General features: G+C 71.1%; 168 protein-coding genes and 3 pseudogenes. 72 read left to right on the top strand and 99 right to left on the bottom strand.

All coding sequences use genetic code 11. From position 1 onward, the window contains the following. Positions 1 to 127 precede the first annotated feature (127 nt). A complete protein-coding gene (locus ACZ7EG_RS24770; protein ID WP_471082819.1) occupies positions 128 to 1,219 on the bottom strand; it encodes an amidohydrolase family protein in 1,092 nt (363 codons plus the stop codon). Positions 1,220 to 1,353: 134 nt separating this feature from the next. Between ACZ7EG_RS24770 and ACZ7EG_RS24765 the strand changes: the two genes are divergently transcribed. After that, positions 1,354 to 2,454, top strand: a complete 1,101-nt coding sequence (locus ACZ7EG_RS24765; RefSeq protein ID WP_471082816.1) for a pyridoxal-phosphate-dependent aminotransferase family protein — start codon at positions 1,354 to 1,356, stop codon at positions 2,452 to 2,454. Positions 2,455 to 2,506: 52 nt separating this feature from the next. On the opposite strand, the gene ACZ7EG_RS24760 is transcribed toward ACZ7EG_RS24765, so the two are convergent. Continuing rightward, positions 2,507 to 3,283 (bottom strand): MBL fold metallo-hydrolase, encoded by a 777-nt coding sequence (locus ACZ7EG_RS24760; RefSeq protein ID WP_471082813.1) that lies wholly within the window; start codon positions 3,281 to 3,283, stop codon positions 2,507 to 2,509. A gap of 52 nt (positions 3,284 to 3,335) precedes the next feature. Here ACZ7EG_RS24760 and ACZ7EG_RS24755 point away from each other — a divergent pair. From ACZ7EG_RS24755 to thpD, 6 genes and pseudogenes are all read left to right on the top strand, one after another. Beyond that, positions 3,336 to 3,620: pseudogene (locus ACZ7EG_RS24755) on the top strand (transposase); the annotation flags it as partial. A gap of 68 nt (positions 3,621 to 3,688) precedes the next feature. Then, positions 3,689 to 4,225, top strand: a complete 537-nt coding sequence (locus tag ACZ7EG_RS24750) for a DinB family protein (protein ID WP_471082811.1) — start codon at positions 3,689 to 3,691, stop codon at positions 4,223 to 4,225. Positions 4,226 to 4,564: 339 nt separating this feature from the next. Then, a complete protein-coding gene (ectA, locus tag ACZ7EG_RS24745) occupies positions 4,565 to 5,071 on the top strand; it encodes a diaminobutyrate acetyltransferase (protein ID WP_471082808.1) in 507 nt (168 codons plus the stop codon). A gap of 59 nt (positions 5,072 to 5,130) precedes the next feature. After that, the gene (gene ectB, locus ACZ7EG_RS24740) at positions 5,131 to 6,402 is read left to right on the top strand and encodes a diaminobutyrate--2-oxoglutarate transaminase (RefSeq protein ID WP_471082805.1); all 1,272 of its coding nucleotides are present in this window, start codon (positions 5,131 to 5,133) and stop codon (positions 6,400 to 6,402) included. Between the two features lie 39 nt (positions 6,403 to 6,441). Next, the gene (locus ACZ7EG_RS24735; RefSeq protein WP_234849536.1) at positions 6,442 to 6,840 is read left to right on the top strand and encodes an ectoine synthase; all 399 of its coding nucleotides are present in this window, start codon (positions 6,442 to 6,444) and stop codon (positions 6,838 to 6,840) included. Positions 6,841 to 6,847: 7 nt separating this feature from the next. After that, positions 6,848 to 7,759, top strand: a complete 912-nt coding sequence (gene thpD, locus ACZ7EG_RS24730; protein WP_471082801.1) for an ectoine hydroxylase — start codon at positions 6,848 to 6,850, stop codon at positions 7,757 to 7,759. 167 nt (positions 7,760 to 7,926) lie between these two features. On the opposite strand, the gene ACZ7EG_RS24725 is transcribed toward thpD, so the two are convergent. The 5 genes from ACZ7EG_RS24725 to ACZ7EG_RS24705 form a co-directional block, all read right to left on the bottom strand. Then, positions 7,927 to 8,979, bottom strand: a complete 1,053-nt coding sequence (locus ACZ7EG_RS24725) for an aminotransferase class V-fold PLP-dependent enzyme (RefSeq protein ID WP_471082798.1) — start codon at positions 8,977 to 8,979, stop codon at positions 7,927 to 7,929. A gap of 96 nt (positions 8,980 to 9,075) precedes the next feature. After that, the gene (locus ACZ7EG_RS24720) at positions 9,076 to 9,792 is read right to left on the bottom strand and encodes a DsbA family oxidoreductase (RefSeq protein ID WP_471082796.1); all 717 of its coding nucleotides are present in this window, start codon (positions 9,790 to 9,792) and stop codon (positions 9,076 to 9,078) included. A 74-nt stretch (positions 9,793 to 9,866) separates the two neighbouring features. Then, positions 9,867 to 10,361, bottom strand: coding sequence for a GNAT family N-acetyltransferase (locus ACZ7EG_RS24715; protein ID WP_471082793.1), 495 nt, complete (start codon positions 10,359 to 10,361; stop codon positions 9,867 to 9,869). A 45-nt stretch (positions 10,362 to 10,406) separates the two neighbouring features. Beyond that, complete coding sequence (locus tag ACZ7EG_RS24710) at positions 10,407 to 11,015, bottom strand: DUF1349 domain-containing protein (protein WP_471082790.1); 609 nt, start codon at positions 11,013 to 11,015, stop codon at positions 10,407 to 10,409. A 99-nt stretch (positions 11,016 to 11,114) separates the two neighbouring features. Then, complete coding sequence (locus ACZ7EG_RS24705; protein WP_471082787.1) at positions 11,115 to 12,644, bottom strand: aldehyde dehydrogenase (NADP(+)); 1,530 nt, start codon at positions 12,642 to 12,644, stop codon at positions 11,115 to 11,117. Between the two features lie 132 nt (positions 12,645 to 12,776). Between ACZ7EG_RS24705 and ACZ7EG_RS24700 the strand changes: the two genes are divergently transcribed. The 6 genes from ACZ7EG_RS24700 to ACZ7EG_RS24675 all read left to right on the top strand — a co-directional run bounded on the left by ACZ7EG_RS24700 (position 12,777) and on the right by ACZ7EG_RS24675 (position 18,181). Then, positions 12,777 to 13,550 carry an IclR family transcriptional regulator gene (locus ACZ7EG_RS24700; protein WP_471082784.1) on the top strand — a complete coding sequence of 258 codons (774 nt, stop codon included), beginning with the start codon at positions 12,777 to 12,779 and terminating at the stop codon, positions 13,548 to 13,550. Between the two features lie 3 nt (positions 13,551 to 13,553). After that, entirely contained in the window at positions 13,554 to 14,042 is a 489-nt protein-coding gene (locus tag ACZ7EG_RS24695; RefSeq protein WP_471082781.1) for a GNAT family N-acetyltransferase, read from the top strand. A gap of 171 nt (positions 14,043 to 14,213) precedes the next feature. Then, positions 14,214 to 14,723: a hypothetical protein gene (locus ACZ7EG_RS24690; RefSeq protein ID WP_471082778.1), complete on the top strand. Its 510-nt coding sequence runs from the start codon at positions 14,214 to 14,216 to the stop codon at positions 14,721 to 14,723. Next, complete coding sequence (locus ACZ7EG_RS24685; RefSeq protein ID WP_471082776.1) at positions 14,720 to 15,988, top strand: sensor histidine kinase; 1,269 nt, start codon at positions 14,720 to 14,722, stop codon at positions 15,986 to 15,988. The genes ACZ7EG_RS24690 and ACZ7EG_RS24685 overlap by 4 nt, the downstream gene beginning before the upstream one ends. Then, positions 15,985 to 16,647, top strand: coding sequence for a response regulator (locus ACZ7EG_RS24680; protein ID WP_471082773.1), 663 nt, complete (start codon positions 15,985 to 15,987; stop codon positions 16,645 to 16,647). The genes ACZ7EG_RS24685 and ACZ7EG_RS24680 overlap by 4 nt, the downstream gene beginning before the upstream one ends. Before the next feature lie 76 nt (positions 16,648 to 16,723). After that, a complete protein-coding gene (locus ACZ7EG_RS24675; RefSeq protein WP_471082769.1) occupies positions 16,724 to 18,181 on the top strand; it encodes a peptidoglycan D,D-transpeptidase FtsI family protein in 1,458 nt (485 codons plus the stop codon). 93 nt (positions 18,182 to 18,274) lie between these two features. Here ACZ7EG_RS24675 and ACZ7EG_RS24670 read toward each other — a convergent pair whose 3' ends face one another. Beyond that, positions 18,275 to 19,732 (bottom strand): NCS2 family permease, encoded by a 1,458-nt coding sequence (locus ACZ7EG_RS24670; RefSeq protein WP_471082766.1) that lies wholly within the window; start codon positions 19,730 to 19,732, stop codon positions 18,275 to 18,277. A gap of 271 nt (positions 19,733 to 20,003) precedes the next feature. On the opposite strand from ACZ7EG_RS24670, the gene ACZ7EG_RS24665 reads away from it, so the two are divergent. The 3 genes from ACZ7EG_RS24665 (at position 20,004) to ACZ7EG_RS24655 (ending at position 22,373) form a co-directional block, all read left to right on the top strand. After that, positions 20,004 to 20,603, top strand: coding sequence for a SigE family RNA polymerase sigma factor (locus tag ACZ7EG_RS24665; protein ID WP_471082763.1), 600 nt, complete (start codon positions 20,004 to 20,006; stop codon positions 20,601 to 20,603). Then, positions 20,600 to 21,454, top strand: a complete 855-nt coding sequence (locus ACZ7EG_RS24660) for a hypothetical protein (RefSeq protein WP_471082760.1) — start codon at positions 20,600 to 20,602, stop codon at positions 21,452 to 21,454. The genes ACZ7EG_RS24665 and ACZ7EG_RS24660 overlap by 4 nt, the downstream gene beginning before the upstream one ends. Positions 21,455 to 21,539: 85 nt before the next feature. After that, positions 21,540 to 22,373, top strand: coding sequence for a pectate lyase (locus ACZ7EG_RS24655; protein ID WP_471082757.1), 834 nt, complete (start codon positions 21,540 to 21,542; stop codon positions 22,371 to 22,373). Between the two features lie 223 nt (positions 22,374 to 22,596). On the opposite strand, the gene ACZ7EG_RS24650 is transcribed toward ACZ7EG_RS24655, so the two are convergent. Next, on the bottom strand, positions 22,597 to 23,751 hold the full coding sequence (locus ACZ7EG_RS24650) for a right-handed parallel beta-helix repeat-containing protein (RefSeq protein ID WP_471082753.1): 1,155 nt from the start codon (positions 23,749 to 23,751) through the stop codon (positions 22,597 to 22,599). A gap of 245 nt (positions 23,752 to 23,996) precedes the next feature. Here ACZ7EG_RS24650 and ACZ7EG_RS24645 point away from each other — a divergent pair, with 245 nt between their 5' ends. Continuing rightward, positions 23,997 to 26,213, top strand: coding sequence for a family 43 glycosylhydrolase (locus ACZ7EG_RS24645; protein ID WP_471082750.1), 2,217 nt, complete (start codon positions 23,997 to 23,999; stop codon positions 26,211 to 26,213). A gap of 3 nt (positions 26,214 to 26,216) precedes the next feature. Here the strand turns inward: ACZ7EG_RS24645 and ACZ7EG_RS24640 are convergent, their stop codons facing one another. From ACZ7EG_RS24640 to ACZ7EG_RS24570, 15 genes are all read right to left on the bottom strand, one after another. Next, positions 26,217 to 27,296, bottom strand: a complete 1,080-nt coding sequence (locus tag ACZ7EG_RS24640; RefSeq protein ID WP_471082746.1) for a dienelactone hydrolase family protein — start codon at positions 27,294 to 27,296, stop codon at positions 26,217 to 26,219. After that, positions 27,277 to 28,587, bottom strand: coding sequence for a pectate lyase family protein (locus ACZ7EG_RS24635; RefSeq protein ID WP_471082743.1), 1,311 nt, complete (start codon positions 28,585 to 28,587; stop codon positions 27,277 to 27,279). Before ACZ7EG_RS24635 ends, ACZ7EG_RS24640 begins: the two co-directional genes overlap by 20 nt. Positions 28,588 to 28,620: 33 nt before the next feature. Next, positions 28,621 to 29,418 carry a rhamnogalacturonan acetylesterase gene (locus tag ACZ7EG_RS24630; RefSeq protein ID WP_471082740.1) on the bottom strand — a complete coding sequence of 266 codons (798 nt, stop codon included), beginning with the start codon at positions 29,416 to 29,418 and terminating at the stop codon, positions 28,621 to 28,623. Between the two features lie 122 nt (positions 29,419 to 29,540). Next, positions 29,541 to 30,902 carry an ABC transporter substrate-binding protein gene (locus ACZ7EG_RS24625; RefSeq protein WP_471082736.1) on the bottom strand — a complete coding sequence of 454 codons (1,362 nt, stop codon included), beginning with the start codon at positions 30,900 to 30,902 and terminating at the stop codon, positions 29,541 to 29,543. A 49-nt stretch (positions 30,903 to 30,951) separates the two neighbouring features. Then, positions 30,952 to 32,949: a pectinesterase family protein gene (locus ACZ7EG_RS24620; protein ID WP_471082733.1), complete on the bottom strand. Its 1,998-nt coding sequence runs from the start codon at positions 32,947 to 32,949 to the stop codon at positions 30,952 to 30,954. A gap of 33 nt (positions 32,950 to 32,982) precedes the next feature. Then, complete coding sequence (locus tag ACZ7EG_RS24615; protein ID WP_471082730.1) at positions 32,983 to 34,491, bottom strand: glycoside hydrolase family 43 protein; 1,509 nt, start codon at positions 34,489 to 34,491, stop codon at positions 32,983 to 32,985. Further along, positions 34,488 to 35,333, bottom strand: a complete 846-nt coding sequence (locus ACZ7EG_RS24610) for a DUF6807 domain-containing protein (protein WP_471082727.1) — start codon at positions 35,331 to 35,333, stop codon at positions 34,488 to 34,490. The genes ACZ7EG_RS24615 and ACZ7EG_RS24610 overlap by 4 nt, the downstream gene beginning before the upstream one ends. Next, positions 35,330 to 36,481: a Gfo/Idh/MocA family protein gene (locus ACZ7EG_RS24605; RefSeq protein WP_471082724.1), complete on the bottom strand. Its 1,152-nt coding sequence runs from the start codon at positions 36,479 to 36,481 to the stop codon at positions 35,330 to 35,332. The genes ACZ7EG_RS24610 and ACZ7EG_RS24605 overlap by 4 nt, the downstream gene beginning before the upstream one ends. Positions 36,482 to 36,501: 20 nt before the next feature. Further along, positions 36,502 to 37,251 carry a pectate lyase family protein gene (locus tag ACZ7EG_RS24600; protein ID WP_471082721.1) on the bottom strand — a complete coding sequence of 250 codons (750 nt, stop codon included), beginning with the start codon at positions 37,249 to 37,251 and terminating at the stop codon, positions 36,502 to 36,504. Then, complete coding sequence (locus tag ACZ7EG_RS24595) at positions 37,248 to 38,144, bottom strand: carbohydrate ABC transporter permease (protein WP_471082719.1); 897 nt, start codon at positions 38,142 to 38,144, stop codon at positions 37,248 to 37,250. Before ACZ7EG_RS24595 ends, ACZ7EG_RS24600 begins: the two co-directional genes overlap by 4 nt. Continuing rightward, positions 38,141 to 39,076, bottom strand: coding sequence for a carbohydrate ABC transporter permease (locus tag ACZ7EG_RS24590; protein WP_471082717.1), 936 nt, complete (start codon positions 39,074 to 39,076; stop codon positions 38,141 to 38,143). Before ACZ7EG_RS24590 ends, ACZ7EG_RS24595 begins: the two co-directional genes overlap by 4 nt. Before the next feature lie 169 nt (positions 39,077 to 39,245). Then, positions 39,246 to 40,976, bottom strand: a complete 1,731-nt coding sequence (gene araD, locus ACZ7EG_RS24585; RefSeq protein ID WP_471082715.1) for an L-arabinonate dehydratase — start codon at positions 40,974 to 40,976, stop codon at positions 39,246 to 39,248. Continuing rightward, positions 40,973 to 41,884, bottom strand: a complete 912-nt coding sequence (locus ACZ7EG_RS24580; protein WP_471082713.1) for a dihydrodipicolinate synthase family protein — start codon at positions 41,882 to 41,884, stop codon at positions 40,973 to 40,975. Before ACZ7EG_RS24580 ends, araD begins: the two co-directional genes overlap by 4 nt. Further along, the gene (locus ACZ7EG_RS24575) at positions 41,881 to 42,540 is read right to left on the bottom strand and encodes a GntR family transcriptional regulator (protein ID WP_471082711.1); all 660 of its coding nucleotides are present in this window, start codon (positions 42,538 to 42,540) and stop codon (positions 41,881 to 41,883) included. Before ACZ7EG_RS24575 ends, ACZ7EG_RS24580 begins: the two co-directional genes overlap by 4 nt. Before the next feature lie 150 nt (positions 42,541 to 42,690). Then, on the bottom strand, positions 42,691 to 43,293 hold the full coding sequence (locus tag ACZ7EG_RS24570) for a TIGR03086 family metal-binding protein (RefSeq protein ID WP_471082709.1): 603 nt from the start codon (positions 43,291 to 43,293) through the stop codon (positions 42,691 to 42,693). A gap of 144 nt (positions 43,294 to 43,437) precedes the next feature. Between ACZ7EG_RS24570 and ACZ7EG_RS24565 the strand changes: the two genes are divergently transcribed. After that, positions 43,438 to 43,893, top strand: a complete 456-nt coding sequence (locus ACZ7EG_RS24565; RefSeq protein WP_471082706.1) for an SRPBCC family protein — start codon at positions 43,438 to 43,440, stop codon at positions 43,891 to 43,893. A gap of 69 nt (positions 43,894 to 43,962) precedes the next feature. Then, entirely contained in the window at positions 43,963 to 45,177 is a 1,215-nt protein-coding gene (locus ACZ7EG_RS24560) for an MFS transporter (protein ID WP_471082703.1), read from the top strand. A 63-nt stretch (positions 45,178 to 45,240) separates the two neighbouring features. On the opposite strand, the gene ACZ7EG_RS24555 is transcribed toward ACZ7EG_RS24560, so the two are convergent. Together ACZ7EG_RS24555 and ACZ7EG_RS24550 are read right to left on the bottom strand one after the other, a co-directional pair. Continuing rightward, entirely contained in the window at positions 45,241 to 46,404 is a 1,164-nt protein-coding gene (locus tag ACZ7EG_RS24555; RefSeq protein ID WP_471082700.1) for a hypothetical protein, read from the bottom strand. Beyond that, complete coding sequence (locus tag ACZ7EG_RS24550; protein ID WP_471082697.1) at positions 46,401 to 47,342, bottom strand: 5-dehydro-4-deoxyglucarate dehydratase; 942 nt, start codon at positions 47,340 to 47,342, stop codon at positions 46,401 to 46,403. Before ACZ7EG_RS24550 ends, ACZ7EG_RS24555 begins: the two co-directional genes overlap by 4 nt. A 236-nt stretch (positions 47,343 to 47,578) precedes the next feature. Here ACZ7EG_RS24550 and ACZ7EG_RS24545 point away from each other — a divergent pair, with 236 nt between their 5' ends. The 8 genes from ACZ7EG_RS24545 (at position 47,579) to ACZ7EG_RS24510 (ending at position 55,277) form a co-directional block, all read left to right on the top strand. Further along, positions 47,579 to 48,403 carry an NAD-dependent epimerase/dehydratase family protein gene (locus ACZ7EG_RS24545; RefSeq protein WP_471082694.1) on the top strand — a complete coding sequence of 275 codons (825 nt, stop codon included), beginning with the start codon at positions 47,579 to 47,581 and terminating at the stop codon, positions 48,401 to 48,403. 323 nt (positions 48,404 to 48,726) lie between these two features. After that, a complete protein-coding gene (locus ACZ7EG_RS24540) occupies positions 48,727 to 49,494 on the top strand; it encodes a DeoR/GlpR family DNA-binding transcription regulator (RefSeq protein WP_471082691.1) in 768 nt (255 codons plus the stop codon). A 78-nt stretch (positions 49,495 to 49,572) separates the two neighbouring features. Continuing rightward, positions 49,573 to 50,946 carry an ABC transporter substrate-binding protein gene (locus ACZ7EG_RS24535; RefSeq protein ID WP_471082688.1) on the top strand — a complete coding sequence of 458 codons (1,374 nt, stop codon included), beginning with the start codon at positions 49,573 to 49,575 and terminating at the stop codon, positions 50,944 to 50,946. Further along, positions 50,943 to 51,884 (top strand): carbohydrate ABC transporter permease, encoded by a 942-nt coding sequence (locus tag ACZ7EG_RS24530; RefSeq protein ID WP_355812271.1) that lies wholly within the window; start codon positions 50,943 to 50,945, stop codon positions 51,882 to 51,884. Before ACZ7EG_RS24535 ends, ACZ7EG_RS24530 begins: the two co-directional genes overlap by 4 nt. Beyond that, on the top strand, positions 51,881 to 52,732 hold the full coding sequence (locus ACZ7EG_RS24525; protein ID WP_471082685.1) for a carbohydrate ABC transporter permease: 852 nt from the start codon (positions 51,881 to 51,883) through the stop codon (positions 52,730 to 52,732). Before ACZ7EG_RS24530 ends, ACZ7EG_RS24525 begins: the two co-directional genes overlap by 4 nt. Next, a complete protein-coding gene (locus ACZ7EG_RS24520; RefSeq protein ID WP_471082682.1) occupies positions 52,729 to 53,718 on the top strand; it encodes a zinc-dependent alcohol dehydrogenase family protein in 990 nt (329 codons plus the stop codon). The genes ACZ7EG_RS24525 and ACZ7EG_RS24520 overlap by 4 nt, the downstream gene beginning before the upstream one ends. 70 nt (positions 53,719 to 53,788) lie before the next feature. Next, the gene (locus tag ACZ7EG_RS24515; RefSeq protein ID WP_471082679.1) at positions 53,789 to 54,010 is read left to right on the top strand and encodes a hypothetical protein; all 222 of its coding nucleotides are present in this window, start codon (positions 53,789 to 53,791) and stop codon (positions 54,008 to 54,010) included. A 64-nt stretch (positions 54,011 to 54,074) separates the two neighbouring features. Then, positions 54,075 to 55,277: a TerD family protein gene (locus tag ACZ7EG_RS24510; RefSeq protein ID WP_471083049.1), complete on the top strand. Its 1,203-nt coding sequence runs from the start codon at positions 54,075 to 54,077 to the stop codon at positions 55,275 to 55,277. 57 nt (positions 55,278 to 55,334) lie between these two features. On the opposite strand, the gene ACZ7EG_RS24505 is transcribed toward ACZ7EG_RS24510, so the two are convergent. The 8 genes from ACZ7EG_RS24505 to ACZ7EG_RS24470 form a co-directional block, all read right to left on the bottom strand. Continuing rightward, positions 55,335 to 55,910: a TetR/AcrR family transcriptional regulator gene (locus ACZ7EG_RS24505; protein ID WP_471082676.1), complete on the bottom strand. Its 576-nt coding sequence runs from the start codon at positions 55,908 to 55,910 to the stop codon at positions 55,335 to 55,337. Between the two features lie 211 nt (positions 55,911 to 56,121). Further along, positions 56,122 to 57,147: a LacI family DNA-binding transcriptional regulator gene (locus tag ACZ7EG_RS24500; RefSeq protein ID WP_471082673.1), complete on the bottom strand. Its 1,026-nt coding sequence runs from the start codon at positions 57,145 to 57,147 to the stop codon at positions 56,122 to 56,124. Between the two features lie 206 nt (positions 57,148 to 57,353). After that, positions 57,354 to 57,758 carry a VOC family protein gene (locus tag ACZ7EG_RS24495; RefSeq protein ID WP_471082670.1) on the bottom strand — a complete coding sequence of 135 codons (405 nt, stop codon included), beginning with the start codon at positions 57,756 to 57,758 and terminating at the stop codon, positions 57,354 to 57,356. 202 nt (positions 57,759 to 57,960) lie between these two features. Further along, positions 57,961 to 58,977: a 1-aminocyclopropane-1-carboxylate deaminase gene (locus ACZ7EG_RS24490; RefSeq protein WP_471082667.1), complete on the bottom strand. Its 1,017-nt coding sequence runs from the start codon at positions 58,975 to 58,977 to the stop codon at positions 57,961 to 57,963. A gap of 29 nt (positions 58,978 to 59,006) precedes the next feature. Continuing rightward, complete coding sequence (locus ACZ7EG_RS24485; protein WP_471082665.1) at positions 59,007 to 59,648, bottom strand: GntR family transcriptional regulator; 642 nt, start codon at positions 59,646 to 59,648, stop codon at positions 59,007 to 59,009. 91 nt (positions 59,649 to 59,739) lie between these two features. After that, positions 59,740 to 61,323, bottom strand: a complete 1,584-nt coding sequence (locus tag ACZ7EG_RS24480) for a TROVE domain-containing protein (protein WP_471082661.1) — start codon at positions 61,321 to 61,323, stop codon at positions 59,740 to 59,742. 343 nt (positions 61,324 to 61,666) lie between these two features. Then, positions 61,667 to 63,115: an alkaline phosphatase PhoX gene (locus ACZ7EG_RS24475; RefSeq protein WP_471082657.1), complete on the bottom strand. Its 1,449-nt coding sequence runs from the start codon at positions 63,113 to 63,115 to the stop codon at positions 61,667 to 61,669. 192 nt (positions 63,116 to 63,307) lie between these two features. Beyond that, positions 63,308 to 64,726 (bottom strand): hypothetical protein, encoded by a 1,419-nt coding sequence (locus ACZ7EG_RS24470; protein ID WP_471082654.1) that lies wholly within the window; start codon positions 64,724 to 64,726, stop codon positions 63,308 to 63,310. A 313-nt stretch (positions 64,727 to 65,039) separates the two neighbouring features. On the opposite strand from ACZ7EG_RS24470, the gene ACZ7EG_RS24465 reads away from it, so the two are divergent. Further along, positions 65,040 to 66,869 carry an endonuclease/exonuclease/phosphatase family protein gene (locus tag ACZ7EG_RS24465; protein ID WP_471082651.1) on the top strand — a complete coding sequence of 610 codons (1,830 nt, stop codon included), beginning with the start codon at positions 65,040 to 65,042 and terminating at the stop codon, positions 66,867 to 66,869. A 49-nt stretch (positions 66,870 to 66,918) separates the two neighbouring features. Here the strand turns inward: ACZ7EG_RS24465 and ACZ7EG_RS24460 are convergent, their stop codons facing one another. The 3 genes from ACZ7EG_RS24460 to ACZ7EG_RS24450 all read right to left on the bottom strand — a co-directional run bounded on the left by ACZ7EG_RS24460 (position 66,919) and on the right by ACZ7EG_RS24450 (position 68,889). Continuing rightward, positions 66,919 to 67,605, bottom strand: coding sequence for an antibiotic biosynthesis monooxygenase (locus ACZ7EG_RS24460; RefSeq protein ID WP_471082648.1), 687 nt, complete (start codon positions 67,603 to 67,605; stop codon positions 66,919 to 66,921). 502 nt (positions 67,606 to 68,107) lie between these two features. Then, the gene (locus ACZ7EG_RS24455; RefSeq protein WP_471082645.1) at positions 68,108 to 68,473 is read right to left on the bottom strand and encodes a DUF3618 domain-containing protein; all 366 of its coding nucleotides are present in this window, start codon (positions 68,471 to 68,473) and stop codon (positions 68,108 to 68,110) included. Then, complete coding sequence (locus ACZ7EG_RS24450) at positions 68,470 to 68,889, bottom strand: phage holin family protein (protein WP_471082642.1); 420 nt, start codon at positions 68,887 to 68,889, stop codon at positions 68,470 to 68,472. The genes ACZ7EG_RS24455 and ACZ7EG_RS24450 overlap by 4 nt, the downstream gene beginning before the upstream one ends. 188 nt (positions 68,890 to 69,077) lie before the next feature. Between ACZ7EG_RS24450 and dapA the strand changes: the two genes are divergently transcribed. Beyond that, a complete protein-coding gene (gene dapA, locus ACZ7EG_RS24445) occupies positions 69,078 to 69,995 on the top strand; it encodes a 4-hydroxy-tetrahydrodipicolinate synthase (protein ID WP_471082639.1) in 918 nt (305 codons plus the stop codon). Between the two features lie 199 nt (positions 69,996 to 70,194). Here the strand turns inward: dapA and ACZ7EG_RS24440 are convergent, their stop codons facing one another. The 7 genes from ACZ7EG_RS24440 to ACZ7EG_RS24410 form a co-directional block, all read right to left on the bottom strand. Beyond that, on the bottom strand, positions 70,195 to 70,425 hold the full coding sequence (locus tag ACZ7EG_RS24440) for a hypothetical protein (protein WP_471082636.1): 231 nt from the start codon (positions 70,423 to 70,425) through the stop codon (positions 70,195 to 70,197). Between the two features lie 156 nt (positions 70,426 to 70,581). Then, a complete protein-coding gene (locus ACZ7EG_RS24435) occupies positions 70,582 to 71,238 on the bottom strand; it encodes a tyrosine-type recombinase/integrase (protein WP_471082633.1) in 657 nt (218 codons plus the stop codon). A 137-nt stretch (positions 71,239 to 71,375) separates the two neighbouring features. Then, positions 71,376 to 71,633 (bottom strand): hypothetical protein, encoded by a 258-nt coding sequence (locus ACZ7EG_RS24430; RefSeq protein ID WP_471082629.1) that lies wholly within the window; start codon positions 71,631 to 71,633, stop codon positions 71,376 to 71,378. Between the two features lie 326 nt (positions 71,634 to 71,959). Next, the gene (locus ACZ7EG_RS24425; RefSeq protein ID WP_471082626.1) at positions 71,960 to 72,448 is read right to left on the bottom strand and encodes a nucleoside deaminase; all 489 of its coding nucleotides are present in this window, start codon (positions 72,446 to 72,448) and stop codon (positions 71,960 to 71,962) included. Positions 72,449 to 73,044: 596 nt separating this feature from the next. Continuing rightward, positions 73,045 to 74,034: a 2,3,4,5-tetrahydropyridine-2,6-dicarboxylate N-succinyltransferase gene (dapD, locus tag ACZ7EG_RS24420; RefSeq protein ID WP_471082623.1), complete on the bottom strand. Its 990-nt coding sequence runs from the start codon at positions 74,032 to 74,034 to the stop codon at positions 73,045 to 73,047. A 334-nt stretch (positions 74,035 to 74,368) separates the two neighbouring features. Next, complete coding sequence (locus ACZ7EG_RS24415; RefSeq protein ID WP_471082620.1) at positions 74,369 to 74,917, bottom strand: TetR/AcrR family transcriptional regulator; 549 nt, start codon at positions 74,915 to 74,917, stop codon at positions 74,369 to 74,371. Next, positions 74,917 to 75,237, bottom strand: coding sequence for a DMT family transporter (locus ACZ7EG_RS24410; RefSeq protein WP_471082617.1), 321 nt, complete (start codon positions 75,235 to 75,237; stop codon positions 74,917 to 74,919). Before ACZ7EG_RS24410 ends, ACZ7EG_RS24415 begins: the two co-directional genes overlap by 1 nt. A 202-nt stretch (positions 75,238 to 75,439) precedes the next feature. Between ACZ7EG_RS24410 and ACZ7EG_RS24405 the strand changes: the two genes are divergently transcribed. Further along, entirely contained in the window at positions 75,440 to 76,273 is an 834-nt protein-coding gene (locus tag ACZ7EG_RS24405) for an AbfB domain-containing protein (RefSeq protein WP_471082614.1), read from the top strand. Positions 76,274 to 76,328: 55 nt separating this feature from the next. Here ACZ7EG_RS24405 and ACZ7EG_RS24400 read toward each other — a convergent pair whose 3' ends face one another. From ACZ7EG_RS24400 to ACZ7EG_RS24365, 8 genes are read right to left on the bottom strand one after another with little or no spacing between them, the layout of a single operon-like run. Further along, a complete protein-coding gene (locus tag ACZ7EG_RS24400) occupies positions 76,329 to 76,661 on the bottom strand; it encodes a metal-sulfur cluster assembly factor (protein WP_053670670.1) in 333 nt (110 codons plus the stop codon). Next, positions 76,658 to 77,128 (bottom strand): Fe-S cluster assembly sulfur transfer protein SufU, encoded by a 471-nt coding sequence (gene sufU, locus ACZ7EG_RS24395; protein ID WP_033310795.1) that lies wholly within the window; start codon positions 77,126 to 77,128, stop codon positions 76,658 to 76,660. Before sufU ends, ACZ7EG_RS24400 begins: the two co-directional genes overlap by 4 nt. A gap of 15 nt (positions 77,129 to 77,143) precedes the next feature. Continuing rightward, the gene (locus ACZ7EG_RS24390; RefSeq protein ID WP_471082609.1) at positions 77,144 to 78,400 is read right to left on the bottom strand and encodes a cysteine desulfurase; all 1,257 of its coding nucleotides are present in this window, start codon (positions 78,398 to 78,400) and stop codon (positions 77,144 to 77,146) included. After that, positions 78,397 to 79,182 (bottom strand): Fe-S cluster assembly ATPase SufC, encoded by a 786-nt coding sequence (sufC, locus tag ACZ7EG_RS24385; RefSeq protein WP_471082606.1) that lies wholly within the window; start codon positions 79,180 to 79,182, stop codon positions 78,397 to 78,399. The genes ACZ7EG_RS24390 and sufC overlap by 4 nt, the downstream gene beginning before the upstream one ends. Positions 79,183 to 79,189: 7 nt before the next feature. After that, positions 79,190 to 79,507: a non-heme iron oxygenase ferredoxin subunit gene (locus ACZ7EG_RS24380; RefSeq protein ID WP_086561395.1), complete on the bottom strand. Its 318-nt coding sequence runs from the start codon at positions 79,505 to 79,507 to the stop codon at positions 79,190 to 79,192. Beyond that, the gene (sufD, locus tag ACZ7EG_RS24375) at positions 79,504 to 80,688 is read right to left on the bottom strand and encodes a Fe-S cluster assembly protein SufD (protein ID WP_471082603.1); all 1,185 of its coding nucleotides are present in this window, start codon (positions 80,686 to 80,688) and stop codon (positions 79,504 to 79,506) included. The genes ACZ7EG_RS24380 and sufD overlap by 4 nt, the downstream gene beginning before the upstream one ends. A gap of 55 nt (positions 80,689 to 80,743) precedes the next feature. Beyond that, entirely contained in the window at positions 80,744 to 82,165 is a 1,422-nt protein-coding gene (gene sufB / locus ACZ7EG_RS24370; RefSeq protein WP_053670664.1) for a Fe-S cluster assembly protein SufB, read from the bottom strand. Next, positions 82,162 to 82,884: a helix-turn-helix transcriptional regulator gene (locus ACZ7EG_RS24365; RefSeq protein WP_471082600.1), complete on the bottom strand. Its 723-nt coding sequence runs from the start codon at positions 82,882 to 82,884 to the stop codon at positions 82,162 to 82,164. Before ACZ7EG_RS24365 ends, sufB begins: the two co-directional genes overlap by 4 nt. Before the next feature lie 161 nt (positions 82,885 to 83,045). Here ACZ7EG_RS24365 and ACZ7EG_RS24360 point away from each other — a divergent pair, with 161 nt between their 5' ends. From ACZ7EG_RS24360 to ACZ7EG_RS24345, 4 genes are all read left to right on the top strand, one after another. Further along, positions 83,046 to 83,858: an AAC(3) family N-acetyltransferase gene (locus ACZ7EG_RS24360; protein ID WP_471082598.1), complete on the top strand. Its 813-nt coding sequence runs from the start codon at positions 83,046 to 83,048 to the stop codon at positions 83,856 to 83,858. A 31-nt stretch (positions 83,859 to 83,889) separates the two neighbouring features. Then, entirely contained in the window at positions 83,890 to 84,813 is a 924-nt protein-coding gene (locus tag ACZ7EG_RS24355) for an ABC transporter ATP-binding protein (RefSeq protein ID WP_471082595.1), read from the top strand. Between the two features lie 142 nt (positions 84,814 to 84,955). Beyond that, a complete protein-coding gene (locus ACZ7EG_RS24350; RefSeq protein WP_471083046.1) occupies positions 84,956 to 85,672 on the top strand; it encodes an ABC transporter permease in 717 nt (238 codons plus the stop codon). A gap of 54 nt (positions 85,673 to 85,726) precedes the next feature. After that, the gene (locus ACZ7EG_RS24345; RefSeq protein WP_471082592.1) at positions 85,727 to 86,734 is read left to right on the top strand and encodes a COX15/CtaA family protein; all 1,008 of its coding nucleotides are present in this window, start codon (positions 85,727 to 85,729) and stop codon (positions 86,732 to 86,734) included. Here the strand turns inward: ACZ7EG_RS24345 and ACZ7EG_RS24340 are convergent. The 3 genes from ACZ7EG_RS24340 to ACZ7EG_RS24330 form a co-directional block, all read right to left on the bottom strand. Further along, positions 86,731 to 87,837 carry an amidohydrolase family protein gene (locus ACZ7EG_RS24340; protein ID WP_471082589.1) on the bottom strand — a complete coding sequence of 369 codons (1,107 nt, stop codon included), beginning with the start codon at positions 87,835 to 87,837 and terminating at the stop codon, positions 86,731 to 86,733. The genes ACZ7EG_RS24345 and ACZ7EG_RS24340 overlap by 4 nt on opposite strands. Before the next feature lie 152 nt (positions 87,838 to 87,989). Then, the gene (locus tag ACZ7EG_RS24335; protein ID WP_391208436.1) at positions 87,990 to 88,322 is read right to left on the bottom strand and encodes a hypothetical protein; all 333 of its coding nucleotides are present in this window, start codon (positions 88,320 to 88,322) and stop codon (positions 87,990 to 87,992) included. Positions 88,323 to 88,388: 66 nt separating this feature from the next. Then, positions 88,389 to 89,306 (bottom strand): heme o synthase, encoded by a 918-nt coding sequence (locus tag ACZ7EG_RS24330; RefSeq protein WP_471082586.1) that lies wholly within the window; start codon positions 89,304 to 89,306, stop codon positions 88,389 to 88,391. A gap of 383 nt (positions 89,307 to 89,689) precedes the next feature. Here ACZ7EG_RS24330 and tkt point away from each other — a divergent pair, with 383 nt between their 5' ends. The 5 genes from tkt to pgl are packed head-to-tail and all read left to right on the top strand — an operon-like array spanning position 89,690 to position 96,385. Then, positions 89,690 to 91,792: a transketolase gene (gene tkt, locus ACZ7EG_RS24325; RefSeq protein WP_471082583.1), complete on the top strand. Its 2,103-nt coding sequence runs from the start codon at positions 89,690 to 89,692 to the stop codon at positions 91,790 to 91,792. 34 nt (positions 91,793 to 91,826) lie between these two features. Beyond that, the gene (tal, locus tag ACZ7EG_RS24320) at positions 91,827 to 92,945 is read left to right on the top strand and encodes a transaldolase (protein ID WP_471082580.1); all 1,119 of its coding nucleotides are present in this window, start codon (positions 91,827 to 91,829) and stop codon (positions 92,943 to 92,945) included. 4 nt (positions 92,946 to 92,949) lie between these two features. Then, on the top strand, positions 92,950 to 94,473 hold the full coding sequence (zwf, locus tag ACZ7EG_RS24315; RefSeq protein ID WP_471082577.1) for a glucose-6-phosphate dehydrogenase: 1,524 nt from the start codon (positions 92,950 to 92,952) through the stop codon (positions 94,471 to 94,473). After that, positions 94,470 to 95,603 (top strand): glucose-6-phosphate dehydrogenase assembly protein OpcA, encoded by a 1,134-nt coding sequence (opcA, locus tag ACZ7EG_RS24310; RefSeq protein WP_471082574.1) that lies wholly within the window; start codon positions 94,470 to 94,472, stop codon positions 95,601 to 95,603. The genes zwf and opcA overlap by 4 nt, the downstream gene beginning before the upstream one ends. Continuing rightward, the gene (gene pgl / locus ACZ7EG_RS24305) at positions 95,600 to 96,385 is read left to right on the top strand and encodes a 6-phosphogluconolactonase (RefSeq protein ID WP_471082571.1); all 786 of its coding nucleotides are present in this window, start codon (positions 95,600 to 95,602) and stop codon (positions 96,383 to 96,385) included. Before opcA ends, pgl begins: the two co-directional genes overlap by 4 nt. A gap of 83 nt (positions 96,386 to 96,468) precedes the next feature. Here the strand turns inward: pgl and ACZ7EG_RS24300 are convergent, their stop codons facing one another. After that, positions 96,469 to 97,050, bottom strand: coding sequence for a TetR/AcrR family transcriptional regulator (locus ACZ7EG_RS24300; RefSeq protein ID WP_471082568.1), 582 nt, complete (start codon positions 97,048 to 97,050; stop codon positions 96,469 to 96,471). A gap of 128 nt (positions 97,051 to 97,178) precedes the next feature. On the opposite strand from ACZ7EG_RS24300, the gene ACZ7EG_RS24295 reads away from it, so the two are divergent. Continuing rightward, a complete protein-coding gene (locus tag ACZ7EG_RS24295) occupies positions 97,179 to 97,607 on the top strand; it encodes a nuclear transport factor 2 family protein (RefSeq protein ID WP_471082565.1) in 429 nt (142 codons plus the stop codon). Next, entirely contained in the window at positions 97,604 to 98,455 is an 852-nt protein-coding gene (locus tag ACZ7EG_RS24290) for an NAD(P)H-binding protein (protein ID WP_471082562.1), read from the top strand. Before ACZ7EG_RS24295 ends, ACZ7EG_RS24290 begins: the two co-directional genes overlap by 4 nt. Positions 98,456 to 98,471: 16 nt before the next feature. Here ACZ7EG_RS24290 and ACZ7EG_RS24285 read toward each other — a convergent pair whose 3' ends face one another. From ACZ7EG_RS24285 to ACZ7EG_RS24265, 5 genes are all read right to left on the bottom strand, one after another. Continuing rightward, positions 98,472 to 99,311, bottom strand: a complete 840-nt coding sequence (locus ACZ7EG_RS24285; protein ID WP_471082558.1) for a carbohydrate ABC transporter permease — start codon at positions 99,309 to 99,311, stop codon at positions 98,472 to 98,474. After that, the gene (locus tag ACZ7EG_RS24280; RefSeq protein WP_471082555.1) at positions 99,308 to 100,669 is read right to left on the bottom strand and encodes an ABC transporter permease; all 1,362 of its coding nucleotides are present in this window, start codon (positions 100,667 to 100,669) and stop codon (positions 99,308 to 99,310) included. The genes ACZ7EG_RS24285 and ACZ7EG_RS24280 overlap by 4 nt, the downstream gene beginning before the upstream one ends. A 6-nt stretch (positions 100,670 to 100,675) precedes the next feature. Continuing rightward, complete coding sequence (locus tag ACZ7EG_RS24275; RefSeq protein WP_471082552.1) at positions 100,676 to 102,001, bottom strand: ABC transporter substrate-binding protein; 1,326 nt, start codon at positions 101,999 to 102,001, stop codon at positions 100,676 to 100,678. A 111-nt stretch (positions 102,002 to 102,112) separates the two neighbouring features. Beyond that, a complete protein-coding gene (locus ACZ7EG_RS24270) occupies positions 102,113 to 103,768 on the bottom strand; it encodes a glycoside hydrolase family 13 protein (RefSeq protein WP_471082549.1) in 1,656 nt (551 codons plus the stop codon). A gap of 153 nt (positions 103,769 to 103,921) precedes the next feature. Further along, the gene (locus ACZ7EG_RS24265; RefSeq protein WP_471082546.1) at positions 103,922 to 105,193 is read right to left on the bottom strand and encodes an ABC transporter substrate-binding protein; all 1,272 of its coding nucleotides are present in this window, start codon (positions 105,191 to 105,193) and stop codon (positions 103,922 to 103,924) included. A gap of 121 nt (positions 105,194 to 105,314) precedes the next feature. Here ACZ7EG_RS24265 and ACZ7EG_RS24260 point away from each other — a divergent pair, with 121 nt between their 5' ends. From ACZ7EG_RS24260 to ACZ7EG_RS24250, 3 genes are read left to right on the top strand one after another with little or no spacing between them, the layout of a single operon-like run. After that, complete coding sequence (locus ACZ7EG_RS24260) at positions 105,315 to 105,830, top strand: PadR family transcriptional regulator (protein WP_471082543.1); 516 nt, start codon at positions 105,315 to 105,317, stop codon at positions 105,828 to 105,830. Further along, positions 105,827 to 106,585 carry an ABC transporter ATP-binding protein gene (locus tag ACZ7EG_RS24255; protein WP_471082540.1) on the top strand — a complete coding sequence of 253 codons (759 nt, stop codon included), beginning with the start codon at positions 105,827 to 105,829 and terminating at the stop codon, positions 106,583 to 106,585. Before ACZ7EG_RS24260 ends, ACZ7EG_RS24255 begins: the two co-directional genes overlap by 4 nt. A 39-nt stretch (positions 106,586 to 106,624) precedes the next feature. Then, on the top strand, positions 106,625 to 108,907 hold the full coding sequence (locus tag ACZ7EG_RS24250; RefSeq protein WP_471082538.1) for an ABC transporter permease: 2,283 nt from the start codon (positions 106,625 to 106,627) through the stop codon (positions 108,905 to 108,907). A 19-nt stretch (positions 108,908 to 108,926) separates the two neighbouring features. Here ACZ7EG_RS24250 and ACZ7EG_RS24245 read toward each other — a convergent pair whose 3' ends face one another. The 13 genes from ACZ7EG_RS24245 to uvrC all read right to left on the bottom strand — a co-directional run bounded on the left by ACZ7EG_RS24245 (position 108,927) and on the right by uvrC (position 125,613). Further along, entirely contained in the window at positions 108,927 to 109,829 is a 903-nt protein-coding gene (locus ACZ7EG_RS24245) for a DUF3824 domain-containing protein (RefSeq protein ID WP_471082535.1), read from the bottom strand. Between the two features lie 154 nt (positions 109,830 to 109,983). Then, positions 109,984 to 111,636 (bottom strand): glucose-6-phosphate isomerase, encoded by a 1,653-nt coding sequence (gene pgi / locus ACZ7EG_RS24240; RefSeq protein ID WP_471082532.1) that lies wholly within the window; start codon positions 111,634 to 111,636, stop codon positions 109,984 to 109,986. A gap of 69 nt (positions 111,637 to 111,705) precedes the next feature. Further along, positions 111,706 to 113,004, bottom strand: a complete 1,299-nt coding sequence (locus tag ACZ7EG_RS24235; protein ID WP_471082529.1) for an MFS transporter — start codon at positions 113,002 to 113,004, stop codon at positions 111,706 to 111,708. Between the two features lie 160 nt (positions 113,005 to 113,164). Next, positions 113,165 to 113,500, bottom strand: coding sequence for an RNA polymerase-binding protein RbpA (locus tag ACZ7EG_RS24230; protein ID WP_003957010.1), 336 nt, complete (start codon positions 113,498 to 113,500; stop codon positions 113,165 to 113,167). A gap of 208 nt (positions 113,501 to 113,708) precedes the next feature. After that, on the bottom strand, positions 113,709 to 113,945 hold the full coding sequence (gene secG, locus ACZ7EG_RS24225; RefSeq protein ID WP_094052663.1) for a preprotein translocase subunit SecG: 237 nt from the start codon (positions 113,943 to 113,945) through the stop codon (positions 113,709 to 113,711). 95 nt (positions 113,946 to 114,040) lie between these two features. Next, positions 114,041 to 114,817: a triose-phosphate isomerase gene (gene tpiA, locus ACZ7EG_RS24220; RefSeq protein WP_362039016.1), complete on the bottom strand. Its 777-nt coding sequence runs from the start codon at positions 114,815 to 114,817 to the stop codon at positions 114,041 to 114,043. 6 nt (positions 114,818 to 114,823) lie between these two features. After that, entirely contained in the window at positions 114,824 to 116,035 is a 1,212-nt protein-coding gene (locus ACZ7EG_RS24215) for a phosphoglycerate kinase (protein ID WP_471082526.1), read from the bottom strand. Positions 116,036 to 116,178: 143 nt separating this feature from the next. Further along, positions 116,179 to 117,186, bottom strand: coding sequence for a type I glyceraldehyde-3-phosphate dehydrogenase (gene gap / locus ACZ7EG_RS24210; protein WP_389969606.1), 1,008 nt, complete (start codon positions 117,184 to 117,186; stop codon positions 116,179 to 116,181). A 227-nt stretch (positions 117,187 to 117,413) separates the two neighbouring features. Further along, positions 117,414 to 120,368: a M14 family metallopeptidase gene (locus tag ACZ7EG_RS24205; protein WP_471082523.1), complete on the bottom strand. Its 2,955-nt coding sequence runs from the start codon at positions 120,366 to 120,368 to the stop codon at positions 117,414 to 117,416. 151 nt (positions 120,369 to 120,519) lie between these two features. Continuing rightward, a complete protein-coding gene (gene whiA, locus ACZ7EG_RS24200) occupies positions 120,520 to 121,509 on the bottom strand; it encodes a DNA-binding protein WhiA (RefSeq protein ID WP_344456786.1) in 990 nt (329 codons plus the stop codon). Beyond that, entirely contained in the window at positions 121,500 to 122,585 is a 1,086-nt protein-coding gene (locus ACZ7EG_RS24195) for a gluconeogenesis factor YvcK family protein (RefSeq protein WP_471082520.1), read from the bottom strand. The genes whiA and ACZ7EG_RS24195 overlap by 10 nt, the downstream gene beginning before the upstream one ends. After that, positions 122,582 to 123,541: an RNase adapter RapZ gene (rapZ, locus tag ACZ7EG_RS24190; RefSeq protein ID WP_104779503.1), complete on the bottom strand. Its 960-nt coding sequence runs from the start codon at positions 123,539 to 123,541 to the stop codon at positions 122,582 to 122,584. Before rapZ ends, ACZ7EG_RS24195 begins: the two co-directional genes overlap by 4 nt. Further along, on the bottom strand, positions 123,538 to 125,613 hold the full coding sequence (uvrC, locus tag ACZ7EG_RS24185) for an excinuclease ABC subunit UvrC (RefSeq protein WP_471082517.1): 2,076 nt from the start codon (positions 125,611 to 125,613) through the stop codon (positions 123,538 to 123,540). Before uvrC ends, rapZ begins: the two co-directional genes overlap by 4 nt. A 263-nt stretch (positions 125,614 to 125,876) precedes the next feature. On the opposite strand from uvrC, the gene ACZ7EG_RS24180 reads away from it, so the two are divergent. The 4 genes from ACZ7EG_RS24180 (at position 125,877) to ACZ7EG_RS24165 (ending at position 129,301) form a co-directional block, all read left to right on the top strand. Continuing rightward, the gene (locus ACZ7EG_RS24180; RefSeq protein WP_352095333.1) at positions 125,877 to 126,029 is read left to right on the top strand and encodes a hypothetical protein; all 153 of its coding nucleotides are present in this window, start codon (positions 125,877 to 125,879) and stop codon (positions 126,027 to 126,029) included. A gap of 251 nt (positions 126,030 to 126,280) precedes the next feature. Beyond that, the gene (locus tag ACZ7EG_RS24175; RefSeq protein WP_471082514.1) at positions 126,281 to 127,228 is read left to right on the top strand and encodes a hypothetical protein; all 948 of its coding nucleotides are present in this window, start codon (positions 126,281 to 126,283) and stop codon (positions 127,226 to 127,228) included. A gap of 127 nt (positions 127,229 to 127,355) precedes the next feature. After that, positions 127,356 to 128,399 (top strand): LacI family DNA-binding transcriptional regulator, encoded by a 1,044-nt coding sequence (locus ACZ7EG_RS24170; RefSeq protein ID WP_471082511.1) that lies wholly within the window; start codon positions 127,356 to 127,358, stop codon positions 128,397 to 128,399. Further along, entirely contained in the window at positions 128,396 to 129,301 is a 906-nt protein-coding gene (locus ACZ7EG_RS24165) for a carbohydrate kinase family protein (RefSeq protein WP_471082508.1), read from the top strand. The genes ACZ7EG_RS24170 and ACZ7EG_RS24165 overlap by 4 nt, the downstream gene beginning before the upstream one ends. A 36-nt stretch (positions 129,302 to 129,337) precedes the next feature. Here ACZ7EG_RS24165 and ACZ7EG_RS24160 read toward each other — a convergent pair whose 3' ends face one another. After that, positions 129,338 to 130,207: a helix-turn-helix domain-containing protein gene (locus tag ACZ7EG_RS24160; protein ID WP_471082505.1), complete on the bottom strand. Its 870-nt coding sequence runs from the start codon at positions 130,205 to 130,207 to the stop codon at positions 129,338 to 129,340. 101 nt (positions 130,208 to 130,308) lie between these two features. Here ACZ7EG_RS24160 and ACZ7EG_RS24155 point away from each other — a divergent pair, with 101 nt between their 5' ends. After that, positions 130,309 to 130,863 carry a YceI family protein gene (locus ACZ7EG_RS24155; RefSeq protein ID WP_471082502.1) on the top strand — a complete coding sequence of 185 codons (555 nt, stop codon included), beginning with the start codon at positions 130,309 to 130,311 and terminating at the stop codon, positions 130,861 to 130,863. 101 nt (positions 130,864 to 130,964) lie between these two features. On the opposite strand, the gene uvrA is transcribed toward ACZ7EG_RS24155, so the two are convergent. Continuing rightward, a complete protein-coding gene (gene uvrA / locus ACZ7EG_RS24150) occupies positions 130,965 to 133,994 on the bottom strand; it encodes an excinuclease ABC subunit UvrA (protein ID WP_471082499.1) in 3,030 nt (1,009 codons plus the stop codon). Positions 133,995 to 134,216: 222 nt separating this feature from the next. On the opposite strand from uvrA, the gene ACZ7EG_RS24145 reads away from it, so the two are divergent. Further along, the gene (locus tag ACZ7EG_RS24145; protein WP_471082496.1) at positions 134,217 to 134,909 is read left to right on the top strand and encodes a maleylpyruvate isomerase family mycothiol-dependent enzyme; all 693 of its coding nucleotides are present in this window, start codon (positions 134,217 to 134,219) and stop codon (positions 134,907 to 134,909) included. A gap of 10 nt (positions 134,910 to 134,919) precedes the next feature. Beyond that, a complete protein-coding gene (locus ACZ7EG_RS24140) occupies positions 134,920 to 135,573 on the top strand; it encodes an MBL fold metallo-hydrolase (protein WP_471082493.1) in 654 nt (217 codons plus the stop codon). A 561-nt stretch (positions 135,574 to 136,134) separates the two neighbouring features. On the opposite strand, the gene ACZ7EG_RS24135 is transcribed toward ACZ7EG_RS24140, so the two are convergent. Further along, complete coding sequence (locus ACZ7EG_RS24135; protein WP_471082490.1) at positions 136,135 to 137,766, bottom strand: MFS transporter; 1,632 nt, start codon at positions 137,764 to 137,766, stop codon at positions 136,135 to 136,137. Positions 137,767 to 137,860: 94 nt separating this feature from the next. Then, the gene (locus tag ACZ7EG_RS24130; RefSeq protein WP_471083043.1) at positions 137,861 to 138,883 is read right to left on the bottom strand and encodes an NAD(P)/FAD-dependent oxidoreductase; all 1,023 of its coding nucleotides are present in this window, start codon (positions 138,881 to 138,883) and stop codon (positions 137,861 to 137,863) included. Positions 138,884 to 139,293: 410 nt separating this feature from the next. On the opposite strand from ACZ7EG_RS24130, the gene ACZ7EG_RS24125 reads away from it, so the two are divergent. From ACZ7EG_RS24125 to ACZ7EG_RS24105, 5 genes and pseudogenes are all read left to right on the top strand, one after another. Continuing rightward, the gene (locus ACZ7EG_RS24125; protein WP_471082487.1) at positions 139,294 to 139,917 is read left to right on the top strand and encodes a TetR/AcrR family transcriptional regulator; all 624 of its coding nucleotides are present in this window, start codon (positions 139,294 to 139,296) and stop codon (positions 139,915 to 139,917) included. A 119-nt stretch (positions 139,918 to 140,036) separates the two neighbouring features. Continuing rightward, positions 140,037 to 140,225, top strand: a pseudogene (locus ACZ7EG_RS24120) (MBL fold metallo-hydrolase); the annotation flags it as partial. Positions 140,226 to 140,591: 366 nt separating this feature from the next. Further along, the gene (locus ACZ7EG_RS24115) at positions 140,592 to 141,467 is read left to right on the top strand and encodes an ABC transporter substrate-binding protein (protein WP_471082484.1); all 876 of its coding nucleotides are present in this window, start codon (positions 140,592 to 140,594) and stop codon (positions 141,465 to 141,467) included. Next, a complete protein-coding gene (locus ACZ7EG_RS24110; protein WP_471082481.1) occupies positions 141,464 to 142,360 on the top strand; it encodes an amino acid ABC transporter permease in 897 nt (298 codons plus the stop codon). Before ACZ7EG_RS24115 ends, ACZ7EG_RS24110 begins: the two co-directional genes overlap by 4 nt. After that, positions 142,357 to 143,109, top strand: coding sequence for an amino acid ABC transporter ATP-binding protein (locus tag ACZ7EG_RS24105; RefSeq protein ID WP_471082478.1), 753 nt, complete (start codon positions 142,357 to 142,359; stop codon positions 143,107 to 143,109). Before ACZ7EG_RS24110 ends, ACZ7EG_RS24105 begins: the two co-directional genes overlap by 4 nt. A 136-nt stretch (positions 143,110 to 143,245) precedes the next feature. Here the strand turns inward: ACZ7EG_RS24105 and aroQ are convergent, their stop codons facing one another. Next, the gene (aroQ, locus tag ACZ7EG_RS24100; RefSeq protein ID WP_142164611.1) at positions 143,246 to 143,719 is read right to left on the bottom strand and encodes a type II 3-dehydroquinate dehydratase; all 474 of its coding nucleotides are present in this window, start codon (positions 143,717 to 143,719) and stop codon (positions 143,246 to 143,248) included. Positions 143,720 to 143,899: 180 nt separating this feature from the next. Here aroQ and ACZ7EG_RS24095 point away from each other — a divergent pair, with 180 nt between their 5' ends. Together ACZ7EG_RS24095 and ACZ7EG_RS24090 are read left to right on the top strand one after the other, a co-directional pair. Continuing rightward, a complete protein-coding gene (locus ACZ7EG_RS24095) occupies positions 143,900 to 144,946 on the top strand; it encodes a S66 family peptidase (protein WP_471083039.1) in 1,047 nt (348 codons plus the stop codon). Positions 144,947 to 145,040: 94 nt separating this feature from the next. Continuing rightward, on the top strand, positions 145,041 to 146,315 hold the full coding sequence (locus tag ACZ7EG_RS24090; RefSeq protein WP_471082475.1) for an MFS transporter: 1,275 nt from the start codon (positions 145,041 to 145,043) through the stop codon (positions 146,313 to 146,315). Between the two features lie 61 nt (positions 146,316 to 146,376). On the opposite strand, the gene ACZ7EG_RS24085 is transcribed toward ACZ7EG_RS24090, so the two are convergent. From ACZ7EG_RS24085 to ACZ7EG_RS24050, 8 genes are all read right to left on the bottom strand, one after another. Next, positions 146,377 to 146,649 (bottom strand): hypothetical protein, encoded by a 273-nt coding sequence (locus ACZ7EG_RS24085; protein WP_471082472.1) that lies wholly within the window; start codon positions 146,647 to 146,649, stop codon positions 146,377 to 146,379. 71 nt (positions 146,650 to 146,720) lie between these two features. Then, a complete protein-coding gene (locus ACZ7EG_RS24080) occupies positions 146,721 to 146,909 on the bottom strand; it encodes a hypothetical protein (protein WP_471082469.1) in 189 nt (62 codons plus the stop codon). Continuing rightward, positions 146,900 to 147,022, bottom strand: coding sequence for a hypothetical protein (locus tag ACZ7EG_RS24075; protein WP_471082466.1), 123 nt, complete (start codon positions 147,020 to 147,022; stop codon positions 146,900 to 146,902). The genes ACZ7EG_RS24080 and ACZ7EG_RS24075 overlap by 10 nt, the downstream gene beginning before the upstream one ends. A 130-nt stretch (positions 147,023 to 147,152) precedes the next feature. Further along, positions 147,153 to 148,154, bottom strand: a complete 1,002-nt coding sequence (locus tag ACZ7EG_RS24070) for a TerC/Alx family metal homeostasis membrane protein (RefSeq protein WP_471082463.1) — start codon at positions 148,152 to 148,154, stop codon at positions 147,153 to 147,155. A gap of 222 nt (positions 148,155 to 148,376) precedes the next feature. After that, positions 148,377 to 150,395 carry a TerD family protein gene (locus ACZ7EG_RS24065; protein WP_471082460.1) on the bottom strand — a complete coding sequence of 673 codons (2,019 nt, stop codon included), beginning with the start codon at positions 150,393 to 150,395 and terminating at the stop codon, positions 148,377 to 148,379. A 76-nt stretch (positions 150,396 to 150,471) separates the two neighbouring features. Then, positions 150,472 to 151,050 carry a TerD family protein gene (locus ACZ7EG_RS24060; RefSeq protein ID WP_471082457.1) on the bottom strand — a complete coding sequence of 193 codons (579 nt, stop codon included), beginning with the start codon at positions 151,048 to 151,050 and terminating at the stop codon, positions 150,472 to 150,474. 139 nt (positions 151,051 to 151,189) lie between these two features. After that, complete coding sequence (gene uvrB, locus ACZ7EG_RS24055) at positions 151,190 to 153,340, bottom strand: excinuclease ABC subunit UvrB (protein ID WP_471082454.1); 2,151 nt, start codon at positions 153,338 to 153,340, stop codon at positions 151,190 to 151,192. A gap of 40 nt (positions 153,341 to 153,380) precedes the next feature. Next, positions 153,381 to 154,247, bottom strand: a complete 867-nt coding sequence (locus ACZ7EG_RS24050) for an MHYT domain-containing protein (protein ID WP_471082451.1) — start codon at positions 154,245 to 154,247, stop codon at positions 153,381 to 153,383. A gap of 290 nt (positions 154,248 to 154,537) precedes the next feature. On the opposite strand from ACZ7EG_RS24050, the gene ACZ7EG_RS24045 reads away from it, so the two are divergent. Together ACZ7EG_RS24045 and ACZ7EG_RS24040 are read left to right on the top strand one after the other, a co-directional pair. Beyond that, on the top strand, positions 154,538 to 155,410 hold the full coding sequence (locus tag ACZ7EG_RS24045; protein ID WP_471082448.1) for a glycerophosphodiester phosphodiesterase: 873 nt from the start codon (positions 154,538 to 154,540) through the stop codon (positions 155,408 to 155,410). Between the two features lie 52 nt (positions 155,411 to 155,462). Beyond that, a complete protein-coding gene (locus ACZ7EG_RS24040; protein ID WP_471082445.1) occupies positions 155,463 to 156,017 on the top strand; it encodes a methylated-DNA--[protein]-cysteine S-methyltransferase in 555 nt (184 codons plus the stop codon). Positions 156,018 to 156,058: 41 nt separating this feature from the next. Here the strand turns inward: ACZ7EG_RS24040 and ACZ7EG_RS24035 are convergent, their stop codons facing one another. Then, on the bottom strand, positions 156,059 to 156,487 hold the full coding sequence (locus tag ACZ7EG_RS24035; RefSeq protein ID WP_471082442.1) for a VOC family protein: 429 nt from the start codon (positions 156,485 to 156,487) through the stop codon (positions 156,059 to 156,061). A gap of 105 nt (positions 156,488 to 156,592) precedes the next feature. Between ACZ7EG_RS24035 and ACZ7EG_RS24030 the strand changes: the two genes are divergently transcribed. Then, the gene (locus ACZ7EG_RS24030) at positions 156,593 to 157,501 is read left to right on the top strand and encodes a pseudouridine-5'-phosphate glycosidase (protein ID WP_471082439.1); all 909 of its coding nucleotides are present in this window, start codon (positions 156,593 to 156,595) and stop codon (positions 157,499 to 157,501) included. Next, entirely contained in the window at positions 157,498 to 158,463 is a 966-nt protein-coding gene (locus ACZ7EG_RS24025; RefSeq protein ID WP_471082436.1) for a carbohydrate kinase family protein, read from the top strand. The genes ACZ7EG_RS24030 and ACZ7EG_RS24025 overlap by 4 nt, the downstream gene beginning before the upstream one ends. Positions 158,464 to 158,481: 18 nt before the next feature. On the opposite strand, the gene ACZ7EG_RS24020 is transcribed toward ACZ7EG_RS24025, so the two are convergent. Then, positions 158,482 to 159,273, bottom strand: coding sequence for a methyltransferase (locus tag ACZ7EG_RS24020; RefSeq protein ID WP_471082433.1), 792 nt, complete (start codon positions 159,271 to 159,273; stop codon positions 158,482 to 158,484). 291 nt (positions 159,274 to 159,564) lie between these two features. Between ACZ7EG_RS24020 and ACZ7EG_RS24015 the strand changes: the two genes are divergently transcribed. Beyond that, on the top strand, positions 159,565 to 160,692 hold the full coding sequence (locus tag ACZ7EG_RS24015; RefSeq protein WP_471082430.1) for a magnesium and cobalt transport protein CorA: 1,128 nt from the start codon (positions 159,565 to 159,567) through the stop codon (positions 160,690 to 160,692). A 66-nt stretch (positions 160,693 to 160,758) separates the two neighbouring features. Here the strand turns inward: ACZ7EG_RS24015 and ACZ7EG_RS24010 are convergent, their stop codons facing one another. Both ACZ7EG_RS24010 and ACZ7EG_RS24005 read right to left on the bottom strand, forming a co-directional pair. Beyond that, complete coding sequence (locus ACZ7EG_RS24010) at positions 160,759 to 161,187, bottom strand: CBS domain-containing protein (protein WP_471082427.1); 429 nt, start codon at positions 161,185 to 161,187, stop codon at positions 160,759 to 160,761. 157 nt (positions 161,188 to 161,344) lie between these two features. Next, complete coding sequence (locus ACZ7EG_RS24005; RefSeq protein WP_471082424.1) at positions 161,345 to 161,986, bottom strand: nucleoside/nucleotide kinase family protein; 642 nt, start codon at positions 161,984 to 161,986, stop codon at positions 161,345 to 161,347. 123 nt (positions 161,987 to 162,109) lie between these two features. Here ACZ7EG_RS24005 and ACZ7EG_RS24000 point away from each other — a divergent pair, with 123 nt between their 5' ends. From ACZ7EG_RS24000 to ACZ7EG_RS23990, 3 genes are all read left to right on the top strand, one after another. Next, positions 162,110 to 162,808 (top strand): DUF2293 domain-containing protein, encoded by a 699-nt coding sequence (locus ACZ7EG_RS24000; RefSeq protein ID WP_471082421.1) that lies wholly within the window; start codon positions 162,110 to 162,112, stop codon positions 162,806 to 162,808. A 256-nt stretch (positions 162,809 to 163,064) separates the two neighbouring features. After that, positions 163,065 to 163,544, top strand: coding sequence for an anthrone oxygenase family protein (locus ACZ7EG_RS23995; RefSeq protein WP_471082418.1), 480 nt, complete (start codon positions 163,065 to 163,067; stop codon positions 163,542 to 163,544). Positions 163,545 to 163,697: 153 nt separating this feature from the next. After that, positions 163,698 to 165,188, top strand: a complete 1,491-nt coding sequence (locus ACZ7EG_RS23990) for a glutamate synthase subunit beta (RefSeq protein WP_471082415.1) — start codon at positions 163,698 to 163,700, stop codon at positions 165,186 to 165,188. Between the two features lie 64 nt (positions 165,189 to 165,252). Here the strand turns inward: ACZ7EG_RS23990 and ACZ7EG_RS23985 are convergent, their stop codons facing one another. Continuing rightward, on the bottom strand, positions 165,253 to 165,738 hold the full coding sequence (locus tag ACZ7EG_RS23985) for a carboxymuconolactone decarboxylase family protein (protein ID WP_471082412.1): 486 nt from the start codon (positions 165,736 to 165,738) through the stop codon (positions 165,253 to 165,255). A 47-nt stretch (positions 165,739 to 165,785) separates the two neighbouring features. On the opposite strand from ACZ7EG_RS23985, the gene pdxR reads away from it, so the two are divergent. Beyond that, positions 165,786 to 167,195 (top strand): MocR-like pyridoxine biosynthesis transcription factor PdxR, encoded by a 1,410-nt coding sequence (gene pdxR / locus ACZ7EG_RS23980; protein WP_471082409.1) that lies wholly within the window; start codon positions 165,786 to 165,788, stop codon positions 167,193 to 167,195. A 79-nt stretch (positions 167,196 to 167,274) separates the two neighbouring features. Here the strand turns inward: pdxR and ACZ7EG_RS23975 are convergent, their stop codons facing one another. The 3 genes from ACZ7EG_RS23975 to ACZ7EG_RS23965 all read right to left on the bottom strand — a co-directional run bounded on the left by ACZ7EG_RS23975 (position 167,275) and on the right by ACZ7EG_RS23965 (position 169,283). Then, complete coding sequence (locus tag ACZ7EG_RS23975) at positions 167,275 to 168,087, bottom strand: SAM-dependent methyltransferase (RefSeq protein ID WP_471082406.1); 813 nt, start codon at positions 168,085 to 168,087, stop codon at positions 167,275 to 167,277. Between the two features lie 80 nt (positions 168,088 to 168,167). Next, on the bottom strand, positions 168,168 to 168,422 hold the full coding sequence (locus tag ACZ7EG_RS23970) for a DUF397 domain-containing protein (protein WP_033310663.1): 255 nt from the start codon (positions 168,420 to 168,422) through the stop codon (positions 168,168 to 168,170). After that, on the bottom strand, positions 168,423 to 169,283 hold the full coding sequence (locus tag ACZ7EG_RS23965) for a helix-turn-helix domain-containing protein (protein ID WP_471082403.1): 861 nt from the start codon (positions 169,281 to 169,283) through the stop codon (positions 168,423 to 168,425). Between the two features lie 243 nt (positions 169,284 to 169,526). Between ACZ7EG_RS23965 and ACZ7EG_RS23960 the strand changes: the two genes are divergently transcribed. From ACZ7EG_RS23960 to ACZ7EG_RS23950, 3 genes are all read left to right on the top strand, one after another. After that, positions 169,527 to 170,192, top strand: coding sequence for an ATP-binding protein (locus ACZ7EG_RS23960; protein WP_471082400.1), 666 nt, complete (start codon positions 169,527 to 169,529; stop codon positions 170,190 to 170,192). Continuing rightward, complete coding sequence (locus ACZ7EG_RS23955; protein ID WP_471082397.1) at positions 170,189 to 170,623, top strand: hypothetical protein; 435 nt, start codon at positions 170,189 to 170,191, stop codon at positions 170,621 to 170,623. Before ACZ7EG_RS23960 ends, ACZ7EG_RS23955 begins: the two co-directional genes overlap by 4 nt. A gap of 415 nt (positions 170,624 to 171,038) precedes the next feature. Beyond that, positions 171,039 to 172,994 (top strand): ABC transporter ATP-binding protein, encoded by a 1,956-nt coding sequence (locus ACZ7EG_RS23950; protein ID WP_471082394.1) that lies wholly within the window; start codon positions 171,039 to 171,041, stop codon positions 172,992 to 172,994. Positions 172,995 to 173,003: 9 nt separating this feature from the next. On the opposite strand, the gene ACZ7EG_RS23945 is transcribed toward ACZ7EG_RS23950, so the two are convergent. Further along, positions 173,004 to 173,186 carry a hypothetical protein gene (locus tag ACZ7EG_RS23945; RefSeq protein ID WP_053671240.1) on the bottom strand — a complete coding sequence of 61 codons (183 nt, stop codon included), beginning with the start codon at positions 173,184 to 173,186 and terminating at the stop codon, positions 173,004 to 173,006. 308 nt (positions 173,187 to 173,494) lie between these two features. Next, a pseudogene (locus tag ACZ7EG_RS23940) lies at positions 173,495 to 174,852 on the bottom strand (amidohydrolase). Positions 174,853 to 174,986: 134 nt separating this feature from the next. On the opposite strand from ACZ7EG_RS23940, the gene ACZ7EG_RS23935 reads away from it, so the two are divergent. Then, complete coding sequence (locus ACZ7EG_RS23935; protein ID WP_471082390.1) at positions 174,987 to 175,940, top strand: endonuclease/exonuclease/phosphatase family protein; 954 nt, start codon at positions 174,987 to 174,989, stop codon at positions 175,938 to 175,940. A gap of 263 nt (positions 175,941 to 176,203) precedes the next feature. On the opposite strand, the gene ACZ7EG_RS23930 is transcribed toward ACZ7EG_RS23935, so the two are convergent. After that, complete coding sequence (locus ACZ7EG_RS23930) at positions 176,204 to 178,096, bottom strand: FUSC family protein (RefSeq protein WP_471082387.1); 1,893 nt, start codon at positions 178,094 to 178,096, stop codon at positions 176,204 to 176,206. Between the two features lie 312 nt (positions 178,097 to 178,408). On the opposite strand from ACZ7EG_RS23930, the gene ACZ7EG_RS23925 reads away from it, so the two are divergent. Then, the gene (locus ACZ7EG_RS23925; protein WP_471082384.1) at positions 178,409 to 179,368 is read left to right on the top strand and encodes an expansin EXLX1 family cellulose-binding protein; all 960 of its coding nucleotides are present in this window, start codon (positions 178,409 to 178,411) and stop codon (positions 179,366 to 179,368) included. Here ACZ7EG_RS23925 and ACZ7EG_RS23920 read toward each other — a convergent pair. After that, on the bottom strand, positions 179,355 to 180,134 hold the full coding sequence (locus ACZ7EG_RS23920; protein WP_471082381.1) for a nucleotidyltransferase domain-containing protein: 780 nt from the start codon (positions 180,132 to 180,134) through the stop codon (positions 179,355 to 179,357). The two genes, ACZ7EG_RS23925 and ACZ7EG_RS23920, sit on opposite strands and share 14 nt — an antisense overlap. Between the last annotated feature and the right edge of the window lie 46 nt (positions 180,135 to 180,180).

Genomic DNA, 180,180 nt, shown 5'->3' with positions numbered 1-180,180 from the left:
CACCCTCGGGACCGACACCGCGGCACCCTCGGGACCGACACCGCGGCACCCTCGGGACCGACACCGCGGCACCCTCGGGACCGACACCGCGGCACCCTCGGGACCGACACCGCGGCACCCGGGGGCCCTACCCGACCACGCGCCCGTTCAGCACCACTCGGCGTGGTGACGCCAGCACCCTTACGTCGGCCCGCGGGTCCTCGTCGTAGACGACGAGGTCGGCCGGGGCGCCCTCGTCCAGGCCGGGGCGGCCGAGCCAGGTGCGGGCGGTCCAGGTGCCCGCGGCGAGGGCCTCGACGGGCGGGATGCCGGCCGTGACGAGCTCGCCCACCTCGGCCGCGGCCAGGCCGTGGGCGAGGCTGCCGCCGGCGTCGGTGCCGACGAAGACGGGGATGCCGGCGTCGTAGGCGTTCCGCACGGTGTCGTAGCGGTTCTCGTGGAGCCGGCGCATATGGGCCGACCAGCGGGGGAACTTGCTCTCGCCGCCGTCGGCGAGCCGCGGGAAGGTGGCGATGTTGACCAGGGTCGGGACGATGGCGACGCCGCGTTCCGCGAACAGCGGGATGAGGTCCTCGGTCAGGCCCGTGGCGTGTTCGATGCAGTCGATGCCCGCCTCGACGAGGTCCTGGAGGGAGTCCTCCGAGAAGCAGTGGGCGGTCACGCGGGCACCCAGGCGGTGGGCTTCGGCGATGGCCGCCTCGACGGCTTCGCGGGGCCAGCAGGCCGAGAGGTCGCCGAGGTCGCGGTCGATCCAGTCGCCGACCAGCTTGACCCAGCCGTCGCCGCGGCGGGCCTCCCGGGCGACGTAGGCGACCAGGTCCTCCGGCTCGATCTCCCAGGCGTAGTTGCGGATGTAGCGGCGGGTGCGGGCGATGTGCCGCCCGGCACGGATGATCTTCGGCAGGTCTTCGCGGTCGTCGATCCAGCGGGTGTCGGAGGGCGAGCCGGCGTCGCGGATGAGCAGGGTGCCCGCGTCCCGGTCGGTCAGGGCCTGTTTCTCGGCGACGTCCTCGGGGACCGGGCCGTGCCGGTCGAGCCCGACGTGGCAGTGCGCGTCGACGAGGCCGGGCAGGGCCCAGCCGACGACCGTGCGGATGTCGCGGGCGCCGTCGGGACGGTCGTAGGAGATGCGGCCGTCGACCACCCACAGCTCGTCCCGGACGTCCTCGGGTCCGACGAGCACCCGCCCCTTCACGTGCAGCACCACCTGATCGCTCATGCACCGCACCTTAATGAGCCTGCCGCGCCGCTTCGACGGGGGCCGGTGTCCGCGGGACTCGCCGCGCAGGCGGCCGGGGGGCGCCGGTTACCCTCGATGCGGCCGAACCTGCTGTGAGTGAAGAGAGCATTGCCGTGACGCATCCGTTTCTGGACCTGGCCCCGCTCGGCGCGGACCGCTTCGCCGCGATCGAGGACCGTGTGGCGCGGCTGCTGAGCACCGGGCAGGACGTCGTGATCATGCAGGGCGAGGCGCTGCTGCCGCTGGAGGGCGCGATCCGTGCCACGGCCGGTCCGGGCACGACGGCGTTGAACGTCATCACGGGACCGTACGGCCAGACCTTCGGCGACTGGCTCCGGGACTGCGGGGCCACGGTGATCGACCTCGCGGTGCCCTTCCACACGGCGGTCACGGCCGAGGAGATCCGGCAGGTCCTCACCGAGCACCCGGAGATCGACTTCGTGTCCCTGGTGCACGCGGAGGCGGCGACCGGCAACACCAACCCGGTCGCGGAGATCGGCGAGGTCGTACGGGCGCACGGGGCGCTGTTCTACCTGGACGCCGTGGCGTCCATCGGGGCCGAGCCGGTGCTGCCGGACGCGTGGGGCGTGGACCTGTGCGTGATCGGGGCGCAGAAGGCGATGGGCGGCCCGGCCGGGGTGTCGGCGGTGTCGGTGAGCGAGCGGGCCTGGGCGCGGATGGCCGCCAACCCGAAGGCGCCGCGCCGGTCGTACCTGTCGCTCCTCGACTGGAAGGAGCGGTGGATCGACGGCGGCCGCAAGGCGCTGCTGCACGCGCCGGCCCAGCTGGAGATGCTGGCCCTCGATGCCTGTGTCGAGCGGATCGAGGCGGCCGGTCTCGACGCCGTGATGGCCCGGCACGCGTCCGCCGCGGCGGCCACCCGCGCCGGGGCGGTCGCGCTCGGTGGCGGACTGGAGCCCTACGTGTACGAGGCGCGGGACGCGGCGCCCGTCGCCACGACGCTGCGGGCGCCGTCCCGGGTGGTGGCGTCGGACCTGGTCCGGCGGGCACTGGAGGCGGACCCGGCGGTACCGCTCGCCGCCGGCGGGGGTGCACTGGCCAAGGAGATGATCCGGGTCAACCACTACGGCGCGGACGCGACGCCGGGGGCGGTGCGGGCGAGCCTTGCGGCCCTGGGCGCGGCACTGTCCGAGCAGGGGCTTGAGGTGGATGTGGAGGGCGCGCTGCGGGCCGCCGAGGGGGCGTGGCGCTAGACGTCCTCTCATGTGGAACAGGGCACGGTCATGGGGGTTTCCGGCTTCCGCGTCATCCGGTGCCAGGAGCCGTATGACCGCTTCCACGGGCGAGGTTGGTGACGAGCCCGGGGGTGGCGACGTCGATCGGGTGCCGGAAGATCTGCGCGGCTGTTTCGTGTGCAGCTCTCGGATCTGTCCCTGGCCATAGGTGGGTGAGCATGAGCCTGGCAGCGCCCGCCTGGCTCGCGTACTGGCCCGCCAGTCGTGCGGTCAGCAGATACGGTGCGTCGGCGGCCGGCACCTCGTGGACGTATGTGGCTTCCGACAGCAGTAGGTCAGCACTTTCAGCGAGGCGCAGGATGTCGCGGCTTGGACCCGTGTCGCCGGTGTAGGCGAGCACGGCATCCGGCGTGGTCAGTCGGATGCCGGCGTTGGGCACGAAATGCGGCAGGAGCCAGGTGTCGGTCTTGAACGGACCGATGTCGAACCGGTCGCCAGGCTGGAACTCGCGAAGGCGGTACGCGTCGGCGAGCATGCTCGGTTTGTCGAGCGCGAGTACAGCATCGGCTGCGCCCTGGGGTGCGTATACCGGCAGTGCTGGCGGTGGCGTGTCACTCAGGCCTCGGGCGCGCAGGAGAGGGTTGAGGTCAGCGCAGTGGTCGGGGTGCCCGTGGCTGATCAGCACTGCGTCAATGGAGTCGACGGCGCTGTGCTCGAGCAGACGTGGCAGCGTGGCGTACCCGGGGTCGATGAGCAGGCGGAAACCCGCGTACTCGACGAGGTAGCCGCTGCATGCCTGAACTGCGGTGGGCCACGCCCCGCAGCCGCCGAGAACGGTCAGTTGCATGCCAAAGGACACTAGCCGCCCTGCCGTGGTCGTGAGCAGGCATTTTCGGGGCATGGGAGCGGAGGTGATCGGGACGTCGGTGCCAGAGACTTTGTGGAAACTGTTCCGACGTGTGGTCCCATCTGCTCCGATGCGGCCGCAGGGCGGTGGCCGGCGCCGGTGCGGGGGCCGCGAGGTCCTCGCGGTGATCATCTTCGTGGCCACGGCGGGCTCTACCCGGCGGCAGCTGCCGCCGGTCTTCGGTCCGTCGGGGCCGACCGCGCACCGACGCTTCACCGAGTGGTCCGCCGCCCGGGTCCGGGCGAAGCTGCACCGCCTCGTCCTCGACGAACTCGGACGTCTCAGTCCTCGGCTTGGCCGGACCGGGGCCCCGTTGTTGTCGGTGCCCCGTGCCATGCTCCCCGTATGACCACCGACACACCCCCTGGCACCCCGGCCCTCCCCGACGGCCGCCCCGTCCCCCGCCTCACGGGCGACGAGCGGGCCATGCTCGAGAGCTGGCTGGACTTCCACCGGGCCACGCTGGAGCTGAAGTGCGCGGGGCTGGACGACGCGCAGATGCGGATCGCGGCGGCCGAGCCGTCGTCGCTGACCCTGCTCGGGCTGGTGCAGCACCTCGCCGAGGTCGAGCGGAACTGGTTCCAGCGGGTGGCCGGCGGGCTCTCCGTACCGCCGGTGTTCGAGGACGCGACCGGCTACGCGCTGGATCCGGCGCGGGGGCCGGCCGAGGCGCTCGGGATCTGGCGGCGGGAGATCGCGCGGGGGCGGGAGCTGTGCGCCGGGCTGCCACTGGACCACATCGGGCGGGTGGCCGAGGGGCCGGTGCCCGGGATGGAGGTCAGCCTGCGCTGGGTGCTCATCCACATGATCGAGGAGTACGCACGGCACAACGGTCACGCCGATCTCCTGCGGGAACGCATCGACGGAGTGACCGGGGCCTGAATTCCACGTGCTTTCCGCGATATTCCCCATGTAAGCTGGCACACAATTAAGAATTTCCTCAAGAAAAGCTTCCCGTATTCTTCTGCCCGCTTTTTCCGGTCCTAAACGCGTAGATTTTGAGGACACTCGGAGGGGAAATTCTGACAGGTCTCGTCGAGGTTACATGGCTGTGACGCGTTACACACTGTGACCGCTTTGCCCGGTATTACCCGGACAATCTCGGGCATCTCACCACCTCGTTGTGTGATCCCTCGCGCTCGCGTGATAACACAGACGAGGCTCATATGTAACCCCGATCGGCGATGCAATTTTGAATTTCGCTGGGTAAGTTCAATTTGCATGACTGCCGTACAAGCAGATCCGCAAATCGACCGCCCCACCGTGGCCGACGGAGCCGCACTCTGGCGGATGGCGAAGGACTCGAAGGTTCTCGACCTGAACTCGTCCTACAGCTATCTGCTGTGGTGCCGGGACTTCGCCGCCACCTCGGCCGTCGCCCGTGACGAGCAGGGCGAGCCGATGGGTTTCATCACCGGGTACGTGCGGCCGGACAGCTCGCGCACCCTGCTGGTCTGGCAGGTGGCGGTGGACGAGGCCCACCGCGGGCGCGGACTGGCCGCCGCGCTGCTCGACGGCCTGGTCGCGCGGACCGTGGCCGACCTCGGGGTGACGACGGTGGAGACCACCATCACCCCGGGCAACACCGCCTCGCAGCGCCTGTTCACGTCGTTCGCCGAGCGTCACGGCGCGCGGCTGGAGCGCGAGGTGCTGTTCGACACGGCCGTGTTCCCCGACGGGCCCCACGACCCCGAGGTCCTGTACCGCATCGGCCCGCTGCCCCACTGAGACTTCCCGCCCCACCCCACTCCCGCAGACTTTCCCCACGTACCGAGGAGCGATTCGTCGTGACCATCACCCAGCCCGACCTGAGCGTCTTCGAGACCGTCGAGTCCGAGGTTCGCAGCTACTGCCGCGGCTGGCCCACCGTCTTCGACCGTGCGGTGGGCAGCCGCATGTACGACGAGGACGGCCATGAGTACCTCGACTTCTTCGCCGGAGCCGGGTCACTGAACTACGGGCACAACAACCCGGTCCTGAAACGCGCGCTGATCGACTACCTGGAGCGGGACGGCGTCACGCACGGGCTCGACATGTCGACCACGGCCAAGCGCACGTTCCTGGAGGCCTTCCAGAACCTGCTGCTGCGCCCGCGCGACCTGCCGTACAAGGTCATGTTCCCCGGCCCGACCGGCACCAACGCCGTGGAGGCCGCGCTGAAGCTGGCGCGGAAGGTGAAGGGGCGCGAGTCGATCGTGTCGTTCACCAACGCCTTCCACGGCATGTCGCTGGGTTCGCTGGCCGTGACCGGCAACGCCTTCAAGCGGGCCGGCGCCGGTATCCCGCTGGTGCACGGCACGCCCATGCCGTTCGACAACTACTTCGACGGCACGGTCGAGGACTTCCTGTGGTTCGAGCGACTGCTGGAGGACCAGGGCTCGGGCCTCAACAAGCCCGCCGCCGTGATCGTCGAGACCGTGCAGGGTGAGGGCGGCATCAACGTGGCCCGGCCCGAGTGGCTGCGCGCCCTGTCCGAGCTGTGCGAGCGGCAGGACATGCTGCTGATCGTCGACGACATCCAGATGGGCTGCGGCCGTACCGGCGCCTTCTTCTCCTTCGAGGAGGCGGGCATCGTGCCGGACATCGTCACGGTCTCCAAGTCGATCAGCGGCTACGGCCTGCCCATGTCGCTGTGCCTGTTCAAGCCCGAGCTCGACATCTGGGAGCCCGGCGAGCACAACGGCACCTTCCGCGGCAACAACCCCGCGTTCGTCACGGCCGCCGCGACCCTGGAGACCTACTGGGCCGACGGTTCCGCGATGGAGAAGCAGACCCGCAAGCGCGGCGAGCAGGTCGAGCAGGCGCTCATCTCCATCACCGAGGAGAACCTGGCCGACGTGAAGGAGTACCGGGGCCGGGGCCTGGTGTGGGGCCTGGAGTTCCACGACAAGGAGCGCGCGAGCAAGATCGCCAAGCGTGCCTTCGAGCTCGGGCTGCTCATCGAGACGTCCGGCCCCGAGAGCGAGGTCGTCAAGATGCTCCCCGCGCTGACCATCACGCCCGAGGAACTGGACGAGGGCCTGAGCACACTGGCCCGCGCCGTCCGAGAGACCGCCTGACCAACCGAGCATCACTCATCTAGGAGGCATCGCAGCACCGTGATTGTCCGTTCGTTCAAGGAGATCGAAGGTACCGACCGGCACGTGAAGGCGGCGTCCGGTACGTGGGAGAGCAAGCGCATCGTCCTCGCCAAGGAGAAAGTCGGTTTCTCCCTGCACGAGACGATCCTGTACGCGGGTACGGAGACGTCGATGTGGTACGCGAACCACATCGAGGCCGTCGTCTGCGTGGAGGGCGAGGCCGAGCTGACCGACCACGAGACCGGGCTGACGCACACCATCACGCCCGGCACGATGTACCTCCTGGACGGGCACGAGAGGCACACGCTGCGGGTCAAGCAGGACTTCCGCTGCCTCTGCGTGTTCAACCCGCCCGTGACCGGACGGGAGGATCACGACGAGAACGGCGTCTACCCGCTGCTCACCGAGGAGGTGTGACGTTTCCATGACCGCCACCACCGACACCACCACCACCGGCATCCCGGACCTCTATCCCAGTCGCGGTGCGGCCGAGGCACTGGTCCCGCGCCAGGACCCGGTCGTCTGGGGCGCACCCGACGCCCCGGGCCCGGTCGCCCCGGCCGACCTGCTGTCCTTCGAGCGCGACGGCTTCCTGGCCATCGACGAGCTCATCAGCGACGACGAGGTCGCCGTCTACCGGAACGAGCTGAACCGGCTGGTGAACGACCCGGACATGCGTGCCGACGAGCGGTCGATCGTCGAGCCGAAGTCCAAGGAGATCCGCACGGTCTTCGAGGTGCACAAGATCAGTGACGTGTTCGCCCGGCTGGTCCGCGACGAGCGGGTCGTCGGACGGGCGCGCCAGATCCTCGGCTCGGACGTGTACGTCCACCAGTCGCGGATCAACGTCAAGCCGGGGTTCGGCGCCAGTGGCTTCTACTGGCACTCGGACTTCGAGACGTGGCACGCCGAGGACGGTCTGCCGCGGATGCGCACGGTGTCGGTCTCGATCGCGCTGACCGAGAACTACGACACCAACGGCGGACTCATGATCATGCCGGGGTCGCACAAGACGTTCCTCGGGTGTGCGGGTGAGACGCCGAAGGACAACTACAAGAAGTCGCTGCAGATGCAGGACGCGGGCACGCCGTCGGACGAGGCGCTGACCCAGATGGCCGCTCAGCACGGCATCAAACTGTTCACGGGCAAGGCCGGTTCGGCGACGTGGTTCGACTGCAACGCCATGCACGGTTCCGGCGACAACATCACGCCGTTCCCGCGCAGCAACGTGTTCATCGTGTTCAACAGCGTGGAGAACACGGCGGTGGAACCGTTCGCGGCCCCGGTGCGGCGGCCGGAGTTCATTGGCGCGCGGGACTTCACGCCGGTGCGGTGACCGCCCTCACCCGGCCGGGGGTCCGGGGGTCGCCCCCGGAGAAACACCGCATCGGCGCGCGGGACTTCACGCCGGTGCGGTGACCGCCGTCAGCGGTGGGACGACCGTGTGACAGAGCTGCCGGGTGGGGCCTCCTCGTGTGGGACGGGAGGCCCCACCCGGTTCTGTCATGCCGCGAGCGCCGCCAGGAGCCGGTCCACGTCCGCGGGCGTGTTGTAGAGGTGGAACGCGGCCCGCAGGTTCCCGGACCGGGCGGACAGCTCGATGCCCTTCCGGCTCAGTTCGCCCTGCCGGTGGCCGAGCCCCGGCACCGACACGATCGCCGAGCCGGGCGCGGCGACCGGCTCGTGTCCCAGCTCCGCGAGCCCGGCACGGAAGCGGTCCGCGAGGCCGATGTCGTGGGCGTGCACGACGTCCACGCCGATCTCCTCCAGCAGTTCCAGGGAAGCGCGCAGCCCCGCGTACGTGAAGAGGGCGGGGCTGACGTCGAACCGCCGCGCGGAGTGGGCGAGTTCCTCGACGGGGCCGTAGCAGCTGTCCCAGGGGCGTTCCCCGGCGACCCAGCCGGCGAGCAGTGGTGTGAGGCCTCCGAAGTCCGGCGGGGCGACGAAGAACGCGGCCCCGTGCGGGCCCATGAGCCACTTGAATCCGACGGCGGCGAGGAAGTCGTCGTCGGCGGCCTCCATCGGCAGCCAGCCGGCCGACTGGGAGGCGTCGACGTAGGTGCGGGCGCCGTGCGCCCGGGCCGCCTCCCGCACGGCGGGCAGGTCGGCGAGACGGCCGTCGGCGGACTGGGCGGCGCTGACCGCGACGAGCGCGGTTCCGGGACGGACGGACTCGGCGAGCCGCTCCAGGGGCACGGCGCGCACCTTGAGGTCGCCGCGCGCGTGGAACGGGTTCACCAGAGAGGAGAAGTCCGCCTCCGCGGTGAGGACTTCGGCCCCGGCGGGCAGCGAGGCGGCGATCAGCCCGCCGTACTCGGCGACCGACGCCCCGGTCGCGACCCGCTCGGCCGGAACGCCGGCCAGCCGGGCGAAGGACGCGCGGGCGGCCTCCACGTCCTCGTACAGGGGACCCAGGGGCGCGCCCTCGGCGCGCATCCGCACCGCCTGCTGTACGGCGCTGACGGTACGGGCGGGCAGGAGCCCGTTGCTCGCGGTGTTGAGGTAGGTGTACTTCGGGGTGAACTCGGCACGGACGAGGTTCTCGAAGGTCTCCATGAGACCACTCTGCGTCCCCGGGATCTCCCCGTCCATTGCCGATTTCTGCCTGATACCGCCAAGGAGCGCTTATGGATGCGCTCCGAGCTGGGCGTTTCAGCGCTGGGGCACGGCACAGCCGTCCGGGCCACAGGCGTCCGCGCCCTCGCCGCCGTCCACGACCTTCAGGGGGGAGCGCTCGCCGTACGCCTGGGTCAGGGCCCGGGCGAAGACCTCGGCCGGCTGGGCGCCGGAGACGCCGTACGTGCGGTCGAGCACGAAGAAGGGCACGCCGTTCGCCCCGAGCTGCGCGGCCTCGCGCTCGTCGGCGCGGACCTCGTCGGCGTACGCGTCCGGGTCGGCGAGCACCGCGCGCACCGCCGCCGCGTCCAGGCCTGCGGCCTCGGCGAGCTCCACCAGCCGCTCGTCGTCGTTGAAGACGGAACGCTCCTCGGCGAAGTTGGCCCGGTAGAGCAGGTCGAGCAGGTGCTCCTGGCGGCCCTGCTCCTTGGCGAAGTGCAGCAGGCGATGCATGTCGAAGGTGCTGCCGTGGTCGCGGCCGCGGGTGCGGTAGTCGAGGCCTTCGGCGGCGGCCTGGGCTCCGAGGTTGTCCTCGCCGGCCTCGGCCTGTGCGGCACTCATCCCGTACTTCTTGGTGAGCATGGTGATCACGGGCTGGATGTCGTCCTTGGCGCGGCCCGGGTCCAGCTCGAAGGAGCGGTGCACCACCTCGACGTCGTCACGGTGCGGGAAGTCCCGCAGCGCCTTCTCGAAGCGGGCCTTGCCCACGTAGCACCAGGGGCAGGCGATGTCGCTCCAGATCTCGACGCGCATGTCTCGGCTCTCTCCAGGTCGTACGGGTACGGAGACTCCCTCCGCCGAATGGATGAACGTTCAAGCAGCGGGGTTCATTCCCCGGGCAGGACGAACCGCATCCGCAGATGGTGGGCCCCCGGCTCGGCCGGTTCCGGGATCCACCCCTGCCGCCGGTAGAACCCCTGGGCCCGCAGGTTGTCGACGTGCACGTCGAGCACGGCCGTACGCCTGCCGTCGGCCTGCCACTCCTCCACACAGGCCGCGTGCAGCGCACTGCCGACTCCCTGGCGCCAGTGGTCGGGATCGACGTGGAACTGGAACAGCTTCACCGTGTCCGCCGGAGTGTCCTCGGGGACGCGGAAGGAGGCCAGGCCGATGATGCGGCCCGCCTCCACGACGCACAGCACACGGCCGTCCGGCCGGGCGAGGGCACTGCGCCAGCCGGCGGACCAGTCGGTGCCGTCCTGCGGCAGCCCGCCGGGGTAGTACGTGGCCCGGGCCCGGGCGTGCAGCGCGACGACGTCCGCCACCTCGGCGGGCAGAACCGTGCGGATCACACGGTCGGGGGCCACTCGGTCGTTGATCATGCATCGGAGGACGAGACCGGCCGTGCCGCGGTTCCCTGCCCGGCCTCAGCTTCCGTCGCGCAGATCGTTCGGCCAGGACGGCCTGAACTCGATGTGGTCGTACGTCACCACACAGCCCTCCCCCATCGGGGACTGGGTCATGAAACCGACCAGGGCGGCGTCCGTCTCCTTCTCCCCGGCGAGGGTGAACAGCCGGACGAACGTCCAGCGTTCGCCGTCGCGGGAGGCGTGGAAGGCGAAGGCGCGGCCGGTGCGACTCACCCGGAGCCAGACGGAACTGCCCTCCACGGTGAAGGAGTTGGCGTCGTCGGAGTGGCCCCGGGTGACCACCGTGCAGACAGTGGGGACGTCCGGGGAGTACTCCAGACAGAGCTTGGCCCAGGCCCGCTCCCCCACGTGGACGTAGAGCACCCCGGCGTCGAAGGCCGCACCGAACCCGACGGTGACCTTGGCGATCAGCTGGAAGTCGCCCTCCGGGGCCCCGAGCAGCCGGGGCGCGTCGGAAGCGGGGTCCAGCCCCTCCCCGGTGGGCGGCACGAAACGGTCCTGCCGCGCCCCGGCCCACCCGGTGAGCACGCCGTCCTCATAGGACCAGTGGGCTTCGGGCCCGTACGTGCGCAGAGGGAACGGAAGTTCGGAAATCTGGAGATCCATTCAACCGAGTCTCCCAGCTCCGCCCTCGAGGGGCGCGGGGAACTGCGCGATCAACCGCAACAAACCGTCGGTCCGCGATCCACCCGCACCCCGACGGCGCTATCGCTCCAACCGCCCGTTGAACCTGCGAGGCAGCCCCAAGGGGTTGTCATCCCGCAACTCCGCCGGCAGCAACGCCTCGGGCGCGTTCTGATACGCAACCGGCCGCATCCATCGCTCGATCGCCGTCCCGCCCACCGACGTGGACGTCGAGGTCGTGGCCGGGTACGGCCCGCCGTGATGCTGGGCCGGCGCGACGGCGACCCCCGTCGGCCAGCCGTTCACCAGCACGCGCCCGGCCAGCGGCGTCAGCTCCGCGAGGATCTCCGCGCCGCGGCCCCGGCCCGCCGCCTCCTCCTCGGACAGCTGCACCGTCGCGGTGAGGTTTCCGGGCAGCCGCGACAGCACCGCCTTCACCTCGGTCTCGTCCTCGTAGCGGGCCACCACGGTGACCGGACCGAAGCACTCCTCCAGGAGCAGGTCGTGCTCGCCCTCGGCGGCCAGCCTGCTCGCCGGCACCGTGAGGAAGCCCGCGCTGACGGTGTGCTCGCCGCCCGCGCCCGGGGTGACCGGGGAGTCGACGTCGGGCAGTTCGGCCCGCTCGGCCACGCCGGCCACGAAGTTGTCGCGCATGCGGTGGTCGAGCAGGACCCCGGCGTCGGTGTCGCTGACGGCGTCCGTCAGCGACTTCAGCAGCGCGTCGCCCGCGGCGCCGGCCGGGGCGAGGACGAGGCCCGGCTTCACACAGAACTGGCCGACGCCCAGCGTCATGGAACCGGCGAGACCGGCGCCGATCGCCTCGGCCCGCTCGGCGGCCGCGGCCTCGGTGACGACGACCGGGTTCAGGGAGCCCAGCTCGCCGTGGAAGGGGATCGGGACCGGGCGGGCCGCCGCCGCGTCGAAGAGGGCACGGCCACCGCGCACGGAGCCGGTGAAGCCGGCCGCCGCGACCAGCGGGTGCTCGATCAGCTCGACGCCCGCCTCGAAGCCGTGGACCAGGCCCACGACGCCCTCGGGGATGTCGTGCCGGGCGGCGGCGCGGCGCAGCACCTTGGCGACGTACTCGGACAGGGCCGGGTGGTCCGGGTGGGACTTGACGACGACCGGGCAGCCGGCCGCCAGGGCGCTCGCGGTGTCGCCGCCCGCGACCGAGAAGGCGAAGGGGAAGTTCGACGCCGAGTAGACGGCGACGACGCCCAGCGGCACCTTGTAGCGGCGCAGGTCCGGGATCGGCGGGGTCGCGGTGTCGTCGGGGTGGTTGATGACGACGTCGAGGAAGGCGCCCTCGTCGACGATGTCGGCGAAGGCCCGCAGCTGGTAGCAGGTGCGGGCGAGCTCACCGGTCAGCCGGACCGGGCCGAGCGCGGTCTCGGCGTCGGCGGTCTCGACGAGACCGTCCTTGGCCGCCTGGAGCTCGTCCGCGGCGGTGCGCAGGAAGGCCGCGCGGACCGTGCGGTCCGCCAGGGCACCGCGCGCCTCGTGCGCGGCACGCACGGTGGCGTCCACCTCCTGGGCTGTGGCCTCCACCGCAACCTGTTCACGCTGCTTCCCGGTTCGGGGGTCGACACTCCAGACTGGTGCTGCTGCCACCGCGGGTCCCTCCACACATGTAATGCCGCAGTACTGGGTCATCCACCAGGGACGTTCGATATACTGAACGCTGTCTCTGATGATGAATATGCTGTGGAGACTATTTCCCGTCCAACGAAGGGGTCAAGGGCGATGTCGGCTGGCGAGACGGGTGGCGGGGCGCAGGTCAAGTCCGCGGTGCGAACGGTTGAACTGCTCGAATACTTCGCCGGACGCCCCGGCATGCACTCCCTCGCGGCGGTCCAGGAGGCCGTCGGATATCCCAAGTCCAGCCTGTACATGTTGTTGCGCACCCTGGTCGAGCTGGGCTGGGTGGAGACCGACGCGACGGGCACGCGGTACGGCATCGGGGTGCGGGCCCTGCTGGTGGGCACGTCCTACATCGACGGCGACGAGGTCGTCGCGGCGGCCCGCCCGACGCTGGACCGGCTCTCGGACGACACGACCGAGACGATCCACCTCGCGCGTCTCGACGGCACGAACGTCGTCTACCTCGCCACCCGCCAGTCACAGCACTACCTGCGCCCCTTCACCCGGGTCGGCCGCCGGCTGCCCGCGCACTCCACGTCCCTCGGCAAGGCACTGCTCAGCACGTACTCGGACGAACAGGTCCGCAAGCTGCTCCCGGAGACGCTGCCCGCGCTGACCGAGCACACGATCACCGACCGGGAGAAGCTCATCGAGGAGCTGCGCCAGGTGCGGGAGCAGGGCTTCGCCGTGGACCGCGAGGAGAACACCCTGGGGCTGCGCTGCTTCGGCGTGGCGATCCCGTACCGCACCCCGGCGCGCGACGCGATCAGCTGCTCGGTGCCGGTGGCACGGCTGACCCCGGCGCACGAGCAGCTGGTGAAGGACGCGCTCTTCGACGCGCGGGACCGGCTGACACTGGCCACCCGTAGGCTCTGAGACATGAACGTCGAGCTGCGCGCGGTCCACGACAGCGATCTGCCGGTCTTCTTCCGGCAGATGAACGACCCGGAGTCGCTGAGCATGGCGGCCTTCACCCCGGAGGACCCGGCGGACCGGGCCGCCTTCGACACCCGATGGTCCCGGCAGCGCTCCTCGCCCGACGTCGTCGCCCGCACCGTCCTGGCCGACGGTGACGTGGTCGGCAGCGTGGCGGTGTACGGGGTGCCGGGCGAGCGCGAGGTGACGTACTGGATCGACCGCGCCTACTGGGGCAAGGGCATCGCCACACAGGCGCTGCGGGCGCTGCTCGCCGAGGTGCCCGAGCGCCCGCTGTACGCGCGGGCGGCGTCGGACAACGCGGGGTCGCTGCGCGTACTGGAGAAGTGCGGGTTCCGGGTGGTAGCGGCGGCCCGGGGGTACGCCCCGGCCCGGGGCGCCGAGATCGACGAGACGGTGCTCATCCTGGAGGCGGTGAGCACCCCGTCCTGAAGGGTGAGCAACGCCCAGGCCACACAGGCGGCGACGAACACGGCACCCGCCACGGGCGTGCCCGGGTGCGCGTAGGACGGAGTGAGCCCCCCGGTCTCTCCCCCGCCCGGCGGATGCGGATCGTCGCCGGGCAGGAGGTGCCCGCGGCCCCTCCCGCGGGAGTCTGAGGGCATGACGCAGTCGATCGCTCCCCTCGCCGCTCCACGCCCGTCCGGTCCCGTCCGCACCCGGCGCATCCTGCGTGCCGTCGCCGTCGTCTCCTGTGCGCCGTACCTCGCCCTCAAAGCGGCCTGGATCGCCGGGAGTCACGTCGGGATACCCGCGGGCAGCACGCTGCTCGACGACCGCCTCGCCATGGCCGTGATCAACGGTCTGTCGATCCTGGTGGACAGCGTCCTCGCGGCGGTCGCCGGTGCCGTGCTGCTGGCCTTCCGGCGCGGCCGGGCCCTGCCCGTGTCGGTGCCGCTCGCTCTCGCCTGGGTCGGTTCGGGTGCCGTGGCCTGCTGGGGCGGATGGCTGTCGCTGGCCTCTCTCAGCGGCGTGGCGGACCTCGCCGACCGCCCCACGCCGCTGATGCATCTCGCCCACGCCGGCCAGATGCTCGTCGGCCTCCTGGTCGCCGCCATCGGCGCCTACCACCTCGCGGAGCGCTCGGCCGGTGCCGCGCGGCGGACCGCATGAGCGCAGCCGCCCGACTGCTGTTCGGCCGACGGGCGCGCCTGCGCTGGATCCATCTGATCCTCGGCGGTGCGCTGGCCATGCCGTACGTCCTGGTCGGCTCGGTGGTCATCGGCCCGGCCATCGGCTCCTCGGACGTCTTCGACTCCTTCCCCCTGCAACTCTCCTCGTTCGGCGTGGGACTGCCGCTGGCGGCCGTCACCTCGCTGTTCCCGCTGACCCGGCCGCTGGAGTCGGCCGCCGTGCGCTGGCTGTGCGGTGTGGACACGGAGCGGCTCGCCTCCGGGCCCGCGCGTACGCGAGGCGAGAAGGGCCGTACGGCCGCCTGGTTCACGCTGCACCTCGGGCTCGGCGGGATCATCGCGGGGATGTCGCTGGCGCTGCCGCCGTTCGCCGCCACGCTGATCGTGCTGCCGGTCCTCTCGGGGCTGCTCGGCAGCCGGCTCGGACTGCCCGAAGTCCTCGATCACGCCTGGGCCTTGGCGCTCGCCCCGGTGGCGGGCGCGGCCTCGCTCGTCGCCCTGGCGGGCTGTGCGGCCGGCTGCGGAGCGCTGCTGGCCCGCTGGGCGCCCCTGCTGCTCGGTCCCACGCCCCGGGAGCGGCTCGCCGCCGCCGAGGCACGGGCGGCCGACCTCGCCGTGCGCAACCGGCTGGCGCGGGAGCTGCACGACTCCGTCGGCCATGCCCTGAGCGCGGTCACCCTGCAGGCGAGTGCCGCCCGCCGGGTCCTGGACTCCGACCCGGAGTTCGTCCGGGAGGCCCTCGCCGCGATCGAGGACACGACCCGGCGTACGGTCGGTGAACTCGACGCCGTGCTGGGCGTGTTGCGCGAGGGTGACGCCCCCGGCACGGCCGCCGCGCCGACCCTCGCCGACGACCTCGACGGGCTGCTGCGGCGCACACGGGCGGGCGGACAGCGGGTACGGGCCACCGTGGACGCCGACCCGGAGGCGCTGCCCCCGCTGCTGTCCCGTGAGGCGTACCGGATCGTGCAGGAGGGGCTGAGCAACGCCCTCAAGTACGCCGGTGAGAGGGCCGCCGTGGAGGTGCGGGTCGCGGTGGCGGGCGGCGACCTGGAGATCACCGTGGAGAATCCGGTGACCGGCCCCGCCTCCTCCCGCACCGGCGGTGGCCACGGGCTGCGGGGCATCGCCGACCGGGCCAGGTTGCTCGGCGGGACCGCGACGGCGGGACCGACCCCGGCACGGACCTGGCGGCTGCACGCACGACTGCCGTTGACACGACCGCCGATGAGAGGATCCGCATGACCCGCCCGGCCCCGATCCGTGTCGTCCTCGCCGACGACGAGCGCATGGTGCGCACCGCGCTGCGCGCCATCCTCTCCGCCGAGCCGGACGTGGCGGTGGTGGGCGAGGCCGCCACCGGCACGGAGGCGGTGTCGGTCGTACGGGAGCTGCGGCCGGACGTCGTCCTCATGGACGTCCGGATGCCGCAGACCGACGGGATCCGCGCCACCGAGCAGATCCTCGCCACGCTGGACGAGCCGCCCCGGATCGTCGTCGTGACGACCTTCGAGAACGACTCCTACGTGTACGACGCGCTGCGCGCCGGAGCCGCCGGGTTCCTGCTGAAACGGGCGGACGCCGACGCGCTGGTGCAGGCGGTCCGGCTGGTGGCACGCAGCGACAGCCTGCTGTTCCCGGCGGCCGTGCGCACCCTGGCGACCGAGCACGCCCGCGCGCGACCGGCGCCGCCCGCCTGGGTGGCGAAGCTCACGGGACGCGAGGGGGAGGTGCTGCGGCACATGGCGCGGGGCCTGACCAACGCGGAGATCGCCCGCCGGATGGAGGTCGGCCCGGTCACCGTGAAATCCCACGTCGCGGCGGTCCTGGCCAAGACCGGCACCCGCGACCGCACGCAGGCGGTGATCGCCGCGTACGAGGCGGGCATTCTGAACGGCGGATGAGAAAACCGGCCCGTCGGATGAGAAACCAGGACGGACGGGAACGATCCGCCCGGCGTGGCTCGTCCTCCTGTTCGGAATGAACAAGACGATCAGGCGCGCTTCGGCCTTCTCGCTGCTCCTGGTGTTGGCTCTGCTGGTCAGGGCGACCTGGGTGCAGTTCTACGAGGGCCGGGCGCTGGCAGACGACAAGGACAACCGGCGGAACGCGATCGAGACGTACTCGGCGCCGCTCGGGAACATCATCGTGGGCGGCCGGTCGGTCACCGGCTCGGCGCCGACGAAGACGGGCGACCTGAAGTACAAGCGGACGTACACGGACGGCCCGCTGTACGCGGCGGTGACGGGTTACGCGTCGCAGGCGTACGCCCCGACTCAGCTGGAGGGCATCTACACCGATCTGCTCAACGGCACGGACAACCGGCTCAAGTCCGTGATGGACACGCTCACCGACCAGCGCGCCGAACCGGGCAACGTGGTCACGACCATCGACCCGGACGTGCAGAAGGCCGCCTACGACGCGCTCGGCGACAAGAAGGGCGGTGCCGTCGCCATCGACCCGAAGACCGGGAAGATCCTCGCGGTCGTGTCGACGCCGTCGTACGACCCCTCCTCGCTGACCGACGCCAACACCGCGGGGACGGCCTGGAAGAAGCTGACCACGGACCCGGAGAAGCCGCTGGTCAACCGAGCGCTGCGGCAGCCGCTGCCGCCCGGCTCGACGTTCAAGCTGGTGGTGGCGGCCGCCGCGCTGGAGGACGGGCTGTACTCGTCGGTGGACGAGCGGACGGACAGCCCGGACCCGTACACGCTGCCTGGCACCAGCCGGGACCTGACCAACGAGAACCCGAACGCGCCCTGCACGAACGCGACCATCCGTACGGCGCTGGAGTACTCCTGCAACAACGTCTTCGCCAAGATGGCCGTGAAGCTCGGCCAGGACAAGGTGAAGGCGATGGCCGACAGGTTCGGCTTCGACGACGACCAGCTGGACGTGCCGGTCCGGGCCTACACGAGCGTGTACCCGTCGGACATGCACCCGTCGCAGACGGCCCTGACGGGCATCGGCCAGTTCGACGTCACGGCCACCCCGCTGCAGATGGCCATGGTGTCGGCGGCCATTGCCAACGGCGGGAAGCTGGTCTCGCCGCACATGGTCTCGCAGATCACCGACAGCGGTGGTGATGTGCTGCAGGACTACGACGACGACGCCGGCACGAAGGAGATCGTCAGCTCCTCGACCGCCGAGCAGTTGCAGTCGGCGATGGAGACGGTCGTGAACAAGGGCACGGGCACGAACGCCAAGGTCCCGGGCGCGACCGTCGGCGGCAAGACGGGTACGGCGCAGCACGGCGAGAACAACAGCCAGGTGCCGTACGCCTGGTTCACCTCGTACGGCAAGTCCGACTCCTCGGGCAAGGAGGTCGCCGTGGCGGTCGTCGTGGAGCAGTCGAACGCGGCCCGTTCGGAGGTCAGCGGCAACGGGCTCGCGGCGCCGGTCGCCAAGGCGATGATGCAAGCGGCGCTCAAGGACTGAACCTCGGCCGCCAGTAAGCCGTCTGTACGGACGAGACGGGCCGCCCCCTTCCCCCCGGGGGCGGCCCGTACTCGTGTCAGCGCGCGCCCGGCGTCACTTCGCTCCGAGGAGCTGCTCGATCGGGTCGATGGCGAAGTACACCAGGAACAGCGCCGAGGCCCCCCACAGCAGCCAGTGCACCTCCTTGGCCTTGCCGAGCACGGTCTTGATGACGACGTAGGCGAGGAACCCGGCCCCGATGCCGTTGGTGATGGAGTAGGTGAACGGCATCACCGCGATGGTGAGGAACGCCGGGATGGCGATGTCGTAGCGGTCCCAGTCGATGTGCTTGACCTGGGTCATCATCAGGAAGCCGACGGCGACCAGGGCCGGGGCGGCCGCCTGGAGCGGGACGATGGTGAGCAGCGGGGTCAGGAACAGCGCGAGGCCGAACAGCCCGCCGGTGACGAGGTTGGAGAAGCCGGTGCGCGAGCCCTCGCCGACCCCGGCGGCGGACTCGATGTAGGAGGTCGCCGAGGAGGCGGAGGCCGCACCGCCGGCGACCGCGGCGGCACCGTCGATGAGCAGCACCCGGCCGAGGTTCGGGACCTTGCCCGCCTCGTCGAGCAGCCCGGCTTCGGCGCTGATGCCGACGACCGTGCCCATGGTGTCGAAGAAGTCGGACAGGATCAGCGTGAAGATCAGCAGGACGACGGTGATGACGCCGACGCCGGGAGCACTGAACGCGCCGAACAGGTCGAAGTCGCCGATGAGCCCGAAGTCGGGGGTGTCGACGAGCCGGTCCGGCCAGGAGGGTGTGGTCAGGCCCCAGGACTTGATGTCGGCAAGGGAGTTGATCACGATCGCCAGCGCGGTCATGGTGACGATGCTGATGAGGATGGCGCCCTTGACCTTGCGGGCGAGCAGTCCGATCGTCAGCAGCACGCCGAGGCAGAAGACCAGCATCGGCCAGCCGGCGAGGGTGCCGGTGCCGCCCAACTGAACGGGCACGGTGGTGTTCGCGGCGTCCGGGATGCGGCTGACGAACCCGGCGTCGACGAAGCCGATGAAGGCGATGAACAGGCCGATGCCGACGCTGATCGCCTGCTTGAGCGGCTGGGGTATCGCGTGCATGACGGCCTCGCGCAGCCCGGTGACCACCAGCACGCAGATCAGCAGGCCTTCGAGGACGATCAGGCCCATGGCGTCGTCCCAGCTCATCAGCGGGGCGATCTGGAAGGCGACGACGGCGTTCAGGCCGAGTCCGGCGGCGAGCGCGAGGGGCAGGTTGCCGCCGACGCCCATGATGATCGTCATGACGGCGGCCACCAGGGCGGTGGCGGTGGTGAGTTGGACGGCGTCCAGCTGGTGTCCGAACTTGTCCTTCGCGCTGCCCAGGATGATGGGATTCAGGACAAGGATGTAGGCCATCGTGAAGAACGTGGCGAAGCCGCCGCGTATCTCACGGCCGAAGGTGGATCCCCGCTCGGAGATCTTGAAGAACCGGTCGACGCTGTTCGCCGCTGGTGGCGCGGCGTCGGACCGTTCGGCCACCTTCTGCGATTCGGACATGGCGCGTGCTCCTTGGTGCCTGGGTGATCGGTGTGCGGATGCTGGCTGGATTGTCGTCGCGATGAACCACGTTCAGGTTTTGTTCGTGTTACGAAATCGAAGTCCGGCCCGCCATACGCCGTTCGAAGCCCCGTACGAACTGTTCGACGATCGCTGCTACGCTTCCCGATCTCGTCCGGGGCCTTCCCCGGATGATCACATGTCATCTACATGACAGCCACAGGGTGCCCCGGCCGGGAGCGCCCGTAGCCGCTGGGAGGAGAGGTCACCCGTGGGCACGGTCGTCGACGACGCCGCCTCCGTGGAGTTCCATGCCTTCTTCGAGCGTCACTATGCCGAACTGTCCCGCCTCGCCCACCTGCTGACCGGCGAGCCGGACACCGCCGACGACCTGGCGGCGGACGCGTTGCTGGCGCTGTGGCACCGCTGGGACCGGGTGCGCGCGGCCGACCACCCGGCGGCGTACGCGCGCGGCGTGGTCGCCAACCTGGCCCGTACCCGCATCCGCAGCGCGGTGCGCGAGCGGCGGCGCATCGCCCTGTTCTGGTCGCAGCGCGAGGAGAACACCGAGAACCCGGACGTCGCGGGCGTGGTCGATGTGCAGGAGGCGCTGCGCCGGCTGCCGTTCCGCAAGCGGGCCTGTGTGGTGCTGCGGCACGCGTTCGACCTGTCGGAGAAGGACACCGCCCTGGCGCTCGGCGTGTCGGTGGGTACGGTGAAGAGCCAGACTTCGAAGGGAATGGCCGAACTCCAGCGGTTGCTGGGGCCGCAGGGCGTGCCGCAGCGGATGCACGCGACGCTGGGCGCTCCCCGCTGCTCGCCGGCGGTGGAGGGCGGGAGCAGCGGTGAGGGCGGAGGGAGGGACCGATGAGCATGCGGCGGGACGTGCACGAGGAGGTGCGCGCCCGGTTGCACGAGGCGGCCGGGGCGCACGAGCCCGACCGGGAGCGCATGCTGGCCCGGGTCGAACGAGGCATGGCCGGTCCGGCCGGTTCCGGCCATCGGGCGACGCGTCCGCCGGTGTTCGGCTGGATGCGGGTGGCGGGGGCGACCGCCGCGGTCGCCGGCGTCCTGGCGGTGGGCGGCTACGCGGTGGCGTCCGCGGTGAAGGAGGAGACCGCTCCGCAGCAGCGGGAAGTGGCGACGTCGCCGACCCCGGCGCCCACGCCGTCCCCGGAGGCGACGAGCCGGGCCCCCGAACTCCCGGCACCGGTGAAGCCACCGAGCCGGTCGCCCGAGCGCCGCGAGTCCGGGCCCCCACCGTCGGGGACGCCGAGCACCCCGGCCACCGAGCGGCCAGGCACCGCAGCGCAGGACGGCCCGCTGCGGTCGGACGGCTCGGTCGACCCGCACAGCAACGAGTTCTGGGCGCAGAGCAACGTCACGCTCAAGACCAGCGAACGACTGACCGCGCTGACCGTGCGGTTGCAGGTCGCCCAGACCGGCGGGGTCTCCGACGCGGGCGCCTGGCGCTCCCTGCCCGAGGACGACTTCACCCTCGCGGTCGCCGAGCGGGACGGCTTCCTCGTCTACACCTGGACCCTCAAGGAGGGCCGCACGGTCCCCGTGGGCGAGTGGGTGTTCGCCGGCCAGTTCGGCCACGCCCGCGGCGGCCGCGACGCGGGCGAGGACCGCTACGAGGTGACTGCCACGGCCGGTTCGCGGCAGCTGTCGGCGGGCGGTGGCTTCGCCGCCGCGGACGACGGCGACGGCGACTCGTGAAAAATTCCCCAAGGGGCGGCAACCTTTTCTTCACCGGTGGCGACCACTACGCGCAAGAGCCACCCCCCATCCGAGGAATCTGTACATGACTGCACCAGCAGAACAGCGCGTCCGCCACCGCCGCAGCGTCACCAAGCGGCGGACGGTGCTCGCTGCGGTGTCCGCGTTCGGCATCACGGGTGCGGCGATCGTCACCACGTCGATGCTGTCGACGGCGGGCGCGGCGTCCTCCTGGCCCACGGACACGGGGAAGACCCCCGTTTCCAAGACCATCCCCGTCTCCGGTGTGCGCGACGGCGGGATGAAGATGTTCTACGGCACCGGCGCGCTCGGCGGCGGCAGCCAGGACGAGGGCCAGGGCCCGCTCTTCGAGCTGGCCGACGGCGCGGTTCTCAAGAACGTCGTCATCGGCACTCCGGCGGCGGACGGTGTGCACTGCAAGGGCAGTTGCACTCTGCAGAACGTGTGGTGGACGGACGTCGGCGAGGACGCGGCCAGCTTCAAGGGCAAGTCCTCGTCCGCGGTGTACAAGGTGATCGGCGGCGGCGCGAAGAACGCCGACGACAAGGTGCTGCAGTTCAACGGCGCCGGCACGCTGAACGTGTCGGGCTTCCAGGTGCAGAACGCCGGCAAGCTGGTCCGCTCGTGCGGCAACTGCAAGACGCAGTACAAGCGCACGATCGTGCTCAGCGACATCGACGTGACCGCGCCGATGAACTCCATCGTCGGAGTGAACGCCAACTACGGCGACACGGCGACGCTGTCGAGGATCCGTATTCACGGCGACGCCAAGAAGAAGATCAAGACGTGTGTGCGCTTCGAGGGCAACAACACCGGCAAGGAGCCCAAGGAGCTGACGCCGCCCGGCCCGGACGGCAAGAGCTGCATGTTCAAGGCCTCCGACATCAGCTACCCGTAGGCCCTCGGCCCCAGTGACTCCGGTTGGCCCTCGTCCCCCCTTGGGCCGACCGGGACGCCGGGTGTCCGGCCCCCCAGCCGGACGTCCCGGCACCTCGGCCCTCCGGAGCCCCCCTCCGGACGGCCGGACCGTACCGGCCGAGCCCCCCTCGGCCGGTCGGCAGGACGCCCCCGTCGCTTCGCACCGACGGGGGCGTCGCCGTGTCCGCCACGGCGCAGGCCGCCTAGTCCATCGCAGATCCGACGGTCGAGGAGCCGGTCGTCAGGAACGCCGTCGCGGGCAGGGAGCCGTCCGCCCGACGGGCTCCGTACGCGCCGGACGCGTCCGTCGACCTGAAGGGCGGGGTGGTGACGCCGCCGTCCCAGTTGTTTCCGGCGCAGACCGTGGAGGGACCGAGCTTCGCCGCTCCGCCCTTGTCGCCGACGGCGAGGTTCCTGCCGAGGCGGGCCGTGCCGGTCGCGAAGAAGAAGCCGCTTCCGGCGTTGGCGTAGGCGGTGTTGCGGTGCAGTGCGACGGCGCCGGTGTTGGAGTTCTCGGTGAAGCCGTGCAGCGTGTTGTCCCAGGCCGCGTTGTCGTTGACGGCGTGCGCGGCGGACGCTCCCCCGCCGCCCAGCTCGAAGCCGTTGCCGTTGCCCTCGAAGGCCGTGCCGTGCCGGCGGTGCTCGCCGTTGCCGAAGGCCCAGGAGTGCTCGATGGTGACCGGCGAGGAGAACTGCCACAGGTCGAGGCCGTCGTCGGAGTTGTCGTACAACCGGGCTCCGGTGATCCTGTTCCCGGTCCCGGAGCCGAACTTGACCGCGATGCCGTCGGCGTTCCGGCCGTGGCCGGACGGGTCGCGGTTGCCGTGGCTGTCCAGGTTCTGCACGAGGTTGCCGGTGGTGCCGTCGCCGCGGAGGGTGAAGCCGGAGTCGCCGTTTCCGGCGGTGACCAGGTTCCTGAAGACCCCGCCCACCGAGGACGTGACGACCAGCCCCTGGGCCGGGGAGTTGACGAAGGCGAGGTTCTCGACGGTCCAGTGGTCGCCGTGGATCGCGGTCAGCCAGGAGCCGGGGGGCAGCCTGGACCCGTCGATCCGCACCCTCTCACCGTCGTACGCCCGCAGGGTGACGGGCGCGGAAACGGTGCCGTTCGCCGTGGACTCGAGGGTGGCGGCCGGGTGGTAGGTACCGCCGCGGACCTGGATCACGGTGCCGGCGGAGGCGTTCCGCACGGCTTCTTCGAGCTGGGCCGTGCTGGAGACGGTGACCGTCGTCGAGGCGGCCCGCGCGCCGCCGGTCGACAGCCCGAGGTAGACGCCACCCGCCCCCGCGGCACAGGCCACGGCTGCGGCGATGGAGAGCGTACGGGTCCTGCGATGACGTCCGGCGCTCGGCAGCACGGAGCGTTCCTTTCCTGGGGGTCGGGGACGGAAACGGCTCGGAGGGGCCCGCTCCGGCCGGTTTCCGTCCACCAGTCGCCGCCACCCGGGAAAGGGTTGCCGCCGTCGCGTGCACCGGGATCGCGGTGTTCCGAAAGTTTCGGAAACGCCGGCCTCATGCACACCCGTTGACGCCCTGCGTCGCTCCGGTGAAACTCCGAAGGCTGTTATCCAACAGAATCCCCCACACTCCGACAGGAAGTGTCATGCGCCCCCGCATCGCCCGCACGCTCCTGCTGCCCTTCCTGGCCCTGTCCGGCCTCCTCCTGACCCTCCTCGCGGCGCCGCCCAGCACCGCCGACCCCGGAGCCCCACCCGTGAAGCACAGCACGTACGCCGGTTATCTCTTCGCCTACTTCACCGGTGAGGGCACCGCCGACGGCGAACAGATCCGCTACGCCCTCAGCCGCGGCAACGACCCGCTGCACTGGCGTGAGCTGAACGCAGGCAAGCCGGTGCTGACGTCGACGACCGGTGAGAAGGGCCTGCGCGACCCCTTCGTGATCCGCTCCCCCGAGGGCGACAAGTTCTTCCTGATCGCCACCGACCTGCGGATGTACCAGAACTCCAGCGGCAGCTGGGACGACGTCCAGCGGCACGGCAGCAAGTCGATCATGGTCTGGGAGTCCACGGACCTCGTCCACTGGACCGACCAGCGCCTGGTGAAGGTCTCCCCCGACAGCGCCGGCAACACCTGGGCCCCTGAGGCCTACTGGGACGACGAGCTCGGTGCGTACGTCGTCTTCTGGGCGTCGAAGCTGTACGCCGACGACGACCCGGACCACAAGGGCAGCACGTACAACAAGATGCTGTACGCGACCACGAAGGACTTCCGCACCTTCAGCGAGCCGAAGATCTGGAACGACCCGGGCTACTCGGTGATCGACTCCACCGTCGTGAAGTACGGGGACGAGTACTACCGCTACACCAAGGACGAGCGGGACCCCAGCTCCTCCAGCCCCTGCTCGAAGTTCATCACCGGCGAGAAGTCGACCTCGCTGACCTCGACGACGTACGACTTCGTGGCCGACTGCATCGGCAAGGGCGCGATGGACCGCGGTGAGGGCCCGACGGTGTTCAAGTCGAACACCGAGAAGAAGTGGTACCTGTTCATCGACGAGTACGGCGGGCGCGGCTACGTGCCCTTCGAGACCACCGACCTCGCCTCCGGCAAGTGGACCCCGTCCACGAACTACCAGCTCCCGGCGAGCCCCCGGCACGGCACGGTGCTCCCGGTGACGCAGCAGGAGTACGACCGTCTGCTGGCCGCCTACCCGTCCACCTCCACCTCGGTCGTGGACGCGACGGCGAAGCACCAGAAGGGCTACGCGATCGTCACGGACAGCGCCTCGAAGGTCGTCCTGCCCATGCGGCCGGACGCCGATCTGCGGGGTCTCGCCCCGAAGCTGTGGGTCGGTGAGGGCGCGAAGCTCAGCCCGAAGTCCGGGACCCGGCGGGACTTCCGCATGCCGCAGAAGTACACGGTCACGGCCGCCGACGGCACCGAGCGCACCTGGACGGTCGAGGCGGTCCGCACCCGCAGCCCCCTGCTGCCCGGCCTGAACGCCGACCCCGACGTCCACTACCTGAACGGCCGGTACTGGATCTACCCGACGACGGACGGCTTCCAGGGCTGGAGCGGCACCAGGTTCAAGGCGTACTCGTCGAAGGACCTGGTGAACTGGAAGGACCACGGCGTCATCCTCGACCTCGGTCCTGACGTGAGCTGGGCCGACAAGAACGCCTGGGCACCCGCGATCGCCGAACGCGACGGCAAGTACTACTTCTACTACTGCGCCGAGCAGCAGATCGGCGTGGCGGTGGCCGACTCTCCCGCGGGCCCCTTCAAGGACGCGCTCGGCAAACCGCTGGTGGCCAAGGGCGGTTCGCTCAAGGGTCAGATGATCGACCCGGCGGTCTTCACGGACGACGACGGCCAGGCCTACCTGTACTGGGGCAACGGCCACGGGTACGTCGTGCCGCTGAACGACGACATGGTGTCCTTCGACGCCTCGAAGGTGAAGGACATCACCCCGGACAACTTCCGCGAGGGTTCCTTCGTGATCAAGCGGAAGGGCACGTACTACTTCATGTGGTCGGAGGACGACACGCGCAGCGAGAACTACCACGTGGCGTACGCGACGGGGCCGTCCCCGCTCGGCCCGTGGACCAAGCGCGGGACGATCCTCGAGAAGCGGCCCGAGTACGGCATCCTCGGCACCGGTCACCACTCGGTGGTGAACACCCCCGGCACCGACGACTGGTACATGGTCTACCACCGCTTCGCCCTCAACGGCCCCGGCCTGCCGGGCGGCGACGGCATGCACCGCGAGACGACCGTCGACCGCATGGAGTTCGCGGCCGACGGCAGCATCAAGCCCGTGGTGCCGACGCTGGAGGGCATCAAGCCGGTACGGCGGTGAGCCTCACAGGACGTCGTCGAGCCAGCTGACGACCTCGTCCTGCATGGGTGCGGTGAAGACGTGGCCGGACTCCGGCCACGTCTTCGTCCGTATCCGCTCCTCGGCGTGGTGCGAGCGCCAGACGGCACGCAGCTTGTCGTACGCGAGACGCACCCCCTCGGCCGGGAACAGCGTGTCGAGACCGCCGTCGAGGAACAGCATCGGCCTGGGAGCGGCGATGCTCGCCACGTCGGGGATGTCGAGGTGCCGGGCGAGCCCGGGGTGGAGCATGTAGTACGCCGACTGCCCGCGCAGCGTGTTGTTGCCGGGCACCATCATCTCCTTCAGGCCGGTCATCCAGCAGATGCTCGCGGCGGCCGCCACGTGGTCGCTCAAGGCGGCGGTCTGCCAGGCCCGGTAGGCGCCCATGGAGAAGCCGACGGCCGACACCCGGCGGCCGTCCACCCGGTCGAGTCCGGCAAGGAACGCGGCGGCCCGCTGGTCCTCCCGGGCCATGAGCCCGGCGAGTGAGGAGCCCAGGTTGAAGAAGTTGGACGCCAGGGCCTGCTGCTGCTCGTAGGTGAGCGGGCCGCGGTCGCCCCAGCCGAGCGCGTCCAGGCAGAGCACCACATAGCCGCGGCGGGCCAGTTCGTCACCGACGAACCGTCCGCTGAAGTACTTGTCGGCCCAAGCCTGGGCGGAGGCGAGACGGGTGTCGTCGTACCAGGGCCGGACGAGTTTCTCCTTGCCGATGTCGAACCGGGCGCCGTGGTCGTGCAGGAGCAGCACCGCCGGGAAGGGCCCGCGGCCGTGCGGGGTGAGCAGGGCGCCGCGCACCCGTTCGTAGCGGGTGAGGGAGACGGTCACCAGCTCGCGGGTGCAGTCCCCGGTCCGGGAACGGCCGCTGAACTCCGGCGCGTACGGCGTCGCGTCCTGCCGCTCTACGAGGAGGTGCTCCTCGACGGTGGTACGGGCGGCACGCCGCCAGGCGCGGACGTCGCGGATCGGGGACCTGCCCCAGGCGAGCGGGAAGGTCAGTGCCTCCGTCAGCGCCGGGTGGAAGTCCGGCAGCGGCCCGTCCACGTCAGCAGACGCGGCCGGCACCCGCTCGGGCGTCGACGATGCCCGGGACGGCTTTCGCCGGGTCGACGTCCGCGCGCAGGGTCGGCGTCCAGCCGGCGCCCGACCGGAGCGTCTCCCCCGGGATCTCCGCGTTGTGCACGGCGATCAGGTCGACCGCCTTGCCGTTGACGACGTTGGAACCCGCGGTGACCGGTGCCTCGTTCCACTTCTTGAGGATCTTCGCCGGACTGATGCCCTGCGCCAGCGTGAACGCGTTGTGCTCGGCGACGAGCCGGGACTCCTTGCCGATGCCGTAGACGTAGCCCCACTTCTGGCCCTTGGTGACCACGAAGTGGTTGTTGTACGAGTCGACCTGCCCGAACCGCACCCGCGGCGCCCGCTCGACGATGCCCTCGAAGCGGTTGTGGTGCAGCGTGACCTTCAGCTTGCCCGTGTCGTCGGCGGTGGCGCTGTCGCTGTTGCCGATCAGCATGGTCTTGTCGTGGTCCTTGAACGAGTTCCAGGACACGGTCACGTGGTTCGAGCCGCGCACGACGTCGAGCAGACCGTCGTGCTGCTGGTAGGTCTTGCCGAAGTAGGCCGGCAGGCTGCTGTCGGGGTGGCGGCCGTCGGTGAGGGTGTTGTGGTCGACCCACACGTGCGTGGAGCCGTGGACCACGATCCCGTCGTACTCGGAGTTCCAGGCGCCGGTCTTGTCGTCGTCGGTCGGGTCCCACTGCGGGAAGCAGTCGATCGGGGCCTCGAAGGCGAGGTTGCGGACGATGACGTTGTCGACGCCCTTGATCTGCAGGCTGCCGCCGCGGATCCCGGACCCCCTGCCCACGCCGATGATGGTGGTGTCGGCGGGCACGCTCGCCTTGATGGTCTTGTCCTGCGTGGCGGCGGACGCGGCCCGCAGGTCCTCCTGCTCCCCGCTGACCGGCTTGTCGTGGCCCCAGACGGCGGGGTCGTAGGCGGCGAGGTACTTCTGGAAGTCGTACCCCGCGGCGGCGAACGCGTCGCACCCCTCGGAGACGGCGTCGATCACCCCTTTGACCTTGATGATCCTGGGCGCCGACCCGCCGTCTTCCAGTGCGGCCCGGAACTGCTCCCAGGTGGTGACGGTGTAGACGTGCTGCGCGTCGGCCGTCGATCCGCCGGTCGTACCGGTGCCCTCGGAGGCCCAGCCGTCGCCGGCCCCGAGAATCTGACGAGCGACGTCCCGGGGCTGGGCCTGCGCGCCGGGGCCGCTCAGGGACAGCACGAGCGCAGTGCAGCCGATGAGCAGGGCCGTTCTCGTAATGACATGATCATGACACTTGCGTATGTGCATGGTGCGGCTCTCTTCCTTCTTCGTCGGGGGGTGTTACGCGGCGGACTCCGGCCAGGTGATCCAGGACTCCGGGATCCGCTCGTCCAGCCGCCGTACCTCACGCGGCCCGAGGACCCGGGTGCGGAGCAGTTCCCGCGCCACGAGCCGGGCCACCTCGATGGCTCCCGGCGGATTGAAGTGCGTGTTGTCCTGCTCGGTCGCCGTCCAGTTGAAGTACTTCTTGGTCTCCTCGACCCCGAGCCGCTGCCACAGCGCGAGGGACAGCGCCTGGACGTCGAGCAGCGGGACCCGCTCCTCGGCGGCGAGCGCCCGCATGGCCGCCGGGTACTCCCCGTGCGTCGGCAGGGCCTTCCCGGCGGCGTCGAACCGCCGCCGCTCCACGGAGGTCGCCAGCACCGGCCGCGCCCCATGGGCCCGGGCGCCGTCGAGATACATCCGCAGATACTCCTGATACGTCGTCCAGGGTTCGGTGTACCGCGTGGGGTCCTCCCGCTTCTCGTCGTTGTGAGCGAACTGCACGAGCAGCAGATCCCCGGGCCGGATCGCGGACAGAATCCCCTTCAGCCGCCCTTCATCGACGAAGCTCTTGGAACTCCGCCCGTTGACGGCGTGATGGGAGACAGCGAGCCGGGAGGACTGCAGAAAGAAGGGAACGGCCATGCCCCACCCGGTCTCGGGCGCGGCGTCCTGGTACTTCTGTGCGGCGGTGGAATCACCGGCGATGTAGAGCGTGCGGGTGCGACGGGCGCCGGCGTGAGCGGTACCGGTGGCGGCAAGCACCAGGGGTACGGAAACGGCCGCGGCAGCGACTTGTCTACGACTCAGAGACACGCGGAGTCCCTTTCAAAGGGGGGTGATGGTCCGACGTCGGGGGCGCGCGGGGAACTGCGCGAACAACCACGGGACGGCCCGCACCCTGCACACCACAGGCCGCCCCACGGCGATGTCCAGAACTAGCCGTGCTGCTGGTTCCATTCCTCCTGCGCGGCATTCAGCTGATCGGCCATCGTGTCCAGGAATTCCTTCGCACTCATCTTCCCGAGCAGCACCTTCTGGAAGTTCGGCTCGTTGTCAGCCTTGGAGATCGTGTTCCAGTCCGGCAGGTAATACGGCAGCTGCACAATCGTCGTGGACCCGTCCGACAACGCGTCAGCGGCCAGCTTCGTCGGCTCGGCCTTCGAGATCCACGCGTCCTTCGCCGCGTCCGTGTTCGACGGCACCTGGCCCGCCGCCTCGTTGAACTTCGAGTTCTCCGCCTTGGACGTGGCGAACTCGATGAACTTCCAGGCCGCGTCCTTGTTCTTGCCGCTCTTGAACAGTCCCAGCCCGTCCACCGGGTTGGACACCTGCACGCGCTTGCCGGAGGAGCCGACCGGCTGCGGAATGCCCCGGAACTTGTCGACCCCGAGCGCCTTCACGTGGTCCTGGTACGACCCGAGGTTGTGGTTCAGCATCCCGATCGTGCCGGAGTCCCACTGCGCGACCATCTTCGTGAAGTCGTTGTTGAGGTCGGCGGCCGGAGTGACCTTCTTGTACAGCGCCGCGTACTTCTCCAGCGCCGCCACGTTCTTGGGGTCGTTGACCGTGGTCTTCTCACCACTGGAGTCCCAGAACGACGTGATGCCGGACTGGCCGTACATGGCGTCCAGCGCCTGGGCGATGGAACCCGCACCGCCGCGAATGGTGTAGCCGAACTCGTTCTTGCCCGAGTTCGTCAGCTTCCCGGCGGCCTCGTAGAACCGCTCCCACGTCGTCGGCTCCTCGAGCCCCGCCTTCTTGAACAGATCGGTGCGGTAGTACAGCACACCGTTGTTCGCGGAGGTCGGGATCGAGTACAGCTTGTCGTCCCCGCCGCCGGCGGCCTTCAGCGACTCGACCATGTCCTTGTTGAGCTTGCCGTTCAGCGAGGACGAGCCGAGCCGCTCGTCGAGCGGCTCCAGCGCGCCCTGCGCGGCGAACCCCGCCAGCATCGCCGCGCCCACACCGCCGACGTCCGGCAGACCGCCGCCCTGGAGGGCGGTGTCGACCTTGGACTGGTACTCCGTAGAGGCGATCCCGACGTACTCGACCTTGATGTCGGGGTTGGCCTTCTCGAAGTCGGCGATGACCTCCTTCCAGATCTCGGTGCGGACACCGCCGTTGTTGTCCCAGAAGACGATCTTTCCCTTGCCGCTTCCGTCGGCGCCCTTGTCGCCGCCCGCCCCGCTGCCGTCGTCGCCGCAGGCGGTCGCGGTCAGCGCGAGCACGGCCCCCAGGGCGACGGCGGCCGGGGTCCGGCGCCCGCCTCTGCTGCTGGTGCGATTGCTGATCTTCATTGGTCGGCTCTCTTCTTCTGGATCCAGCGGAACTTGAGGGTGTGGGGGGTCAGTGGCGGACGTGCGGCGCCCAGCCGTCGGTGCCCGCCAGGTAGGCGGTGACGGTGTGGGAGCGCGCGTCCCGGTCGCTCATCTGCGGACGGTCCGGGGTGACGGACGCACCCGGGCCGTGAGTGCGGTACTCGGTGAACCGGGCGTCCCTCCACGAGAACCCGCTCATGTCGGTCCACGGCGCGGACTTGACCGCGGCGGGCAGCCAGGTGTCCCGGATCAGGACCTGGGCGACCGCGTCCGGCTCACCGCCGGGATGCCAGGGCCGTCCCAGGTGGTAGGTCCCGGCGGGGGCGTCGCTGACGATCCTCGACCTGGTGATCAGGAACCCGTACGGGTTGCCCTTCCACGTCGAAGCCGCCGTGATGTAGCCGTTGTTCGAGTCCGAGCCGCGGCTCAGGGCCCGGATCACCGACCGCTCGATCACCGTCGTGGCCCGTCCGTAGACGAAGTCGACGTCGCCCTCGACGTAGGAGCCGCGGACGTAGACCCGGCTGACGGTGGTCAGCTTGGGGCTGTCGGTCATCAGGGTGTCCTGGTTGCCGAGGAACGCGGTGTTCTCGAAGACGATCCGGTCGCCTGTCGTCTTCATCGCCAGGGCCTGCTCGCCCTTCAGCTCGTGCGCGGCCTCGTCGAAGTCGTTGCTGAAGGTGAGATTGCGTGCGGTGACGTCGTTCGCGGCGATCCGGACGGTGGCGCTGCCCGTCGACCCGCCGTACTCGGCGGGTGTGTCGAAGACGATGACCGTGTCGGAGCGGTCCCGCCCGGTGCCGCGCAGCTCGACGTTCGGTTTGGCCGCGGGGATGAACACCTTCTCGCGGTAGGTGCCCGGCGCGACGGCGATCGTCACCGGGAGGTCGTTGCCGTCGGGGACGGCGTCCACGGCGTCCTGCACGGTCGGGTGGTCGCCCGGGACGTTCAGGGTGACCGGCCCGCCGATCCGCTTCTGCGGCCCGGAGAACCGCTTCACCAGCGCGGGAACGGCGGCGGCCGGGTCGAGGCGGTAGGAGTAGAAGTCCCGCGGGTCGAACGCCGCGCCCCACGCGTCGTGCCGGCCCGTCGTGTTGCGCAGGATCGACCCGCGCTGCACCAGCTCGGCCGTCGCGTCGGCCTGGTAGGGGTGCTGGACGCCGTCGTAGAAGCTGTTCTCGATGACCATCTTCGTCCGGCCGCGCGACCAGTTGCCGTACGTCCAGACCGGGTCGCCGTCGGACAGCTGTGAGGAGAGGTGGTTGTTGTAGAGGTGCGCGTAGGCGCAGTTGTCGGCCGATGGGTTGCGCTGCTTGGTGCCCCGGAACCAGTTGTGGTCGACGGTGATCTGCGTCCTGACGTTCGGGGTCCAGCCGATGCCGAAGGTCTTGTTGTTGTCCGTGAACTGGTTGTAGGAGACGGTGACGTACTCGCTGTCCTTGCGGATGTCGAGCTGCCCGTCGCAGATCCGCGAGAACCGTATGTGGTCGATCCACACGTGGTGGGCGGTGTCCAGGCGGATGCCGTCGTAGTCGGTGTCCTTGCAGTCCCAGTTGCCCTCGATGGCGGTGTCGCGGATGGTGAGGTTGCGGATGACGACGTTGTGGGTGCCGGGGTCGAGGGTGAAGCCGCCGTGCACGATCTCGGCCGTGTCGCTCACGCCGATGATGGTCTTGTCCGAGGCGACGGGTATCTCCGTGCCGAAGGGCTCCATCTCCAGGGCGCCCTTGACGCGGATGACGTACGGCTCATCGGCCGCCGCGTACTTCGCCAGTGCGGCCCGGTCGGTGACGGTGACGACCTTGCCGCCCGCCCCGCCGGTGGTGCCGCCGCCGAGGGAGGCGAAGCCGTGCGGCCGGTCGGTCCAGCGGTCCGCGGCGGGGCCGGACCGCACGTCCGGTGCCGCCTGAGCCCGGGCGTCCCCGATCGACCCGAGGCTCAGCGCGGCCAGGAGGCCGAGCACGGCGGCCACGCCCGTGCCGGGCCGCCCCGGTCTCGACAAGCGCTTGCTACGGAGGTGCGTCATTGCGGCTCCCAACAGGCGTACGACAGAGGTGCGTTACGGGGTGCTGATCCGGAACCGGGTGAAGGCCGCCGCACCGGCGTGCCCCTGGCCGGCCGGCGCGAGGGCGAAGAGGCCGAGCAGGGCGCCGACCCAGCGCGAGGGGGTGGCGGCGAAGACCGGACCCGACGGCCGGAAGCCGTCGCCGACGTCGGCGGAGAAACGGCAGCGTGCCCCGGCGTCGATCTCGATCCTCAGCCGGGCCCGGCCCTCCGGGGCGAGCCGGGCGTGGGCGGCGTCGCGTTCGGCGTCCGCGACGGCTTCGGCGAACCGGTGCACGAGACGGACGGTGCCGTCCGTGCCCCGCTGGAGTCCGATCCACCCGAACGCGTCCCCGAGGACGGCGAGTCCGGCCCGGGCCCCGGGCTCGTCACCGTCGAGGCGCACCTCCACCTCGACGGTGCAGGGAGACCCGGGCAGCCGCTGGGTCAGTACATGGGGCAGTTTCCGCAGGTCCTGGGCGTTCGCCGAACGGACGCAGGTCAGCCGCAGGCCGTCCCCGGAGTGCTGGGTGGCCCAGCCGTCCCGCGGGTTGGCCGTCCACTGCCACTGGCGGCCGTACCGCCCGCCGGGGAAGTCGTCGTCGGTGGCGGGCGCGGCGGGCGGCTGCGGTGGCAGGGCGGGGCGGCGGTGTTCGGCGACGGGGGCGCCGTCGTCCCCGAGCACCGGCCAGCCGTCCTGGCCCCAGCGCATCGGCTGGAGGTGCACGACCCGGCCGTGGGCGCCGCGCTGCTGGAAGTGCAGGAACCAGTCCTCGCCGGACGGGGTGCGCACCCAGCCGCCCTGGTGGGGGCCGTTGACGTCGGTGTCCTTCTGCTCCAGGACGATCCTCTCCTCGTACGGCCCGAAGAAGCCGCGTGAGCGGAAGGCGCCCTGCCAGCCGGTCTCGACGCCACCGGCGGGGGCGAAGATCCAGAACCAGCCGTCGTGGCGGTAGAGCTTGGGGCCTTCGAGGGTGAACCAGCCGGGTATGCGGTCACCGTCGACGATCACCTTGCCCTCGTCGAGGAGGTCGGTGCCGTCGGGGCGCATGCGGTGACCGGTGAGGCGGTTCTTGACGCCCGAGCGGGACTTGGCCCAGGCGTGGACCAGATAGGCCTCGCCGGTCTCGTCGTCCCACAGGGGGCAGGGGTCGATCAGCCCCTTGCCTTCCTTCAGCAGGTGCGGCCGGGACCAGGGGCCCCTGATCCGTGGGGCGTTGACCTGGAAGACCCCCTGGTCGGGGTCGCCCCAGAAGATCCAGAAGCGCTCGTCGTGATACCGGAGGGACGGGGCCCAGACGCCGCAGTCGTGCCGGGGCGTGGCGAACTCCTCGGCCGGTTCCAGGTCGTCGAGGGCGTGGCCGACCAGGGTCCAGTTGACGAGGTCCCGGGAGTGCAGCAGCGGCAGGCCGGGGGCACGGCCGAAGCTGGAGGCGGTCAGGTAGAAGTCGTCACCGACGCGGACGACGTCCGGATCGGACCAGTCGGCGTTCAGGACCGGATTGCGGTAGGTCTCCAAGGTCACGGGCTCACCGCCTTGCGGACGAGGGCCGCCGCGGCGTCCCGGTCGAGACGGCCGTCGGCGACGACGGTGACCACCCGGCGCACCACGGTCTCGCCCGGTGGGATCGGTACCCGCTCCTCGTGGGCCAGGGAGGAGCCGACGCCCGGGTACTCCTCGGTGCGCACGAACCACGGGTCGCGTCGGGTCTGTTCGGTGGCGCCGGCGAAGACCAGCGTCCAGGTGCCGCCCCGCAGAGCGAGCCAGTCGGCGGGGCGGCCGTGGACCTTCTCCTCCCCGTCGGCTCCGGCCGTGAAGGCCTCCGGCGCGCAGGACTCCTTGCGGGCCCGCCAGAAGAAGCCGCCGTAGGCCGCGCCCGGGCGTCCGTTGGTCGCTGGGCTGCCGATCGACAGGGGGCCGTCGGTGACGTTGGTGAGGGAGAAGGTGAGGTCCAGCGCCCAGGCCAGGCCGGTGAGTTCGGTCGCGGCGACCGTACGGCGCTCGCGCAGCAGCTCGCCGCCCGCGGCCACCCAGCGCAGCTCCTCCACGAAGCCGTCCGGGTCGCGCAGCTGGAAGGCGACATGCCGCTGCGAGCCGTGGTTGTCGAGCTCGGTCGGGCCCTGGTCGCGGACATAGGTGCGTCCGCCCCAGAAGTTGAACCCCTCGACGTCGGGAACGGCGACACCGACGCCGAGGTGGTGTGCGTGGTCGGCCGGGGCCAGTTCCGTCACGGCCGTGCCGGACAGGGTGGTGACGGGGTGCAGGTAGGGGCGCGGGGAGAGCCGGGCCGGCAGTTCGGGCCGGGTGACGTACCGGCCGACCGGCCGGCCCGCGACGCGCAGGACCGCTGTGCCGTTGCTGGTCATCGGGTGCTCACCTCGTTCGACAGCCGGGCCCAGGGGGCGCCGAGCTCGGAGTAGAGGGCGAGGGTGTCGGCGGCGGCCGCGACGAGCCCGTCGATGCCGGGCACCACACGGCGGTTCTCTTCGGGGATCCGGTGCCAGGCGGAGTCCGGCAGGGGCGCCGGGTCGGGTGCGGTGCGGATGGCCTCGACGACCTTCATGAAGGCGCCGGTCTCGTCCGGCGGGACGAGCAGGTCCGCGCCGGTGGTCAGGTGGTCGACGAGGTTCTCCAGCAGGTCGGTGCGGCCGTGCTCGGACTCCTGCGGGCCGTGTCCCGCGCGCTGGAGCAGCACGCGGTCCTGCTTGTACCAGAAGGTGATCCGTCCGCTGCTGCCGTGCACGAGCACGTACGGCTCGTCCGCCTCCTCGGCGCACAGGGTCGCGGCGACCGTGACCGGGTGGCCCTGCGCGGTGGTGATCCGGACGCAGGAGGTGTCGTCGGACTCGATGGCGTTGGCGCGCAGCAGTTCGGTCTCGATGCCGGTGACGTCCTCGGCGCGGGTGCTGCCGCCCAGGGCGAGGGCGGTGGCGACGGCGTGGGCGAGGGGGTTGGTCAGCGCCCCGTCGATCACGTCGACGCCGTTCAGCCGCCGCTTGCCCGCCCATGGCGCCCTGCGGAAGTAGTCCTCGTCGCGTACCCAGGCACCGGCGCCGCCGAGGCCGACCAGCTGTCCGATCGCGCCCTGCTCGACCAGTTCGCGGACGGCAGGCAGGGCGTGCGAGCCCAGCGACTGGAAGCCGATCTGACAGACGACTCCGGCCGCGGCGACCCCGTCGGCCATCCGGCGGAACTCGGCGTAGGAGGGGGCGGGCGGCTTCTCCAGGAGGAGGTGGACGCCGCGTTGGGCCGCCGTGAGGGCGAGGTCTGTGTGGGTCGGGATCGGTGTGCAGATCACGGCGATCCGCGCGCCGGTGGAGTCCAGCAGGGCACCGAAGTCGGCGGACTGCTCGGGTGTTCCGAGGTCGCCGAGCTCCTCCTCGGTCAGCGGCGTCAGCTCGCAGACGCCGACGAGCCGCACGAGGCCCTGCTTCTGGAGTCGGCGGATGTTCTCGACGTGCCAGCGGCCGTGGCCCCTGGCACCGGCGAGGACGACAGGCAGAGGTGTGTTCATGGCGTCGATCATGCGGCCGGTCACCGGATCCTCCCCGCCCCCGCGCCGCGGGCCACCGCCCGGTCGGCTGCCGCGGCACTGTCGATCCGCCCGTGCAGGGTGGGCGTCCACCCGACGTCGGCCGTCAGGTCCCGCTCGCTGCCCGAGTTGTAGGCGTTGTGGATGGCGAGCAGGTCGACCGGGAAGCCGTTGAAGAGCGCGCCGCTCTGGTGCAGGGCGCTGCCGTTCCAGCTCTTGACCAGGTCGGCGACCTCCACGTGGCCGGGCGCGTGGAAGGCGTTGTTCTCCGCGTGGATCCTCGACTCGGTGGAGACGCCGAGGGAGTAGCGGTGGTCGTCGCCGTTGATGTCGTAGCGGTTGTCGTAGACGTGGACCTGGCCGAAGCGGACGCGCGGGGCGCGCTGGACGACGGACTCGAAGGCGTTGTGGTGCAGGGTGACGCGGAGCTTGCCGCGGTCGCCGGTGGCGGTGTCGCCGTTGCCGATGAGCATCGCCTTGTCGTGGCCGGTGAAGCGGCTCCAGGAGACGGTGACGATGATCTTCGGGGTGTCGCCGCCGCCGTCGAGGGCGCTGACGAGTTCGGCCCGGTCGGTCACCGTGTACACGTGGGCCGCGTCGGCCGCCGCGCCTCCGGTGGTGCCCGCTCCCTCGGCGGCCCGGCCGTCCTTCGCGGGGACGGTGTCGCGGCCGATGTCCCGGGCCTCGGCGTGCGCGGGCACGCAGAGCACCCCCGGCAGCCCGGCCGCGACGGCCAGGTGTCTGCCCCTCATCCCTTCACCGCCCCCGCGCTGAACCCGGTGATCAGCCACTTCTGGATGAAGGCGAACACGATCACCACCGGGACGGCCGCGATGATGCCGCCCGCGGCGAGCGCGCCCAGGTCGACGCTGTCGGCGCTCATCAGGGAGTTGAGGCCGACGGGGATCGTCTGCTTGTCCTGGTTGTTCAGGAACATCAGGGCGAACAGGAAGTGGTTCCAGGAGTGGACGAAGGCGAACGAGCCGACGGCGATCAGACCGGGCCGCAGCAAGGGCAGCACGACGATCCGGAAGGCCGTCATCCGGTTGCAGCCGTCGACCCAGGCCGCCTCCTCCAGGGAGTACGGCACGTTCTTGATGAAGTTGCTGATCAGGATCATCGACAGCGGCAGCTGGAAGACCGTCTCGGCGAGGATGACGCTGCCCAGGGAGTTGATCATCTGGAGTTCGGCGAAGATCTCGAACAGCGGCACCAGCAGCAGCGCGCCCGGCACGAACTGGGAGCACAGCAGGGCCAGCATGAACGCCCGCTTGACCTTGAAGTCGAACCGGGCGAGGGCGTAGCCGCCGGCCAGCGCGACGAGCGTCGTCATGAGCAGGGTGGCGACGCCGACGAGCACGCTGTTGGTGAAGTAGGTGCCGAAGCTGCGGTCCGTCCAGACCTTCTCGAAGTGGTCGAAGGTCATCGGCCAGGGCACGAGCGAGGTCGAGCCGGCCGGGCGCAGCGAGAAGAGCAGGATCCAGTAGAAGGGGATGAGGGTGAAGATCAGGTAGATGCCCAGGGGCAGGTAGATCTGCCAGCGGGGTGCCTCGTCCCAGGCGCGCCTGCCCTTGGCGGGGTGCGGGGGTGCGGGGGCGGCGGGCACGGGGGCGGGCACCGTCTTGGTGGCTTCCTTGACGCTCACTTGCTCTCGCCTCCGAACTTGCTCAGCCGCAGGTAGACCATCGAGCAGAAGAGCAGGATCACGAACGCCACCGTGGTGAGGGCCGACGCGTAGCCGAAGTTGTGGGCGTCGACGGATGTGTTGGCGATGTACAGCGGCAGCGTGGTCGTCTCACCCGCGGGTCCGCCGCCGGTCAGGGTGTAGAGCAGGTCGACGTTGTTGAACTCCCACACCGCGCGCAGCAGCGTGGACAGGATGATGGCGTCCTTCAGGTGCGGCAGCGTGATGTGCCAGAACTGCTTGACGCGGCTCGCGCCGTCGACCTCGGCGGCCTCGTAGAGGTCCTTCGAGACGGACTGGAGGTCGGCGAGGATGAGGATCGCGAAGAAGGGCACGCCGCGCCACAGGTCGGCCACGACCGCCGCCGGGAACACGGTCGAGGTGTCCGACAGCCAGCTGGTGCCGTACGAGCCGATACCCATGTCCGCGAGGTAACGGGTGATGCCCGTCTGGGAGTTGTAGAGCAGCACCCAGATCGCGGAGGTCAGCACGCCGGAGACGGCCCACGGGGAGAAGACCAGGGCGCGTCCCAGGCCCCGGCCCACGAAGGTCTGGTTGACGATCAGGGCCAGGGCGAGGCCGAACAGCAGCTGGAGGCCGACCTCGACGACGACCCACTGGGCGCTGAAGACCAGGGTGTCCCAGAAGACGGGGTCCTCGGTGAAGGCGTGGACGAAGTTGTCGAAGCCCGCGTAGCCGTTCCGCCACGGCTTGGTGGGGTTGTAGTTCTGCAGGCTGTAGTAGAAGACGCTGATGACCGGGTAGGCGATGAACCCCAGCATGAGCAGGGCGGCCGGCGCGATCAGCAGGTACGGGAGCCTGCGCGGCGTGGCGGAGGCCCGGCGCCGCCGGGGTGGCGCGGGCGGTTTCGCCACGGCTGCGGCTTGGGCCATGACTGTTCTCCGTTCTCAGTGCGTCGTGGTACGTCGTGCGTCTGTGCGACTGCGTCGGTGCGTCTGTGTGTATGTGGGAAGCGCTTTCTCCCCGGGCAGGGTCGTGCCGGGTCGTGCTGAGGTGCACAGGTGGTGCCGGGGTGGTGCGGTGGCGCGTGAGTCGTGCCTTTCAGCCCGCGTACGGGTCCTGCACCTTGCCCCGTCGGGCCAGGAACTCGAAGTCGCAGCCGGTGTCGGCCTGCGTGATCTGCTCGTTGTAGAGCGCGCCGTAGCCGCGCTCGTAGCGGGTGGGCGGCGGCGTCCAGTCCGCCCTGCGCCGCGCCAGCTCCTCGTCGTCCACGTGGAGGTGGAGGGTGCGCGCCTCGACGTCGAGGGTGATGCTGTCGCCGGTCCGTACGAGGGCGAGCGGTCCGCCGATGTACGACTCGGGTGCGACGTGCAGCACGCACGCGCCGTAACTCGTGCCGCTCATCCGCGCGTCGGAGATCCGGACCATGTCCCGCACGCCCTGCTTGAGCAGGTGGTCGGGCAGCGGCAGCATCCCGTACTCGGGCATGCCCGGGCCGCCCTTGGGACCGGCGCCCCGCAGCACGAGCACGTGGTCGGCGGTGATGCCGAGCGCCGGGTCGTTGATGGTGCGCTGCATCGTCTTGTAGTCGTCGAAGACGACGGCGGGCCCGGTGTGCTTGAGCAGGTGCCGCTCGGCGGCGATGTGCTTGATGACCGCCCCGTCCGGGCAGAGGTTGCCACGCAGCACGGCGACTCCGCCCTCGGCGGCGACCGGGTTCTCGCGGGTGCGGATGACGTCGTCGTCGTGGACGACGGCGCCCTCGAGCTGCTCGCGCAGGGTTCCGTTGACGGTGGGCCGGTCCAGGTGCAGCAGGTCGGTGATCCGGGAGAGGAAGGCGGGCAGGCCACCGGCGAAGTAGAAGTCCTCCATGAGATACGTCTGTCCGCCGGGGCGGACGTTGGCGAGCACCGGCACGGTGCGGGCGATGCGGTCGAAGTCGTCGAGGGTGAGCTCGACCCGGCAGCGCCCCGCCATCGCGATCAGGTGGATGACGGCGTTGGTGGAGCCGCCGAGCCCGAGCACCGTGGTGACGGCGTCCTCGAAGGCCTCGCGGGTGAGGATCCGGGACGGCTTGAGCGCGGTCCAGGCGAGCTCCACGGCACGCCGGCCGGAGGCGGCGGCCATCCGCTCGTGCCCGGAGTCGACGGCGGGGACCGAGGAGGCGCCCGGCAACGTCATACCGAGGGCTTCCGCCGCCGCGGTCATGGTCGACGCGGTCCCCATGGTCATGCAGTGACCGGGTGACCGGGCCAACCCGCCCTGCAGCTCCCTCAGTTCGCAGTCGGTCAGGTTGCCCGCGCGGTGCTCGTCCCAGTACTTCCACATGTCGGTGCCGGACCCGAGGGTCTCCCCGCGCCAGTGGCCCGGCAGCATCGGCCCCGCGGGCACGAAGAGGGACGGTACGTCGGCCGAGGCAGCGCCCATGAGCAGCGCGGGCGTCGACTTGTCGCAGCCGCCCAGCAGCACCGCCGAGTCGATCGGGTACGACCGCAGCAACTCCTCCGTCTCCATCGCGAGCAGGTTGCGGTAGAGCATCGGAGTCGGCTTCTGGTACGTCTCGGAGAGCGTGGCGACCGGGAACTCCAGCGGGAAACCGCCGGCCTGCCACACCCCCCGCTTGACCGCCTCGGCACGCTCGCGCAGATGGGCGTGGCAGGGGTTGATGTCGGACCAGGTGTTCAGGACGGCGATCACCGGGCGACCCCGGTACTCCTCCGCCTCGTAACCGAGCTGACGCATCCGGGCGTTGTGCGACCAGGTGCGCAACTGCCCCTCGGCGCCGTACCACTGGTGGCTCCTGAGCTCCTCGGGACGCAGCCTGCCGGTCATATCGACCACCCCGCCGCGATCGCGGCGACCTCGGCGCGCTCGCTCTCGGGCAGCGCCCTGCTCGGCGGGCGGACCTCGCGACGGCACAGCCCGAGGGACGCGAGGGCCTCCTTGACGACGGTGACGTTGTTGGCGGAGCCGCCGGCGGCGCGCAGCTCCTCGAAGCGCCGGATCTGCTCCCAGACCTTCATGGCGGCCCGGTAGTCGCCGGAGCGCAGCGCCTCGATCATGTTCAGGGAGACGGCCGGGGCGACGTTCACCAGCCCCGAGGTGAAGCCGGTGGCACCGGCGGAGAAGTAGGAGGGGGCGTACGGCTCGGCGAGCCCGGCCACCCACACGAACCGCTCGAGACCCGCGTCCCGCGCGAACGCTGCGAACCCGGCCGCGTCGGGGACGGCGTACTTCACGCCGATGACGTTCGGGCAGGCGTCGGCGAGTTCGGCGAGCCGGGCACCGGTGAGCTGCGCGTTGCGGATGTACGGGACGACGCCCAGCTCGGGTACGGCCTCGGCGATGGCGCGGTGGTAGTCGACCCAGCCGGCCTGCGAGACATAGGGGTGGACGGGCTGGTGGACCATCACCATCTGCGCGCCGAGCTCCCGGGCGTGCCGGGCGGAGGCGACGGCGGTCGGGACGTCGTGTCCCACTCCGACCAGCACGACGGCCCGCTCACCGGCCTCGTCGATCGTCAACTCCGTGACGAGCCTGCGCTCTTCGGGGGTCAGGGCGTAGAACTCGCCGGTGTTGCCGTTCGGGGTGAGGGTCGTGACGCCGCCGTCGAGCAGGCGGCGCACCAGGGCCCGGTGGGTGTCCTGTGCGACGGAGCCGTCCTCGGCGAACGGGGTCACCGGGATCGCCACCACGTCGGCCAGGGCCGCCCGCTGGGTCTCGAACGCCACGCTGCTCATTCCTGACCTTCCTGTTCCAGTCCTGCCTCGGGGAAAGCGCGCTGCACGAAGGACGCGATGTGGGCGTGCAGGGCACGCGCCGCGCCGTCGGCGTCGCCGTCGAGGGCGAGCCGCAGGATCTCCCGGTGCTCACCGGCCTCCCGCTCCCAGGAGGGCGAGGCGGCCCAGGCGACCGCGGAGACCAGGGCGGCCTGGTCGCGGACCTCGTCGAGCATCCGCCCGAGCAGCGGGTTGCCGCACGGCAGGTACAGGGCCCGGTGGAACTCCCGGTTGGCGAGGGAGCGTTCGGCGGTGTCGGTGGCGGCGTCGGCCCTGGTCAGCGCCTCCCGGGCGACATCCAGGGAGGCCCCGCGCTGCACGGCCCGCCGCAGCGCCTCGGGCTCCAGCAGCAGCCGTACGTCGTAGACCTCGCGCGCCATGTCCGCGTCCACCAGGCGCACGGTGACGCCCTTGTACTGGTTCATCACGACCAGTCCGGTCCCGGCGAGGGTCTTGAGCGCCTCGCGCACCGGGGTCTTCGACACGCCGAACTGCGCGGCGAGCTCGGTCTCGACCAGCGCCTGTCCCGGTGTCAACTGCCCGGTGAGGATGCGGTGTTTGATCCCCTCCAGCACGTACTGCGTGCGGGAGGGGATCGGCGTGGGCACAGAGGTCATGCGCGCCTCTCGGATCTCGCGTCTCGGTGGATCGCGTATCGGATCTCGCGTATCGCGTCTCATATATGACGTACGAAGTACGACGCGATGACGCTAGGAGGGCGCGTTTGTTTCGTCAATGCTTCTGACGCAAGAAGTAGCAATCGCTTTCTACGACCTGGGCTTCCACCCCGGATCCCGCCCGCTCAGCCCCACCGCCCGGTCCAGCAGCGGCGCCTCGGGCCCGACGGGGACGACGGGCCCGAAGATCTCGCCCCGGCCCGGGTCGTCGACGCTCGCGGCGAGGAAGTCGTGGCAGATCCGCAGCGCCGCCGGGTCGGGGGCGTACTCCTGACCGGTCGCGCGGGCCAGGTCCCAGCCGTGGATCACCAGCTCGTCGGTGGCGACGAGCCCCGCGACCTCGCCGGGCAGGTCCACGCCGCCGGCCCGTGTCATGCCGCTCCATGCGGCCGGGTCGCGCCACGCCTCGGCCAGTTCGGCGAGGACCTTGGGCAGTTCCTCGCGCCAGCCGGGACCGATGTCCGGGAGCGCGGAGTCCGGGCTGGTGTCGGTGGTGACGCCCAGGTCCTTGCGGCCTGCGTCGCGGAAGGCGACGGCGAGCCCGGCCAGGTGGGCCAGCACGTTGCGCACCGCGTACTTCGGGCAGGGCGTCGGGTCCGCGAGCTGCTCGTCGGTGACGCCCTCGACCAGGCGCGCCACGACCGCCGCCTGCGGTCCGAGGTTCAGGGTCGGGGTCTGGGTCGTGTCGGTCATCGGCTGCTCCTCCTGGTTCCGTTCCTGGAGTGCAGACCGACTCCGGCCGCGGAACTCATCGCTACGGAATCGTGGCCCATGGTCAGCCAACCTAAAATACATAAAGGGGTTATTCCAGGCACCTTCAGAGGCAGGTGGTGCGTGATGACACAGGACGGCGAGCTGAGACTGCATCTGGAGTGCGAGCTGGCGGACGAGCCCGTGCGCGTGTTCCGAGAGCTGACCGACCCCGTCGAAGTGGCCCGCTGGTGGGGCCCCGACGGGTTCAGCACCCCGAGTGTGGAGATCGACCTCCGCCCCGGCGGCGCCTACCGGATCGCGATGCAGCCCCCGGAAGGCGAGCTGTTCCACCTGGTGGGCGAATACATCGACGTCGACCCCCCGGTAAGCCTGGCGTACACCTTCCGCTGGGAGGATCCCGACCCCGAGGACCGGGAGACGGTGGTGACGCTGTCGCTGTACGACACCGACGTCAGACAGTCCCACCTCACCCTCGACCAGGGCGACTTCGCCACGGAGCGGCGGCGGGCGCTCCACGAGGAAGGCTGGCTCCAGGGCCTCGGCAAGCTCGGGGAAATGCTCGCCTCACAGTGGGATTGACCATTCCCACTGGAATCAAGGCACCCTCCCGATCCCTCCGCACGGTCCTTAGTCGCACGATGACCAGGCATGACGACGAAGACGACCTGGCCTGTCGTGCGCGTCCTGCGCGACCGCGACGCGGGCCTCTACCTCTCCGGCGTGGTGGTCTCCGGCTTCGGCACCTCGGCCCTGTGGCTGGCGTCCGGCGTATGGGTCAAGGACCTCACCGGCTCGGACGGCCTGGCCGCGCTGTGCATGCTCGCCCTGTGGGTGCCGACCCTGGCCGGCCCGCTGCTGGGCACTCTCGCCGACCGGGGCCGCCGCAAGCCGCTGCTGATCGGCGTGAACCTGCTCCTGGGCGGCCTCCTGCTCACCCTCGTGAGCGTCGACGCCCCGGGCGACCTGTGGCTGCTGTACGCGGTGCTGTTCGTCTACGGCGCCGCGGGCGTCGTCCATGACGCGGCCGAGTCGGCCCTGGTCGCGACCGCCGTCGACCCGTCCCTGCTGGGCGACTTCAACGGCCTGCGCACGACGGCCGCCGAGAGCATGAAGCTGCTGGCCCCGCTGGCGGGCGCGGGCCTGTACGCGGCGTACGGCGGCGTGAGTGTCGCCCTCCTCGACGCGGCGACGTTCGTGCTGGCCACAGGGGTGTACGCGCTGCTCCGGGGGCGGGAGGAGAAGCCCGCGCCGGACCGCGGCGGCCGCCGGCGGCGGAGCGCGGAGGGGGCGCGTCACCTGTGGGCGCACCCGGTGCTGCGCCCCCTGGCCCTGGCGGGCGGTGCCACCATGCTGTGCGCCGGCGTGAACGGCGCGCTCGTCTACGCCGTCGTCGACGACCTCGGGCACTCCCCCGCGTACGCCGGTGCCCTGTACGCCGCGCAGGGCGCCGGGTCGGTAGCGGTCGGGCTGCTGTCCGGCGCCGCCCTGCGCCGGCTGGGGGCGCGGCGCTTCGGGACGTACGGCATCGCCCTGCTGGCGCTCGCGGTGGCCCTGCGGGCGGTGCCGTCCGGCCCGGTGGCGCTCGTGTGCAGCGCGTCGATCGGCGCGGGGCTGCCCGCGGTGCTGATCGCCACGCTGACGTCCGTGCAGCGCGAGACACCGGGTGCGCTGCTGGGCCGGGTCACGGCCACCGCCCACACGCTGGTGTACGCGCCGAACGTGGCCGGGCTGGCCGCCGGGGCCGCCCTGGTGGAACTGGTGGACCACCGGCTGGTACTGGTGGCCCTGGGCGGGGCCCTGCTGGTGACGGCGGCGGCGCTGTCCGCTGCCTCGGCCGGGGCCGAAGCCGTCCCTCACCGGTGACGGCCGCCCCGCCGTGTCAGAGCCCGGCGGCCGTCCCTCACCGGTGACGGCCGCCCCGCCGTGTCAGAGCCCGGCGAGGGCGGAGCGGACCGTCTCCAGGTCGTCGTCGGACGCCAGCCCGGCGTGATAAAGCCGCAGTTCGGTGGCGCCGAGCCGCAGTGCCTCGGCGGCGTCGGCGGCGAGGGTGCCGGGGCTGCCGCCCATCCCCGAGACGACGGGGAAGTTGGCGGCGACGACGGCGCCCTCGCGGTCTTGCCGCGCGAACGGCGTGAGGGTGCCGGTGCCGCCCGCGCAGGGCACGACCACACCGTCCGCCACGGACAGGATGTGCGCCGGGTCGACGCCGGGGTTGGCGCCGACGTGGTACGACACGGGGTCCGCGTGCAGCAGCACCTGGAAGCCGTCGGGAGCGGCCGCCCGGACCGCCGCGACGGCCTGCTCCTGGAGGGTGCGGGCGGTTTCGTCGCGGTACGCGCGCGTGGTGTTCGCGAGGGTCTCGCCGAGGAGCTTCTCGATGCCCGCCCAGGCTCCGTCAGTGGGCGCTCCCTGCCACACCGGCTCCAGCGCGGTCCGTACGGCGGCCGCCAGCTCGTCGGCGTCCAGGCCGTGCCGGCCGTAGCCCTCGCGGCAGGACGGGCAGAAGCACAGCGCCATCAGGTACTGCCCGGCCTCCCCGAGGCCGACGCCGCCGGTCTTGTCGTGGGCGTGCAGGTGCTCCAGGCCGTACCAGCCGAGGGACTCCAGCTCGGTGCCGCTCGCCCCGGGCCGGACGGCCGCCTCGGCCGCCAGGTCGGTCAGATAGGCCCGCGTGGCGGGCTGCGCGATGCACGGCGCCCAGGGGTAGCGGTCGCCGTAGGCGTTGACGACCGAGGTGTCGGGGTGCTCGGCGCCGAGGCGGGAGTTGTGCGCGAGGACGACCCAGGTGTGCACCTCCAGCCCCGCCCCGGCGAGGGCGGTGGCGGCCTCACCGAAGGCGTCCCCGGGGGCCCAGGCGCCGGCCGCGTAGGGGCGCAGCTCGCGCCCGGCCCAGCGGTCGTCCGCCGGGTACAGCACGGCGGCGTGCTCGGCGGTGACGATGCGGTGGCGCGGGTGGCGGGGCGTGAGGGCGCGCGTGGAGTGGTAGGCCGCGGCGAGCGTCACCTGCTCCACGCCGAGCGCGGCGATCCGGGCGGGTGCATCCGGGTCCCCGTTGACGTCCCAGGGGTAGACGAATGTCGACGCCTTCACTTGGTCTCCTCCAGCAGCGCGTAGCCGCGCTCGATCACTCCGGCGAGCTGCTTCACATGATCCTCGCTCGGCTCGTGCAGCGGTGGGCGCACCTCCCCCACGTCGAGGCCGCGCAGCCGTACACCGGCCTTGACCAGCGCGACCGCGTAACCGCGGCCCTGGGCGCGCAGTTCGACGAACGGGCGGAAGAAGCCGTCCAGCAGCTTCTCCACCGTGGCGTCGTCGCCGGTCCTGAGGGCCTGGTGGAAGGCGAGGGCGATCTCCGGCGCGAAACAGAACACGGCGGACGAGTAGAGCGTGACCCCGAGGGCGCGGTAGGCGAGCTGGGTCTGCTCGGCGGTCGGCAGGCCGTTGAAGTAGAGGAAGTCGCCCGGGGTCTCGGAGCGGACGGCGCTGACGACGCGCTGCATGAGGTCGAGGTCCCCGAGCCCGTCCTTGAGGCCGATGATCCCGTCCGTGCGGGCGAGTCCGACGACCGTTTCGGGCGTGAACACGGCGTTGTCGCGCTGGTAGACGATGACCGGCAGGGCGGTCGCGGCGGCCACCTCGCGATAGTGCCGCAGCAGCCCCTCCTGCCCGGCCACGACGAGGTACGGCGGCATGGCGAGCAGGCCGTCCGCCCCGGCGGCCTCGGCGAGGCGGGCGTAGCGCACGGCGAGCGCGGTGCCGTACCCGGCGCCGGCGACGACCGGCACCCGCCCGTCGGCGGCCTCGACGGCGGCCCGTACGCAGGCCTCGAACTCCTCGGGGGTCAGGGCGTGGAACTCGCCGGTGCCGCAGCAGGCGAACACGGCGGCGGCTCCGGCCTCCACCCCGCGCCGGACGTGCGTGCGGAAGGTGTCGAGGTCCACGGAGCCGTCGGCGCCGTAGGCGGTGACCGGGAAGAACAGCGGCCCGCTGGGGATGTCGAGTCGAGCGGCGAGAGGGGCTGGCGTCACAAGCTCTCCCGGTTCCATATTCATGATTGACGTCTATATTTCTGAACGACTCCACGCTAAGGCGCCGCCTTGACGCCGGTCAAGCGCGCACACCCGGGACGCACCTGCGGATTCACCCCATCGCGCCATACTTGACGGGCTCCTCCCCGGATCCTTAGCGTGTCCACGCATATGAATGTCATGCGCTCATGTGCACGCTGGCGATGAGCACGGTTGGCGATCAAGGAGACCCGAGGATGCCCGCTCCCCGCACCGTCCTGCTCACCGGCGCCGCCGGCGGCCTCGGCACCCTGATGCGGGACCTGCTCCCGGCCTACGGCTACGACCTGCGCCTGCTGGACCTGCGCCCGGTCGAGGGCGAGCCCGACGCGATCACCGCCGACCTCGCCGACCGGGACGCGGTGCGCGAGGCCGTCCGGGGCGTCGACGCGATCCTCCACCTCGCGGGCATCTCCCTGGAAGCCCCCTTCGAGAAGATCCTCAAGGCGAACATCGAGGGCACCTACCACCTGTACGAGGCCGCCCGCGAGGAGGGCGTCGGCCGGATCGTCTTCGCCTCCTCCAACCACGCCGTCGGCTACACCCCGCGCCCCCGCGGCGACGTACCTATCGATCCGGACGCGCTCATCCCGGTCGACACCCCGCGCCGCCCGGACACCTTCTACGGCCTGTCCAAGTGCTTCGGCGAGGACCTCGCACAGCTCTACTGGGACAAGCACGGACTGGAGACCGTCTCGGTACGGATCGGCTCCTGCTTCCCCGAGCCGACCAGCGTGCGCATGCTCTCGGTGTGGATGAGCCCCGCCGACGGCGCCCGCCTCTTCCACGCGGCCCTGACCGCCGAGCACGTCGGCCACACCGTCGTCCACGGTTCCTCCGCCAACACCCGGCTGTGGTGGGACCTCGGCACCGCCCGGGCGCTCGGCTACGAGCCGCAGGACGACTCCGAGCCGTACGCCGAGAAGCTCATCGCCGAGCAGGGCGAGCTGCAGGACGGCAACGAGGCGCACGCCTACCTGGGCGGCCAGTTCGTGACGGACCCGCCGATCTGGCCGTACTGACCGGAAACAGTCGTCACCAGGGCGGGCGGGCAGAGAGCGGGCCCGCCCGCAGGCACATCCGGGCACGAACCGTGCCCTGGTCGTAGGCGCGGCAGCGCCACGCCCAAGGGCGCGGGGAACTGCGCGACCAGCCACGACGAACCCGCAGCCGCCACATCACCGCACCACCCGAGCTCATGGGCCCGTCCCGCCCGAACGGGCACACGCGGGCAGCATCGGGCGCGGATCAGGCCTGGTCACCACACCCCACCCGCTGTAGAACTTGCCTCAAGGCACCACCGAGGGCCCGAACGGGCAGCACAGCAGGAAGGCGGGTGACGGCCATGAACAGGACCGCGGAAGAGCGGCAGCGCGAGATCGTGCTGGCCGCACGGCGTGACGGCTCGGTCGACGTCACCGCCCTCGCCACCGAACTGGGCGTGGCCAAGGAGACCGTACGGCGGGATCTGCGCCTCCTGGAGGACCACGGCCTGCTCCGCCGCACCCATGGCGGCGCCTACCCCGTGGAGAGCGCCGGCTTCGAGACGACGCTCGCCTTCCGCGCCACGAGCCACGTCCCCGAGAAGCGCCGGGTCGCGGCCGCCGCGGCCGAACTGCTCGGCGATGCCGAGACCGTCTTCGTCGACGAGGGCTACACCCCGCAGCTCATCGCCGAGGCGCTCCCCCGGAACCGGCCGCTGACCGTGGTCACCGCGTCCCTGCCGGTCGCCGGCGCCCTCGCCGAGGCCGAGCACGTCTCCGTGCTGCTGCTCGGCGGCCGGGTGCGGCGCGGCACCCTCGCCACGGTCGACCACTGGACGACGAAGATGCTGTCCGGCTTCGTCGTCGACCTGGCCTTCGTCGGCGCCAACGGCATCTCGCGCGAACACGGCCTCACCACCCCCGACCCGGCCGTCAGCGAGGTCAAGGCACAGGCGATCCGGGCCGCCCGTCGCGTGGTCTTCGCAGGCGTGCACACCAAGTTCGGAGCGGTCAGTTTCTGCCGGTTCGCCGAGGTGGGCGCGCTGGAGACGATCGTGACGAGCACCCTGCTGCCGGCCGCCGAAGCCCACCGTTACTCACTGCTCGGGCCCCAGGTCATCCGGGTCTGACACCACACCGACGTCCCCCACCGGGCGCAGCCACGCCCTGTGCTGCCCCTTATCTCCCCATACATCCAGGAGCGATCCATGCGAACCCAGAGCCGACGACGGCCACCGCGAGCCCCGCTCGCCCTGGCCGCCGCAGGGACGCTGCTCGCCCCGCTGCTCTCCGGCTGCTGGGTCGGCGCGGGCGGGGCCGGTTCCGGCGGCGACGCCATCAACGTCCTGATGGTCAACAACCCGCAAATGGTCGAGCTGCAGAAGCTGACCCGCGCCCACTTCACCAAGGAGACGGGCATCAAGGTCAACTTCACGGTGCTGCCCGAGAACGACGTCCGCGACAAGATCAGCCAGGACTTCGCCAACCAGGCCGGCCAGTACGACGTGGCCACCCTGTCCAACTACGAGATACCGATCTACGCCCGCAACGGCTGGCTGCGCCCGATGAACGGCTACGTCGCCAAGGACCCGGCCTACGACGAGCAGGACGTCCTGAAGCCGATGCGCCAGTCCCTCACCGCGGACGACGGCAAGCTCTACGGCCAGCCCTTCTACGGCGAGTCGTCGTTCCTGATGTACCGCAAGGACGTGTTCGACAAGAAGGGCCTGACGATGCCCGAGCGCCCCACCTGGCGGCAGGTGGCGGACCTCGCGGCGAAGGCCGACGGCGCCGAGCCCGGCATGAAGGGCATCTGCCTGCGCGGTCTGCCCGGCTGGGGCGAGGTGATGGCCCCGCTCACCACGGTCGTCAACACCTTCGGCGGCACCTGGTTCGACAAGGACTGGAAGGCGCGGCTCGACTCCCCCGCCTTCGAAAAGGCGACGAAGTTCTATGTCGACCTGGTGCGCGAACATGGCGAGTCCGGCGCCGCCCAGGCCGGCTTCGCCGAGTGCCTGAACAACATGACCCAGGGCAAGGTCGCCATGTGGTACGACGCCACCTCCGCGGCCGGATCCCTGGAGGCGGCGAACTCCCCGGTGAAGGGCAAGGTGGGCTACGCCCCCGCGCCCGTCGAGAAGACCGAGTCCTCCGGCTGGCTCTACACCTGGGCCTGGGGCATCCAGCAGGCCTCCCGCAACCCGGACGACGCCTGGAAGTTCGTCTCCTGGGCGTCCGGCAAGGGCTACGAGGAACTGGTCGGCGACCAGGTGGGCTGGTCGAACGTCCCGGCCGGCAAACGGGCGTCGACCTACGCCAACGCCGACTACCGCAAGGAGGCCGGGGCCTTCCAGGAGATGACCAAGGAGGCCATCGAGCAGGCCCGCCCGACCGACCCCGGGGTGCAGCCGCGGCCCGCGCCCGGCATCCAGTTCGTCGGTATCCCCGAGTTCACCGACCTCGGCACCAAGGTCTCCCAGGAGATCAGCGCGGCCATCGCCGGACGCCAGTCCGTCGAGTCGGCCCTGAAGAAGTCTCAGGCGCTCGCCGAGAAGATCTCCGAGGAGTACGAGGGACGATGACCGCCACGACAACGGCCCCCGTGGCCTCCCCCGAGATACGCAACCCCGTCCGCCGGCCCTCCGCCCGGCTGCGCGCCTGGGCCACCCGGGCCCCGCTGCTGCCCGCCCTGATCTTCATGATCGTCGTCACCCAGCTGCCCTTCGTGGCCACGCTGGTGATCTCCTTCTTCGACTGGAACTCCCTCTATCCCGACGCCCGGCACTTCACCGGCGTCGACAACTACCAGGAAGTCCTCACCGACCCGGACCTGCGCCACTCGGTGTGGACGACCGTGCTGCTGACGGTGGCGGTGGTGCTGGCCAGCCTGGTCCTGGGACTCGCGCTCGCCCTGCTGCTGGACCGGAGGTTCCGGGGCCGGGGCATCGTCCGCACCCTGCTGATCGCACCGTTCCTGGTGGTGCCGGTCGCGGCCGCCCTGCTCTGGAAGCATGTGCTCTACAACCCTGAATACGGCCTGTTCAATGGGTTGTTGCACTATGTGGGCGGCCCACAGCCCGACTGGATCTCGAACACCCCGCTACTCGCGGTCGAGGCCTCGCTCGTCTGGCAGTGGACGCCGTTCATGATGCTGATCCTGCTCGCCGGACTGCAGAGCCGCGACCACGAGCAGATCGAGGCGGCCCGGGTCGACGGGGCGAGCGACTGGCAGATCTTCGTCCACCTGACCCTCCCCCACCTGCGCCGCTACCTCGAACTGGGCGCCCTGCTGGGCTCGATCTACATCGTCCAGAACTTCGACGCCGTCTTCACGATCACGTCCGGCGGCCTCGGCACCGCCAACCTCCCCTACACCGTCTACCAGAGCTTCTACCAGGCCCACGAGAACGGCCTCGCCTCGGCCGCGGGCGTCCTGGTGGTCATCGGCTCGATCGTCATCGCGACCTTCGCCCTGCGCGTGGTGTCGTCCCTGTTCCGCGAGGAGGTGTCCCGCGCATGAGCACGACCGCACTGCGTGCCCGCCGTGTCCGTGGCAAGGGTGCGGGCCTGGGCCTGCTGGCCTGGCTGCTCGGCATCGCGTTCTTCCTGCCCATCGCGTGGATGGCACTGACGTCGTTCCACTCGGAGTCCGACGCCGCGACCAACCCGCCCTCCTTCGCCGCCGCCCTCACGCTGGACGGCTACCGCGAGTTCTTCGGCGCGGGCGGCGGCGCGAGCCCCTGGCCGGCCCTGATCAACTCCACGGTCGCGTCCGTGGCCTCGACCCTGCTGGTCCTGCTGCTGGCCTTCCCGGCGGCGTACGCGCTGTCCATCAACCGCGTCCGCAAGTGGACGGACGTGCTGTTCTTCTTCCTCTCCACGAAGATGCTGCCGGCCGTGGCGGGCCTGTTGCCGATCTACCTGTTCGCCAAGAACGCCGGGATGCTCGACAACATCTGGCTGCTGGTCATCCTCTACACGTCCATGAACCTGCCGATCGCGGTGTGGATGATGCAGTCCTTCCTCGCCGAGATCCCGGTCGCGGTGATCGAGGCGGCGAAGGTGGACGGGGCCCGGCTGCCCACGATCCTCGCGCGCGTGGTCGCCCCGATCTCCCTCCCCGGTATCGCCGCCACCGCCCTGATCTGCTTCATCTTCAGCTGGAACGAGCTGCTGTTCGCCCGGGTGCTCACGGGTGTGGTCGCCGAGACCGCCCCCGTCTTCCTGACCGGCTTCATCACCAGCCAGGGCCTGTTCCTGGCGAAGGTGTGCGCCGCGTCGCTCGTCATCTCCCTGCCGGTGCTCGCCGCGGGGTTCGCCGCCCAGGACAAGCTGGTCCAGGGCCTGTCGTTGGGAGCCGTGAAATGAAGGCCGCCGTCATCGAGTCCGTGGGCAAGGCCGTCGTCGCCGAGGTCCCGGACCCGACGCCAGGGCCGCGCGAGGTCGTCGTCGAGGTCGCGGCCTGCGGGCTGTGCGGAACGGACCTGCACATCCTCCAGGGCGAGTTCGCCCCGAAGCTCCCCATCGTGCCCGGGCACGAGTTCGCCGGCGCGGTCGTCGGCGTCGGCACGCAGGTCTCGGAGGTGGCGGTGGGCGACCGGGTCGCCGTCGACCCGTCCCTCTACTGCTACGAGTGCCGCTACTGCCGCACCGGCCACAACAACCTCTGCGAGCGCTGGGCGGCGATCGGCGTGACGACGGCCGGGGGTGCGGCACAGTACGCCGTCGCCCCGGTGGCGAACTGCGTGAAGCTCCCCGAGCACGTCCGCACCGAGGACGCCGCTCTCGTGGAACCGCTGTCCTGCGCGGTACGCGGCTACGACGTGCTCCAGTCCCGCCTCGGCGCGCACGTCCTGATCTACGGCTCCGGCACGATGGGCCTGATGATGCTGGAGCTGGCCAAGCGTACGGGCGCGGCGAGCGTGGACGTCGTCGACGTGAACCCGGCCCGGCTGGAGACGGCCCGCCGCCTCGGTGTCTCGGCGGCGGCGGCGACCCCCGACGAACTGGACCGTCCGCAGGGCTGGGACCTGGTCGTCGACGCCACGGGCAACGCGGCGGCCATCCAGGACGGGCTGGACCGGGTGGCGAAGGCGGGCACGTTCCTGCAGTTCGGCGTGGCCGACTACGCGACCCGCGTGACGATCGACCCGTACCGCATCTACAACCAGGAGATCACCATCACGGGTTCGATGGCGGTGCTGCACAGCTTCGAGCGGGCGGCGGAACTCTTCGCGGGCGGGGTTCTCGACCCGGAGGTCTTCATCAGCGACCGCATCCCGCTGGAGGCGTACCCGCAGGCGCTGGACCAGTTCGCGGCGGGGGTCGGCCGGAAGATCGTGGTCGTGCCGTAGGCCTACGGGGTGGGGCGGAGGCGGACGAAATTCGGTGGGGCGTCCGCCCCCGCACCCCTACGCTCACGGCATGCCACGACCCCACGGATTCACCTACGAGCAGCATGCCGGCGGAACCGTCCGCATCAGCCATCACGGCCGCCCCGCCACCACCCTGAACGGCCCCCGGGCCGCGCAGTTCCTGGCCGAGGTCGAGGCGTCCGACCCCCAGCTGGTCATGGCCCGCTGGACCGGCAACTACAAACGCGGCAACGAACGCACCGCCCGGGACCATCCCCGCAATCGCCGGTGACCCGATTGGCGTCAAGGTAAGGGAACGGCAAAACCGCTTCGCTCGTTCACCCGGCATGACAGCTATGACCCCCGGCTCGAACATCCCCCTGTCCGCCGCCCGCGTGACGGTGGACGTCGCCGCTCCGGTGCGGCTCGACGTATCGGGCCTGCTGCTCACCGCCGACGGCAAGGTGCGCTCCGACGACGACTTCATCTTCTACAACCAGCCGTCGGGCCCGGGCGTGACGTACCGCTCGGGCGGCGGCAGCGCGCCCGACGCGATCGTGGTCGACACCACGGCCCTTCCCCCCGGCATCGAGAAGATCGTCGTCACGGCGAGCCCGGACGCCGCGGGCCAGACCTTCCAGGGCATCGAGCCGACGGCCACGATCCGCAACGCGGACGACGGCTCCGCTCTGGCCACGTTCACACCGCCGCAGCTCGGCAGCGAGACAGCCCTGGTGATCGTGGAGGTCTACCAGCGCAACGGCCAGTGGAAGGCCCGCGCCGTCGGCCAGGGATACGCCAACGGTCTCGCGGGCATCGCCACGGACTTCGGGGTCACGGTGGAGGAGCCGGCCGCGGCCGCCCCGCCGCAGCCGGTGACCCCGCCCCCGGCCCCGGTGCAGCCGCCCGTGGCCCCGCCGGTCGCCGCGCCCGCCGCTCCCCCGGCCCCGGCCACACCTCCCCCGCCCGCGCCCGGCGCCGGGAAGATCAACCTCGACAAGGGCCGCGTCAGCCTCCAGAAGAACCAGACGGTCTCCCTGATCAAGGGCGGCCAGCCCCTGCTCTCCCAGGTCCGGATGGGTCTCGGCTGGGAGCCGGCGTACCGCGGCAAGGACATCGACCTGGACGCCTCGGTCATCGCCTACGGGCCGCAGCGCAACCACATCGACAGCTGCTACTTCGGCAAGCTCCAGATCGTGGGCGGCGCCATCCGGCACTCAGGCGACAACCTCACGGGCGAGGGCGGCGGTGACGACGAGACCATCATGGTCGACCTCGGCCGCCTGCCCCAGGAGGTCACCGGCCTGGTCTTCACGGTCAACTCCTTCTCCGGCCAGAAGTTCACGGAGGTCGCCAAGGCCTACTGCCGCCTCCTGGACGGCGCGACCGGTGAGGAACTGGTCCGCTTCGACCTCACCAGCGCCGAGCCCCAGACGGGCGTCCTGATGGCCAAGCTGATCCGCCAGTTCTCCGGCGAGTGGGAGATGACGGCCATGGGCGACTTCGTGAAGTCCCGCACGGTCAGGGGCATGGTGAAGCCGGCGGCACAGGCCCTGTAACCCACCGAACCGGCCACCGGGGACGCCCCCGCACCAGGGGGCGTCCGGCTCACCGCATCAGCGGCGCCCCGCCATCAGCCCCTCCGTCAGCAGCGTCAGATAGCGCCGGAGGTGCCGGCCCTCCCCGTCCGCCAGTTCCGACGCCGTCACCGTCCCGTGCGCCAGCCGCAGCACGTCGATCGGCTCGACGTCCGCCCGGAGTGTGCCCTCTTCCTGCGCCGCCCGGACCAGCCGCCCGGCCGCGGCCTTGACCGCGTCGCCGCAGGCCGTGGTCACGAGGGAGCCGGAGTCCGTGACGGCCGGTCCCAGCAGCGCCTTCAGCCCCCGCATCCGGATCATCCCGGCGCCCAGTTCGTACAGCCACTCCGTCAGCGCCTCGCCCGGCGGCAGTTCGACCGCGAGCACACCGGCCCGGGCCGCGATCGCCTCGATACGGTCCAGATAGGCGGCCTCCAGCAGCGCCTGCCGGGTCGGGAAGTGCCGGTACAGCGTGCCGGAGCCGACGCCGGCCCGCTTGGCGATGTCGTCGAGGGACGCGCCCTCCCCGTACTCGGCGAACGCCTCCACGGCGACTGTCAGCAACCGCTCGTAGTTGCGCCGGGCATCCGCCCGCATGGGCCTGACCTGCGCCACGCGACCACTCCTCACGCCGGGGACTCTCTGCGCACCTTACCGAGAACGGCCCGCTTCCCCGCCGGACCGAAGGCCCTGAGGGAGGGGCACCGCGTCCGGCCTCCGACGCCCCGGAGCCCTGCGCACCGCCGCGACAGCGGAATGTGCCGGTGGGGGCGGCACCGCAGCACCCGCCCGTCCGGCGCGGCCGTTCTGCGGAGGGGCAGGGGCGTCAGGCGGAGTCGCGCACCACGAGTTCGGGTGTCACCCACGCGTCCGCGCCCCGCAGCGGCTCCTCACCCGCGCGCAGCCGGGCCACCTGTTCCACGGCGAGCCGCCCGAGTCGCCGCTTGTCGATGTGCAGGGTGGTCAGGGCGGGGTCGACCAGCTCGCCCAGGGAGAGACCGTCGAAGCCCAGCACGGCCAGGTCGCCCGGAACCATCCGGCCCCGTCGGCGGGCTGCGCGCATCGCCCCGACCGCGATCAGGTCGTTGAAGCCGAACACCGCGGTGATCTCGGGCCGCGCGGTCAGCAACCGCTCCATGCCCGACTCGCCGCCCGCCACGCTGTGCTCGGGGCACACCACGACCCAGCCCTCGTCGACGGGCAGGCCGAGCCGCCGTGCCTGCTCGAGGAAGGCCTGTCTGCGGGGGCTCGGGCCGTGCACGCCGTCCAGCATGCCGATCCTGCGGTGTCCCGCGTGGAACAGATGGTCCATGCCCTGCTCGACACCGGTTGCGGCGTCGATGCCCACGGCCGCGAACCGGGTCTGCTGCGGGCCGCGCTCCAGCAGCACCAGCGGTACGCCCCCGAGGTGCCGGCTGAGTACGTCGTCCGGGTCCTTGAAGTAGCCCACGACCGCGTCCGCCTGGTGGGAGAGCACGTCGAGTGCCTCCCGCTCCCGGGCCTCGTCGATCCGGGAGTCCCACACGACGACCTGCCAGCCGCGCTGCTCGGCCGCCTCCAGCACCCCGGCGGCCACTTCGGGGAAGAAGGGATTGCGCAGATCCGGGATGACCAGGCCGGCCGTCACCGCGCCCTTCTGGACGAGTCCGCGCGCGAACCGGCTCGGCCGGTAGTCCAGCCGCCGCGCGGCCTCCAGGACCCGCTCCTTGGTGCCGGGGTCGATCTCACCCTTGTCGTTGACCGCCCGGGAGACCGTCTGGCGTGACACCCCGGCCAGGCGGGCGACATCGTGGATCGTGGCCCGGCGCCGGGCACCCTCGGGCCGCTCCGCACACTGATTGTCCGTCCGCACGCTCAGCACTGTAGCCGTCACCGCAGCCCGCCCGGCAGGGGCGGCCGGGCGGGTGCCCGACCCGAGACGGGCGACGCGGGAAGAGCCGGACGGGTGCCGACACGGCCCCTTCTCGCCGTACGCGGTCCGGGAAGGGTGGGAGCGCGCGCCGCCCATGGGAGGCGAGCAGCCGGCCGATCACCCCGGCCCGGCGTCCACCACCCCCCTCAGTCACCCAGCTCGGTGAACAGCGTCAGCTGGAGAGCGCCCGGCGCCTCGATCCGGGAGTTCAGGGAGTTCCAGGGAGTGCGCGTCGGCTCGGCGACGACCTCCGCCCCGGCGGCCGCCAGCTTGGCCGTCGTGGCGGCGGAGTCGTCCACCTCGAAGGCGACCCGGATGTGCCCGGCGCCCCGCCGCCCCACCTCGACCTCGTCGATGAACGCCGCGTGGTTCGGGTCGGTCAGCTCCAGGGTGGCCCGCCCGGCCTCCAGGATCGTGACCCGCCCGTCCTCCGAGGCGAAGGCCCCCCGCTCGGGCAGACCCAGCACGTCCCGGTAGAAGTGCAGCGCGGCATCGTAGTCCTCGGCGGTGACCACGAGGCGGAGTTCCCGAACGGACGGCTCGTCGGACATGACTGCTCCTCAGCGGGTGTCGGTTGACGGCCACAACCCGACGGCGGGCGGGATGATTCCCGCTGACCAGACGGCGTGCCGGACGATTCCCGCAGACCAGACGGCGTGCCGGACGATTCCCGCAGACCAGACGGCGTGCCGGACGATTCCCGCAGACCAGACGGCGTGCCGGACGATTCCCCGCGGGAGGCCGGAGAGGCGGTCAGAACAGTGCGCTGTACGCGTTCAGCGCCGGCTGCCCGCCCAGGTGGGCGTAGAGCACCGTGGCGTCGCGGCCGATCTCACCGCTCGACACGAGGTCGATCATCCCGGCCATGGACTTGCCCTCGTAGACAGGGTCGGTGACCATCCCCTCCGTGCGGGCCGCGAGCCGCATCGCCGCCAGGGTGGGTTCGTCGGGGATGCCGTAGACGCCCGCGTGGTACCGCTCGTCGAGTTCGACGTCCGCCTCGGTCAACTCCCGCCGCACGCCGATCAGCTGCCCGGTGCCGTGCGCGATCCGCGCGATCTGGGTGCGGGTGGCGGCCGGTTCCGCCGAGGCGTCGATACCGAGCACGCGCCGGGGCCGCCCGCCCGCCTCCTCCAGTGCGGCGAAGCCGGCGACCATGCCGGCCTGGGTCGACCCGGTCACCGAGCACACCACGACGGTGTCGAAGAAGACGCCGAGCTGCCGCTCCTGCTCGGCGACCTCGTACGCCCACCCGGCGAAGCCGAGCCCGCCCAGCGGGTGGTCGGAGGCGCCGGCCGGGATGGCGTACGGCTTCCCGCCGGCCTCCTCGACGTCCCTGAGCGCCTGCTCCCAGCTCTCCTTGAAGCCGATGCCGAACCCGGCCCTCACCAGCCGCACGTCGGCCCCGGCGAGCCGGCTGATCAGGATGTTGCCGACCTTGTCGTACACCGCGTCGGGCCAGTCCACCCAACTCTCCTGGACCAGCACGCACTTGAGTCCGGCCCTGGCGGCGACGGCCGCGACCTGGCGGGTGTGGTTGGACTGCACACCCCCGATCGACACGAGGGTGTCGCAGCCCTGGGCGAGGGCGTCGGCGACCAGGTACTCCAGTTTGCGGGTCTTGTTGCCGCCGTACGCGACACCGGAGTTGCAGTCCTCACGCTTGGCCCAGAGGGACGCGCCGCCGAGGTGCGCGGTGAGCCGCTCCAGGGGGTGGACGGGCGAGGGCCCGAAGAGCAGGGGGTAACGCTCGTACGCGGAAAGGGACATGGGTCGTCCTCCCTGGGTGGGGGTCGGTCTCAGTCGGCGAGCTCTTCGAGCCCCCGCCAGATCTCCGCCGTGACGAGGACCGCCGCGGCCGTGTCACCGGCCGCGCAGGCCTCGATCAACCGCTCGTGCAGCCCGGCGGAGCGGCAGCTGCCGCCCTCGCCGAAGCGCCGCCGCTCCAGGCGGCGGATGAGCGGCGTGTAGCGGGCGACGGTCGCGGCGGCGGCGCGGTTGCCGCTCACCCGGACGAGGACGTCGTGCAGTTCGTCGTCGGCCCGCAGGGCCCCGTCCACGTCCCCGGAGCCCACGGCGGCGGCGAACCGCTGGTTGGCGGTACGCATCGCCGTGATGTCCGCGGCACCCAGCCGGGGCACGGCCACCCGGGTCACCAGCTCGTGCAGGGCGCCGACCACGGCGGCGGCGTCCCGCACGTCGGCGGTCACCAGCGGGGTAACCCGGGTGTAGCTCTGCGGCTTGCTCTCCAGCAGCCCGTCGTCCACCAGCCGGGAGAACGCCTCCCGCACCGGCGCCCGGGACAGCCCGAGCCGCTCCGCGAGGTCGGCGTCCCGCACCACCGCGCCGGGCTCGATCTCCCCGGTCACGATGGCGTCCCGGATCGCCGCGTACGCCCGGTCCCTGAGCAGGGTCCGGGGCACGGGCCGGATGGCTTCCATGAATTGAAATGTTAGATGTCAGCCCCTGGCCCCACAAGGGTGGGCACAGGGCCGTGGCCCGCACTCCCCACGCGGTGCGGGCCACGGCCCCTCAGGCCGCCCAGGGCCAGTCGGCGTCCCGGGAGGCCTCGATCAGCGGAACCATCCGGAAGGCCGCGTCCGAGAGGCCTCCGAAGGTGTGCCTGTTCCCGGTGCCCGACGGTCCGTGGCCCGCCCGGTATCCGGCGAGGTTCCAGGTGTAGACCGGTACGTCGGCCGGGACCTGCTCGGTCGGGTCGCCCCGGTGGTGGTGGGTGTACTGCTCGTCGGTGACGATCAGCACCCGGTCGTGCATCTTGTAGTGCCGGCGCACCGCCTCCGTGGTGTCGGTGCCGCCCAGGTCGCCGAAGCGGTCGAGGACCTTCAGCACCGACTCGCCCCGACGGAAGCTCACACGGTCGCTCGTCGAGCCGAACTCGACCAGGTCCGCGCTCTCGGCCCGCAGGGCCAGCGCCGTACCGAAGACCGCCGCCGCGTCGGCGCGGGTGAGCTCCGAGCGGTCGGACAGCCGCGACCAGAACATCGAGCCCGAGCGGTCGACCAGCACCAGCGTCCGGCCGGGCAGCGCCGGCACGTTGGCCAGCGAGTGGCCGAGTGCCCGCTCCAGTGCGTACGACCAGCGCAGTGACGGCGCGTGCTGGTACGCGGCGAGGTACCGGAAGGGGAACTGCCGCGAGCGCGCGACCTCCACCGGGTCACTGATCCGCGCGGCGACCCACTCGGCCACCTCGTCCGAGACACCGGCCTCGTCGAAGTTCCGCAGGTTCCGCACGAGCGCCATCGTGCCCATGGACGGGATCACGGCCTCCCAGGCCGCCTTGTCCATCGGCCCCTGCAGCCAGCCCGCCAGCGCCTCCCAGGTCATCCCGGCCCCGGCCAGCCGCTCGGCACCGCCCTCGGCGGTCACGACCGCTCGCCGTTCCCCGAGGGGCAGCGCCATCAGCTCGCGGTGCGCGGTGAGGACGTGGTCCGACGCGGGCGGCACGGCGGTGTCCGGGTGGTGCCGGCGGTCCAGGGCGTAGCGGAACAGCTCGCCCTGCCACGGCTTGTCCGGGTCCGGGGCCGCGTGCACGAGGTTGAGGATGTCGCCGAAACGGTAGCCCTTGGAGGCGGTGTCGTACTTCAGCAGCGCCTTGCCGTGGTAGAGCCGGCGCACGGCGTCGGCGATGCCGCGCTTGACCGGCTTCGGCACGTTGCGGCCGTACATCGCGGTCCAGTACGCGAGCAGTTCCCCGGGCTCGTCGGGCCGCTGGAGGACGGAGGCGACGACCTGCCGGTTGGCCGGGCCGTCGGTGGCGCCCGCGTCCAGGCGGGCCTTGACGTACTCGGCGGCGCCGACTACCGAGGCGGTGCGCAGGTTGCCCGCGCCGCGCAGCCAGCCGAGCAGGCCGGCCGTCCATGCCGGGTCGGTGACGGCGAGGTCACGCACGAGCCGCTGGAACCGGTCGTCGCGGTCGGCGCCGGTCTCGTAGAAGGTCTGCTGGGAGACGAAGTGGGAGACGGCGAGCAGGAAGAGCTCGGAGCGGGCGTCCCGCTCATGACCCCGGCCGCCCTCGAACGTCCGCAGCACACGCCCCGTGGATGTCACGCGCGAGACGGGACGCGCGCGGGCTGCCTTGGAATTGAATCGTGCCATGGTGAATTCCCCCGAATTCATTCGCATTTCGGGGGAGACGCTGCATGCGGGAAAAGAGGTGGATGCCCGAGGACAGAAGTCGGCGACGGACTAATTCAGATGCTCTACCCAATTGAGCTACAACGACCCGAAGTCGCTGACGGGACTCGAACCCGCAACCGTCCGATCCAGGAAGTAACCGTTGCCTTCGCACCGGGCACCCACCACATGCTGCGCCTCCCGAGATCAAGTCGGCGGCGGCGTCGGATTCTTTGGAAGAGAAGTAGCCGCTGCCATCGCACCGGGAGGTGCGTGACGTTGTGATCTCACTGTAGGAGGCGCAACTCGACCGTCGCGACCGAATTTATGAACGCTTCTGGCGCTTCCACGGGCCGGTGATGGCGAGCATGATGCCCGGCGTCTGGATGCTGGCGTAGAGGGTCCGCCCGTCGGGCGAGAAGGTGACCCCGGTGAACTCGCTGTACTCCGGCTCCTGCGCGGTGCCGATGTTCAGCTCGTTGCGGGCGATCGGGTAGGTGCGTCCGCTGTCGGTGGCGCCGAACAGGTGCTGCACGCCTTCCCCGTCCTCGGCGATGACGAGGCCGCCGTAGGGGGAGACGGTGATGTTGTCGGGGCCGTCGAAGGCGCCGACCTCGGAGGGGTCGGGGTTCACGCCGAGCAGGACCTTGAGGGTCAGGGTCCGGCGCTTGGGGTCGTAGAACCAGACCTGGCCGTCGTGCTGGACGGGGCTCTCCTCACGGGCGTAGGAGGAGACGATGTAGGCGCCGCCGTCGCCCCACCACATGCCCTCCAGCTTGCGGGCGCGGGTGACCTGGCCGTCCGTGAACTGCTTGCGCACGGGGGTGGTGCGGGCGTCGCGGTCGGGGACGTCGACCCAGTCGACCCCGTAGACCGTTCCGGTCCTGGTGGCGCGGGACAGGTCGTCGACGAACGTGCCGCCGGAGTCGAAGCATTTGGGCGCCTGGAGGACACCGGCGTCGTCGGCGAGCCCCCGGAACTTCCCGGGGCCGTACTCGAAGCCCTTGGGCGGGGTCCAGCGGAAGAAGAGGCCGTTGGGTCCCGCGGCGTCCTCGGTGAGGTAGGCGTGGCCGCGCTTGGGGTCGATGACGACGGCCTCGTGGTCGTAGCGGCCGAAGAACTTCAGCGGCTTGGGGGCGCGGTTGGCGCGCCGGTCGCAGGGGTCGACCTCGAAGACGTAGCCGTGGTCCTTGGTCATGCCGTTGACGCCGGCCTTGTCGGAGTTCTCCTCGCAGGTGAGCCAGGTACCCCAGGGGGTTGAACCACCGGCACAGTTGGTGGACGTGCCGGCGATGCCCACCCACTCGGCGACCTGTCCGTCGGGGCGTACCTCGACGACCGTGCAGCCGCCGGCCGCGGCCGGGTCGTAGACGAGGCCCTCGGTGAGCGGCACGGGGTGCTCCCAGTTGGCGCGCGGGCCCTTCAGCTCGTGGTTGTTGACGAGCAGGGTGGTGCCGCGGGGGCCGTCGAAGGTGGCGGTGCCGTCGTGGTTGGAGGGCGTGAACTCGCCGGATTCCAGCCGGGTCTTGCCGCTGTACGTGATGATCTTGTACGTGAAGCCGGCGGGCAGGGCCAGGAGGCCCTCGGGGTCCGGGACGAGCGGCCCGTAGCCGACTCCGCGCCGGGCGTCCGCCGCCTCGCCCCCCGCGTCGGCGGTGTCGTCGGACGCGAGGGCGTTCGGCGCGGTGGCGAGGGCGCCGACACTGCCCGCCAGCGCGACACCGGCACCGGTGATCGCGGAGTTCCTGGCGAAGTCCCTACGGGTGAGCGACATGGTGTCTCCTGTGACGGTGGATATGCCGTGGAGGGTGGCGGACCTCGTTCGGCGAAACCGTCCCGCTCATCCGTGAACACCAGTTGAACACCATCCCAGGGGCGCGGGGAACGGCGCGAAAAGCCACGACGGCGCCGCGCCCGCGCTTCGACTCTCGGCCCACCGCCTGCGACGCGCCTTGAGCGCGGCCGCTCAGCCCCCCTGCTGCGACCGCGCCTTGAACGCAGCCTTCCGCGCTTCCTTCGCCACCTTCTTGTCGGGGTGCAACCGCCCCATCGCCTCCAGGACATCAGCGGTCGCCGGGTGATCAACCCGCCACACGGCCTCGAAGAACCCACCGTGCTGCTGCGCGAGCCCTTCCACCAGCGCCCGCAACTCCTCGGAGTTCCCCTCCGCGGCCAACTGCGCAGCCAGCGTGTCGATGGTCAGCCAGTACACCATCGCCTCGGACGGCGCGGGCACATCCGCCGCACCGTGCTCGGTCAGCCACACTCGTGCGAGCCCGCCCAGTTCGGCATCGTCGAGCACCTCCCGCAAGGCGGGCTCGGCCGAGGCGCCGACGAGCGAGAGGGCCTGCTGACACCGCAACCGCCGCAACGGCGCCCCGGTGTCGGAGCCCCGGGCAGCCGCCAGCAACTCCCGTGCCGCGGCGAGCGATTCCCGCCGCTGAAGCCACTGCTCGGTCTCGGCCTGCGCGGCACCGGGCGGGAACTCGGCCGTGCCGTCGAGCAGCGCGTCGGCCCCCTTGTCGGCGAGGTCCCCGACGGCCGGCGCGTCGAAACCGGCCTCCAGCAGCCGGGCACGCATGCCGTACAGCCCGAGCGGGGTGAGCCGGACCATGCCGTACCGGGAGACGTCGGTGTCGTCGACCGGCGCCGCGGGCTCCTCGTCGGCGTCGCCCATGAGCGCCTCGTCGACGGGCTGGTAGGCGACGAATCCCACCGGCTCCAGCATCCGGAACTGGTCGTCCAGTCGCATCATCGCGTCGGACACCTGCTCCAGGACTTCGTTGGTGGGCTCGCCCATGTCGCTGGGCACGATCACCGACGCGGCCAGCGCCGGCAGCGGCACCGGCGCGCCGTCGGGCGCGTCCTCGCCGGCGGTCAGCAAGTAGAGGTTGCCGAGCACTCCGTCGAGGAACTCGGCCTCGCCCTCGGGGTCCCAGTCGAGGGCGGAGAGGTCGACCTCGCCGTCCTCGTCCACGAGCCCGTCCAGGTCGGGCACGCTCGCGTCGGCGAGCACGGTCTCCATCGCGGCGAGCCACACGCCGAGCACGTCCTGCGGCGAGCCGCCGGTGAGCAGGGCCAGGTCCGCACCGGCCGTCACGGTGCCCTGTTCCTCGTCGACGACCTCGACGAGCCCGGCGTCGACGGCGACCCGCCACGCCTCGCTGGCATCGGCGGCGGCGTCCTCCCCGCTCAGCCCGAGCGCCTCCGCGGCCGCCGGAAGCTGCTCGTCGACGAGCCCTCCCCCGGCGTCGACGCGGGTGTCCGGCCCGGCCCAGCGGGCGAGCCGGGCGGCCCGGGACAGCAACGGCGTGGACAGCGCGTCGCGCGCCAGCTCCGCTTCGGGGTGCAGCCGCACCGGCGGCAGGGGGGAGCGGTCTGACATCGGCTGTTTCTCCTAGCGCGCCTCAGGTGACTCAACCGCTCAGCCTAGACGGATTTCCACCCATGCCGCCCACTTCATCTCCCCGTCAGCCGCCGTACATGGCCGAAACCTTGACAAGTGCCGTGGCCAGGCTGGAGATTGACGCGCGTAGAAGTCGGCGGACACTTGTTCACCGGGCCGGCCCCACCAGGTCCATCCGTCCACCGCGGTCTACGCGCGTCACCGCATCCGCCCCACAGGTAGCGGCAGTCAGCCATTCCACTTGTCCCCGCCCTCGTCCCGGCGCCCTGTCACGTCCCCGGAGGGAATCCCGTTGCCGAGCAAGTCGTCCGCGCGTCTCGCCGCGCTCACCGTCGCCGCCGCGTGTTCCGCGGCATCCACGATCGTCCTCACCAGCCCCGCGCACGCGGAGTCGGTCCGCATTCACGACATCCAGGGCAGCACCCGGACCTCCCCGTACGCCGGGAAGCAGGTCACGGACGTGGCCGGAATCGTCACCGGCATCCGGACCTACGGCTCGTCCCGCGGCTTCTGGATCCAGGACCCGACGCCGGACGCCGACCCGGCGACCAGCGAGGGCGTCTTCGTCTTCACCAGCTCCGTCCCGAAGGGGGTCGCCGTCGGTGACTCCGTGACGGTCAGCGGCACGGTCACGGAGTACGTCCCCGGCGGAGCGACCTCCGGCAACCAGTCGGTGACGGAGATCACCAAGCCGACGACCACGGTCGTCTCCAGCGGCAACGCGCTGCCCGGCGCCACGGCGATCACCTCGCGCTCGGTCCCCGCCGCCTACGCGCCCGCCGGCGACACCGCCGCGAACGGCTCGGTCAACGCGCTCCCCCTCCAGCCGGCGAAGTACGCCCTGGACTACTACGAGGCGCTGGAGGGCATGTCCGTCCGGGTCGGCGACACCCGCGTCGTCGGTGCCACCGACCCGTACACCGAGCTCTGGGTGACGGTGAAGCCGCACGAGAACCGCAACCGCCGCGGCGGTACGGTCTACGGCGCTTACGACGACCAGAACACCGGCCGCCTCCAGATCCAGTCCCTCGGTGCGACGGCCGACTTCCCGAAGGCCGACGTGGGCGACACCCTGACCGGCACCACCGCGGGCCCCCTGGACTACAACCAGTTCGGCGGCTACACGCTGGTCGCGAGCGAGCTGGGCACGCTGAAGAGCGCGGGCCTGGAGCGCGAGACGACCCGCAGGCAGCGCTCTTCCGAGCTCGCGGTCGCCACGTACAACGTCGAGAACCTCGACCCGGCCGACGACACCTTCGCCGCCCACGCCGCCGCGATCGTGAACAACCTGAAGTCGCCCGACATCGTGTCCCTGGAGGAGATCCAGGACAACAACGGCGCGAAGAACGACGGCACGGTCGCCGCCGACGTGACGATGACCAAGCTGATCGACGCGATCGTCGCGGCGGGCGGCCCGAAGTACGACTGGCGCTCGATCGACCCGGCCGACGGTGCCGACGGCGGCGAGCCGGGCGGCAACATCCGCCAGGCGTTCCTGTTCAACCCCGAGCGTGTCTCCTTCACGGACCGCACGGGCGGCGACGCCACGACGGCCACCGACGTGACGAAGATCCACGGCAAGGCGCACCTGACGGTCAGCCCCGGCCGTATCGCCCCCGCCGACGAGGCCTGGAAGAGCAGCCGCAAGCCGCTGGCCGGCGAGTTCGTCTTCCGCGGCCGCACGGTCTTCGTGATCGCCAACCATTTCAACTCCAAGGGGGGCGACCAGGGTCTGACGGCCCAGTACCAGCCGCCGGCCCGCAGCTCCGAGACGCAGCGCCACCGGCAGGCCACGCTGGTGAACGCCTTCGTCAAGGACATCCTCGACACCCAGAAGAACGCGGACGTCGTCACGCTGGGCGACATCAACGACTTCGAGTTCTCGCAGACCGCGAAGCTCCTGGAGGGCCGCGGCGAACTCTGGTCCGCGATCAAGTCGCTCCCCCGCAGCGAGCGTTACTCGTACGTCTACCAGGGCAACAGCCAGGTCCTCGACCAGATCCTGGTCAGCCCGTCGATCCGCCGCGACTGCGACTTCGAGTACGACAGCGTGCACATCAACGCGGAGTTCGACGACCAGTTCAGCGACCACGACCCGCAGGTCCTGCGGTTCCGCCCGTGACACCGCTCGGGGCCGGCCGGGTGGCGGACCCGGCCGGCCCCGGCCACGCTCAACGCGGCACCAGCCCCAGAACGTGCTCGTACCGACTCCCGGCTCTCCCCTTCACCCCCGGGTACGTCCGCACGCGCTCCCACTCCGCGTTCGACGGGGCGGCCAGCGCCCGGTCATAGGCTTCGGCACTCTCCCACTCGGCGTAGTTGAGAACGTGCCCGCCATCCGTACTCACGTGGAAGTGCGCGGAGACCAGCCCGGCATGTCCCGCGGGATCGTCGTCCAGGGCCTTCAGCACGAGATCGACCCACTCCTGCCGCCGCTGTTCCGCCCCGGCCTCGAAGTCGACCCGCACGGTGACGACCAGACCCGGCACCCTCGCGTCTCCCACAGCGCGTTCCCGGCTCCGGTACCGCCGGTACCGCCCGAGCCCGACCCGCTCGATCCCCGGCACGGCGGTGTCGATCTCGTCGACGCGCTCCTGCCGGTGAGCCTTGACGAAGGACTCGTAGGCCTGCTCGCCGGTCCACTGCGAGTAGTGCATCAGCGTGGACCCGTCCTGCCCCGCGTACACGTGGTAGCCCAGCAGGTCCCTGGTCGGCCAGGGCCGCCGCTCCCAGGTCCGCCCGATCACCTCCACGGTCTGCCGCTGCCGCTCGGGGGTGCCGACCCGCCAGGTACTGAAGAAGGGAGCACCGATTCGAGGGTCGGTGGGGTCGGGGTGCTGCTCGGTTCGACGGCTCATGAACACTCCAGTCGTAGCGCCGGTCGCGAACACACCCCACTGTTCAACCTCGACCAAGCTTGAGGTCAAGTGGGTGCGGTGCGACTCGGCGTACGTGCCGGAGCCGGGGGGATCCGCCACCCGGCGGCACGGGGTACCGCTGTGCCACCCCAGCGGCACGCATGCCCGCAGCCAGGTGAGCCACGATGCTCCCGCAGCCGCCGGGTCACGTAAGGGGCCGTGTCCGGGGGGACCGCCCGCAGCGGTTGGCGCGTCAACGGACAGTCAGTCGGTACGCAACCCCATCGCACCGTTCCGAGGACGGGCACCTCCCGGCGTGGTCCCGACCCCCACCCGGCGTCATGCGAAGCGGACGCGCAACCCCACCCCGCGCCGGACGAAGGCACGCACCGGCACCAGCCGACGAGGCAGGCACGCACCCGGACCCCGGCGAGGCAGGCACGCACCGCGCCCAGGCGAGGCAGGCATGCACCCGCGCCCCGGCGAGGCAGAACCACAACGGTCAGCGAGGCCCGTGCGCATGCCTCCAGCGCAGCACCCCGACGGCCACCACGGCCCCCGCCGCCCCGGCGGCCAGCACCGGCCCGGGATGCCGCATCCCAGCCTGGACGACGGTCCGCACGGGACGGGGCCCCGTATGCGTCGCCTTGTCGTGCACGGTGTGCCCCGCCTGCGCCGCACTGCTCCGCAGCTGCACCGTCACGGCCCCGGCCTTGTCCCGCAGATCGGCCGCCCGCGCCCGCGCACGCCCCTTCACATCCGCCTTCCCGGCCAACTCCTCCACCGTGTTGCCGAGTTCCGTACGGGTCCGCTCGATCTGCCGCCGCAGCTCATCGGGGCCCTTCGCCCCACCCGTCGCGTCCGTCATCGATGCGCCCTCTCCTTGATCTCCTCCACGTCCGCCCTGACACTGCCGAGCGCCTGCTCGGGCGTGGGCGGCGTGGCCTTGCGCAGCTGCGCCCGCCCGGTGGCCGCCAGCACGGCCGCGATCACGAACAACACCCCGGTCACGATCAGCGCCGCGGCCCACACCGGCAGCACCAGCGAGAGCGCGGCGACACCCGCACCGGACAGCACGAGCAGCCCGGCGTACGCGACGGCGCCCGCCGCCCCGAGCAACCCACCGCCGCGCCCCGCACGCCGCCCCTTCTCGGCGAGCTCCTCCTTGGCGAGAGCCACTTCCTGCCGCATGAGCGTGGAGAGCTGCTCCGTGGCCTGCCCGACGAGTTCACCCACGGAGCGGCGCTCGTCGTGCACGGCCCGATGATCCAAGGTCCCGGTCACGGTGCCTCCTCTCGACGTCAGGAACACCCGGGTACCCGGACGGCCCCGCTGCTACCCCGTCGACCGGGCCCGTCGGCGCTCGGCGCCCTCGCCACCCACTCGACCCCTTCGAACATGAAGGATTGCTTAGCGATACCTGGTAGCAAAATTAAGTGGAGCTACAGGAAGCCCCTGCCGAGACTACCCCCATGACCACACCGCCTCCCGCTGCCACGGTGCCTCCCGCACCGCCCCTCGGCCGCACCCTCTGCGCCATGATCACCCCCTTCACACCGTCCGGGGCCCTGGACCTCGACGGCGCCCAGCACCTCGCCGGCCACCTGGTGGCGAACGGCTGCGACGGCCTGGTCCTCTCCGGCACGACGGGCGAGTCCCCCACCACCACGGACGCCGAGAAGTCGGCCCTCGTCGCCGCCGTCCGCGAGGCGGTCGGCGACCGCGCGAAGGTCATCGCAGGCATCGGCACCCCCGACACCCGGCACACCACCGAGCTGGCACGGGAGGCCGAGAAGGCGGGCGCGGACGGTCTGCTGGTGGTGTCGCCGTACTACAGCAGACCCCCGCAGCACGCGATCGAGGCCCATTTCAGGGAGGTCGCGGACGCCTGCGCACTCCCGCTCATCGTCTACGACATCCCCGTCCGCACCGGCACCCGCATCGAACCGGAAACGATCCTCCGCCTCGCCGAACACCCGAGGATCGTCGCCGTCAAGGACTGCTCCCACGACTTCCTGGGTGCCCAGAAGGTACTGGCCCGCACAGAGCTGGCGTACTACGCGGGCTGCGACGAACACAACCTCGCGCTGTACGCCGTGGGCGGCACCGGTTACGTCAGCACGGTCGCGAACGTGATCCCGAACCACCTGCGGGCGGTCCTGGACACGTTCGACGCGGGCGACACGGCCCGGGCGGCCCGCCTCCAGCAGCAGGCCACCCCCCTCATCGAGGCGATCATGTCGGCGGGCCTGCCGGGCACCGTCACGGCGAAGGCACTCCTGAACGCCCTGGGCCTCCCGGCAGGCCCGGTCCGCGGCCCCCTTCAGCCGGCCGACCGCAGGACGGCCGACGAACTGCTCTCGCTCCACGACGACCTGGTCAGCACGTGATCACCGCTCCGCGAACACCGGCTCCCACCGCCCCTTGGTGTTGTCCTTGGGTGACCGGAAGTCACTGGACGGGGTGGCCTCCGTACTCCCTGTGACGTGTGCGGGCGCGTCCCGCTGTGCCACCTGCCGGGAACGAAAACGGGACGGCCCGTACCGCAGTGTCATCTGCGGTACGGGCCGTCCCGTCTGCTCCGCGTGATCAGTTCCAGGCGTACCCGTCGCCGAACAGCAGCGTGTGCTCCAGCACGTCCTCCGCCGGGTCGTCGATCTGACCGGCGTTGACGTTGATCAGACCGACCCGGTGGCCGTTGTGCGAGCCGGTGTTGGTCTCGTCGGCGTGCGCGGCCCCCGCGGGCAGCCAGCACACCGCCAGCGTCGCGACCACTCCGGCCAGTCCGCGCACCACGGCCCGCCCCCGCTCATTCCTCATGCCCCGCTCCTCGTTTCGTCGGTTCGGCGTCTGATCGGACACTGCGTCCACCCGTTCATCTGCCGAAACCACCGCGAGGTCACGCAGGGTCATCCGTACGGGATCGTGCCGGGACCGTCAGTTGTGGCTGTTCTGAATCATGAGCAGGTCAGACGATCAGCCCGCCTCAGGGGCCGTTTCGGGGCCGTCATCGGTGCGCTCCTGGTCTCGGAAGACGCGATCCACGGCGGCCCGGGTGCGCGCCTCGCTGTTCGGCATCAGGTGCGTGTACGTGCGGAGCGTGAAGCTCGGGTCGTGGTGACCCGGGTACTCGCTCAGGGCCTTGATGCTCTCCCCCGCGTCCAGGAGCACGGAGGCGTAGAAGTGGCGGAGGGCATGCATGCCGTTCTCGCGTCCGAGAGGTATGCCGGCCGAAGTGAGAGCCGGACGCCATACGGACCGGTTGAAGCGGAACCGGTGGAGCCATTGCCGCCGGGTGTTGACGAACAGCAGCGAGGCCGTGACGGGCGGGCCGTCCGGGCTCTTCCACGGCAGGGTGACCTCTACCGGCTCGTGCTTCGTGATGTGGGCCGCCAGCGCGAAGGAGACTGTCTCGGGCAGCGGGACGTAACGTCCCTTGCCGCCCTTCGGCGGCCCGAAGATCGCTTGCACGCCACGTATGAGCTTGACCTGGCGAACCACATGAACCGTGCCGCTGAGGAAGTCGAGGTCCTCAACGGCGAGGCCGAAGATCTCGCCCTGTCGGAGCCCGCAGCCTGCACCCAGGGAGACCATCTCTTGGTAGGCGTCCGGCAGCGCCTCGTGCCTGGTCATGACGCGATCGAGGGACCACGGCTTGACCTTCCGGCCGTCGAGGGAGGGTGCCCGCACCGATCGGGCACGGCACGGGTTCTCCGCGATGATCCGGTCTTCTACGGCAGCCGTGAAGACGGCCGACACGTTGGCGAAGATCACCCGCGGTTGGACGCCGCGCGGCCCGTCTCCTCCAGCTGGCGCATCCAGGCGCGCAGGTGCGAGGGCCGGAAGGACGCCATGGGCCGATCGCCGAGGTAGGGAAGGGCGTGGACCCTGAGACGAATCTCGACGCTCTCACGGTCACCGGGTCGATGGTGAGCGAAGTCGAGGTCAGCGCCGGTGGTGTCGGCGTAGAGGGCGAGCTGGCCCAGGAGTAGGACCGTGCGGGCGAAGTCCTCGCAGTCGGGGCACATGGCGGGGTTCAGCCACTTTGGGGCGAGCCTCTAAGATCATGGCCCCAACGTCGTGCTTCAACGGGCAGGTCCACGGACTGCCCGACGCGCCGGAAGCTTACGGGGCCATGATCACTCGCCCCGAAGCAGCTCCCGGCCAAAGTCGTTCCGCCGACCTCATGACGCACGACCCACGTTGCATCTCAGCGGTCAAGAGCTAGTGCTCCGCGCCTGAAATCCGTCGGTAGATCTGTCTCGTATCGGTGGTCGGATTTCCCGCCGCCGACCAGGCGCGTTGACCGTCCGCGGCTCAGCCGGAACTGCCTAGGAACTTCCGGCGCAGGACACTAGTCGCGCTGCCTCGGGCCGTGGAATCTACGGTGCAGGTCGCGGACCTCCGTCACCAGTTCCCGGACCGGCCCCTCCACGACTACCCCGGGAGCGACCGTGTTGACTGGCAGGGGGCGCACTGGAGGTGCCGGAACCCCCAACTCGCCAAGCCATGTTGCGAGCTGCTCGGAAGAGGCCACGTACACGATGCGGCCGAGACCAACCCAGGCGTGCGCGGCCGCGCACATCGGGCAATGCTCGCCGGAGGTGTAGACGGTCGCGGCCGTCCGCTGCTCGGGCGTCAGGTGGGCGGCGGACCAGCGGGCCAGCTCGAACTCGGGGTGCCGGGTGTGGTCTCCGGAGGCCACCTCGTTGTGGCCCTCAGCGAGCACCGCGCCGTCCGCACCCACCAGCACCGAACCGAACGGCTCGTCCCCTTTCGCCAGTGCCTCGGCTGCCAGCTCCACGCAGCGGCGCAGGTAAGGCAGTTCGGCGTCCGTCACCATAGAGTATGGTCCTCCTCACATCACGATCTTCGGGCGCAGCATACGTCCGACTTTGGCGACCGGGAAGGTGCACCGGCGGGGGCATCACCGGCGCCCAGGGAGCGAACTAGGCTCGGACTGACCCCGAAAAGCCGCTAGTGGGCTGGTGGGCCCGCAGAAGGCCGTACGTGCCCCCAGCGTGCCCCACGGGGCGGGGACCATCGGGAATTACAGGGAAGGGCAGCGAGCCCCTCGGGCAGATCCTGGTCAACGTCTCGCCGGCTCAGCCGCCACCCTCACACGCGATCTTCCAAACAAGGTGTCTGACCGCGCGTGCCACATCGTGCGGTCAACCACGGTCAACGACGGCTCGCCGCAGTCGAGATGCACCTTTGACCGTGGTTGCCGTTGCAGCCGGAGTGGCCTGGGGATGTCCGCCGCCGATCACGTCCGCCCTTACAGGGCGGGTGTCGCCCCAACACTTGAGCGCCCTTCCCGGGCCGTCCTGGGGCCGTGGAAGGGCGCTCAACAACGACCACCGTCAACAACTGCCGACAGCTCAGCAGCAGGTCAGGAAGCTGATCGTTTAGGCGGCCGCAGGTCACGGCCGCCGATGATCAGTTGTGGCTGTGCAGGATCTCGTTCAGACCGCCCCACACCGCGTTGTTCGGCCGGGCCTCGACCGTGCCGGTGACCGAGTTGCGGCGGAAGAGGATGTTGGAGGCGCCGGACAGCTCGCGGGCCTTGACGATCTGGCCGTCGGGCATGGTGACGCGGGTGCCGGCGGTGACGTAGAGGCCGGCCTCGACGACGCACTCGTCGCCGAGGGCGATGCCCACGCCCGCCTCGGCGCCGATCAGGCAGCGCTCGCCGACGGAGATGATGACGTTGCCGCCGCCCGAGAGGGTGCCCATGGTGGAGGCACCGCCGCCGATGTCCGAGCCGTCGCCGATCACGACGCCGGCGGAGATGCGGCCCTCGACCATCGACGTGCCGAGCGTGCCGGCGTTGAAGTTGACGAAGCCCTCGTGCATGACGGTGGTGCCCTCGGCGAGGTGCGCGCCGAGGCGGACCCGGTCGGCGTCGGCGATCCGGACGCCCTTGGGGGCCACGTAGTCCGTCATGCGCGGGAACTTGTCGACGGAGGTCACCTGGAGGTGCAGGCCCTCGGCGCGCGCGTTCAGCCGGACCTTCTCGAGGTCGTCGACGGCGACCGGGCCGAGCGAGGTCCAGGCGACGTTGGCGAGGAAACCGAAGATGCCGTCCAGGCTCTGGCCGTGCGGCTTGACCAGACGGTGGGAGAGCAGGTGCAGGCGCAGGTAGGCGTCGTGCGCGTCGATCGGCTTCTCGTCGAGCGAGGCGATGACCGTGCGGACCGCGACCACCTCGACGCCCCGGCGGGCGTCCGGGCCGATCGCCGCGGTCGCGCCACCGCCGAGCAGCTCCGCGGCGCGTTCGGCGGACAGCCGCTCGGTGCCGGACGGGCCGGGCTGGTCGGCCAGCTCGGGCGCGGGGAACCAGGTGTCGAGAACGGTGCCGTCGGCGGCGACCGTGGCGAGGCCGGCGGCCACGGCGCCGGTGGTGCGAGGAGCAGTCGTGTCGGTCATGAGGGCAACCTAACCGGCGGACGCCGATCGATGCGAACCGGTGCGAGGGCGTCTCACGGGACGGGCGGTATCCACCCCTCGAAGGGCCCTCTCAGCAGCAGGGACACCCCGACCACGGGGGCCCGCCCGCGCCACCCGCCCGGACCGGGCCTCACGCACGCACACCCCGACACGGCAGCCCGCACACCACACCCTCCGGAGCCGACCCCACGCCCACACCCCCGACCACGGCAGCCCGCACACGACACCGCCGAGGCCGACGCCCGCGCACGGCCGACCCCGTCCACGGCGCGGCTTCTCCGTGAGCGCCCTCCCCGCGTCCCACCCCCCGGCCTCACCCCCGGGCCCCCGCCAGCACCCGCGCCAGCACCTCCCGGGCGTATTCCTCGTCGTAGGGCACCCCCGTCAGCAGGACCTGGAGGCAGATGCCGTCGACGACCGCCACCAGTGCCCGGGCGGTCACCGGATCGGTACGCCGGGACAGCAGCTCGGCGACGCCCGCGGCCCACTCGGCGGCGACGGGCCGCAGGGCGGGCTTGCGCAGGGCGGCCAGGTACAGCTCGTACTCCAGCTCCACCCCGGTACGGTCGCCCGCGAGCCACTCCCCCATCCAGGCGGCGAGTTCGGCGGCCAGATCGGCGCGGGGGTCCTCCAAGCCGCCGCGCGCGGCGATCACCTTGGCGAAGCCCTCGTTGGCCTGCCGCAACGCGGCGACCAGCAGCTCGTCGAGGGTCTTGAAGTGGTACGTCGTCGAACCGAGCGGCACATCGGCCTCGGCCGCTGCACTGCGGTGGCTCAGCCCGGCGATCCCCTTCGCCCCGACGACCCGGATCGCCGCGTCGATGATCCGCTGCCGCCGCTCGGGGTCGTGGCGCCGGGCCATCAGTGGGCCCCGCCCAGGTTCAGCACCACGACCCCGGCGATGATCAGCGCGATCCCGGCGGCCTTGGCGACCGTCATCCCCTCTCCCAGGAACGCGAACCCGATCGTGGCGATGGCGGCGGTGCCGACCCCGGCCCAGATCGCGTAGGCCGTGCCCACCGAGACGGTCTTGAGGGTCTGCGCGAGCAGCGCGAAGGAGACGACGTATCCGAGGACCGTGAGCAGCGACGGCCCGAGCCTGCTGAAGCCGTCGGTGTACTTCATGGCGGTGGTCGCGGCGACTTCGGCGGCTATGGCCCCGGCCAGCAGCAGATATCCCATATGTACAAGCGTACACAGCTATCTGTACACCCGTACACAACGGAGTTTGGATCACGGGGGGAAACCGCTCTCGCAACGGAGAGAAACCGCTCCCACCAAACGAGCCACAGGAGACTCAGACGTCCACTACGGTGTCACCGATCACACACAGGGCCACCACAACTGCGCCGCCGTCAAGGTCGCCCCGTCGGAGGAACAGCGCATGTCAGAAGAGAAGTCCCGGCCGCCTCAGGACCGCCCCTGGGAGAGCGGCTGGGCCCCGGACACAACCCGGGCACCGGGGACGCGACGACTCTGGCTGGCGGGTACGCTGGCCCTCGCGACGATCACCGCGTGCGTCACGGCCATCACCGTGATGAACAGTGAGGCCGAGGAGGCCGAATCCCGGGCGGCGGAGCCGACCACCCTCAGCAGTTCGGCCCCGGGCGGCCTGATCTCCTTCGCGACCCCCTCCGGGGCCGGCACCCCCAAGCCCGGCGCGGACCGCCGCCATCCGTCCCCCACCGCCACCACCAGCGCTCCCACGGCCACCCCGAGCCCGAAGCCCGAGAAGAAGGCCCCGAAGCCGCCGAAGGCGTCCCCCACCCCTTCGAAGCACCCGAAGCCCCCGGCCTCCACCGGCATATCCATACGCTCGGTCAACTTCCCCGACCGCTACTGGCGGGTCAGCGACGGCTATGTACGGCTGGACCGGATCGGCTACGGCTCCGGGCAGCGCGAGAACGCCACCTTCCAGCGCGTCGCCGGCCTCTCCGACTCCTCCTGCTACTCCTTCACCACCGCGGACGGCCGCTACCTGCGCCACCGCAGCTTCGTCCTGGTCGCGAACAGCGACGACGGCTCGTCCCTCTTCCGCCAGGACGCCACGTTCTGCCCCCGCGCGTCGTCCCGCTCGGGAACGCTCACGCTGGAGTCGGTCAACTATCCGGGCCGCTTCCTGCGCCACCGCAACTTCCAGCTCCGCCTGGACCCCTACGAGCACAGTCACCAGTACCAGTCGGACGCGTCGTTCCAGATCGTGTCCGGACTGGACTGAGTACGCGTGAGGGCGGCACCCGAACAGGGTGCCGCCCTCCGTCGCGCTGGGGACCTCAGACGTTGAAGCCGAGAGCCCGAAGCTGCTCGCGCCCGTCGTCCGTGATCTTGTCGGGGCCCCACGGGGGCATCCAGACCCAGTTGATGCGCAGCTCGCTCACGAGGCCGTCCGTGGCGGACTTCGCCTGGTCCTCGATGACGTCCGTCAGCGGGCAGGCCGCCGAGGTCAGGGTCATGTCGAGCGTCGCGATGTTCGCTTCGTCGATGTGGATGCCGTAGATCAGGCCGAGGTTGACGACGTCGATGCCCAGTTCGGGGTCGACGACGTCGTACAGCGCCTCACGGACCTCTTCCTCCGAGGCCGGCTTCATCTCAACGGTCTCGCTCATGCCGTCGTCTCCTTCTCGGCGTCGGCTCCGCCCAGCACCTGGGCCGTAGCGTCCTTCCAGGCCATCCAGCTCAGCAGGGCGCACTTCACCCGGGCCGGGTACTTGGACACCCCGGCGAACGCGACCGCGTCCTCCAGGATGTCCTCCATCGCGTCGTCGGGTTCGAGCTTCCCCTTGGACTGCATCAGCTCCAGGAAGGTCTCCTGGATCTTCCGCGCGTCGGAGAGGTCCTTGCCGACGAGGAGGTCGTTCAGCACGGACGCGCTCGCCTGGCTGATCGAACAGCCCTGGCCTTCGTACGAGACGTCCTCGATCGTGGTGCCGTCGTACTTCACGCGCAGCGTGATCTCGTCACCGCACGTCGGGTTGACGTGGTGCACCTCGGCGTCGCCATCCCGCAAGCCCCGCCCGTGCGGGTTCTTGTAGTGGTCCAGGATGACTTCCTGGTACATGGAGTCCAGTTTCACCGTCTAGCACGCCCCTCAGCCGAAGAAGTTCCGTACGTGCTCCAGGCCGTCGACCAGTGCGTCGATCTCGGCCGGCGTGGAGTACAGATAGAACGACGCTCGCGTGGTCGCAGGAATTCCGTACCGCAGGCAGACCGGCCGGGCGCAGTGGTGTCCGACCCGGACGGCGATGCCCTGCTCGTCGAGGACCTGGCCCACGTCGTGCGGGTGGATGTCGCCGAGCGTGAAGGAGATCGCCGCGCCGCGCTCCTCGGCCGTGGTGGGGCCGATGATGCGCAGGTCGGGGACCTCCAGCAGCCGCTTGACCGCGTACTCGGTGAGCGCGTGCTCGTGGGCGAGGATCTTGTCCATGCCGATCGAGTCGAGGTAGTCGATCGCCGCGCCGAGACCGACCGCCTGGGCGATCGGGGGCGTGCCCGCCTCGAACTTGTGGGGCGCCGGGGCGTAGGTCGAGGAGTGCATGGACACCGTCTCGATCATCTCGCCGCCGCCGAGGAACGGGGGCAGGTCCTCCAGCAGCTCCTGGCGGCCCCACAGGACGCCGATGCCGGTCGGGCCGCACATCTTGTGGCCGGTGAAGGCCACGAAGTCGGCCTGGAGGGCCTGGACGTCCAGCGGCATGTGCGGCGCGGCCTGGGAGGCGTCGATGCACACCAGCGCACCGACCTCCTGGGCGCGGCGCACGATCGCCTCGACCGGGTTCTGGGTGCCGAGGATGTTGGAGACCAGCACGAAGGAGACGATCTTCGTCTTCTCCGTGATGACCTCGTCGATGTTCGACAGGTCGAGGCGGCCGTCGTCGGTGAGGCCGAACCACTTCAGCTTCGCGCCCGTGCGCTGCGCGAGCAGCTGCCACGGCACGATGTTGGAGTGGTGCTCCATCTCCGTGATGACGATCTCGGTGTCGGAGTCCACGCGGTAGGGCTCGTCGGCCCAGCCCAGCATGTTCGCCACGAGGTTGAGCGACTCCGAGGCGTTCTTGGTGAAGATCACCTCGTCGCGCGAGGGCGCGTTGATGAACTCCGCGACCTTGTCGCGCGCACCCTCGTACAGCGCCGTGGCCTCCTCGGCGAGCACATGCACACCGCGGTGGACGTTGGCGTTGTAGCGCTCGTAGTACTCGCTCAGGGCGTCCAGCACCTGGCGCGGCTTCTGGCTCGTCGCCGCGTTGTCCAGGTACACGAGCTTCCGGCCTTCGTGGACCTGGCGGTCCAGGATGGGGAAGTCCTTGCGGATCGCCTCGGTGTCGAGGAGGCCCGGCAGCAGTGTCACGCGGATACGCCACCCTTCGTGTCGACTCCGTCGAGCTTCGCATAAACCTCGTAGCCCTCGTTCTCCAGCTTGTCGGCGAGCTCGGCGCCGCCGGACTCGACGATCCGGCCTGCGGAGAACACGTGGACGAAGTCGGGCTTGATGTAGCGCAGGATGCGCGTGTAGTGGGTGATCAGCAGGGTGCCGACCTCGCCCGTCTCGCGGACGCGGTTCACGCCCTCGGACACGACGCGCAGGGCGTCGACGTCCAGACCGGAGTCGGTCTCGTCGAGGATCGCCATCTTGGGCTTGAGCAGCTCCAGCTGGAGGATCTCGTGGCGCTTCTTCTCACCGCCGGAGAAGCCCTCGTTGACGTTGCGCTCGGCGAAGGCGGGGTCCATGTTGAGGCGCTCCATGGCCTCCTTGACCTCCTTCACCCAGGTGCGCAGCTTGGGGGCCTCGCCACGGACGGCGGTGGCGGAGGTGCGCAGGAAGTTCGACACGGACACACCCGGCACCTCGACCGGGTACTGCATCGCGAGGAACAGGCCGGCGCGGGCGCGCTCGTCGACGGACATCTCCAGGACGTCCTCGCCGTCGAGGGTGACGGTGCCGCCGGTGATCGTGTACTTCGGGTGCCCCGCGAGGGAGTAGGCGAGGGTCGACTTGCCGGAGCCGTTGGGGCCCATGATGGCGTGCGTCTCGCCCTGCTTCACGGTGAGGTCGACGCCCTTGAGGATCTCCTTCGTGGCGTTGTCGGCCTCGACGGTGACGTGCAGGTCTCGGATTTCAAGCGTTGCCATGGGTGCCTCAGGACTCCTGGGTGAGGGAGACGAGCACGTCGTCCCCTTCGATCTTTACGGGGTATACGGGGACGGGGCGCGTCGCCGGAAGGGCGTCGGGCTTGCCGGAACGGAGGTCGAAGCGCGAGCCGTGCAGCCAGCACTCGATGTGGCAGTCGTCGACCTCGCCCTCCGACAGGGAGACGTTCGCGTGCGAGCAGATGTCGTGGATCGCGAACACCTCGCCCTCGGTCTGCACGATGGACAGGGGCGTGCCGTCGAGCTCCACCCGTTTCGGGGTGTCCTCCTCCAGCTCGCCCAGTCCACAGGCGCGTACGAAGGTCATGCGACCGCCGCCTCCAGCTCCTCCTCGATCTTGGCGATCAGGCGCTCCTCGATGTCGGGGAGGCCGATCTGCTGGACCAGCTCGGCGAAGAAGCCGCGGACCACGAGGCGCCGGGCCTCGTGCTCCGGGATGCCGCGGGCCATGAGGTAGAAGAGCTGCTCGTCGTCGAAGCGGCCGGTCGCCGAGGCGTGACCGGCGCCGACGATCTCGCCGGTCTCGATCTCGAGGTTCGGCACGGAGTCCACGCGGGCCCCGTCCGTGAGGACGAGGTTGCGGTTCATCTCGTACGTGTCGGTGCCCTCGGCCTTGGCCTCGATGAGCACGTCGCCGATCCACACCGCGTGCGCGTCCTCGCCCTGGAGCGCGCCCTTGTAGACGACGTTGGACTTGCAGTGCGGGACGTTGTGGTCGACCAGGAGGCGGTGCTCCTGGTGCTGGCCCTGGTCGGTGAAGTACAGGCCGAACAGTTCGGCCTCGCCGCCGGGGCCGACGTACTGCACGCGCGGGTGCAGCCGGACGACGTCGCCGCCGAAGGTGACGACGACCGACTTGAAGGAGGCGTCGCGGCCGACGAGCGCGTTGTGCTGGGCGACGTGGACGGCCTTGTCGTCCCAGTCCTGGACGGAGACGACGGTGAGCTTGGCGCCGTCGCCCAGGAGGTAGTCGACGTTGGCTGCGAGGACCGCGTCACCGGTGTGGTCGATGACCACGACGGCCTCGGCGAAGGCGCCCAGCTCGATCACCTGGTGGCCGAAGGCGGTGCCGCCCTCGCCGTGCACCGTGATGCGGATGGGCTCGGTGAGGACGGTCTCCTTGGGGACGGTCACGACCCCGGCCTTCTCGAACGCCGAGTAGGCCTGGGCGGCGACGCGGTCCACGGGGGTGCCGGCCTTGCCGAGCCGCGCGTCGTCGCGGCCGACGGCCTCGACGGTGACGCCCTCGGGAGCCTGGACGTCGACCTTCACGCCGTTGCCGGTGGTGACGGCGGTGCCGTCGTGCAGGCCGCGCAGGCGCTCCAGCGGGGTGAACCGCCATTCCTCCTCCCGGCCGTGCGGGACGGGGAAGTCCGCCACGTCGAAGGAGGGGGGCGCGCTCATGCGGGTGGCGACGGTCGACTCCGCGGCGACCGCGATCGAGCCCGCGGTCGTCGAACCCACGGGGATGTTCTGGGCCTCAGCCATGGCTGTCGTAGTGCTCGCTTTCCGTTACGTAAGGGCTTGATGGACCGCGGTGGGATTAACCGACCGCACCTTCCATCTGCAGCTCGATCAGCCGGTTGAGCTCCAGCGCGTACTCCATGGGGAGCTCCTTGGCGATGGGCTCGACGAAGCCGCGCACGATCATCGCCATGGCCTCGTCCTCGCTCAGGCCGCGGCTCATCAGGTAGAAGAGCTGGTCCTCGGAGACCTTGGAGACGGTCGCCTCGTGGCCCATGGACACGTCGTCCTCGCGGACGTCCACGTAGGGGTAGGTGTCCGAGCGGGAGATGGTGTCGACGAGCAGCGCGTCGCAGAGCACGTTCGACTTGGAGCCCGGGGCGCCCTCGCCGATCTCGATCAGACCGCGGTAGGAGGTGCGGCCACCGCCGCGCGCGACGGACTTCGAGACGATGTTGGACGACGTGTTCGGCGCCATGTGGACCATCTTGGCGCCCGCGTCCTGGTGCTGGCCCTCGCCGGCGAAGGCGATGGACAGGGTCTCGCCCTTGGCGTGCTCGCCCATCAGGTAGACGGCCGGGTACTTCATCGTCACCTTGGAGCCGATGTTGCCGTCGACCCACTCCATGGTCGCGCCCTCGTAGGCCACGGCGCGCTTGGTGACCAGGTTGTAGACGTTGTTCGACCAGTTCTGGATGGTCGTGTAGCGGCAGCGGGCGTTCTTCTTGACGATGATCTCGACGACCGCGGAGTGCAGCGAGTCCGACTTGTAGATCGGGGCGGTGCAGCCCTCGACGTAGTGCACGTAGGCACCCTCGTCGACGATGATCAGGGTCCGCTCGAACTGGCCCATGTTCTCCGTGTTGATACGGAAGTAGGCCTGGAGCGGGATCTCCACGTGGACGCCCGGCGGCACGTAGATGAAGGAGCCGCCCGACCACACGGCGGAGTTCAGCGACGCGAACTTGTTGTCACCGACGGGGATGACGGTCCCGAAGTACTCCTTGAAGAGCTCCGGGTGCTCCTTCAGCGCGGTGTCGGTGTCGAGGAAGATGACGCCCTGCTCCTCCAGGTCCTCGCGGATCTGGTGGTAGACGACCTCGGACTCGTACTGGGCTGCGACACCGGCGACGAGGCGCTGCTTCTCCGCCTCGGGGATGCCGAGCTTGTCGTACGTGGCCTTGATGTCCTCGGGCAGGTCCTCCCAGGACTCCGCCTGCTTCTCCGTGGAGCGCACGAAGTACTTGATGTTGTCGAAGTCGATGCCCGACAGGTCCGAGCCCCAGTTCGGCATGGGCTTCTTCTCGAACAGGCGCAGGCCCTTGAGACGGAGCTTGGTCATCCACTCCGGCTCGCTCTTCTTGTCCGAGATGTCCCGGACGACGTCCTCGTTGATGCCGCGCTTGGCGGAGGCGCCGGCCGTGTCGGAGTCGGCCCAGCCGTACTCGTACTTGCCCAGGCCCTCGAGCTCGGGGTGGGCAGTCTCCGTGGGGAGAGTCATGCGGGGTTCCTCCCGGCCGTGCTTGCAGATGCGTTGTGGGAAATCTTGGGGATGAACGTCGTGCAGACGCCGTCGCCGTGCGCGATGGTGGCGAGCCGCTGTACGTGCGTACCGAGCAGCTCGGCGAAAAATTCCGTCTCCGCCTCGCACAGTTGCGGAAACTGCTCGGCGACGTGCGCGACCGGGCAGTGGTGCTGGCAGAGCTGCTCACCCTGCTGCGGGTGGGGCGCCTTGCGCGCCGTGGCAGCGTACCCGTCGACGCTCAGGGCTTTGGCCAGCGCTTCGGCCCGCTTCTCGGGCGGCACGCCCTCGACCGCGCGGCGGTAGGCGCCCGCCTGCGCGGCGATCCTGGCGCGGGCGAAGGCGGCGATCGCCTCGTTGCCGCCCTCGCGGTCGGCGATCCAGCGCAGGGCGTCCGCGGCGAGCGTGTCGTACGACTGGTCGAAGGCATCCCGGCCGCAGTCCGTCAGGGCGAACACCTTGGCCGGCCGGCCGCGGGTCCGCGCGCCGTACACCCGCTGCTCACGCGCTTCCACGACACCGTCACCCGTGAGGGCGTCGAGGTGCCGGCGCACGGCCGCCTGGGTGAGGCCCAGCCGCTCGGCGAGCTCGGCGACGGTCGAGGGGCCGTGGTCCAGGATGGACCGCGCGACGCGGTTGCGGGTGGACCGCTCCCCGGTCGCCAGCTCCTCGTGGGGTGCCTCGCCGACGTTTTTCACAACGCCATTGTTGCGTAATTCTTCCGGACCGGGCAAGCCGTGCATGCGGCACCCGACGGTGCCCTGCGTCACTTAGGTAAACCTAATCCGACCTGCGGAAACGATCTCTGATCGATCAAAGCGGTGGCATGCGCAAGCCGTATCGGGGACACTCCACAACCATGTCCACACCCCCTCCGACCGGCCCTCTTGTCACCCGCGAGACGCTTCGGACCCAGCTCGGCGAGCTCGGCGTGCGGCCCGGCGAGACCCTCCTCGCGCACTCCTCCCTCAGCGCCCTCGGCTGGGTCAACGGCGGCGCCGTCGCGGTGGTGGAAGGACTGCTCGACGCGCTCGGCCCGGAGGGCACGCTCGTGGTGCCCACCCAGACCGGCGACCTGTCCGACCCGGCCCTGTGGAGCAACCCGCCCGTTCCCCCGCAATGGTGGGCGGCCATCCGTGCCACCATGCCCGCCTACGACCCGCGGATCACACCCTGCCGCGGGGTCGGCGTCGTTCCGGAGACGGTGCGCACCTGGCCCGGCGCACTGCGCAGCGCGCATCCGCAGACCTCGTTCGCGGCGCTCGGCCCCCGCGCGGCGGAGGTGCTCGACGGACACGCGCCCGACTGCCGGCTCGGTGAGCGCAGCCCGCTGGCGAAGCTGGAGGCGATGGGCGCCCGGGTGCTGCTGCTCGGCGCCGGCTACGCCTCCTGCACGAGCTTCCACCTCGCCGAGTACCGGATACCGTCCCCGCGCGTCGCCGTGGGCCGGCCGGGGTCCAAGGGCTGGGAGACGGTCACCGAGGTGTCGATCAGCTCGGACCGTTTCGACGAGCTGGGCTACGACTTCGAACGGGACCGTCCCGTCGTGCGCGGAAAGGTCGGCGCGGCCGAGGCGCGGCTGTTCCCGGTGGCGGACGCGGTGGCCTACGCCGAACGGTGGCTGGCGGTCCACCGGCCCCGGGACGAGGAATTCCTCCACCCGCCGGGCTGAGCTCCGGCGCGCCTCCCTAGACTCTGGAACCATGCGAAGTGAGCCCGTGATCCAGGTCCAGGCCCTGGTGAAGCGGTACGGCACGAAGACCGCGGTGGACGGGCTCGACCTGGTGGCCCGGACGGGCGTGACCGCCGTGCTCGGTCCCAACGGAGCGGGCAAGACGACCACGGTCGAGACCTGCGAGGGGTACCGGAAGCCGGATTCCGGCACGGTGCGCGTCCTGGGCCTCGACCCGGTGAGACAGTCCGGGGACCTGCGGCCCCGCATCGGCGTGATGCTCCAGTCCGGCGGCGTCTACTCGGGCTCCCGGGCCGACGAGATGCTCCGCCACGTCGCCAGGCTGCACGCGCACCCGCTGGACGTGGACGCGTTGATCGAGCGCCTCGGCCTCGGCTCCTGCGGCCGTACGACGTACCGCCGGCTGTCCGGCGGGCAGCAGCAGCGGCTCGCGCTGGCCATGGCCGTGGTCGGGCGGCCGGAACTGGTCTTCCTCGACGAGCCGACCGCCGGACTCGACCCGCAGGCCCGCCGCGCCACCTGGGACCTCGTGCGGGACCTGCGCGCGGACGGCGTGTCGGTGGTCCTCACCACCCACCACATGGACGAGGCCGAGCAGCTCGCGGACGACGTGGCGATCATCGACTCCGGCCGGGTCATCGCCCAGGGCTCCCCCGAGGAGCTGTGCCGGGGCGGCGCCGAGAACACGCTCCGCTTCACGGGCCGGCCGGGCCTCGACGTCGGCTCGCTGCTGAAGGCCCTGCCCGCCGACTGCTCGGCCGCCGAGCTGACACCGGGCTCCTACCGGGTCGTCGGCAAGGTCGACCCCCAGCTGCTCGCGACGGTCACCTCCTGGTGCGCCCAGCACGGCGTGATGCCGGAGAAGATCTCCGTCGAGCGGCACACCCTGGAGGACGTGTTCTTGGAGATGACCGGCAAGGAGTTGCGCTCATGATTCCGGCTCGCACCGAGGTCGGCCGGGGGTCCGGGGGCCGCCCCCCGGGACAGCACAGCCTGGAGCCCACCGGCAAGGAGCTGCGCTCGTGACCGCCACCGGAACGTACACGCCGAAGCCCGGCGCGGCGCCCCTGCCCCGCATGATCGCGGCCCAGGCCGCCCTCGAGACGAAGATGCTGCTGCGCAACGGCGAGCAGCTGCTGCTGACCGTCGTCATCCCGACCCTGCTCCTGGTGCTCTTCAGCACCGTGGACATCGTCGACACCGGCGCCGGAGAGGCGGTCGACTTCCTCGCGCCCGGCATCCTCGCCCTCGCGGTGATGTCGACCGCGTTCACCGGCCAGGCCATCGCCACCGGCTTCGAGCGCCGCTACGGCGTGCTGAAGCGGCTCGCCGCCTCGCCCCTGCCCCGCTGGGGCCTGATGACGGCGAAGACGCTGTCCGTCCTGGTCACCGAGGTGCTCCAGGTGATCCTGCTGACGGTGATCGCCTTCGCCCTCGGCTGGTCGCCGCAGGGCAACCCCCTCGCCGTCCTGCTGCTCCTGGTCCTCGGCACGGCGGCCTTCTCGGGCCTGGGCCTGCTGATGGCCGGAACGCTGAAGGCCGAGGCGACGCTGGCCGCGGCCAACCTGGTGTTCCTGCTGCTGCTCGTGGGCGGCGGGATCGTCGTACCGCTCGACAAGTTCCCCCCCGGCGCGCAGGACGTCCTCGGTCTGCTGCCCGTCGCGGCGCTGTCCGACGGGCTGCGGGACGTGCTCCAGCACGGCGCCGGGATGCCCTGGGGCGACCTCGGGATCCTGGCCGTGTGGGCGGTCGTGGGCCTGGCTGCGGCCGGGAAGTTCTTCCGCTGGGAGTAGGGACGGTGTCCCGTGACGGACCCTCGTGAACGTATGCACAAGCGGCGGCCTACGATGGTTCGCGTGCCACACGTGACCCGCGCCGACGCCCAGGCCGCCCTGCGCAACCCGCTCGCCTTCATCGCCGAGCGCTGGACCCCGGAACCCCGGACGGTCCGGCGCGCGGCGCTCTCCGCGCTGTTGATGTCGGTGATCATCGTCGTCACCGGCGGCGCCGTACGCCTGACCGGCTCGGGCCTGGGCTGCCCGACCTGGCCCAAGTGCACCGACGACTCGCTCACCGCCACCAGCGCGATGGGCTTCCACGGCGCCATCGAGTTCGGCAACCGCATGCTGACCTACGTGCTGTGCGCGGCCGTCGGCTGGGCGATCGTCGCCGCGCGCTCGCAGAAGCCGTACCGGCGGGGCCTCGTGCGGCTGGGCTGGGCGCAGTTCTGGATCGTGATGAGCAACGCGGTACTCGGCGGCATCGTGGTGCTGGTCGGTCTCAACCCGTACACGGTCGCGGCCCACTTCGTGGCGACGTCCGCGCTCATCGCGGTCGCCACGGTGATGTGGCAGCGCACCCGTGAGGGCGACGCGGCGCCGCGCCCGCTGGTCGGCCAGGCCGTGCGGCAGCTGGTGTGGTTCCTGGTCGCGGCGGCCGTCCTGCTCATCCTGGTCGGCACGGTCGTCACCGGCGCGGGCCCGCACGCGGGCGACTCCAGCGAGGTCGAGCGGATGCCGGTCGACTGGGAGACCGTGAGCAAGCTGCACGCCGTGCTGGCGTGGATCGTGGTGACGCTGACGTTCGCCCTGTGGTTCGTCCTCAAGGCGGTCGACGCGCCGAGGAACCCGCTGAACCGCACCCGCGAGCTGTTCCTGATCCTGCTCGCGCAGGGCGTCATCGGCTACGTCCAGTACTTCACCGACCTGCCCGAGGTCCTGGTCGGCCTGCACATGCTGGGCTCGGCCGTGATGTGGATCTGGGTGCTGCGGGTGGTGCTGTCGCTGCGGGAACGGCCTCAGGCCGTGACCGACCTGCCCGGCCCCGCCGCCGAAGCGACCCTGACCAAGGCCTAGTCCAGCCCGTACACCCTGCAGGCGTTCCCCGACGCCAGCATCCCGGCGACCCGCTGCGCGTCGGCCAGTGACCAGGCGCCCTCGGCGACCCAGGTGCCGAGCACCCGCCCGAGGGCCTCACGGAACAGACGGGCCCCCACCACGTGCAGTTCGGGCAGGCCCTGCGCGCCGGTGGAGAAGAGGATCTTGCCGAAGGGGGCCAGCTCCAGGATCTCCGCGAGGACGGTCGCGGCCCGGGCGCCCGTGCGGACCAGGGCGGCGCCGCAGTCGACGTGGACGTGCGGGAAGACACCGGCGAGATGGGCGGCCTGCCGGTGGTACGGGTAGCCGTGGAGCAGGACCAGGTCCGTGCCGAGACCGGCGGTGGCCCGTACGAAGTCCGTCAGCAGCACCGGATCCGTACGGTCGTTCCGCAGCCCCGGTGCGCCCAGCCCGGCGTGCAGCTGGAGCGGCAGCCCCGAGGCGACCGCGCTCCACAGCAGATGCCGTAGCAGCACCGGGTCGCTCAGCTCCCCGCCGACGCCTCGCCCGGCGAGCCAGCGGCCCGCCGCGCCGCGCACTTCCCCCGGCCCGGGCGGCTCCGGCGCGAGCGCGAGGCCGTGCCGTACGCCGGCGACCGAGGTGAAGGCCACGGCGTTGGCTGCGGCCGTGTGCACCGACTCGGCGAGGTTGGCGAGGAAGGACTCGACGGTTCCGGAGGTGTCGGCGACCTGCTCGGCGAGGAGTTCCAGGCGCACGATCTCGCGGGCCTGGGCGGCTCCCGCGCCGGCCAGCTCGCCGGGTTCGGTCAGATCGCCGGGGAGCCCGGTGTCGACCAGGTACGTCGTGATGCCGCTGCCGCGCAGGAGACGGCGGCCGGACTCGAGGACGCCCAGTTCCCGGCGGCGGGCCAGGTAGCGGGCGGGTGCGCAGTGGGGTTCGAGGCCGAGCAGGGGCGGGCACCAGCGCCGCACGGCGAAGCCGGTCTGGGTGTCGAAGAGGGTGGTGCCGGGCGCGGGTGGGCCCTCGGTGCGGCTGAGGTGGGCCTCGAAGGTGCCGAGGCCCAGCTCCGTGCGCAGCACTCCGTGGCAGTACTGGTCCACTAAGGACGGCGTTTCGATCATCCGGGCTCCCCGGTGTGGACCCTGTTGTTCTCAAGGGTCCTAACGGGTGAACCGGGTGTGAGGTCGCGGGGCCGTGGTGGGAGCACCGGTGACTTTGGCGGGTGCGGGACGGTTGTGGCTGGTCGCGCGGTTCCCCCGCGCCCCCAAGAGGGTCAGTCGTTCTTGGGGCCGCCCACCTGGATGCCCGCCATGCGCGACCACTCGTAGCGGCCGGTCTTGACCTTCGCGGCGAATTCGCCGTCGAAGGACTCGTGGCGGGTGATGCCCGACTTCTCCACGGCCTTCTCGGCGATCTCGTAGGAGGGGGCGACCAGGTCGCCCCAGTTGCCGTCCTCGCCGACCAGGACGATGCGGGCGCCGCGCTCGCCGAGGTAGGCGACCTGGCCCTCGGCGCCGCCGTGGGCCTGGGAGAAGGAGGAGATCTGCTTGGCCAGCCGGGCCACCTTGCGCTCGGCCTTCGGGTCAACCTGCTGCGTGTCTGCCATGGCCAGGATGCTACTCACCGGTAGATCGACTGGCGAGGGCAGGGGCCTGTGACCTACGTCAGGGCGTCAGCGCAGGAAGGGGTCGACCGCGACCGCCACGAAGAGCAGCGACACGTAGGTGATCGACCAGTGGAACAGGCGCATCTCCTTCAGTTTCGCGCCCGTCACCTCGGCCTTCGCGCGGTTCTGCAGGCCGTGTGCCTCCCAGAGCCAGAAGCCGCCCGCCAGCAGGGCCACCGAGGTGTAGAACCAGCCGGTGTAGCCGAGGGGGGTGAGGAGGAGCGAGACGGCGACCATGACCCAGCTGTAGATCACGATCTGCTTGGCGACGACCTTGTTGGAGGCGACCACCGGCAGCATGGGCACGCCCACGCGCGCGTAGTCCTCCTTGACCTTCATGGACAGCGGCCAGTAGTGCGGCGGCGTCCAGAAGAACATGACCATGAAGAGGATGACCGGCGCCCACGACATCGAGTTCGTGACCGAGGACCAGCCGATCAGCACCGGCAGGCAGCCGGCGATGCCGCCCCACACGATGTTCTGCGAGGTACGGCGCTTGAGGATCATCGTGTAGACGACGACGTAGAAGAGGAGCGCGCCGAGCGCGAGCCAGGCGCTCAGCCAGTTCACGGTGAGGCCGAACAGCAGCGTCGAGGCGACGGCCAGCGTGATGCCGAAGGCCAGGCACTCGCGCGGGCTGACCATGCCGGTGACCAGCGGGCGCTGCGAGGTGCGGTCCATGAGCGCGTCGATGTCGCGGTCGATGTACATGTTGAGCGCGTTGGCGCCGCCCGCGGACATGTAGCCGCCGAGGCACGTCAGCAGCACCAGCGTCAGGTCGGGCACGCCCTGCTGCGCCAGGAACATCACCGGCACCGTCGTGATCAGCAGCAGCTCGATGATCCGCGGCTTGGTGAGAGCCACGAATGCCATGACACGGGCCCCGAGCGGCCGGTGGGCCGGGCTCTGGTCCGCCCCGATCATCCCCGCTGGACGGGATTCAACGGCCGTCACGCACACCCCTACAGAGACATCCCAGCAAGCCTCACCGCAGTGAAGTCCCGGTAAAGGCTCGCGCGTACCACGCCACTTTAGACGTTGCCCAGACTCGGACATTCGCGGGGGTCGGGTCGTGTTGGCGGGCACCTTCCGAAGGGCGCGCCGAAGCTCGATTGAGCACCCGGATGAGCGGCTCCGTATTCACCTGTCGAATGCGGTACGGCCCAGTCAGGAAGCGGATCGGGATCCGTCCCGGCACTCTGGACCGACTCGAAAAAACGCACGTCCCACGGGGGTAGGCTCGACTGCGGCCGGTGGGCGCCCCGATACACCGGCATCCGACATGTGGAGAGGAGCCCTGACCCAGGGTGAGCACCAAGCCGACCACCACAGACCTCGAGTGGACCGAGTTGGACCAGCGGTCCGTCGACACCGCGCGTGTCCTGGCCGCCGATGCCGTACAGAAGGTCGGTAACGGCCATCCGGGTACGGCGATGAGCCTGGCGCCTGCCGCCTACACCCTCTTCCAGAAGGTGATGCGGCACGACCCGGCGGACGCCGACTGGGTCGGACGGGACCGCTTCGTGCTGTCCGCCGGCCACTCGTCCCTGACCCTCTACACCCAGCTGTACCTGGCCGGTTTCGGCTTGGAGCTGGACGATCTGAAGTCCTTCCGCACGTGGGGTTCGAAGACCCCCGGCCACCCGGAGTACGGGCACACGACCGGTGTGGAGACGACCACGGGCCCGCTCGGGCAGGGTGTCGCGAACGCGGTGGGCATGGCGATGGCCGCCCGCTACGAGCGCGGTCTGTTCGATCCGGAGGCCGCCGAGGGCGAGTCGCCGTTCGACCACTTCGTCTACTGCATCGCCGGTGACGGCTGTCTGCAGGAGGGCATCTCCGCCGAGGCCTCGTCGATGGCGGGTCACCAGAAGCTCGGCAACCTGATCCTGCTGTGGGACGACAACCACATCTCGATCGAGGGTGACACCGAGACGGCCGTGTCCGAGGACACCGCTCTGCGGTACGAGGCCTACGGCTGGCACGTGCAGCGCGTGGAGCCGCAGGAGAACGGCGACCTGGACCCGGCCGCGATCTACGAGGCGATCCAGAAGGCCAAGGCGGTCACCGACCGGCCGTCGTTCATCGCGATGCGCTCGATCATCGCCTGGCCGGCCCCGAACGCGCAGAACACCGAGGCCGCGCACGGCTCGGCGCTGGGCGAGGACGAGGTCGCGGCGACCAAGCGGGTGCTGGGCTTCGACCCGGAGCAGACCTTCGAGGTCTCCGACGAGGTCATCTCGCACACGCGCAAGGCGCTGGAGCGGGGCCAGGCGGCCCGCGCGGTGTGGGAGAAGGCCTACCAGCAGTGGCGGGACAACAACCCCGAGCGTGCCGCGGAGTACGACCGCGTCGCCAAGGGTGAGCTGCCCACCGGCTGGGAGGAGAAGATCCCGGTCTTCGAGGTCGGCAAGGGCGTCGCGACGCGTGCCGCCTCCGGCAAGGTGCTGCAGGCCCTCGGCGGGGTCATCCCCGAGCTGTGGGGCGGCTCGGCCGACCTGGCCGGCTCCAACAACACCACCATCGACAAGACCAGCTCCTTCCTCCCGGCGGGCAACCCGCTGCCGGAGGCGGACCCGTACGGGCGCACGATCCACTTCGGGATCCGCGAGCACGCGATGGCCGCCGAGATGAACGGCATCGCGCTGCACGGCAACACCCGCATCTACGGCGGCACGTTCCTGGTCTTCTCCGACTACATGCGCAACGCGGTGCGGCTGTCGGCGCTGATGCACCTGCCGGTGACGTACGTGTGGACGCACGACTCCATCGGCCTCGGTGAGGACGGCCCGACCCACCAGCCGGTCGAGCACCTCGCCGCGCTGCGCGCGATCCCGGGCCTGAACGTCGTGCGCCCCGCCGACGCCAACGAGACCGCGATCGCCTGGCGCGAGATCCTCAACCGCTGGACGAAGGAGTTCGGCAAGGGCCAGCCGCACGGTCTGGCGCTGACCCGTCAGGGCGTGCCGACCTACGAGCCCAACGACGACGCGGCCAAGGGCGGCTACGTGCTGTTCGAGGCCGAAGGGCCCGAAGGGCAGAGCGCAGCGCCCGAGGTGATCCTCATCGCGACCGGCTCGGAGGTGCACGTCGCCGTCGAGGCGCGCGAGCAGCTCCAGGGCGCCGGCGTGCCCACACGTGTGGTGTCCATGCCGTCCGTGGAGTGGTTCGAGCAGCAGGACCAGGGGTACCGGGACAGCGTCCTGCCGCCGTCCGTCCGGGCCCGTGTCGCGGTGGAGGCCGGGATCGGCCTCACCTGGCACAAGTACGTGGGGGACGCCGGCCGCATCGTTTCCCTGGAACACTTCGGTGCTTCGGCCGACGGCAAGGTGCTCTTCCGCGAGTTCGGCTTCACCGCCGAGAACGTGGCCGCCGCCGCGCGGGAATCGATCGCCGCAGCTCAGCGCTGACGCTCATATACGACACGTAGGAGATGGAATTTCCATGACAGACGCACTCAAGCGCCTCTCCGAGGAAGGCGTGGCGATCTGGCTGGACGACCTGTCGCGCAAGCGGATCACGTCCGGCAACCTCGCCGAGCTGATCGACCAGCAGCACGTCGTGGGCGTCACCACCAACCCGTCGATCTTCCAGAAGGCGATCTCGCAGGGCGACGGCTACGACACGCAGCTGACCGACCTCGCCGCCCGCAAGGTCACCGTCGAAGAGGCCATCCGCATGATCACGACGGCGGACGTCCGTGACGCCGCCGACATCCTGCGCCCGGTCTTCGACGCCACCGGTGGCCAGGACGGCCGGGTCTCGATCGAGGTCGACCCGCGTCTGGCGCACAACACACGGGCGACGGTCGCCGAGGCCAAGCAGCTCGCCTGGCTGGTGGACCGGCCCAACACGCTCATCAAGATCCCGGCGACCGAGGCGGGCATCCCGGCCATCGCCGAGACCATCGGCCTGGGCATCAGCGTCAACGTCACGCTGATCTTCTCGCTGGAGCGCTACCGCCTGGTCATGGACGCGTTCCTGGAGGGCCTGGAGAAGGCCAAGGAGCGCGGCCTGGACCTGTCGCAGATCCACTCCGTGGCGTCGTTCTTCGTGTCCCGCGTGGACACCGAGATCGACAAGCGGCTCGACGCGCTGGGCACCGACGAGGCCAAGGCCGCGCGCGGCAAGGCCGGCGTCGCCAACGCCCGGCTGGCCTACCAGGCGTACGAGGAGGTCTTCTCCTCGGACCGCTGGAGCGCCCTGGAGAAGGCGGGCGCCAACAAGCAGCGTCCGCTGTGGGCGTCCACCGGCGTGAAGGACAAGGCCTACAAGCCGACCCTCTACGTCGACGAACTGGTCGCGCCGAACACGGTGAACACCATGCCGGAGGCGACCCTGTTCGCCACGGAGGAGCAGGGCGAGATCCGCGGCAACACCATCGCCGGCACCTACGAGCAGGCCCGCGCCGACCTCGACGCGGTCGAGAAGCTCGGGATCAAGTACGACGACGTGGTCCGGCTGCTGGAGGAAGAGGGCGTCGAGAAGTTCGAGGCGTCCTGGACCGACCTGCTGAAGTCGACCGAGGCCGAGCTTCAGCGCCTCGCCCCCTCGGAGGGCTGAACAGGTGTCGAGCAGCAACCCGCTGCGTGACCCGGCGGACCGACGGCTCCCGCGTATCGCGGGGCCGTCGGGCCTGGTCATCTTCGGCGTCACGGGCGACCTGTCCCGCAAGAAGCTCATGCCCGCCGTGTACGACCTCGCCAACCGGGGTCTGCTGCCGCCGGGCTTCTCACTGGTGGGCTTCGCCCGCCGCGAGTGGGCGCACGAGGACTTCGCGCAGGAGGTCCACGACGCGGTCAAGGAGCACGCCCGCACGCCCTTCCGCGAGGAGGTCTGGCAGCAGCTCATCCAGGGCATGCGCTTCGTGCAGGGCACCTTCGACGACGACGACGCGTTCGAGCGGCTGCGCTCCACGATCGACGAGCTGGACAAGGCACAGGGCACCGGCGGCAACTTCGCCTTCTACCTGTCGGTTCCGCCGTCGGCCTTCCCCGTGGTCATCCAGCAGCTGAAGAAGCACCAGCTGGCCGACCAGACGGGCGGGTCCTGGCGGCGCGCGGTCATCGAGAAGCCGTTCGGCCACAACCTGGAGTCGGCCGAGGAGCTCAACAAGGTCGTCCACGAGGTCTTCGCCCCGGACCAGGTCTTCCGCATCGACCACTACCTGGGCAAGGAGACCGTCCAGAACATCCTGGCGCTGCGCTTCGCCAACACGATGTTCGAGCCGATCTGGAACCGGTCCTTCGTGGACCACGTGCAGATCACCATGGCCGAGGACATCGGCATCGGCGGACGTGCCGGGTACTACGACGGCATCGGCGCCGCCCGTGACGTCATCCAGAACCACCTGCTCCAGCTGATGGCCCTGACGGCCATGGAGGAGCCGGCCTCCTTCGACGCGGACGCGCTGGCCGCCGAGAAGACCAAGGTCCTCGGCGCCGTGAAGCTGCCGAAGGACATGGGCCGCGACACCGTGCGCGCCCAGTACGGGGCCGGCTGGCAGGGCGGCGCGAAGGTGATCGGCTATCTCGACGAGGACGGCATCAACGCCTCGTCGAAGACCGACACGTACGCCGCGATCAAGCTGGAGATCGACAACCGCCGCTGGGCGGGCGTCCCCTTCTACCTGCGCACCGGCAAGCGGCTGGGCCGCCGGGTGACGGAGATCGCCGTCGTCTTCCAGCGGGCCCCGCACTCCCCCTTCGACTCCACGGCCACCGAGGAGCTCGGCTCCAACGCGATCGTCATCCGCGTCCAGCCGGACGAGGGCGTGACGGTCCGCTTCGGCTCGAAGGTGCCGGGCACGTCGATGGAGATCCGTGACGTGTCGATGGACTTCGCCTACGGCGAGTCCTTCACGGAGTCCAGCCCGGAGGCGTACGAGCGTCTCATCCTGGACGTTCTGCTCGGTGACTCGAACCTCTTCCCGCGCACCGAGGAGGTCGAGCTGTCCTGGAAGATCCTCGACCCGATCGAGGAGTACTGGGACAAGAACGGCAAGCCCGCCCAGTACCAGGCCGGTACCTGGGGGCCCGTCGAGGCGGACGAAATGCTCGAGCGAGACGGACGGAGCTGGCGCCGGCCATGAAGACAGACCTCACGGACACCACGGCCAGCAAGGTCAACAAGGCCCTGGTGCAGGGCCGCCGAGCGATCGGCACCCCGGCGGTCGGCATGGTGCTCACGCTGGTCATCGTGACGGACGAGGAGAACGCCTACGACGCGCTGAAGGCCGCGAGCGACGCCGCGCACGAGCATCCCTCGCGCACGCTCGTCGTCATCAAGCGCGTCTCCCGCTCGCCCCGCGACCGCACGCAGTCCCGCCTGGACGCGGAGGTCCGGGTCGGCGCGGACGCGGGCACCGGCGAGACGGTCGTGCTCCGGCTGTACGGCGAGGTCGCGGACCACGCCCAGTCGGTGGTGCTGCCGCTGCTGCTGCCGGACGCCCCGGTGGTGGTGTGGTGGCCGGTGAACGCGCCGCTCGACCCGGCGAAGGACCCCCTGGGTGCCCTCGCCCAGCGCCGCGTCACCGACACGTACGCCTCCGAGCAGCCGGTACGGGACCTGGCGACCCGGTCGGGGACCTACACCCCCGGCGACACGGACCTGTCCTGGACCCGCATCACGCCCTGGCGTTCCATGCTGGCGGCGGCCCTCGACCAGGTCACCTGCGAGGTCCGGGGCGTCGAGGTGGAGGGCGAGGAGTTCAACCCGAGCTGCGAGCTGCTGGCGATGTGGCTCGCGGACCGGCTGGACGTCCCCGTGAAGCGCTCGCTGTCCAGCGGCCCCGGTCTGACGGCCGTCCGGATGGACACCAACTGCGGCCCGATCAAGCTGGACCGTGCCGACGGCTCGCTGGCGACGCTCTCCATCGAGGGCCAGCCGGACCGGGCCGTCGCGCTCAAGCGCAGGGAGACCGCCGAGCTGATGGCGGAGGAGCTGCGGCGGCTGGACCCGGACGACACGTACGCGTCGGCGCTGCGGTACGGGGTGGACCGGCTGAAGTCGCCCTGGTCGGGCCCGGCGCCGCGGGTGCCCGGGGACTCGGTCGCCAAAGGAGAGCGCGGAGAGCCCAAAAGTGACGGGCGAGCACGACTCGCCCTCCCCGCTCCCGTCGAAGCTGCCGCGAAAGCACCCGCTTCGGAAGCGACGGCGGAGGAACCGGTGAGGCAGGAACCGCCCGCGCTGGAACCGGTACGGAAGGCGACGACGAAGTGAGTACGGCACCGCAGCTGGTCGTCCACCGCGACAAGGAGCTGATGGCGCAGGCCGCGGCGGCCCGGCTGATCACCAGGATCGTGGACGCGCAGGCCTCCCGGGGTTCGGCGTCCGTGGTCCTCACGGGGGGCCGCAACGGCAACGGGCTGCTGTCCGCGCTGGCTGCGGCGCCCGCCCGGGACGCGATCGACTGGAGCCGGCTCGACCTCTGGTGGGGCGACGAGCGGTTCCTGCCCGAGGGCGACCCCGAGCGCAACGTCACCCAGGCGAGGGAGGCTCTCCTCGACTCGGTGCCGCTCGATCCGAAGCGGGTGCACGCGATGCCCGCGTCGGACGGGCCGCACGGCACCGACGTGGACGCGGCGGCGGCCGCGTACGCGGAGGAGCTGGCAGCCGCGGCGAGCCCGGAGAACCACGGGCCCGTGCCCACGTTCGACGTGCTGATGCTGGGCGTCGGGCCGGACACGCATGTGGCGTCGCTGTTCCCGGAGTTGCCGGCGGTGCGTGAGACGGAGCGTACGGTCGTCGGCGTCCACGGCGCGCCGAAGCCGCCGCCGACGCGGGTGACGCTGACGCTGCCGGCGATCCGGGCGGCGCGGGAGGTATGGCTCCTGGCCGCGGGTGAGGACAAGGCCCAGGCGGCGGCGATCGCCCTGTCGGGAGCAGGAGAGATCCAGGCCCCCGCGGCGGGGGCGTACGGCAGGAGCCGGACACTGTGGCTCCTGGACGGGGCGGCGGCTTCGCAACTGCCGCGTTCCCTGTACCCGCCTGCGTCGGCCTGACCGGCACGAACGCCGATCGGCCCTGAACCGGAGCGGCCGGAACCCCTGAGCGCGGGGGTCCGGCCGCTCCGGTTTTCCCGAGCTCAGTCTCCGCCCAGCACCCGGGCGGTGAAGGCGGCCAGGTCGGCTCGCAGCCGCTCGCGCGTCATCTGCTGCCGGTCGGTCAGGTGGTCGACGAGGTCCGCACGGACCGCGGCCAGCAGCGCGTGGGCGGTGAAGCCCGCGTCGGTGAAGCCGGGGAGCTGCGCCAGGACGTCCCGGAGCGTCCCGTGCCACCAGTCGTAATGCGCGGCACCGTAGGGGCTGTCGCTGCCCGTGCCCTCCAGCGCCACGGACAGGTGCCGGTGGTCGAGCTTGAAGCAGAGCAGCGCGTCGAGCAGGGCCGGGACGCGTTCGGCTGGAGGTGTCGCGGGCCCGAGCGGGCGGGGACCCTCGGCGACCGCGCGCCGGATCGGCTCCAGCCGGGACTCGTGGAGCGCGCGGATCAGGCCCGTGCGGTCGCCGAATCCCCGGAAGAGAGTGCCCTTGCCGACGCCGGCCGCGGCGGCGATGTCGGCCATGGTGACGTCCTCGGGGCTCGCGCACGTGGCGAAGAGCCGGTCGGCCGCCGCCAGAACGGCCTCGCGGTTGCGCAGGGCGTCCGCGCGGGGCTTGCGGTCGGGCACGGGACTCCTCCGATTCCTCCGGCCAATTAAGCGGACCACGGGTCCGTATCTTGCGTAAGCGGACCGCCGGTCCGTATGGTTCATCTTGAAAGCGGACCATCGGTCCGCATCGTATCGGAGGGAAGACCATGTCCCCGTACACACCACCGGCCGACCTGTACCGCCACAGCCTGCGACTGCTGCTCGACAAGGACATCGCCGCCTGGGTCGCGCTCTGGGACGACGACGGCGTTCTCGAGTTCCCGTTCGCTCCCCCGGGGTGGCCGAGGCGGCTGGAGGGCAAGGCGGCCGTCCTCGACTACATGCGGGATTATCCCGACCACATCGACCTGCACGACTTTCCCGACCTGGCCATCCACCGGACCGACGACCCCGCGACCGTCGTGGTCGAGATGCGGGGAGTGGGGCGGTGGGTGAAGAGCGGAGATCCGTTCGACATGACGTACATCGCCGTGGTGACGGTCTCCGACGGCCGTTTCACGCACTACCGCGACTACTGGAACCCGCTCGCCCTCCCTCAGGACGGCACGGCCGAGTTCGCCGGGAGCAGCCGATGACTGCCGCCACCCTCGTCGTCGGCGCCACCGGCACGACCGGCGGACGCGTGGCCCGGTTGCTGACCGAGCGGGGGCGGATGGTGCGGGCGGCGAGCCGCCGCGCGGTGCCCGTCGCCGGTGCCGAAGCCGTCCGTTTCGACTGGTACGACCCGGGGACGTTCGAAGAGGCGCTGAGGGGCGTGGACCGGCTCTATCTGGTCCCGCCGGTCGGGGACCCCGACCCCGCCACCGTCATGCTGCCGTTCCTGGAACGGGCCCGCACCGTCGGGGTGGACCGGGCCGTGCTGCTCGGTTCCTCGGCGATACCCTCCGGCGGCCCGGCCGTCGGACAGGTGCAGCAGGCCCTGCCCCGGCTGTTCGAGACGTGGGCGGCCCTGCGCCCGTCGTGGTTCATGCAGAACTTCACCGGCGACCACGAGCACGCCAGGAGCATCCGGGAAGAGGGCACCGTCCGGACCGCGACGGGCGACGGGCGGGTGGCCTTCGTGGACGCCGACGACATCGCCGCCGTCGCCGCGCACGCGCTGACCACCGACGGGCGGGTGGCGGGAGACCTGGTCATCACCGGTCCCGAGGCTTTGAGTTATGCCGATGCGACCGCCGTCCTCAGCGAGGTCACGGGCCGCCCGGTGACCCACCAGCGGCTCACCTGTGAGCAACTGCGCGACCGGCTGGCGCAGGATCTCCCCCCGGAGTTCGCCGCTGTGCTCGCGGCCCTCGACGGCGCCATCGCCCAAGGAGCCGAGGACCGGGTCACCGACACGGTCGAACGCCTCACCGGCCGCCCGCCGCGCAGTCTGCGTGCTCACGTGGAACGCGCGTGGACATCGGCGGTGGACGGCCGGTGAAGCCCCCGGGGGGCGGTTACTTGACCGAACCGGCCATCACGCCCTGCACGAAGTGCCTCTGGAACGCGAAGAACACGACGACCGGGACGACCAGGGACACGAACGCCCCGGGGGCCAGGACGTCGATGTTGCTGCCGAACTGACGTATCTGCGACTGGAGTTCCACGGTCAATGGCTGTGACGTGCTGTCCGCGAACAGCAGTGCCACCAGCATGTCGTTCCAGACCCACAGGAACTGGAAGATGGCCAGGGAGGCGATCGCGGGCCGCCCCACGGGCAGCACCAGCCGCGTGAAGATGCGCCATTCGCTGCCCCCGTCCATCCGGGCCGCTTCCAGCATCTCCTTCGGCATCTCGGCGAAGTAGTTCCGGAGCAGGAACACCGCGAACGGCAGGCCGTAGGCCACGTGGAAGAGGACGACACCGGGGATCGTGCCGAACAGGCCCAGCTGGCCGAAGAGTTTGGCGACCGGCAGCAGCCCGATCTGCACGGGCACCACCAGCAGCGCGACCACGACCAGGAAGATCGTCTCCCGCCCGGGGAAGTCCAGCCACGCGAAGGCGTACCCGGCGAGTGCCGCGATCACCACGACCAGCACCGTCGTGGGCACCGATATCAGCACCGTGTTCCAGAACGCCTGCGTGATCCCGGCGTTGCCCAGCAGCTCCGAGTAGTTGTCGAAGGACAGCTGCCCGGGGCTGGAGAACACCGTCCACCAGCCGCCCTTGGCCGTGTCCTCGGCGGACCGCAGCGAGGACAGGAACAGCCCGGCCAGGGGCGTCATCCACACCAGGCCCACCAGTACGAGGAAGGCCTGGACGACTCCGTTGCCCAGTCCGCGCCGCACCGCGTTCATCGCTGACTCCTTCGGAAACGGCGGACGTTGAACACCATGGCCGGGACGACCAGCAGCAGGAGCAGCACGCCGAGCGCACTGCCGAGCCCCTGGTTGTTGCCGCCGCCGAACGACACCAGCCACATCTGTGTCGCGAGCACGGTCGCGTCCTCCTGTACGGGCCCGGGCGCGATGATGTAGACGAGGTCGAAGACCTTCATCACGTTGATGACGAGGGTGATGAAGACGACCGACAGGACGGGTGCCAGCAGTGGCACCGTGATCCGGCGGAAGATCTGCCATTCGTTCGCGCCGTCCATCCGCGCCGCCTCCAGGGCGTCCCGCGGCAGTGTCGACAGGCCCGCGCCGATCAGCACCATGGCGAAGCCGGTCCAGATCCACAGGTAGGCGCCGATGATCGCCGGGGTGACCAGCGCCGGACCGAGCCAGGAGACACCCTCGTAGGGTGGGGCGAAGTTGGACGACGGCAGTCTCACCTCGTAGGAGCCCGATGCGAGGCCCTCGAAGCGGAAGGAACCGTCGGCGGCCGTGGTGGTCGTGGCGATCGACTCGCCGTCGCGGACCGCCTCGACCTTCATCTCGGGCAGCCCGCTCTCCCGCCGGTCGACCTTGCCCTGCTCCCCTCCCCCACCGGGCGTGAAGTCCAGGTAGACGACACCGCGCAGTTCGTCGGGGCCGGCCTTCCGCCCCGCCGCCGCGTACGCCGGCTCGGCCCCGCCCGGCAGGTCGCCGGGCTGTACGCCGACCAGGCCCAGCGCCACCGCGTCCCCGGGCGCCACGCTCGTACTCGTGCGGTACGAGCCGTCCTTGTCCTTCGTCAGGCCCTGGGCGTCACGCGCCCGGGCCGTCGGGTAGGAGGACTCCCCCTTGAAGGCGTCGTGGACGGAGACGACCGCGGCGTTGAGCACGCCCTTGTCGGGGTCCTCGTCGTAGGCGAGGCGGAAGATGATGCCGGCGGCGAGGAAGGAGACCGCCATCGGCATGAAGAGGAGCAGCTTGAAGGCCGTCGCCCAGCGGACCTTCTCCACCAGCACGGCGAGGATCAGTCCGAGGCCGGTGAGCAGGGCGGGGGCGATGACGACCCAGATGGCCGTGTTGCGGACGGCCTTGAGGGTCGCCGGGTCACGGAACATCTCGGCGTAGTTGTCGCCACCGACGAAGCTCGTCCCCGGGGCGTCGAAGAAGCTGCGGCCGATGCTGAACAGCACGGGGTAGACGACGAGCGCGCCGAGCAGCAGCAGCGCGGGCAGCACGAACAGCAGGGCGATGATCTTCCCGCGCCGCCGCAGCCGCCGGGTCCGGTCGGCGACCGGGCCGGGCGGTGGGGAGCTCGTCTCTTTCACTAGGGTCGCTGTCATGGCGTATCAGTCCTGGTACGCCTTGGCCGCCGCGGCCTCCAGCTTCGCCGCGGTGCCCTTCGGGTCCGACGGGTCGCGCAGGAAGTCCTGGAGCAGCTTCCACTCGCCGGCGCCCTTCGTGCCGCCGAACGCGGCCGGGGCCTGGTCGGACATGTCGAAGCGGACCGAATCGCCCGCCTCGACCAGGGACTTGGCGGTGGCGCGGGTGACGTCGTCGCTGTAGGAGGCGAGGTCGAGCTTCTTGTTCGGGGAGAGGAAGCCGCCGGCCTCGGCCCACACCGCGGAGGCCTCGGGGGTCGACAGGTACTCCAAGAGGGCCTGGGCGGCCTTCTGGTTCTTGCCGTCCTTGAGGACGACGGCGGCGTCGCCGCCGCTGACGACCGGTGCCTCGCCGCCGCCGACGGCCGGGAACGGGAAGAAGTCGGCGTCCTCGCCGACCTTCTTGCCGAACTGGTCCTTGGCCACACCGGCGACGAAGTCACCCTCGTAGACCATGCCGGCCTCGGGCTCGGGGCCGAAGACCTTCTCCACCGAGCCGGGGAAGTCGGTGTTCAGGGCGCCCTTCTGGCCGCCGGCGATGAGCTGCTTGTCCTTGAAGAGCTTGCCGAGGGTGGTGAGGGCGTCGACGACGGACGCGTCGGTCCACTTCAGCTTGTGGGCGGCGAGGGCGTCGTACTTCTCGGGTCCGGCCTGGGAGAGGTAGACGTTCTCGAACCAGTCGGTGAGGGTCCAGCCGTCCTGCCCGGCGACGGAGAACGCGGCCAGGCCGGAGTCGGAGACGGTCTGCCCGGCCTTGAGCATGTCGTCGTAGCTCTTCGGCGGCTTCACGCCGGCCTGTTCGAGGGCGTCGGGGCTGTACCAGACGGTCGACTTGTGGGCGGCCTTGAAGTAGAGGCCGTACAGGGTGCCGTCGACGCTGCCGTACTTCTTCCACACGGGGGCGTATCCCGCGTCGACGGCCTGCTCGGTCTTCTTCGACAGCGGCTTGAGCCAGCCCTTCTGCGCGAACTGCTTGAGCACGCCGACCTGCGGAACCATCACGACGTCGGGGGCGTTGCCGCCCTCGATCTTGCTGCCGACGACGGTGGAGACGTTGTCGCCGGTGGACACGAACTGCGTCTTGGCGCCGGTCTTCTCGGTGAAGGCGTCCAGCACCTTCTGGAAGTTCTTCTGCTCGGTGCCGGACCACACGCCGGCGACGGTGATCGACTGGCCGCTGAGGGCCTTGTCACCGCCGCCGGCGGAGACGGGTCCGCCGCCGCAGGCGGTCGCGCCGAGCGCGAGGACGAGAGCGGTGCAGCCGGTGAGCAGGGTGGTACGTCGTCGCATCATCGTTGATGTCCCTTCGGAGGGTTCGCTTGCGGGGAGTTCGCTTGCGCGGATGTTGCTTACGCGGATGGCGCTTTCGGGATGCCGCTTACGGGGATGCCGCTTGCGGTGCGGTCAGGAACGGATCCACCAGGCGGCCGTCGAGCCGGAGAGCACTCCGGACGGGCAGGGGCCGCTGGCGAGCAGGGGGGAGCCGGAGACCGGCGCGGGGGTGGGGGCCGTACCGAAGTTGACGGCGCACACCAGGTCGCCGCGCTCGAAGGCCAGGACGCCGGGCGGGGCGTCCAGCCAGCGCAGCGTGCCCTCGCCCAACTGGGGCAGTGCGGCGCGCAGTTGGAGGCCGTCGCGGTACAGGTGCCAGAAGGATCGGGTGTCGGCGAGGGCACGGTCGGTGGCGTACTCGGCGAAGTACTCCGGCTGCGGCAGCCAGGGCTTGGCGCTCTCCACACCGGACGTGAAGCCGAACGGTGAGGCCTGGCCCGACCAGGGCAGGGGCACACGGCAGCCGTCGCGGATGCGGGCGCGGCTGCCGGTGCGGCGGAAGATCGGGTCGGTGAGCACGTCGTCGGGCAGGTCCACGACCTCCGGCAGGCCGAGCTCCTCGCCCTGGTAGATGTAGGCGGCGCCGGGCAGGGCCAGCATGAGCAGCGCTGCGGCGCGGGCGCGGGCGGCACCGAGGCCGCTGCCCTCGGTGGCGGGTTCGCCGTAACGGGTGACGGTGCGGACCTGGTCGTGGTTGTTGAGGACCCAGGTGACGGTGGAGCCGGTCCCGGCGATGTCCTGCATGGCCTCCGAGATGACCTTGCGGAAGGCGTCGGCGTCCCAGGAGGCGCTGAGCAGGTCGAAGAAGAAGGCCTGGTGCAGCTCGTCGGAGCGGACGTACTGGGCGTGCTCCCGGGCGGTCGGCACGGACACCTCGCCGACGAGGAGGCGTTCGCTGCCGTCGCGCTCGGTGTACTCCTCGCATATGGAGCGCCAGCGGCGCCACACCTCGTGCACCTCGGGCTGGTTCCAGGCGAGCGGGTTGACCGAGTCGCGGGTGCGGGCGTCGGCCTCCGGGTCGTCGGAGTCGGGCAGTTCGGGGTGTTTGTAGAGGCCGGCGGCGACATCGATGCGGAAGCCGTCGACACCCCGGTCGAGCCAGAAACGCAGCACCCGGTCGAACTCGGCGGCGACCTCCGGGTCGCGCCAGTTCCAGTCGGGCTGCTCGGGCGTGAACATGTGCAGGTACCACTGGCCGGGCGTCCCGTCCGGCTCGGTCACCCGGCTCCACGCCGGGCCGCCGAACATGGCGTGCCAGTTGTTGGGCGGCTCGGCGCCTTCGGGGCCGCGGCCGTCGGCGAAGTGGAAGCGGGCCCGGGCCGGGCTGCCGGCGGGGGCGGCGAGCGCCTCGCGGAACCAGGGGTGCTCGCTGGAGCAGTGGTTCGGGACGATGTCGAGCAGCACCTTGATACCGAGCCTCCGCGCGGCCCCGACCAGCCGGTCGAACTCGTCGAGGTCCCCGAAGAGCGGGTCGACGTCGCAGTAGTCGGCCACGTCGTATCCGTGGTCGTGCTGCGGCGAGGGATAGAAGGGGCTCAGCCAGATCCCGTCGACGCCGAGCTTCTTGAGGTACGGCAGTCCGGCCCGGACGCCGGCGAGGTCGCCGATGCCGTCGCCGGTGCTGTCGAGGAAGCTGCGGACGTACACCTGATAGATCACTGCGTCTCGCCACCAGTGGTGCCTGTTCAACCCATCGACCTGTCTCTGAGGAGGGCAGCGGTTATGCATGCATGTTAAGTAGGCGTGTCGAGAGGGTGTCAATGAAAAGACAGGAGATATCGAGAGGCTAGGGTGTCCAAATATGGACATACAGGGGCAAAAGTCAGCGAGTTGAGATGCCCGCGTTACCTAACAAGTAACTAGGGAGGGTCGCGGAAAGCGCTAGCCGCGCGAGATGACGGCGAGCTCTCGCGCCAGTCGGTCCACCGCCGCGGCGGGCGTCTGGTGCCCCGCCATCGCGTCGTGCACGACCGCCTGCACCACCAGGCTCACCTGGCCGTACCGCGGGCTCTTGGGGCGGGGCTCGGCCGCGAGGACGCTCGTCCGCAGGGTCGGCAGGTAGGGGAACCTGCGGATGAGCGCGGGATCCCGGTAGAGATCCGCCCGCACCGGCGGCAGCGCGCCGCGCGTGAGGACCTGCCGCTGGACTCGTTCACTGGTGAGGTACGCGATCAGGCGGGCCGCCGAGTCGGGGTGGCGCGCATGCGCGCTGACGGCCAGGTTGGAGCCGCCGAGGACACTGGTCCCCGGACCGCCGGGTCCGGGCAGGGGTACGGCACCGACCTTCCCGGCGACCTTCGAACCGGGGGCGGAGGCACCGACGTAGGCGTAGGGCCAGTTCCGCAGGAAGAGCAGCCGGCCGTCCTGGAAGGCCTGCTTGGACTCCTCCTCCTTGTACGTCAGCGCTTCCCGGGGGATCCAGCCCTCGCGCACCCCGCGCGCAAGGAACCCGATGCCCTCGCGGGCCGCCGCCGAGTCGACGGTGACGCGCTCGCCCTCGTCGCCGAGGATCGAGCCGCCGGCCGAGTAGACGGCCTCGGCCGCATTCACGGTGAGGCCCTCGTACGGCAGGAACTGCCCGGCATAACCGTCGAGGCCGTGCCTCGGGGCGATGGCCTTCGCGTACCGTTCCAGTTCCGCCCAGGTGCGCGGCGGATCGACGCCCTCCTTGGCGAGGACGTCCTTGCGGTACAGCAGCAGGCCGGCGTTGGTGACGTACGGGACGGCGTAGAGCTGCCCGTCATAGGTCGCCGTGTCCACGACCGGCTGGAGGAAGGTCTTCAGCGGGAAGCGGTCCCGGGGCAGCGGCCTGATCCAGCCCGCCGCGGCGAACTCCGGGGTCCAGTTGACGTCGATGTTGAGCACGTCGAACCGGCTGCGGTCGCCGTCGCGCAGGTCGGTGATCATCTGAGCCTGGGTCTCGTCGGCCGAGTCCGGCAGCTCGACGAGGGTCACCTTCTCGCCCGGGTGGGTACGGTTCCAGCCCTCCAGCAGGGGGCCGAGATAGCCGGTGAGGTCCCCGGCGGTGGCGAGGGTGAGCGGCCCGCGGCCGCCTTCGGAGGGTTCGCCCGCCTGCGCTCCGGCGGCGACGTAGCCGGTCAGGACCACGACGAGAACGAGGAGGCCCCTACCCGCGGCATGGATCCACCGCATAGGTTCCTCCCTGTACACCGGCGCTGGGCACCCTTGCCCGGAACAGAGGCCATGTATACCTGTTAGGTATGGGCGATACTAGGGCCTGGAGCACATTGGACCAGACAGGAGGACTGCACGCGTGCGCCTGCCCCTCCTGGCACTCCTCGCCCGCGGACCCGCCCACGGCTACGAGCTCAAGCAGGACCTTGAGCAACTGCTGGGCTCCGCGTACCCTCAGCCGAACGTCGGCCAGATCTATGTGACCCTCGGCCGCCTCGAGAAGTCGGGACTGATCGAGGGCGAGGACGTAACGCAGTCCAGCCGGCCCAACAAAAAGGTCTACCACCTCACCGACGCCGGGCGGGAGGCGCTGCGCGCCTGGTTCGAGGAGCCCGAGGACGAGCCGCGGGTACGGGACGAGTTCTTCATGAAGCTGGCGCTCGCTCCGCAGACCGGCCTCGCCGAGCAGATCACGCTGATCAACCAGCAGCGGCGCCAGTACCTGAACACCATGCGGCAGATGTCGAAGCTGGCCGCCGCCGAGAACCGCGACAACCGCATCGCGCATCTGCTGATCGAGGGCGCGATGCTGCACCTGCAGGCCGACCTCGACTGGCTGGAGCGGTGCCAGGAAGAGCTGGAGGAGCTGGAGTGAGCGACGACCGTCCCGCTCCTGTGCTGCGCGCCGAGGGGCTGGTGAAGACCCACCACGGCGAGGGCGCCCCGGCCCACGCCGTGCGCGGGGTCGACCTGTGCGTACGGCAGGGCGAGTTCGTGGCGATCACCGGCCCGTCCGGCGCGGGCAAGTCGACGCTGCTGCATCTGCTCGGCGGACTCCAGCGGCCGGACGCGGGCCGTATCTGGCTCGCCGGCGAGTCCACCGACACCTACGGTGAGGCGCGCTGGGCGGTGGAGCGCAGGAAGCGCATCGGCATCGTCTTCCAGTTCTTCAACCTCGTCTCCAACCTGTCCGTCGCCGACAACGTGGAGCTGCCCGCCCTGCTCGCCGGGACCTCGCCGAAGCAGGCGCGCACCGAGCGCGAGGCGCTGCTGGCCGAGCTGGGCCTGACGGGCAAGGAGCGCAGCATGCCGGGTGAGCTGTCCGGCGGGGAGCAGCAGCGCGTCGCCCTGGCGCGGGCCCTGGTCAACCACCCGCCGCTGCTGCTGGCCGACGAGCCCGCGGGCAGCCTCGACAGCAAGGGCACCCGCGAGGTGATGCGGCTGCTGTCCCGCTTCCACCAGCGTGGCCAGACGATCGTGCTGGTCACCCATGACGCCCGGCTGGCGAGCGCCGCGGACCGGGTGATCAGCTTCTTCGACGGCCGGATCGCCGACGACGCGGCACTCGACGGCGGCACCACCCCGCCGCGCCGCTCCGGCATATCCGGTGTGCTGGAGCTGAAGGACTGACATGCGGGTGTACGACGATCCCCGGAAGGGCTGACCCGTATGCGAGCCACCCTGCGCTGGGCCCACTCCGATCTGCGCACGCACCGCGGCGAGGCGCTGTTCCTGGTCCTCGCCACCGCCGGCATCGTCGCCTCCCTGCTGCTGGCCACGGCCCTGTTCGGCTACGCGACCAACCCCTGGCAGCGCGTCTTCACGCAGTCGCACGGCGCGCATGTGTGGCTGCACACCGACACGGCGGCCGACACCGGGAAGCTGGCCGGTCTGGACGGTGTGGAAGCCGTCGTCGGCCCCTATCCCAGCGCCGCCACCACCGTCTCCGCGCGCGGCGGCCGCGCCGCCGTCGAGCTGCGGGGCATGCCGGCAGGGTCCTCCGACGGCCGCCCGCCGCTGGTCTCCGGGCACTGGCTCGACCCGTCGCATCCAAGCGGTGTGGTCCTGGAGAGCCGCCTCGCCCGTGCCCTGCTGGCCGGGCCCGGCGACACCCTCGACGTGCCCGGCACAGCCCGCGAGCTGACCGTCGTGGGCCTCGCCGACAGCGCCGAGCCGCGCTACCGGCCCGGTGAGCAGCCGGGCCTGGTGTGGGCACTGCCGTCGGCCGTGCCGGACCCCGGCGGCCAGGTGATCGGGCTGCGGCTGACGGACCCGGGCGACACGTCGTACATCGTCCAGCGCGCGGTGACGGTGCTGGGCTCCGGGGCGATCAGCGAGGTCTCCACCTGGCAGCAGGCGCGGGCCGAGGCCCAGGGCGACAACCGGCTGCTCGGTCAGGTGCTGGGCCTGTTCGGGCTGGGTGCGCTGGTCGCGGCCGGACTCGCCGTGCACGGGGCGATCGGCACCCGCATCCGCGGACACCTGCGCGACCTCTCCGTCCTGAAGGCCATCGGCTTCACCCCCGGCCAGGTGGTCCGCATCTTTCTGCTCCAGCACCTCGCCTACGCCCTGCTGGGCGCCGTGGCCGCCGCCGCTCTCGCCGAGGCCCTGGGCAGCCGGATCCCGGGGCGGCTCGGGGACGCCGTCGGCGTGTGGCAGGGGCTGCCCGGCCACACCGCGGCGCTCCTCGTGGTGCCGGTGGGCGCGGTGCTGTTCATCGGCGCGACCACGGGGCTGGCCGCCTGGCGGGCCGGGCGCGTTCCGCCGGTGCCGGTGCCGAGATCCGCCGCGACCTCGGGAGGACGGCTGTCCGGCGTGGCGCGCCGGGCCCTCGGCGTACGGATCCCGCCCGCGCTGGTGCTGGGATGGCACAGGGCGTTCACCCGCCGCCCCCGGTCCCTGGCCACCGTCGCCCGGCTCACGCTGCCCCTGCTGCTGATCGTCGTGGCGATGAGCGCCTGGACCACCCTCGACCGCTTCCACAGCGAGCCCGAGCGGATCGGCCTGCCGGCCGCGCTCAGCGTCCGCGCGGACGCCGGCCTGGGCGAACAGCGGGTCCGCTCCCTCCTGGAGAGCGACCCGCAGGTGGCCGCCGCCTACCCGGGCGTCGAAACGGCCGCCCTGGGTCCCGGCCAGACCGCGACCATCGCGCTGCGCGGTCTCGGCACCCAGGAGGACCCCTACCCGCACACCCTCGCCGAGGGCCGCCCCGCCCGCGGTCCCGACGAGGCGGTGGCCGGGCAAGGGCTGCTCGACCTGCTGGACGTGCAGGTCGGCGCCTGGGTGTGGATGACCGTCGGCGACCAGCCGCAAATCCTGCACATCGTGGGCCGCAGCATCGAGCCGGAGAACGCGGGCCGGGTCATCTCCACGCCCCTCGACACCCTCCGCGAGAACAACCCGGGGCTCCGCCCCACCCTCTACGAACTCCGCCTCGACCCCGGCGCCGACCCCCGGGAGGTCGCCGACCGGCTCGCCGCCGCGGGGCGCGGCCATCTGGATGTGCACACCGTGACCAACCCGGCAGACGGGCTCTCCCCGCTGCGCGCGGTCGTCGCCTGGCTGATCGCCGTCCTCGCCCTCATCGGGCTGATCGAACTGCTGACCGCGATCGGCGGCACCGTCCGGGAGAGCGAACGGGACCTGCTGGCCCTGAAGGCCGTCGGACTGTCCCCCCGGCAGATCACGGCGATCACCGTCACGGCCACCGGCCTCACGGCCCTGGCGGCCGTCCTCGCCGCCATCGCCCTCGGCCTGCCCCTGGCCCGGTGGCTGATCGACGCCCAGGGCCGGTCCAGCGGCATCGGCTCCGGGATCGCCCAGGGACCCTCCGCGATCCTGATGGTGCTGCTCGGCGCCGCGGCGGTGCTCTGCGCCGCCGCGCTGGCCGCCCTCCCCGCGGCCCGGGCGGCCCGACGGCGCCTCGCGGACACGCTGAGCGCGGTGGCCTGACGCCGGTACCGCCCCGGGGTCAGCCCCCGTACGGCTGCTGCGGGTGGTACGGGGGCCGGGGGTGCGGGGCGTAGGGGTGCTGCCCGCTCGGCGCGTAGGGATGCCCGTACGGATTCCCCTGCGGCGGCAGGTGCGGCATGCCCGCCGGGGGCATCGGCGGGACCGGCCCGCGCACGGGGGCGTGTGTCGCCGGATGGGCGTTCAGCCGGATTCCGTAGCGCCGCTTCAGCCGCCGCATCTCCAGCAGCGCGATGGCGGTGACGGTCACCGGCGCGCCCAGGATGAAGACGATGCCCAGGGTGAGACTGAGGCCGTGCAGATCACCGGTCACGAGGTCCGGGACGGCCACCAGCCAACTGGTCACCATGGCGAGCAACGGCGGCAGGCAGCGGTGCACGGCGGCCGTGCCGAAGAAGTTGCCCGAGACCCGCACGGCTCCGTAGGCCGTGAAGGCGAGCAGCCAGAGCATCATCATGCCGAACCCGATGATCCCGGCGACGTTCGCCGACGCGTTCACCGTCCGCACCAGCAGCAGCACGGCTGCCACGCAGCCGACGAACAGCACGAGCAGCGCGAGGGAGCTGAGGAGCGGCCGCCGCAACTGCCGCACCGTGCCGCCGCGCCGCCAGACCCACAGCATCACCCCGACCGTCAGCGGGGTGAGGAAGAGCAGGACGACGGAGGCCGTCATCGCGTTCTCCAGCAGCTCCGTGAAGTCGAAACCGCCCTCGATGAAGGTGTAGACCCCGAGGGATGCGACGGCCCCGGCGATGACGCGGAATCTCTTGAGCCGCTCCACCGACGGATCGAGCGGCTCGGGAATCCACGCGGGGTGGAACACCGCCCGCGCCACGTCCTGAGGCTTGAACAGGGACCCGGCCGTCAGCCTGCCACCGGTCCAACTTCCGCGTGTGCGTGCCACTTCGCGCTCCCCCGAGCACTCGCCGTGATGAACGTCCGGGAGTCTACGGGAGGCGGACGGCGCACCGCCGCCCGCCTTCCCGTGCGGCCGTGGTCGCCGGGAGTCTACGGGAGGCGGACGGCGCACCGCCGCCCGCCTTCCCGTGCGGCCGTGGTCACCGCCGGCCGCGCAACTCCCGGTACGTGGCGACCAGCGCCTGTGTGGAGGCGTCCAGGCCCTCGACCTCGACGCCCCCGGTCAGCGCGGGCTCGACGCGCTTGGCGAGGACCTTGCCCAGCTCCACGCCCCACTGGTCGAAGGAATCGATGTTCCAGACGGCACCCTGCACGAACACCTTGTGCTCGTAGAGGGCGACCAACTGGCCGAGCACGGACGGCGTCAGCTCGGGCGCGAGGATCGTGGTCGTCGGGTGGTCGCCCCGGAACGTCTTGTGCGGCACCAGTTCCTCCGGCACTCCCTCGGCCCGCACCTCCTCCGGGGTCTTGCCGAAGGCGAGCGCCTGCGTCTGGGCGAAGAAGTTGGCCATCAGCAGGTCGTGCTGTGCCTTCAACTGCTCGCCCAGCTCGGCGACCGGGTTGGCGAAGCCGATGAAGTCCGCAGGGATCAGCTTCGTGCCCTGGTGGATGAGCTGGTAGTAGGCGTGCTGCCCGTTGGTGCCCGGCGTGCCCCACACGACCGGCCCCGTCTGCCACTCGACCTCGCGCCCGTCCCGGCCGACGTACTTGCCGTTGGACTCCATGTCGAGCTGCTGGAGGTAGGCGGTGAACCTGGACAGGTAGTGGCTGTAGGGCAGCACCGCGTGCGACTGGGCGTCGTGGAAGTTGCCGTACCAGATGCCCAGCAGGCCCAGCAGCAGCGGCACGTTGGCCTCGGCGGGCGCGGTCCGGAAGTGCTCGTCGACGATGCGGAACCCGTCGAGCATCTCGCGGAAGCGGTCCGGGCCGATGGCGATCATGAGGGCCAGGCCGATCGCCGAGTCGTAGGAGTAGCGGCCGCCGACCCAGTCCCAGAACTCGAACATGTTGGCCGTGTCGATGCCGAACTCGGCGACCTTCTCGGCGTTCGTCGACAGCGCCACGAAGTGCTTGGCGACGGCGGCGTCGTCACCGAGCGCGTCCAGCAGCCAGGAGCGCGCGGACGTGGCGTTCGTGACCGTCTCGATGGTGGTGAAGGTCTTGGAGGCGATGACGAACAGCGTCTGAGCCGGGTCCAGGTCCCGAACCGCCTCGTGCAGGTCGGCGCCGTCCACGTTGGACACGAAACGCACCGTCAGCGAGCGGTCCGTGAAGGCGCGCAGCACCTCGTACGCCATGGCGGGGCCGAGATCGGAGCCGCCGATGCCGACGTTGACGACGTTCCGGATCCGCTTGCCGGTGTGGCCGGTCCACTCGCCCGACCGCACCCGGTCGGCGAAGTCCGCCATCTTGTCGAGCACCGCGTGCACATCGGGCACCACGTTCTCGCCGTCGACCTCGATCACCGCGTCCCGCGGGGCGCGCAGCGCGGTGTGCAGCACGGCCCGGTTCTCGGTGGTGTTGATCTTCTCGCCGCGGAACATGGCGTCGCGCAGCCCGAAGACGTCGGTGGCGGCGGCCAGTTCGCGCAGCAGTCGCAGGGTGTCGTCGGTGACGAGGTGCTTGGAGTAGTCGACGTACAGGTCGCCGACCCTGAGGGCGTACCCGGTGCCGCGGCCGGCGTCGGCGGCGAACAGCTCGCGCAACCGGACGTCGCCGAGCTCCTCACGGTGCTTGGCCAGTGCCGTCCACTCAGGCGTCTGGTTGAGTCTGGTACGGCCGTCTGCGTTCATCTCGGACTTCAGCCTTCTTTCCTGTCCTGCCTGCGTACCTTGCCCCGCTGCCGGTCCCAACCTAGTTGATCAGCGCGTGACGTCGGCCGTCGTGGCGCCGTCCTCCGGCTCGACGACAGATACGTTCACCGTGCGCACGGGTATCAGCGCGATGACGGCGAGGACGAAGAAGGCGGCCGTGAGCAGGGGCGGTGTGCTGGGACCCCAGGCGGCGGCGACGGCCCCGCCCAGCAGGGCACCGAGGGGCACTCCGGCGAAGGCCAGGGTCCGGAAGGCCGAGCTGACCCGGCCCAGGAGCCCGGCGGGGCTGCGCTCCTGCATGAGTGTCGTCGTGTTGACGTTCCACACCATGCCCAGGAGCCCGAACACGGCCAGCGCGCCCACCAGCACGGCCAGGCTGCGCACGGTGCCCATGACGACGAGGAGCGCGGTCTGCATCGAGCCGGCGAGCAGCACCGACCGCAGCCGGCCGAGCCGCGCCACCAGTCGGCCGTTCACCACTCCCCCGGCCAGACTGCCCAGCGTGAAGGCGGTGCCCGCCGCCGCGTATCCCGCGGGGCCCGCGTGGAGCCAGTCGGTGACGAGGACGACCAGCATGGCGAGCTGGGTGCCCATGCCGATGTTGCACAGGGCCGTGGCGGTGCACAGGGCGCGCAGGGCTCGGTCGCGCCACAGGGTGCGCAGGCCTTCCGCGATCTCCCGGCGCAGTGTGCTGCCCGCGGGTCTCGGCTCGCGGTCGGGCCCGGCAGCCGGCAGGGAGGCGATCAGTGCGGCGGCCACGAGGAAGGTCACGGCGTCGGCCGCGAACGGCACGGCGGTCCCGGCTGCCAGCAGCAGGGGCACGACGGGGCCGCCGAGCAGTCCGCCGGCGATCCGCTGACCGGTCATCAGCCGGGCGTTGGCGCTGCCGAGCGCGTCCCGGTGGACCAGGGCGGGCAACAGCGCCGTGGCAGCGTTGTCGAAGAGGGTCTGGAGAGTGGTGAGCGCGACGGCCAGTGCGATGAGCAGGCCGATCGAGGCGTGTCCGAGCGCGACGGCCAGGGCGAAGGCGGCCACCAGGAGCCCGCGCAGCGTCTCCACCGTCCACATGGCCCGCCGTTGGTCCACCCGGTCGGCGACGGCCCCGCCGAGCAGGCCGAAAACGATCCAGGGCAGATAGCCGCACGCCGTGACGGACGCGATGAGCATCGGATCGTCGGTCAGGGTGACGGCCAGCAGGGGCAGTGCGGCCGTGCGCAGCGCGTCGCCGAAGCTGGACAGCACGGCGGCACCCCACAGCCGCCCGAAGCCACCGCGCCACGCGGGCGCACGCACTCCCCCGGGCTCTTCGGGCAGGGAGGGACCCCCACCCACCTCGACCGTCGCCACCGCTCCCCCTCATGGTTCGTCCGATGCACAAACCGTAGGGGGCACCACTGACAATCGGTCGGCGGTGACGGCGAGGAGCACTGACGGCCGGGCACCCGCTGTGGTGCCCGGGGAGGCAGTTCCGGCCGGGCACCCGCTGGTGCCCGGCCGGTCTCGACTTCTAGATTTCGCCCCGCAGTTTGGCGAGCGCCTCGGCGAGGATCGCCTCGCCGTCGGCGTCGCTGCGCCGCTCCCGCACATACGCCAGGTGGGTCTTGTAGGGCTCGGTGCGCGGCGGGTCCGGCGGGTTGTCCCGGTCCTGGCCCGCCGGGAAGCCGCAGCGGGGACAGTCCCAGGTGTCGGGCACCTGCGCGTCGCTGGCGAAGCTCGGCTGGGTCTCGTGTCCGTTGGAGCACCAGAAGGAGATGCGCAGCCGCGGCGCGGACTCGCCGCGCTCGGCCTCGCCCATCGGCCCCGCCCCGACCCGGCTTCCCCGGATCGCGTTGCCACTTGCCACGGTCGTAACTCCCTGCGTGATGGTGCCGCGAAGCGAGTCGGCGTTCCGCTTCGCTGCGAGCGCCTCAGTCTACGTAAGGCCCAACGCGCGTCCAGTGATTGGAGTTACAACCCTCACACCTAGACGCAAGCCCCATGATAGGCCGCGCTCAGCTGCGCGTACCGGACATGGGGCCCTACGTACGAGTTCCGTGCGGATTGCGGCTCGGTCAGTTGTTCACCTTCATCAGGATGCCGAGCACGACGATGCACGCGAACCACAGCAGACCGATCACGACGGTGATGCGGTCGAGGTTGCGCTCGGCGACCGAGGAGCCGCCGACGGAGGACTGCATGCCGCCACCGAACATGTCGGAGAGGCCGCCGCCCTTCCCCTTGTGCATCAGCACCAGCAGCATCAGCAGCAGGCTGAAGACGATCAGGGCGATCGAGAACCCCAAAACCACGGCTGGACCAACTTCCTCGGATTCGGACGAACGACGCGGGGCCCAGCACGGTGCTGGACCCCGCAAGGGTACGACGGATCGCCGCTACCGCATACTCACTGGTCGCGGAAGCGCACGATCTTGACGAACTCGTCGGCGTCCAGCGAGGCACCGCCGACCAGGGCACCGTCGATGTCGGCCTGGGCCATGATCTCCGCGACGTTGCCGGCCTTGACCGAGCCGCCGTACTGGATGCGGACCTTGTCGGCCAGGTCCTGCGAGTACAGCTCGGCGATCTTGCCACGGATCGCCGCGCAGACCTCCTGGGCGTCCTCGGCGCCGCAGACCTTGCCGGTGCCGATGGCCCACACGGGCTCGTAGGCGATCACGACGGTCTCGGCCTGCTCGGCGGGGAGGTCCTTCAGACCGCCCTCGACCTGGGCGAGGGTGTGGGAGACGTGGTTGCCCGCCTCGCGGACCTCCAGCTCCTCGCCGACACACAGGATCGGGGTCAGGCCGTGCTTGTACGCGGCCTTGACCTTGGCGTTCACCAGCTCGTCGGTCTCGGCGTGGTACTGCCGGCGCTCGCTGTGGCCGATGGCGACGTACGTGCACTTCAGCTTGGCCAGCATGGGGCCGGAGATCTCGCCGGTGAAGGCACCGCCGTCGTGCGCCGAGATGTCCTGGGCGCCGTACTTGATCTTGAGCTTGTCGCCGTCGACCAGGGTCTGCACGGAGCGCAGGTCGGTGAAGGGCGGCAGGACGGCGACCTCGACGGCCTCGTAGTCCTTGTCGGCCAGGGCGAAGGCGAGCTTCTGGACGTGCGCGATGGCCTCGAGGTGGTTGAGGTTCATCTTCCAGTTGCCCGCCATCAGCGGCGTGCGCGTGCTCATATGGGGTCAGTCCTCCAGTGCGGCGAGGCCGGGGAGCGTCTTGCCCTCGAGGTATTCGAGGGAGGCGCCGCCACCGGTCGAAATGTGGCCGAATGCGTTCTCGTCGAAGCCCAGGATGCGGACGGCGGCGGCGGAGTCGCCACCGCCGACCACCGTGAAGGCCTTCGAGTCGAGGAGAGCCTGGGCGACGGCCTTGGTGCCCTCGGCGAAATCGGGGTGCTCGAAGACGCCCATGGGGCCGTTCCAGAAGACGGTGACGGCGTCGGCGATCTTCGATGCGTACAGCTTGCGGGACTCCGGGCCGATGTCCAGGCCCATCTGGCCGGCCGGCATGGCGTCCGCGGCGACCGTGCTGGGCCGGCCCGGTGCCTTGGTCTTGAGGTCCGGGAACTCCGGCGCGACCACGACGTCCACGGGCAGGACCAGCTCGACGCCGCTCTTCTCGGCGCGCTCGATGTACTCCCGGACGACCGGGAGCTGGTCCTCCTGGACCAGGGACGAGCCGATCTCGTGGCCCTTGGCCTTGAGGAAGGTGAAGACCATGCCGCCGCCGATGAGCAGGCGGTCGGCCTTGCCGAGCAGCTGGTCGATGACGGCGAGCTTGTCGGACACCTTGGCGCCGCCCAGGACGACGGCGTAGGGCCGCTTGACGTCGTCGGTGAGCTTCCGCAGGACGCCGACCTCGGTGGCGATGAGGTAGCCGGCGTAGTGCGGCAGGCGGGCCGGGAGGTCGTACACGGACGCGTGCCCCCGGTGCACCGCGCCGAAGCCGTCGCCGACGTAGACGTCCGCGAGGGCGGCGAGCTCGTCGGCGAAGGCGCCGCGCTCGGCGTCGTCCTTGCTCGTCTCACCGGCGTTGAAGCGCAGGTTCTCGACGAGGGCGACCCGGCCGTCGGCGAGGCCGGCGACGGTGGCCCGGGCGGACTCGCCGACCGTGTCGGTCGCGAAGGCCACGTCCGCCCCGAGGAGCTCACCGAGGCGCGCGGCGGCCGGGGCGAGGGAGAAGGCCGGGTCCGGGGCACCCTTGGGGCGGCCCAGGTGGGAGGCGACGACGACCCGGGCACCCGCGTCGGCGAGGGCCTTGACCGTGGGCAGCACGGCGCGGATGCGGCCGTCGTCGGTGATGCGCGTGCCGTCCAGCGGCACGTTCAGGTCGGCGCGGACGAAGACCCGCTTGCCCGCCACTCCCTCGGAGAGGAGTTCGTCGATCGTCTTCATGAAGGGGACTCCTGAAAGAGCTCGTGATCGCTCGTAAGCGCTCGTGATCGAACAACTCTGATCTGTACGTGAGTCAGGGCTCGGACGGCGCGTCCGCGCGCCGCCCGAGCCCTGCTCTCACATGGACGTGCCTTCTGGGTTGATCAGAGCTGGTTGCCGACGAAGACCGTAAGGTCCACGAGGCGGTTGGAGTAGCCCCACTCGTTGTCGTACCAGCCGATGACCTTCACGTTCTTGCCCTCCTGGACCATGGTCAGGGAGGAGTCGAAGGTGCAGGACGCCGGGGCGTTCACGATGTCGGAGGAGACGATCGGGTCCTCGGTGTACTCGAGGATGCCCTTCAGCTCGCCCTCCGCGGCCTTCTGGAAGGCGGCGTTGACCTCTTCCTTGGTGACCTCGCGGCCGAGCTCCAGGACCAGGTCGGTGACCGAGCCGGTCGGGACCGGGACGCGCATCGCGATGCCGTCCAGCTTGCCCTTGAGCTGCGGCAGGACCAGCGCGGTGGCCTTGGCGGCGCCCGTGGTGGTCGGGATGATGTTCTCGGCGGCCGCACGCGCGCGACGCAGGTCCTTGTGCGGGAAGTCCAGGATGCGCTGGTCGTTGGTGTACGCGTGCACCGTCGTCATCAGGCCCTTGACGATGCCGAAGTTCTCGTCGAGGACCTTCGCCATCGGCGCCACACAGTTGGTGGTGCAGGAGGCGTTGGAGATGACGTGGTGGTTCGCCGGGTCGTACTTGTCCTGGTTGACGCCCATCACGATGGTGACGTCCTCGTCCTTGGCCGGAGCCGAGATGAGGACCTTCTTCGCGCCACCGGCGATGTGCTTCTCGGCGTCGGCCTTCTTGGTGAAGATGCCGGTCGACTCGATGACGATGTCGACGCCCAGCTCGCCCCAGGGGATGTCGGCGGGGTTGCGCTCGGCCAGCACCTTGATGGTCTTGCCGTCGACCGTGATCGTGTCGGCGGTGTGGGTGACCTCCTGCTTGAGACGGCCCAGGATGGTGTCGTACTTCAGCAGGTGGGCGGTGGTCGCGGTGTCACCCAGGTCGTTGACAGCCACGATCTCGATGTCTGCACCCTGCTCCAGCAGCGCGCGGAAGTAGTTGCGCCCGATACGACCGAAGCCGTTGATGCCTACGCGGATCGTCACGAACCGATCTCCTCGTTGGTACGCCGGCCACGAGGTGCCGGCGAGCTCTGTTTGGGATGTCCCCGACCGCCTACGACCCTACCTCTCGCAAGCCCTGGTAGTGACATCCAGATGCCTCATACACGGCAGGGCGGTCCGTACCCGCCAGTAGGGGTACGGACCGCCCACCGCCGCGAGCAAGATCACTCGATTTCGCTACCTCACGGGTTCCCTGTTGACCAGGGAACTCACCCGTCGAGAGAGGCGAGTGCCTTCCTCATCAGCGCCGTCCGGCCGGCCGCGGTGGTGACGTGCTCCAGCCCGAAGCCCAGCAGCACGGTGTCGTCCGTGGTGACCGCGCCGTACGTCTGGAACAGGGCGCCGGTGCGGGCCCAGTCCTTGAGGACGGCCGGACTGCCCGCGGGCGGCCCGGCCACCTTCCAAACGCCGAGGGAGGTCTCGAAGCCCTCGGTCTCCTTCGCCGTGCCGCCGACGACGAGCGAGGCGTCGTCGGCGAGGACGCCGTGACCGCCGCTGCCCGGGTCGGTGACATAGCTGATGGAGAGCTCGACCGTCTTGCCGGCGTAGGCGCTCAGGTCGAAGTTCACCTGCTGCCAGCCGTTGGAGGCGCCGGTGAGGCTGTTCCACGTGCCGGTGGTGCCGGACGCGGTGCAGCCGTCGGCCGCCACGGTCAGGTAGTGCTCCAGCCAGGGGTGCTCACCCACGTAGAAGCCGCCCTGGCACTCCGTCGGCACGGCGCTCCCGGTGGCGCCGCCCGCCTCGGGAAGGGTCGTCCAGTCGTCGGAGCCCGCGGTGCGGGCCTCGATGACGGCGTGGTCGTAGCCGGGCTCGGTGTCCCACAGCAGCTGGGTGCGCAGGGTGGGCTTGTCGCTCGCCGTGACACCGGTGAGGTCCACGGTGCGGGTGAGGCGCTTGTAGGCGTCGTCGGTATGGACGGCGGCGGCCATCGAGGAGCCCGCGTACGGACCGTACGGGCTGGCCGTGCCGGCGAACTGCCCTGCGCCCTTGCTCGCGAACTGCGGGAACGTCTCGGGGCGCAGTTCGTCGGAGGTGACGCTGTAGGTGCCGGCCTTGTCCAGCGGGTTGCCGGGGGCGGCGCCCAGCGGGCTGGTGACGCCGCTCAGGTCGCCGGATCCGGTGAAACCGGTGGCCCCGGGGGTGGCCGTGCGGGTGTAGGCGCCCAGGTAGTACTGGCTGAAGTCGTTCGACAGCACGCCGCCGCCGAGGTCGACGTTGCCGCCTGCCTGCTCACCGGCCTCGATCAGCCGGCCGCCCTCGTTGAGGTAGGCCCGCAGGTGGAGCTGGGTGGCGTTGCCCGGGACGCTCGCGCCCGTGTAGTGGACGACGGTGTCGAAGTGGCTCAGCACGCCCAGCGCGTCCGGTGCCCCCTGCTTGGCCACGTCCCAGACGACCGCCTTGCGGCCGCTGGCCTTGAGCGCGTCCACGTAGGTCTGCGCCTGCGTGGCTGCGCCGCCCTCCTCGGCGACGACGAGGGTGTTCGCCCGGGGCTGCTCGGCGACGGTGTAGGTGAAGCGCTCACTGGAGAGCTTCTTGCCGTTCTTCGCCTCGCCGGTGAACCACACCTCGACCTTGTCTCCCGGCTCGCCGTCCTTGACCTTCGCCCGGTACTCGTCGAAGTAGAGGTTGTCCTCACCGCCGAAGGTCTCGCCGCCCTGCCACGGCTTGAGCGCCATGTCCCAGGTGCGGCCGCCGTTGACGCGGTACTTGAGCTCCTTGTCGCGCACCGACTTCCGTACGACGACGGAGACCTCCTGGTCGGCTCCGCGGGAGTACGACGTGGTGAACGCGGCCGGGGTGAAGTCGGCGGCGCTCAGGCCGACCGACGAGGACGGCCGGTCGGGGCGGGCGGCGGACTCGGCGACGGAGAGCGCGAACGGGACGTTCTTGGCGAACTCCTGCTGGATCAGCTTCTCGTCGTCCGGGAAGGTGAAGACCGACTGGCAGTCGGCCGCCTTCCACTCGTCGTTCGGGTCGAGGTCCGAGACGGTCTGGCAGGTCGACATCTCGGGGGTGAACATCGCCAGGCCGTTGACGTTGGCCGCGTGACCGTCCGCTTCACCGTTGGTGGTGTACAGCTCGGAGGAGAGCTGCGGGTGGTAGCCGGGGACCGCGGAGTTGTCGGGGGTGCCGGCGAGCGCCTCGTACAGGACGTCGTCCGGGGTGTGCGTGGCCACCTGCCAGCCGACCCCGTAGAGGAGGAGTTCGGCGGCGGAGTGGTAGTTGATGCCGTACGTGAAGCCGATCCGCTTCTGGAAGGCGTCCAGGGCCTGAGTCTCCGGCTCGGAGTTCGGGCCCGCGCCGCGGTAGGTCTGGCTGGTGGGGTTGGGAGACGAACCCTCGTCGTCGTAGCCCCACTTGTAGGCGAAGTTGCGGTTGAGGTCGACGCCGTCGCCGGTGGTGATGGCACCGTCGCCGTTGACGTCCCGCAGGTTCTTGCGCCACTGGCGGTTGGCGGGGTCCGCGAAGGTGTAGTCGTAGCCGTCGGGGTTGGCCGACAGCAGGAACCACAGTTCGGTGGAGTCGACGATCTTCTTGACGCGCCGGTCCTTCTTGTAGTTGTCCAGGTAGTGGTGCATCAGACGCCGGGTCATCTCCGGCGTGATCCACTCGCGCGCGTGCTGGTTGGACATGTAGAGGACCGAGGGCTTGGAGCCGTCCTTCGTCTTCTTCGCGCCCTTGGTGAGCTTCAGCGCGAGGATGTCCTGGCCCTTGATCGTCTTGCCGATGGAGACGACCTTGGTGAGGTCCGGGTTCTCCTGGGCGGTGCGCAGGAGTTCCTCCCGCAGGCCGCCCTTGCCGCTGTACGGGCGGAACACGCCCTCGGCGGCGTCCTCGACCCGGGCCGCGGCCCGGGTGGAGAGTTCGTGCTCGGTGAGGTCGACGCCCTGTTTCTCCAGCTTCTTCGCCTGCTGGTCCGTCAGGTAGACCTCGACGGTCGCGGTGCCCTTCTCGGGCACCCGCTCACTCAGTTCGTGGCCGTCCTGGCCGGCCGCCAGCAGCAGGGGGACCTGCTTCTGGGTGACGGCGGCGCGGAAGACCTTGACTTCCTCCGGGTCGGACGGGGTCGAGCTCCCGGGTTGTGCCTGGGCGATGGGTGCGAAGCTCGCTCCGCCGATCAGGAGCGCGCCGACAGCGAGGATCGATCTCGCTCTTCGTCTCATGAACCCCCCTAGCGTGGGTCCGCCACAGCAGCGAACAGATGCCAGGCTCATGACAGAGCATGATCGAGTCAAGGGTGCCTCAGCGACACGCGAAAGCCGGTGCCGGTCACCCAAATGGGCGCTGGCACCGGCTTTTTGACGTGGTGTGGGATCAGCCCACCAGGTTGTCGGCCAGATCCTCACTGAGGTTGGCCTCCGTGCCCGGGATGCCGAGGTCGGAGGCGCGCTTGTCGGCCATGGCCAGCAGGCGGCGGATCCGGCCGGCGACGGCGTCCTTGGTCAGCGGCGGGTCGGCGAGCGCGCCCAGCTCCTCCAGGGAGGCCTGCTTGTGCTCCATGCGCAGCCGGCCGGCGGCGGCGAGGTGCTCGGGCACGTCGTCGGCGAGGATCTCCAGGGCGCGCTGCACCCGCGCCCCGGCGGCGACAGCCGCGCGGGCCGAGCGGCGCAGGTTGGCGTCGTCGAAGTTGGCGAGCCGGTTCGCCGTGGCGCGCACCTCGCGGCGCATCCGGCGCTCCTCCCAGGCCAGCACCGACTCGTGGGCACCCAGGCGCGTCAGCAGCGCGCCGATCGCGTCACCGTCGCGGACGACGACCCGGTCCACGCCGCGCACCTCGCGGGCCTTGGCGGCGATCGACAGCCGGCGGGCGGCGCCGACCAGGGCGAGCGCGGCCTCGGGGCCCGGGCAGGTCACCTCCAGGGAGGACGAGCGGCCCGGCTCGGTGAGCGAGCCGTGCGCCAGGAACGCGCCACGCCAGGCCGCCTCGGCGTCGCAGGTGGCCCCCGAGACCACCTGCGGGGGCAGGCCGCGGATCGGGCGGCCCCGCCCGTCGACCAGGCCGGTCTGGCGGGCGAGCTGGTCGCCGCCCGCCACCACCCGCACCACGTAGCGCGAGCCGCGGCGCAGCCCGCCCGGAGCCATCACGATCAGCTCGGAGCCGTGGCCGAAGATCTCCAGGATGTCCCGCTTGAGACGGCGGGCCGCCATAGCCGTGTCCAGCTCCGCCTCGATCACGATCCGACCGCTCACCAGGTGGAGGCCGCCGGCGAACCGCAGGATGGCGGAGACCTCCGCCTTTCTGCAGCAGGTCCGGGTGACGGGGAGCCGGGAGATCTCGTCCTTCACCGCTGCCGTCATCGCCATGGGCCGATCCTTCCATGCATCCGAAAAATACGGTCGTACGCGGCGGCCAACAGCTCCGGGTCGTGCCTCGGGGTCCCGTCGGGTCTGGCAACCGGCGCCAGCTCGACCGCGGCCCCGAACCGCTTGGCGGCATCGGTCAGGGAGTCACGGTCGGGCACGGCGGCCTCGTCGGCCAGCACCACGTCCAGGGCGAGTTTAGGGGCGTGTCGTCCCAAAACCTCCAAATGACGCTGCGGGGAGAAGCCCTCGGTTTCTCCGGGCTGCGGCGCGAGGTTCAGGGAGAGTACCCGGCGGGCCTTGGTCTGCGTCAGCGCGTCCAGCAGCTCGGGCACCAGCAGGTGCGGGATGACCGAGGAGAACCAGGAGCCGGGGCCGAGCACCACCCAGTCGGCGTCCAGGACGGCCTCGACCGCCTCGGGCACCGCCGGCGGGTCGTTCGGCACGAGGTGCACGGACTGCACCTCGCCCGGGGTGAGGGCGACGGTCGCCTGGCCGCGGACCGTGTCGACCTCCTCCGGGCGTTCCGGGTCATGGCCCTTGACCAGGGCCTGGAGCTCCAGCGGCACAGCGGACATCGGCAGCACCCGGCCCTGGGCGCCCAGCAGCCGTCCGACCAGGTCGAGGGCCTGTACATGGTCGCCGAGCTGCTCCCACAGGGCGACGATCAGCAGGTTTCCGACCGCGTGCTCGTGCAGGTCGCCCTGGGACTGGAAGCGGTACTGGATGACCCGGGCCCAGGTCTGGCCCCAGTCGTCGTCGCCGCACAGCGCGGCCAGCGCCTTGCGCAGATCCCCGGGCGGCAGCACGCCCAGCTCGTCGCGCAGCCGGCCGCTGGAGCCGCCGTCGTCGGCGACGGTGACCACGGCGGTGAGGTCGCCGGTGATCCGGCGCAGCGCGGCGAGCGAGGCGGACAGGCCCATGCCGCCGCCGAGGGCGACGACCTTGGGCTGGGTGCCCCGGCGGCGCGGCCTGCCGCCGCGGGCCTCGGCGGGCCGGCCGCTCTTGCCGCCAGGACTGCCCTTGCCCTCGGGCACCACTCGGCGCAGCCGGCTCAGCCGCGGTGTACGTGGTGTCATTCGCGTCCCATGTCCCGGTGTACGACCACCGTCTCCACGCCCTCGGCGGCGAGCCGGGCGGCGAGCTTCTCCGACATGGCGACCGAGCGGTGCTTGCCGCCGGTGCAGCCCACGGCGATGGTCACATAGCGCTTGCCCTCGCGGCGGTAGCCGGTGGCGACGAGCTGGAGGAGCTCCGTGTACCGGTCGAGGAACTCCTTGGCTCCGGGCTGGTTGAAGACGTACCCGGAGACCTCCTCGTTGAGGCCCGTGAACGGGCGCAGCTCCGGGACCCAGTGCGGGTTCGGCAGGAAGCGGCAGTCGACGACGAGGTCGGCGTCGACCGGGAGGCCGTACTTGTAGCCGAACGACATCACCGTCGCCCGCAGCTCCGGCTCCTCCTCGCCCGCGAACTGGGCGTCCATCTTGGCGCGCAGCTCGTGCACGTTCAGGCTGGAGGTGTCGATCACCAGGTCGGCGTCGCCGCGCAGCTCGCGCAGCAGCTCGCGTTCGGCGGCGATGCCGTCGACGATGCGGCCGTCGCCCTGCAGGGGGTGCGGGCGGCGTACCGACTCGAAGCGGCGGACCAGGGCCTCGTCGGAGGACTCCAGGAAGACGATCCGCCGTGTGACGTTCTTCGCCTCCAGGTCGGCGAGGGACTCGCGGAGGTTGTCGAAGAAGCGGCGGCCGCGGACGTCGACGACGACGGCGATCCTCGCCACGTTGCCCTGGGAGCGCGCGCCGAGCTCCACCATGGTGGGGATCAGCGCGGGCGGCAGGTTGTCGACGACGAACCAGCCGAGGTCCTCCAGGCACTTCGCGGCCGTGGAGCGCCCGGCTCCGGACATGCCGGAGATGATCACCAGCTCGGGGATGGCCGCGTCCGGGACCTGGGCCTTGTCGTTGGGCGTGCCCGTACTCACCTGTGCTCCGTCTCCGGCTTGCTCGTGTTGCCCGTCGTGCTCGTTCACATTCATGTCTCCTGCCCCCGTCGTTCGTCCGGGGCGCCCGCTGTCACGGGTTCCCCACTGGAACCCATGGTGCCCGGTTCCTCTTCCATGATCTCTCCAGTCGCCGTGTTGACGGCGGGTGCGGCCGGGGCCGAGCGGGCGAGGGCCACGGCGATCGTCTCGGCCGTCTTGCGGCCTATGCCGGGGACCTCGCAGATCTGGTCGATCGTGGCGGATCGCAGTTTCTTCAACGAACCGAAGTGCTTCAGAAGTGCCTGCTTGCGCGTGTCCCCGAGGCCCGGGACGTCGTCCAGGGGGCTGGAGCGGAAGCGCTTGGACCGCTTGGTGCGCTGGTAGGCGATGGCGAACCTGTGGGCCTCGTCACGGACGCGCTGGAGCAGATACAGGCCCTCGCTGGTACGGGGCAGGACCACCGGGTCGTCGTCGCCGGGCAGCCAGACCTCCTCCAGGCGCTTGGCGAGGCCGCACACGGCGATGTCGTCGATGCCCAGCTCGTCCAAGGCGCGCCGGGCGGCCGCGACCTGCGGGGCGCCGCCGTCGACGACCACGAGCTGGGGCGGGTAGGCGAACTTCTTGGGGCGGCCGTCGTCCTCGGTGGGGCCGCTCACGACGATCTCGCCGTTTCTGTCGGTCTCAGGGGTCTCGGGATTCTCGCCGTCCGTCCACTCCCCCGTCTTCTCCTTCTCCGCGAGATAGCGGCGGAAGCGGCGGGTGATCACCTCGTGCATGGAGCGGACGTCGTCCTGCCCGGCGAAGCCCTTGATCTGGAAGCGGCGGTACTCGCTCTTGCGGGCCAGCCCGTCCTCGAAGACGACCATGGAGGCCACGACGTCGTCACCCTGGAGGTGGGAGATGTCGTAGCACTCGATCCTGAGCGGGGCGCTGTCCAGGTCGAGGGCGTCGGCGATCTCCTCCAGGGCGCGTGAGCGCGTGGTCAGGTCGGAGGCACGCTTGGTCTTGTGCAGCACGAGCGCCTGCTGGGCGTTGCGCTGCACGGTCTCCATGAGGGCCTTCTTGTCGCCGCGCTGCGGGATGCGCAGGGAGACGCCGGAGCCGCGCCGCCCGGCGAGCCACTCCTGGACCGGCTCCACGGGGTCGGGCAGGGCGGGGACGAGGACCTCCTTGGGGACGGCGTCGCCCGTCTCCTCGCCGTACAGCTGCTGCAGGGCGTGCTCGACCAGGGCGCCGGTGGTGATCTCCTCCACCTTGTCGGTGACCCAGCCGCGCTGGCCGCGCACGCGTCCGCCGCGCACGTGGAAGATCTGGACGGCCGCCTCCAGCTCGTCCTCGGCGACCGCGATCAGGTCGGCGTCGGTCGCGTCGGCGAGCACGACCGCGTTCTTCTCCATGGCCTTCTTCAGGGCCCCGATGTCGTCGCGCAGCCGGGCCGCGCGCTCGTACTCCATCTCGTCGGCCGCTTCCGCCATCTGCTTCTCCAGCCGGCGGATGTACGTGTTCGTACGGCCGGTCATGAAGTCGCAGAACTCGTCGGCCAGTTCGCGGTGCTCCTCGGCGGTGACCCGGTCCACGCAGGGGGCCGAGCACTTGCCGATGTAGCCGAGGAGGCAGGGGCGACCGGTGCGGGCGGCGTTCTTGAACACGCCCGCGGAGCAGGTGCGCACGGGGAAGACGCGCAGCAGCAGGTCGACGGTGTCGCGGATCGCCCACGCGTGTGCGTAGGGCCCGAAGTAGCGGACGCCCTTCTTCTTGTGACCGCGCATCACCTGCACGCGCGGGTACTCCTCGTTCATCGTCACCGCGAGGTAGGGGTAGCTCTTGTCGTCGCGGTACTTGACGTTGAACCGGGGGTCGTACTCCTTGATCCACGAGTACTCCAGCTGGAGCGCCTCGACCTCCGTGGACACCACCGTCCACTCCACGGACGCGGCCGTGGTGACCATGGAGCGGGTGCGCGGGTGCAGGCCCGCCAGGTCCTGGAAGTAGTTCGCCAGGCGCTGGCGCAGGCTTTTCGCCTTTCCGACGTAGATCACCCGGCGGTGCTCGTCACGGAACCTGTAGACCCCCGGCGAGTCGGGGATCTCACCCGGTTTGGGGCGGTAGCTGGAGGGGTCGGCCATGTCTCACACCCTACTGGCGAGCACCGACAGTCAGGCGCGGCTGAGGCACACGGTCAGCGCCCCGGCGGGAGGCAGTTTCCAACGGCATGCGCCGCTCGGGGGTTACGGCCCACCGGGAGCGGGAATGTGGCTCACCCACGGCACACGGCGACGCCCGACGGGCGGAGTCCGTGCCGGTGCAGGCACAGGTTGTCGGTGCGGACCGGCCGTTCCCGGTGGGGAGCGGGCGGGCCACGGGTCGGAGGGCTGCGCAGATGAAGCGGATGCGGATCGAGAAAACCCGGCGGACGGTCCGTGCCCGCCGGTACGCGGACGACCCGTTCGCGCTGCCCGACGCCCTGGACCCGCGCGATCCCGACATCGTGCGGGCCAAGCGCCTGGCTCTGAGGGAACAGGGCGGAAGCGACCACTCCTAGCGGCACAGGTCCACGGCGAACGCCCGGGGCGCACGCCCCGGGCGTTCGCATGTCCGGACCGGGCCGGCCGGCAGGACGTGGGTCACTGTCCGGCATCAGGTGTTGTCGGGACCGGGTCAACACGCTTCAATGCGGGGGAACTCGGGCCCTGAACGACGGCGTACGGATGTGAAGACCTGCCCGGCGCCGGTGGGAGGGCCCCGCGCGAACGGTCTGACCAGCCGTTGCCGACTCAGAGAAGAGGCCCCTGCATGCCGCACGCCCCACAGCACGCGGACGTCGCCACCGCGGAACTGGACTCGGCCCTGCGGGGCGGCCCCTTCCACGTCGCTCTGCGGGCCGCGATCGCCGCCCGCGGCCTGCCCCTGCAGCGCGTGCAGCACCATCTGTCCCGCCACGGTGTGAAGGTCGGCGTCACGAGCCTGAGTTACTGGCAGCAGGGAGCCCGGCGTCCGCAGCGGCCCGAATCGCTGCGGGCCGTGCGCGCGCTGGAGGAGATCCTGGAGCTTCCCGAGGAGTCGCTGATCCGGCTGCTCGCCGAGTCCGCACAGAGCCCGTCGGGGCTGCGGTCCGCCGCCCGCTCCTACCGCTCCCTCGTCGAGGCGTCCGGCGTCCTGGACCAGTTGCTGGCGGAGCTGGACTGCCCGCCGGACGGGGGTCTGCACTCCCTCGGCCACCACGAGCGGCTCCGGATCGGGGCGCGGCGCGAGCTGGCCGAGCGCGAGTCGCACCACATCGTGCGCGCCCACCGGGACGGCATCGACCGTTTCGTGGCCGTCCACCACGGCGACCGGGGGGCCACACCCGAGCGCATGCGGGTGCACGCCCTGGAGAACTGCCGTACCGGACGGGTCCGTTGGCACCGTGACACCGGAGTTCTCGCGGCCGAGCTGCTCTTCGACACCCGGCTGCGGGCCGGCGACACCTTTCTGTTCCGCTACGGCGTCGAGGACGGCACGGCGGGTCTGTCACGCGAGTACATGCGCGGCTTCGACTGCCCCGGCGGCCAGTACGCCCTCCAGGTGCGCTTCGACGCGGCGGCCCTGCCGGTGCGGTGCCACCGCTTCGCCCAGCACTCGGCGGCGGCGCCGCGCAGCGGATGCCAGGACCTGACCCTGAGCGGCCGGCACCGGTCGGTGCACCTGGTCGAGCCTCGGGTGCGGGCGGGGTTCCTGGGGATCGGCTGGGACTGGGAGTAACCGCACGGGCCCCGGGATCCGTCCCGTGGCAGCCGGGGCCGGCAGCTGACGTAAGCGATTGCGCAAACGTTTACGTGCGGCGCCGGATGCGATACGTTTCCCGCCGGAAGCGGAGGAGGGAACAGTCATGGCGACCATGGCCGACGTCGCGCGGAGCGCCGGTGTCTCCGTGGCCACGGTCTCGCATGTCCTGAACGGCACCCGGCCGGTGCTGCCGCACACCCGCCAGGCGGTGCTGGACGCCGTGGAGGAGCTCGGTTACACCACGAACACACTGGCCCGTTCCCTGGTGACGGCCCGCACCCGGTCCATCGGGCTGGCGGTGTCCGCGATCAGCAACCCGTACTTCACGGAGATCCTCCAGGGCGTCGAGGCAGCGGCGCTGGACGCCGGATACAGCCTGCTGATCGCCGATCCGCACGACGACCCGGAGCACGAGCGCAAGGTCGTCCGGCTGCTGCACGAGCGCCGGGTCGACGGCATGATCGTCGCGCCCTCCGCCGATCCGCGCGGGCTGCTCGACTATCTCGCGCGGCACGGCGTACCGGCGGTGTTCCTGGACCGGCTGGTGGACGCGCCCGGCGAGGACGGCGGTCCGCTCTTCGACCAGGTGTGCGCCGACAACGCCGAACCGACGTCCCGGCTGGTCACCCATCTCGCCGGGCTCGGTCACCGGCGGATCGCACTGGTGGCGGGGCGGCCGGGGCTCAGCACCACGAGCGAGCGGATCACCGGTTACCGCAGTGGCCTTGCGTTCGCGGGGCTGGCGTACGACGAGCGGCTGCTGGTGCACGGCGACTCGGAGTCCGCGGGTGCCGAGCAGGCGACCGAGGCCCTGCTCTCGCTGGGTGTGCCGCCGACCGCGCTGGTCACAGGCAACAACGCCATGACCATCGGGGTGCTGCGTGCCCTGAGTGCGCACGGCCTGTCCGTCCCGGACGACATCGCCCTGTGCTGCTTCGACGACTTCGCCTGGGCGGATCTGTTCTCGCCCCGGCTCACCGCGATCGCCCAGCCCGGCAAGGACATCGGCGCCCGGGCCGTCCGCGTCCTCCTGGAGCGCCTCGCCGAGCCGGACCAGCCCGTCCGGACCGTGCGTCTGCCCTGCGCCTTCGTCCACCGCACATCGTGCGGCTGCCCCAGCCCGTCCGAGGAAGGAACCCCGTCGTGATCGTCGTCGCCGGTGAGGCACTGATCGACCTGGTACCGCAGGGCACGGGTGCCCTCGCGGCGCTGCGGCCCGCACTCGGCGGCGGCCCGTACAACACGGCCGTGGCGCTGGGCCGCCTCGGCTCCCCCGCCGCCTTCTGCTCGCGGGTCTCGTCCGACGCCTTCGGACAAGCGCTGCTGGACCGGCTGAGCGCGACGGGGGTCGACGTGTCCTCCGTGCAACGGGGCACCGAACCGACGACGCTCGCCGTCGCCACCGTCGGCGCGGACGGCTCGGCGGCGTACTCCTTCTACGTCGACGGGACGGCGGACCGGCTGTTCGAGGCGCCCTCCATGCTGCCGTCCGGCACCCGGGCGGTGTCCTTCGGCACCTGCTCGCTGGTGCTGGAGCCGGGCGCGAGCGCGTACGAGGAGATGATGCGCCGGGCGGCCGGGCAGGGCGTGTTCACCGCTCTGGACCCCAACATCAGGGCCGGGCTGATCCCGGACGCGGACGCCTACCGGGCGCGGTTCAAGAGCTGGCTGCCCTCGGTGTCGCTGCTCAAGCTGTCCGTGGAGGACGCGCAGTGGCTCGGGGGTACGCCCCACGAATGGCTGGCCTCCGGCCCGGCGGCGGTCGTGATCACCCGGGGCGGGGACGGGCTGACCGCCTTCACCGCCGACGGGGAGTACACGGTGCCGGGCGAACGCATCGAGGTCGTGGACACGATCGGCGCGGGCGACACGGTCAACGCGGCCCTGCTGCACGGGCTCGCGGTGCGCGACGCCCTCAGTCCACGCGGCCTGGCCGAACTGGACCCCGACGGCTGGACGCAGCTGCTGGGCTTCGCGGCCCGCGCGGCGGCGATCACCTGCTCACGGGCCGGGGCGGAACCGCCGTACGCGCACGAGCTGGAGGGCTGACAGGGGAGGGACGCCCTGGGTGCCCCGCCGGGCGCTTCAGCCGGTCTCCCCCACCGCCACCGCCCGCAGTGCTCCGGGACGGCGGCCGTTGAGGCGGTCCAGGGCGGTTGCCGTGGCGTCGTCCGCGGGCAGGTGGATGACGAGGTGCTGCCCCTCATCGGGAAGCGCGAGCGTCTCGTTCAGCAGCCGCAGGGAACCGGCCTGCGGGTGCTCGATGTGCTGGGACCCCGTCCGCCGCGGTGTCGCGGCCAGGTCGGCGAACCGGTCGGTGAAATCCGCACCGGCCGTCACCGCCAGCTCGTCGGCCAGCTCGGCGAGGTAGGGGTCCCGCAGGGGGACGCCGTGCCGGAGCCGGGCGACGAGGTCGTCGGCGACCCGGTCCCAGTGGTGGTAGGCGCTGCGTGCCCGCTCGTCGGTGAACAGGTACCGGAGCAGGTTGGGCCGCTCGTCGTCGAGCAGGCCCAGCGGGCCGGCCAGGCGCTCGTACCCGGCCGTGTGGGCGAGGACGTCGCCGATCCAGTTGACCACCAGCGCGGGAGTCGGCTCCAGGCGGTCCAGCACGGCCCGTACGGTGGGGCGCGCGGCGCGGCTGAGCGGCGGGGCCGCCGCACAGACCAGCGGGTCACCGCCGTCCGCCTCCTTTGTCAGGCGGCGCAACAGCATCCGGTCGGCGAGGGAGAGGTTCAGGGCGTCGGCCAGGGCGCCGAGCACCTGGGCCGACGGGTTGCGGTCCCGGCCCTGTTCCAGCCGGGTGAGGTACTCGACGCTGACGCCCGCGAGCGTGGCCAGTTCGGCACGCCGCAGGCCCGGGGTACGGCGTCGGGGGCCTGCGGGCAGACCCGCCTCGGCCGGGGTGACGGCTTCGCGCCAGGTGCGCAGGAACGTGCCCAACTCGTTGTCGCTCACCCGCCGAACGTACAGGGCGCGCGGGCGCGGAGGGTGGCCCCGTCACTACCAGGCTCCGGCCGGTCTCCCTCGCGGACGGCTCGGCCCTCAAGGTGGAGGGCATGACGAATGACACCGCTCGCACCGCCCTGCCGCTCGCCCCCGGTCAGTGGGCCCTCGATCCCTTCCACTCCTCCGTGAACTTCACCATCCGGCACCTGGGCATCGCCAAGGTGCGGGGGCGCTTCGAGCGGCTGGAGGCCGAGCTGTTCGTCGGGGAGCGGGTCGAGGACGTGCGGATCTCCGCGACCGTCGACCTGGCCTCGATCGACACCGGCAACGCCGACCGGGACGCACACGTCCGCGCCTCCGACCTGCTGGACGTGGCGAAGCGCCCGACGATGACGTACCGCTCGACGCGGGTCTCGGGCGAGGGTGAGGACTGGACCATGGAGGGTGAGCTGACGATCGGTGACGTGACCCGGCCGGTGACGCTCGCCGTGGAGTTCGGCGGGCTGGTCGAGGTGCCCATGGACGGCAGCCGGCACGCCGGGTTCGAGGCGACGGGCGAGATCCGACGCGGCGACTTCGGGCTGGACTTCGCCCCCGGCCTGCTCGGCGACGTGGTCAAGATCCAGCTCGACATGCAGTTCGTGGAGCCGGAGAAGAACGCCTGACCACTTCGAACGCGCCGGGCCCCACAGGACGTTGTCTGTGGGGCCCGGCTCGTTCGGCGCGTTCGGCGGGTTCGACGGTTCGGCGCGTTCGGTGGGAGACCTCAGCCCTTGCTGGACCGGGTCGTCTTCTTCGCGGCCGCCTTGGTGGTCTTGGCCGCCGTCTTCTTGGCGGCGGCCGTGCCGGTGACCGTCTTGGTGGCGGTCTTGCGTGCCGATGCGGTCTTGGCCGCGACCGTCTTGCGGGCGGTCGTCTTGCGCGGCGCCTTCACCGAGGACGCGTCGCTGACGCGGTCGGCGCCGAGGACCTCCCGCAGGAACTTGCCGGTGTGGCTGGCCGGGACCCCGGCCACCTGCTCGGGCGTGCCCTCGGCGACGACCAGACCGCCGCCGGCGCCGCCTTCGGGGCCCATGTCGACGATCCAGTCGGCTGTCTTGATCACGTCGAGGTTGTGCTCGATGACGATGACCGTGTTGCCCTTGTCGACCAGTCCGGACAGGACCGTCAGCAGCTTGCTGATGTCCTCGAAGTGCAGACCGGTGGTCGGCTCGTCCAGGACGTAGACCGTGCGGCCGGTGGAGCGCTTCTGCAGTTCGCTGGCGAGCTTCACGCGCTGCGCCTCGCCGCCGGACAGGGTGGTCGCGGCCTGGCCGAGGCGGACGTAGCCGAGGCCGACGTCCTTCAGCGTGTTGAGGTGCCGGGCGATCGCCGGGACCGCCTCGAAGAAGGCGGTGGCCTCCTCGATCGGCATGTTCAGCACCTCGGCGATGGACTTGCCCTTGTAGTGGACCTCCAGGGTCTCCCGGTTGTACCGGGCGCCGTGGCAGACCTCGCACGGGACGTAGACGTCCGGGAGGAAGTTCATCTCGATCTTGATGGTGCCGTCGCCCGCGCAGTTCTCGCAGCGGCCGCCCTTGACGTTGAAGGAGAAGCGGCCGGGCAGATAGCCGCGGACCTTCGCCTCGGTGGTCTCGGCGAACAGCTTGCGGATGTGGTCGAAGACGCCGGTGTACGTGGCCGGGTTGGAGCGGGGGGTGCGGCCGATGGGCGACTGGTCCACGTGCACGACCTTGTCGACGAGGTCGTCGCCGTCCACGCGCGTGTGCCGCCCGGGGACGCTCCGCGCGCCGTTCAGCTCGCGGGCCAGGTGCGTGTAGAGGATGTCGTTGACCAGCGTCGACTTGCCGGAGCCGGAGACGCCGGTGACCGCGGTGAACACGCCCAGGGGGAACGAGACGTCGATGTCCTGGAGGTTGTTCTCCCGGGCGCCGTGCACCGTGAGCTGCCGGGACGGGTCCAGCGGGCGGCGGATGTCGGGCAGCGGGATGGCCTTCTTGCCGGACAGGTACTGACCGGTCTGCGACTCCTCGTTGGCGAGGAGCTCCTTCAGGGAGCCGCTGTGCACGACCTTGCCGCCGTGCTCGCCGGCGCCGGGGCCGATGTCGACGATCCAGTCGGCGGTCTTGATGGTGTCCTCGTCGTGCTCGACGACGATGAGGGTGTTGCCCATGTCGCGCAGCCGGACCAGGGTCTCGATCAGCCGGTGGTTGTCGCGCTGGTGCAGGCCGATGGACGGCTCGTCGAGGACGTACAGGACGCCGACGAGGCCGGAGCCGATCTGGGTGGCCAGGCGGATCCGCTGGGCCTCGCCGCCGGACAGGGTGCCGGCCGCGCGGTTCAGCGAGAGGTAGTCCAGGCCGACGTCGACCAGGAACCGCAGGCGCTCGTTGACCTCCTTCAGCACGCGCTCGGCGATCTTCTTGTCGCGGGCGGTGAGCTTCAGCTCGCCCAGGAAGTCCGCGCAGTCGCTGATCGACATCGCGGAGACCTCGGCGATGGACTTGTCCATGATCGTGACCGCGAGGACGATCGGCTTCAGGCGCGTGCCCTCACAGGTCGGGCAGGGCACCTCGCGCATGTAGCCCTCGAAGCGCTCGCGGCTGGAGTCGCTCTCGGCCTCGCTGTGCCGGCGCTTGACGAAGGGGACGGCGCCCTCGAAGGCCGTGGTGTACCGGCGCTCGCGGCCGTAGCGGTTGCGGTAGCGGACCTCGACCTGGGTCTTGTGGCCGTGCAGCAGGGCCTTCTTGGCGCGCTGCGGCAGGCCTCCGAAGGGGATGTCCGTGCGGAAGCCCAGCGCGTCGGCCAGGGCGCCGATCAGGCGGCCGAAGTAGTCCTTGGTGTGGCCGTGCGACCAGGGGTGGATGGCACCTTCGTCGAGGCTCTTGTCCGGGTCGGGGACGATCAGCTCCGGGTCGACCTCCATGCGCGTGCCGATGCCGGTGCAGTCGGGGCAGGCGCCGAAGGGCGAGTTGAAGGAGAAGGAGCGGGGCTCCAGCTCCTCGAAGGACAGGTCGTCGTACGGGCAGTACAGATGCTCCGAGAACATGCGCTCGCGCTCGGGGTCGTCCTCGGGGAGGTCGACGAAGTCGAGCACGACCATGCCGCCGGACAGGCCGAGGGCGGTCTCCACGGAGTCGGTGAGGCGGCGCTTGGCGCCGTCCTTGACCGTGAGGCGGTCGACGACCACCTCGATGGTGTGCTTCTCCTGCTTCTTCAGCGTGGGAGGGCTCGACAGCTGGATCGTCTCGCCGTCCACCCGCGCGCGGGAGTAGCCCTTGGTCTGGAGGTCGGCGAAGAGGTCGACGAACTCGCCCTTGCGCTCGCGCACCAGCGGCGAGAGCACCTGGAAGCGGCTGCCCTCCGGGAGCTCCAGGACCCTGTCGACGATGGCCTGGGGCGACTGGCGCGAGATCGGGCGGGCGCACTCGGGGCAGTGCGGCTTGCCGATGCGCGCGAAGAGCAGGCGCAGGTAGTCGTAGACCTCGGTGATCGTGCCGACCGTGGAGCGCGGGTTGCGCGAGGTCGACTTCTGGTCGATGGAGACCGCCGGGGACAGGCCCTCGATGAAGTCGACGTCCGGTTTGTCCATCTGGCCGAGGAACTGCCGGGCGTACGAGGAGAGGGACTCCACGTAGCGCCGCTGCCCCTCCGCGAAGATGGTGTCGAAGGCCAGCGAGGACTTGCCCGACCCCGACAGGCCCGTGAAGACGATGAGCGAGTCGCGCGGGAGGTCGAGCGAGACGTTCTTGAGGTTGTGCTCGCGCGCTCCACGAACGATGAGACGGTCGGCCACGCCGGTCCGCACCTTTCTTGAGAGAAGTGACAGGGGCGGGGCCCCCGTCTTTCTCAGACTAGGGGGAGCCACTGACAACGCCGGTCGGATTCACGGGTTGCCAACAAACCCCGGCTCTCCAGCATGCCCGACGCCACGTCCGACCATATAGCACGTGCTTTCGATTTACGGCACTGCTTCACCACCTTCACCCGAAGGAGTGGCGCAGCTAAGGTCAGCACCATGATTGATCACGCTCATGACCTGGCGTCTGTACGTGACGCGACGGAGCGGCTGCTGACCGCAGTCGGCACACTGGACAACGCGGCTGTGACGGAGCCGTCACGGCTGCCCGGCTGGAGCCGCGGCCATGTCCTGGCCCACCTCGCCCGCAACGCGGACGCCCTCGTGAACGTGCTCGAAGGGCGCCCCATGTACGTCTCCGGCGAGGCCCGGGACGCCGACATCGAGCGGGACGCCCCGCGCGCCCTCGATGTCCAGCTCGCCGACCTGCGCGAGAGCGCCGCCCGCTTCCAGGAGGCCGGTGACACTCCGGCGGACTGGTCGCGCACGGTGGAGCTGCGCAACGGGGTCACGGACTCCGCGTCCCGGGTGCCGTTCCGGCGGTGGGTGGAGGTGGAGCTGCACCACGTGGACCTGGGGATCGGCTACGAGCTGGAGGATCTTCCAGAGGCCTTCACCGAGCGGGAGATCGACTTCCTGGCCGACCGGTTCGCCGGGCACCCCGACATCCCCGCCACTCGCGTCACGGACGGCACGCGCGTGTGGAGCACCGGACGGAAGCCGGGCGGGCAGGGGCCCGAGGTGACCGTCACGGGCCCCCCGGCCGACCTGCTGGGCTGGCTCGCGGGCCGCCGCGAGCCATCCGCGCTGACCTCGGCCGGCGGCCCGCTTCCGGCGCTGCCGCCGCTATAGGCTGGCGGACATGACGTACAGCGGAGAGGTGACGGTCGGCGGACCGGCCGATGTTCACGAGCTCAAGGACCTGATGATCACCAAGATCGCGGTGGGTCCGATGAACAACAACGCCTATCTGCTGCGCTGCCGGGCCACGGACGAGCAGTTGCTGATCGACGCCGCGAACGAGGCGGACACACTGCTCGGCATGATCGGTGGCGACGGCATCGCGTCCGTCGTCACCACCCACCGGCACGGCGACCACTGGCAGGCGCTCGCCGAGGTCGTGGCGGCCACCGGCGCCCGCACCTACGCGGGCCGGGAGGACGCCGACGGCATCCCCGTACGGACCGACGTACCGGTCGACGACGGCGACACCATCCGGGTGGGACATGTGGAGCTCACCGCGCGCCACCTGGTCGGGCACACGCCCGGTTCGATCGCCCTCGTCTACGACGACCCGCACGGACACCCCCATGTGTTCACCGGGGACTGCCTGTTCCCGGGCGGTCCTGGTCGGACAACACGTCCGGAAGAGTTCAACTCCCTGATGGACGGCCTGGAGACCAAGCTGTTCGACGTCCTGCCCGACGAGACGTGGATCTACCCCGGCCACGGCAACGACACCACCATCGGCACGGAGCGGCCGCACCTCGCGGAGTGGCGCGCACGAGGCTGGTAACCGTCCAACGACGACCGCCCCTTGTTTTGAAACCGAAGCGGGGGCGGTCGCGCATTCAGGCCCGTTCCGCGCTCGGGAGGGTCATGCCCCACGGACGGTGGCCTCCAGAGCACCGTCACCGACGCCTGCAGCGGTGACCGCCATGATCAGGGGGACTGCTGCATGGGCTGCGGTCTGCCGGGCCGGGTTCACCTGGCAGGCAGCGGAACCTCCCACCTCTCGCAATCCATCCCATCGGCTCCCAGCCGCACTACGGGCCCGAAACACCCGCACGCAGTTGGAGGCCGCGCTCAAGGGGGCTGCGACCGCCGCTGTCACCTCACGGCCCTTGGCCTCCGGGCCGCTCCGGAGGAGAGCCCCGGGGCGGCCCGGAGGCCAAGGACGGTGAGGTGTTCCGGCAGATGATCCGCGTGGCCGTGGACCGTGGACCACGCGCGCGCCCTGCGCGTCTCGCGCCGCCGGGCTCCTGCCCGACGCGCCTGGCGGGTGATCAGGCGGCGGCGGTGCTCGTCGCTCCGACGGACGCGTCCCCGGCGATCCAGTGGACGCTCCGCCGGTGATCTAGCGGGTGACCCCGGTGTGCTCCCGCACTGTGGCCGCCTCGCTCGCCGTCGTCCCGGCCCCCGGCTCGGCGCTCTGCTTCGCGAAGCCGCGCCGGCCCGGCAGGACCGCGAGGACGATCAGTGTTCCGGCGGCCATGATGATCCCGCCGATGAGGCTGGTCTGGGCGACTCCGTGGGCGAAGGCCTGGTGGACGGCGTCCACGGCGGCCTGGGCCTGCTGGGGACCGGCGGAGGGATCCTGCGCGACCCGCTCCGCGACGGCCAGGCCGGCACCAACCGAGTCCTTGGCGGTCTCCATCGCCTCCGCCGGAAGCCGGTTGCCCACCAGGTCGGTCAGCTCGTCGCGGTAGGCCGTGCCCAGCAGCGAGCCCAGCACCGCGATGCCCAGCGCCCCGCCCAGCTCGAGCGCGGTGTCGTTGACACCGCCGCCGACGCCCAGCTCGGACTCGGGGAAGGAGCCCATGATCGTGTCGGTCGCCGGGGAGATGGCCAGTCCGAGCGCGAGGCCCAGCATCATCAGCGGCGCCAGGAAGTCTCCGTACGTCGACCCCTTGTCGATCTGGGTGAGCAGGAACATGCCCGCCGTGCCGACGGCCATGCCGGTCACGACCATCACCTTCACCCCCAGCTTCGGGGTGAACAACCCAGTCAGCGCGGACCCGAGGAACACCGCACCGCCCAGCGGCAGCAGCCGTAGGCCCGTGTCCAGGGCGCCGTAGCCGAGGACGAACTGCAGGAACTGCGTCGAGTAGTAGAGCACGGCGAACATGCCGAAGAAGAAGAACATCACCGCGAGCATCGAGCCGCTGAAGGGCCGCAGCGCGAACTTTCGGACGTCCAGCATCGGGTGCGGATGCCGCAGCTCCCAGGCGACGAAGCCGACCAGACCGGCACCGGCGACCACGGCGGCGGTGACGGGGCCGGCGCCCCAGCCGAAGTGCGGGCCCTCGATGGCGGCGTAGATCAGGGAGCCGACGGTGAGGATCGACAGCAGACCACCGACGTAGTCGATCCGGCCCATGCCCTCCGCCTTGGACGGCGGTACCAGGGCGAGCGCGCCGAACACGGCGAGGACGGCGATCGGCACGTTGATCAGGAAGGTCGAGCCCCAGGCGTGGTCCTCAAGCAGCCAGCCGGAGACCAGCGGGCCGACGGCTACCGCCACCCCGGAGGTCGCGGCCCAGGCGGTGATGGCCTTGGTCCGCTCGCTCCGGGGGAAGGTCGCGACCACCAGGGACAGCGTGGCCGGCATCACGACCGCGGCACCGACACCCATGATCGCGCGGGCCATGATGACCAGCGAAGTCTCGTCGACCATGCTCCCCATCACCGAACCGCCGGCGAAGATCAGCAGACCCAGCACCAGCGCGCCGCGCCGGCTGTACTTGTCGCCGATCGAGCCCAGCACCAGCATCAGCGCCGCGTACGGAACGGTGTAGCCGTCGACGACCCACTGCAGATCACTGCTGCTCAGGCCCAGCTCGGTGGTCATGTCGGGGGCGGCGACGATCAGCGACGTGTTCGCCATCACCGTGATCAGCAGGCTCAGGCACAGCACGAGCAGCGCCCACCAGCGCCGCGCGTAAGGCCCCGTCATTTTCTCCACGGGGGTGTTCGCTAGGAAGGGCATCAGTAGCTCCTGAGAGGGACGGGGCGGACGAGCGGAATCACTTAATTGCCAGTGAGGGGAGCGGGCGACGGGCTGAGATCTCAGGGCTTCGAGATCATCCTGTGGCCCCGTGTGGGCTTGTCTCGGCGATCCCCTGGAGGGCCGCGTCGGTGTCCGCGGTGGCCAGCATCCTGTTGATGTAGTCGCCGGCCAGTGCGCCGGCCGCTGCGGAGGCCCCGACCTGGGCGACCGGATCGGTGGCGTTGCCGGCCACCCACACACCCGGCACCTCGGTGGTGCCGGCCGTGCCGGAGGCGAAACCGCGGCCCATGTTGTTCGGCAGGTCCTGCACCGGCAGGCCCAGACCTTCCAGGCCCTGGGTGCGGGCCTGCATCTGCGGGGCGACCGCGAGGACGCGGCGGGCCACGACCTGGCCGTCGGCCAGGCGCACCCCGGCGAGGGCACCGTCCTCGTCGTTGACGACCTCGGCGACGGAGATGTCGATGACGCGGATGCCGCGGGCGGCGAAGCGGGCGCTGCTGTCCTCGTCCAGGTCGGTGCCGTGGGTGAAGTAGGTCAGGTCCTCGGTCAGCTGACGGAACAGATACGCGTGGCCGATGGAGGCCGGGCCGGTGGCGAGGATGCCGATGGGCTCGTCGCGCACCTCCCAGCCGTGGCAGTACGGGCAGTGCACCACACTGTGTCCCCAGTGCTCGGCGAGCCCGGGCACCTGTGGCAGCACATCCGTGAGGCCGGTGGCCACCAGGATGCGGCGGGCGGTGATGCTGCGGCCGTCGGCCAGGGTGACGGTGAACCGCAGGTCCCCGTCCGCCGACGGGGCGGCGGACTCGGCCGAGACCACCTCGCCGAACACGACGCGTCCGCCGTACTGACGCACCTGCTCCCGGCCCCGTCGAAGGATCTCGGACGGCGGGGTGCCGTCCAGGACGATGAAGCCGTGCATGGCCTCCGCGGGCGCGTTGCGCGGGGAGCCGCTGTCGATCACGACGACCGAGCGGCGGGAGCGGGCGAGGATCAGTGCACCGTTCAGCCCTGCGGCGCCCCCGCCGATCACCACCGCGTCGACGGTCCCCTCGGCCAGTGCGTCGCTCGCGTACGCAGGAGTCGCCACAGCCATGGCCTCCTGCCTTTCCTTGTCAGTCATGGTTCGGTCAACCCTTCGAGTTCTGGGTGGTTGGAGGGGGGCAGCTGTTCAGAAAGCCGAGGATGTGGTCGGCGACCGTCTTGGGCTGTTGTGGAGAGTCCGGCCCCGGTTTGCTTGGGACGTTCGTGATGTACAGATCCAGTCCGGCGATGAAACTCGCCGTCGCCAGGATCGCGAGGATCAGACCGGGCCTTGCCGGCCTGGAAGGCGTCGCAACGCCGGGCGGCGCGGAGGAGTTCAAAGGCATGGGTTGCCCTCAATCGCGCCAGGCGTGCACGCAGCCTGTCCGGTGAGCTCAGGACCGTTGTGTACTGAACAGTCAGAAACCTAGGCGGTTCTGTACTGGGTTGTCAAATACGTTGGGGCGGCTATACCTTCGATGCATGGCGCGACCACGAAGCTTCGACCCCGACCACGTCCTCCACGCCGCCGAGCGGCAGTTCCGCACTTCGGGCTACAACGGCACGAGCGTCGACGACATCAGCGCCGCCACCGGCCTGGGCCGCGGCAGCCTCTACGCCGCGTTCGACGGCAAGCACGGCGTGCTGCTGCAGGCCATGGCCGGCTACTTCGCCCGGCTGGCGCAGGGTCCGCGGAAGATGCTCGCCGGACCGGACGAGGGCGCCCTGGAACGACTGCACGCCTACTTGCTCCGCGCCGTCCACGGAGTGCCACTCGCCCCCGACGTACCCCCCGCCCCCGACCGGGCGGCGGCGGCCTGCTTCGCCGCCAAGATGGCCCTGGAGATCGGCGCCTCCGACGCCGAGGTCAAACGCCTGGCCAGCGACTGCTTCTCCGTGGTCCGCACGGCGGTGGCCGAGTGTGTGCGAGCGGCCCAGCGCAACGGCGACATCGACCCCGACGCGGACCCCGACGACCTCGCCTACCTCCTGCTGACCGTCATCCGCGGGACCGATGTCGTAGGCGCGTACGGCCACAGTCCCGACCGCCTGACCTCGATCGCGGAGACCGCGTTCGCCTTGCTGCCTCGCCCGCGCCACCGCTGACAAGGGCACGGCCGGCCTCATTGCACAGGCATCTGATGCGGTCCCCCACTTCGACACCGCGGAGGCACGGCCGGTAGGTTTACGCGCCGCCGTGACCTCGTGTGTTGGCGCGTGCTGTGGTGTTCCCCGGCGGTGTGGGCAACACCCACAAGGATCCCAAGGCGTTCGCCAGCCTCATCCACGACGTCGAGACCAAGATCTTCGACGCCCTCCCGGACGAGACGTGGGTCTACCCGGGACACGGCAACGACACGTCCCTGGGCGCGGAGCGCCCGCACCTGCCGGAGTGGCACGCGCGCGGGTGGTGAGTGGCTGCGCGGGGCGCCTTCGCGACGGAATGGGGCGCCTCGGCGCTCTGAATCGGGCGCCTTCGCGTTGAGTGGTGCGCCGCGCACGCGCCCCGTGTGAATCGTTCGCACGCGCCGGTGCCGCACATGCGCTCCCGTCGTACGTAGTTGCGCAGTCAACTGGTCTCAGCCCCGCGCAGGATGACGGCTCCTGGGCGGATGGGCCGCCGGCCTGTCGATCCCCGCCCTCGGCCGGCGGCCCCGGCGCGCCCCTCGAAGCGACAGCGACCGGGGCCCGTTCACATCACCGCAACACCCGTTCCCACTATCCGGACATGTGTTGCCGTGACCTCGACAAACGGGAGCGTCGGCTGCCAATCTCCCGCCATGCACCCCGCCCCGCGTGCCCTGCGCCGCGCAGCCGTAGCCGTCGTCCTCCTCACCGCCGCCGCCGTGGGCTGCGCTCCGCAGCCGGAGGAAGCGGGCAAGCCGTCGTCACCGGCCGGGAACGCGTGCGAGAAGGGCAAGTTGGCCACCCGGGCCTCGGGCAAGCTGACGATCGCCACCGACGAACCCGCCTACGAGCCCTGGTTCAAGGACGGCAAGCCCGCCAACGGCAAGGGCTACGAGTCGGCGGTCGCCTACGCCGTCGCCGAACAGCTCGGCTACGGCAAGGACAAGGTCGCCTGGCAGACCGTCCCCTTCAACAAGGCCTTCGCGCCAGGCGAGAAGACCTTCGACTTCGACATCAACCAGGTGTCCGTCAGCCAGGAGCGCAAGAAGGCCGTGGACTTCTCCTCCGGCTACTACGACGTACGCCAGGCCGTCGTCGCGCTGAAGGGCTCCAAGGCCGCGAAGGCGAAGAGCATCGCGGACCTGAGGGGCGTGAAGCTGGGCGCGCAGGTGGGCACCACCAGCCTCGACCACATCGACGACGTGGTGAAGCCCGAGCGGGCCGCGGCCGTCTACGGCAAGAACGACCAGGCCAAGTCCGCCCTGAAGAACGGCCAGGTCGACGCCATCGTCGTCGACCTGCCGACCGCCTTCTACATCACCGGCGCCGAGATCACCGATGCCACGATCGTCGGCCAGTTCGAGAACCGGGGCGGCACCCCGGAGCAGTTCGGTCTCGTGCTCGACAAGGGCAGCGCGCTCACCTCCTGCGTCTCACGGGCTGTGGACGCCCTGCGCGAGGACGGCACGCTCGCGAAGATCGAGCAGCAGTGGCTGTCGGACGCCGTCGACGCGCCGGTGCTCAAGTGACGGTGCGCAAGGAGGAGCCGGGCTCCGACGAGCACGATGCGTCAGACGGCTACGTCCCGTCGCAGCGGCGCCTGGACCGGGAGCGCCACAAGCGGGCTCGCGCCCGGCGCGCAACGGCGATCGGCGCGCTTTCGACCCTCGTCACCGCCGCCCTCCTCTACCTGGTCGTCGTCAACGCACCGGGCTGGCCGCGCACCAAGGAGACCTTCTTCGACCCCGGGTACGCGCGCGAGGCGTTCCCGAAGGTCCTCGAAGGGCTGTGGCTGAACATCCGGCTGCTGCTGATCTGCGGGGTCGCGGTGCTCGTCCTCGGCATGCTGATCGCCGTGGCCCGCACGCTGCGCGGGCCGGTGTTCTTCCCGCTGCGCTTCCTGGCCGCCGCGTACACGGACTTCTTCCGGGGGCTGCCGCTCATCATCAACCTGATGATCGTGGTCCTCGGCGTCCCGGCGCTGCGGCTCCAGGGGGTGACCGTCGATCCGGTGCTGCTCGGCGGCACCGCGCTCACCCTGACGTACTCGGCGTACGTCGCCGAGGTGTTCCGCGCCGGCATCGAGTCCGTTCACCCATCGCAGCGCGCCGCGGCCCGCTCGCTGGGGCTGAGCAACCGCCTGACACTGCGGTACGTGGTGCTGCCCCAAGCCGTGCGCCGTCAGGTGCCGCCGTTGCTGAACGACCTGGTGTCGCTGCAGAAGGACACCGGGCTCGTGTCGATCGGCGGTGCGGTGGACGCCGTACGGGCCGCCGACATCATCGTGGGCCGCAGCCTCAACTACACGCCGTACATCGTCGCCGGGCTGGTCTTCGTGGCGCTGACCATCCCCATGACCCGCTTCACGGACTGGGTGACGGCACGGATGGACCGCCGACAGGCCCAGGGAGGAACCGCATGAGCGAGACGCCCGTGCTGCGCATGGAGTCCGTCCGCAAGACCTTCGGCGGCTCGGTCGTCCTGCGGGACGTCGACCTGGAGGTCGCCCCGCACACGGTCACCGCGTTGATCGGCGCATCCGGCTCCGGCAAGTCCACCCTGCTGCGGTGCGCGAACCTGCTGGAGGAGATCGACGACGGCGCGATATGGCTCGACGACGAGGAGATCACCGACCCGCGCGCCGACCAGGACGCCGTACGTCGCCGGATCGGCGTGGTCTTCCAGGCGTACAACCTGTTCCCGCACATGACGGTCCTGGACAACATCACGCTCGCCCCCCGCCGCGTGCACGGTGTGCCCCGGGCCGAGGCCGAGGCACGCGCGCGTGAGCTGCTGGAGCGGCTGGGGCTCGGCGGGAAGGCCGGCGAGTACCCGGACCGGCTGAGCGGCGGCCAGCAGCAGCGCGTCGCGATCGTCCGCGCCCTGGCCGTACGTCCGCGGTTGCTGCTGCTGGACGAGATCACCGCCGCCCTCGACCCCGAACTGGTGGGCGAGGTCCTCACCGTGGTCCGCGGGCTGAAGGACGAGGGCATGACGATGGTGCTGGCCACGCACGAGATGGGCTTCGCCCGGGAGGTCGCCGACCAGGTGTGCTTCCTGGAGGGCGGTGTGGTGCTGGAGCGCGGCACCCCCGAGCAGGTCTTCGAGGATCCGCTGCAGGAGCGCACACGGCGCTTCCTGCGGCGGATCGTGGAGGCGGGGCGGCTGTAGGTAGCGGGCCGTAAGGGGCGACAGCGGGGGGCCGGGCCGTAAGGGGCACTTGCAGGGAACCGGGCCGTAAGGCGCTTGCAGGGAGCTGGGCCGTAAGGGGCGCCCGCCATGGTCGGCGGGGGTTACCGGCGAATGCTCACGCGTCCGCCTTGCCCGCCCCGGCCAGCGCCGCGACGCGCTCCACGCCGAACACATACCCCTGCACGCCGCAGCCCGCGATGACCCCGTCGGCACGCAGCGAGACGTAGGAGTGGTGCCGGAACGACTCGCGCTGGTGGATGTTGGAGATGTGGACCTCCAGCACCGGCAGGCCGTCACAGGTGTTGAGGGCGTCCAGGATGGCGACCGAGGTGTGCGAGTAGGCACCCGGGTTGATCACGATCCCGCAGTGGTTCAGCCGCGCCTCGTGGATCCAGTCGACCAGCTCGCCCTCGTGGTTGGACTGGCGGAAGTCGACGGTACCGCCGTGCGCGGCCGCCGCCTTGGCGCACAGGGCCTCGACGTCGGCAAGGGTGTCGGAGCCGTAGATCTCCGGCTGGCGCTGGCCGAGCAGGTTCAGATTCGGGCCGTTGAGGATCATGATCGGGGCGTGGGCCAGGGTGCGGGGCACGGTTCCTCCGGTCCGTTCGGGGTCGTGCGGCCCGTGGCGGACCGCTGCTCACAGCCGGTCTATCACGGTGCGCTTGCCGGTCTCGCCTCGGTGCGCATGCCGGTCCCGCCTCGGAGCACATGCCCGTGTAACACGGCGCGCCGGCAGCCTGCCGGCTCATAGCCTCCCGGCATGACGAGCCTGACCAGCCCGAGCTATCCGCCCAGGCCGTCCCCCGGCGACCGCATCGCCGTGGTTTCGCCCTCCTCCGGCCTGCCGGGGCTCTTCCCGCTCCCCTACGAGCTGGGGCTTGAGCGGCTGCGCAAGGAGTTCGGGCTGGAGCCGGTGGAGTATCCGGCGACCCGCACGGTGGGCTCCACGCCCCAGGAGCGCGCCGCCGACCTTCACGCCGCCTTCGCCGACCCGGAGATCAGGGCGGTCATCGCGTCCATCGGCGGGGACGACCAGATCACCGTGCTGCCCTACCTGGACCGGGAGTTGATCCGGGCCGACCCCAAGCCGTTCTTCGGGATGAGCGACAACACGAACCTGCTCGCGTTCCTGCGCACCTGCGGCATCGTCGGTTTCCACGGCGGGAGCGTGATGTGCGAGCTGGGCCGTCCGGAGGTCATGCATCCACAGACCGCCGAGTCCCTGCGTGCGGCCATGTTCACCCCGGGACCGTACGAGTTGAGGCCCGCCGAGCGGTGGCGTGACATCGACCGGGACTGGGCTGACCCGGCGACCTTCGACGCGGAGCCGGAGACCCGGCCCGGTGCCGGCTGGACCTGGGTGAATCCCGGCAGGGTGGTCGAGGGCCGCAGTTGGGGCGGCTGCCTGGAGATCCTCGCCTGGCTGCTGATGGCCGACCGGGAGGTCGCCCGCGACCTGTCCGAGTACGACGGCGGCGTGCTGCTCCTGGAGACCTCGGAGGACATGCCGAGTGCCACGGAGGTCTTCCGCACCCTGCGCGGCATGGGCGAGCGCGGGCTCCTGGGGCGCTTCTCCGCTCTGCTGATGGGCCGGCCCAAGACATGGTCCTTCGAGCGGCCCACCACCCCGGAGGAAGCGGCGCGTTACGCGGCCGACCAACGCGAGGCGGTCCTTCGCGCGGTGCGAACCTACGCCCCCGACACCACCATCGTTCTCGACGTGGACTTCGGGCACACCGATCCGCAACTGGTGATCCCGTACGGCGGCACCGTGCGCGTGGACGGACCCGCCCGGCGCATCACGGTCACGTACTGAGGACCCCCGGGCCCTCCACGCGCCCCCGTAACCGGCAGTCACGGTGGGTAGTTGACGCGGCATGCACGACGTACGCACCGTAAGGGCACCCTCCATGCCGCGCCTCGCGGCCGCCTCTCTCGCCGGCACGGCCATCGAGTTCTACGACTTCTTCGTCTACGGCACCGCGGCGGCCCTGATCCTGGGGCCGTTGTTCTTCCCGAGCTTCTCTCCGATGGCCGGGACGCTGGCCGCCTTCGCCACCTTCGGTGTCGGCTTCGTGGCCCGGCCGCTCGGATCGATCCTGTTCGGGCACATCGGGGACCGGCGCGGGAGGCGGCCGGTGCTCGTCGCCTCCCTGCTGCTGACCGGGGCCTCCACCGTCGCGGTCGGCTGCGTGCCGACGTACGCCTCGATCGGCGTGGCCGCTCCCCTGCTGCTCCTGGTGCTGCGCTTCCTCCAGGGGCTGGGGCTCGGCGGGGAATGGGGCGGAGCGGTGCTGCTGGCCGTGGAGCATGCGCCGGCCCGACGGCGGGTGCTGTGGTCGAGCTTCCCGCAGGTCGGGCCCGCGTTGGGGTTCCTGCTCGCCAACGGGGTGGTGCTGGGCCTGTCCTCGACGCTGACCGAGGCGCAGTTCGCCGCCTGGGGGTGGCGGGTGCCGTTCTGGGCCGCGGGGGTGCTGGCCGTCGCGGGGCTGTGGCTGCGGTCGTCGCTCACCGAGAGCCCGCGTTTCCTCGAGATCGACGACCACGCGCGCGTGCCGTTCGCCGAGGTCGTCCGCAACCACTGGCGGCTCCTCCTGCTGACCGGCGGTGGCCTCGCGATCGGCTACGCGATCTTCTACGCCGTGACGACCTGGTCCCTCTCCTACGGCACGGAGCGGCTCGGGGTGAGCCGTAGCGTCATGCTGACCTGCATCATGGGCGCGGTGCTCGTGAAGGGTGCTCTGACCCCGTTGGTGGCGCTGCTCGGTGACCGCTACGGCCGGCGGCCGCTGTGCCTGGCCGGGTGTGCGGCGGCAGCCCTGTGGATGTTCCCGATGGTCGCGCTGCTCGCCACGGGGGCGCCGCTGCCGATGTTCCTCGGCTTCCTCGGGGCGATGCTCGCGTTCATCACGATGTTCGCCGTGATCGCCGCCTATCTGCCGGAACTGTACGAGCCGCGGGTGCGCTGCACCGGCGCCGCCGTCGGCTACAACCTCGGCGGGGTCCTCGGAGGAGCGCTCACACCGATCGTGGCGACGGCACTCGCCGGGCAGGGCGGGCGGGTGCCGTGGGGTGTGGCCGCGTATCTGACGGCGATCGCGCTGTTCAGCATGGGGTGCTTCGCGTTGCTGCCGGAGACGCGCCCGGTACGGATGGGCGCGGCCGCGGAGGCCACTGCCGGGTGACTCGGTGGTTCCGTCGCCGGGCCCGGCAGACACAGACGCGCGCCTGAGCGGGTATGCGCACTCACGGGTTGATCGCCAGCTCCAGGTAGGCCGCGAACAGCACCAGACGGACTCCACCCTGAAGCGGCGTGGCCCGGCCCGGCACCACGGTCAGCGAGGCCACCACTTCGGCGTGGTGCGCAGCGGCCAGGACGGCTCCCGCCAGGACCAGGGTCACCAGGGCGACGACCCCGACCGGTAGATCCCGCCCCCAGGTCAGGACCAGCAGCACGACCGCCAGCAGGGGCACCAGGGTCGTCCACCGTGCCGCGAACCGCCTGAGCCGAGCGATCACGACGCGATCGTCGCAGACGGGCCGAGGCCCCGCACTCGGGTGGTGGCGGGCCCGCGGGAGCGCCCTGGGAGCTACTTGAGGTCACGCGCGTCCAGGAGGTCGCAGTTGGTGAACACCCGCTCGCCCGTGCTGAGCGCGTCCAGCCGCTCCGCCATCGCGCTGGTCTCGGGGTCGTCACTGTTGCGCATGGCCTCCTCGTACGACTCGAACTCGATCAGCGCCAGATAACGGCTGGGCTTGTCCCGGTCCTTCAGCAGCATGCTGTGGGTCGGGCCGTGCGCGCGGTCGGCGGCGCCGGCCAGCCCTCCTCGAGCACCTGCTGCATCTCTTCCATACGCTCGGTCTCGAACTCGATGATCTGCACGAACTTCATGGCATCTCCAGCCGGCCACGGCGCCCCCGGGCCGGGGAACGTGCTGAGGAAACAAGCAAGCACCGGGACCGGCGGTCCGCAATTCGCGGAGCGCCGGTCCCGGTGATGGTTGTTCCTACGTCCGACGCGGTCAGACGTCGATGCTGTCCTTCGGAGCGCCTTGGCTCCCGCCTTGCGCCGCCTCGGCCGCCGCCTGCTTCTTGGAAGCTCGCAGGCTGGTGATCGTGGTGACGATCAGAACGGAGCAGATCACGCCGAGCGAGACCGGAATGCTGATCTCGGGGACATGTACCCCGGACTCGTGCAGCGCGTGCAGCACCAGCTTCACTCCGATGAAGCCCAGGATGATCGACAGGCCGTAGGAGAGGTGGACCAGCTTCTTCAGCAGGCCCCCGATGAGGAAGTACAGCTGACGCAGCCCCATCAGGGCGAACGCGTTGGCCGTGAAGACGATGTACGGGTCCTGCGTCAGGCCGAAGATCGCGGGGATGGAGTCGAGGGCGAAGAGCACATCGGTGGTACCGATGGCCAGCATCACGACCAGCATCGGGGTCATGACCCGCTTGCCGTTCTCCTCGATCCACAGCTTGGTGCCGTGGTACCGGTCCGCCACGCCGAAGCGGCGCTCGGCGGCCTTGAGCAGCTTGTTCTCCTCGAACTCCTCGTCTTCCTCGTCGGCCCGAGCCTCCTGGATGAGCTTCCAGGCGGTGTAGATGAGGAAGGCACCGAAGATGTAGAAGACCCAGGCGAAGCTGGCGAGGATCGCCGCACCGGCGGCGATGAAGATCGCTCGCAGGACCAGGGCGATGAGGACACCGATCAGCAGCACACGCTGCTGATACTGCGACGGCACCGCGAACTTCGCCATGATCAGGACGAAGACGAAGAGGTTGTCGACGCTGAGTGACTTCTCGGTGATGAAGCCCGCGAAGAACTCGCCGGCGGGCTGGCCACCGGCGAACAGGAGCAGGCCGAGCCCGAAGAGCGCGGCCAGCACGATCCAGACGACCGTCCAGATCCCGGCTTCCTTGATCGACACGTCGTGCGGCTTGCGGCCGATGAAGAAGTCGACCGCGATGAGGGCGGCGAGGCCCACGATCGTCAGGACCCATAGGGTCACGGAAACATCCACTGCGCCTCCGGCAGTCGTAACGGCAAATGTCAGCGTCGTCGCTGCCGGAGGTCTCTTCCACCCGAAGACGGGCCGACGCCCCGGGATCTGGCCTGATCCGTATTGACGGGTACGCCGCAGCAGACAGGGAGTACTCCCCTCCGTGCCGTCAACAGTACCCAATCACCAAGAACAGGTAAAGCGCTTGGCAAAAGAAAGACCAAAATCCCTGTTCAGAGGGCTTTACATGAACTTGGTGCGGGCGGCGGCCACCTGGCTGAGCACCTGCTGGAGGACCTGGCTGCCGGGTGGCACGAGCGCCGGCTCGTACGTCCACGCGTGACCGACCCACGGGTCGGCGAGGTGATCGTCGGCCACCGGCGTCAGTCGCAGCAGCGAACGCCACAGGGGGTCGAGCAAAGGCCCGTACCCTGAGGACTCCTCCCGGTCGGCGACCATCATCAGGTGGACGCCGAAGGCGGGGCCCTCGTCGGCGAGGTAGCGCAGCTGATTCACGGCCCGATCGTCGAAACCGTGCGGGAAGTCGTTGACTATCAGGAGCTGCTGGGAGGTGTCGAAGCCCGGCGGGAGGGAGTCGGCGGCGCCGCCCCGGACCGCCATCTGCACCAGGTCGACCCGCTGGGTGAGCCGGCCCAGCACGTCCGCCACGCCGGCGGCGCCGCGCGCCGGCGGGGCCGCGAGCACGCCTGTCTGCACAAGGGGCGCCAGCGACTGCGCCCCCGAGCCCGCCGCGTCGATGACGTGGACGGTGAACTCGCCCGCCGGGTGGACGGCGAGCAGCCGGGCCGCGTGCGCGACCGCCGTCTCCAGGGCGAGACGGCTCATGGCGTGGGAATCGGTGAACGGGCCGTCGGACGATCCGGCCGCTCCGCTGTCGATCCACAGGCCTCGCTCCAACGGAAGCCGGACCAGCATGGGGATGCGGATCCGGTCGGCCTCCGGAAGGTGGAGGTCGCCCAGGCGCAGGGCCATGGGGATCTCCATCGGCACCCGGTAGGCGTGCCACACCGGGTTGTCCCAGCGGGCGTACGCCGGCGGCAGGGCCGGTTCCACGACGTCGGCCTCGGCGGCGAGCTGGGTCAGATCCCGGTCAAGGGCCTCCCGGGCCTGGGCGACGAGCTCGGCGTGCCGGGTCCGGGCCGCCTCGCGGGCGGCGTCGCCCTGCCCGCCGATCCGGCTGCGCGGGTCGGAGAGGACCTGCTCCAGCTCCTTGTCCATGCGTGACTCGGCGAAGTCGACGGCGCTGCGGTAGGCGGCGGTGGAGCGGGCCAGGTCCTCGAACATGCCCCACACCTGGTTGTAGAGCCGCTCCTCCATGGACCAGCCGGTCGCGTCGCCCGCCACGGGCTGCGCGGGCTGCCCGGGTGCGGCCGGGGGCGCGGTCGGCGGGGGCGGTGGCGGAGCGGCGTTCTGGCGGCGCGGGTGGCTGTAGTCGATCGGGCCGCCGGCCGTGGGCGCGGACGGCTGGGTGACGGCGTGGGGGTCCGGCGCGGCGCCGGGGTACGACGGCTGCTGAGGGCCGGGCTGCCCGGGGCCGCCGGACGTCTGAGCGCCGTACGGGGACATCGGTGAGACGGGGCCGGGCTGAGGCGCGGTGCCGCCCTGGTCCGGGCCGAGGGCGGGAGCCGCTGCCTGCCGGGAGCGGTCGCCGTCCGCCGTGCGGGGCGGGGGCGCCTGCACCGAGCGGGCCAGCCCTTGGGCCACCGCGTCGTTGATGTCGGCGGCGAGCTGCTGGGCCTGTGGCAGGCCCTGGTCGGTGAGGAGTTCGGCGAGGCCGCCCGCGTAGCCCTGGCCGACGGCACGCACCTTCCAGGCGCCCTGCCGGCGGTAGAGCTCCAGGGCGACGACGGCCGACTCGGCCTCCAGACCGGTGATGGTGTAGCTGGCGACCTCCCCGCCGTCGAGACCGGTGACGGCGACGAAGGGGGCCGCCACGGCGCCGAAACGGAGCGGTCCCGTCCCCCCGACGGGCAGTGCGAGCAGCACGCTGACCCGGTGGACGGCCTCCGGCACGGCGTCGAGGTCCAGCGCGAGACGGTGGTCGGCGGCGGCCTGCCGAGGAACCTCGAGACCCGGCTGGGTGGGTGCGCCCGGGTGGGCCACCCACTCCACGCCGTGGATCCGGCCGTTCTCGTCGCCGAGTGCGGCCACGGCCACGATCGGCGTACCGGCCGAGATCCGGATCTCGAGACGGGCCTGGGAGAGCGGGTGGTTCTGCCCCCGCACCAGCTCGGCCGTCATCGCCTTCGTCCCCCTGTGTCGTTGTGTGGTGTCGTGTGCTGCCCGCCGGGCCCGCCGGTCCCGGGCCCGGGGTGCGTCAGAGCACCGGCAGGATCGCCGGCATCAGGTCCTGGAAGGTGCGGCCGTTGGCCGGGTTGCCCAGGGCCGTCATCGTCCAGCCCTGGCCCGAGCGGTGGACCTTGGCCATGATCTGGGCCGTGTACTGGCCGCCGCCGGCGAGCGTGTAGCGGGCGAGCTCCTGGCCGTTGGTCTCGTCGACCAGGCGGCAGAACGCGTCCTGCACTTCCTGGAAGGTCTGGCCCGTGAAGGAGTTCACGGTGAAGACGATCTGGTCGATGTGGACCGGGACCCGTGCGAGGTCGACGAGGATCGCCTCGTCGTCGCCGCCCTGGCCGACACCGCCGACGAGGTTGTCACCGGTGTGGCGCACCGAGCCGTCGTCGCTCACCAGGTGGCGGAAGAAGACGACGTCGACCGGCTGCTTGTCCGCGAACAGGACGGCGGAGGCGTCGAGGTCGATCTCCCGCGTGCGCGAGCCGAACAGGCCGCGCCGGGGAGCCGCCTGCCAGCCGAGACCCATGCGAACCGCAGTCAGGCTGCCACCGTCGTTCTTCTGCAGACTGATGGCCTGACCCTTGGTCATGTTGACGGTCACGCGCTGATTCCCCTCTCGAACGTCCCCTGTTGCCGCGTGGTCGCGGTTGACCAGAACCCTACGCAGGGGCACTGACAGCGACGTACCCCGGTCCGCACTTTGTGTCGGTCTTGCAACACTGCGCGTACGCGGCACGCTGTCAGGCCAGGCCCGCCTCCTTCATCTGACGCAGTTCCTTCTTCATCTCGGAGACCTCGTCGCGCAGCCGGGCCGCGATCTCGAACTGCAGCTCCGCGGCGGCGGCCCGCATCCGCGCGGTCAGGTCCTCGATCTGCCCGGCCAGTTCGGCCGCGGGACGATCGGTCGGCACGGTCTGAGCGGCCTTGCCCTTGCCCTTGCCCTTGGCGGACTCGCCGTTGCCGGCCGCCTTGCCGAGGGAGGGCACGGGCGCCTTGGTGCCCCCGCCGTCCTTCTTGGCCTTGCGGTAGCCCGAGCCGAGCAGCTGCTCGGTGTCGATGTCCTCGCGGGCGATCTGGGCGACGATGTCGTTGATCTTCTTGCGCAGCGGCTGAGGGTCGATGCCCCGTTCCGTGTTGTACGCGATCTGCTTCTCACGGCGCCGGTTGGTCTCCTCGATGGCCTTCTCCATCGCCGGAGTGATCTTGTCGGCGTACATGTGGACCTGACCGGACACGTTGCGCGCGGCGCGGCCGATGGTCTGGATCAGGGACGTGCCGGAGCGCAGGAAGCCCTCCTTGTCGGCGTCCAGGATCGCCACCAGGGACACCTCGGGCAGGTCGAGGCCCTCGCGCAGGAGGTTGATGCCGACCAGCACGTCGTACTCGCCGGCGCGCAGTTCCCGCAGCAGTTCGACGCGGCGCAGGGTGTCGACGTCGCTGTGCAGATAGCGCACCTGGATGCCCAGCTCCAGGAAGTAGTCCGTGAGGTCCTCGGCCATCTTCTTGGTGAGCGTGGTGACCAGGACGCGCTCGTCCTTCTCCGTGCGCAGCCGGATCTCGTGCACCAGGTCGTCGATCTGACCCTCGGTGGGCTTGACGACGACTTCCGGGTCGACGAGGCCGGTGGGGCGGATGATCTGCTCGACGAAGCCGTCCGAGCGGGACATCTCGTAGGTGCCCGGGGTGGCCGACAGGTAGACCGTCTGGCCGATGCGCTCCTGGAACTCCTCCCACTTCAGGGGGCGGTTGTCCAGGGCGGAGGGCAGCCGGAAGCCGTGGTCGACGAGGGTGCGCTTGCGGGAGGCGTCGCCCTCGTACATGGCGCCGATCTGCGGGACGGTGACGTGGGACTCGTCGATGACGAGGAGGAAGTCGTCCGGGAAGTAGTCCAGCAGGGTGTTGGGCGGGGAGCCGGGCGAGCGGCCGTCGAAGTGCATCGAGTAGTTCTCCACGCCGGAGCAGCTGCCGATCTGGCGCAGCATCTCGATGTCGTACGTGGTCCGCATGCGCAGACGCTGGGCCTCCAGCAGCTTGCCCTGCTTCTCCAGCTCGGTCAGGCGCTCGGCCAGTTCCTTCTCGATGTCGTTGACGGCCCGCTCCAGGCGCTCGGGCCCTGCGACGTAGTGGGACGCCGGGAAGACGTAGAGGTGCTCGTCGTCGCTGATGATCTCGCCGGTGAGCGGGTGCAGGGTGGACAGCGCCTCGATCTCGTCGCCGAACATCTCGATGCGGACGGCCAGCTCCTCGTAGACCGGGAAGATCTCGATCGTGTCGCCGCGGACGCGGAAGGTGCCGCGGGTGAAGGCCATGTCGTTGCGCGTGTACTGGATGTCCACGAAGCGGCGCAGCAGCTCGTCGCGGTCGATCTCCTCACCGACCTTGAGGGGGACCATGCGGTCCACGTACTCCTGCGGGGTGCCGAGGCCGTAGATGCAGGAGACCGAGGCGACCACGACGACGTCACGGCGGGTGAGCAGCGAGTTCGTCGCGGAGTGGCGCAGGCGCTCGACCTCCTCGTTGATCGAGGAGTCCTTCTCGATGTAGGTGTCCGACTGCGGGACGTAGGCCTCGGGCTGGTAGTAGTCGTAGTACGAGACGAAGTACTCGACGGCGTTGTTCGGGAGCAGCTCGCGGAACTCGTTGGCCAGCTGGGCGGCCAGCGTCTTGTTCGGCGCCATCACGAGCGTGGGGCGCTGGAGCTTCTCGATCATCCACGCGGTGGTGGCGGACTTGCCGGTGCCGGTCGCGCCGAGCAGCACGACGTCCTTCTCGCCCGCCTCGATGCGCCGGGCGAGGTCGGCGATGGCTGTCGGCTGGTCGCCGTTCGGCTGGTAGGGGCTGACGACCTCGAAGGGCGCCACCGTGCGTTCGATCTTTGAAACGGGCCGCATGGGTTCCACCGTACGACCCCGCACTGACAACGGGCTCTGATCAGCGGTTCTGCGGGGTGCGGGACACCCGGTGCTCCACGGTGCGGCGGGGGCGGAACCGCAGGCGGTGGGCGGAGTGGCGGACGTGGGTGTGCGCGGGGATGCCGGGCTTGTGCTCGGCGGGGACGACGGTGGGCTTCCCCATGACCATCAGCGGGTCGAACATCACCACCACCCCCGCCAGGAGCAGGAAGGCGAGCGGGCCGACCAGCATGGGCGCGAGCAGTGTCGCGGGCGACTCCCCCGTCGTGGGTTCGGCCGTGCCGTGCAGGTGGACGCTGAGGGCGGCCATGCCCGTGTAGTGCATGCCGCTGACGGCGAGCCCCATGACGAGGCTGGCGCCCACGCTCCACAGGAAGCCCCTGACCTGGCCGGCGGCCCACAGGGCGGCGGTGGCGGCGCCCATGGCTATGGCGACGGAGATGCCCACGGTGACGGTGTTGTACTCCAGCTTTCCGTCCAGGCTCATGCTGGCCATGCCCAGGTAGTGCATCGACGCGATGCCCAGGCCGGTGATGGTGCCACCGGTGAACAGGGCCGTACCGCGCGCGCCCTTGAAGCCGACGATGAAGATCCCGATGCCCACCATGATGATCGCGACGGCCAGGCTCGCGAAGGTCATCGCCTTGTCGTAGTGGATCGGGGTGCCGCGGACCGCGAACCCCATCATGGCGACGAAGTGCATGGTCCAGATGCCGGAGCCGATGGCGGCGGAGCCGAGGGCGAGCCAGCCGGGGCGCCAGGACTGGGCGACGAGCATGGATCTCGTGGTGCACCGCAGGCCCAGCGCGCCGCCGAGGCAGGCCATGAAGTAGGCCACCAGGGGTGTGACCAGGCCGTAACTGAATCCGTCGACCGTGCCCTGCATGCGCGGCTGCCCTTCCCGCCCTCGTACGTCCCGGAATTTCTGATGTGCGCCCCCCTCCCAGGACCGCACGAGCGGTCAGGGTTGACGCAGAGAGTATGACCCCCACCGGAATGGTCGAACGACTTTCCGGCAAAGAAACACGGCCTTGCCGCAGTTGTGCGCTACCAGTGAGCGGAGTTGGGCGATCTCCGTTCAGGGTGTGGCCATCCTGCGCCCCTCTCGCGTTGACCCTCTGCTGTCACAGTTGTGCTGTCTGTGATGTTGCCGTTCGCTCGTCGCGAGGAGTACGCATGCACGCGCGCGCTGTTGCCGCCTCGACCACCGCACTCCTGGGGACCGCCGCCCTGCTGTTCCCCATCTCCCCCGCACAGGCCGCGGGCGTCGGCACGTCCCCGCTGGTCATCGGGCACCGGGGGGCCTCCGCGTACGCGCCGGAGAACACCCTGGCCTCCGTCGACAGAGCTGCGGAGCTGGGGATCCGCTGGGTGGAGAACGACGTGCAGCGGACGAGGGACGGAGAGCTGGTCGTCATCCACGACGACAACCTCCGGCGCACCACCGACGCCGAGGAGGTGTTTCCCGACCGGGCGCCCTGGAAGGTGGAGGACTTCACCGCCGCGGAGATCGCCCGTCTGGACGCGGGCAGCTGGTTCGGTCCCGCGTACGCGGGCGCGCGCGTGCCGACGTTGGAGCAGTTCGTGCACCGCTTGGAGCGTCATCGTCAGAAGTTGCTCCTGGAGATCAAGAATCCGGAGCTGTATCCGGGCATCGAGCGGCAGACGTTGAAGGTCCTCGGCAACGAGGGCTGGCTCGACCGGTCGCACCTGGCGGGCCGGCTGATCGTGCAGAGTTTCAGTGCGGACAGCGTGCGGACGGTGCACGAGCTGAAGCCCGGTGTGAAGACCGGCCTCCTGGGGACGCCACGGGTGCCGGACCTGCTCGACTGCGCCGAGTACGTCGACCAGATCAACCCCTCCTACAGCTCGCTCTCCCCGGCGTATGTGTCCTCCGTCCAGGCGTTCGACGGAGCGCACGGCAGGCCGATGAAGGTCTTCGCCTGGACGGTCGACGATGCGAAGACGGCCCGGCGGGTCGCCGGTTACGGCGTCGACGGGATCATCACGAACAAGCCGGACGTGGTGCGTGAGGCCGTGGGCGGCTGACCCGGCGTTCCGCCCTCGCGGCGTTGTCAGTGGCGGGTCCTACTGTGGGCACATGGACAGCCGAGAGCAGGTCGAGCCGCACGTCGTGTGGGCGGTCGTCGACAGCGGGATCGGGCCGTTGCTGCTGGCCGCGAGCCGGGACGGACTGGTCAACGTCGTGTTCCACGCCACGCAAGCGGTGCGGGACCGGGCCGTCGAGCGGCTGGCGTCGCGGCTGGGCACCGAGCCCGTCGAGGCCCCCCGCTCCCCGCTGCTGGCCGAGGCGATACGCCAGTTCGAGGCGTACTTCGCGGGTGAGCGGCGCGACTTCGACCTGCCTCTGGACTGGTCGCTGATCTCCGGCTTCAACCGGGAGGTCCTGCGCGAACTGGCCTCGGGCGTGCCGTACGGCCAGGTCGTCGGATACGGCGACCTGGCCGGCCGCGTCGGCCAGCCGGGCGCCGCCCAGGCCGTGGGTATGGCGATGGGCGCCAATCCGCTGCCGGTGGTGGTGCCCTGTCACCGGGTGGTGGAGAGCGACGGCGGGATCGGCGGCTTCGGGGGCGGTCTGGAGACCAAGCGGAGGCTGCTCGCCCTGGAGGGGGTGCTTCCCGAGCCGCTCTTCTGAAAGCCGCCGCTCCTCTGCAACCCGATGGGTTCCGGGCTCGGTCAGTCGTAGTGCCGGGCCTCGAAGACGTTGCCGTCCGGGTCGCGGAAGTAGAAGCTGCGGGTGGCCTTGCCCTGGGCTCCGAAGGAGCCGTGCGCGAGGTCCGACATCGGTACGGAGCGTTCCTCGAGACGGCTGAGGAGGGCGTCGAAGTCGCCACGGGCCAACGACAGGCAGACGTGGTTGACCGGGTGCCCCGCGCTGTCGGCGGAGCCGGGCAGCACCGTCATGCGTTCCGCGTAGCTCACAGGCATGAGGTCGAGGATGGTCTCGCCGTTGACGCGCACGGAGGGGAACGGCACCTCACCCGCCGCGAATTCCGCGAGCCGGACCGCCTCCAGGCCGACGGCCTTCTCGTAGAAGTCGGCGGCGGCGAGCGGGTCGCGCACCCAGAGGACGACATGGTCGAGACGAGGTATGTGATCGGTCATGCCACCAGGCTCGTGACGACTCCGGCTGCCCGCAAGGGTTTGGCCCGGTCCTCCGCTCGCCAGAGATGAGGGAAGACGACTGGCCGACTGACAGGAGGCAGGCGCGTGGTGCTGGTGGTGTCCGAAGAAGTGCGGGAGGCGATCGACGCGCGCCGGCCCGTCGTGGCCCTGGAATCCACGATCATCGCCCACGGGCTGCCGCGGCCGCGCAACCTCCAGGTGGCGCTGGAGCTGGAGACGGCCGTACGGCAGGAGGGCGCGGTGCCCGCCACGATCGCCGTGCTGGACGGGCGCCCGTGCGTGGGCCTGGACAAGGAGCAGCTGGAACGGGTCGCCGGCGAGGACGGGATCCGCAAGCTCGGCCACCGAGACCTGCCGCTCGCGGTGGCGACCGGGGCGAGCGGGGCGACCACGGTGTCGGCGACGGCGCTGCTGGCGGCGCTGGCGGGCGTACGGGTCTTCGCGACGGGTGGGCTCGGCGGAGTGCACCGGGAGTGGACGACGACGCAGGACGAGTCGGCCGACCTGGGGCTGCTGGCGCGCACCCGCATCACAGTGGTGTGTGCCGGGGTGAAGTCGATCCTGGACGTGCCGGCGACGCTCCAGCGGCTGGAGACGCTGGGGGTCGCCGTGGCCGGTTACGGCACCGGCCGGTTCCCCGGCTTCTACCTCTCGGACTCCGGGCATCCGGTGGACTGGACGCTGGAAACGCCGGGGCAGGTGGCGGACGTCATGCGGGCCCAGGACGCGCTCGACGGGCCCGAGTCGGCGCTGATCGTCGCCAACCCGGTGCCCGAGGACGAGCAGCTGGACCCGGATCTGCACGCGCGGGTGCTCGCGCAGGCGCTGCACGCGTGCGCGCAGGAGGGCGTCACCGGCCAGGCGGTCACTCCGTTCCTGCTCGACCACCTGATGCGGCACACGGACGGCGCTTCCCTGAGCGCCAACCTGGCGGCGGTCCGGGGGAACGTACGCCTTGCGGCACGGATCGCGGCGGCCTGGTCCCGGGCATGACGGCGGCCGGCGACGCGGGGCCGGGAGGGGGAGCGGGCTCCGGGAGCGGGGGCGCCGAGGTGGGCCGGGGGTTGCTGGTCGTCGGGGACGTCGTCACGGATGTCGTCGCGCGGCACCGAGGGCCGCTCGTGCCCGGCACGGACACGGCCGCCTCGATCCGGACGGTGGCCGGCGGGGCGGGCGCCAACGTGGCGTGCTGGGCGGCCCACCGGGGAGCGGCGGACGTACGGCTGCTCGGACGCGTGGGGGCGGATGCGGCGGCCTGGCACGAGCGGGAGCTGGTCGCCCAGGGGGTGCGTCCGCGGCTCGTCGTCGACCCGCTGGCGCCGACCGGCACGGTGATCTGCATGGTCGACGGGGACGCTTCAGCGGAACGGACGTTCCTCACCGACAGCGGTGCGTCGGTGCGGCTCGGACCCGCCGACTGGTCGGACGCGCTGCTCGACGGCGTGGCCCGGCTGCACCTCTCGGGCTACCTGCTGTTCTCCGACCCCAGCCGAGCCCTGGTGGCGGGGGCCCTCGGAGCCGCACGCGCGCGGGGCGTGCCGGTGAGCCTGGACCCGGCTTCGGTGGGCTTCCTGGCGGAGCTGGGCGCCGAGCGGTTCCTCGAGCTCGTCGAGGGCGTGGACGTGCTGCTTCCCAGCCGGGACGAGGCGTGCCTGCTGACGGGGCTGGCGGACGCGGCCGAGGCGGCGGCCGAGCTGAGCCTGTGTGTGCCGCTGGTCGTCGCCAAGCAGGGCCACGAGGGGGCGCTGGTGGCCCGCGGGGGGAAGGTGAAAGCCCGCGTTCCGGCCGTACCCGCGACACCCCTGGACACCACGGGGGCGGGTGACGCCTTCACCGGCGCGTTCCTCGCCGCCCTGCTCGCGGGTGCCGGGCCGGAGGACGCGGCCGCGGAGGGCTGCCGGGCGGGCGCGCGAGCGGTGGAGCAGGTGGGCGGCAGACCGCCCGTGCCGGGCTGACGACCCCCACCGCTCCTGCTACTGCTTACGCCCCCACGCCGAGATCATCGGTGCCGTCGTCAGATCGAGCGCACCGGACGTGACGTTCTCCAAGTGCCGGTCGATGTCCTGGTCCGTGGCGAGGCCGGCGGTGACGAGCTGGTCGCGGACCTGGCGGATCGTGACGGACTCCAGGGCCGCACAGGCCGGCGAGGCGAGCGGGAAGTAGGCGTCGGCGTGGACCCGGGTCAGTCCGGCGTTGCGGAGCAGCCGCGGCAGGGTGCGGCCGTAGGGCAGGTCCGTCCCGCGGTCGGCGAGCAGTCGGCGCAAGCCCTGCCGCAGCCGGTTCGCGAGCTGCTGCTCGGGGCCGTACTCGTCGGGGCAGAGAAGGGGCTGCAGCGCGGGATCGGCGTCCTCGACGAGGAGCCGCCCGCCGGGGCGCAGTGCCTTGGCCATGGACCGCAACGCCCCTTCCCGGTCGGCCACGTGGACGAGGGCGAGGCGGGCGTGCACCAGGTCGAAGCCCTCCCCCGGCGGCTCCTGCGCGCCGAGGTCGTGGAGCCGCACCTCGACCGGCGGCCGGGCGGCGGAGGCGAGCCGGGAGGTGTCGGTGTCGGTCGCGACGACGCGTCCCGTAGGGCCGACCTTCTTGGCCAGCCAGGACACCACCGAGGTGCCGGCGCCGACCTCCCAGCACCGCCAGCCGTATCCGATGCCGAGCGCTTCGAGGTGCCGGAACGTCGTGGGGTCGAAGAGGGCGGCGAAGGCACTGAAGTGCTCCGCCGCCTCGGTCTGCCGGTCGGCCAGGAGGTACCCGTCGGTTCGCGTCATACGGCGATCATCCCATTTGTCCGACTTGCACTCAGCCGTCGACGCTCCGGCACGGAGCGCGCGTCGGATGCTTTCGTGGCGGAGAGCCATCGGGGCTTCCCCACGAGAACCACCCGGTCCGGACATGCGTCCATACGGCAGGGCCGCGGCGCCTGCGTGTCGTTCGTCCACAGGCGGGAACGAAGCGGAACGGGCCTTGTCCACAGGCTTACCCGCAGCTCACGCGGGCCTGGCAGACTGACGCGGCAAGGCGCAGGAACGGCGCGAGAAGTTCCACGCAAGGAGATCCGGATGTCCATGGCAGGGAATCTGCGGAAGGTCACTAGCCTCGGCGGGGTCGGTGGTCTGCGCAAGGTGGCTCGGCTGGCCCGGCGACGTCCGCGCGTCGATCTGAGCCACCCGGCCCGGTCCCCGCTGGGCTCCTCGGTGGTGAACTGCGTGACGTACCGGGAGGGTGTCCGCATCCCCGCGCGCGGCGATCTGGTGGACACCGTGGAGCGGGTGCGCAAGAACCGGGAGGGCTTCGTCTGGCTCGGCCTGCACGAGCCCACGGACCAGGAGTTCGCCGGCATCGCCGAACTCTTCGACCTGCACCCACTGGCCGTCGAGGACGCGATCGAGGCCCACCAGCGGCCCAAGCTGGAGCGCTACGGCGAAACGCTCTTCGCGGTGTTCAAGACGGTCTGCTACGTCGAACACGAGGAGCTGACGGCCACCAGCGAAGTGGTGAACACCGGCGAGATCATGGTGTTCGTCGGCGCGGACTTCGTGATCACGGTGCGGCACGGCCGGCACGGCTCGCTGGGCCCGCTGCGCGAGGAGCTGGAGTCCGATCCCGGCCAGCTCGCCAAGGGCCCGTCGGCGGTACTGCACGCGCTCGCGGACCATGTGGTGGACGACTACCTGACGGTCACGGACTCGGTGCATGCGGACATCGACCAGGTCGAGGCGGACGTGTTCTCGGAGAGCGGCGCACGCACCGACCCGGGGCGCATCTACCAGCTCAAGCGTGAACTGCTCGAGCTGAAGCGGGCGGTGGTGCCGCTCAGCCGACCACTGGAGGATCTCGCCACCCGGCCGATCCGGGTGGTCGATCCGGAGATACAGGCGTACTTCCGCGACGTCTCGGACCATCTGCTGCGGGCGAAGGAGCAGATCGCCGCCTTCGACGAACTGCTCAACTCCATCCTCCAGGCGCACCTCGCGCAGGTCACGGTCGCACAGAACGAGGACATGCGGAAGATCACGGCGTGGGCAGCGATCGTCGCCGTGCCGACGATGGTCTGCGGGGTCTACGGCATGAACTTCGACCACATGCCGGAGCTGCACTGGCGGTACGGCTACGGCATGGTCATCGGCGTGATATCCGTCGCGTGCCTCGCCCTGTACCGGGGGTTCCGGCGCAGCGGCTGGCTCTGACACCGGCCGTGGCCTGCGAGGGGCCCCAACGGCGCGTGGCAGGCGCCTTCGGGGTGATCGAGGTGGTCAGTGCACGGCGGTCGTGGCGTAGACGCTCTCCGCCCAGGAGGCGATCTGGTCCTTCGCGAGATGCCGGGCCAGGTCGGCTTCGCTGATCATGCCGACCAGGCGCTTGTCCCGGATGACGGGCAGCCGGCGGATCTGGTGCTCCTGCATCTCGTGCAGCACCTCGCCGACATCGGCGTCCGCGTCGACCCAGCGGGGCGTGCCCTTGGCCATCTCGCCCGCGGTCATCCTGGCGGGGTCGTGGCCCATGGCGACGCAGCCGACGACGATGTCGCGGTCGGTGAGGATGCCGCAGAGCCGCTCGTTCTCGTCGCTGATGGGCAGGGCGCCGACATTGAGTTCGCGCATGAGCTGGGCGGCGCGGTCGAGTGTTTCGTGAGCGGGGATCCACTGGGCGCCGCGGTGCATGATGTCTCCGGCGGTGGTCATGGCGTACCTCCCGGTGCCGGACGGCCGGCGCGGAGCGGGACGCACCGCGAGTCCCGGCGCCCTTCATTCTCGCCGCGCAGCCGGATGCCCGCACACGGAAAACCGCCGGCCTGCTGCTGGGCACGGAACACGGCTCGGCACCGAACACCGGCCGGTCTCAGCCGTTCCACGCCGGATGACGCGGGTCGTCGGCCCGTACCAGGACATCCGCCGTCCCCACCGGGTCCGTCTCGTGCTCGTAGCGCTCGAAGGCGGGGAGTGTCCAGTGCTCGGCCTCGGGGGTGCGGCGGCGCAGGGCGCCCCGGGAGAGCAGGACATGGACGCTCAGATCGAAGGGGAACCAGTGCCGGAGGAGGAAGGGACCGTGCATCAACAGCACACCGCTGGGCGGGAGTTCGACGTAGGGGCTGCGAGTGGCACGGTCGGCGGCCGGGTCCCACAGGTCGGGCAGGACGCGGCCGTCGCCGTCGGCTTCGAGCGGGCCGAACACCTCGCGCCACAGGGCTCCCGTGTCGTACCAGCCGCTGTAGTAGGCCTCGACGTCCTGGTGGCCGTACTCCAGCCGTACGGAGGCGGGACGCAGAAAGCCGTCGGTGCCCACGACGAGGGAGGAGCGGCCTCGTATGCGCAGCGCCTCGCAGACGCGGCGGGCGAGGTCTCCCGGGCGGGCGGCCGGGGCGCCGTCGAAGGCGATGCGGGGCCAGGGGCTGCCGTCGGCGGGCTTCAGATCGAGCAGGCGTTCGGCGAGCAGGTCGCCGAGCCGTTCCCAGGTGATCGCTTCGAGTCGCACACGGCCCATGATGCGTAAGGCCGGGGCAGGAGGCGTCCCGCCGGCCGGCGCCACGGCGGAGCAGCGGCCGGATCGCCAGGGTCCGTCCCGAAGTGTGCAGTTCGAGCCGCCGTCACGGGGAATGCATCAGACATGGTCCCCCGCGCCTCGCTCCCGCTCCGCACCGGACTCCTCGTCTTCCAGCCCCTCAAGCGGCGGTACTGCGCCGAGTGCCGACGGGGGCCGCTGCCGCTGCTGGTCCTGGAGGACGGCACCCCGCGCTGCCTGGACTGCGCCGATCTCGCGCATCTGGTGTTCCTGCCGAGCGGCGACACCGCACTGACCCGCAGATCGCGGGAGGAGAGTGCGCTGTCGGCGGTGGTCGTGCGGTTCGACCGGCGCAAGAGCCGGTACGAGCGGCAGGGTGTTCTGGTCGAGGAGGCGGCGCTCGCGCGGGCCGAGCAGCGGTGCCTCGCGGACGCCGAGGCGAGACGGCGACGCCGGGTGCGGGACGCGCGGCGGCGGGCGGCTCAGGACGCCCTGTTCGCCCAGGCGTTCGCGACGGAGATACTCCGGCTCTTTCCGGGGTGCCCGGCCGATCGGGCGCGGGCCATCGCCCTGCACGCCTCGGAGCGGGGCAGCGGACGGGTGGGCCGCAGCGCGGCGGGACGTGCGCTCACCGAGGGTGCGGTGACCGCGGCTGTCGTGGCGTCCGTACGGCACCTCGACACGCCGTACGACCGGCTGCTGATGAGTGGCGTGCCGCGACACGAGGCGCGGCGGCGGATCGCGGCGGCGGTGGCGACGGTGCTGAGGGGATGGACCGCGGCGGGACTCGGTTCCGCGGGGTGATGTGAGGCTCCCGGCGCGAGTGAGACTCCCGGCGTGTGTGAGGCTCCCGGCGTGTGTGAGGCTCCCGGCGCGCGGAGCCCCCGCGCGTCCGCCCCGGCCGTTCCACGGACCGTGAGGAGTGGGCCGTCCGGCGGTCCGTGGACGTGCGCTTATGGCCCCGCGCCGCTCGGCCATGGTCACTGTGCTCGTACGGGATTTCACTTGTGGTGAGGCAGGGTGCCGGGCAGGATCCCGGCTCGACGGGTGGGAGAGGGACATGATCGGCGGACCGTACTTCGCGCTGACGGTGCTGGGGGTGCTCGGGACCGGCCTGGTGGCCGGGGTGTTCTGCGGGTTCTCGGCCTTCGTGATGCGGGGCCTCGGCATGCTGCCGCCCGCGCAGGGGGTCGCCGCGATGAACGCGATCAACGTGGCCGCGGTGACTCCGCCCTTCATGGTCTTGTTCCTCGGGTCGGCCGTGCTGTGCGCGGTGATCGCCGTGGTCACGTTCGTGCTGTGGCCGGACGAGGGGACGGTGGAGCTGCTGGTGGGCAGCGCCTTGTACCTGTTCGGGTCGTTCGGGCTGACCATGGTCGCGAACGTGCCGCGCAACGACGCACTGGCCGGGCTGGAGCCGGACACACCGGAGGCGGCGGCGTACTGGCCGGTGTATCTGCGGGAGTGGACGCTGTGGAACCACGTCCGCACGGCCGCCTCGGCCGGGGCGGCGCTGGCGTACGTGCTGGCGCTCACCTGACGACCGGCGGTTCACCGGAATCCGGCGCCACGCGGCGACAGGCACGGGCCGGGAGGCGGACGTATCGTGGCGAAAGGAGTGCCGCACGACGCATTGAAGAGAGTGCGGCCGACGACGTAGGGCCCGTCACACGCGCACGCAAGGAAGACGGCCATGGCCGATCCCAAGGGTTTCATGACCACGCCCCGCCAGGACTGGCCGCGCAGGCCGGTGGAGGAACGGGCGCGGGACTGGGACGAGGTCTATGTCCCCGGGGCGCTGCTGCCGATCATCAGTGAGCAGGCCGACCGTTGCATGGACTGCGGCATCCCGTTCTGCCACGACGCCTGCCCGCTGGGCAATCTGATCCCCGAGTGGAACGACCTGGTCTCCCGGGAGGACTGGCGGGCGGCCTCCGACCGGCTGCACGCCACGAACAACTTTCCGGAGTTCACCGGCCGGTTGTGCCCGGCTCCGTGCGAGGCGGGGTGTGTGCTGGCGATCAACCAGCCGGCCGTCACGATCAAGAACGTCGAGTGTGCCATCGCGGACCGGGCCCGGGACGAGGGCTTCGCACCGCCGAGGCCGCCGGAGCGGCTGTCCGGCAAGACGGTCGCCGTGATCGGCTCGGGCCCGACCGGGCTGGCCGCGGCCCAGCAGCTGACGCGGGCCGGGCACACGGTGGCCGTGTACGAGAGGGACGACCGGCTCGGCGGACTGATGCGGTACGGCATCCCGGCGTTCAAGATGGAGAAGCACCATCTGGAGCGACGGCTGGAGCAGATGCGGGACGAGGGGACGAAGTTCCGGACGTCGACGGCGGTCGGGCGGGACATCGGGGCCGAGGAGTTGCGCACTCGCTATGACGCCGTGGTGCTCGCCACCGGGGCGACCGCCTGGCGTGAACTCCAGGTGCCGGGGAGGGAGCTGACGGGGATCCACCAGGCGATGGAGTACCTGCCGCTGGCCAACCGGGTGCGCGAAGGCGATCTGGAGACGTCTCCGCTGTCGGCCGCGGGGAAGCATGTGGTCATCGTCGGTGGCGGCGACACGGGGGCGGACTGTCTGGGCACGGCGGTCCGGGAGGGCGCGGCGTCCGTGACCCAGCTGGACATCTACGCGCTGCCGGACGCGGAGCGGGACGAGGACACCGAGCCCTGGCCGACGTACCCGATGCGGGTCTACCGGCTGTCCGCCGCTCACGAAGAGGCCCGTGACCTGCGGACCGCCCCGGTCGCGAACGCGGACGCGCGGCTGTTCGCCGCGTCCACGCTGCGCTTCGACGGCGACGCCCAGGGGCATGTGCGGTCGCTGCACCTGGTCGAGGTCGACGCGCGGCGCCGCCCGCTGGACGGCACCGGGCGGACGCTCCCCGCCGACCTCGTCCTGCTCGCCCTCGGCTTCTCCGGACCCAGCCGGGAGGACGGGCTCGTCGACCAGCTGGGGCTGGAGATGGAGCCCCGCGGGACGATCGCGCGGGACTCCGGATTCGCCACGAACGTGCCCGGGGTGTTCGCCGCGGGCGACGCGGCGCGGGGGCAGTCGCTCATCGTGTGGGCCATCGCCGAGGGGCGGGCGGTGGCGGCGGCCGTCGACCGTCATCTGACGGGCAGTTCGAGGCTGCCGGCGCCGATCGGGCCGTACGACCGGCCCATGGCGGTGTAGTCCGCCCTCCTGCGACGGACGATCACCGGCCGCCGCCGGAGATCACTGCCCGCCCACCGGAGGATCACCGCTCGTCCGTCCCCGCGACCTTCCCCGTCGACAGCGCCACCCGGTTCCACGTATTGATCGTGCAGATCAAAGCGATGACCTGGCCCAGTTCCCGCTCGTCGAACCGCGCGGCCGCCTGCGCGTAGACGTCGTCCGGGACGCCGGCGTCGGCGACGAGCGTCAGCGCGTCCGTGAGGGCGAGGGCCGCCTGCTCCCGCTCGGAGAAGAAGTGACGGGCCTCGCGCCACACGGCGACCATGTGCAGCCGGTCCTCGCTCTCGCCGGCCTTGCGGGCGTCGCCGGTGTGCATGTGGAGGCAGTACGCGCAGTGGTTGAGGTACGAGGAGCGGATCTGGATCAGCTCGACCAGGGCCGGGTCGAGGCCCTCGCGGGCGGCGGCGTCGAAGGCGATCAGGGCCCGGAAGGCCTTCGGGGCGGACATGCCGAAGTCCAGCCGGTTCGCCGTCCCGTGCGTGGTCTTCGTGCTCGTGTTCGTCGTCATGCCCTTCAACCTACGAGCCGGAAAGACCCGCTGTAGGGTGCATTTCCATGGTGGATTCGTGGGTCAATGCGGCGGAGCGGATCGGGTCCGACCTGCATCTGGAGCTGACCGGGCCGGGTGGCCGCCGGGCTGCGCTGATCCGGGCCCTGCGCGAGGCCGTCCGCAGCGGGCGGCTCGCTCCGGGCACACGGCTGCCGCCGTACCGCTCGCTCGCGGCGGACCTCGGTGTCGCCCGCAACACGGTGGCGGACGCCTACGCGGAACTCGTCGCGGAAGGCTGGCTCACCGCGCGGCAGGGCTCGGGCACCCGGGTCGCCGAGCGTGCCGAGCCGCTGCGCCCCGCCACCCGCGTGCCCAGGAAGCCTCCACGCGCGCGTGGCCCCCGGCACGACCTGACGCAGGGCACACCGGACGCCTCGGCCTTCCCGCGCACCGCCTGGCTGACCTCCTACCGGCGGGCCCTCCAGTCGGCGCCCCACGAGGTGTTCGGGCCGGGCGACCCCGCGGGGCGGCCGGAACTGCGGGAGGCGCTCACGGAGTACCTGGCACGCGCACGGGGGGTGCGGACCGCGCCGGGCCGGATCGTGGTCTGCTCCGGTTTCGCGCATGCGCTGCGGCTGCTGTTCGGCGGCGGCGTCCTGCGCGGGCCCTTGGCTGTGGAGGCGTACGGGCTCGGGTTCCACCGGGAGGTCCTGACCGCGGCCGGAGTACGGACCGTGCCGCTCCCCCTCGACGAGAACGGCGCACAGGTCGACCGGTTGGGACGCGAGCGGGCCGTCCTGCTCACGCCCGCGCACCAGTTCCCGACCGGCGGCCCGCTGCACCCCGCGCGCCGGGCCGCCGTGATCGACTGGGCACGCGCACGTGACGGACTGGTCCTGGAGGACGACTACGACGGGGAGTTCCGCTACGACCGCAAGCCGGTCGGCGCGGTCCAGGGGCTCGACCCCGAGCACGTGATCCACATCGGCTCGGTGAGCAAGAGCCTGTCGCCGGCGGTGCGGCTGGGCTGGATGGTGCTCCCGGAGCGGTACGTCGGCGCCGTGCTGGATGCCAAGGGCGAGCGCGAGGCGTGGGCGAGCGTCCTCGACCAGCTGAGCCTGGCGGACTTCATCGCCTCGGGGGCGTACGACCGGCATGTGCGGCGGATGCGGCAGCGGTACCGGGGCCGCCGCGACCGGCTCGTCTCGGCGCTCGCCGAGCACGCGCCGCACATCGAGGCCACCGGCATCGCGGCCGGGCTGCACGCGGTGCTGCGGCTGCCGCCCGGCACCGAGGCGTCGGCGGTCAAGGCCGCCGCCTGGCAGGGCATCGCCCTCGACGGTCTCGCCGCGTTCCGGCACCCGGAGACCGACATGCCGGCGGGCGACGGGCTCGTCGTGGGGTACGCAACCCCCTCCGAGCACGCCTACGGGTCGGCCCTGGAGGCGTTGTGCGGTGCGCTGCCGCCGCCATGACCGGCCCGATGCGGACCCTGGAAGACCTCGAAGCGCCAAGGTGTAGACCCGCCGGTGTCAACGCCCGTGGTCAGTACGCCTAGGCCTTGCGTCCGACCGCCCCGTAGCCGGGGATCACCCCGTCGTCCTGCCCGGGCACGGGCTCGCCCAGCTCGGGGTGCCAGCGGTGGGGCACCTCGACGCCGGGCGCGACGAGGTCGAGGCCGTCGAAGAAGCGGGTGAACTCCTCGCGGGAGCGCAGGGCCAGCGTGACGCCGGCGGCGCGCAGCTTCTCGGTGGCCGCCTTCGACTCCTGCGGGGTGAAGTCGGCGGTGGCGTGGGTCATCACCAGGTAGCTGCCGGAGGGCAGTTCGGCGAGCAGCCGGCGCACCAGGTCGTGGGCACCGTCCTCGTCGGAGACGAAGTGCAGCAGCGCGACGAGCGACAGCGCGACGGGCCGGCTGAAGTCCAGGACCTTCCTCGCGCCCTCCAGGATGGCGTCCGGGTCGCGCACGTCGGCCTGGAGGTACTGGGTCGCGCCCTCGTCCGTGCCGCGCAGCAGGGCCGCCGCATGGGCCAGCACGATGGGGTCGTTGTCGCAGTAGACGACCCGGGCGCCGGGCGCCGTCTCCTGGGCGACCTGGTGGAGGTTGGGCTCGGTCGGGATTCCGGTGCCGATGTCCAGGAACTGCCGTACGCCCGTGCGGGCCAGCCAGCGTGTGGCGCGGTGCATGAAGGCGCGGTTGACCCGGGCCATCACCGGAACCCTGGGGTCGAGGGTGAGCATCTGCCGGCCCATCTCCTCGTCGACCGGGTAGTTGTCCTTGCCGCCGAGGTACCAGTCGTACATCCGCGCGGGATGGGGTCTGGTCGTGTCGATCTGGACGGCCGACGTGGGGTCCTGCCCGGTCATGAGGCACTCCGTAAGGCGCAATGGGTGGTCAATTCAGCACCAGCGTAGGAAAGTCGAGACCAAGAGACGGCACGTACGCATCAGGACAGCAGGAAGTCCGCCTCGCCCGACTTCGCCCCCTCGATGAAGGCAGTCATCTCGTCGGTGGTGTAGATCAGCGCCGGTCCGTCCGGGTCGGTGGACTGACGGAGGGCGATCCGGCCGTCGGCGAGTTTCATCGCCTCCAGGCAGTTGCCTCCGTTCCCGCCGCTCCACGGCTTGTGCCAGCCTTCGCTGCCCAAGTCGCGCGCGGGCATGCCGTTGTAGACGTGTTTGCGCGGCTTGATGCGATCCATTCACAGCTCCTTGCGGAGATCCCGGAGGATCTCCTTCGTGCGATGTGCCGTAGCGGCCTGCGCCGCCATGCGGTCCATGACCTCGAGGTGGGTCGCCACCTCGGTGCGCGCGTCGAGATAGACCGCGCCGGTCAGGTACTCGCTGTAGACCATGTCCGGCAGTTCGGGCATGGCGAATCGGAACAGCACGAACGGCCCGTACGTGCCCGGGTGCGGTCCATTGGCGAACGGGGCGATCTGCAGCGTCACGTTGGGCAGCTTCGTGGCGTCGAGCAGCTTGTCGATCTGGGCCCGCATCACCTCCGGACCGCCGGCCGGGCGCCGCAGCGCGGTCTCGTCCATCACGACCCACAGCCGGGGCGCGTCCTCGCGGGTGAGCAGGCCCTGGCGCTGCACGCGCAGGGCGACATGGCGCTCGATGTCCTCGGGCCGCGTCTGGCCGATGGCGCCCGAACGGAGCACCCCGCGTGCGTAGTCCTCGGTCTGCAGCAACCCGGGGACGAAATGGGGCTCGTAACTGCGGATGACGCTCGCCGCACCCTCCAGGCTCACGTACATCGAGAACCAGCCGGGCAGGATGTCGTGGAAACGCTGCCACCAGCCGGGCCGGTTGGCCTCCTCGGCCAGCAGGACGAAGGCCTCGGCCTCCTCGTCGGAGATTTTGTAGGCCTTGAGGAGCAGTTGCAGGTACGGGATTTTGAGCGCGACCTCGGCCATTTCCATACGGCGGACCGTGGCGGGGGCGACGCGGAGGATGCGCGCGGCCTCCTCGCGCTTCATCCCGGCGCGCTCCCTCAGGTCCAACAGGCGTCGGCCGAGAACGACCTGACCGACCGTCGGCGCGGACCGCGGTTCACTCACGCTCCACCTCCAGGAAGAGTTCTGACGAGCCGGTCACAGAAGAACGCTGACAGCCCGGCGGCGCCATTCGAGGACCCTTTCGAAGAACTGATTCGAACAAAGGTTTCGAACTGATCTTCGACGATCTCAACTGGCGCCGCGGGGGGTGCTGTTGCGAGCAGTGTGCCACGGCCTTCCAGACCGTCACACAGCACTCTGCAATTTCCAGAGTGACACTTGCCAAGTGTTCACGGCGGGGCGATAGTGGCAAGCGTGATTCCGTCCGCGCCCTTAGGAACAGACGCCGCCGCAGGCCCTCTCGGGCTTGGCGCCGCCACGGAGGAGGTCCCCCTCGGGGCCGCTGCCGAGCGCCGGTTCCGTTTCGAGCTGGCCGCACATCCGGGTTCTCCCGCGCAGGCCAGACGCCTGACCCGAGCCCGGCTGACGGGCTGGTCGGTGTGCGAGGACACGTGCGACAGCGCGGCCCTGGTGGTTTCCGAGCTGGTCACCAACGCCATCGTGCACACGGCGAGCACCCACATAGTGTGCGAGCTGCACGACGGTGACGACCTGGTACGGATAGCCGTGCGTGACGAGGGCTGCGCCCCGGGCCAGCCCCACGCCGCCGGCCGGACACGGCCCGAGGAGGAGCACGGGAGGGGACTGCTCCTCGTCGACGCCCTCTGTCATTCCTGGGGCGCCCACGAGAACGGCCCCGGGCTGCTGGTCTGGGCCGAGCTGCCGCGCACGGCGGATCTGCCGGACGATCCAGCCGAGCCCTGTGCCGACCTGGGCTGGGGCGCCCGCCCGAAGCGCGGCCCGTCCGATGACTCGGACGACGGAGACGGAGCCCGTCAGGAGGCCCGCCCCACACGCGGAACCCCGGAGGTCCCCTCGCAGAAGCGCCGCCGAGAGCTGGGGCACGCATGAGCCCCGCGCGGGGAGGTCGCGTGCTGAACCTGGACACGCTGGTGCGCGTCCGCCGCGGGCTGCGGACACCCGGTCCGGCCCTGCGGCTGCCCGTGCCCGACGGCATGACGGCCCCGCTGGGCTGTGACGCGGTCGCCGTCCCCGCCGCCCTCGGCCCGCTGGTCATGCCGCGGCTGCCCCGCGTGGGCTGCGTCTACGCCGACGAGACGCACTGGTGGTGGCTGGTGCCGTCCGACTCCGACCACGCACTGGAGTGGCCCGCCCCGGCGCAGTACGTCACCGGCGCGGCCGTCCCGGACCTGCCGGAGATCCCCGACCTGATCCACCGTCCGGACGGCACCCTTCCCTACACCCCGCCGATACCTCTGTATCTGGCACTGTGCCGCGCGACGGGAACGGCACCGTCCTGGTCCCGCGCGGTCAGCGCGTAGACGAACCCGCCGGTCCCCGCTCGACCAGCCGTCGCCCACCACACCTCCGCACCCCCGGCCCCGCTCGACCAGCCGTCGCCCACCACACCTCCGCACCCCCGGCCCCGCTCGACCAGCCGTCGCCCACCACACCTCCGCACCCCCGGCCCCGCTCGACCAGCCGTCGCACCGTCGACGCGCCCCTCTTTCCGGCCGCTCCCCTGACCCCGGCGCATGCACCCGCCCCCTCACCCCCAGCGCATGCCCCCGTCCCCTCACCACCCCGCACCCCCGCGCCGCCCCGCACCTCCACCGCCCAGGTCGTGCGCCCGCGCGCATCCGGCGCCCCGGGCTACGCCCTGCCCTGGGCGGTGTCCGCCCCGCGATAGTGGCCGTTCGTTCAGCAGCGGGCCCGAGCGGGGGAGGTCGGTCGACTGTGGGGAAGAAGCGGACCGCGCCGGAGGTGTCCGAGTCGGAGCGGCTGCTCTTCGGCGGGCCACTGCGCTACGACATGGGCTGGAACAGGCACGCGGACGCGTTCCTCGAGCTGAACTTCCGCGCCATGATCACCCGGCTGCCGTCCCTGCTCGCGGCCAGCCTCCGGCTCGCCCGGCGTGCCGACCGGGGCGCCGCGCGAATCGTGCTGGCCGCCGAGGCGGGCAGGGGCGTGGCGCAGGCGGTGAGCCTGCTCGCGGTGAACAGCGTGCTGGCCCGGCTGATGGGCGGCGGGGAGATCGACGACCGGCTGCGCGGAGCCGTCCCCGCCCTGGTCACGGTGGCCGCAGTGATGTTCCTCGCGGCCCTGCTGCGGGCCGCGAGCACCTATGCCACCGGCCGGCTGGAGCCCAAGGTCGAGCGGGTGGCGACCGAGCAGTACCTGGAGCGGGCCGCGGCCGTGGAGCTGGCCGCGATCGAGGACCACGCCTTCCACAAGCTGCTGGACACCGCGCAGTACGGCGCCGCCTCCGCGCGCCGGATGATCTCCTACGGGACGCGCGTGATCAACGCGATGATCTCCCTGGTCGCGGCGGCGGGCGTGCTGACCGTGCTGCACCCCGCCCTGCTGCCGCTGCTGGTCACGATGACCCTGCCGAGCGCCTGGAGCGCGCTGACCGTCGCCCGGCGCCGTTACGAGTCCTTCCACGCCTGGGTGCAGCACGCCCGCGCGGGCCGCCTGCTCGGCAGCCTGCTGATCGAGCCCGAGGCGGCCCCCGAGATCCGGGTGCACGGGGTGGGCGCCTTCCTGCTGCGGCACTTCCGCGCGATGTCGGAGACGGCCGAGGCCGAGCAGGCCCGCCTGGCGAGGCTCGCCGCGCGCACGGGCCTGATCGCGGCGGCGTGGACGGGCCTGGCGACGGTGGCGACGTACGCGACGCTGGGCGGGCTGCTGCTGGCGGGCGCGATGGCCCTGTCGGTGGCGGGTACGGCCGTGATCGCGATCCGGACCGGCTCGCAGAGCCTGGACACGCTGGTGGTGGAGGTCAATGCGCTGCACGAGGAGGCGCTCTTCGTCGGCGATCTGCACCGGCTGTACACGGAGGCGGACCAGTGGGCGATCCCGGCGGGCGGCACGCAGCTGCCGGAGGATCCACGCGAGATCCGCTTCGAGAACGTCACCTTCCGCTATCCGGGCGAGTCCGCCCGCCCCGCCCTCGACGACGTGACGCTCACTCTGCCGCTGGGCCGGATCGTGGCCCTGGTCGGGGAGAACGGCTCCGGCAAGACCACCCTGGTCAAGCTGCTCGCCGGGCTCTACACGCCGGAGCAGGGGCGGATCCTGTGGGACGGCGTGGACGCGGCGACCGCGGACCGGAACCTGCTGGCCGAACGGATCGCGATGGTGGCGCAGGACTTCAAGCGGTGGCCGTTCACCGCGCGGGTGAACGTCGCCCTGGGACGGACGTCGGTGCCCGTGAGCGAGGACCGGCTGGCGGCGTCGATCGCCGAGGCCGGGGCGGAGGCGGTGGTCGCGGACCTGCCGCGCGGGCTGGACACGCTGCTCGCCCGCAACTTCAGCGGCGGGCACGAACTGTCCGGCGGCCAGTGGCAGCGGCTCGGCATCGCCCGCGCCGCCTATCGCAGGGGCCGCATCCTGATCGTGGACGAGCCCACGGCGGCCCTGGACGCCCGGGCCGAGCTGGAGGTCTTCGAGCGGATCCGCGCCCTGGCCGACAGCGGCCAGACGGTCGTACTGATCACGCACCGGCTGGCGTCCGTGCGGCACGCGGATCTGGTGCACGTCCTGGACCAGGGCCGGCTCGTGGAGTCGGGGACGCCGGACGAGCTGCTGGCGACGGGCGGGCTCTACGCCGAGCTGTACGCGCTTCAGGCGGAGCAGTTCACCTCGTCACCCGCGCCGGTCAGGAAGGTGCCGGCGCCGAAGGCGGGCTGACGGCACACGTCAGGCGGTGGCGTCGGCCGCGTCCCCGCTGCGCACGATCACCAGGAACATGTCCGTGGCGAGGTCCATGACGACCTCGGCAGGCAGGCCCTCGCTGCGCCGCGCCTGCGCGAATTCCTCCGCAGGCCAGGAGCCGCGCGGCCCACCGGCGGGAAAGCGCTCGAGCACCGTTCGCCCGTTCACCCTGCACCTCCATGTAGCGCTGTACTCGTAGAGTTAAACGCCAACCATGGGGTGAACGGCTCGCGAAGTGACGGTTCTGAGACGTACTTGACACGCGTTCACCGCTAAGTGTGACCAACTTCTCAGCCTCTTGGCGCATGTGTTCACTTTCGGTATCGGTCGGCGTACCCGGCGTGATACCGAACGCCCTCACTGCCCACACGTGCCCCGAAGGCCGACGCACGCCCCATCCGTCCGGGACGGTGACCGACGGGAGGGCGGAACTCATCGTTGCACGGGAGGCTTTCCCGGATGGTTTCGCGGGGCCGTCAGGTGTCGTAGCGCTGGACGCGCCGGCCGTGGCTGCGGTCGACGCGGGCAGGCGCTCCTCCAGTTCCCGCACCGCCTCCGGCACGTCGATCGTCAGCAGTTCCCGGTCCCGCATGAGGATCCGTCCGTCGACGATCGTGGTGCGCACGTCGGCGGAGCGGGCGCTGTGCACGAGGGTGGCGGCGAGATCGTGGACGGGCCGGGTGTGGGGGCCGGTGAGGTCGACCAGGACGACGTCGGCCTTCCGGCCGGGCGCGATGCTGCCGACGCGGTCCCCGAGCCCCACCGCCCGGGCGCTCTGCAGGGTGGCGTGGTGCAGCGCCTGGCGGGAGGCCAGCCAGCGGGGGTCGCCCTCGGCCGCCTTCTGGACCAGTGAGGTGAGGGCCATGGACTCCCACACGTCGAGGTTGTTGTTGGAGGCGGCGCCGTCGGTGCGAGTCCGACGTCGACGCCGATGTCGCGCAGGGCACGCACGGGCGTGGTGTCGGGCCAGGCGAAGTTGAGGTAGCCGCGGGGCGCGCCGGCGACGGCCGTACGACCACCCGACCGCTGAAGGACGGGCAGGTCGCGGTCGATGATGCCGGTGCCGTGGGCGAGGAGTACGTCCGCGGAGAGGATGCCGGTGCGTTCCAGGACCTCGATCGGAGTGACACCGTGGCGGGCCAGGCCGGTCTCGGTCTGGTCGCGGTTCTCCGCGGCGTGCAGATGCACGGGCAGGCCGTGCGTGCGGGCGAGCTCGGCGGTGGCGGCGAGGTCGGTGTCGTCGACCGTGTAGGGGGCGTGGGGCGCGAGCGCGGTGGTGATCCGGCCGTCAGCCGCTCCGCGGTGGCCCAGGGCGAACTCCAGTGACCTTTCCCGGCCTTCGGGCCCCTGCGAGGAGAAGAAAGTCTCCCCGAGCAGGGCCCGCAGGCCGGATTCAGCGACCACCCGTGCGACCGCGTCCATGGCGAAGTAGTGGTCGGCGAAGCAGGTGACGCCCGCGCGGATCATCTCGGCGCAGGCCAGCCGGGCCCCCAACTCGACGTCTCGGGCCGTGAGGTTGGACTCGACGGGCCAGACGACGTCGTTGAACCACTCCTCGGTCGGCAGGTCCTCGGCGAGGCCGCGCAGCGCGACCATCGGGGCGTGCGTGTGGCAGTTGATCAGACCGGGCAGGGCGACCTGGCCGGGGGCTTCGATCGCTCGGCGGAGGGCAGGTCCGCGACCTCCGCGGTGGTCGTCACCGCCTCGACGACACCGTTCCGTACGACGATCGCGGCGCCTCCGCGAACCCGATCGGCTCTTGATCGTCGTGCACGAGGACGGTACATGCGCTGATGATGAGCTCGGCGGGACCGTCCGCGGCAGAAGGCGTCACCACGCCAACGTACGACGACGTCGTAGGGCGGCATGAGCCGAGCCGCACATCCCGTCACGGCTCTGTCGCGGGGCGGGCCGGGCGCGCACCCTGGCCTCACCACCCCGACTGTCGGCTTCTGAAAGGAGCCCGGCATGCTCCTCGGCACCTGGAACCTGGAGAATCTCTACCGGCCCGGCGGCCCGTACGGCCCGCAGGACGAGGCCGAGTACGAGGCGAAGCTCGCGGCGCTCGCCGCCGTGATCACGGAACTCGATCCGGCCCTGCTCGGCGTGCAGGAGGTCGGGGACCCGGAGGCCCTGAAGGACCTGGCCGGGATGCTCGACGACGACTGGCATGTCGCCCTGTCCGAGCACGCGGACAGCCGGGGCACAAGGGTCGGGTTCCTCAGCCGTGTCGCGATGACGGTGGTGGCCGACACGCGGGCGTTCCCGGCGGAGCTGCGTCCCGTCCAGGCGGACGATTCGGGGCTGACGGCGCGGGAGGCGGGGCGGGGCCTCCTGGCGGTCGAGGTCGAGGGCGGGGACGGGCCGCTGCGGGTGGCCGTATGCCATCTGAAGTCCAAGCTGCTGTCGTACCCGGACGGCCGTTTCCAGCCCCACGACGAGGGCGAACGTGCCCGCTGCGGCGCCTACGCCCTGTACCGGCGGGCCGCCGAGGCGGCGGCCCTGCGCGCCCTCGCCGACCGGCTGCTGGCCGGGGACGGGCAGGGGCGGGACGTGGCGGTACTGGGCGACCTGAACGACGAGGTGCAGGCGGCGACCACACAGATCCTGCTCGGCCCGCCCGGCTCGGAGCTCGGCACACCGGGCTACGACCGGCCCGACCGGGGCGATGCGACGCGGTTGTGGGACGTGGCCCCGCTCATCCCGCCCGGGCAACGCTGGTCCCGGGTGAACTCCGGGCGGCGCGAGCTGATCGACCACGTCATGCTGAGCCACCGCCTGATGCGCCGGGCGACGGCGGCGGGCACGGGTCTGCCGGGCGAGGGCCCGCCCGCCCTGCCGTCGGTCGGCCCGGACCCGGCGGAGCGGCGCGGCGAGCCCGGCTCGGACCACGCTCCGGTATGGGTGCGGGTCGGCGGCTGAGCACCGTGGCCGTGCCGGGCGGGCTAGCCGACGAGGGGTGCCCGGGGCCGGGTCAGCGCCTGGCCCGGTGCGGTCGCGACGGGCGAGGAGCCGCTGTCAGGGGGCCGGGTCGGCGGCTGAGCACCATGGCCGTGCCGGGCGGGCTAGCCGACGAGGGGTGCCCGGGGCCGGGTCAGCGCCTGGCCCGGTGCGGTCGCGACGGGCGAGGAGCCGCTGTCAGGGGGCCGGGTCGGCGGCTGAGCACCGTGGCCGTGCCGGGCGGGCTAGCCGACGAGGGGTGTCCGGGGCGGCCGTAGGCCCACCCGTTCACCCCGTCCGGCGAGTTCGGCGAGGACGGCCGTGAGGCGCTCCTGGTGGCGGGGCCCGATCCGGCCCGTGTCGTCCAGGTGCACGGCGCAGGCGGTCGTGGTGTCGACGAGGCGTTCGAGGAGGTCGGCCACCTCGTCCGCGCCTTCGGTGTGCCGGGCGAGGGCGGGCAGTTCGTGGGCGGCGCGGGAGATGGCCGAACGGGCCTCCGCCAGGGTGCGATAGGCCTCGCGGCGCAGGGTCCAGCGGGTGGCACGGTGGCCGGAGGGCGTGCCGGAGTTCCCGATGCGCGGGGCATCGGCCTCGTCGATGACGTGCGTGAGGTAGGCGTACGCGGCCTCGTTCGCCGCGACGAGCCGGGCTCGCACTCCCCCGCCGCGCTGGCCGGGCATCGGCAGGTGCCCGACGATCAGCACGATCGCGCAGGCCAGCAGCGTCTCGCCGATCCGGCCGGCGGAGGCCTGGGGCTCGCCGCCGACCATGACGAGCGCGAGGACCAGGACGGTGACGACGGCGGTCTGGGCGGCGAAGTGCCGGGTGGCCACGGGTATCAGCGCTCCGCTGAGGGCGACGAGCGCGATGAGCCCTTCGGGGTGGGGCAGGACGGCGGCGAACCCGGCGAAGAGCAACGCCCCGAGGACGGTACCGGCGGCCCGGTTCAGCACGCGCGAGGCCAGCGGCCCGAGGTCGGGCTTGACCAGGAAGACGGCCGTGGCCGGCAGCCAGTACCAGTGCTCGTGCTGCCCGTACCACTGGCCGCGGTGCAGCGCCTGGGCGACCGCCGAGCTGGCGCCGAAGCAGAGGGCGACGCGCAGCCCGTACTCGCGTCCGGCACTGCCGAAGACGGCGCGCAGCCGGTCCCGGGCGCTGCGGGACCGGGTGTGCAGGTCGCCGCCCCGGCCCTGGTCGAACGCCTCGGCGGCGTGCAGGAGGGCGTCGTCGAGGGCGCGCAGGGCGGGCGCCGAACGGGACGGTGCGGGCAGCGGCCCGGTGTGGGTGTTGCCGCGCACGGCGGCGGCGAGCCGCCGCGGGCCTTCGGAGGCCCGCTCGGCGACGGCCTGCTCGGCCCAGGCGAGAGCGGTGGCGGCCTCCGCCAGGGGCAGCGCCGCGGCGTACTGCGCGTGCAGCCGCCGCTCGGCGGACGAGGAGGCGTACCTCCGCAGCCGGGGTCCGGCGAGGGCGTCCTGGGCGTGGTCCAGGGCGGCGGTGAGCGCGGCCCGGCGGCGGATGGCGTCCGGCCCGCCGACGGCGTCGAGCAGATCGGCGACGGCCTCGTACACACCGGCCACGGCCAGCCGCTCCCCGTCGAACCGGAAGTCACCCGCGAGAGAGCCGGGCGTGGGCAGGACGAGCCGCAGCACGAGCAGCCATCCCGCCCCGGCGAGATAGGCGAGCGCCCGCTCCCAGCCCGGCTCGGGCAGGGGCATTCCGGCGCCGATCGCCGCGCCGACCAGCAGCTGCGTTCCGGCGGCGGACGCGACGGGCCCGACGGCACTCATGCCCCCGGCGACGAGCCCGACGACCGTGAGCACCACGGTGAGGACGACCGCCCCGGTCCCCTGCCCGGTGTACGTCCCGACCACGAGGCCCGTGGCACCGCCCAGGGCGGGCGCTCCGATCCGCTTGACCGAGAGGCGGCGGCTCCCGGGCCGGTCGTTGATCCCGGCGAGCATGGCGGCGATGGCGGCGACGACTCCGAGGGAGGTGAGACCGGTCTGCACGGCCACGAGAAGGACGGGCCCGGCGGACAGGGCCCCGCGCGTCACCGCGTTCCAGGGCACCGGACCCCGCTGGGCACGCAGGGCGTGCGCGAGCCAGGGCGGAAGCTTCGGGGCGATGCGGCGGGACACGGAGCTCCTGTCGTCTCGGCGAGGGCAGGGGTGAGCCTTCGGGCGACGGCGGCCGGGGCGGGGTGTGGCTGTCCACGGTAGGCGGGGTGTGCGGAGGGCAGGTTTCCGGAACGTGTCGAACGGCGCGGAACCGGTGTTCTTTATGTACGCAATCAAGAGGGACGCCACCACGAGGGACGCCACCACGAGGGACGCCATCACGAGGTACGCGATCAGGAGACGAGCCGCGGCAACCTTTTCGGGCCCGGCGACCACTGGTGAGTCGTGAGCGCGTGTTCTCCCGAACCACGCAAGGACCCGAAGGACTCATCCGTGGCATCACCGTCCCACCGCCTTCCCGCCCGCAAGCGGCGCTCGGCGCTCGTCCTCACCGTCGCCGCGGCGGCCGTGGGCCTCCTCGTCTCCCTTGTGATCGCCTTGCGCCCCGGCGGTGAACCGGACACGGTGCGCACCGCGGCCCAGGCCACCGCCGGCGCCCGGCCGACCGCCCCGCCGACGACCCACAAGGCCACACCTGCGTCGAAGGTCTCCAAGGCACCCAAGGCTTCCAAGACCTCCCGTGCCCCGAAGCCCGCCGCGACCACCCCTTCGGCGAGGCCCTCGCCCACCGCCACCCGGCCCTCCGCACCGCGTCCGGCGTCCGGCACGGCACCCCTGGCGGGGCGGGTCAAGCCCGGCACCACCTACAACGGCGTCGCCACGCACTACGACGCCGCGGACGGTAACGGCGCCTGCCTTTACGGCCCGAGCCCCGACCTCATGGTCGCCGCGATGAACCACACCGACTACGAGACGTCCCAGGCATGCGGGGCGTACATCCTGGTCCGCGCGGCGAACGGCGCCTCCGTCACCGTCCGGATCACCAACGAGTGCCCCCTGCCCTGCGCTCCCGGGCAGATCGACCTCAGCAAGGAGGCCTTCGCGAAGCTCGCCGGACTCTCCGCGGGCCGGATACCGATCACCTGGAGTCTGCAGAGCCCCGACATGTCCCAGACGCTCTCGATCCGCTACAAGACCGGCTCCAGCAGCCACTGGTGCGGCATCCAGGCACTGGGCCACCGCAATCCGCTGGCCCGGCTGGAGGTCAGGACCGGCAGCGGCTGGACCCGATTGACCCGTACCGAGTACAACTACTTCCTCTCCCCCGGCGGCACCGGCTGCGGCGGTCCCCTCAGGCTCACCGACATCTACGGCGAACAGCTCACCGTCGACGGCATCGCGATCCGCCCGGACACCGTCCAGCCGACCCGCGTCCAGTTCAGCCGGCGGTGACGGCTTCCACGGCCCGGGCGAGGAGGGTCTCCGTGTCGGTGACGGCCCGGGTGAGTGCGGCCGGATCGTCCGTCAGGTCGCCCAGGACCGTGTCCACCTGGCGCAAACCCGCCCGCGCGACCAGCCCCTTCTCGTTGGTGACCCACTCCCCGCGCGCGGCCAGTACCGCGTGCGCGGTCTGGGTCGCCGCGAGCGCGATCGCGCCCGCGACCTGGGTGACGGCGCCCTTCGGAGCGTGGCCGGCCTTGGCGTAGGCGAGGGTGGCCGCGGCCATGCCGTGCCAGTGCGCGGGGGCGCTCTCGCGCAGGGGCCGCGGATACGCGCCCGCGCGGGGCAGTTCGCCCCGCAGCACCCGGTTGACGGCGAGTTCGGCGACGAGCAGGTACGTCGGGATGCCCGCCAGGTGGAACATGAGGGGCTCGACACGGAAGCGGCCCGCCTCCGCTTCCGCCGACTCGTGTTCGACCACGTCCAGATCGCGGTAGTGGACGTCCACGGAACGGCCCTCGATCGTCAGCCATGCGCCCGAGTTGAAGACGCCGCCGCCCCAGGCGCCGAGCTCGCAGACCTCGCCCTCCCAGCCGACCGCGCGCAGGTCGGCCGGGTCGAAGGCGCCGCGGTAGTAGACCGCCAGGTCCCAGTCGCTGTCGGGACGTTCGGTGCCCTGGGCCCGGGAGCCGCCGAGGGTGACGGCCTCGACGGCGGGCAGGTCGGCCAGGCGGTCGGCGGTGGTGGCGAGGAAGGTGTGGTCCGGGAGGGTGGGCACAGCGGCTCCTGGGCAGACGGGACCTGGGCGGGCGGAACGTCGTGGA

The sequence above is a fragment of the Streptomyces sp. NPDC037100 genome (genome assembly GCF_055606225.1).
Note: the sequence above shows the minus strand (reverse complement) of the source record. Positions and strands in the feature narration are given on the sequence as shown.

Excerpts from the sequence above, each read along its gene's own strand:
- ACZ7EG_RS24770 (WP_471082819.1), bottom strand. The coding sequence starts at position 1,219 with ATGAGCGATCAGGTGGTGCTGCACGTGAAGGGGCGGGTGCTCGTCGGA.
- ACZ7EG_RS24760 (WP_471082813.1), bottom strand. The coding sequence starts at position 3,283 with ATGCAACTGACCGTTCTCGGCGGCTGCGGGGCGTGGCCCACCGCAGTT.
- ACZ7EG_RS24750 (WP_471082811.1), top strand. The coding sequence starts at position 3,689 with ATGACCACCGACACACCCCCTGGCACCCCGGCCCTCCCCGACGGCCGC.
- ectA (WP_471082808.1), top strand. The coding sequence starts at position 4,565 with ATGACTGCCGTACAAGCAGATCCGCAAATCGACCGCCCCACCGTGGCC.
- thpD (WP_471082801.1), top strand. The coding sequence starts at position 6,848 with ATGACCGCCACCACCGACACCACCACCACCGGCATCCCGGACCTCTAT.
- ACZ7EG_RS24725 (WP_471082798.1), bottom strand. The coding sequence starts at position 8,979 with ATGGAGACCTTCGAGAACCTCGTCCGTGCCGAGTTCACCCCGAAGTAC.
- ACZ7EG_RS24720 (WP_471082796.1), bottom strand. The coding sequence starts at position 9,792 with ATGCGCGTCGAGATCTGGAGCGACATCGCCTGCCCCTGGTGCTACGTG.
- ACZ7EG_RS24715 (WP_471082793.1), bottom strand. The coding sequence starts at position 10,361 with ATGATCAACGACCGAGTGGCCCCCGACCGTGTGATCCGCACGGTTCTG.
- ACZ7EG_RS24710 (WP_471082790.1), bottom strand. The coding sequence starts at position 11,015 with ATGGATCTCCAGATTTCCGAACTTCCGTTCCCTCTGCGCACGTACGGG.
- ACZ7EG_RS24700 (WP_471082784.1), top strand. The coding sequence starts at position 12,777 with ATGTCGGCTGGCGAGACGGGTGGCGGGGCGCAGGTCAAGTCCGCGGTG.
- ACZ7EG_RS24695 (WP_471082781.1), top strand. The coding sequence starts at position 13,554 with ATGAACGTCGAGCTGCGCGCGGTCCACGACAGCGATCTGCCGGTCTTC.
- ACZ7EG_RS24690 (WP_471082778.1), top strand. The coding sequence starts at position 14,214 with ATGACGCAGTCGATCGCTCCCCTCGCCGCTCCACGCCCGTCCGGTCCC.
- ACZ7EG_RS24685 (WP_471082776.1), top strand. The coding sequence starts at position 14,720 with ATGAGCGCAGCCGCCCGACTGCTGTTCGGCCGACGGGCGCGCCTGCGC.
- ACZ7EG_RS24680 (WP_471082773.1), top strand. The coding sequence starts at position 15,985 with ATGACCCGCCCGGCCCCGATCCGTGTCGTCCTCGCCGACGACGAGCGC.
- ACZ7EG_RS24675 (WP_471082769.1), top strand. The coding sequence starts at position 16,724 with ATGAACAAGACGATCAGGCGCGCTTCGGCCTTCTCGCTGCTCCTGGTG.
- ACZ7EG_RS24670 (WP_471082766.1), bottom strand. The coding sequence starts at position 19,732 with ATGTCCGAATCGCAGAAGGTGGCCGAACGGTCCGACGCCGCGCCACCA.
- ACZ7EG_RS24660 (WP_471082760.1), top strand. The coding sequence starts at position 20,600 with ATGAGCATGCGGCGGGACGTGCACGAGGAGGTGCGCGCCCGGTTGCAC.
- ACZ7EG_RS24655 (WP_471082757.1), top strand. The coding sequence starts at position 21,540 with ATGACTGCACCAGCAGAACAGCGCGTCCGCCACCGCCGCAGCGTCACC.
- ACZ7EG_RS24645 (WP_471082750.1), top strand. The coding sequence starts at position 23,997 with ATGCGCCCCCGCATCGCCCGCACGCTCCTGCTGCCCTTCCTGGCCCTG.
- ACZ7EG_RS24635 (WP_471082743.1), bottom strand. The coding sequence starts at position 28,587 with ATGCACATACGCAAGTGTCATGATCATGTCATTACGAGAACGGCCCTG.
- ACZ7EG_RS24625 (WP_471082736.1), bottom strand. The coding sequence starts at position 30,902 with ATGAAGATCAGCAATCGCACCAGCAGCAGAGGCGGGCGCCGGACCCCG.
- ACZ7EG_RS24620 (WP_471082733.1), bottom strand. The coding sequence starts at position 32,949 with ATGACGCACCTCCGTAGCAAGCGCTTGTCGAGACCGGGGCGGCCCGGC.
- ACZ7EG_RS24610 (WP_471082727.1), bottom strand. The coding sequence starts at position 35,333 with ATGACCAGCAACGGCACAGCGGTCCTGCGCGTCGCGGGCCGGCCGGTC.
- ACZ7EG_RS24605 (WP_471082724.1), bottom strand. The coding sequence starts at position 36,481 with ATGAACACACCTCTGCCTGTCGTCCTCGCCGGTGCCAGGGGCCACGGC.
- ACZ7EG_RS24600 (WP_471082721.1), bottom strand. The coding sequence starts at position 37,251 with ATGAGGGGCAGACACCTGGCCGTCGCGGCCGGGCTGCCGGGGGTGCTC.
- ACZ7EG_RS24590 (WP_471082717.1), bottom strand. The coding sequence starts at position 39,076 with ATGGCCCAAGCCGCAGCCGTGGCGAAACCGCCCGCGCCACCCCGGCGG.
- araD (WP_471082715.1), bottom strand. The coding sequence starts at position 40,976 with ATGACCGGCAGGCTGCGTCCCGAGGAGCTCAGGAGCCACCAGTGGTAC.
- ACZ7EG_RS24580 (WP_471082713.1), bottom strand. The coding sequence starts at position 41,884 with ATGAGCAGCGTGGCGTTCGAGACCCAGCGGGCGGCCCTGGCCGACGTG.
- ACZ7EG_RS24575 (WP_471082711.1), bottom strand. The coding sequence starts at position 42,540 with ATGACCTCTGTGCCCACGCCGATCCCCTCCCGCACGCAGTACGTGCTG.
- ACZ7EG_RS24570 (WP_471082709.1), bottom strand. The coding sequence starts at position 43,293 with ATGACCGACACGACCCAGACCCCGACCCTGAACCTCGGACCGCAGGCG.
- ACZ7EG_RS24565 (WP_471082706.1), top strand. The coding sequence starts at position 43,438 with ATGACACAGGACGGCGAGCTGAGACTGCATCTGGAGTGCGAGCTGGCG.
- ACZ7EG_RS24560 (WP_471082703.1), top strand. The coding sequence starts at position 43,963 with ATGACGACGAAGACGACCTGGCCTGTCGTGCGCGTCCTGCGCGACCGC.
- ACZ7EG_RS24545 (WP_471082694.1), top strand. The coding sequence starts at position 47,579 with ATGCCCGCTCCCCGCACCGTCCTGCTCACCGGCGCCGCCGGCGGCCTC.
- ACZ7EG_RS24540 (WP_471082691.1), top strand. The coding sequence starts at position 48,727 with ATGAACAGGACCGCGGAAGAGCGGCAGCGCGAGATCGTGCTGGCCGCA.
- ACZ7EG_RS24535 (WP_471082688.1), top strand. The coding sequence starts at position 49,573 with ATGCGAACCCAGAGCCGACGACGGCCACCGCGAGCCCCGCTCGCCCTG.
- ACZ7EG_RS24530 (WP_355812271.1), top strand. The coding sequence starts at position 50,943 with ATGACCGCCACGACAACGGCCCCCGTGGCCTCCCCCGAGATACGCAAC.
- ACZ7EG_RS24525 (WP_471082685.1), top strand. The coding sequence starts at position 51,881 with ATGAGCACGACCGCACTGCGTGCCCGCCGTGTCCGTGGCAAGGGTGCG.
- ACZ7EG_RS24520 (WP_471082682.1), top strand. The coding sequence starts at position 52,729 with ATGAAGGCCGCCGTCATCGAGTCCGTGGGCAAGGCCGTCGTCGCCGAG.
- ACZ7EG_RS24515 (WP_471082679.1), top strand. The coding sequence starts at position 53,789 with ATGCCACGACCCCACGGATTCACCTACGAGCAGCATGCCGGCGGAACC.
- ACZ7EG_RS24510 (WP_471083049.1), top strand. The coding sequence starts at position 54,075 with ATGACCCCCGGCTCGAACATCCCCCTGTCCGCCGCCCGCGTGACGGTG.
- ACZ7EG_RS24495 (WP_471082670.1), bottom strand. The coding sequence starts at position 57,758 with ATGTCCGACGAGCCGTCCGTTCGGGAACTCCGCCTCGTGGTCACCGCC.
- ACZ7EG_RS24490 (WP_471082667.1), bottom strand. The coding sequence starts at position 58,977 with ATGTCCCTTTCCGCGTACGAGCGTTACCCCCTGCTCTTCGGGCCCTCG.
- ACZ7EG_RS24485 (WP_471082665.1), bottom strand. The coding sequence starts at position 59,648 with ATGGAAGCCATCCGGCCCGTGCCCCGGACCCTGCTCAGGGACCGGGCG.
- ACZ7EG_RS24480 (WP_471082661.1), bottom strand. The coding sequence starts at position 61,323 with ATGGCACGATTCAATTCCAAGGCAGCCCGCGCGCGTCCCGTCTCGCGC.
- ACZ7EG_RS24475 (WP_471082657.1), bottom strand. The coding sequence starts at position 63,115 with ATGTCGCTCACCCGTAGGGACTTCGCCAGGAACTCCGCGATCACCGGT.
- ACZ7EG_RS24470 (WP_471082654.1), bottom strand. The coding sequence starts at position 64,726 with ATGTCAGACCGCTCCCCCCTGCCGCCGGTGCGGCTGCACCCCGAAGCG.
- ACZ7EG_RS24460 (WP_471082648.1), bottom strand. The coding sequence starts at position 67,605 with ATGAGCCGTCGAACCGAGCAGCACCCCGACCCCACCGACCCTCGAATC.
- ACZ7EG_RS24455 (WP_471082645.1), bottom strand. The coding sequence starts at position 68,473 with ATGACGGACGCGACGGGTGGGGCGAAGGGCCCCGATGAGCTGCGGCGG.
- dapA (WP_471082639.1), top strand. The coding sequence starts at position 69,078 with ATGACCACACCGCCTCCCGCTGCCACGGTGCCTCCCGCACCGCCCCTC.
- ACZ7EG_RS24440 (WP_471082636.1), bottom strand. The coding sequence starts at position 70,425 with ATGAGGAATGAGCGGGGGCGGGCCGTGGTGCGCGGACTGGCCGGAGTG.
- ACZ7EG_RS24435 (WP_471082633.1), bottom strand. The coding sequence starts at position 71,238 with ATGACCAGGCACGAGGCGCTGCCGGACGCCTACCAAGAGATGGTCTCC.
- ACZ7EG_RS24430 (WP_471082629.1), bottom strand. The coding sequence starts at position 71,633 with ATGTGCCCCGACTGCGAGGACTTCGCCCGCACGGTCCTACTCCTGGGC.
- ACZ7EG_RS24425 (WP_471082626.1), bottom strand. The coding sequence starts at position 72,448 with ATGGTGACGGACGCCGAACTGCCTTACCTGCGCCGCTGCGTGGAGCTG.
- dapD (WP_471082623.1), bottom strand. The coding sequence starts at position 74,034 with ATGACCGACACGACTGCTCCTCGCACCACCGGCGCCGTGGCCGCCGGC.
- ACZ7EG_RS24415 (WP_471082620.1), bottom strand. The coding sequence starts at position 74,917 with ATGGCCCGGCGCCACGACCCCGAGCGGCGGCAGCGGATCATCGACGCG.
- ACZ7EG_RS24410 (WP_471082617.1), bottom strand. The coding sequence starts at position 75,237 with ATGGGATATCTGCTGCTGGCCGGGGCCATAGCCGCCGAAGTCGCCGCG.
- ACZ7EG_RS24405 (WP_471082614.1), top strand. The coding sequence starts at position 75,440 with ATGTCAGAAGAGAAGTCCCGGCCGCCTCAGGACCGCCCCTGGGAGAGC.
- ACZ7EG_RS24400 (WP_053670670.1), bottom strand. The coding sequence starts at position 76,661 with ATGAGCGAGACCGTTGAGATGAAGCCGGCCTCGGAGGAAGAGGTCCGT.
- sufC (WP_471082606.1), bottom strand. The coding sequence starts at position 79,182 with ATGGCAACGCTTGAAATCCGAGACCTGCACGTCACCGTCGAGGCCGAC.
- ACZ7EG_RS24380 (WP_086561395.1), bottom strand. The coding sequence starts at position 79,507 with ATGACCTTCGTACGCGCCTGTGGACTGGGCGAGCTGGAGGAGGACACC.
- sufD (WP_471082603.1), bottom strand. The coding sequence starts at position 80,688 with ATGGCTGAGGCCCAGAACATCCCCGTGGGTTCGACGACCGCGGGCTCG.
- sufB (WP_053670664.1), bottom strand. The coding sequence starts at position 82,165 with ATGACTCTCCCCACGGAGACTGCCCACCCCGAGCTCGAGGGCCTGGGC.
- ACZ7EG_RS24360 (WP_471082598.1), top strand. The coding sequence starts at position 83,046 with ATGTCCACACCCCCTCCGACCGGCCCTCTTGTCACCCGCGAGACGCTT.
- ACZ7EG_RS24355 (WP_471082595.1), top strand. The coding sequence starts at position 83,890 with ATGCGAAGTGAGCCCGTGATCCAGGTCCAGGCCCTGGTGAAGCGGTAC.
- ACZ7EG_RS24350 (WP_471083046.1), top strand. The coding sequence starts at position 84,956 with ATGATCGCGGCCCAGGCCGCCCTCGAGACGAAGATGCTGCTGCGCAAC.
- ACZ7EG_RS24345 (WP_471082592.1), top strand. The coding sequence starts at position 85,727 with ATGGTTCGCGTGCCACACGTGACCCGCGCCGACGCCCAGGCCGCCCTG.
- ACZ7EG_RS24340 (WP_471082589.1), bottom strand. The coding sequence starts at position 87,837 with ATGATCGAAACGCCGTCCTTAGTGGACCAGTACTGCCACGGAGTGCTG.
- ACZ7EG_RS24335 (WP_391208436.1), bottom strand. The coding sequence starts at position 88,322 with ATGGCAGACACGCAGCAGGTTGACCCGAAGGCCGAGCGCAAGGTGGCC.
- ACZ7EG_RS24330 (WP_471082586.1), bottom strand. The coding sequence starts at position 89,306 with ATGATCGGGGCGGACCAGAGCCCGGCCCACCGGCCGCTCGGGGCCCGT.
- tal (WP_471082580.1), top strand. The coding sequence starts at position 91,827 with ATGACAGACGCACTCAAGCGCCTCTCCGAGGAAGGCGTGGCGATCTGG.
- opcA (WP_471082574.1), top strand. The coding sequence starts at position 94,470 with ATGAAGACAGACCTCACGGACACCACGGCCAGCAAGGTCAACAAGGCC.
- ACZ7EG_RS24295 (WP_471082565.1), top strand. The coding sequence starts at position 97,179 with ATGTCCCCGTACACACCACCGGCCGACCTGTACCGCCACAGCCTGCGA.
- ACZ7EG_RS24290 (WP_471082562.1), top strand. The coding sequence starts at position 97,604 with ATGACTGCCGCCACCCTCGTCGTCGGCGCCACCGGCACGACCGGCGGA.
- ACZ7EG_RS24285 (WP_471082558.1), bottom strand. The coding sequence starts at position 99,311 with ATGAACGCGGTGCGGCGCGGACTGGGCAACGGAGTCGTCCAGGCCTTC.
- ACZ7EG_RS24280 (WP_471082555.1), bottom strand. The coding sequence starts at position 100,669 with ATGACAGCGACCCTAGTGAAAGAGACGAGCTCCCCACCGCCCGGCCCG.
- ACZ7EG_RS24275 (WP_471082552.1), bottom strand. The coding sequence starts at position 102,001 with ATGATGCGACGACGTACCACCCTGCTCACCGGCTGCACCGCTCTCGTC.
- ACZ7EG_RS24270 (WP_471082549.1), bottom strand. The coding sequence starts at position 103,768 with ATGCATAACCGCTGCCCTCCTCAGAGACAGGTCGATGGGTTGAACAGG.
- ACZ7EG_RS24265 (WP_471082546.1), bottom strand. The coding sequence starts at position 105,193 with ATGCGGTGGATCCATGCCGCGGGTAGGGGCCTCCTCGTTCTCGTCGTG.
- ACZ7EG_RS24250 (WP_471082538.1), top strand. The coding sequence starts at position 106,625 with ATGCGAGCCACCCTGCGCTGGGCCCACTCCGATCTGCGCACGCACCGC.
- pgi (WP_471082532.1), bottom strand. The coding sequence starts at position 111,636 with ATGAACGCAGACGGCCGTACCAGACTCAACCAGACGCCTGAGTGGACG.
- tpiA (WP_362039016.1), bottom strand. The coding sequence starts at position 114,817 with ATGAGCACGCGCACGCCGCTGATGGCGGGCAACTGGAAGATGAACCTC.
- ACZ7EG_RS24215 (WP_471082526.1), bottom strand. The coding sequence starts at position 116,035 with ATGAAGACGATCGACGAACTCCTCTCCGAGGGAGTGGCGGGCAAGCGG.
- ACZ7EG_RS24205 (WP_471082523.1), bottom strand. The coding sequence starts at position 120,368 with ATGAGACGAAGAGCGAGATCGATCCTCGCTGTCGGCGCGCTCCTGATC.
- whiA (WP_344456786.1), bottom strand. The coding sequence starts at position 121,509 with ATGGCGATGACGGCAGCGGTGAAGGACGAGATCTCCCGGCTCCCCGTC.
- ACZ7EG_RS24195 (WP_471082520.1), bottom strand. The coding sequence starts at position 122,585 with ATGACACCACGTACACCGCGGCTGAGCCGGCTGCGCCGAGTGGTGCCC.
- rapZ (WP_104779503.1), bottom strand. The coding sequence starts at position 123,541 with ATGAATGTGAACGAGCACGACGGGCAACACGAGCAAGCCGGAGACGGA.
- uvrC (WP_471082517.1), bottom strand. The coding sequence starts at position 125,613 with ATGGCCGACCCCTCCAGCTACCGCCCCAAACCGGGTGAGATCCCCGAC.
- ACZ7EG_RS24180 (WP_352095333.1), top strand. The coding sequence starts at position 125,877 with ATGCGGATCGAGAAAACCCGGCGGACGGTCCGTGCCCGCCGGTACGCG.
- ACZ7EG_RS24175 (WP_471082514.1), top strand. The coding sequence starts at position 126,281 with ATGCCGCACGCCCCACAGCACGCGGACGTCGCCACCGCGGAACTGGAC.
- ACZ7EG_RS24170 (WP_471082511.1), top strand. The coding sequence starts at position 127,356 with ATGGCGACCATGGCCGACGTCGCGCGGAGCGCCGGTGTCTCCGTGGCC.
- ACZ7EG_RS24155 (WP_471082502.1), top strand. The coding sequence starts at position 130,309 with ATGACGAATGACACCGCTCGCACCGCCCTGCCGCTCGCCCCCGGTCAG.
- ACZ7EG_RS24145 (WP_471082496.1), top strand. The coding sequence starts at position 134,217 with ATGATTGATCACGCTCATGACCTGGCGTCTGTACGTGACGCGACGGAG.
- ACZ7EG_RS24140 (WP_471082493.1), top strand. The coding sequence starts at position 134,920 with ATGACGTACAGCGGAGAGGTGACGGTCGGCGGACCGGCCGATGTTCAC.
- ACZ7EG_RS24135 (WP_471082490.1), bottom strand. The coding sequence starts at position 137,766 with ATGCCCTTCCTAGCGAACACCCCCGTGGAGAAAATGACGGGGCCTTAC.
- ACZ7EG_RS24130 (WP_471083043.1), bottom strand. The coding sequence starts at position 138,883 with ATGGCTGTGGCGACTCCTGCGTACGCGAGCGACGCACTGGCCGAGGGG.
- ACZ7EG_RS24125 (WP_471082487.1), top strand. The coding sequence starts at position 139,294 with ATGGCGCGACCACGAAGCTTCGACCCCGACCACGTCCTCCACGCCGCC.
- ACZ7EG_RS24115 (WP_471082484.1), top strand. The coding sequence starts at position 140,592 with ATGCACCCCGCCCCGCGTGCCCTGCGCCGCGCAGCCGTAGCCGTCGTC.
- ACZ7EG_RS24105 (WP_471082478.1), top strand. The coding sequence starts at position 142,357 with ATGAGCGAGACGCCCGTGCTGCGCATGGAGTCCGTCCGCAAGACCTTC.
- ACZ7EG_RS24090 (WP_471082475.1), top strand. The coding sequence starts at position 145,041 with ATGCCGCGCCTCGCGGCCGCCTCTCTCGCCGGCACGGCCATCGAGTTC.
- ACZ7EG_RS24080 (WP_471082469.1), bottom strand. The coding sequence starts at position 146,909 with ATGCTGCTGAAGGACCGGGACAAGCCCAGCCGTTATCTGGCGCTGATC.
- ACZ7EG_RS24075 (WP_471082466.1), bottom strand. The coding sequence starts at position 147,022 with ATGAAGTTCGTGCAGATCATCGAGTTCGAGACCGAGCGTATGGAAGAG.
- ACZ7EG_RS24065 (WP_471082460.1), bottom strand. The coding sequence starts at position 150,395 with ATGACGGCCGAGCTGGTGCGGGGGCAGAACCACCCGCTCTCCCAGGCC.
- uvrB (WP_471082454.1), bottom strand. The coding sequence starts at position 153,340 with ATGCGGCCCGTTTCAAAGATCGAACGCACGGTGGCGCCCTTCGAGGTC.
- ACZ7EG_RS24050 (WP_471082451.1), bottom strand. The coding sequence starts at position 154,247 with ATGCAGGGCACGGTCGACGGATTCAGTTACGGCCTGGTCACACCCCTG.
- ACZ7EG_RS24045 (WP_471082448.1), top strand. The coding sequence starts at position 154,538 with ATGCACGCGCGCGCTGTTGCCGCCTCGACCACCGCACTCCTGGGGACC.
- ACZ7EG_RS24040 (WP_471082445.1), top strand. The coding sequence starts at position 155,463 with ATGGACAGCCGAGAGCAGGTCGAGCCGCACGTCGTGTGGGCGGTCGTC.
- ACZ7EG_RS24035 (WP_471082442.1), bottom strand. The coding sequence starts at position 156,487 with ATGACCGATCACATACCTCGTCTCGACCATGTCGTCCTCTGGGTGCGC.
- ACZ7EG_RS24025 (WP_471082436.1), top strand. The coding sequence starts at position 157,498 with ATGACGGCGGCCGGCGACGCGGGGCCGGGAGGGGGAGCGGGCTCCGGG.
- ACZ7EG_RS24020 (WP_471082433.1), bottom strand. The coding sequence starts at position 159,273 with ATGACGCGAACCGACGGGTACCTCCTGGCCGACCGGCAGACCGAGGCG.
- ACZ7EG_RS24015 (WP_471082430.1), top strand. The coding sequence starts at position 159,565 with ATGTCCATGGCAGGGAATCTGCGGAAGGTCACTAGCCTCGGCGGGGTC.
- ACZ7EG_RS24010 (WP_471082427.1), bottom strand. The coding sequence starts at position 161,187 with ATGACCACCGCCGGAGACATCATGCACCGCGGCGCCCAGTGGATCCCC.
- ACZ7EG_RS24005 (WP_471082424.1), bottom strand. The coding sequence starts at position 161,986 with ATGGGCCGTGTGCGACTCGAAGCGATCACCTGGGAACGGCTCGGCGAC.
- ACZ7EG_RS24000 (WP_471082421.1), top strand. The coding sequence starts at position 162,110 with ATGGTCCCCCGCGCCTCGCTCCCGCTCCGCACCGGACTCCTCGTCTTC.
- ACZ7EG_RS23995 (WP_471082418.1), top strand. The coding sequence starts at position 163,065 with ATGATCGGCGGACCGTACTTCGCGCTGACGGTGCTGGGGGTGCTCGGG.
- ACZ7EG_RS23990 (WP_471082415.1), top strand. The coding sequence starts at position 163,698 with ATGGCCGATCCCAAGGGTTTCATGACCACGCCCCGCCAGGACTGGCCG.
- ACZ7EG_RS23985 (WP_471082412.1), bottom strand. The coding sequence starts at position 165,738 with ATGACGACGAACACGAGCACGAAGACCACGCACGGGACGGCGAACCGG.
- pdxR (WP_471082409.1), top strand. The coding sequence starts at position 165,786 with ATGGTGGATTCGTGGGTCAATGCGGCGGAGCGGATCGGGTCCGACCTG.
- ACZ7EG_RS23975 (WP_471082406.1), bottom strand. The coding sequence starts at position 168,087 with ATGACCGGGCAGGACCCCACGTCGGCCGTCCAGATCGACACGACCAGA.
- ACZ7EG_RS23970 (WP_033310663.1), bottom strand. The coding sequence starts at position 168,422 with ATGGATCGCATCAAGCCGCGCAAACACGTCTACAACGGCATGCCCGCG.
- ACZ7EG_RS23955 (WP_471082397.1), top strand. The coding sequence starts at position 170,189 with ATGAGCCCCGCGCGGGGAGGTCGCGTGCTGAACCTGGACACGCTGGTG.
- ACZ7EG_RS23935 (WP_471082390.1), top strand. The coding sequence starts at position 174,987 with ATGCTCCTCGGCACCTGGAACCTGGAGAATCTCTACCGGCCCGGCGGC.